At 69.3% G+C, this 212,645-nt stretch carries 209 protein-coding genes, 2 tRNA genes and 1 riboswitch; of the genes, 113 read left to right on the top strand and 98 right to left on the bottom strand.

Going from position 1 to position 212,645, the window contains the following annotated elements:
- From BLT59_RS11925 to secA, 3 genes are all read right to left on the bottom strand, one after another.
- The coding region (locus BLT59_RS11925; RefSeq protein ID WP_244513954.1) for a KUP/HAK/KT family potassium transporter at positions 1-533 on the bottom strand (533 nt) is incomplete at its 3' end.
- A gap of 156 nt (positions 534-689) precedes the next feature.
- On the bottom strand, positions 690-1,361 hold the full coding sequence (gene bioD / locus BLT59_RS11920) for a dethiobiotin synthase (protein WP_091779708.1): 672 nt from the start codon (positions 1,359-1,361) through the stop codon (positions 690-692).
- A gap of 7 nt (positions 1,362-1,368) precedes the next feature.
- Complete coding sequence (secA, locus tag BLT59_RS11915) at positions 1,369-4,260, bottom strand: preprotein translocase subunit SecA (protein WP_091779757.1); 2,892 nt, start codon at positions 4,258-4,260, stop codon at positions 1,369-1,371.
- Positions 4,261-4,521: 261 nt separating this feature from the next.
- On the opposite strand from secA, the gene BLT59_RS11910 reads away from it, so the two are divergent.
- A complete protein-coding gene (locus BLT59_RS11910; protein WP_091779706.1) occupies positions 4,522-5,439 on the top strand; it encodes a peptidylprolyl isomerase in 918 nt (305 codons plus the stop codon).
- Positions 5,440-5,663: 224 nt separating this feature from the next.
- Here the strand turns inward: BLT59_RS11910 and BLT59_RS31265 are convergent, their stop codons facing one another.
- A complete protein-coding gene (locus BLT59_RS31265; protein ID WP_175543998.1) occupies positions 5,664-5,822 on the bottom strand; it encodes a hypothetical protein in 159 nt (52 codons plus the stop codon).
- A 92-nt stretch (positions 5,823-5,914) separates the two neighbouring features.
- The gene (hemH, locus tag BLT59_RS11905; RefSeq protein ID WP_091779704.1) at positions 5,915-6,997 is read right to left on the bottom strand and encodes a ferrochelatase; all 1,083 of its coding nucleotides are present in this window, start codon (positions 6,995-6,997) and stop codon (positions 5,915-5,917) included.
- A gap of 282 nt (positions 6,998-7,279) precedes the next feature.
- On the opposite strand from hemH, the gene BLT59_RS11900 reads away from it, so the two are divergent.
- On the top strand, positions 7,280-7,969 hold the full coding sequence (locus tag BLT59_RS11900; RefSeq protein ID WP_091779702.1) for a uracil-DNA glycosylase: 690 nt from the start codon (positions 7,280-7,282) through the stop codon (positions 7,967-7,969).
- Between the two features lie 14 nt (positions 7,970-7,983).
- Here BLT59_RS11900 and BLT59_RS11895 read toward each other — a convergent pair whose 3' ends face one another.
- On the bottom strand, positions 7,984-8,385 hold the full coding sequence (locus BLT59_RS11895) for a hypothetical protein (protein ID WP_091779755.1): 402 nt from the start codon (positions 8,383-8,385) through the stop codon (positions 7,984-7,986).
- A 434-nt stretch (positions 8,386-8,819) separates the two neighbouring features.
- Between BLT59_RS11895 and BLT59_RS11890 the strand changes: the two genes are divergently transcribed.
- Positions 8,820-9,143: a hypothetical protein gene (locus BLT59_RS11890; RefSeq protein ID WP_244513949.1), complete on the top strand. Its 324-nt coding sequence runs from the start codon at positions 8,820-8,822 to the stop codon at positions 9,141-9,143.
- A gap of 44 nt (positions 9,144-9,187) precedes the next feature.
- On the opposite strand, the gene BLT59_RS11885 is transcribed toward BLT59_RS11890, so the two are convergent.
- Together BLT59_RS11885 and BLT59_RS31260 are read right to left on the bottom strand one after the other, a co-directional pair.
- Positions 9,188-9,763 carry a disulfide bond formation protein B gene (locus BLT59_RS11885; protein WP_091779698.1) on the bottom strand — a complete coding sequence of 192 codons (576 nt, stop codon included), beginning with the start codon at positions 9,761-9,763 and terminating at the stop codon, positions 9,188-9,190.
- Between the two features lie 12 nt (positions 9,764-9,775).
- Positions 9,776-9,931 carry a DUF5993 family protein gene (locus BLT59_RS31260; RefSeq protein WP_175543993.1) on the bottom strand — a complete coding sequence of 52 codons (156 nt, stop codon included), beginning with the start codon at positions 9,929-9,931 and terminating at the stop codon, positions 9,776-9,778.
- Positions 9,932-10,127: 196 nt separating this feature from the next.
- On the opposite strand from BLT59_RS31260, the gene BLT59_RS11880 reads away from it, so the two are divergent.
- From BLT59_RS11880 to BLT59_RS11870, 3 genes are all read left to right on the top strand, one after another.
- Positions 10,128-10,946: an enoyl-CoA hydratase gene (locus BLT59_RS11880; RefSeq protein WP_091779696.1), complete on the top strand. Its 819-nt coding sequence runs from the start codon at positions 10,128-10,130 to the stop codon at positions 10,944-10,946.
- Between the two features lie 128 nt (positions 10,947-11,074).
- Positions 11,075-11,386: a hypothetical protein gene (locus tag BLT59_RS11875; protein ID WP_091779694.1), complete on the top strand. Its 312-nt coding sequence runs from the start codon at positions 11,075-11,077 to the stop codon at positions 11,384-11,386.
- Positions 11,387-11,451: 65 nt separating this feature from the next.
- The gene (locus BLT59_RS11870; RefSeq protein WP_091779692.1) at positions 11,452-12,888 is read left to right on the top strand and encodes a phospholipase D-like domain-containing protein; all 1,437 of its coding nucleotides are present in this window, start codon (positions 11,452-11,454) and stop codon (positions 12,886-12,888) included.
- Here the strand turns inward: BLT59_RS11870 and BLT59_RS11865 are convergent.
- Positions 12,806-13,591: an endonuclease/exonuclease/phosphatase family protein gene (locus tag BLT59_RS11865; RefSeq protein ID WP_175543996.1), complete on the bottom strand. Its 786-nt coding sequence runs from the start codon at positions 13,589-13,591 to the stop codon at positions 12,806-12,808. The genes BLT59_RS11870 and BLT59_RS11865 overlap by 83 nt on opposite strands.
- Before the next feature lie 268 nt (positions 13,592-13,859).
- Between BLT59_RS11865 and BLT59_RS11860 the strand changes: the two genes are divergently transcribed.
- The gene (locus tag BLT59_RS11860) at positions 13,860-15,098 is read left to right on the top strand and encodes a metallophosphoesterase family protein (RefSeq protein WP_091779690.1); all 1,239 of its coding nucleotides are present in this window, start codon (positions 13,860-13,862) and stop codon (positions 15,096-15,098) included.
- A gap of 22 nt (positions 15,099-15,120) precedes the next feature.
- Positions 15,121-18,597 carry an ATP-binding protein gene (locus BLT59_RS11855; protein ID WP_091779750.1) on the top strand — a complete coding sequence of 1,159 codons (3,477 nt, stop codon included), beginning with the start codon at positions 15,121-15,123 and terminating at the stop codon, positions 18,595-18,597.
- Between the two features lie 40 nt (positions 18,598-18,637).
- On the opposite strand, the gene BLT59_RS11850 is transcribed toward BLT59_RS11855, so the two are convergent.
- The 5 genes from BLT59_RS11850 to BLT59_RS11830 all read right to left on the bottom strand — a co-directional run bounded on the left by BLT59_RS11850 (position 18,638) and on the right by BLT59_RS11830 (position 23,157).
- Positions 18,638-20,137 (bottom strand): carboxypeptidase M32, encoded by a 1,500-nt coding sequence (locus tag BLT59_RS11850; protein ID WP_091779688.1) that lies wholly within the window; start codon positions 20,135-20,137, stop codon positions 18,638-18,640.
- Between the two features lie 44 nt (positions 20,138-20,181).
- Positions 20,182-21,984, bottom strand: a complete 1,803-nt coding sequence (locus BLT59_RS11845; protein ID WP_091779686.1) for an ATP-binding cassette domain-containing protein — start codon at positions 21,982-21,984, stop codon at positions 20,182-20,184.
- Positions 21,985-22,050: 66 nt separating this feature from the next.
- Positions 22,051-22,293, bottom strand: coding sequence for a hypothetical protein (locus tag BLT59_RS11840; protein ID WP_173009217.1), 243 nt, complete (start codon positions 22,291-22,293; stop codon positions 22,051-22,053).
- 74 nt (positions 22,294-22,367) lie between these two features.
- Positions 22,368-22,682 (bottom strand): polyhydroxyalkanoic acid system family protein, encoded by a 315-nt coding sequence (locus BLT59_RS11835; protein ID WP_012317725.1) that lies wholly within the window; start codon positions 22,680-22,682, stop codon positions 22,368-22,370.
- A gap of 124 nt (positions 22,683-22,806) precedes the next feature.
- Positions 22,807-23,157 carry a septal ring lytic transglycosylase RlpA family protein gene (locus tag BLT59_RS11830; protein ID WP_091779684.1) on the bottom strand — a complete coding sequence of 117 codons (351 nt, stop codon included), beginning with the start codon at positions 23,155-23,157 and terminating at the stop codon, positions 22,807-22,809.
- Between the two features lie 585 nt (positions 23,158-23,742).
- On the opposite strand from BLT59_RS11830, the gene BLT59_RS11825 reads away from it, so the two are divergent.
- Positions 23,743-24,933, top strand: coding sequence for a site-specific DNA-methyltransferase (locus BLT59_RS11825; RefSeq protein ID WP_280141050.1), 1,191 nt, complete (start codon positions 23,743-23,745; stop codon positions 24,931-24,933).
- 221 nt (positions 24,934-25,154) lie between these two features.
- Here the strand turns inward: BLT59_RS11825 and mutY are convergent, their stop codons facing one another.
- On the bottom strand, positions 25,155-26,483 hold the full coding sequence (mutY, locus tag BLT59_RS11820) for an A/G-specific adenine glycosylase (RefSeq protein WP_091779746.1): 1,329 nt from the start codon (positions 26,481-26,483) through the stop codon (positions 25,155-25,157).
- A 133-nt stretch (positions 26,484-26,616) separates the two neighbouring features.
- On the opposite strand from mutY, the gene BLT59_RS11815 reads away from it, so the two are divergent.
- From BLT59_RS11815 to BLT59_RS11780, 8 genes are all read left to right on the top strand, one after another.
- Positions 26,617-27,114 (top strand): DUF721 domain-containing protein, encoded by a 498-nt coding sequence (locus tag BLT59_RS11815; RefSeq protein ID WP_091779680.1) that lies wholly within the window; start codon positions 26,617-26,619, stop codon positions 27,112-27,114.
- 89 nt (positions 27,115-27,203) lie between these two features.
- Positions 27,204-27,848: a DsbA family protein gene (locus BLT59_RS11810; RefSeq protein ID WP_091779679.1), complete on the top strand. Its 645-nt coding sequence runs from the start codon at positions 27,204-27,206 to the stop codon at positions 27,846-27,848.
- 191 nt (positions 27,849-28,039) lie between these two features.
- Entirely contained in the window at positions 28,040-28,414 is a 375-nt protein-coding gene (locus BLT59_RS11805) for an AtpZ/AtpI family protein (RefSeq protein ID WP_091779677.1), read from the top strand.
- A 74-nt stretch (positions 28,415-28,488) separates the two neighbouring features.
- Positions 28,489-29,244, top strand: a complete 756-nt coding sequence (locus tag BLT59_RS11800) for a F0F1 ATP synthase subunit A (RefSeq protein ID WP_091779675.1) — start codon at positions 28,489-28,491, stop codon at positions 29,242-29,244.
- Positions 29,245-29,319: 75 nt separating this feature from the next.
- Positions 29,320-29,547 carry a F0F1 ATP synthase subunit C gene (locus tag BLT59_RS11795; RefSeq protein ID WP_007566773.1) on the top strand — a complete coding sequence of 76 codons (228 nt, stop codon included), beginning with the start codon at positions 29,320-29,322 and terminating at the stop codon, positions 29,545-29,547.
- Between the two features lie 139 nt (positions 29,548-29,686).
- Positions 29,687-30,265: a F0F1 ATP synthase subunit B family protein gene (locus tag BLT59_RS11790; protein WP_091779673.1), complete on the top strand. Its 579-nt coding sequence runs from the start codon at positions 29,687-29,689 to the stop codon at positions 30,263-30,265.
- Between the two features lie 16 nt (positions 30,266-30,281).
- Entirely contained in the window at positions 30,282-30,767 is a 486-nt protein-coding gene (locus BLT59_RS11785; protein ID WP_173009225.1) for a F0F1 ATP synthase subunit B family protein, read from the top strand.
- 232 nt (positions 30,768-30,999) lie between these two features.
- Positions 31,000-32,280, top strand: coding sequence for an NAD(P)/FAD-dependent oxidoreductase (locus BLT59_RS11780; RefSeq protein WP_091779669.1), 1,281 nt, complete (start codon positions 31,000-31,002; stop codon positions 32,278-32,280).
- A 134-nt stretch (positions 32,281-32,414) separates the two neighbouring features.
- On the opposite strand, the gene BLT59_RS11775 is transcribed toward BLT59_RS11780, so the two are convergent.
- Positions 32,415-33,284 carry a formate/nitrite transporter family protein gene (locus BLT59_RS11775; RefSeq protein ID WP_091779667.1) on the bottom strand — a complete coding sequence of 290 codons (870 nt, stop codon included), beginning with the start codon at positions 33,282-33,284 and terminating at the stop codon, positions 32,415-32,417.
- A gap of 44 nt (positions 33,285-33,328) precedes the next feature.
- On the bottom strand, positions 33,329-34,069 hold the full coding sequence (locus BLT59_RS11770) for a competence/damage-inducible protein A (RefSeq protein ID WP_091779665.1): 741 nt from the start codon (positions 34,067-34,069) through the stop codon (positions 33,329-33,331).
- Between the two features lie 77 nt (positions 34,070-34,146).
- On the opposite strand from BLT59_RS11770, the gene sfsA reads away from it, so the two are divergent.
- Positions 34,147-34,860, top strand: a complete 714-nt coding sequence (gene sfsA / locus BLT59_RS11765) for a DNA/RNA nuclease SfsA (protein WP_091779663.1) — start codon at positions 34,147-34,149, stop codon at positions 34,858-34,860.
- On the opposite strand, the gene BLT59_RS11760 is transcribed toward sfsA, so the two are convergent.
- Positions 34,847-35,689, bottom strand: a complete 843-nt coding sequence (locus tag BLT59_RS11760; RefSeq protein ID WP_091779661.1) for an FkbM family methyltransferase — start codon at positions 35,687-35,689, stop codon at positions 34,847-34,849. The two genes, sfsA and BLT59_RS11760, sit on opposite strands and share 14 nt — an antisense overlap.
- Before the next feature lie 116 nt (positions 35,690-35,805).
- Here BLT59_RS11760 and BLT59_RS11755 point away from each other — a divergent pair, with 116 nt between their 5' ends.
- Positions 35,806-36,570: an alpha/beta fold hydrolase gene (locus BLT59_RS11755; RefSeq protein WP_091779659.1), complete on the top strand. Its 765-nt coding sequence runs from the start codon at positions 35,806-35,808 to the stop codon at positions 36,568-36,570.
- Between the two features lie 4 nt (positions 36,571-36,574).
- Here the strand turns inward: BLT59_RS11755 and BLT59_RS11750 are convergent, their stop codons facing one another.
- From BLT59_RS11750 to BLT59_RS11700, 10 genes are all read right to left on the bottom strand, one after another.
- Entirely contained in the window at positions 36,575-37,336 is a 762-nt protein-coding gene (locus BLT59_RS11750; RefSeq protein ID WP_091779744.1) for an ABC transporter permease, read from the bottom strand.
- 14 nt (positions 37,337-37,350) lie between these two features.
- The gene (locus BLT59_RS11745) at positions 37,351-38,283 is read right to left on the bottom strand and encodes an ABC transporter ATP-binding protein (protein ID WP_091779657.1); all 933 of its coding nucleotides are present in this window, start codon (positions 38,281-38,283) and stop codon (positions 37,351-37,353) included.
- Between the two features lie 697 nt (positions 38,284-38,980).
- Entirely contained in the window at positions 38,981-39,292 is a 312-nt protein-coding gene (locus BLT59_RS11735) for a hypothetical protein (protein ID WP_244513948.1), read from the bottom strand.
- A 300-nt stretch (positions 39,293-39,592) separates the two neighbouring features.
- Complete coding sequence (locus BLT59_RS11730; RefSeq protein ID WP_091779653.1) at positions 39,593-39,925, bottom strand: hypothetical protein; 333 nt, start codon at positions 39,923-39,925, stop codon at positions 39,593-39,595.
- 245 nt (positions 39,926-40,170) lie between these two features.
- On the bottom strand, positions 40,171-40,554 hold the full coding sequence (locus tag BLT59_RS11725) for an SUF system Fe-S cluster assembly protein (protein WP_091779651.1): 384 nt from the start codon (positions 40,552-40,554) through the stop codon (positions 40,171-40,173).
- A 51-nt stretch (positions 40,555-40,605) separates the two neighbouring features.
- Positions 40,606-41,850, bottom strand: coding sequence for a cysteine desulfurase (locus BLT59_RS11720; RefSeq protein ID WP_091779649.1), 1,245 nt, complete (start codon positions 41,848-41,850; stop codon positions 40,606-40,608).
- A 203-nt stretch (positions 41,851-42,053) separates the two neighbouring features.
- Positions 42,054-43,376 carry a SufB/SufD family protein gene (locus BLT59_RS11715; protein WP_091779647.1) on the bottom strand — a complete coding sequence of 441 codons (1,323 nt, stop codon included), beginning with the start codon at positions 43,374-43,376 and terminating at the stop codon, positions 42,054-42,056.
- A 3-nt stretch (positions 43,377-43,379) separates the two neighbouring features.
- Positions 43,380-44,132: a Fe-S cluster assembly ATPase SufC gene (gene sufC, locus BLT59_RS11710; RefSeq protein ID WP_091779740.1), complete on the bottom strand. Its 753-nt coding sequence runs from the start codon at positions 44,130-44,132 to the stop codon at positions 43,380-43,382.
- Positions 44,133-44,355: 223 nt separating this feature from the next.
- Complete coding sequence (gene sufB, locus BLT59_RS11705) at positions 44,356-45,825, bottom strand: Fe-S cluster assembly protein SufB (RefSeq protein WP_091779645.1); 1,470 nt, start codon at positions 45,823-45,825, stop codon at positions 44,356-44,358.
- A 69-nt stretch (positions 45,826-45,894) separates the two neighbouring features.
- Positions 45,895-47,064 (bottom strand): cysteine desulfurase family protein, encoded by a 1,170-nt coding sequence (locus BLT59_RS11700; RefSeq protein WP_091779643.1) that lies wholly within the window; start codon positions 47,062-47,064, stop codon positions 45,895-45,897.
- A gap of 272 nt (positions 47,065-47,336) precedes the next feature.
- On the opposite strand from BLT59_RS11700, the gene BLT59_RS11695 reads away from it, so the two are divergent.
- The 3 genes from BLT59_RS11695 (at position 47,337) to BLT59_RS11685 (ending at position 49,817) form a co-directional block, all read left to right on the top strand.
- Entirely contained in the window at positions 47,337-47,993 is a 657-nt protein-coding gene (locus BLT59_RS11695) for an alpha/beta hydrolase (protein WP_091779641.1), read from the top strand.
- A gap of 86 nt (positions 47,994-48,079) precedes the next feature.
- Entirely contained in the window at positions 48,080-48,466 is a 387-nt protein-coding gene (locus BLT59_RS11690) for a response regulator (protein ID WP_091779639.1), read from the top strand.
- Positions 48,467-48,524: 58 nt separating this feature from the next.
- On the top strand, positions 48,525-49,817 hold the full coding sequence (locus BLT59_RS11685; protein ID WP_091779637.1) for an O-acetylhomoserine aminocarboxypropyltransferase/cysteine synthase family protein: 1,293 nt from the start codon (positions 48,525-48,527) through the stop codon (positions 49,815-49,817).
- Between the two features lie 146 nt (positions 49,818-49,963).
- Here BLT59_RS11685 and BLT59_RS11680 read toward each other — a convergent pair whose 3' ends face one another.
- Together BLT59_RS11680 and BLT59_RS11675 are read right to left on the bottom strand one after the other, a co-directional pair.
- Entirely contained in the window at positions 49,964-51,133 is a 1,170-nt protein-coding gene (locus BLT59_RS11680; protein ID WP_091779634.1) for an acetyl-CoA acetyltransferase, read from the bottom strand.
- A 157-nt stretch (positions 51,134-51,290) separates the two neighbouring features.
- Complete coding sequence (locus BLT59_RS11675) at positions 51,291-51,860, bottom strand: NUDIX domain-containing protein (RefSeq protein ID WP_091779739.1); 570 nt, start codon at positions 51,858-51,860, stop codon at positions 51,291-51,293.
- Between the two features lie 131 nt (positions 51,861-51,991).
- Here BLT59_RS11675 and BLT59_RS11670 point away from each other — a divergent pair, with 131 nt between their 5' ends.
- Genes BLT59_RS11670 through BLT59_RS11640 form a run of 7 tightly spaced genes read left to right on the top strand, consistent with a single transcriptional unit; the run spans position 51,992 to position 56,202 of the window.
- Complete coding sequence (locus tag BLT59_RS11670; protein ID WP_091779632.1) at positions 51,992-52,483, top strand: hypothetical protein; 492 nt, start codon at positions 51,992-51,994, stop codon at positions 52,481-52,483.
- Entirely contained in the window at positions 52,480-52,731 is a 252-nt protein-coding gene (locus BLT59_RS11665; RefSeq protein ID WP_091779630.1) for a monovalent cation/H+ antiporter complex subunit F, read from the top strand. The genes BLT59_RS11670 and BLT59_RS11665 overlap by 4 nt, the downstream gene beginning before the upstream one ends.
- Positions 52,728-53,012, top strand: coding sequence for a monovalent cation/H(+) antiporter subunit G (locus BLT59_RS11660; protein ID WP_091779628.1), 285 nt, complete (start codon positions 52,728-52,730; stop codon positions 53,010-53,012). The genes BLT59_RS11665 and BLT59_RS11660 overlap by 4 nt, the downstream gene beginning before the upstream one ends.
- Before the next feature lie 10 nt (positions 53,013-53,022).
- Complete coding sequence (locus tag BLT59_RS11655) at positions 53,023-53,274, top strand: Na(+)/H(+) antiporter subunit B (protein WP_091779626.1); 252 nt, start codon at positions 53,023-53,025, stop codon at positions 53,272-53,274.
- Positions 53,271-54,047 carry an MnhB domain-containing protein gene (locus BLT59_RS11650; RefSeq protein WP_091779624.1) on the top strand — a complete coding sequence of 259 codons (777 nt, stop codon included), beginning with the start codon at positions 53,271-53,273 and terminating at the stop codon, positions 54,045-54,047. Before BLT59_RS11655 ends, BLT59_RS11650 begins: the two co-directional genes overlap by 4 nt.
- Positions 54,044-54,451: a sodium:proton antiporter gene (locus tag BLT59_RS11645; RefSeq protein WP_091779622.1), complete on the top strand. Its 408-nt coding sequence runs from the start codon at positions 54,044-54,046 to the stop codon at positions 54,449-54,451. Before BLT59_RS11650 ends, BLT59_RS11645 begins: the two co-directional genes overlap by 4 nt.
- Positions 54,448-56,202, top strand: a complete 1,755-nt coding sequence (locus BLT59_RS11640) for a complex I subunit 5 family protein (RefSeq protein ID WP_091779621.1) — start codon at positions 54,448-54,450, stop codon at positions 56,200-56,202. The genes BLT59_RS11645 and BLT59_RS11640 overlap by 4 nt, the downstream gene beginning before the upstream one ends.
- 123 nt (positions 56,203-56,325) lie before the next feature.
- On the opposite strand, the gene BLT59_RS11635 is transcribed toward BLT59_RS11640, so the two are convergent.
- From BLT59_RS11635 to BLT59_RS11625, 3 genes are all read right to left on the bottom strand, one after another.
- A tRNA-Thr gene (locus BLT59_RS11635) sits at positions 56,326-56,401 on the bottom strand.
- A 109-nt stretch (positions 56,402-56,510) separates the two neighbouring features.
- On the bottom strand, positions 56,511-57,656 hold the full coding sequence (aroB, locus tag BLT59_RS11630) for a 3-dehydroquinate synthase (protein ID WP_091779619.1): 1,146 nt from the start codon (positions 57,654-57,656) through the stop codon (positions 56,511-56,513).
- A gap of 19 nt (positions 57,657-57,675) precedes the next feature.
- A complete protein-coding gene (locus BLT59_RS11625) occupies positions 57,676-58,299 on the bottom strand; it encodes a shikimate kinase (protein ID WP_244513947.1) in 624 nt (207 codons plus the stop codon).
- Between the two features lie 243 nt (positions 58,300-58,542).
- Between BLT59_RS11625 and BLT59_RS11620 the strand changes: the two genes are divergently transcribed.
- From BLT59_RS11620 to BLT59_RS11610, 3 genes are all read left to right on the top strand, one after another.
- Positions 58,543-58,695: a histidine kinase gene (locus BLT59_RS11620; protein ID WP_091779617.1), complete on the top strand. Its 153-nt coding sequence runs from the start codon at positions 58,543-58,545 to the stop codon at positions 58,693-58,695.
- Positions 58,692-59,636, top strand: a complete 945-nt coding sequence (locus tag BLT59_RS11615; RefSeq protein ID WP_091779615.1) for a site-specific tyrosine recombinase XerD — start codon at positions 58,692-58,694, stop codon at positions 59,634-59,636. The genes BLT59_RS11620 and BLT59_RS11615 overlap by 4 nt, the downstream gene beginning before the upstream one ends.
- 128 nt (positions 59,637-59,764) lie before the next feature.
- Positions 59,765-60,283: a MarR family winged helix-turn-helix transcriptional regulator gene (locus BLT59_RS11610; protein ID WP_173009216.1), complete on the top strand. Its 519-nt coding sequence runs from the start codon at positions 59,765-59,767 to the stop codon at positions 60,281-60,283.
- Between the two features lie 67 nt (positions 60,284-60,350).
- On the opposite strand, the gene BLT59_RS11605 is transcribed toward BLT59_RS11610, so the two are convergent.
- Both BLT59_RS11605 and BLT59_RS11600 read right to left on the bottom strand, forming a co-directional pair.
- Complete coding sequence (locus BLT59_RS11605) at positions 60,351-60,716, bottom strand: c-type cytochrome (RefSeq protein ID WP_091779613.1); 366 nt, start codon at positions 60,714-60,716, stop codon at positions 60,351-60,353.
- A 227-nt stretch (positions 60,717-60,943) separates the two neighbouring features.
- Positions 60,944-61,960: an NAD-dependent epimerase gene (locus BLT59_RS11600; protein ID WP_091779611.1), complete on the bottom strand. Its 1,017-nt coding sequence runs from the start codon at positions 61,958-61,960 to the stop codon at positions 60,944-60,946.
- A gap of 156 nt (positions 61,961-62,116) precedes the next feature.
- Between BLT59_RS11600 and BLT59_RS11595 the strand changes: the two genes are divergently transcribed.
- From BLT59_RS11595 to xseA, 7 genes are all read left to right on the top strand, one after another.
- Complete coding sequence (locus BLT59_RS11595) at positions 62,117-62,356, top strand: hypothetical protein (RefSeq protein ID WP_091779610.1); 240 nt, start codon at positions 62,117-62,119, stop codon at positions 62,354-62,356.
- A gap of 132 nt (positions 62,357-62,488) precedes the next feature.
- Positions 62,489-62,752, top strand: a complete 264-nt coding sequence (locus BLT59_RS11590) for a hypothetical protein (RefSeq protein ID WP_091779608.1) — start codon at positions 62,489-62,491, stop codon at positions 62,750-62,752.
- A gap of 105 nt (positions 62,753-62,857) precedes the next feature.
- Entirely contained in the window at positions 62,858-63,115 is a 258-nt protein-coding gene (locus tag BLT59_RS11585) for a DUF6894 family protein (RefSeq protein ID WP_091779733.1), read from the top strand.
- A 67-nt stretch (positions 63,116-63,182) separates the two neighbouring features.
- Entirely contained in the window at positions 63,183-63,389 is a 207-nt protein-coding gene (locus BLT59_RS11580; RefSeq protein ID WP_091779606.1) for a ribosome modulation factor, read from the top strand.
- A complete protein-coding gene (locus BLT59_RS11575) occupies positions 63,389-64,699 on the top strand; it encodes an MFS transporter (protein WP_091779604.1) in 1,311 nt (436 codons plus the stop codon). Before BLT59_RS11580 ends, BLT59_RS11575 begins: the two co-directional genes overlap by 1 nt.
- A 170-nt stretch (positions 64,700-64,869) precedes the next feature.
- Complete coding sequence (locus tag BLT59_RS11570; RefSeq protein WP_091779602.1) at positions 64,870-66,342, top strand: MDR family MFS transporter; 1,473 nt, start codon at positions 64,870-64,872, stop codon at positions 66,340-66,342.
- Positions 66,343-66,422: 80 nt separating this feature from the next.
- Positions 66,423-68,105, top strand: a complete 1,683-nt coding sequence (xseA, locus tag BLT59_RS11565) for an exodeoxyribonuclease VII large subunit (RefSeq protein ID WP_091779600.1) — start codon at positions 66,423-66,425, stop codon at positions 68,103-68,105.
- 164 nt (positions 68,106-68,269) lie between these two features.
- Here xseA and BLT59_RS11560 read toward each other — a convergent pair whose 3' ends face one another.
- Positions 68,270-69,022: a GNAT family N-acetyltransferase gene (locus BLT59_RS11560; RefSeq protein WP_091779598.1), complete on the bottom strand. Its 753-nt coding sequence runs from the start codon at positions 69,020-69,022 to the stop codon at positions 68,270-68,272.
- Positions 69,023-69,148: 126 nt separating this feature from the next.
- Between BLT59_RS11560 and BLT59_RS11555 the strand changes: the two genes are divergently transcribed.
- Both BLT59_RS11555 and BLT59_RS11550 read left to right on the top strand, forming a co-directional pair.
- On the top strand, positions 69,149-70,576 hold the full coding sequence (locus BLT59_RS11555; protein WP_091779596.1) for an alpha/beta hydrolase: 1,428 nt from the start codon (positions 69,149-69,151) through the stop codon (positions 70,574-70,576).
- The gene (locus BLT59_RS11550; RefSeq protein ID WP_091779594.1) at positions 70,573-72,120 is read left to right on the top strand and encodes a GMC family oxidoreductase; all 1,548 of its coding nucleotides are present in this window, start codon (positions 70,573-70,575) and stop codon (positions 72,118-72,120) included. The genes BLT59_RS11555 and BLT59_RS11550 overlap by 4 nt, the downstream gene beginning before the upstream one ends.
- A gap of 6 nt (positions 72,121-72,126) precedes the next feature.
- Here BLT59_RS11550 and BLT59_RS11545 read toward each other — a convergent pair whose 3' ends face one another.
- Together BLT59_RS11545 and BLT59_RS11540 are read right to left on the bottom strand one after the other, a co-directional pair.
- Complete coding sequence (locus BLT59_RS11545; RefSeq protein WP_091779592.1) at positions 72,127-72,843, bottom strand: GNAT family N-acetyltransferase; 717 nt, start codon at positions 72,841-72,843, stop codon at positions 72,127-72,129.
- On the bottom strand, positions 72,840-73,466 hold the full coding sequence (locus tag BLT59_RS11540) for an FMN-binding negative transcriptional regulator (protein ID WP_091779590.1): 627 nt from the start codon (positions 73,464-73,466) through the stop codon (positions 72,840-72,842). The genes BLT59_RS11545 and BLT59_RS11540 overlap by 4 nt, the downstream gene beginning before the upstream one ends.
- Positions 73,467-73,564: 98 nt before the next feature.
- Here BLT59_RS11540 and BLT59_RS11535 point away from each other — a divergent pair, with 98 nt between their 5' ends.
- Positions 73,565-75,046 carry a MocR-like pyridoxine biosynthesis transcription factor PdxR gene (locus tag BLT59_RS11535; RefSeq protein ID WP_091779588.1) on the top strand — a complete coding sequence of 494 codons (1,482 nt, stop codon included), beginning with the start codon at positions 73,565-73,567 and terminating at the stop codon, positions 75,044-75,046.
- Positions 75,047-75,066: 20 nt separating this feature from the next.
- On the opposite strand, the gene BLT59_RS31255 is transcribed toward BLT59_RS11535, so the two are convergent.
- From BLT59_RS31255 to BLT59_RS11485, 10 genes are all read right to left on the bottom strand, one after another.
- On the bottom strand, positions 75,067-75,369 hold the full coding sequence (locus tag BLT59_RS31255) for a hypothetical protein (protein ID WP_091779586.1): 303 nt from the start codon (positions 75,367-75,369) through the stop codon (positions 75,067-75,069).
- A 325-nt stretch (positions 75,370-75,694) separates the two neighbouring features.
- Positions 75,695-76,954: a hypothetical protein gene (locus tag BLT59_RS11525; RefSeq protein ID WP_091779584.1), complete on the bottom strand. Its 1,260-nt coding sequence runs from the start codon at positions 76,952-76,954 to the stop codon at positions 75,695-75,697.
- 88 nt (positions 76,955-77,042) lie between these two features.
- Positions 77,043-78,068 carry an ABC transporter ATP-binding protein gene (locus BLT59_RS11520; protein WP_091779731.1) on the bottom strand — a complete coding sequence of 342 codons (1,026 nt, stop codon included), beginning with the start codon at positions 78,066-78,068 and terminating at the stop codon, positions 77,043-77,045.
- An 8-nt stretch (positions 78,069-78,076) separates the two neighbouring features.
- Positions 78,077-79,132, bottom strand: a complete 1,056-nt coding sequence (locus tag BLT59_RS11515; RefSeq protein WP_091779582.1) for an ABC transporter ATP-binding protein — start codon at positions 79,130-79,132, stop codon at positions 78,077-78,079.
- 13 nt (positions 79,133-79,145) lie between these two features.
- Positions 79,146-80,081 carry an ABC transporter permease gene (locus tag BLT59_RS11510; RefSeq protein ID WP_091779729.1) on the bottom strand — a complete coding sequence of 312 codons (936 nt, stop codon included), beginning with the start codon at positions 80,079-80,081 and terminating at the stop codon, positions 79,146-79,148.
- Positions 80,082-80,095: 14 nt separating this feature from the next.
- Positions 80,096-81,049, bottom strand: coding sequence for an ABC transporter permease (locus BLT59_RS11505; protein WP_091779580.1), 954 nt, complete (start codon positions 81,047-81,049; stop codon positions 80,096-80,098).
- Between the two features lie 155 nt (positions 81,050-81,204).
- The gene (locus BLT59_RS11500; RefSeq protein WP_091779578.1) at positions 81,205-82,827 is read right to left on the bottom strand and encodes an ABC transporter substrate-binding protein; all 1,623 of its coding nucleotides are present in this window, start codon (positions 82,825-82,827) and stop codon (positions 81,205-81,207) included.
- Between the two features lie 107 nt (positions 82,828-82,934).
- The gene (hpxZ, locus tag BLT59_RS11495) at positions 82,935-83,318 is read right to left on the bottom strand and encodes an oxalurate catabolism protein HpxZ (RefSeq protein ID WP_091779577.1); all 384 of its coding nucleotides are present in this window, start codon (positions 83,316-83,318) and stop codon (positions 82,935-82,937) included.
- The gene (locus tag BLT59_RS11490) at positions 83,318-84,715 is read right to left on the bottom strand and encodes an AtzE family amidohydrolase (RefSeq protein WP_091779575.1); all 1,398 of its coding nucleotides are present in this window, start codon (positions 84,713-84,715) and stop codon (positions 83,318-83,320) included. Before BLT59_RS11490 ends, hpxZ begins: the two co-directional genes overlap by 1 nt.
- Positions 84,712-84,906 carry a DUF4089 domain-containing protein gene (locus tag BLT59_RS11485; protein WP_091779573.1) on the bottom strand — a complete coding sequence of 65 codons (195 nt, stop codon included), beginning with the start codon at positions 84,904-84,906 and terminating at the stop codon, positions 84,712-84,714. Before BLT59_RS11485 ends, BLT59_RS11490 begins: the two co-directional genes overlap by 4 nt.
- 809 nt (positions 84,907-85,715) lie before the next feature.
- Between BLT59_RS11485 and BLT59_RS11480 the strand changes: the two genes are divergently transcribed.
- Together BLT59_RS11480 and BLT59_RS31790 are read left to right on the top strand one after the other, a co-directional pair.
- On the top strand, positions 85,716-86,096 hold the full coding sequence (locus tag BLT59_RS11480) for a DUF6481 family protein (protein ID WP_091779571.1): 381 nt from the start codon (positions 85,716-85,718) through the stop codon (positions 86,094-86,096).
- Positions 86,097-86,665: 569 nt separating this feature from the next.
- Positions 86,666-86,953: a hypothetical protein gene (locus BLT59_RS31790; protein ID WP_091779569.1), complete on the top strand. Its 288-nt coding sequence runs from the start codon at positions 86,666-86,668 to the stop codon at positions 86,951-86,953.
- 15 nt (positions 86,954-86,968) lie between these two features.
- Here BLT59_RS31790 and BLT59_RS11465 read toward each other — a convergent pair whose 3' ends face one another.
- The 5 genes from BLT59_RS11465 to BLT59_RS11450 all read right to left on the bottom strand — a co-directional run bounded on the left by BLT59_RS11465 (position 86,969) and on the right by BLT59_RS11450 (position 89,066).
- A complete protein-coding gene (locus BLT59_RS11465) occupies positions 86,969-87,175 on the bottom strand; it encodes a hypothetical protein (protein ID WP_091779567.1) in 207 nt (68 codons plus the stop codon).
- Positions 87,176-87,446: 271 nt separating this feature from the next.
- Entirely contained in the window at positions 87,447-87,566 is a 120-nt protein-coding gene (locus BLT59_RS31785) for a hypothetical protein (protein WP_244513946.1), read from the bottom strand.
- Positions 87,567-87,721: 155 nt separating this feature from the next.
- Positions 87,722-87,877 carry a hypothetical protein gene (locus BLT59_RS31780; protein ID WP_244513945.1) on the bottom strand — a complete coding sequence of 52 codons (156 nt, stop codon included), beginning with the start codon at positions 87,875-87,877 and terminating at the stop codon, positions 87,722-87,724.
- Positions 87,878-88,090: 213 nt separating this feature from the next.
- On the bottom strand, positions 88,091-88,498 hold the full coding sequence (locus tag BLT59_RS11455) for a DUF2934 domain-containing protein (RefSeq protein WP_091779565.1): 408 nt from the start codon (positions 88,496-88,498) through the stop codon (positions 88,091-88,093).
- A 106-nt stretch (positions 88,499-88,604) separates the two neighbouring features.
- Positions 88,605-89,066: an atp-dependent helicase gene (locus tag BLT59_RS11450; RefSeq protein ID WP_091779563.1), complete on the bottom strand. Its 462-nt coding sequence runs from the start codon at positions 89,064-89,066 to the stop codon at positions 88,605-88,607.
- A 186-nt stretch (positions 89,067-89,252) separates the two neighbouring features.
- Between BLT59_RS11450 and BLT59_RS11445 the strand changes: the two genes are divergently transcribed.
- The 13 genes from BLT59_RS11445 (at position 89,253) to BLT59_RS11390 (ending at position 103,777) form a co-directional block, all read left to right on the top strand.
- On the top strand, positions 89,253-89,819 hold the full coding sequence (locus tag BLT59_RS11445) for a NifU family protein (RefSeq protein WP_091779561.1): 567 nt from the start codon (positions 89,253-89,255) through the stop codon (positions 89,817-89,819).
- 355 nt (positions 89,820-90,174) lie between these two features.
- Positions 90,175-90,387 carry a hypothetical protein gene (locus BLT59_RS32250; RefSeq protein WP_348272285.1) on the top strand — a complete coding sequence of 71 codons (213 nt, stop codon included), beginning with the start codon at positions 90,175-90,177 and terminating at the stop codon, positions 90,385-90,387.
- Positions 90,388-90,510: 123 nt separating this feature from the next.
- A complete protein-coding gene (locus BLT59_RS11440) occupies positions 90,511-91,866 on the top strand; it encodes a methyl-accepting chemotaxis protein (RefSeq protein WP_348272284.1) in 1,356 nt (451 codons plus the stop codon).
- A 179-nt stretch (positions 91,867-92,045) separates the two neighbouring features.
- On the top strand, positions 92,046-92,720 hold the full coding sequence (gene tsaB, locus BLT59_RS11435) for a tRNA (adenosine(37)-N6)-threonylcarbamoyltransferase complex dimerization subunit type 1 TsaB (RefSeq protein WP_091779725.1): 675 nt from the start codon (positions 92,046-92,048) through the stop codon (positions 92,718-92,720).
- A complete protein-coding gene (locus BLT59_RS11430) occupies positions 92,717-93,232 on the top strand; it encodes a GNAT family N-acetyltransferase (RefSeq protein WP_091779559.1) in 516 nt (171 codons plus the stop codon). Before tsaB ends, BLT59_RS11430 begins: the two co-directional genes overlap by 4 nt.
- A 4-nt stretch (positions 93,233-93,236) precedes the next feature.
- The gene (locus tag BLT59_RS11425; RefSeq protein ID WP_091779557.1) at positions 93,237-94,103 is read left to right on the top strand and encodes a lysophospholipid acyltransferase family protein; all 867 of its coding nucleotides are present in this window, start codon (positions 93,237-93,239) and stop codon (positions 94,101-94,103) included.
- A gap of 529 nt (positions 94,104-94,632) precedes the next feature.
- Positions 94,633-96,369 (top strand): L-lactate permease, encoded by a 1,737-nt coding sequence (locus BLT59_RS11420; RefSeq protein ID WP_091779555.1) that lies wholly within the window; start codon positions 94,633-94,635, stop codon positions 96,367-96,369.
- 310 nt (positions 96,370-96,679) lie between these two features.
- Positions 96,680-98,017: a tRNA (N6-isopentenyl adenosine(37)-C2)-methylthiotransferase MiaB gene (gene miaB, locus BLT59_RS11415; protein WP_091779553.1), complete on the top strand. Its 1,338-nt coding sequence runs from the start codon at positions 96,680-96,682 to the stop codon at positions 98,015-98,017.
- Between the two features lie 130 nt (positions 98,018-98,147).
- Entirely contained in the window at positions 98,148-99,164 is a 1,017-nt protein-coding gene (locus tag BLT59_RS11410) for a PhoH family protein (RefSeq protein WP_244513952.1), read from the top strand.
- Positions 99,165-99,166: 2 nt separating this feature from the next.
- On the top strand, positions 99,167-99,646 hold the full coding sequence (gene ybeY, locus BLT59_RS11405) for an rRNA maturation RNase YbeY (protein ID WP_091779549.1): 480 nt from the start codon (positions 99,167-99,169) through the stop codon (positions 99,644-99,646).
- Positions 99,647-99,682: 36 nt separating this feature from the next.
- The gene (locus BLT59_RS11400) at positions 99,683-100,816 is read left to right on the top strand and encodes a hemolysin family protein (protein WP_091779547.1); all 1,134 of its coding nucleotides are present in this window, start codon (positions 99,683-99,685) and stop codon (positions 100,814-100,816) included.
- An 88-nt stretch (positions 100,817-100,904) separates the two neighbouring features.
- Positions 100,905-102,536, top strand: a complete 1,632-nt coding sequence (lnt, locus tag BLT59_RS11395; RefSeq protein ID WP_244513944.1) for an apolipoprotein N-acyltransferase — start codon at positions 100,905-100,907, stop codon at positions 102,534-102,536.
- Entirely contained in the window at positions 102,533-103,777 is a 1,245-nt protein-coding gene (locus BLT59_RS11390) for an MFS transporter (RefSeq protein WP_091779543.1), read from the top strand. The genes lnt and BLT59_RS11390 overlap by 4 nt, the downstream gene beginning before the upstream one ends.
- Here the strand turns inward: BLT59_RS11390 and BLT59_RS11385 are convergent.
- Together BLT59_RS11385 and BLT59_RS11380 are read right to left on the bottom strand one after the other, a co-directional pair.
- Entirely contained in the window at positions 103,729-104,205 is a 477-nt protein-coding gene (locus BLT59_RS11385; RefSeq protein ID WP_091779541.1) for a cupin domain-containing protein, read from the bottom strand. The genes BLT59_RS11390 and BLT59_RS11385 overlap by 49 nt on opposite strands.
- Positions 104,206-104,291: 86 nt before the next feature.
- Complete coding sequence (locus BLT59_RS11380; protein WP_091779539.1) at positions 104,292-105,881, bottom strand: catalase; 1,590 nt, start codon at positions 105,879-105,881, stop codon at positions 104,292-104,294.
- A gap of 133 nt (positions 105,882-106,014) precedes the next feature.
- Here BLT59_RS11380 and BLT59_RS11375 point away from each other — a divergent pair, with 133 nt between their 5' ends.
- From BLT59_RS11375 to ilvA, 5 genes are all read left to right on the top strand, one after another.
- On the top strand, positions 106,015-106,950 hold the full coding sequence (locus BLT59_RS11375) for a LysR substrate-binding domain-containing protein (protein ID WP_091779537.1): 936 nt from the start codon (positions 106,015-106,017) through the stop codon (positions 106,948-106,950).
- A gap of 83 nt (positions 106,951-107,033) precedes the next feature.
- The gene (locus tag BLT59_RS11370) at positions 107,034-108,524 is read left to right on the top strand and encodes a lyase family protein (protein WP_091779723.1); all 1,491 of its coding nucleotides are present in this window, start codon (positions 107,034-107,036) and stop codon (positions 108,522-108,524) included.
- Between the two features lie 110 nt (positions 108,525-108,634).
- Complete coding sequence (locus tag BLT59_RS11365; RefSeq protein ID WP_091779534.1) at positions 108,635-109,693, top strand: AbrB family transcriptional regulator; 1,059 nt, start codon at positions 108,635-108,637, stop codon at positions 109,691-109,693.
- On the top strand, positions 109,690-110,037 hold the full coding sequence (locus BLT59_RS11360; RefSeq protein WP_091779532.1) for a diacylglycerol kinase: 348 nt from the start codon (positions 109,690-109,692) through the stop codon (positions 110,035-110,037). The genes BLT59_RS11365 and BLT59_RS11360 overlap by 4 nt, the downstream gene beginning before the upstream one ends.
- 1 nt (position 110,038) lies before the next feature.
- Positions 110,039-111,655, top strand: a complete 1,617-nt coding sequence (gene ilvA, locus BLT59_RS11355; protein WP_348272286.1) for a threonine ammonia-lyase, biosynthetic — start codon at positions 110,039-110,041, stop codon at positions 111,653-111,655.
- 156 nt (positions 111,656-111,811) lie between these two features.
- On the opposite strand, the gene BLT59_RS11350 is transcribed toward ilvA, so the two are convergent.
- The 3 genes from BLT59_RS11350 to BLT59_RS11340 all read right to left on the bottom strand — a co-directional run bounded on the left by BLT59_RS11350 (position 111,812) and on the right by BLT59_RS11340 (position 114,909).
- On the bottom strand, positions 111,812-112,471 hold the full coding sequence (locus tag BLT59_RS11350) for an MgtC/SapB family protein (protein ID WP_091779528.1): 660 nt from the start codon (positions 112,469-112,471) through the stop codon (positions 111,812-111,814).
- Positions 112,472-112,553: 82 nt separating this feature from the next.
- The gene (locus BLT59_RS11345; RefSeq protein WP_091779526.1) at positions 112,554-113,492 is read right to left on the bottom strand and encodes an EcsC family protein; all 939 of its coding nucleotides are present in this window, start codon (positions 113,490-113,492) and stop codon (positions 112,554-112,556) included.
- Positions 113,493-113,517: 25 nt separating this feature from the next.
- Positions 113,518-114,909 carry an AmpG family muropeptide MFS transporter gene (locus tag BLT59_RS11340; RefSeq protein WP_091779524.1) on the bottom strand — a complete coding sequence of 464 codons (1,392 nt, stop codon included), beginning with the start codon at positions 114,907-114,909 and terminating at the stop codon, positions 113,518-113,520.
- A gap of 218 nt (positions 114,910-115,127) precedes the next feature.
- On the opposite strand from BLT59_RS11340, the gene BLT59_RS11335 reads away from it, so the two are divergent.
- Complete coding sequence (locus BLT59_RS11335; RefSeq protein WP_280141049.1) at positions 115,128-116,189, top strand: histidine kinase dimerization/phosphoacceptor domain -containing protein; 1,062 nt, start codon at positions 115,128-115,130, stop codon at positions 116,187-116,189.
- 57 nt (positions 116,190-116,246) lie between these two features.
- The gene (locus tag BLT59_RS11330; RefSeq protein WP_091779520.1) at positions 116,247-116,684 is read left to right on the top strand and encodes a response regulator; all 438 of its coding nucleotides are present in this window, start codon (positions 116,247-116,249) and stop codon (positions 116,682-116,684) included.
- Between the two features lie 40 nt (positions 116,685-116,724).
- Here BLT59_RS11330 and mutS read toward each other — a convergent pair whose 3' ends face one another.
- From mutS to BLT59_RS11305, 5 genes are all read right to left on the bottom strand, one after another.
- The gene (gene mutS / locus BLT59_RS11325) at positions 116,725-119,442 is read right to left on the bottom strand and encodes a DNA mismatch repair protein MutS (RefSeq protein ID WP_091779518.1); all 2,718 of its coding nucleotides are present in this window, start codon (positions 119,440-119,442) and stop codon (positions 116,725-116,727) included.
- 144 nt (positions 119,443-119,586) lie between these two features.
- A complete protein-coding gene (locus BLT59_RS11320) occupies positions 119,587-119,895 on the bottom strand; it encodes a hypothetical protein (protein ID WP_091779516.1) in 309 nt (102 codons plus the stop codon).
- Between the two features lie 250 nt (positions 119,896-120,145).
- Complete coding sequence (locus BLT59_RS11315) at positions 120,146-121,003, bottom strand: alpha/beta fold hydrolase (protein WP_091779513.1); 858 nt, start codon at positions 121,001-121,003, stop codon at positions 120,146-120,148.
- A 69-nt stretch (positions 121,004-121,072) separates the two neighbouring features.
- Positions 121,073-121,270, bottom strand: a complete 198-nt coding sequence (locus tag BLT59_RS11310) for a hypothetical protein (RefSeq protein WP_091779509.1) — start codon at positions 121,268-121,270, stop codon at positions 121,073-121,075.
- A 123-nt stretch (positions 121,271-121,393) separates the two neighbouring features.
- Positions 121,394-123,127 carry a patatin-like phospholipase family protein gene (locus BLT59_RS11305; protein ID WP_091779504.1) on the bottom strand — a complete coding sequence of 578 codons (1,734 nt, stop codon included), beginning with the start codon at positions 123,125-123,127 and terminating at the stop codon, positions 121,394-121,396.
- Between the two features lie 217 nt (positions 123,128-123,344).
- On the opposite strand from BLT59_RS11305, the gene BLT59_RS11300 reads away from it, so the two are divergent.
- The 4 genes from BLT59_RS11300 (at position 123,345) to mmsB (ending at position 128,741) form a co-directional block, all read left to right on the top strand.
- Positions 123,345-124,094, top strand: a complete 750-nt coding sequence (locus BLT59_RS11300; protein WP_091779501.1) for an SDR family oxidoreductase — start codon at positions 123,345-123,347, stop codon at positions 124,092-124,094.
- Between the two features lie 722 nt (positions 124,095-124,816).
- Positions 124,817-125,875 carry a multiple monosaccharide ABC transporter substrate-binding protein gene (gene chvE / locus BLT59_RS11295; RefSeq protein ID WP_175543995.1) on the top strand — a complete coding sequence of 353 codons (1,059 nt, stop codon included), beginning with the start codon at positions 124,817-124,819 and terminating at the stop codon, positions 125,873-125,875.
- Between the two features lie 101 nt (positions 125,876-125,976).
- A complete protein-coding gene (gene mmsA, locus BLT59_RS11290) occupies positions 125,977-127,512 on the top strand; it encodes a multiple monosaccharide ABC transporter ATP-binding protein (protein ID WP_091779493.1) in 1,536 nt (511 codons plus the stop codon).
- Entirely contained in the window at positions 127,509-128,741 is a 1,233-nt protein-coding gene (gene mmsB, locus BLT59_RS11285) for a multiple monosaccharide ABC transporter permease (protein WP_091779489.1), read from the top strand. Before mmsA ends, mmsB begins: the two co-directional genes overlap by 4 nt.
- A gap of 229 nt (positions 128,742-128,970) precedes the next feature.
- Here mmsB and BLT59_RS11280 read toward each other — a convergent pair whose 3' ends face one another.
- The gene (locus BLT59_RS11280) at positions 128,971-129,942 is read right to left on the bottom strand and encodes a polyprenyl synthetase family protein (RefSeq protein ID WP_091779485.1); all 972 of its coding nucleotides are present in this window, start codon (positions 129,940-129,942) and stop codon (positions 128,971-128,973) included.
- A gap of 155 nt (positions 129,943-130,097) precedes the next feature.
- On the opposite strand from BLT59_RS11280, the gene mtgA reads away from it, so the two are divergent.
- Both mtgA and BLT59_RS11270 read left to right on the top strand, forming a co-directional pair.
- Entirely contained in the window at positions 130,098-130,748 is a 651-nt protein-coding gene (mtgA, locus tag BLT59_RS11275; RefSeq protein WP_244513943.1) for a monofunctional biosynthetic peptidoglycan transglycosylase, read from the top strand.
- Positions 130,749-130,810: 62 nt separating this feature from the next.
- Positions 130,811-131,455, top strand: coding sequence for a hypothetical protein (locus tag BLT59_RS11270; protein WP_091779477.1), 645 nt, complete (start codon positions 130,811-130,813; stop codon positions 131,453-131,455).
- Between the two features lie 30 nt (positions 131,456-131,485).
- Here the strand turns inward: BLT59_RS11270 and BLT59_RS11265 are convergent, their stop codons facing one another.
- Positions 131,486-132,724: an argininosuccinate synthase gene (locus BLT59_RS11265; RefSeq protein ID WP_091779472.1), complete on the bottom strand. Its 1,239-nt coding sequence runs from the start codon at positions 132,722-132,724 to the stop codon at positions 131,486-131,488.
- Between the two features lie 212 nt (positions 132,725-132,936).
- Here BLT59_RS11265 and BLT59_RS11260 point away from each other — a divergent pair, with 212 nt between their 5' ends.
- The 7 genes from BLT59_RS11260 to BLT59_RS11225 all read left to right on the top strand — a co-directional run bounded on the left by BLT59_RS11260 (position 132,937) and on the right by BLT59_RS11225 (position 139,844).
- A complete protein-coding gene (locus BLT59_RS11260; protein ID WP_091779469.1) occupies positions 132,937-133,563 on the top strand; it encodes a 2-hydroxychromene-2-carboxylate isomerase in 627 nt (208 codons plus the stop codon).
- Positions 133,564-133,682: 119 nt separating this feature from the next.
- Positions 133,683-134,369: a DsbA family protein gene (locus BLT59_RS11255; protein WP_175544001.1), complete on the top strand. Its 687-nt coding sequence runs from the start codon at positions 133,683-133,685 to the stop codon at positions 134,367-134,369.
- A gap of 242 nt (positions 134,370-134,611) precedes the next feature.
- On the top strand, positions 134,612-135,184 hold the full coding sequence (locus BLT59_RS11250) for a F0F1 ATP synthase subunit delta (RefSeq protein WP_091779465.1): 573 nt from the start codon (positions 134,612-134,614) through the stop codon (positions 135,182-135,184).
- A 54-nt stretch (positions 135,185-135,238) separates the two neighbouring features.
- Positions 135,239-136,771, top strand: a complete 1,533-nt coding sequence (atpA, locus tag BLT59_RS11245) for a F0F1 ATP synthase subunit alpha (RefSeq protein ID WP_091779463.1) — start codon at positions 135,239-135,241, stop codon at positions 136,769-136,771.
- A gap of 134 nt (positions 136,772-136,905) precedes the next feature.
- The gene (locus BLT59_RS11240) at positions 136,906-137,796 is read left to right on the top strand and encodes a F0F1 ATP synthase subunit gamma (protein WP_091779461.1); all 891 of its coding nucleotides are present in this window, start codon (positions 136,906-136,908) and stop codon (positions 137,794-137,796) included.
- 41 nt (positions 137,797-137,837) lie between these two features.
- Entirely contained in the window at positions 137,838-139,292 is a 1,455-nt protein-coding gene (atpD, locus tag BLT59_RS11235) for a F0F1 ATP synthase subunit beta (RefSeq protein ID WP_091779459.1), read from the top strand.
- 150 nt (positions 139,293-139,442) lie between these two features.
- Positions 139,443-139,844 carry a F0F1 ATP synthase subunit epsilon gene (locus BLT59_RS11225; protein WP_039893282.1) on the top strand — a complete coding sequence of 134 codons (402 nt, stop codon included), beginning with the start codon at positions 139,443-139,445 and terminating at the stop codon, positions 139,842-139,844.
- Between the two features lie 7 nt (positions 139,845-139,851).
- Here BLT59_RS11225 and BLT59_RS11220 read toward each other — a convergent pair whose 3' ends face one another.
- From BLT59_RS11220 to hrpB, 7 genes are all read right to left on the bottom strand, one after another.
- Entirely contained in the window at positions 139,852-141,090 is a 1,239-nt protein-coding gene (locus BLT59_RS11220) for a CCA tRNA nucleotidyltransferase (protein ID WP_091779455.1), read from the bottom strand.
- Positions 141,087-141,344, bottom strand: coding sequence for a DUF6111 family protein (locus BLT59_RS11215; protein ID WP_091779453.1), 258 nt, complete (start codon positions 141,342-141,344; stop codon positions 141,087-141,089). The genes BLT59_RS11220 and BLT59_RS11215 overlap by 4 nt, the downstream gene beginning before the upstream one ends.
- 9 nt (positions 141,345-141,353) lie before the next feature.
- Complete coding sequence (locus tag BLT59_RS11210; protein WP_091779721.1) at positions 141,354-142,025, bottom strand: CoA pyrophosphatase; 672 nt, start codon at positions 142,023-142,025, stop codon at positions 141,354-141,356.
- Entirely contained in the window at positions 142,022-142,606 is a 585-nt protein-coding gene (locus BLT59_RS11205) for a DUF1285 domain-containing protein (RefSeq protein ID WP_091779451.1), read from the bottom strand. Before BLT59_RS11205 ends, BLT59_RS11210 begins: the two co-directional genes overlap by 4 nt.
- Before the next feature lie 127 nt (positions 142,607-142,733).
- Positions 142,734-143,957: an SMP-30/gluconolactonase/LRE family protein gene (locus tag BLT59_RS11200; protein ID WP_091779718.1), complete on the bottom strand. Its 1,224-nt coding sequence runs from the start codon at positions 143,955-143,957 to the stop codon at positions 142,734-142,736.
- Between the two features lie 74 nt (positions 143,958-144,031).
- On the bottom strand, positions 144,032-144,457 hold the full coding sequence (locus BLT59_RS11195) for a PaaI family thioesterase (RefSeq protein WP_091779449.1): 426 nt from the start codon (positions 144,455-144,457) through the stop codon (positions 144,032-144,034).
- Positions 144,458-144,504: 47 nt separating this feature from the next.
- Entirely contained in the window at positions 144,505-146,970 is a 2,466-nt protein-coding gene (hrpB, locus tag BLT59_RS11190) for an ATP-dependent helicase HrpB (protein WP_091779447.1), read from the bottom strand.
- 185 nt (positions 146,971-147,155) lie between these two features.
- Here hrpB and BLT59_RS11185 point away from each other — a divergent pair, with 185 nt between their 5' ends.
- From BLT59_RS11185 to BLT59_RS11170, 4 genes are all read left to right on the top strand, one after another.
- On the top strand, positions 147,156-147,791 hold the full coding sequence (locus BLT59_RS11185) for a carboxymuconolactone decarboxylase family protein (protein WP_091779445.1): 636 nt from the start codon (positions 147,156-147,158) through the stop codon (positions 147,789-147,791).
- A gap of 150 nt (positions 147,792-147,941) precedes the next feature.
- Entirely contained in the window at positions 147,942-148,175 is a 234-nt protein-coding gene (locus BLT59_RS11180) for a hypothetical protein (protein ID WP_091779443.1), read from the top strand.
- 107 nt (positions 148,176-148,282) lie between these two features.
- Entirely contained in the window at positions 148,283-148,648 is a 366-nt protein-coding gene (locus BLT59_RS11175) for a hypothetical protein (protein WP_091779441.1), read from the top strand.
- A gap of 98 nt (positions 148,649-148,746) precedes the next feature.
- On the top strand, positions 148,747-149,445 hold the full coding sequence (locus BLT59_RS11170) for a YoaK family protein (protein WP_091779439.1): 699 nt from the start codon (positions 148,747-148,749) through the stop codon (positions 149,443-149,445).
- On the opposite strand, the gene BLT59_RS11165 is transcribed toward BLT59_RS11170, so the two are convergent.
- The 5 genes from BLT59_RS11165 to BLT59_RS11145 all read right to left on the bottom strand — a co-directional run bounded on the left by BLT59_RS11165 (position 149,435) and on the right by BLT59_RS11145 (position 151,634).
- On the bottom strand, positions 149,435-149,683 hold the full coding sequence (locus BLT59_RS11165; RefSeq protein WP_091779437.1) for a flagellar protein: 249 nt from the start codon (positions 149,681-149,683) through the stop codon (positions 149,435-149,437). The genes BLT59_RS11170 and BLT59_RS11165 overlap by 11 nt on opposite strands.
- Before the next feature lie 101 nt (positions 149,684-149,784).
- Positions 149,785-150,015, bottom strand: a complete 231-nt coding sequence (locus BLT59_RS11160) for a hypothetical protein (protein WP_091779435.1) — start codon at positions 150,013-150,015, stop codon at positions 149,785-149,787.
- A 35-nt stretch (positions 150,016-150,050) separates the two neighbouring features.
- Positions 150,051-150,137: transfer RNA gene (locus BLT59_RS11155), tRNA-Leu, on the bottom strand.
- Between the two features lie 33 nt (positions 150,138-150,170).
- Positions 150,171-151,364, bottom strand: a complete 1,194-nt coding sequence (locus BLT59_RS11150; protein WP_091779434.1) for an FAD-dependent monooxygenase — start codon at positions 151,362-151,364, stop codon at positions 150,171-150,173.
- A gap of 12 nt (positions 151,365-151,376) precedes the next feature.
- The gene (locus BLT59_RS11145; RefSeq protein WP_091779433.1) at positions 151,377-151,634 is read right to left on the bottom strand and encodes a zinc-finger domain-containing protein; all 258 of its coding nucleotides are present in this window, start codon (positions 151,632-151,634) and stop codon (positions 151,377-151,379) included.
- 201 nt (positions 151,635-151,835) lie between these two features.
- Between BLT59_RS11145 and map the strand changes: the two genes are divergently transcribed.
- From map to BLT59_RS11115, 6 genes are all read left to right on the top strand, one after another.
- The gene (map, locus tag BLT59_RS11140; RefSeq protein WP_091779431.1) at positions 151,836-152,663 is read left to right on the top strand and encodes a type I methionyl aminopeptidase; all 828 of its coding nucleotides are present in this window, start codon (positions 151,836-151,838) and stop codon (positions 152,661-152,663) included.
- A gap of 6 nt (positions 152,664-152,669) precedes the next feature.
- Positions 152,670-153,416: a RadC family protein gene (gene radC / locus BLT59_RS11135; RefSeq protein ID WP_091779428.1), complete on the top strand. Its 747-nt coding sequence runs from the start codon at positions 152,670-152,672 to the stop codon at positions 153,414-153,416.
- Between the two features lie 96 nt (positions 153,417-153,512).
- The gene (locus BLT59_RS11130) at positions 153,513-154,946 is read left to right on the top strand and encodes a circularly permuted type 2 ATP-grasp protein (protein WP_091779426.1); all 1,434 of its coding nucleotides are present in this window, start codon (positions 153,513-153,515) and stop codon (positions 154,944-154,946) included.
- 65 nt (positions 154,947-155,011) lie between these two features.
- A complete protein-coding gene (locus tag BLT59_RS11125; RefSeq protein ID WP_091779424.1) occupies positions 155,012-155,959 on the top strand; it encodes an alpha-E domain-containing protein in 948 nt (315 codons plus the stop codon).
- A 21-nt stretch (positions 155,960-155,980) separates the two neighbouring features.
- Positions 155,981-156,808 (top strand): transglutaminase family protein, encoded by an 828-nt coding sequence (locus BLT59_RS11120; RefSeq protein ID WP_091779422.1) that lies wholly within the window; start codon positions 155,981-155,983, stop codon positions 156,806-156,808.
- 44 nt (positions 156,809-156,852) lie between these two features.
- Positions 156,853-157,605, top strand: a complete 753-nt coding sequence (locus tag BLT59_RS11115; protein WP_091779420.1) for a proteasome-type protease — start codon at positions 156,853-156,855, stop codon at positions 157,603-157,605.
- 142 nt (positions 157,606-157,747) lie between these two features.
- On the opposite strand, the gene BLT59_RS11110 is transcribed toward BLT59_RS11115, so the two are convergent.
- Genes BLT59_RS11110 through thiO form a run of 4 tightly spaced genes read right to left on the bottom strand, consistent with a single transcriptional unit; the run spans position 157,748 to position 160,639 of the window.
- Complete coding sequence (locus BLT59_RS11110) at positions 157,748-158,404, bottom strand: thiamine phosphate synthase (protein WP_091779418.1); 657 nt, start codon at positions 158,402-158,404, stop codon at positions 157,748-157,750.
- Positions 158,401-159,204 carry a thiazole synthase gene (locus BLT59_RS11105; RefSeq protein WP_091779416.1) on the bottom strand — a complete coding sequence of 268 codons (804 nt, stop codon included), beginning with the start codon at positions 159,202-159,204 and terminating at the stop codon, positions 158,401-158,403. The genes BLT59_RS11110 and BLT59_RS11105 overlap by 4 nt, the downstream gene beginning before the upstream one ends.
- A gap of 2 nt (positions 159,205-159,206) precedes the next feature.
- Positions 159,207-159,419 (bottom strand): sulfur carrier protein ThiS, encoded by a 213-nt coding sequence (gene thiS, locus BLT59_RS11100; protein ID WP_091779414.1) that lies wholly within the window; start codon positions 159,417-159,419, stop codon positions 159,207-159,209.
- Positions 159,416-160,639: a glycine oxidase ThiO gene (gene thiO / locus BLT59_RS11095; protein ID WP_091779412.1), complete on the bottom strand. Its 1,224-nt coding sequence runs from the start codon at positions 160,637-160,639 to the stop codon at positions 159,416-159,418. Before thiO ends, thiS begins: the two co-directional genes overlap by 4 nt.
- A 64-nt stretch (positions 160,640-160,703) precedes the next feature.
- Positions 160,704-160,832, bottom strand: a riboswitch (TPP riboswitch).
- Between the two features lie 206 nt (positions 160,833-161,038).
- Here thiO and BLT59_RS11090 point away from each other — a divergent pair.
- On the top strand, positions 161,039-161,545 hold the full coding sequence (locus tag BLT59_RS11090) for a retropepsin-like aspartic protease family protein (RefSeq protein ID WP_244513942.1): 507 nt from the start codon (positions 161,039-161,041) through the stop codon (positions 161,543-161,545).
- A gap of 390 nt (positions 161,546-161,935) precedes the next feature.
- The gene (locus BLT59_RS11085; RefSeq protein WP_244513941.1) at positions 161,936-163,153 is read left to right on the top strand and encodes a glycosyltransferase; all 1,218 of its coding nucleotides are present in this window, start codon (positions 161,936-161,938) and stop codon (positions 163,151-163,153) included.
- Positions 163,154-163,209: 56 nt separating this feature from the next.
- Here BLT59_RS11085 and BLT59_RS11080 read toward each other — a convergent pair whose 3' ends face one another.
- The 4 genes from BLT59_RS11080 to BLT59_RS11065 form a co-directional block, all read right to left on the bottom strand.
- Positions 163,210-164,469: an adenylate/guanylate cyclase domain-containing protein gene (locus BLT59_RS11080; protein WP_091779408.1), complete on the bottom strand. Its 1,260-nt coding sequence runs from the start codon at positions 164,467-164,469 to the stop codon at positions 163,210-163,212.
- A 76-nt stretch (positions 164,470-164,545) separates the two neighbouring features.
- Entirely contained in the window at positions 164,546-166,528 is a 1,983-nt protein-coding gene (rpoD, locus tag BLT59_RS11075) for an RNA polymerase sigma factor RpoD (RefSeq protein WP_091779406.1), read from the bottom strand.
- A 198-nt stretch (positions 166,529-166,726) separates the two neighbouring features.
- A complete protein-coding gene (dnaG, locus tag BLT59_RS11070; protein WP_091779403.1) occupies positions 166,727-168,616 on the bottom strand; it encodes a DNA primase in 1,890 nt (629 codons plus the stop codon).
- 119 nt (positions 168,617-168,735) lie between these two features.
- Entirely contained in the window at positions 168,736-169,197 is a 462-nt protein-coding gene (locus BLT59_RS11065; protein WP_091779401.1) for a GatB/YqeY domain-containing protein, read from the bottom strand.
- Between the two features lie 211 nt (positions 169,198-169,408).
- Between BLT59_RS11065 and carA the strand changes: the two genes are divergently transcribed.
- A complete protein-coding gene (carA, locus tag BLT59_RS11060) occupies positions 169,409-170,641 on the top strand; it encodes a glutamine-hydrolyzing carbamoyl-phosphate synthase small subunit (protein ID WP_091779399.1) in 1,233 nt (410 codons plus the stop codon).
- A gap of 271 nt (positions 170,642-170,912) precedes the next feature.
- On the top strand, positions 170,913-171,290 hold the full coding sequence (locus BLT59_RS11055; RefSeq protein WP_091779397.1) for a hypothetical protein: 378 nt from the start codon (positions 170,913-170,915) through the stop codon (positions 171,288-171,290).
- Positions 171,291-171,321: 31 nt separating this feature from the next.
- On the opposite strand, the gene BLT59_RS11050 is transcribed toward BLT59_RS11055, so the two are convergent.
- Positions 171,322-171,756 carry a pseudoazurin gene (locus tag BLT59_RS11050; RefSeq protein ID WP_091779395.1) on the bottom strand — a complete coding sequence of 145 codons (435 nt, stop codon included), beginning with the start codon at positions 171,754-171,756 and terminating at the stop codon, positions 171,322-171,324.
- A 308-nt stretch (positions 171,757-172,064) separates the two neighbouring features.
- On the opposite strand from BLT59_RS11050, the gene carB reads away from it, so the two are divergent.
- From carB to BLT59_RS11015, 7 genes are all read left to right on the top strand, one after another.
- Entirely contained in the window at positions 172,065-175,538 is a 3,474-nt protein-coding gene (carB, locus tag BLT59_RS11045; RefSeq protein ID WP_091779393.1) for a carbamoyl-phosphate synthase large subunit, read from the top strand.
- A 90-nt stretch (positions 175,539-175,628) separates the two neighbouring features.
- Positions 175,629-176,105: a transcription elongation factor GreA gene (gene greA / locus BLT59_RS11040; RefSeq protein ID WP_175544000.1), complete on the top strand. Its 477-nt coding sequence runs from the start codon at positions 175,629-175,631 to the stop codon at positions 176,103-176,105.
- 3 nt (positions 176,106-176,108) lie between these two features.
- Positions 176,109-176,609: a hypothetical protein gene (locus BLT59_RS11035; RefSeq protein ID WP_091779391.1), complete on the top strand. Its 501-nt coding sequence runs from the start codon at positions 176,109-176,111 to the stop codon at positions 176,607-176,609.
- Between the two features lie 51 nt (positions 176,610-176,660).
- Entirely contained in the window at positions 176,661-177,710 is a 1,050-nt protein-coding gene (locus tag BLT59_RS11030) for a mitochondrial fission ELM1 family protein (protein WP_091779389.1), read from the top strand.
- A 14-nt stretch (positions 177,711-177,724) separates the two neighbouring features.
- Positions 177,725-178,702, top strand: coding sequence for a thioredoxin-disulfide reductase (trxB, locus tag BLT59_RS11025; protein WP_091779387.1), 978 nt, complete (start codon positions 177,725-177,727; stop codon positions 178,700-178,702).
- Positions 178,703-178,966: 264 nt separating this feature from the next.
- Positions 178,967-179,857 (top strand): LysR family transcriptional regulator, encoded by an 891-nt coding sequence (locus BLT59_RS11020; protein WP_091779385.1) that lies wholly within the window; start codon positions 178,967-178,969, stop codon positions 179,855-179,857.
- Positions 179,858-179,899: 42 nt separating this feature from the next.
- Positions 179,900-180,160, top strand: a complete 261-nt coding sequence (locus tag BLT59_RS11015) for a YARHG domain-containing protein (RefSeq protein ID WP_091779383.1) — start codon at positions 179,900-179,902, stop codon at positions 180,158-180,160.
- 117 nt (positions 180,161-180,277) lie between these two features.
- Here the strand turns inward: BLT59_RS11015 and msrP are convergent, their stop codons facing one another.
- The 4 genes from msrP to BLT59_RS10995 all read right to left on the bottom strand — a co-directional run bounded on the left by msrP (position 180,278) and on the right by BLT59_RS10995 (position 185,527).
- Complete coding sequence (gene msrP, locus BLT59_RS11010) at positions 180,278-181,231, bottom strand: protein-methionine-sulfoxide reductase catalytic subunit MsrP (RefSeq protein ID WP_091779380.1); 954 nt, start codon at positions 181,229-181,231, stop codon at positions 180,278-180,280.
- 161 nt (positions 181,232-181,392) lie between these two features.
- Positions 181,393-183,147, bottom strand: a complete 1,755-nt coding sequence (locus BLT59_RS11005; protein ID WP_175543994.1) for an AMP-binding protein — start codon at positions 183,145-183,147, stop codon at positions 181,393-181,395.
- A 99-nt stretch (positions 183,148-183,246) separates the two neighbouring features.
- Positions 183,247-183,975: a hypothetical protein gene (locus BLT59_RS11000; RefSeq protein ID WP_091779378.1), complete on the bottom strand. Its 729-nt coding sequence runs from the start codon at positions 183,973-183,975 to the stop codon at positions 183,247-183,249.
- A 40-nt stretch (positions 183,976-184,015) separates the two neighbouring features.
- Entirely contained in the window at positions 184,016-185,527 is a 1,512-nt protein-coding gene (locus BLT59_RS10995) for a leucyl aminopeptidase (RefSeq protein ID WP_091779376.1), read from the bottom strand.
- Positions 185,528-185,709: 182 nt separating this feature from the next.
- Here BLT59_RS10995 and lptF point away from each other — a divergent pair, with 182 nt between their 5' ends.
- The 5 genes from lptF (at position 185,710) to rsmA (ending at position 192,775) form a co-directional block, all read left to right on the top strand.
- Entirely contained in the window at positions 185,710-186,870 is a 1,161-nt protein-coding gene (lptF, locus tag BLT59_RS10990) for an LPS export ABC transporter permease LptF (protein WP_091779374.1), read from the top strand.
- 7 nt (positions 186,871-186,877) lie between these two features.
- Positions 186,878-187,966, top strand: coding sequence for an LPS export ABC transporter permease LptG (lptG, locus tag BLT59_RS10985; protein WP_091779372.1), 1,089 nt, complete (start codon positions 186,878-186,880; stop codon positions 187,964-187,966).
- Positions 187,967-188,043: 77 nt separating this feature from the next.
- Positions 188,044-190,623, top strand: coding sequence for an LPS-assembly protein LptD (locus tag BLT59_RS10980; protein WP_091779370.1), 2,580 nt, complete (start codon positions 188,044-188,046; stop codon positions 190,621-190,623).
- A gap of 147 nt (positions 190,624-190,770) precedes the next feature.
- Positions 190,771-191,886: a 4-hydroxythreonine-4-phosphate dehydrogenase PdxA gene (gene pdxA, locus BLT59_RS10975; protein WP_091779368.1), complete on the top strand. Its 1,116-nt coding sequence runs from the start codon at positions 190,771-190,773 to the stop codon at positions 191,884-191,886.
- Between the two features lie 10 nt (positions 191,887-191,896).
- Complete coding sequence (gene rsmA, locus BLT59_RS10970) at positions 191,897-192,775, top strand: 16S rRNA (adenine(1518)-N(6)/adenine(1519)-N(6))-dimethyltransferase RsmA (RefSeq protein WP_091779367.1); 879 nt, start codon at positions 191,897-191,899, stop codon at positions 192,773-192,775.
- A 45-nt stretch (positions 192,776-192,820) separates the two neighbouring features.
- Here rsmA and BLT59_RS10965 read toward each other — a convergent pair whose 3' ends face one another.
- The 3 genes from BLT59_RS10965 to BLT59_RS10955 form a co-directional block, all read right to left on the bottom strand.
- Positions 192,821-193,789: a TIM44-like domain-containing protein gene (locus BLT59_RS10965; protein WP_091779365.1), complete on the bottom strand. Its 969-nt coding sequence runs from the start codon at positions 193,787-193,789 to the stop codon at positions 192,821-192,823.
- 223 nt (positions 193,790-194,012) lie between these two features.
- Complete coding sequence (locus tag BLT59_RS10960; protein WP_091779363.1) at positions 194,013-195,110, bottom strand: two-component system sensor histidine kinase NtrB; 1,098 nt, start codon at positions 195,108-195,110, stop codon at positions 194,013-194,015.
- A 95-nt stretch (positions 195,111-195,205) separates the two neighbouring features.
- A complete protein-coding gene (locus tag BLT59_RS10955) occupies positions 195,206-195,838 on the bottom strand; it encodes a S24 family peptidase (RefSeq protein ID WP_091779361.1) in 633 nt (210 codons plus the stop codon).
- Positions 195,839-196,153: 315 nt separating this feature from the next.
- Between BLT59_RS10955 and BLT59_RS10950 the strand changes: the two genes are divergently transcribed.
- The 4 genes from BLT59_RS10950 (at position 196,154) to BLT59_RS10935 (ending at position 200,405) form a co-directional block, all read left to right on the top strand.
- Positions 196,154-196,504 (top strand): DUF952 domain-containing protein, encoded by a 351-nt coding sequence (locus BLT59_RS10950; protein WP_091779359.1) that lies wholly within the window; start codon positions 196,154-196,156, stop codon positions 196,502-196,504.
- Positions 196,501-197,577 (top strand): quinone-dependent dihydroorotate dehydrogenase, encoded by a 1,077-nt coding sequence (locus tag BLT59_RS10945; RefSeq protein WP_091779357.1) that lies wholly within the window; start codon positions 196,501-196,503, stop codon positions 197,575-197,577. Before BLT59_RS10950 ends, BLT59_RS10945 begins: the two co-directional genes overlap by 4 nt.
- 258 nt (positions 197,578-197,835) lie before the next feature.
- Positions 197,836-200,133, top strand: coding sequence for an FdhF/YdeP family oxidoreductase (locus BLT59_RS10940; RefSeq protein WP_091779355.1), 2,298 nt, complete (start codon positions 197,836-197,838; stop codon positions 200,131-200,133).
- Positions 200,130-200,405 carry a hypothetical protein gene (locus BLT59_RS10935; protein WP_091779353.1) on the top strand — a complete coding sequence of 92 codons (276 nt, stop codon included), beginning with the start codon at positions 200,130-200,132 and terminating at the stop codon, positions 200,403-200,405. The genes BLT59_RS10940 and BLT59_RS10935 overlap by 4 nt, the downstream gene beginning before the upstream one ends.
- 48 nt (positions 200,406-200,453) lie before the next feature.
- Here the strand turns inward: BLT59_RS10935 and BLT59_RS10930 are convergent, their stop codons facing one another.
- Complete coding sequence (locus BLT59_RS10930) at positions 200,454-201,347, bottom strand: HpcH/HpaI aldolase/citrate lyase family protein (RefSeq protein ID WP_091779351.1); 894 nt, start codon at positions 201,345-201,347, stop codon at positions 200,454-200,456.
- Positions 201,348-201,563: 216 nt separating this feature from the next.
- Here BLT59_RS10930 and BLT59_RS10925 point away from each other — a divergent pair, with 216 nt between their 5' ends.
- Positions 201,564-201,905 carry a YMGG-like glycine zipper-containing protein gene (locus BLT59_RS10925; RefSeq protein ID WP_091779349.1) on the top strand — a complete coding sequence of 114 codons (342 nt, stop codon included), beginning with the start codon at positions 201,564-201,566 and terminating at the stop codon, positions 201,903-201,905.
- 30 nt (positions 201,906-201,935) lie between these two features.
- Here BLT59_RS10925 and BLT59_RS10920 read toward each other — a convergent pair whose 3' ends face one another.
- Entirely contained in the window at positions 201,936-203,300 is a 1,365-nt protein-coding gene (locus BLT59_RS10920) for an MATE family efflux transporter (RefSeq protein ID WP_091779347.1), read from the bottom strand.
- Positions 203,301-203,468: 168 nt separating this feature from the next.
- Positions 203,469-203,822, bottom strand: coding sequence for a DUF6460 domain-containing protein (locus BLT59_RS10915; RefSeq protein WP_020093561.1), 354 nt, complete (start codon positions 203,820-203,822; stop codon positions 203,469-203,471).
- Between the two features lie 275 nt (positions 203,823-204,097).
- Here BLT59_RS10915 and BLT59_RS10910 point away from each other — a divergent pair, with 275 nt between their 5' ends.
- Genes BLT59_RS10910 through pdeM form a run of 3 tightly spaced genes read left to right on the top strand, consistent with a single transcriptional unit; the run spans position 204,098 to position 208,532 of the window.
- Positions 204,098-205,054 (top strand): alpha/beta hydrolase, encoded by a 957-nt coding sequence (locus BLT59_RS10910; RefSeq protein ID WP_091779345.1) that lies wholly within the window; start codon positions 204,098-204,100, stop codon positions 205,052-205,054.
- Positions 205,051-207,777 (top strand): ligase-associated DNA damage response DEXH box helicase, encoded by a 2,727-nt coding sequence (locus tag BLT59_RS10905; RefSeq protein WP_091779710.1) that lies wholly within the window; start codon positions 205,051-205,053, stop codon positions 207,775-207,777. Before BLT59_RS10910 ends, BLT59_RS10905 begins: the two co-directional genes overlap by 4 nt.
- A gap of 41 nt (positions 207,778-207,818) precedes the next feature.
- A complete protein-coding gene (pdeM, locus tag BLT59_RS10900; protein ID WP_091779343.1) occupies positions 207,819-208,532 on the top strand; it encodes a ligase-associated DNA damage response endonuclease PdeM in 714 nt (237 codons plus the stop codon).
- Between the two features lie 34 nt (positions 208,533-208,566).
- Here the strand turns inward: pdeM and BLT59_RS10895 are convergent, their stop codons facing one another.
- Both BLT59_RS10895 and BLT59_RS10890 read right to left on the bottom strand, forming a co-directional pair.
- Positions 208,567-210,027: a methyl-accepting chemotaxis protein gene (locus tag BLT59_RS10895; RefSeq protein ID WP_091779341.1), complete on the bottom strand. Its 1,461-nt coding sequence runs from the start codon at positions 210,025-210,027 to the stop codon at positions 208,567-208,569.
- Between the two features lie 207 nt (positions 210,028-210,234).
- On the bottom strand, positions 210,235-211,221 hold the full coding sequence (locus tag BLT59_RS10890; protein ID WP_091779339.1) for a magnesium transporter CorA family protein: 987 nt from the start codon (positions 211,219-211,221) through the stop codon (positions 210,235-210,237).
- 211 nt (positions 211,222-211,432) lie between these two features.
- Between BLT59_RS10890 and groES the strand changes: the two genes are divergently transcribed.
- Positions 211,433-211,723 (top strand): co-chaperone GroES, encoded by a 291-nt coding sequence (gene groES / locus BLT59_RS10885; protein WP_091779337.1) that lies wholly within the window; start codon positions 211,433-211,435, stop codon positions 211,721-211,723.
- Between the two features lie 74 nt (positions 211,724-211,797).
- Positions 211,798-212,645 (top strand): chaperonin GroEL (groEL, locus tag BLT59_RS10880; protein ID WP_139174045.1); only part of this gene is annotated, 848 nt, incomplete at its 3' end.

The following is a 212,645-nucleotide window of genomic DNA, read 5'->3' as shown; positions in this document are numbered from 1 at the left end:
CCGAACACCCGGCCGATGGCAGCCACGCCCTTGTGCTGGACCAGGAACAGGCCGACCAGGATCACCAGCGTGATCGGCACGACGAACGGCCCGAGCGCCGGCGCGTCGACCTTCAGGCCCTCGATCGCCGACAGCACCGAGATCGCCGGCGTGATCGCCCCGTCGCCGTACAGCAGCGCCGCCCCCACCAGCCCGACCACCAGCAGCAGCGCCTTCCACGTGCCCGGCCGGGCATGCCGCGCGCCGAGCAGCGCCAGCATGGCGACGATGCCGCCCTCCCCGCGATTGTCCGCGCGCAGGATCAGCACCGCGTATTTCAGCGACACGATCAGGATCAGCGACCACAGGATCAGCGAGACCGCCCCCGTGGCCGCCGCCGGCACGGCCGCGCCGCCGGCCGTCGCCGCCTTCACGGCCTCCTTGAACGCGTAGAGCGGGCTCGTGCCAATGTCGCCGTACACAACACCCAGCGCGCCCAGGATGAGGGCGGGTCGGAGCCGGTCGCGGGCCGTTCCCGGCTCCGCCGTGCCCACCTCGGACCGGAGGGTTGCCGCCGACGCAAGGGTCTCGCTCAACGCATGGCTCCCCGAGGGTACGACCCGGCCTCGATGATTTGGGCGCCGGGCGCGACGCCGCAGCGGTGAAGCTAGGGGCAGCCGCCGTGCCGTCCAGCAACCAACCGGCGGCGATCAGATCAGGCCGGCGAGTTCTTCCGGGCAGGCGTCGCCGCGGCGCAGGCAGAAGACGGGGACGCCGGCATGCCGGGCGATCGCGGCAGCCACGGTCGCGGCGGGCGCCGGCGCGCTTGGGCTTTCGCTGACCGCGACCGCGCGCAGCGGCACAGCGTGGAAACGCAGAGTCTCGCAGGCGGTGAGCGCGTGGCTGATGGCCCCGAGATAGCTTCCGGATACGAGAAGCACGGGCACGTCGAGCGCCCGGAGCCAGTCCAGGCCGGTCGCGGCCTCGGTGACCGGGCTCATGAGCCCGCCGACGCCCTCGATGAGCAGCGTGCCCTCCGTTCGGGCGAGCTGCCCACGGCACCAGTCGACGAGTTCGGAGAGGTCGAGGGAGCGCCCCTCCAGCACGGCGGCCTGATCGGGCGAGAGCGGCGCCGAGAACCGCCACGGCGAGCAGGATTCCACGGCTTCCTCGTCAAGGGCGATGCTCTGCGCGTCCAGCAGCCGGGCGGTGTCGCTCTCGATGAAGCCGGGGTCGCCAAGGGACGGAACGCCGCTCGCGAGCGGCTTCACGGTCCGGACCGGGCGGCCCTGTGCCCGCAGATAGCGGGTCAGGGCGGCGGTGACGTAGGTCTTGCCGATCTCGGTTCCGGCCCCGGCAATGAACAGCGCCCGCGCGGGCATCTGAGCCTCAGGCCTGGAGACTGCCGTGACAGTGCTTGTACTTCTTGCCCGAGCCACAGGGGCAAGGCTCGTTGCGGCCGACGCGGCCCCAGGTGGCGGCGTCGGTCGGGTCGCGCTCCAGCACGGCGCCGTCCGCCGCGAGGCTCTGCGCGGCAAACCCATAGGCCGGACCGGCACCACCGTCGCTGCCCGAGCCGAACCCAGCATAATCCATCTCGTTCTCGCCGGTGACCGGATCGAGATGCTGGGCGAACATCGGTGGCAGCGCCGGACCGCCGGCCGAAAATTCCGCCGGCGGCTCCTGCATCATGATTTCGACACGCGAGAGCTGCGCGGTGACCTGCTCGCGCAGGGCGGTCACGAGCCCGTTGAACAGGTCGAAGGCCTCGGATTTGTACTCGTTCAGCGGGTCGCGCTGGGCGAAGCCGCGCCAGCCGATCACCTGCCGGAGGTGGTCTAGCGTCACGAGGTGCTCGCGCCAGAGATGGTCGAGCGTCTGGAGCAGGACCTGCTTCTCGATATAGGCCGTGACCTCGGCACCGTTCTTCTCGGTCCGCTCGGCATAGGCCGTCTCGGCCGCCTTCATCAGGCGCTCCCGCATCTCCTCGTCGGCGATGCCCTCCTCCTTGGCCCAGTCCTCGACCGGCACGTCCAGGTTGAGGATCTCCTTCACCTGCTCGTGAAGGCCGGCGACGTCCCACTGCTCGGCATAGGCGTTCTCGGGGATGTGCCGGGCGACCAGATCGTCGATCACGCCCTCGCGCATCTCGTCCACGGTCTCGCGGACGCTCTCCTGGGCCATGAAGTCCCGGCGCTGCTCGAACACGACCTTGCGCTGGTCGTTCATGACGTTGTCGTATTTCAGCACGTTCTTGCGCATGTCGAAGTTGCGCGCCTCGACCTTCTGCTGCGCCTTCTCGATCGCCTTGTTGATCCACGGGTGGATGATCGCCTCGCCCTGCTCCAGGCCGAGCTTCTGCAGCATCCCGTCCATGCGGTCGGAGCCGAAGATCCGCATCAAGTCGTCCTGGAGCGACAGGTAGAATTTCGAGCGGCCCGGATCGCCCTGGCGGCCGGAGCGGCCGCGGAGCTGGTTGTCGATGCGCCGGGATTCGTGGCGCTCGGTGCCGATGATGTAGAGGCCGCCGGGCAGGTCCTTCTTGCGGCCCGCCTCCGGATCCGCCTTCTCGCCCGAGGCGAGCACCTTGGCGCGGTTCTCGGCGATCTCGGCCTTGATGGCCTCGATCCGAGCGTCGCGCTCCGGCCCCTCCGGAACGCCCGCGAGCTCCTTCTCGACCCGCATCTCGACGTTGCCGCCGAGTTTGATGTCGGTGCCCCGGCCGGCCATGTTGGTGGCGATGGTGATCGCGCCCGGCACACCGGCCTCTGCGACGATGTAGGCCTCCTGCTCGTGGAAGCGGGCGTTCAGCACGGCGAAGCGCTTGGTCACCCGGCCCTCGCGGGCGGCGGCGTAGACGTCGGTCAGCGCGTTGGGGTCCGAATAGTCGAGCAGGGTGTAGCCGGCTTTTTTCAGCATCTCGGCGAGGTGCTCCGACTTCTCGATTGAGCCGGTGCCGACCAGGATCGGCTGGTGGCGGCTATGCGCCTTGTCGATCTCCGCGATGATGCCGTCGTACTTCTCGCCGACCGTGCGGTAGACCTCGTCATCCTCGTCGACGCGCTCAACCTCCTTGTTGGTCGGGATATCGACCACGTCGAGCTTGTAGATCTCGGCAAACTCGTCGGCCTCGGTCGAGGCTGTGCCGGTCATGCCGGCCAGCTTTTTGTAGAGGCGGAAATAATTCTGGAAGGTGATCGAGGCGAGCGTCTGGTTCTCGGGCTGGATCGTGACCCGCTCCTTGGCCTCCAGCGCCTGATGGAGCCCTTCCGAGTAGCGACGGCCCTGCATCATGCGGCCGGTGAACTCGTCGATGATCACCACCTCGTCGTTCTTAACGATGTAATCCTTGTCGCGGGTGAACAGCGTGTTGGCGCGCAGCGCCTGGTTCACGTGGTGGACGAGGCTGACGTTGTGCGCGTCGTAAAGGTCGCCCTCCTTGAGCAGGCCGACCTCGCGCAGGGTCTCCTCCACGAACTCGTTGCCCAGCTCGGTGAGCGAGACCGTGCGCTGCTTCTCATCCAGGTCGTAATGCTCGCGCACCAGCCGGGGCATGATCGCGTCGACCGACACGTAAAGCTCCGAGCGGTCGTCCACCGGGCCCGAGATGATCAGCGGCGTGCGCGCCTCGTCGATCAGGATCGAATCGACCTCGTCCACGATCGCGAAGTTGTGCCCCCGCTGGGCGAGCTGCGACAGCTCGTACTTCATGTTGTCGCGCAGGTAGTCGAACCCGTATTCGTTGTTGGTGCCATAGGTGATGTCGCAGGCATAGGCGTCCTTGCGCTGCGCGTCGTCGAGCCCATGGACGATGGTGCCGACCGAGAGCCCCAGGAAGCGGTAGAGCTGGCCCATCCACTCGGCGTCGCGGGCGGCAAGGTAGTCGTTGACGGTGACGACGTGGACGCCCTTGCCCTCCAGAGCATTAAGGTAGACCGGCAGCGTCGCCACCAGAGTCTTGCCCTCGCCGGTCTTCATCTCGGCGATGCCGCCCTCGTGGAGCACCATGCCGCCGATGAGCTGCACGTCGAAATGTCGCTGGCCGAAGACGCGCTTGGCTGCCTCACGCACCGTAGCGAAGGCCGGCACCAGGATGTCGTCGAGGCTCTTGCCGTTGGCGAGCTCGGCCTTCAGCATGTCGGTGCGGGCGCGCAGCGCCTCGTCCGAAAGGTCCTGAATCTCCGGTTCCAGCGCGTTGATCTGCGCCACGCGCGGGCGGTAGCCCTTGACGCGGCGGTCGTTCGAGGAGCCGAAAATCTTCTTGGCGATGGAGCCGAGCATCATAGACCTGCGGACGCGCGAGCCCGCCCACGGGTGAGCGTGGCGGGCCGGCCTGGGCGGAGTTGGCCGAGCTTATAGAGGTAAACATCGCCCGGCGCACCTGGAAGGGGCAGCCCTCAACGCACGCCAGTACGGTCACGGTTCCGGCATCGCTGAAACGGCCGCGCTTGCCTTCTCGCCCCATGCGGGCCACCTGTGCCGCGGCCTGCCGCCCGGCCGATCCGGCGCGGCGCCGAGACGTGAGCCGAGGACTTCGCCCGTATGCCGAACACCGCCCTTCTCCGGCGCGTCAGCGCGCTCGCCGTCATGATCGCGATGCCGGGACTGGCGCTGGCCCAGGCACCCCAGAAGAGCCCGACACCGGCCGCCAACACGCCGGCTGCTGCTCCGGCTGCCGTGCCGAGCGCGGATTCCGTTGTGGCGAGCGTGAACGGTAAGCCGATCACGCAGGGCGATCTCGCCATCGCGGCCGATGACCCGGCCCTGTCGCTGCCCGGCGTCGACGAGGCGCAGAAGAAGAGCCTGCTGGTCGACTACATGGTCGACCTGCGCGTCGGTGCGCAGGCGGCCGAGGCCGCCAAGATTGGCGACACGCCGGAGTTCAAGCGCAAGCTCGCCTACTTCCGCGACAAGCTCCTGCTCGACGACTACCTGGAGCAGGAGGCCAAGCGCGCCGTCACGCCCGAGGCGGAGCACGCGATCTACGACCAGACTGTCAAGCTGATGAAGCCAGAGGAGGAGGTGCATGCCCGCCACATCCTCGTCGACAACGAGGCGGAGGCGAAGAAGATCGCCGCCCGCATCAAGGGCGGCGAGGATTTCGCCAAGGTCGCGGCCGAGACTTCGAAAGATCCGGGCTCGAAAACCGAAGGCGGCGATCTCGGCTGGTTCACCAAGGAGCGGATGGTGCCGGACTTCGCCAACGCGGCCTTCGCGATGAAACCGGGACAGGTATCCGATCCGATCAAGACCCAGTTCGGTTGGCACGTCATCAAGGTCGAGGAGAAGCGGACTAAGCCGCAGCCGACTTTCAACGAGCTGAAGGATCAGATCGACCAGCACCTGATCCGCAAGGCGCAGCAGGACATGATCCTGAAGCTGCGTTCGGAGGCGAAGATCGACCGCACGGACGCGCCTCCGGCCGCGGCCGAGACTGCGCCCGAGCCGAAGAAGCCGTAAGCGGTCTCAAGCCATGACCCGTCCATCGCGACGCCGAACTCGCGCTAACGCGACGTCGGGCCGATTGAGCCCGACGGTCGGCGGTGTTGGCGCGCGCGGCTTTAGGTGATCCATCGGGCGCTACGCTTGCCAGCGTTGCGCTACCCTGCGTGTCTTCGCCGCGCCCGTGGGGACAGTGCGAATCGAATCTGTTGCGCGCCTCAGTCCCGGCGCCGCGGGTCCGGTCAATACGGCCGATCCGGGACAAGGTAGCTGGATTGCGCCGTCGCGGGCCGGGGCGTAACCCCCAGGGCGGCGAGTTCGGTACTGCGGCGCCCCTCGGCGATCCGGTCGAGCACCGCGATCAACAGCCACGGACACGCGATGCCGATGAAGAACGCCATGTGACCCTCCCGTGCCGAACCGATGTGTCCGTTCGGCCTAGGAAAATAATAGGGGGGCCGGGCCCCGCCGCAAGCGGTACCCGGCCCGGATCTCAGATCCAGCCCTGAAGCTCACGGCGCACCACGTGCTCGATCACGCGCATGCCGAGATCGCTGTCGTTCAGGCAGGGGATGTAGGCGAAGTGCTCGCCGCCGTTATCCTCGAAATAGTGGCGATTCTCGCCGTCGAGTTCTTCCAGGGTCTCCAGGCAATCCGCCGTGAAGCCCGGGGCGACGATTGCCATCCGCTTCACGCCTGACTTCGCCAGCTCCATCACCGTCTCGTCGGTGTAGGGCTTCAGCCATTCCTCGTTGCCGAAGCGTGACTGGAAGGTCACGCGCATCTTCTCCGGCGACAGACCGAGCGCCTCGCGGATCAGCCGCCCGGTCTTGTGGCACTGGCAATGGTAGGGATCGCCCTTGAGCAGGTAGCTCCGCGGCACACCGTGGAACGAGGTGAGGATCACCTCCGGCTCGAAATCGAGTTTGGCCAGACCTTCGCGGATCGAGTCGGCCATGGCGGCGATGTAGACCGGGTCGTCGTGGTAGGGTGGTGAGACGCGCACCGTCGGCTGCCAGCGCATGTCCATCAGTGCCCGGAACGCCTGATCGCAGGCCGTGGCCGAAGTGGCGGCGGCATATTGCGGGTAGAGCGGCACCAGCAGGATGCGGTCGCAGCCCTGGTCGAGCAGCGCCTGGATCCGGCCGGCCACCTCGGGCTTGCCGTAGCGCATCGCCCAGTCGACCACCACGGACTCACCCATGGCTGCCTGGAGCCGCTCGGACTGGCCGCGGGTAATGGTCTTCAGCGGTCCCTCGTTCAGCGCGTTGTTCCATACGCTGGCATAGTCGCGACCTTTGGGCCCGGGACGCTTCGTCAGGATGATCAGGTTGAGGAGCGGCCACCAGATCAGCCGCGGCACCTCGATCACGCGCCGATCCGACAGGAATTCCTTGAGATACCGGCGCATGGGCCAGTAGGTCGTGCCCTCGGGCGTCCCGAGATTCATCAGCAGCACGCCGACGCGGCCCCAGGCCACCTTCGGGTGGTCGGCCGGCAGCGTATCGGCCGCGGGCGCGAGTGGTGCGAGGGGCCGGCCATTCGCCAGCGCGGCGGGTTCGACGCGTTCGTTCATGGCAGCGTTCCGGCGCCGCGCGCCGAGATCCTTCCTCTGGTTTCCGATATCCGGCGGCCGGCGCGTATGCCTGAGCTTGGCCGGAGGCTTAAACCCCGTCGGGTGCGCTTCATGTAGGGTGCGAAGCCGCCCGGCGAAGACCGGACGCGCCATGCCGCACAGCGGTGTGCGGCACACTCGACCCCTGTCCCTAAACACGGGCGGCTCCGGGCCGCAACCGCCGCCCGGGTGACGGAATCCCGGCGCCCCCTATCTCGGCGCAGAAGCTGACCGCGAGAGACCATGACCGATACGCCCGTGGCCGACGCCCTCGCCGCCTTCCGCGCCTCCGCCTCACCCTGGCTGGCGCTGCCGTTCTTCACCGACGGGCAGGCCGACGCCGTGGCGGCCAGGGTCGACGCGCGAATCGCCGCGGGTGCCCGCGTGCTCCCCGCTCCGGACCGGATCTTCCACGCGCTGGCCGAGACGCCGCTGCGGGACGTGCAGGCCGTGATCCTCGGACAGGATCCCTACCCAACCCCGGGCGACGCGAACGGCCTCGCCTTCTCATTCGTGGGCTCGGGCCGCTTGCCTGCCTCGCTGAAGGCGATTCTCGCAGAGGCCGGATCCGATCGCGCCGCCGGTGGCGACCTGAGCGCCTGGGCTCGGCAGGGCGTCCTCCTGCTCAACAGCGCGCTGACCGTCGAAGCCGGCAAAGCCGGCGCGCATCTGCGCTACGGCTGGGCCGCGCTCACCGACCAGGTGGTGAGCGCCGTCTCAGCGCGTCCGGAGCCAGCCGTATTCCTCCTCTGGGGCACTCAGGCGCGGGCCAGAGCCGCGCTGATCGATGCGAGCCGCCACGGCGTGTTCGAGAGCGGCCACCCCTCGCCACTCAACCGCGCCCGGGATTTTCCCGGCTCCGACCCATTCGGCCGGGCCAATCGCTGGCTCGTCGAGCATGGCCGCCGCCCGATCGACTGGCGCCTCGGCTGAAGGGGCGCCGAGGCCTATTGTGGCTTGGTCGGCTCGGCGGGTTTGGCTTGAGCAGGGGTTTCCTGGCCTGCCGGCAGGAGCACGTTCTTGGCCACCGTGCCCTCGGGCCCGTACTCGCCGGCCACCGCGAGGCAGGCCTGATCGCGGTTCTGCACCATCTGGTTCGACATCAGCGTGAACATGGTCTGCACCCGGTTGCCGAACGGCCCCCGCGGCTGGACGTCCCCGATCTGGACGTTCTGCTTGGCGAGCAATGCCTCGAACTGGTCGCTGCCGATCCGGTAGCCGCAGACGTTCGAGGCGGCGAAGATGTAGGCGGCGAATTCCAGGGCCCGCGGTGCCGGGGCGTTCCGGATCTGTGCCTGCGCTGGCAGGGCCGCGAGCGTAAGCCCGGCGAAGAGGCAAGGTCGGGTCATTGTGAAGCGCATGCGCGGCGGTTTCCTCGATCGTGGGCAGCCTCTCGCGGGCTGCCTCTGGCGGCCGGGACATAGGCCGGTCCCGCGCGCGCGCCAATGCGACCGAAGTTGCCGGCAATGCGAGCGTCGCCGTTCACGACCCGTTTGGCATAGGTTCAGTGCCCTGCCCGTCGCGCAGACGAAAAGACGGCCGTTTTTCGGCGGAACGCCAACATGTGAGAGAGTGTTAACCTGCTCGCGTCACGCCAGGACCTGCAGTGTGTCCAGTTTCAGGCGGTCCGCATCGCATGTTCGGCGTCCATTCTCCTGCGGCCTCTATCCCCGTCCCGGCTCGGGACACCGACCACCAGCGCGTCCGGGCGGGCGCGTCCGGAGCCGCCTTCACGGATCGGCGCACTGCGCCGGCCGTATCCGCCACGATCTGCCCGCATCGCTTGTCCCGCTGGGCCTGGGGTGAGGGCCTGCGGGCCGGTGAGACCGTGGCCCTGTTGGTGCAGGATCTCGGGCAGGCGGAGGCCATGCGACTCGGGCTCACCCGCCTGGGCCTGCGCGTCGTCAGCCTCGACTGCGCGGGCCGCGAGCAGGCGCTGGCCGACGCGCTCGCCCAGTCGGCAGCCGTGCTGGTCGTCGTCGATACCGCCCTCGCCGACGTTTATGCCGGCGTGATGGGCCGGCTCTGCGACTATCCTGCTCTGTGGTGGAACGGGCCGGGCGCCGACTTCGCGAGCCTCGACCTCGCCCTTGCCGAGCAGGCCTGAGAGACTCTCACTCGCGTAGGCGGCTTCCGGTTCGGGCTGGTGCTTCAGCGCCAGCGGAAGTTCTGCCGCCAGCTTTCGAGGGCCTCGTAGCGGATGGGGTCGTCCGGGCAGAGACCGCCGCCGCATTCCGCGGCCGTCGAGACGGCATTGGCAAGAACAACGCCCAGGAACAGCAGCAGGCAGGCGGTTCCGAAGGGGCCGGATCTGCTGCGCAGGGAGCGCGATTCCGGTTCGAGGATCCGGTCGTCCAGGAGCAGCACGCCCACCCCGACGCTCATCGCCACGAAGGCTATGAGTGCGAGGGTGTAGAAGTGCAGGCCGAACAGAGTCGATCCGAAGCCGCCGGTCCCTGGTACGATGTGCAGGGCGACCTGCCGGGCCGACACAGCCGCCCCCGCCATGGCCCCGAGGATTGTGACCGCGTAATGTGACGGTCGTGGACCGAAGCGGACGTTGAGCGCGAAACCGATGGCTGCCGCCGCGAAGGCCGCCCGCTGAAGGAGGCACAGCGGACACGGCAATTCACCACCGTGGAATTGATACCAGAAAGCCACGATGAGGGCGGCGCAGCAGCCGAGCAGCCCCAGGGCGTTGAGAATGCGGGCCCGGTGAGATGTCATCGCGTGCTCCGCTCAGAAGTCGAGTTGGAGCGTGGCGGTGGCATGCGCGGCAAATAGCGCGAGCGTGCCGATCAGCGACACAACCCATAGACCGAGGGCAACGCCGCGCCGTCCGCTCAGGATGGCCGCCGCGCTCCCGGCAAACCCGACGAAGGGCAGAACCATCATCGACAACGCTCCGCTCTGGGGAGGCCGTCGAATGATTCGAATCCGCCTCTGCGAGGAAAGCTTGGCTCAGGGGCCGTTTAAGCTTTGCTGACGGCGTGGCCTGCCGCAGCGGCATCGCCGACCCCGGACCCGCGTGCTATCCTAGCGCCACAAGACCGGCCCCGTACCAAGGCGGCCGGCGCCGGGAGATGCCGCCATGTCCGCAGCCCTTGCCACGGCTTCCTCCGTCGGGACGGCCGAGGAGGCGTCAGTCCTGCTGCGCAGCGATGCCGATGGGATCGCGACCCTGACGCTGAATCGGCCTCAGGCCCGCAATGCCCTGTCGATGGCCCTGATGGAGGCTCTCCAGGAACAGCTCGACGCAATCCGCCAGGATGCTGCGGTGCGGGTGGTAGTCCTGCAGGGAGCGGGGTCTGCCTTCTGCGCCGGGCACGATCTCAAGGAGATGCGGGCCGATCCGTCCCGCGCAGCGACGGAGACGGTGTTCCGCACCTGCGCCCGGCTCATGCTGAGCCTCACGCGCCTGCCGCAACCGGTGATCGCCCGGGTTCACGGGATCGCCACCGCAGCCGGCTGTCAGCTCGTCGCGACCTGTGATCTCGCCGTCTGCACCGAGACGGCCCGCTTCGCCACGCCGGGCGTGCAGATCGGCCTGTTCTGCTCGACCCCAATGGTCGCCCTGTCGCGGGCCGTATCGCGCAAGGCGGCGATGGAGATGCTGCTGGTGGGCGAGCCGATCGACGCCGCGGAGGCTCTAAGGATCGGCCTCGTCAACCGCGTCGTGCCGGAGGCCGATCTCGACGCGGTAGTGGGCGCCCTCGCGGCCCGGATCGCCGGAAAGGCCCGGCGCGTCCTGGCGATCGGCAAGGAGGCGTTCGGCCGCCAGATCGAGATGGGTCTGGAGGACGCTTACGGCTACGCCGCCGAGATCATGACCCGGAACATGATGATGGCCGATGCCCAGGAGGGCATCGACGCGTTCCTGGGCAAGCGGCCGCCCCGCTGGGAGCCGTGAGCCCGCGTCGTGGCGCGATACGACGCAGGCTGTTCGGCCGCGCATGCGTAGGTGATGGCGTCGCCCTGCCCTAGGATAGGGAGCCCGACCGATCCTGCCGGGCTCGGCGCCGCAACGCGGAACGGCTGATGAGCACCATCGACCTGTTCGGTCTGACGCTGGCCTTCTACGGCACGATGCCGCCGCCGCGACCGCCGAGGCCGAATCGCAACGGCGCGACCTGGGCCGCCGCCGTGATCTTCGGGGGCGTCTGCCTCGCCATGATCGGGCCGATGATCACCATCTGGAGCTTCCATAGGCCCTATGCCGAGGCCAAGGCGCGGTGCATCGCCTCCGGCGGCCGGGTTCTGTACGCGGCCCTCGATGGCAGCGGACCCTATCGCTGCGAGCGGCCCGCCGCGGGCTCCACCATTGCGCATCCGGCCAAGCCGGCGGATTAATCCGCCCGCCGCATGGGCTTCGGGTTAATCCGGCGCCTCCCGACGCCAACCCGGATACCGTGACCTTGGAAAACGCGCTTACCCGCTGGGTCCAGTCGACCGCCCTGATGCGGTCGGATGTCGAGGCGCTGATCGGCTTTGCGCTGGCGATCGGCGTCACCCTGCACGCTTTGCTGCGGAAACGCCGGGTTAGCGTGGCGGTGGGTTGGATCGGACTCGCATGGCTGTCGCCGGTCTTCGGTACCGCCCTCTACCTCACCTTCGGTATCAATCGCGTCTCGCGCCGCGCCCGGCGGCTGCGGACGAAACCCTCCGACGCGACGAAGCTGCCTGATACCGACGACGCCGTAGTGCCGGAAGCACTGTGGCCCCTCGACCGTGCGATCCGGCGGATCACCAGTTTGCCGGCCTTCGCGGGCAACACCGTGCAGATATTCCGCAACGGCGATGCGGCCTATCCGGTGATGCTGGCCGCGATCCGGGAGGCGCAGACCAGCATCGGGCTATCGAGCTACATCTTCCGGGACGACGCTACCGGCCGCGAGTTCTGCGACGCCCTGGTGGAGGCGCAGGGTCGCGGCGTGAAGGTGCGCGTCATCATCGACGGGATCGGCGGCGGCTATTTCCGGGCGCCTGTCTACCATCGCCTCACGGCCGCCGGAGTGCCGGCGGCCCTGTTCATGCACTCCGCCCTCCCTTGGCGGATGCCGTTTCTCAACCTGCGTTCGCACAAGAAGCTGCTGATCCTCGACGGGCGCATCGCCTTCACCGGCGGCCTCAACATCTCCCACCCGAACCGCGTCGCCCTGAAGCCGGAGCACCCGATCCGCGACACCCATTTCCGGCTGACCGGACCCGTGGTCGAGCAGCTCGCCGCCGCCTTCGCGGCTGACTGGGCCTTCGTCGACGGCGAGAGCCTCGACGGCGCCCCGTGGTTCGTGGACCTCGAGCCGTGCGGCCCGAGCGTCGCTCGAGCCGTGACCTCCGGCCCGGATGCCGATGTCGAGAAGATCGAGCAGGTCATCCTCCAGGCGCTCGCCTGCGCGCGCCGTTCGGTGCGGTTCGTGACGCCCTACTTCCTGCCCGACGAGCTGGTGACCGGCGCGCTCGCTCAGGCCGCAACCCGAGGCATCACGATCGACGTGATCATCCCGCGGGTCAGCGACCATCCGTTCATCGACTGGGCGACGCGGGCGCATCTCGAGCCGCTGCTGCGGGCCGGTGTGCGAGTCTGGCTCGACGAGCCGCCCTTCGACCATTCCAAGGCGATGGTGGTCGACGACGTTTGGTGCTTCGTCGGCAGCGCCAACTGGGACATGCGCAGCTTCCGTCTCAACTTCGAATTGAATGTCGAGATCGTCGACGCCGAGCTTGCCGCCGATCTCGACCGGTTCATGCGCGGCAAGATGGAAGCGCGGCTCAGCCTTGAGGATCTCGCCGCGCGCGGCCTCCCGATCCGTCTGCGCGACGCAGGCGTGCGACTGCTGCTGCCATACCTTTGAACCGACCGGGGGCATGCGCCTCGGGAGCCGGGCCAAGATGAACGACGATCGGCCGATGATCGGAGCGCCCCCGCGGCAGCACCGCGTGCGCGTGGCAGACGAGGCCGCGGGCGAGACAGCGATCGAGCCGCAGGGGCAGAACCTCGACCATCGCGTGGGTCGATTGCCGCGGTCCGACATCGCGGAAACCCGGGATCATCGCGGGGCCGACGATGTTGTAGTCACCGAGCACGGCGGCGCGCGGGGGCAACTCGCTGACGATGCGGCGCAGCTGCCGACGGTTCAGCATCTGGCCGTGCGACAGATGCACATTGGCCACGCCGAACTCCCCGAGATCGAGGATCTGGCAGACCCGGTGCACGAGCGCCCCTGAGGGCAGCGTGATCACCCGGGGGGGCGCCGGCCAGGGTTTGGGGCTCCACATGGCCAGCCCGTGTATCCGGCCTGGCAGGGGAGCCCAGGCGTAATGTCCGCCGATCCGGTCCAGGAGGAAGCCGATGGCCCGGGTCGCCTCCTGCATCAGCAGCAGATCGGGTTTCTCCCGGGCGACGAGGTCGGCGACGTCGTCCACCGCCGCGCCGGTGCGCCGCAGCAGGTTCCAGCTCACGATCTTGAAGGGCTGATGCGGCCGATCGGCGGGGCGGATTGGCGTAGCAGGTGATGGTGCGAGATTGGAGCGGACCGGGCGTGCAGCAGGATTCATCGAGCCGGTCTCGTACCTCAACCCGCGGCGCTCCCGCCACCGCCACGCTCTAACGCGCCTGGAGCCGGGACGTTCGACCGGATTCGCGCCGGTGCCGGGCACGTTGTAGTCGGTAACCAGCCGCCGGGCCCAGCCTCGCTGCCGCACAACCCGTCACCGGACGCCGCTTGAGGCGAACCCTCTCCGCAGCCTAAGAGCCCGCATGGTAGCGTCGACGGTCCTGCCGGATCGCCGCCCCCATGTCACCACCGATCCATTCCGGAGACCGATGACGGCGTTCAGCTTCATCCACGCGGCCGACCTGCATCTCGGCAGCCCGCTCTCCGGCCTCGCCGCGCGCGACGCGGATCTCGCCCGGCGCCTGGCCTCGGCCGGGCGCCAGGCTTTCGAGGATCTGGTGAGCCAAGCGATCGAGCGGTCGGTCGCCTTCGTGGTGGTGGCCGGTGACGTCTATGACGGCGACTGGGTCGACACCACGATCGGCCTGTTCTTCGCCCGGCAAGTGGCGCGCCTCGACCGGGCCGGGATCCCGACGATCCTCGTGCGCGGCAACCACGATGCCGAGAGCGTCATCACGCGCTCGATCACGCTGCCGGCTTCCGTGCACGTCTTCCCGACCGCACGCGCCGGCACCCTGCGTCTCGACGCGCTCCGCGTCGCGATCCACGGCCGCAGCTTCCAGGGCCGGGCCGTGGAGGAGAACCTCTCGCTCACCTATCCGGCCGCCGTGCCGGGCTGGTTCAACCTCGGGGTCCTGCACACCTCCTGCACGGGTCACGCCGCCCACGAGACCTACGCCCCCTGCTCGGTCGCCGACCTCGCGGCCCGGGGCTACGAGTACTGGGCGCTGGGCCACATCCACGAATACGCGGAGCTGTCCCGCGATCCCTGGATCGTGTTCCCTGGCAATCTCCAGGGCCGGAGCGTGCGCGAGTGCGGCGAGAAGGGCGCGGTCGTGGTGGACGTCTCCGACGGGCGGGTGAGCGGCGTCAGCCGCCTGCCCCTCGACCGCGCGCGGTTCGAGCGGATCGCAATCGACCTCGCGGCGGCGGCCGATACCCGTGGCGCCGTGGAGGCCGTCGAGGCGGCCCTGAAGCCGCTCGCTGCCGTCGCGGCGCGCCGGCTGCTCCTGGTCCGCATCCACCTCGTCGGCACCAGCCGGGCTCACGACGCGCTTGCGGCCGATCGTGAGTCTGTGACGGCCGAGATCCAGGCGGCTGCGCACCGGTTGCACGAGGACATCTGGCTGGAGCGCCTGAAGATCGAGACCCGCCGCCCGCGCCCACAAGGGGAGCCCTCCGGTACCGCCATCGACCCCGCGGCGCTGCTGGCCGATCTCGACCGCGATCCCGAATTCCGCGCCCGGGCGAAGGCAGCCCTGGCCGAGATCGGCGGCCGGATGCCCGGCACCGCCGCGGCGGAGGCCGGTCTCGACGCGGAATTCGATGCGCTCTGTGCCGAAGCGGAGGCGCTGGTGCTCGGGCGCCTCGGCGGCCGGCACTGCTGAGGCCATCGTCCATGGAACCCCGATGCGCCTGATTCGCCTCGCCCTGGAGCGCTACGGCGCCTTCACGGACCGCACCGTCGAATTCCGGCCGGATGCGCGCCTGCACGTCGTAGTGGGCGCCAACGAGGCCGGTAAGAGCACCGCGCTGGCGGCGGTCACCGACCTGCTGTTCGGCTTCGGCAAGACCACGCCCTATGCCTTCCTGCACGACATGCCGCAGTTGCGTCTGGGTGCGGAGATTGCCGCCGCCGACGGCCGCCGGCTGTCCTTCCGCCGTCGAAAGGGTAACACCCGAACCCTCATCGACGCCGCCGAGGCACCGCTCCCCGACGATGCCCTGGCGCCGTTCCTCGGCGGATTGTCCCGGACGGTGTTCTGCCGGGCCTTTGGCCTCGACGCGGCGAGCCTCCGAGCCGGCGGTCGGGAGATGGTGGACGTGGAGGGCGAGGTCGGCGCGAGCCTGTTCGCGGCGGGCTCGGGCCTTCGCGGGCTGACGGAGCTGCAGACGACGCTCGATCAAGAAGCCGACGCCATCTTCGCCCCGCGCCAGGCCAAGCATCGGACCTTCTACCAGGCGCTGGAGCGCCACGAGCTGGCCCGGCGGGCAATCCGCGAGCGGAGTCTGCGCGCCGGTGACTGGCGTGCGCTGAATGACGAGATCGCCGCAGCGGCTGCTCAGCTCGAGGCGCTGCGGGCCGAACAGAAGGCGATCACGGTCGCGCGCGCCCGGCTGGAGCGGCTCAAGCGCGTCCGGCCGATGATCGCTGAGATCGACGCGCTGGAGCAGCGCATCGCTGCCGAAACCGACCTCGTCGACGCGGATTCCGCCTGGATCGCTCGTCTCGGTGCGGCCTTGGACGCGTGCCGCACCGCGGAAGCCGAGGCAGCGCGGGCTGAAGCCGCGCTCGAACGAACCCGAAGCGAGGCCGAGGCGGTGTCGGTCGAACCGGGGCTGACTCACCGCGCGGACGAGATCCTGGCGGCGTTCAGCGGCACCAAGGAGTTCGAGAAGGGCGCCACCGATTTGCCGCGGATCGAGGGTGACGCCCACAAGGTCGCGCTGGAACTGGAGCGGCTGCGCGCGCGGATCGGCCTGCCCGATCTCACTGCGCTCGAAGCCCGGCAGCCCCCGGATGCCGTGCGCGTCCGGATTGAGCGCCTGATCCGTGAGGGCCGGACCTTCGCGGCCGCCGAGGACCAGCTCGCCCGCGACCTCGCCGCCGCTCGCATTGAGCGAGAGCGCCTCAACCGGGAAGTGGAGGCGGCGGATGCCACTCGGGATCCGAGCCCCCTGCGGGAGGCGCTGAAGCCGCTTGTTCGGTTGCACGAATGGATCGCTGCCCGCGACACCCTCGATGCCACGATCCGCCGGGAGGCGGCGCTTCTGCGCAATCAGGCTGAGCGGCTGTCGCCGCCGGTTGCCGACCTCGCTGTCCTCGTTCGCACGCCTCTGCCCGCTCCCGATACGGTGGCCAGTTACCGTCAGCGTCTTGATGCCAAGACGCGCGAGCACGAGCGGGCCGCCGATCGTCGTGACGCGGTGCGTCGGCAGGTCGCCGTCACCCGGGCGCGGCTTCGCGAGCGCGAGGCCGGCCGACCCATCGCCACCCGGGAGCGGCTCGACGCGGTGCGGGCGAGCCGAGACGCCGCCTTCGCGTCGCTGCGCGACGCCCTCGCCGCCGGACGATCGGCCGGGATCGCCGAGATTGCGGCCTTCGAGCGGGCGCTCATCGAGGCGGATCGCCTCGCCGATGAGCGGGCCTCCGACGCGGCCCGGGTCGCCGCCCACGCCGTCGACCTGGAGCGGCTTGCTACCGAGGAGGCCGAGGCCGTGCAGGCCGATACTGTCCTCACAGGTCTTGCCGCGGAGATTGCCGCTGGCGAGGCGGCTTGGCGGGACGCTTGGCGGCCTGCCGGCTTGGTGCCCGGGCCGCCGGCCGAGATGGCGGCTTGGCTCGCCGAGGTGGAGAGCCTGATCGAAGCCCAGCAGCGGCTCGCCGAGCAGCAGATCGAGGCAGATCGCCTCGGGACTCGGATTGAGGCCGCCCGGGCGCCGCTGGCCGATCTGCGCGCCCGCGCCGGGCTCGACGCCGCGCCGGAGCTTGAGATCGCCGCCGCGCTGGACGGCCTCGAAGCGCGGGTCGCCACCCTGGCGAGTCGCTGGGAGGCCAATCTTCAGACCGGCGGCCTGCTGCGCGCTGCCCAGGCCGCCACCGGGCGGCTGGAGGCGGCCCTCGCCGAGGCGGCCGCTCGACGCGCGGCGTGGCAGACCGAATGGGCGGCGGCGCTGCTGCCCCTTGGGCTCGATAGCCAGGCCGCGCCCGAGGAGGCCGAAGGTGCGTTGGAAGCATGGCGGAACGTGCCGGACCGGCTGGCGGAGCGGGCCGCCTTGCAGCGCCGGTCGGCCGGGATCCGCCGGGACATGGAGGCGTTCCGGGTCACTGCGGCCGGCCTGGTCGCGGCGCTGGCGCCCGATCTCGCGGATGCGCCGCCCGCCGGTGCGATCCGGACGCTCCACGGCCGCCTCGTCGCCGCGCAGGCCCGCGAGGCGCGGCGTGTTGAGCTCGACCGCCGCCGCGACGAGGCCGAAGCGGCGCATCGCGGCGCCGCCGAGCATCGCGACTCGGCCCGGGCGTCGCTCCTCCGGCACGTCGCCGAGGCGATGCCGGACCTTGCCGCAGCGCCGATTTCGGAGATCGATCGCCTGTTCAGTCGCATGAGCGAGCGGGAGAAACTCCGTGCCGAGCGTCTGCGGCTTCGCGGCAGCCTCGCCGGTGCGGCCGATGGCCTCCCCGAAGCCGAGTTGCGCGCCGGTCTCGAGACCCTGCCCCCGGAAGCCATCGAGGCTGAGCTGGCACGGCTGGCGCTCGAGGCCGACGAGCAGGCGGAACGCGGCCAGGTAATCTTCGCCGACCGTGACCGGGCCGAGCGGCGGCGGGCTGAGCTGGAGGGTGGTACTGGTGCCGAGCTGGCGCTCGCCGAGCGGAAGGCCGCGGAAGCGGATCTGCAAGAGGCCGCACGCTCCTGGGCCGTGCTGCGGCTCGCCGGACTGATGCTGGGGCAAGCGGTGGCCCGCCATCGCGCGGGACAACAGGATCCGCTCGTCGCCCGGGCGGGCGCCCTATTCCACGCCCTCACCGGCGGCGGATTCTCCGGGCTCGCGCAGATCTACGACGAGGCCGACACCCCGAAGCTCGCCGGGCAGCGCGCCGGGGGCGGCACGGTGGCGATCGAGGGCATGAGCGAGGGCACCCGCGACCAGCTCTATCTCGCCCTTCGGCTGGCCTATCTGGAGGATTACGCCGGCCGCGCCGAGCCGGCGCCCTTCATCGGCGATGACCTGTTCTCCACCTTCGACGAGACCCGGACCGGCTACGGTCTGGATGCGCTGGCCGAAATCGGCACGCGGGTGCAGCCGATCCTGTTCACGCATCACCGCCATGTCGCGGAGATCGCCCGCGACAGGCTCGGCGCGGCCGTGGACGTGGTGGCGCTCTAGGAGTGGTAGCGGAGGGGGGAGCCCTCCCCTCCGCCGCCTCTCAGGCGCTCGCACCCGCGAGGTAGCGCGCCTCAAGATGTGACCGGAACGCGACCGTGCCGAGCTTCGTCCCGGTGGCGCGGGTGAGCAGGTCGTCGGTGTCGAGCAGGCTCCCCACCGCGTGGACGTGCGCGCGGAGCCAGTCCCGCAGGGGACCGAATTCGCCCTGCGCCAGGCAACCCGGCAGCTCCGGCTCGGCTGTGCGGGCGGCCCGGAACAGCTGCGCGGCCGCGAGGGCGCCGAGCGTGTAGGTCGGGAAATAGCCGAACGCCCCGCTCGGCCAGTGGATGTCCTGGAGGCAGCCAACGCGGTCGTCCGGCACGGTGAGGCCGAGGAGATCGCGCAGGCCGTCGTTGAAGGCCCCCGGCAGGTCGCGCACCGCGAGGTCGCCCGCGATCATCGCGGTCTCCAGCCGGTAGCGCAGGAGGATGTGGGCCGGGTAGGTCGCCTCGTCGGCATCCACCCGGATGAAGCCCGGCGCGACCCGGGTGTTGAGCGCGTGCAGATTCTCCGGCGACCATTCGGGCCCGGATCGCCCGAACGCTGCCTGCAGGAGCGGCGCCAGGAAGCTGAAGAATTCCTGGCTCCGGCAGGCCTGCATCTCGACGATGAGCGACTGGCTCTCGTGCAGGCTCATCCCCCGCGCCGCGCCGACCGGCTGGTTCCGCCACGCCGCCGGCCGGCCCTGCTCGTAGAGGGCGTGCCCGGTCTCGTGGAGAACGCCCATCAGCGCCCGGCCGAAATCGGCCGCGTCGTAGCGGGTGGTGATCCGCACGTCGTCGGTGGCGCCGCCGCAGAACGGGTGCAGGCTGATGTCGAGCCGGCCGCGGGTGAAGTCGAAGCCTACGGCCTCCATCAGCTTCAGGCCGAGGTCGCGCTGCACCGTCACGTCGAACGGGCCGACGATCGGGAACGGCGCCGGCCGGGATGCCTGGATTTCCCGGGCGCTGGCGATCAGGGCTGGCAGCCAGCTAGACAGGTCCGCGAAGAGCGGGTCGATCGTCGCCCGGCGCATGCCGGGATCGTAGCTGTCCAGCAGCGCGTCGTAGGGGTCGAGGCCGAGGGCCGCGCCCTTCGCCTGGCCGATCTCCCGCTGGAGCCGCAGCACCTCGGCGAGGTGGGGTTCGAGGCGCGCGAAATCGGCGTCGCGCCGCGCCTCGCGCCAGACCATCTCCGAGCGGGATACGGCGCGGGAGCTGGCCTCGACGAGGTCGCGCGGGACCGCGGTGGCGTGGGCCTGGGCGCGGCGCATCTCCCGCAGGTTGGCGGCGGCCCAGGGTTCCAGGCCCCCGCGCTGCTCGGCCGCCGCCAGCTCGTCGGCGGCCTCGGGGGCTGTGAGCATCCCGTGGGCGAGCCCGCGCAGGATCGCGAGCTGGTCCCCGCGGGCCTCGGCGGCGCCGTCCGGCATCAGGGTCTGCGCGTCCCAGCCGAGGATCCCGGCCGCGCCCTCGAGGGCGGCGAGCCGGGCGAAGCGCTGTTCGAGGGTCTGATAGGCGGTCATGCGGTCTCCGGTCGGGTACGTCACACGGCTTCGCATCGCGGTGTTCAGCCGGCCTGAAGCATCTCCAGCTCCAGCCAGCGGTCCTCCGCCTGCGACAGCTCGGTCTCGACCTGGGCCAGCATGGTCGAGGCCTTGTCGAACCGGGCCGGGTCGCGGGCATAGAGCTCGGGGTCAGCGAGGACCGTCCTGAGCTGGGCGATCGCCGCCTCCAGCTTCTCGATGCGGGCCGGCAGTGTCTTCAACTCGTGCTGGTCCTTGAAGCCGAGCTTGGGCTTGCCCGACGGCTGGGCGGCCGTCGCAGCGGCGCGCTCGCGCGGCTCCTTCGTCTTCTGAGCGGCGGTTCGCGCCTCGACGCCCTGGCCGCGCTGGACCAGCATGTCGCTGTAGCCGCCGGCATACTCAACCCAGCGGCCGGCGCCCTCCGAGACCAGCACGCTGCCGGCCACGCGGTCGAGGAAGTCGCGGTCGTGGCTCACCAGGATCAGCGTGCCCTGGTAGTCGCCCAGCATCTCCTGGAGCAGGTCGAGAGTCTCGAGGTCGAGGTCGTTGGTGGGCTCGTCGAGGACGAGGAGGTTGGCCGGCTGGGCCAGGGCCCGGGCGATCAGCAGCCGGTTGCGCTCGCCGCCGGACAGCACCGAGACCGGCGTGCGCGCCTGCTCGGGCGTGAACAGGAAGTCCTTGAGGTAGCCGATCACGTGGCGGCTCTGGCCGTTCACCGTGACGCTGTCGCCGCGCCCGCCGGTCAGCACGTCGGTGACGGTCATCCCGGGCTCCAGCACGGCGCGGGCCTGATCAAGCACCACCGGCAGCAGGTTGGTGCCGAGCACGACCTGCCCGGCATCCGGCGCGAGCCGGCCCATCAGCAGGTTGATCAGGGTACTCTTGCCCGCGCCGTTCGCCCCGACGATGCCGAGCCGGTCGCCGCGCATCACCCGCAGGGACAGGCCGTCGACGATCTTGCGCTCGCCATAGCTCTTCGCGATGTCGCGGGCCTCGACGACGAGGCTCCCGGAGGATTCGGCGTCGGAGGCCTGCATGCTGACGCTGCCCACCGGGCGCCGCACCTCGCGGCGGTTCTGGCGCAGCTCGTGCAGGTTGCCGAGCCGGCGGACGTTGCGCTTGCGCCGCGCCGTGACCCCGTAGCGCAGCCAATGCTCCTCGGCGACGATCTTCCGGTCGAGCTTGTGCTGGTCCCGCTCCTCCTCCTCGAAGAAGGCGTCGCGCCAGGCCTCGAAGCTGGAAAAGCCCTGGTCGATCCGGCGGGTCTCGCCGCGGTCGAGCCAGATCGTGGCCCGCGACAGGGCCGAGAGGAAGCGCCGGTCGTGGCTGATCAGCACGAGGGCGGCGCGGGTGCCCTTCAATTCCGTCTCGAGCCACTCGATCGCCGGCAGGTCGAGATGGTTGGTGGGCTCGTCGAGAAGCAGCACATCGGGCTCGGGCGCGAGCGCCTGCGCCAGCGCGGTGCGGCGTCCCTCGCCGCCGGAGAGCTTGCTGGGATCCTCGGCACCGGTGAGGCCGAGGCTTTCCAGCAGGTAGCGGGCGCGGTGGGTCGATTCGCCCGGCGGCAGTCCAGCCTCGACGAAGTCCAGGGTCGTGGCGAAACCCGTGAAATCGGGCTCCTGGGCGAGGTAGCGGATCGTCGTGCCGGGCTGGAGGAACCGGCGCCCCTTATCGGGCTCCGCCAGACCCGCGGCGATTTTCATGAGCGTCGACTTCCCCGACCCATTCCGGCCGACGAGGCAAGTGCGCTCGCCCGGCGCGATGGCGAGGCTCGCGTTCGTGATCAGCGGCGTGCCGCCGAAGGTGAGTGCGACGTCTTGGAGGGTGAGGAGCGGGGGAGCGGCCATGGGCCGGCTTATGGCAGCGTGGGGCGGCCGGTTCAAACGGCGCCGCCCCCTTCGGCAGGCGCCCGGTCAGGCGATCGGATTGGCAGGGCCGGTGGGCGGGCTGATCTCGGGCGCGCCGGGATCATTGACCGGGATTTCGGGCGGCTGGATTCCGGGCGCTTCGGCCGGCGTATTCCCGGGAATTTCCGGCCCGGGCGGCTGCGTCGGCGCTTGCGGCGGATCGTACGGCCGGTCCGGGACCGGCGCCGGCTGCGGCGGCACCTCTGGCACCTGACCCGGATCGGCGAGCGTGAAATCGGGCACCTTCATCCTCCGCGAGACCGACGGTGCAGGTCCGCACCGTTTCGGCGGAAACAAGGTCCGGCCGATCCGGTTCCGGAGCGCTACTTCTTCGTCAGCAGCAGGTTACCCTCCTTGCTCGCCACCTTCTGGATCTTCTCGGCGAACAGGGCGAGGAGGAACGGCAGTTTCACCTCGAGGCGCACGCTCTCCGCGCCCACATCGATCGTGCCGGCGATTTTCTGGGCGACCGCGGACACACCGAAATCAAGGCGGTCACCCGTCCAGGCAAGCTGGTCGACCGTGATGCCGCTCTTGGCCAGGAAGGCCCGCGCCTGATCCGTGCCGTGCTCAAGGCGCCGCTTGGCCTCATCGCGGCCGAGGTCGTGGGGAATGTCGACGATGAGGGGCTTGGGCATGGGTGGCTGATCCGAACTGAACCCGGCAGCAGATGGTGCGTCCGGGTCCAGCAGACAACGCCTCAATCGCGGCCTCGCCCTCTCGGGGCAGAGGCCGCTCGGCGCGTGTGCCGCACCTCAGGGATCAGTGCAGGACCTGCAGTGACACGTAGGTGGTGCCGCCCATACCGAGGGCGCGGGCGGAGCCGCGCGACAGATCGATGATGCGGCCGCGCACGAAGGGACCGCGATCGTTGATACGCACGACCACCGCGCGGCCAGTCCGCTGGTTCTCGACGCGGACCCGGGTTCCGAACGGCAGGCTGCGATGGGCTGCGGTCAGTCCGTTGGGGTTGAAACGCTCGCCGTTCGCGGTGCGATGGCCGCTGCCATACCACGAGGCTGCTCCGCTTTGCGCGGCGGCCGGGAGGCTGGTTCCGATGACGGTGGACAGCATTCCAAGTGAGACAACGAGCTTACCGAAACCAAACGACATTCGCGACGCATTCCCTTTGTTGTTATCGGGACGGCGCCAGTCGTTTCAGAAACCGGCCGGAATATGGCAGGCATTTCCAGGCGGTTTCGGTCACATTTTGGCCGATTTTATGCTGGTCACGCTAATTACATAAGCAATTATTTCAGTTTATTTTCGCTCTTGTTGAGGGCGATGCATTGGTGTGTCGTTTTGTGTATTCGCCAAGAACTGTCCACGTCAGCCGGCGGCGCGGCAAAATAGGATCATTTTCTCAAGACCTGCACCGCGTGTAACCCTGCGTCCCGCTGAGGTGGAAGCGGGTTGCGCCAGGCCGGCCATTTGCGACGATGATTGTCATGCGCTGCCGTTTCAAAAGGACAGGCCGCCGCGGCCGCGAAGAGCCGGAAGGACAGAGTGTCATCGCCACGTCCAAGAGACGCGGCGTTCCAGAGTAACAGCTGTTTAATCTGTCGGAGCATTGTCCGGGCGCCCGGTCGGCAAAATTTGCAGCCCCAGAACGGGACGCGTCGCCGCCGAATTCGACAACGTGACCTTTACCCTATCGGAGGCATGGTCTGCCGGTCAGTCGCGTAACCGGTGTTTGCCATGGCTTCCCCGCGTACCGTGGCTGCCGACGCCGTCGCCCGGAAACAGGTCTCGCGTGCCGGGCGGCCCGCGTCGGCGCCACGGATGGGTCTCGTACCCGCCCAACGTTCTCTGCCCCTCGACCAGGTTCTTGTCGGGGACTGCATCGCCGCCATGAACGCCTTGCCGGCGTCGAGCGTCGACTGTGTGTTCGCCGACCCGCCTTACAACCTCCAGCTCGGTGAGGCCGGCCTGCTGCGCCCGGATCAGAGCCGCGTCGATGCCGTCGATGACGACTGGGACAAGTTTGCAACCTTCGAGGCCTACGACGGCTTCACCCGGGACTGGCTCGCGGCCTGTCGCCGCGTGATGAAGCCGAACGCAACCCTCTGGGTGATTGGTTCGTACCACAACATCTTCCGGGTCGGGAGCGCGTTGCAGGATCTCGGTTACTGGATCCTCAACGACATCGTCTGGCGCAAGGCCAACCCGATGCCGAATTTCCGCGGCAAGCGCTTCACCAATGCCCACGAGACCCTGATCTGGGCCTCGCGCTCGGCGGAATCGAAGGGCTACACCTTCCATTACGATGCGCTGAAAGGGGGCAATGAGGACCTCCAGATGCGCTCCGACTGGTTCATCCCCCTCTGCACCGGGGAGGAGCGGCTGAAGGATGCGGACGGGCACAAGGTCCATCCGACCCAGAAGCCCGAGGCCCTGCTGGCTCGGACGCTGCTTGCGGCAACCAATCCCGGCGACGTCGTGCTCGATCCGTTCTTCGGCACAGGTACGACCGGTGCCGTCGCCAAGCGCCTCGGGCGCCGCTTCATCGGCATCGAGCGCGAGACGACCTACGCAGAAGCAGCTCGCGCGCGGATCGCATCCGTCGAAACCCTGTCGAAGGCCGCACTCATGGTGGCGCCGACCAAGCGCGCCGAGCCGCGGGTGCCGTTCCTGTCGGTGATCGAGGCGGGCCATATCCGCCCCGGCGAGATCGTCACCGACGAGCGCCGACGCTTCCGCGCGACGGTGCGCCCGGACGGGCAGCTCGATAACGGCCTCGTCATCGGCTCGATCCACAAGATTGGCGCCCTGGTCCAGGGCTTGCCGGCCTGCAACGGCTGGACCTTCTGGCACGTCGAGCGCGGCGGCAAGCCGGTAGCGATTGACACCTTCCGCGCCGGTCTCCGCCAGGCCATGGCGAACGGCTGAGCCCGTTTCGCTTCGAAGCACTCGACGGCCGCGGCGAAGCCGTCGACAGGCGAAGACGACGAATTTCGTCCCGGCTCCGTCATCTGTGGCCTGCGAATCCGGTTACGGACCCCACAACTGCGCCGGAACCGTCTTGTCGCGCCAGGGACTGAGCCGAAGGCGGCTCTGGATTCCGGGCCTTCGCCTGCGGCGGGGCCCGGAACGACGGCGCGATTGCGTGATCACCGTCTTCGGCCCGGACTCCGGCGCCGCGGAGTGGTCGATGCTGCAGGCGGCTCCTCCTCCCCCTCGAGCAGATCGTCCGTCTCGGGCGGCGGGGGGGGCGGCTTCGGCTGGGGCTTAGGCACGGCGCGCACGCGCGGACGCTGCTCGGGATCCGGCATGGAGACCGGCGGCTCCATCGCCGCGAGAAGCGGCATCGGCGGCGGCTCTTTCTTGGGGCGCCCGCGCGGCTTCTTCTCGGATTCCGGCTTCGGGTCGAAGGCGTGGGCCAGGACCTTCAGCATCAGACCGGGCAGCGGCTCGTCGTCGAGAGCGCTGCGCGGTGTGAAGCGCATGCCGGCTGGCACCGGCGTCGACAGCGCGACGCGGGCCACGAACACTGTCAGCTCCAATGGAAAATGCGTGAAGCCGTGGCGGACGAGCCCCGGGAGCCGTTTCCACCGCGCGTCGAGGGGGGCGTCCAGCAAGGCGGCAGCGCTGTCGTAATCCGGCTCCCAGGCGCTGCCCGGCGGCTCGGCCATGTTGCCGAGGAGCCCCTCGGGGGGGCGCGTCCGCAGCAGCACCGCCTCGTCGCCGCTGCGGATTGCTACGAAGGCCGCGCCGCGGCGGAGAGCACCCTTGGTGACCTTGATCTTGCGCGGGAAGGTCTCCTGGGTTCCGAGCGACCGGGCACGGCAGGGCGGCATCCACGGGCAGAGCGCGCAGGCGGGGCGCTTGGGCGTGCAGATCGTGGCGCCGAGATCCATGAGAGCCTGGGCGAAATCGCCCGGCCTGTCCTCCGGCACCAGGGCTTGCGTCAGGCGTCGGATCTCTGGCCGGCTGCCCGGGAGCGGAGTCTCAACCGCGTAGATCCGGCTCAACACGCGCTCGACATTGCCGTCGACGGCGGCCTCCGGCCGGTCGAATGCGATCGCGGCGATCGCACCGGCCGTGTAGGCGCCGATCCCCGGGAGCTTGCGCAGGCCTTCCGCAGTGTCGGGGAAGTGCCCGCCGGCCGCCGCGACGGCCTTGGCGCAGGCATGGAGATTGCGGGCGCGGGAATAGTAGCCGAGCCCGGCCCAGGCCGACATCACCGCATCCTCGGGAGCCTCGGCCAGGGCGAAGACGTCGGGGAAGCGCGTCAGGAAACGCTCGAAATACGGCCGCACCGCCGCGATGGTCGTCTGCTGCAGCATCACCTCGGACAGCCAGACCCGGTAGGGATCCGCGCGCTCGCCAGCGAGCGCCCGCCACGGCAGCACCCGTCGATGCCGGTCGTACCAGGCGAGCAGGTCGTCGGCGCGCGGTCCGGGACCGGGCTTGGATTCCGTGGCTGTGCGAAGCGGCATGGGCAGGTCGACAGGGGTCGCGCTGCATAGCCGGAGCCCCGCGGCGATCATAGGGCGGCGAAAGCGCCGCCGCGTGCTCCCTTCGTCAACGATCCTGCGCTAACCTTCGCGGATCCACAGGGCCGGAACCAACATGGCGCGCGTCAAACCGCTGGCCGAGCTGATCGAGAGCTGCATCGGGCCGGCCTTCGCGGCGCAGGGCTTCGCCTCGACCGACATCCTGGCCGCTTGGCCGGAGATCGTTGGCGAGCGGCTCGCCCGCTACTGCCGACCCTCGAAGCTCGAATGGCCGAAGCGTCGCCGGAAAGAAACCGGCACACCCGAATCCGGCATGTCTGAATCCGGTACGCTGGTGGTGCGCGTCGAAGGCGTCTTCGCTCTCGAGTTGCAACATCTCGCGCCGGTCGTGATCCAGCGGATCAACGCCCATTACGGCTGGGCTTGCGTCTCCCGGATCGTGCTGCAGCAGGACCGGATCGGGCGCGGCGGGCGAGTGCCGTCCCCCGCCCGTATCGATCCCGCTGCCGCCGTCGAGGTCCAGCGTGCGGTCGCGGGGATCGCCGATGACGGTCTGCGCGCCGCACTCGATCGCCTCGGCACCGCCGCGGTAGCGACACGTCCGGAGCGGTGAACGGTCGATTCGGTCACCTTGCCAGGACGGTCGCGCCCGAGTACCGGCATCGGGACGCCACGACTGATCAATCCGGCGGAGTCTGCCCGATGACGACGCGACGCGACGCTCTCAAGTTCTCCGGCCTCGCCCTCGGCGCCGGCCTCGCCCTGCCTTATCTCGGGTCCCCCGCCCGAGCGCAGAATTCCGATACGGCCGCGCTGTTGCAGCCGGGCCCCCTCGGCGACGTCTGGCTCGGCCCGGCGGACGCCAAGTGCACGATCATCGAATACGCCTCGATGACCTGCTCGCACTGTGCGGCCTTCCATCGGAACACGTGGCCGACCCTCAAGGAACGCTACATCGATACCGGCAAGGTGCGGTTCACCCTGCGCGAATTCCCCCTTGACCCGCTGGCTACCGCGGCCTTCATGCTCGCGCGCTGCCAGGGCGATTCCAAGTATTATCCGATCACCGACCTGCTATTCGACCAGCAGCCGGCCTGGGCCTTCACGCCTAAGCCCGTGGATGCGCTGGAACAGATGCTCCGGCAGGCGGGCTACAACAAGCAAACCTTCGAGGCCTGCCTGAAGGACCAGAAGATCTACAGCGCAGTCAACGCGGTGAAGCAGCGCGGGCTTGACGTCTTCAAGGTGGATTCTACTCCCACCTTCTTCATCAACGGCGAGCGTTACACCGGCGAGATGACCGTCGAGGGCATGGAGAAGGTCATCAAGCCGATCATCGGTGCCTGATAGCGGAGCGAGAGCCTCGTGCGCAGCGCGGGTCCGGCGCGTCGCTCCAGGTTGGAATACCAGATCAAAATCAAACACTTACGGTGTATGGGGTTCGCCTTGACACTCAAGATAGGCGAAACTATGGTGCGCCCCGCTTGCTGGGGGTGTCCAGCCGGTCCCACAGCCTCCCGCCCGATGAGTTTTGAGCCGTGACCGGCGACGATCCGAGGGACGGGAAAGGGACCGAGCAGACGCCGACGGACAGCGAACTCTCCGCGAGGCTCAGACGTCTCGAGACGCAGATCGAACGGAAGCGGCCGCAGGCTGCTCCCGATCCTTCAACGCGCCCTCGGAACGGTGGGCCATCCTCGCTGGGCCAGGCCATGACGATCTCCACGGAGTTCGTCGCGGGCGTGATCGCGGGGGGCATACTCGGCTGGATCGTCGATCATGTCTTCGGGACGAAGCCCTGGGGCCTGATCATCCTGCTGATGCTGGGGTTCGTCGCGGGGGTCTACAACGTGATGCGGGTGTCGGGTTTCACCGGCGCGCGCCCGGGACGGCGCGATCGGCAGGAGCCATAAGGCGCGCCGGTCAGTGGGGAATGTGGGGCGGCCGACACCCGTCGGCGCGCCGGACAAGAAGGGCGGAAGCGGGAATGGCGGTCACGATCGACCCGATCCATCAGTTCGAGCTGAAGCCGCTCGTTTCGCTGGGCCATATCGGCCACCAGCAACTCGCGTTCACGCAGTCGGCCCTCTACATGTTCGCCGCCGTCGGCGTGATCGCACTCATCACCATCGTGGCGACTGCGTCCCGCTCGATCGTTCCGGGCCGCATGCAGTCGCTGGCCGAGATCTTCTACGAATTCATCGCCGACACCGTGCACCAGGCGACGGGCGATGGCGGCAAGCGGTTCATGCCGCTCGTGTTCTCGCTGTTCATGTTCGTGCTCATCCTGAACCTGTTCGGGATGATCCCCTACGCCTTCGCGGTGACCAGCCACCTGATCATTACCTTCGGCCTCGCCGCGCTGGTGATCTCCACCGTGGTGATCTTCGGCGTGATGAAGCACGGCACGCACTTCTTCGGCCTGTTCGTGCCCTCGGGCGTGCCGAAGCCGCTGCTCGCGATTCTGGTGCCGATCGAGGTGATCTCGTTCATCTCGCGCCCGATCAGCCTGTCCGTCCGTCTGTTCGCCAACATGCTGGCCGGCCACATCGCGATGAAGATCTTTGCCTTCTTCGTGGTCCAGCTTCTTCTCGCGGGCGCCTGGAGCGTGCTATCGCCGCTCCCGCTGTTCCTGACGATCGCGCTGACCGCTCTCGAGTTCCTCGTTGCGGCGCTTCAGGCCTACGTCTTCGCGACGCTGACGGCGATCTACCTCAACGACGCCCTTCACCCCGGCCACTAGTCATCAGACCTGGCCGGCTCCACCCGCCGCAAACGTCACTGCACGTTTCGATCTGAAGAGACCTCAGGAGTTACCATGGATCCCGTCGCTGCGAAGTACATCGGCGCCGGCCTCGCTTGCCTCGGCATGGCGGGTGCGGGCATCGGCCTCGGCAACCTGTTCGGTCAGTTCCTCGCCGGCGCCCTTCGCAACCCGTCTGCGGCCGACGGCCAGCGCGCCACCCTCCTCCTGGGCTTCGCCCTCACCGAGGCGCTCGGCATCTTCTCGCTGCTGATCGCGCTGCTGCTGCTCTTCGCCGTCTGATCGGCGCCGGAGGCCGCGGAGCCCGCGGTCTCCACGGGCAATCGCCCGATGAACGGGTGGGCGCTCCCTCGGAGCGTCCGCCTTCGTCCGTCACCGCATCAGCGGTGGCTTCAGCGAACGGTGTCAGTGTAGCGGTCTCATGGCGCAGCCCAATCCCCTCACCACGCCGCCTCCTGGCGCCGACACGCAGGTCGTGCCGGGCCATGCCGAGCATACGGAAGCGCATTCGGGTGCCTTCCCGCCCTTCGAGACCTCAGGCTTCCTGGCGCAGCTGATCTGGCTCGCCCTGGCCTTCGGACTCCTCTACTACCTGATGGACAAGATCGCGCTGCCGCGGATCCAGTCGATCCTGCACGCCCGCGCCGAGCGCCTGCGTGCCGATCTGGATCAGGCGCAAGCGATGAAGGCCGAGGCGGACGCCGCCGGTGTGGCCTTCGAGACCGCTCTCCGGGACGCCCAGGGCAAGGCGCGCGACATCGCGCAGACCACCCGGAACGCCCTGGCTGCCGAAGCCGAGACCAAGCGCAAGGCGCTGGAGGAGGAGCTGAACGCCAAGCTCGCAGCTTCCGAGGCGACCATCCGCACGCGGACCGAGGCCGCCATGGGCAACGTCCGCTCTATCGCAGGCGAGGCCGCGTCGGCGATCGTCGAGCGCCTGACCGGACACGCTCCGGACCGGGCGAGCCTCGACCGCGCCCTCGACGCCACCGCTCACTAGACGGGATCCCACGATGCTGCTCGAAGCCGAATTCTGGGTCGCCGTCGCGTTCGTCATCTTCATGGGCATCGCCTGGAAGGCAGGCGCCTTCTCGACAATGACCAAGGGCCTGGATGGCCGTGCCAACCGCGTCCGCCACGAACTCGACGAAGCCAAGCGCCTGCGCGAGGAGGCGGCCGCCGTGCTCGCAGACTACAAGCGCCGCCGTGCCGAGGCCGAGAAGGAGGCCGAGTCGATTGTCGCCAGCGCCCGCGAGGAGGCCCAACGCGCCGCCGAAGAGGGTCATCGCAAGCTTGACGACTTCCTAGCCCGCCGTACCAAGGCTGCCGAGACCAAGATCGCCCAGGCCGAGGCCCAGGCCGAGGCCCAGGTCCGTGCCGCCGCCGCGGAGGCGGCCGTGAAGGTCTCGGAGACGATCCTGCGCGAGCGGATGCAGGGCGATGCCGCGCAGGGTCTGATCCGCGCGAGCCTCGGGGAAGTCCGGACCCGCATGCGGTCCTGATCTGCAAACAAGATCGCAACGTTCGAGAAAGCCGCCTCCGGGCGGCTTTTTTCATGGCGGGTGGCGCTCGTCGTCGTGCGCAGCACAGCAACCCTGTCGGCGCCATGTTCATCCCTGTCGCGACGGCCAGGATCGCTCGCCTGTGCCGCAATGGCGAAGTGGCCCCGCCTTTTCCACGGCGAACGTCATGGCCCTGACGGGTGTTTGCGACGCGTGGGGATGCGGAGACGTTATGGCAGGCAAGGCACGGATCGTGATTGTCGGCGGCGGCGTCGCGGGCATCGAGCTGGCCACCAGCCTCGGACGGGGCGGTTCGGCGGACGTGATCCTGGCCGATCGCAGTCTGTCGCATATCTGGAAGCCGATGCTCCACACCTTCGCGGCCGGTACCGCTCGGGCCGACCGGCAGAAGGTGAATTTCTTCGCCCAGGCGTGCCGCAACGGCTTCCGCTTCCAGCCCGGCGCCCTCATTGGCATCGACCGGCAGGCCAGACGCGTCCGGCTCGCCGTCGAGGCCGCGGAAGGGCGTCCGGAGGTGGAACGTGCCTACGATCTGCTCGTGCTCGCCATCGGCAGCCGCGCCAATGATTTCGGCACGCCAGGAGTCGCCAAGCATTGCTTGACTATCGACGACCTGACCGAGGCCGAGCACTTTCACGAACGACTCCGCTGCCAGCTGCTGGCGCGGCTCGACGGCGGCGGCCTGCTGGAGATCGCCATCGTTGGCGGCGGAGCCACCGGTGTCGAGCTGGCCGCCGAGCTGAAACATGCCATCAACATGCTCGCGGCCTACGGCTCGCCGGACCTGCCGGGGCGCCTGCGCCTGACGCTGATCGAGAGTGGTCCGCGCCTGCTGCCGGCCTTTCCGGAGAAGGTCTCCCGGGCCGCCGCCCGCATCCTGTCGGATCTCGCGGTCGAGGTCCGAACGGGCGCGATGGTAACGGCGGCGGATGCGGCCGGCTTCGTCCTGAAGGATGGCACCCGCATCTCCGCTGAGTTGAAGGTCTGGGCGGCCGGCGTGAAGGCGCCGGATGTGCTCGCTGGCCTCGACGGTCTGGAGCGCTCGCGGACCGGGCAACTCGTCGTCGGTGCCGACCTGCGCACCACTCGCGACCCCGCTATCATCGCCCTGGGCGACTGCGCCAGTCTCACCGATCCGCGAACCGGCCAGCCCGTACCGGCAACGGCGCAGGCCGCCCGACAGGAGGCTCAGCACCTGTCTCGGCATCTCGGCCGGGCATTGTCCCGCGGCGAGACCCCTGCGACGCAGCTCCCGCCGTTCCGTTATGTCGAGAAGGGCGCCATCGTCTCGCTGGCCGACTTCAACGGTTGGGGCACCCTCGGCCGCTATACGTTCGGCGGGGGGCGCCTGAATGGGCTTTCCGCACGGCTCACGCACGATCTGCTGTACCGGCAGCACCAGATCGGTCTGTACGGTCCGCTGCGCGGGGCGATGACCTGGGTGCTCGACGACCTCGACCACCTGATCAGCCCGCCTGTGCGGCTGGATTGAGCCTGTCTACTGGGAGTCGTCAGGCGAGCGGCGTGTGGCAATCCGGCGGCGCGTCGTTGATTGATGTTGCACCGGCGCGGGCGACTTCGCGGCGCACGTGCCGACCGGGCGAAATCCATCCACATGCGACGGTCTCAATCCGGCCGCTCGCCTTCCACCGCCTTCGTCTCCTCAACCTCCGGGGCGACCTGCCCGTAATTGAGAACTGCCACCAGGGCCACGCCGCCGAAGGTGTTGCCGAGCAATGTCGGGAGAAAGAACGTTAACCCGTAATCGCCCATCGAGGCGGCCCCCGTGACGACCAGGTAGAAGGCCTCGACAGATCCGGCGACGATGTGGGCGAGGCTGCAGAGCGCCACCAGCCACGTCATCAGAAGGATCACGAAGGGCGCTGCGCCGGCGGTCGCGGGCAGGAACCAGACCATCAGGGCGATCATCCATCCGGCGAAGACCGCCTTGATGAACGTCGCCCAGAAGCCGTGCGCGATCGCGTCGTGGCTGATCTCCGCGAAGGCCTTGAGGACCGGCGCCTCGAAGGCGCCGGAATGGGCCAGCAGGGTCGCGATCGCCAGCGTTCCCAGGATGTTTCCCATCAGCACGATCATCCACAGCCGAATGACCCGGAGCGCCGTCTTGACCGAGCGGTCGTGCAGCAGAGGCAGGATCGGCGTGATTGTGTTCTCGGTGAACAGCTGCTGGCGGCCGAGGACGACGACCAGGAACCCGACCGCGTAGCCCATCGAGCTGACGATCTTGGCCCAATCGGTCTCGGGCAGGTGGCTCCGCAATACGCCTGGGACGATCAGCGAGAGGGCGATGCTGAGGCCTGCCGCGAAGGCCGAGAGGAACAGCGCGAGGCCGTGACGGCGGAGTTCTTCGTCGCCTTCGAGCCGGATGACCTCATGCAGAACGTAGGCGTCGGGCCGACCGATCTCCGAGACTTCCTTGCGCAGTTCGTCGCGGCGTGCCTCCGGATCAGCCCGCTTGTCCTTGTCCCGCACCATCCACCAGCCCCGCTACGCAACCCGATCGTTTGGACAGTGACAAGTCAGGCCGAGAGCCGCGCCAGCAGCGCCTCAACGGCGTTGCGCGCCTCGGCGAGCGCGCCGGGATCCCGGCTGCGCACGACGATCCGGTTGCGGAACCCCTCCGGGGTGATCGCCGGATAGGAGCCGATCGAGACGAAGGGCCGCGCCTTCGCGATTTCGCCGAGGCCGCCCGCGTAGGTGCCCTCCGGCAGTCCGGCTGCCTCGATCGTCTCGGAGAGCATCGCTGCGCCGCCCTTCAGCGTCGGGGCGATCGAATCCAGCATTGCCTGCATGATGCTCGGCACGCCGGCCATCACGTGGACATTGCCGATCCGGAAGCCCGGCGCCTTGGACACCGGATTGGCGATCAGGTCGGCCCCGAATGGGATCCGCGCCATGCGCAGGCGGGCCTCGTTGAGATCCTCGGGCTTGTGCCGCTCCAGCAGCATCGCGCGGGCCCGCTCGTCGACGTCGATGCCGACCCCGAAGGCCTCGGCCACGCAATCGGCGGTGATGTCGTCGTGGGTCGGTCCGATGCCGCCCGTGGTGAAGAGGTAGGTGTAGCGGGCGCGCAGCGCGTTGACCGCCTCGACGATCATGGCGGCTTCGTCGGGCACGATCCGGACCTCGCGCAGGTCGATCCCGGCGGCGGTGAGGAAGTCGGCGATCGTGCCGATATTCTTGTCCTTGGTACGACCCGTCAGGATCTCATCGCCGATGACGAGGATCGCGGCGGTCACGGATTCGGCAGGCTGATTCATGGAACTCTGGCGTCGGGCGGATCCTGCAGGCAGATAGCGCGGCCGCAGCCCGCGACTATGTGAACCCCGAGGATCCCATGCAGTTCGCCGCGCCGCTCCTGACGGGTCGGCTCGTGCAGCGTTACAAGCGCTTCCTCGCCGACATCGACACCGATGACGGTCGCGTCACCGTCCACTGCCCCAATCCCGGAGCCATGCTCGGGCTGAACACGCCAGGCGCCCGCGTTCTGCTGTCCCGCTCGACCAACCCGGCCCGGAAGCTGCCGCTCACCTGGGAGCTGGTGGAGGCCGATCTGCCCGGTGGGGTGCAGTGGGTCGGCATCAACACGATGCGGCCGAACGCGCTCCTGGCGGAGGCCTTCCAGGCCGGCGCGATCGCGCCGCTTGTCGGGTACGATGCGCTGAAGCCGGAGGTGCGCTACGCCGAGGCGAGCCGTGTCGATTTCCTGGCGAGCGGCACGGAGGCCGGGCCCTGCCATGTCGAGGTCAAGAACTGCCACCTGATGCGGCGGGCGGGCCTCGCGGAATTTCCCGACTGCAAGGCCGCCCGCAGCGCCCGGCACATGCGCGATCTCGCCCAGGTCGTAGCCGAGGGCGGGCGCGCGCTCGTGGTCATCGTCGTGCAGATGCAAGCCGAGGCCTTCGATGTCGCCCGGGACATCGACCCCGCCTTCGACCGCGCATTTCGGGACGCGCGGGCGGCGGGTGTGGCGGTCCATGCCTACCGATGCGCCGTCGGGCCGGCGGGCGTCACGATCGCCGAGGAGATTCCGGTGGTCACGCCGCCCTGACGGCGCCGCGCTCGAACATCAGGTTCAGCCGGGAGCGCGCGATCTCACGATAGCCGCAGCGCGCCAGATGCTGCGGCAGGTCGAGCTGCCATTGGCCGGTGCCGTTCTCGACCAGCAGGATCCGCGGCAGAAGCGCCTCCGGCGCCTCGCGGAGGAAGGGCTCCAGGATCAGGTCCTCGGCGCCCTCGACGTCGAGCTTGATGGCATCGACCCGGCTGAGGCCCTCGCTGCGCAGGAGTTCGAGGAGCGTCACCGCCGGCACGGTGATCCGCGCCCCCTCATTGGTGCCGACGATGCGCAGGCTCGACTCGCCGCGGTTGCGCGGATCGATGAACAGGGTCAACTCGCCGGCCTTGTCGGCGATCGCGCAGGCGACCGCCTTGACGGTGTGGAACGGGTTCTGGGCGATGTTGTAGGTCAGGCGGTCGAACACGTCGGGCTGCGGCTCGACCGCGACGATCCGCGCGCCCGGTCCGGAAAAGGCAGCCACGCACAGGGCATAAGCGCCGACATTGGCGCCGATGTCGAGGAAGACGCAGTCCTTCGGCAGACGCTTCTCAAGGAGCGCTCGCTCCTCCGGATCGAAGAACTGCGGTGTGAAGAGCACCTTCTTCTCGCAGTTGTTGTTGTAGGGGTGCAGCCGCATCCGCGCACCGTAACGGGTTACGTCGAGGGGTTTGCCCCCGAGCCGTGCGATGGCGATCCGGCGCAGGAACAGCGCGAGGCGCCGTCCGTACCAAGACTCGGCCGGGATCCGGTTCGTGCGGCGTGTGATCGCCGCCACGAGACCGGACGGTTCATAGGTGCCGTAGGGCTGCGTGTCCGTCATGACCGGGGCGGTTTGCCAGTCGGCGCCCCGACCCGCAAGCGGATCGATCCGCGTTGCTCCCGCGCGCCCGGGTGGTCTAAGCCGTGGCCGAGCTTGATGAACACAGGTTGTGCGGCATGGAGTCCTTCAATTCCGACGGCGTGCGGATCGCCTATATCGACGTCCCGCCCGCCGATGGGGCCGGCAAGCCGATCCTGCTGATCCACGGCTTTGCGTCGAACCACGCGGTCAACTGGGTCAACACCCAGTGGGTACGGGCTCTGACCCAGGCCGGCTACCGCGCCATCGCGCTGGACAATCGCGGCCACGGCGAGAGCGAGAAGCTCTACGACCCGGCCGCCTACAGCTCCGAGGCGATGGCCGGTGACGCGATCAGGCTGCTCGACCATCTCGGCATCGCGCGCGCCCACGTCATGGGCTACTCCATGGGTGGGCGGATCACCGCCCATATCGCCCTGGACCACGCGAACCGGGTGCGCTCGGCCCTGATCGGCGGCCTCGGGATGCATCTCGTCGAGGGCAAGGGCCTGCCCTCGGGCATTGCCGAGGCGCTGGAGGCGCCCGCCGGAACGCCGGCGCCCAACCCAACGGCCGCGGCCTTCCGTACCTTCGCCGAGCAGACCCGGAGCGACCTGCGGGCGCTGGCCGCCTGCATGCGCGGCTCGCGCCAGACGCTGAGCCGCGCCGAACTCGCGCAGATCGAGGTGCCGGTGCTGGTCTCGGTCGGGACGCTCGATACGGTGGCTGGCTCCGGCCCGGGATTGGCCGCACTGATCCCGGATGCGCGGGCGCTTGAGATCGAGGGCAAGGACCACTCCACCGCGGTCGGCGCCAAGCCGCATCGGGACGGGGTGCTGTCCTTCCTGGCCGCGCAGCCCTGAGGCGTCAGCTCTTCAGCCGGTATCCGGTCCGGAAGATGTAGGTCACGAGGCCGAGGCAGATCACCAGGAACAGCGCGGTCATGCCGAGGCTGACCGCGATGTTCACATCCGCCTTGCCGAAGAACGCCCAGCGGAAGCCGCTGATCAGGTACACGACCGGGTTGAGCAGGCTGACCGCGTGCCAGAACGGCGGCAGCATGCCGATGGCGTAGAAGCTGCCGCCCAGGAAGGTCAGTGGCGTCACAATGAGGAGCGGCACGAGCTGCAGCTTCTCGAAGCCGTCGGCCCAGAGGCCGATGACGAAGCCGAACAGGCTGAACGTCACCGCCGTGAGCAGCAGGAAGCCGATCATCCAGAACGGGTGGTCGATCCGCAGCGGCACGAACAGGGCCGAGGTCGCCAGGATGATCAGCCCGATCAGGATCGATTTTGAGGCCGCCGCGCCGACGAAGCCCAGCACGACCTCCAGTGGCGAGATCGGCGCCGACAGGATCTCGTAGATCGTGCCGGCGAAGCGCGGGAAGTAGATGCCGAACGAGGCGTTCGAGATGCTCTGCGTCAGAAGTGAGAGCATGATCAGGCCCGGCACGATGAACAGCCCGTAGGGCACGCCGTCAACCGCCGAGACCCGGGAGCCGATCGCCGCGCCGAAGACTACGAAGTACAGGGTGGTCGAGATGACGGGAGCCAGGATGCTCTGTCCGGCCGTGCGCCAGAAGCGGCCCATCTCGAACCGATAGATAGACCGGACCGCCGGCCAGTTCATCGTGAACGCCGCGCTCATGCCTGTACCCTCTCCTCGCGTACGAGGCCCACGAAGATGTCCTCCAGCGAACTCTGCTCGGTGTGGAGGTCGTTGAAGCGGATCCCTGCGGCGGACAGCCCCGTGAGCAGGCCGGTGATGCCGGTGCGCTCGGCGCGGGTGTCGTAGGTGTAGACCAGTTCGCGTCCCTCCCCGGCCAGCGCCAGCTCGTAGTCGGCGAGGTCCGGCGGCACCGCCGCGAGCGGCTGCTGAAGATGCAGAATCAGCTGCTTGCGACCGAGCTTGCGCATCAGCGCGGCCTTCTCCTCCACCAGGATGATCTCGCCCCGGCGGATCACCCCGATGCGGTCGGCCATCTCCTCGGCCTCCTCGATGTAGTGCGTGGTGAGGATGACGGTGACGCCCTGCTGGCGCAGGTCGCGGACGAGGCGCCACATGTCCTGGCGCAGCTCCACATCGACGCCCGCCGTGGGCTCGTCGAGGAACAGAACCCGGGGCTCGTGCGACAGGGCCTTGGCGATCAGCACCCGGCGCTTCATGCCGCCCGACAGGGTCATCAGCCGGCTGTCGCGCTTGTCCCAGAGGGAGAGTGCCCGCAAGATCCGCTCGATATGCCCGGCATCGGGCTTCAGCCCGAACAGCCCGCGGGAGAAGTTCACGGTGTTCAGCACCGTCTCGAAGGCGTCGGTGGTGAGTTCCTGCGGGACGAGGCCGATCACCCGGCGCGCGGCACGATAATCCGCCCCGATATCGTGGCCGTCGACCAGAACGGTCCCCGAACTCGCCGTGACGATGCCGCAGACGATGTTGATCAGCGTCGATTTTCCCGCCCCGTTCGGACCGAGCAGCGCGAAGATCTCTCCACGCTCAACGGCGAGGTCGATGTCCCGCAGGGCGGTGAAGCCGGACGTGTAGGTTTTCGACAGCTTCGAGATGGAGATGATCGGCATCGGGGCCTGGAGCGAGCTGGGCATGCACGGTGCCGGCAGCCGTGAGACCGCCGCCGTGCGCGGTAGCCGACCGTGCGGACCGGCTCCGACAACGGGCGCCCCTATAGCATGCTGTATTCACGGCGCTGACGGATCCCGTGTGTGCCACCGCACCACGGGCACGCCCGCCGCTTACGTGCGACTGTAGCGCTCCACCAGCGCCACGCATTCCTTTCGAAGATCCGCGTCTTCGATGCGCGAGAAGGCCGTGAGCAGAGCGACACATTCCCCCGCGCTCGGACCGCGCCCCCTCGAAGACCCTGCCGGTCTCCGGAAGGTCGAGACCGGCATCCTCAGCGCGTCGGCAATCTGGCGAAGCAGCACTTCCCGCTCATCAGCAGGTTTCGCTCTGCCGTCGAGATCGAATCCCCCCGCGTCCGCCATGATCTCATCGAAACCAATTCGTCAGCCGAGCCAAAACGCGCGGGATGTCCAACATGCGCCGTTCGCGAAGCGCGTGGCTCGACCATTCACACTTTCTCGGCAGGTGCAACCTGCCGTTATGATCCCGCCTTCGGCAAGGCGCTTGACGAACGACGCGTCGGCAGCCGCGAAACAGCGTCATTTGCTGACAGGTGTACGTGTTTCATCTGAGCCAGGTTACGGCCGCGCAGAGATGTGCTTCGGCAATACAATCTTCGGCTTCGCCCTGCCCGCGCTAGGCCGCTCTCCGAAGCGTGATCAGCGTAGCCAGACCGACGAGCGTCACGGCGCCGAGGATCCGGCGCCAGGGATTCACCCCGCGCAGAAGTTCATCGGCCGCCCACCACGCCAACGCTATATCGGCCCCGAGCGTTAGCCAGGAGGCGAGTTCTCCCCGGTCCTGTGCCAACCAACCGGCTAGGCTGAAGCCCGCGAACAGCCAGAGCGGCAGGTTCGGCCATTGCGCGACCGTGATCGCTCCGGTGGTTCGGTCGCGGAACATCCAGTCGACCGCCCGCCGGACTGGCTTGCGCGCGGGTGTAGACATGGCTCGATCCTTCGCGCGTCCCGGAAGGAGCGCGTCGTGGCGCATCTTCGGACCAGAATGAGCCGCTGCCCGGGGATCCTACCTTAACGCATTGGTAACGTTAGTAAACGGAAACGGTCGGTAAATCCCTAACGGATCCTGAAAGGACTCGCGAAAATCCCGCTCATTTGGTGATGATCGGTCATCCGAGCGGCAGCCAATTCGCCGAACAACGAGGATCGATCATGAGCGCCCATCTCGAGGACCTGAAGTTCATGCTGACGCTCAGCGTCGTGGTTCTCTTCGGCAGCGGCCTCGACATCATCCTGCGCTGATTGCGTTGGTGGGAATCGTTCGCGGAGCGGGGCCGCCGCGCACAATGGCACGTTCGAGCGCCGAGCGAGCGGCTGATGGATGCGCGGGCGACCCACTCCCACGACCGGGGGTGAACGGGACGGCGACCGCCCGCGAGGCGCCTTCCGTGAGCCGGCGCGCTCCGACGATGTCGGCAGCCGGGATCAGTCCGGAGCGGAGGAAGCTCCGCAATTCGACGGCCTTTGCCCGCCGCTCCGTCCGCATTTTGAGCACCGCGATCACGAGGCCGACCAACCCGGCCGCCTCCAGGAACGTCGCGACCACATAGCCCGAAGCCATTCGTTTCCACCAACCATGTCGCGGGAATGGCCGCTCTCGCAGCGGCCGCCCCCGATCTGCGTGGTCATGGTTAGCGCGGCATTAACGGCTACGTAGATCGCCGCATATGAGGGAAATCCCGTTCTTCATCCGCGCCGCGACGGAAGCGAGGCAGGCCTCTGTTGCGGCAAAGTGGACCCGGCGTGGCAGATGTCGTTGCGCCGCACCCGGCGGCGTCTTTAGGACCCCTGAGCGTCCGGACCGCCCTACCACATGTCGAGGGCGACGCGGGCCTCGTCCGACATGCGGCTCTGGTCCCAGGGCGGATCGAACACCATGGTTACCGCGCAGGATTGCACGCCCGGCACGGCGCTCACCGCGTTCTCCACCCAACCGGGCATCTCGCCTGCCACCGGGCAGCCGGGAGCGGTCAGTGTCATGTCGATCGCGACGTTCCGATCGTCGCCGATGTCGACCTTGTAGATCAGGCCAAGCTCGTAGATGTCGGCCGGAATCTCGGGATCGTAGACCGTCTTCAGCGCCGCGACGATGTCGTCGGTCAGGCGATCCATCTCCGCCGGCGGGATCGCGGAATCGCCGGCGACGGCGGGGGCGTTCATGCCCCCCGTAATGGTGGCGTCGGTGGTCATCGCTTCACTCTCCCCGGACCCGTGCGGACGGGACCAGCCACGAACCAGATATCAGGTGAACAGCATTTCTGCTCGACCGAGCGCTTCGGCAAGGGCATCGATCTCCGCGGTGGTGTTGTAGAGGCCGAACGAGGCCCGGCAGGTCGAGGTCACGCCGAAGCGCTTGAGCAGCGGCATGGCGCAATGCGTCCCGGCCCGCACGGCGACGCCCTGGCGGTCGATCACGGTGGCGATGTCGTGCGCATGCGCCCCCTTCATCTCGAAGGCGATCACGCCGCCTTTCCCCGGCGCAGTGCCGATCAGCCGCAGCGCGTTCATCGCGCCGAGCCGCTCCTGCGCGTAGGCCGTGAGTTTAGCCTCGTGCGCCGCAATGGCATCGCGCCCGACCTTCATCATGTATTCGAGCGCGGCTCCGAGACCCACCGCCTCGATGATCGCCGGTGTGCCGGCTTCGAACCGATGCGGCGGATCGTTGTACGTGATCGCGTCCTCGCTCACCGTCCGGATCATCTCGCCGCCGCCCTGATAGGGCGGCAGGCGCTCCAGCCACTCCTTCTTGCCATAGAGCACGCCGATCCCGGTGGGGCCGTAGACCTTGTGCCCGGTGAAGACGAAGAAGTCGCAGTCGAGCGCCTGCACGTCGACCGGCTGGTGCACGGCGCTCTGCGCGCCGTCGAGCAGCACCGGCACGCCGTGGGCGTGGGCGATGCGCACGATCTCGGCGGCCGGCGTCACGGTGCCCAGCACATTCGACATGTGGGTGATCGCCACCATCTTGGTCCGAGGTGAGAACAGCTTCTCGTATTCCTCGACCAGAAAGTTGCCCTCATCGTCCACCGGTGCCCACTTGATCACGGCGCCGCGGCGCTCGCGCAGGAAGTGCCAGGGCACGATGTTGGAATGGTGCTCCATGATCGAGAGGATGATCTCGTCCCCTTCGCCGATCAGCCCGGCCCAGCCCATCGACGAGGCCACGAGGTTGTAGGCCTCGGTGGCATTGCGGGTGAAGATGATCTCGTCGGTCGAGGCGGCGTTGAGGAACTGGCGGGTCGTCTCGCGCGCGCCCTCGAATCCTTCGGTCGCGGCATTCGCCATGTAGTGCAGGCCGCGATGGACGTTGGCGTAGCCGGTCTCCATGCAAGAGACCATCGCGTCGATCACCTGCCTCGGCTTCTGAGCGGAGGCGGCGTTATCGAGATAGACGAGCGGCTTGCCGTAAACCTGCTGCGCCAAAATCGGGAAATCCCTGCGGATCGCCTCGACGTCGTAGGCTGGGGTGAGGACGGGTGCGTTCATGGTCGCGACCTTCCGAAAACTTCGCCGATCCCGAAAACAGCCCTCATCCCGAGGGGTCGGAGCGAAGTGGAGGCCTCGAAGGAGCCCTCCAGCTGGCGTTGCAGTCCCTGGATCCCTCCTTCGAGGCCCGCTCGCGCAGGCTCCATCGGATGAGCGTCGGGTTGTAGGAGCGGCCGACCCTGCAGCCGGGTCGGCCAGGGTCGTCAGCCGCGCGCCCTGAGCCAAGCCTCGATCTCGCCGATGAGCGCCGCGCGGGCCCCCTCGTGCGTGACAGACTCCACAGCTTCGCCCACGAAGGCCTGAACCAGCAGGCTCTCGGCGACCGGGCGGGGCAAGCCGCGGGCCATCAGGTAGAACAGCAGATCCGGATCCGGCGCGCCGCAGGTTGCTCCGTGGCCACAAGCGACGTCGTCGGCGAAGATTTCCAGCTCCGGCTTGTTCATCATCTGCCCCTCGTCTGTGAGGAGGAGGCAATCGGACTTCATCTTGCCGTCGGTCTTCTGCGCAACCTGACGGACGATGATCTTGCCCTGAAACACGCCCGTGGCGTCGCCGTCGATGATCCACTTGAACTGCTCGCGGCCGACGCCGCCAACCGCGGCATGGTCGGCGAGCAGCGTCGAATCGGCGAGCTGGCCGTTCCGCAGCATCGCCGCCCCGTTCACCACGACGTTGGTGTCGTCCCCCGCGACGTGCACGTAGATCTGGTGGCGCGACAGCACCGCCCCGGTCACGAGGTTCACGGTCTCGACCTGACCCTCGGCCTCGACCTTCAGCGACAGGGTCGAGAGCGCGATGGTGGCGTCACCCTCCTTGTTGAGGCGAGTATGCCGGAAAGCCGCCCGCGGGCCGACCACCACGTCGAGGGCATCGTTCGGCTGGCAGGTGAGCCCGTCCGGACCTTCATGGCTTTCCAGCAGAGCGAAGTCCGCCTCCTCGCCGATCTGCACGAGCACGCGGGTGGCCGTCGAGAACGGCGCCGCGCCCGAGCCGACGAAGCGCAGATGGACCGGCCGGTCCGGCTTCGCGCCGGGTGCGACCGCGATGACTGCGCCGTCCGCCAGGAAGGCGGTGTTCAGCTGGTAGACCGGGTTCTCACGCGCCTGGGGCACCGGAGCGAGCTGCTTCAGGGCGGCGTCGCCCTGGGTCAGCGCCTCGTTGAGCGGCACGACGCGGACGCCGTCCGGCAGGCTGTCGAGGTCGGACAGCTCGCGGACGAGATGGCCGTTCACGAAGGTCAGGCGCGCGGCCTCGATCCCGCCAAAGCCGGTGGCCTGCGCCACGGCGGCCTTGGCGGCCTCAAGGCTCGGCGCCTCGGCCGGGGGGGCCGCCTCGGTGATCGCGGCGCGCAGGTCGGTGTACTTGAACGCCTCGACCCGGCGGCTCGGCAGGCCGGTCGCCTCGAAGAAGCGGAACGCCTCCTCGCGCGCGATCGTCGCGTCGCTGGCGAAGCTCTGGCGGGCGGTCTCGAACAGCTTCGACAGGCCGGCCTCGGCGGGGGAGCGGAGGTTGGTGACGTCGGCCATGGTTCAGGCGGCCTCGCTGGTGCGGTACTCGGCGTAGCCGGAGGCCTCGAGCTCGAGGGCGAGCTCCTTGCCGCCGGTCTTCACGATCTGGCCCTTCGACATGACGTGCACGGTGTCGGGCACGATGTGGTTGAGCAGCCGCTGGTAGTGGGTGATGACGAGGAACGAGCGGCCCTGGTCGCGGAGCGCATTCACGCCCTCGGAGACGATGCGCAGGGCGTCGATGTCGAGGCCGGAATCGGTCTCGTCGAGCACGCAGAACTTCGGCTGCAGCAGCGCCATCTGGAGGATCTCCATGCGCTTCTTCTCGCCGCCGGAGAACCCGACGTTGAGGGCGCGCTTGAGCATCTCCTTGTTGATCTCGAGCTTGTCGGCCGCGCCGTTCACCGCCCGGATGAAATCGGGGGTCGACAGCTCGGCCTCGCCGCGCGCCTTGCGCTGCGCGTTCAGGCAGGCCTTGAGGAAGGTCATGGTGCCGACGCCCGGAATCTCCAGCGGGTACTGGAAGGCCAGGAAGATGCCGGCCGCGGCGCGCTCGTCGGCGGCCATCTCCAGCACGTTCTGCCCGTCGAGCAGGATCTCGCCGTCGAGAACCTCGTAATCCTCCTTGCCGGCGATGACGTAGGAGAGGGTCGACTTGCCCGAGCCGTTCGGGCCCATGATCGCCGCGACCTCGCCGTCGTTCACGGTCAGGTTCAGGCCGTTCAGGATGCGGTTGTCCTCGATCTGCACGACGAGGTTCTTGATTTCCAGCATGTCTTGGTCGTCCTGTTCGAATTCGCTGATTGTCCCCTGCCCCGAGGCCTCGCTGCTCACGCACCCTGGCGTGACGAAGTGCGACGCGCTCTCCTCCCCCTTGCGGGGAGGAGTTGGAGGTGGGGGTGGAGCAGAAGGCAACGCCGCACTTTATCCGGCACCACCCCCACCCCTGCCCCTCCCCGCAAGGGGGAGGGAGGATGCACACACCCGTTGAGGGCCCTTAGCCCACCGAGCCTTCCAGGCTGATCGAGATCAGCTTCTGGGCCTCGACGGCGAACTCCATGGGCAGCTGCTGCAGCACGTCCCGGACGAAGCCGTTGACGATCAGCGCGGTCGCCTCCTCCTCGGAGAGGCCGCGCTGCTGGCAGTAGAACTTCTGCTCCTCGGAGATCTTCGAGGTGGTCGCCTCGTGCTCGAACACCGCCGAGGCGTTCTTCGACTCGATGTAGGGCACGGTGTGCGCGCCACACTGGTCGCCGATCAGCAGGGAGTCGCAGTTGGTGAAGTTCCGGGCATTTGAGGCCTTCCTGTGGGCCGAGACGAGGCCCCGGTAGGTGTTCTGCGAGCGACCCGCCGAGATGCCCTTCGAGATGATCCGGCTCGTCGTGTTCTTGCCGAGATGGATCATCTTGGTGCCGGAATCGACCTGCTGCATGCCGTTCGACACCGCGATCGAGTAGAACTCGCCGCGGGAATCGTCGCCGCGCAGGATGCAGGACGGGTACTTCCAAGTGATCGCCGAGCCGGTCTCGACCTGCGTCCACGAGATCTTCGAGCGGGCGCCGCGGCAATCGCCGCGCTTGGTCACAAAGTTGTAAATGCCACCCTTGCCGTCATTGTCGCCTGGGTACCAGTTCTGAACGGTCGAGTACTTGATCTCGGCATCATCGAGGGCGACGAGCTCGACCACGGCGGCGTGCAGCTGGTTGTCGTCGCGCTTCGGGGCGGTGCAGCCCTCGAGATACGAGACGTAGGAGCCCTTGTCGGCGATGATCAGCGTGCGCTCGAACTGGCCGGTGTCGCGCTCGTTGATGCGGAAATAGGTCGACAGCTCCATCGGGCAGCGCACGCCCGGCGGGATGTAGACGAACGACCCGTCGGAGAAGACGGCGGAGTTGAGCGTCGCGAAGAAGTTGTCGGTCGCCGGCACCACCGAGCCCAGGTACTTCTGCACCAGCTCGGGATATTCCTGCACGGCCTCGGAGATCGGCATGAAGATCACGCCAGCCTTCGAGAGTTCCTTCTTGAAAGTGGTCGCCACCGAGACCGAATCGAAGACGGCGTCGACGGCGACGCGGCGCTCAGGGGCGATACCCTCCAGCACCTCGACCTCGCGCAACGGGATGCCGAGCTTCTCGTAGGTCTTCAGGATCTCGGGGTCGATCTCGTCGAGCGACATCGCCGCGGGGCGCTTGGGCGCCGCGTAGTAGTAGATGTCGTTGTAGTCGACCTTGTCGTAGGCGACGCGCGCCCACTCCGGCTCCTTCATGGTCAGCCAGCGCCGATAGGCGTCGAGGCGCCACTCCAGCAGCCACGCGGGCTCGTTCTTCTTTGCCGAGATGAAGCGGACGACATCCTCGGAGATGCCCTTCTCGGACTTCTCCATCTCGATGGTGGTCTCGAACCCGTACTTGTACTGGTCGAGGTCGATCGAGCGGACCCGGTCAATGGTTTCCTGCACGGCAGGCATCAGCGTCTCCTGGGCATCTCCGGCGTCAAGGACCGGGAAGCGTCTGGCGGAAAGCGGGGGATGCGGCCCTCAGGCCGCCTGTCCTCGCCGTCTATATAGGGGCTGCAAGGCCCGTTCGAAGGCGTCGAGGAAGCATGCCACCTCCTCGTCCACCGAGTTCCAGCCGAGGCTGACGCGCAGTGCCCCCCCGGCGAGATCAGGATCGACGCCCATCGCGGCGAGCGTCGCCGAGCGCGCGACCTTGCCTGACGAGCAGGCCGAGCCCGACGATACCGCCACGCCGGCGAGGTCGAGGGCGATCAGGGCCGCGGGGGCGTCGAGCCCCGGGACCGAGAAGCTGAGGGTGTTGGGCAGGCGTGCGGCACCGGCGGCGAACACCACCGCACCCGGAGCCAGGGCGCGCACGCCCGCCTCGATCCGGTCGCGCAGGGTCGACAGGCGCGCCGCCTCCCGTGCGAGGGATTCGCGGGCGATCCGGGCGGCCTCGCCCATCCCGACGATCGCCGGCAGGCACTCGGTGCCGCAGCGCTGCCGGCGCTCCTGGCCGCCGCCGCGCAGAAAGGCCCTCTCCAGAGTGACGCCGTCGGCCAGCACCAGGGCGCCGACGCCCTTCGGCGCCCCGAATTTGTGGCCCGACAGGGTGAGCGCGTCGAGACCGAGGCCGGCCATGTCGAGGGGGATCTTCCCAGCCGCCTGCACGCCGTCGCTGTGAACCAGGATCCTGTCATGCTTTCGGGACAAGCCGACGATATCGGCGAGCGGTTGCACCGCGCCAGTCTCGTTGTTGGCGGCGTGGACCGAGAGAAGCACGGTCTCATCCGCCAGCGCGGCGAGACGCGCCTCCAAGACGGCGAGATCGACCACGCCGTCGGCCTTGACCGGCACCTCCTCCGCGGCCGCCTCGGGGAACCGATGGCCCGCCGCGACGCAGGGATGCTCCGTCGCCGAGTAGAGAAGCCGGGTCGGGGCCGGCGTGCCTCGGCGCCGCAGGGCGCCTGACAGGGCCGCGTTCGCTGCCTCGGTGCCGCCGCTAGTGAAGACGACCTGCTCGGGCCGTGCATGTACCAGGGCCGCGACCTCGGCGCGGGCCGCTTCGAGAGCAGCCCGGGCCGCGCGGCCCTCCGCGTGGATGGAGGACGGATTGCCGGGGAGCATCAGCGCGCGCGCCACTGCGTCCGCGACGTCAGGGCGGACTGGCGCGGTCGCATTGTAGTCGAGATAGGCACGTGCCCGGCTCATCCGCGTTCCGTTAGCCCTCTGCTGCGGCGCGTCACAATTCCTTGCCCGCGCACCGGCTCGCCGTGCTAAGGCGCGCCGAGAGAATGAGATCCCGCCGACCCAGCCCGGTCGGCGTTGCAGCCGGCGCGGAGCTTCAAGCGGCTTCCTTAGAATAGTTCTAATCATCTAGAACTATTCTAAGACTGCTTTTATGGGGCGTGCGCGACGAGTCAAGGTTGCCGCGCCGCCGCGCCGATCGCCCGGCGGGCGGTCTCGAGAGTGAGAGACGAGCGATGCCCGAAGTCATCTTCACCGGCCCGGCCGGCCGCCTGGAAGGTCGTTACCAAGCTCCCAAGAAGCGCGGTGCGCCGATCGCCATCATCCTGCACCCGCATCCTCAATTCGGGGGCACGATGAACAATCAGATTGTGTACAATCTTTTCTACACCTTCGCCAATCGTGGGTTTGCAGCCCTGCGCTTCAATTTCCGTGGGGTCGGTCGCAGCCAGGGTTCCTTCGACCACGGCTCGGGCGAGCTGTCGGATGCCGCCGCCGCCCTGGACTGGGTGCAGTCCGTCAACCCTGAGGCGAAGTCCTGCTGGATCGCCGGCGTGTCGTTCGGCTCGTGGATCGGTATGCAGCTGCTGATGCGCCGTCCCGAGATCGAGGGCTTCATCTCCATCGCCGCAATGGCGAACCGCTACGACTTCACCTTCCTGGCCCCCTGCCCCTCTTCCGGATTGTTCGTGCACGGTTCCGAGGACCGGGTGGCCCCCGCTCGTGAAGTCATGCCGGTGATCGAGAAGGTGAAGACCCAGAAGGGCGTCATCATCGAGCACCAGATGGTCGACGGCGCGAACCATTTCTTCGACGGCAAGGTCGAGGAACTGACGCAAACGGTGGACACCTACCTCGACAAACGCCTCGGCAAGCGCGACGAGGCGGCCTGACCCATCCGGTCCCTGCGCCTTGACGCGGGGAGCCCCGGAGGAATAGGGCGCGGACTTCGGAATTAGGACTCACCTTCGCAGGTCTGATGTCAGATAGCCCGTCCGACCAACCCGTGGTGCTCCTGGTGGAAGATGACGGCCTCCTGCTGATGGAGGCGTCTGACACCCTTGCGGATGCGGGCTTCACCGTCGTCGAGGCGACGCATGCCGACAAGGCGCTGAAGGTCTTGGAGAACCGGGACGATGTCGGCGTCCTGATGACCGACGTCGACATGCCGCAGGGCTCGATGGACGGTTTCGCCCTCGCCCGCCTCGTGGCGCATCGCTGGCCGTCGATTCCCGTTCTGGTGGTATCCGGGATGGGCACGCCCGGCCCCCACGACATGCCGGATGGCGCTCGCTTCATTCCGAAGCCCTACGAGCCGACGACCCTGGTCCGAACCCTTCAGGCCTTCATCAGCCGCGCGGCTTGACCCACAGATCCGCTCGGGTTCACCCACGGTCCGGGCACTGAACACCCGACCGAGAGCCATGACGGATCAGACCCGACCCTACCGCTTCGCGACCCGGGCCATCCATGCCGGCGCGGCGCCGGACCCCGCCACGGGCGCGCGGATCCAGCCGATCTACTTCACGAACGGCTTCGTGTTCGACTCGACCGAGCAGGCGGCGGATATCTTCGCCGGCCGGCGGACCGGCTTCTCGTACTCCCGCGGCTCCAACCCAACGGTCGCTGCGCTGGAACGCCGCATCGCCGACCTTGAGGGCGCCAAGGGTGCGGTGGCAGTCTCCTCCGGGCAGTCGGCGATGCTGCTCGTTCTGATGACTCTGATGAAGAGCGGCGACGCGTACGTCGCGTCGCCGCGCCTGTTCGGCGGCTCGCTCGGCCTGATGCGCCGCCTCGACGGCCGCTACGATCTGAAGCCCCGCTTCGCCGCCGGCATGCGCCCTGAGGATTTCGAGGCGGCGATCACTCCGGACTGTCGGGCGATCGTCTGCGAGTCGATCGTAAATCCCTGCGCCTCCGTGATGGACCTCGACGGAATCGCGGCGGTGGCCCGGCGCCACGGCCTGCCGCTGGTGGTCGACAACACCCTCGCCTCACCGGCCCTGATCCGCCCGATCGAGCACGGAGCCGACATCGTCGTGCACTCGACGTCGAAGTTCCTGGGCGGATCCGGCCAGACCATCGGCGGCGTGATCTGCGATGCCGGCCGCTTCGATTGGTCGAAATCCGGCGGCTACAACCTGATCACCGAGCCCTGGCCGGATTACGACGGGCTCGTCCTGACTAAGGCTTTCCCGGCGACCCCGTTCGCGGCGGCGTGCCGGTTCTTCGGCCTGCGCGACCTCGGGCCCGGCCTGTCACCGATGAACGCGTTCCTGACGCTCATGGGCATCGAGACCTTGCCGCTGCGCATGGAGCGCCACTGCGCCAATGCGCGAGCGGTGGCGGCCTTCCTCAAGGATCATCCGGCGGTGGCATGGGTGAGCTACCCGCTGCTGCCGGGACAACCCGGGGAGGACCTCGCCCGGCGCTATACGCCGAACGGGCCGGGCTCGATCTTCACCTTCGCGTTGAAGGGTGGCGAGCCGGCGGCGCTCACGTTCATCGCCGGCCTCGAGCTGATCTCACACCTCGTGAACATCGGCGAGATCAAGTCGCTGGCGATTCACCCATCCTCGACCACGCACCGGCAGCTGCCGGAGCACGAGAAGGCCGCCGCGCAGGTCGGGCCCGAAACCGTCCGCCTCTCGATCGGGCTTGAGAACGAGGCCGACCTGATTGCCGATCTCCAGCAGGCGCTGGACAAGCTGGACTGAGCACGACGTTCGTGCTCGGGGAGTGCGTGGGCTCCCGCGCTCGCAAAGACGCTGACGGCGAGGCGATGCGCCCCGCACTCGATCCTCTCCCGCGAGACAGAGGAAAGCTGTGATTCGTGATCACCAACGGTGCGTGGGACCGCTGCTCAGCGCCGCCGCTCCAGGATCGACACGTAGTTTGCCACCGCCGCGCCGCCCATGTTGAAGATCCCGGCGAGTTCGGCCCCGGGCACCTGCATCTCGCCAGCCTCGCCCATGAGCTGGAGGCAGGCCATCACGTGCATCGACACGCCGGTGGCGCCCACCGGGTGACCTTTGGCCTTCAATCCGCCGGATGGGTTGATCGGTAGCCTGCCGCCCTTCTCGGCCAGCCCCTCGCGCACGACGCGGTAGCCCTCACCGGGAGCGGCGAGCCCCATGGCCTCGTACTCGATCAGCTCCGCGATGGTGAAGCAGTCGTGGGTCTCCACGAAGGACAGATCCGCGTTGCTGAGCCCGGCCTGTGCGCGCGCCTTCTCCCAGGCCATCCGTGCGCCCTTGAACTCCGTGGGGTCGCGGCGGGACAGGGGCAGGATGTCGTTGACGTGCGCCCGGGCGCGAAAGCCGACCGCCCGATCAAGCCCCTCGGCCAGCTCGGCATCTGCCACCACCAAGGCCGCCGCGCCGTCCGAGATCAGCGAGCAGTCGGTGCGCCGCAGGGGCGCTGCGACGTAGGGATTTTTGTCTGAGACGCGGTTGCAGAAGTCGAAGCCCAGATCCTTGCGCAGCTGCGCGAAGGGATTTCCAACACCGTTGCGGTGATTTTTGGCGGCGATACGGGCGAGCTCCTCGCTGCGGTCTCCGTAGCACTGGAAGTATCCCGCCGCGATCCGTCCGAACACGCCGGCAAAGCCCCCTTCGATGTCGGCCTCCTCCTTGCGGTAGGAGGCGCCGAGGAGGATGTCGCCCGTCTCGGCGACGGTTTTGGCCGTCATCTTCTCGGCGCCGATCACCAGGGCCACCCGGCCGCGGCCACTATCCACGAAGTCAAGGGCAGCATACAGCGCCGCCGAGCCGGTGGCGCAGGCATTCTCCAGATGGGTCGCCGGCGCGTGGGCGAGGCCCGGCCGGTTCACTGCCACCAGCGAGCCCTCGAAGCCCTGCTTCGAGAAGCCGGTATTCATCGAGCCGACATAAATGCCGTCGACCTGGGATTCCTCGATCCCGGCATGGGCCAGCGCCTCGCCCGAAACCCGGGCGATCAGCCCTTCAACATCCGGCTCCTCCAGCTTGCCAAAGGGTGTGTGGGCCCAGCCCACGATGCAGGCGCGCGTCATCCGGTGACCTCCCGAGTCTTGCGCGGACGATGGGCCCGCCGTGGCCGGCGATCAAGCCGTCCCGAGCGACCTCACCGCAGGTGGAATGCGATCCACGCGGCCGCGGTGAGCGCCAGTGCAGTCAGGAGGCCCCGGACGAGCCCACGATAGCGGCGTCTCACGTCTCAAACAGCTCCGGATGCCGCGCCCGGAGCGAAAGAACCAGGGTAAGTGTCTTCAGATCGGTGATCTCGGCGCGGTCGGCTCGGCCGGCGAGTTCGGCCAGCGGCATCTCGACGACCCGGATATTCTCGTGCTCGCCCTCGGCCCCGCCGCCGGCCCCCGCCCGATCCGCCTGGCCGTAGGGCGCGAGATAGAGGTGGATCTTCTCGGTGGTGAGGCTCGCGCAGGAATAGGCGGCGGCGACGAATTCCAGGGCGTGCAGATGCAGGCCCACCTCCTCCATCGCCTCCCGGCGGGCGTTCGCTTCCGGGCTGCCGTCCTCGATCAGGCCGGCCGGGGCCTCTAGCTGGACCTGCTCGCCGGCCACGAATAGCGGCGGGACCCGCAATTCGCGAACAAGCGTGGCGACCCTGCGCTCGGGGTCGTAGGGCAGGATCCCGACCGAGTTGCCGTGATCCTCGATCTCCCGCTCGACCACGGCGCCGTCGGCGAGGCGGACCTGAGCAATCCCGAACCGGCTCCAGCCCTGGTGGAGGAAGCGGATATTGAGGATCTCGGCTTTCATGCGCATTTCCATCTCTGATCGCCCTACACGGAAGCGTATCTTCGAGTTCCGGGAACGCCGACGCCCGCGGCGAAGTTTGGTCGGATATGCGCATCGCCACGCTTCCGCGGGGCACGCCCCGGTCAGGATCGATGCGGGCAGGACCGATCAGTGGGATCAGGAGGCGCTCGCGACGCGACGGCGTCGCGATCTGGCTCGTCCTCGTCGTAACCTACATGGTCTTCGCCGGGTCGGTGAGCGCGAACGAGGGCCTCGCCGCCCTCGCCTGCGCCAGTCTCGGCACGTTTTGGTGGTGGGGCGTCGGCCGGCGCGGCGGCGTGCTGTTCCGCTTCGACCGAGGGACGCTGAGTCCAATCGGGCCTGCGCTTCGTGGCATGCCGCGCCAGACGGCCCGAGTGGCCCTTCACTTGGTGAGGGCGCTGCTCGGTGGCGTCGGTGGCGGGACGATCCGTGAGCGGAGCGCCGCCGAATTCGCCTGGGCAACGCCCGAGGGCCGGACGGCGCCGGCCGCGCGGGCTACCGGGCTGCTTGCCGCCTCGCTCGCCCCTGACAGCTACGTGCTCACTCTCGACCGCGAACACGGAACGGTGGCGACGCACGTCCTGGCGGATGACGCGCCATGACCATCTGGACGGCCGCCATCCTGGCGCTGCTGCCGCCACTCGCGCTCGCAGCGGCCCTGGCGTGGCGGGGCCCGCCTGGCCAGCGCTTCGCCGCCTACCAGCTCGTCGGCAGCGTCACGGTCCTGATCCTGACGCTCATGGCCTTCGCCACCGATCAGGCCTCGATCACCGACCTCGCCCTCACTCTGGTCCTGCTCAACCTGCCCGGCACGATGTTGCTCGCGGTCTTCCTGGAGCGCTGGATATGAGCGTCGTCATTGGTCTTCTGCTGACCCTCGCGGTGGCGGTGACGTGGCTCTCCGCACTCGCCCTGTGGCGTCTCCCCCGCGCCCTGGACAGGCTGCACGCGCTGGCCTTCCTCAACGTCTCGGCCTCTGCCCCCATCACGGTGGCTGCCTTCCTGGCCGACGGCCTCTCCGGGCGCTCGCTCAAGATCCTGCTGATGATGGTCATCTTCCTCGGCTGGGCGGCGGTGCTGTCGCACGTGTCCGGGCGGGCCGTGCTGATGCGCGAGGGCCGTTCGGCATGAGGAAACTTCGATGACCGTGATCCTGCCGCTGCTGTTCCTGTTCACCGCGATCTCCGGCACCGCCGTGGTGCTCGTGCGCGATCCCGCACGACAAGTCTTCGCGATCGCGGTCAACGGGCTCGTCCTGGCCATCCTGTTCGATGGCCTTCAGGCCCCCGACGTCGCCCTGTCCGAACTGGCGGTGGGCTCGGCGGCGGTGCCGCTTCTCTTCCTGGTGGCGCTCATGGCCGTCCGAACCCAGTCGCCCGAGGAGAAGCCGTGAGCCCGCGCGTCCGCATCGCGCTGCTTGCTCTCGCGGCTCTCGTCCTGCTCCCCGGCGCAGCCGAGGTGATCGCCGGACTGCCGCCCTTCGGATCAACGATCGCCCAGTACGGCGAACGCATCAACGCGATCACCCCGGAGGCGCGGCACGTCGCCAACATGGTCAGTGCCATCAACTTCGACCTGCGCGGCCTCGATACCCTCGGCGAGGAGTTCATGCTGCTCGCCGCCATCACCGGCACCGTCGTGCTGCTGCGAGGCCGACGCGGCGAGGGCAACACAGGGCACGCCATGCGCCGGCCCGGCCGCGCCGTCATCCCCCGCTCCGAAGCCGTGATTCTCGCGTGCCGGATCGCCGGTCCGCTCACGGCCCTGTTCGGCCTGTACGTGGTTCTGCACGCCACCGTTACCCCCGGCGGCGGCTTCCAGGGCGGCGTCATCCTCGCTTCCGGTACTCTGCTGATCTACCTCGGCGAAGGCTATGCCGGCTGGCGGCAGGCTATCCACAGTCACTGGCTTGACGCTCTGGAGGGCGGCGGCGCGCTGCTTTTCGCTCTGTGCGGACTGGTGCCGATGCTCACCGGTGCTGCCTTCATGCAGAACATCCTGCCGCTCGGCATATTCCGCGACCTGTTCTCGGGAGGGCTGATGCTCGTCGAGAACCTGGGCGTCGCTCTGGCCGTGACAGGCGGGTTCACGCAGCTCTTCCTGGAATTCATGGAGGAGACCCGCGCGGCGGACGAGGCTGAGGAGCCGGGGGAGGAATCCGCGTGAGTGTTCTGCCCTATGCGGTCGCCGCGTGGCTGTTCGGGATCGGCCTCTACGGCATCGCAACCAGCCGCAACTTCATCCACCTCGTCGGCTGCCTCGGCGTCTGCCAGTCGGCGACCTACGTGCTCCTGCTCGGCCTCGGCTATCGCTGGGGCGGCATCGCGCCGATCTTCTACGATCACCCGCCGGGCACGCCCGCGGTCGATCCGGTGATGCAGGCGCTGGTGCTCACCGACATCGTCGTCGGCGCGACGCTCACGGCGCTGCTCCTCGTCCTGACGATCCAGGCTCACAAACGCGGCGGGAGCCTGGATCCGGAGAAGCTCCGGCCGATGCGCGCCGGCGGAACATCCGGGCGCGGCCAAGGGGCAAGCCGAGTGAGCGACCGGGAGCAGAGCACCTCTTGACCGCTTTCCCCGCGGCCCTCCTCCCGCTGCCGGTTGCCATTCCGCTCGTGATCTGCGCGGCGATGCTGGCAACGGCGCATCTCCTGCCGGCTCGCCTGCCCGACATCCTGGCGACGCTATCGGCGCTCACCGTCGCGGTGCTCTGCGGCGTCATCGCGGTGCGCGCCGCCGACGGACCCCTGGTCTACTGGTTCGGCGGCTGGGAGCCGCGCGACGGCCTCCATCTCGGGATCGGGTTCTCGGTGGACGAGGCCAGCGGCTGGGTCGCGGCCTTCATCGGCCTCCTCTACGCCCTGACCTTCGTGTTCGCCTGGGGCTTCTTCGACCGCACGCACGGCCACTTCCACATTCTGATGCTGCTGTTCCTGGCCGCCATGGTCGGGTTCTGCTTCACCCGCGACATGTTCAACCTGTTCGTGTGGTTCGAGGTGATGAGCGTCGCAGCTTTCGCGCTCACGGCCTACCACTTGGCGGAATCGGGCCTCGCGGGCGCCATCAATTTCACGGTGGTCAACAGCCTCGCGGGCTTCCTGATGCTCGGCGGCATCGGGCTGATCTACGCGCAGACCGGCACGCTCGATTTCGAGGGCATCGCGGCTGCTGTTGCCCGGGGAGGCCGCGATCCGGTGGTAGCCGGGGCTTTCTGTCTCGTGGCGGGGGCCTTGATGATCAAGGGCGCGATCGTGCCGTTCCAGTTCTGGCTCGCCGATGCCCACGCCGTGGCGCCGAGCCCGGTCTCGGTGATCTTCTCCGGAGCGATGGTCTCGCTCGGGCTGTTCGGCTTGGCGAAGGTGAGCGCGGTGGTCTTCGGGGCCTCTGATCAGGTCCAGCATGCCTTGCCGGCGCTCCTCATCGGCCTCGGCTGCTTCACCGCGCTGTTGGGCGGCTGGATGGCCCTCCTGCAGCGCCATCTCAAGCGCATGCTCGCCTTCTCGACCATCTCCCATGCCGGGATCATGCTCACCGGTCTCGGCGCCCTCTCAGTCGACGGGACGGGCGGGATGCTGGTCTACGTGGTGGGGCACGGGCTGGTGAAGGGCGCCCTGTTCATGGTCGCCGGCATCCTGCTCGCCACCCAGGCCAGCATCGACGAGATCGCCCTGCGCGGCCTGGGCCGGGGGATCTGGCCGGCCGGGATCGCCATGGCTCTCGCCGGGCTGCTGCTCTGTGGCTTGCCCCTCGGCTTGCTCGACCAGGGCACGCGCCTCATCCAGGGGGCGCTGGCGCAGCAGGGGCACGGGATCGCGCTGGTGGCCGGCGTCATTGGCGCCGCTCTGACCGGCGCGGCGGTGTTACGGGCGGCAGGCCGCATCTTCCTCGGGCTCGGGCCCGATCCCGGCGACGAGGCCGGGGCGCCGAGCGAGGACGAGCGGGAGAAGGCCAATCGGCCGCTCTGGCTGATGCTGGGGCCGTGCTGCGCTCTGCTCGCGCTCGATATGGGCGTGCCGGCGGGTCTGATCGAGCACGCTCTTCCGCGGGCGGCGTCGGCCTTCATGCACCGGCCGGTGGTTGATGCGGTGTCGGAGGGACCAGGCTGGCTGCCCTGGGCGTCCGTGGCCGCCGCGCTGGCTGGGGCCGGCTACGGCCTGTTGCGGAACCACCTGCCGGCGCTCCTCGTCCTGCCCGTTCGTGCGACGCAGTCGGCGCCGACGCGGGCGCTGGAAGCCCTCCACAGCGGCTTGATCGGCGATTACGCGGCGTGGCTCGCGGTCGGGGTGGCGATGATCGCGGCTGTGCTGGCCATGGCATGAGCGAGCCACGCGCCGCACGACCCTGAAAACACAGCCCCGGCGGCTCGAAACCGGCGCAGGATACCGGGCAGAGGCTCGGCCGCCACAAAGCTTCCGGGAAGAGGCTTAAGTCATCGGGGAAAGTGGTGCCGCAAGAGGGATTCGAACCCCCGACCCCCTCATTACGAATGAGGTGCTCTACCAGCTGAGCTATTGCGGCCCTGGTCCCGATAGGACCGTCAGCGAGGCGCGATATCCGGCGCCGCACGTGGCAGGCTCATAGCGGCCCGGCCCGCGTTAGGCAAGGCCGCAGCCGGACCTTGCGGACGTCAGATGCCCGGGTCCGAGGCCAACTCGTCGCGCAGGAACGCCGCCACCTCAGCCCGGTCCACGCCCGGTGCGATAAAGCTCTGCCCGATGCCACGAGCGAGGATGAAGGTCAGGGCGCCGTCGCGGACTTTCTTGTCCTGACTCATCGCGTCGACGAGCGCCTCGGCGTCGCCGCATCCGCCCGGGACGGCCTGCAGACGGGTCGGCAGGCCGGCGAGCGCGAGGTGGTTGGCGACGCGGCCGGCATCCTGGCCGGCGCAGAGCCCGAGGCGGGCCGAGAACCGGAAGGCGAGTGCCATACCGATCGCCACACCCTCTCCATGCACCAACCGGGCGGAATCGTAGCCCGTCAGACGCTCGAGGGCGTGGCCGAAGGTGTGGCCGAGATTGAGCAATGCCCGCTCTCCGTCCTCGCGTTCGTCGCGGGTGACCACCGCGGCCTTGGCGCGGCAGCAGGCGGCGACCGCCTGCTCGCGCTCCGGACCGCCGGCGAAGATCCCGCGCCAATTCGCCTCGCACCAGTCGAAGAAGCCGGGATCGGCGATCAGCCCGTATTTGGCGACCTCGGCGTAGCCGGCGCGCATCTCGCGCTCGGACAGCGTGTCGAGGGCGGCCGTGTCCGCCAGGACGAGGCGCGGCTGGTGGAAGGCGCCGATCAGGTTCTTGCCCAGGGGCGCGTTGATCCCGGTCTTGCCCCCGACCGAGGAATCGACCTGCGCGAGCAGGCTCGTCGGCACCTGCACGAAGCGCACGCCCCGGCGCAGGGTGGCGGCCGCGAAGCCGGCGAGGTCGCCGACCACGCCGCCGCCCAGCGCCACGACAAGATCGCCACGCTCGACCTTCAGGGCCAGCAGCCCATCGCAGACCTCCGCGTAGCCCGCGTAGGATTTGGAGGCCTCGCCCGGTGCCACCGTCACCACGCCCACCTGAAGTCCGGCGCGCTCCAGGCTCGTCCGCAGTCGTGCGGCGTAGAGCGCGCCCACCGTCGCGTCCGTCACGATCGCCGCCCGGCGGCCCCCGAGCGCGGCCAGGGTGGTGCCCGCCGTGTCGATCAGCCCGCGCCCGATCAGGATGTCGTAGGCGCGGCCGGCGTCGAGGGGCACGTGGACGGTCAGGAGGTCCGGATGGTGTGTCGGCTCGGTCATAGGTCGGGTCGCTCGGGTGTCACTGGGCGGCAACGGGGATGGATCCTTCCCCGCTGAGATGCGCGTCCAGGGCCTCCAGCACGTCCTGAACGACCCGGTCGTGCGAGACCTCCCGGGAGATGACCATCACGTCGGCTGCGGCATAGACCGGATGGCGCACGGCCATCAGGTCCCGCATCGTCGCCTCGGGATCCTCAGTCTGGAGCAGCGGGCGGTTGCCGCGCTTGCGCACGCGCCGCATCAGCACATCCAGATCGGCCTTCAGCCAGACCGAGACCGCCGACTCTGCGATGCGGGCGCGGGTCGACTCGCGGAGATAGGCGCCGCCGCCTGTCGCCAGGACCAGGGGGCCGGCTCGGAGCAGCCGCGAGATCACCCGCTCCTCGCCGTCGCGGAAGCTCGGCTCGCCGTAGATCGCGAAGATGTCGGGGATCGTCAGGCCGGCTGCCGCCTCGATCTCGATATCGGCATCCTTGAAGATCAGCCCGAGGCGGCTTGCCAGGCGTCGGCCGACGGTGCTCTTGCCCGCGCCCATGAGGCCGACGAGCACGATCGAGCGCAGACCGAGCGCGCGGCGCAGACGCGCCTCGACCGGTTCACCCGCCTCCTCGCCGCTCATGGCCTCCTGCATCGACTCCTGCATCGCATCCGTGTGGCGTCCCCGCCTCCTCACCGGCGCCCGAGCGTCCGTCGCCAGGCAGCCTCACATCCTGCGGCAGGCTCTTAGCGCGATTCAAGCGCCCTGCGAAACGCATCGCTGTGTCGTTGTGGGCCTTGTCAGCGCCGCGATCACGTGGTCGAACCCGGGCACCGGCGGCGGCTCGGAGAAAGCCTTCGCCCGCCCCCTTCCCGCCGCCAGCGCCCGTCTGCCCGAGGTTCGACCGACGTGCCGACCCTGTTCCGTTTCTTTGCCACCCTCGCGATCCTGGCGGGTTTGGTCTTTGCGGCGATGTTCGCGCTCGCGAACTTCGTCCAGCCGACGCCGCGGGAGATCAGCGTGACCATCCCGGCCTCAAAGCTCCAGCCGGGCAACCGTTGAGGGAGTCGCAGGGCAGCGGCGAAGCCGCCCCGGCGCCCTGCCCCGAGGTCGCCGAGTACCTCGACATGCTGGCCGCGGAGCGGGGCGCCGGCCTCAACACCCTGTCCGCCTACCGGCGCGATCTTGAGGATTACCTCGACTACCTCGCCCGCTCGGGAACCGCGCTCCGCAACGTGGACGCCGGCACGCTCCGGGCCTTTCTGATCGACCTCGAAGCGCGCGGCCTCAAGGCGTCCTCGGCGGCGCGGCGCCTGTCATGCGTCCGCGGTTTCCACAAGTTCCTCTACGCCGAGGGCGGTGCCGAGAGCGATCCCAGCGTCGCGGTCTCCGGTCCACGCCGGGGCCGGGTTCTGCCCAAGGTGCTGTCCATTGCGGAGGTCGACCGGCTGCTCGCGACCGCGCAGGCCGCCGCTGTCGCCGATCAGGCGCCGGGACCGGCCTGCCGTGCGCGCCGTATGGTCTGCTTGCTCGAATTACTCTACGCCACGGGCCTGCGTGTCTCCGAGCTGGTCGCCCTACCGCGCGCGGCCGGCGCGAGCCGCGAGCGCTACCTCATCGTCAAGGGCAAGGGCGGCCGCGAGCGCCTCGTCCCCCTGACCGAGGCAGCCCGCGTAGCCATGGCGGCACATCTTCCTGCGGTGCCGGAGGAGTCAGCCTGGCTGTTTCCCGCCGACAGCGACAGCGGATATCTCACCCGCCAAGCCTTCGCCCGCGACCTCAAGGCCCTGGCCTCCGCGGCAGGTCTGCATGCGGACCGCGTGAGCCCGCACGTGCTCCGCCACGCCTTCGCCAGTCACCTCCTGCAGAACGGGGCCGATCTGCGCGTCGTCCAAGAGCTGCTCGGCCATGCCGACATCTCGACGACGCAGATCTACACGCACGTGCTTGATGAACGCCTGAAGGCGATGGTCCGGGATCTGCATCCATTGATGGATGGCTGAGGTTCACCGCGCAAAACGCGTGGCAATCCCGGCCGCGCGCCCCAATTGTATACGTATAGCGAACTGCCTAAGAGTGGCCCATCGCCGTACCGGTATGCGAGCCCGTCTTTACCAGAGAGAGTTTTCCTATGTCCGGCCCAACGGCTTCGCAGATCGGCGCTGAGCCGGATCGGGCGGGGCATTCGCCTGCCGACCAGCTTTCGCAGCAGGAGCGGCAGCGCCTCGACAATCAGCTGTGCTTCGCGGTTTATGCCGCCGCGCACGCGTTCGGACGCGCCTACCGTAATCTTCTCGGGCGCCACGAACTGACCTACCCGCAATATCTGGTCCTGTTGGTGCTGTGGGAGCAGGACGGTTTGTCCGTCAAGGAGATCGGGAACCGGCTGTTCCTGGATTCGGGGACGCTGACGCCGCTTCTGAAGCGCCTCGAAGCCTCGGGGCGGGTCCGTCGCGCGCGGGACCGGGTCGACGAGCGCCAGGTCAGCATCTTTCTCACCCCGGCCGGCGAGGCCTTGCGCGGCGAACTGGCCTGCATTCCCGACGAGGCAGGAGGGCTGACCGGCCTCGATGTGCAGGGCCGTAAGGACCTGCTTCATGATCTCGTCACCCTCAGGCTCGGCCTTCAGGCAGGACTTATTCCCGAATAGGGCCTTCCCACAGGGCCGGGAGCGGCTCGGTTGCCGCTCCCAGTTTCGGCGTTAACGCGTCGATGCCTCAGGACTGCGTCTTGAGATAGGCGATGACGTCGTTGATCTTCTTGTCGTCGGGATAGCCCTGGAAGATCATCTTGGTGCCCGGGACCTTCGCCTTCGGGTTCTTCAGCCACTCGTGCAGGTTGGCCTCGTCCCAGGTAATGCCGGAATTCTTCAGGGCGGCGGAGTAGTTGTAGCCCTCGTAGGTGCCCGCCTTGCGGCCGACGACGCCCTTCAGGTCGGGACCCACGCCGTTCTTCTGGAAATTGTGGCACGCCTTGCAGGGGGCGAACGCCTTCTCGCCGGCGGCCGCGTCTCCGGCCTCCTGGGCCTGTGCCGCGAGCGGCATGGCGACGGCAAGGACGGCGCCGAAAACGAGTGAACGCATGGATTTCCTCCTGTTGGCCGCCCTCGCGGCAGCGATGCGGGCAGAGCTTTCCTGCCTGGAATAGCTCTAAATGAATCTGCCCGCCCGGTGCAACGGCCTAGTCTGGCAAAGCCGCTACCGGTGTGCAGGTCAGCGACGTTCCTCGGTCGCCGCTTCCCTCAACACGGTGCGGCCGAATTGGCTCCCCGGACCGTCGGCGGTCCCTCGGAGCCCTCGCCGGGTATGCCTCAAACGTCGTGATAGCTTCGATACCAATCGACGAACCGGTTGATCCCCATCTCCAGCGGCGTTGCGGGCCGGAAGCCGGAATCGCGCACGAGATCGTCGATGTCGGCGTAGGTTGCCGGAACGTCGCCGGGCTGCATCGGCAGCAGAATTTTCTCCGCCTTGCGGCCCAGCGCTGCCTCGAGGAGCGCGATCATATCCAAAAGCGCCACCGGCTCGTTATTGCCGATATTGTAGATGCGGTAAGGGGCGGCGCTGGTCCCAGGATCTGGGGCGGCGCCGCTCCAGGCGGGGTTCGGCGCAGCCGGATGCTCCGCCAGCGCCAGGATCCCCGCGACGATGTCGTCGATGTAGGTGAAGTCCCGCAGCATCTGCCCGTCGTTGAACACGCGGATCGGTTCACCTGCCAGGATGGCGCGGGTGAACAGATACAGGGCCATGTCGGGCCGTCCCCAGGGGCCGTAGACGGTGAAGAAGCGCAGGCCCGTAGTCGGAAGGCCGTAGAGGTGGCTGTAACTGTGCGCCATCAGCTCGTTCGCCTTCTTGGTCGCGGCGTAGAGGCTGAGCGGATGGTCGACGTTCTGATGCACCGAGAACGGCATGGCGGTGATGCCGCCGTAGACGGAACTCGAAGAGGCGTAGAGCAGGTGCTCCACGCCGCCATGGCGGCAGGCTTCCAGGATGTTCAGGAAGCCCACGAGGTTGCTCGCCGCGTAGGCATGGGGATCGGTGAGTGAATGGCGCACGCCGGCTTGGGCCGCGAGGTGGACCACCGTCCGGAAGCGATGCTGGCGGAACAGAGCGTCGAGCCCGTCCCGATCCGCGAGGTCGAGACGCTGGAAGCTGTGGCCCGCGAAGTCCGCGAGGCGGCGAAGCCGCGCCTCCTTGAGCCGCACGTCATAATACGCGTTGACGCTGTCGAGGCCGACGACCTGACGGCCGGTCTCGAGGAGGCGCAGGGCAAGCTGGTTCCCGATGAAGCCGGCGACGCCGGTGACCAGAACTGGAGGCTGGGACATGCGCGGTCCGTCGGGCGGATCGGCCCGCCGACGGCCAGCTGTAGCATGGGGCCGGAACGCCACCAATCGCATGCGCGAGGCGGTCGCGATGAAGGGCCGGATCCGGCCCACACGGCTTGTCGCCCGGTTGCGACGCCCTCTAGACTCGCGCCTGCCGTGCAGCCCAAGCCTGCACCGCTTCCGGAGAGCCTGACGCGATTGCTCGCCACGCCGGAGCGGCGCTCAGCCGGAGCGCAGAAGGCGCCTCCGCCGAGAGACGGCGCGCTGCGACCGCCGGATCGGTGCTCGGCGCACGCGGCGCTCGAGACAGCAATCCTCCGCGCCTTCGTGTTCGGCCTGTCGGCACTCCTCCGGATCGTCGTGCTGGTGCTGTCCGTCCGGCACGTCATGCGCTGAGCCCGAACGTTTCACCAGGGGCTGTGGATATCGGTGGTTCGCCTGTTCGTCGGCTTCTTCAACTAGTACGTGAACCGCCAAGTTCGCTATTGAAGCGACCGAGACGGGGCGGCTCGGCGGCAAGGATTGACGATGTCTCTGACGGGGCGTTTCTGGTTCCGGAAGACCTGGACGGGCCGGCTGGTGTTGCTGGTCGAGGAGGAGCGCCCCCGCTGGTTCCGCCGCGGATCTGGCAAGCCACGCTGGCGCAACGCCAAGCTCCTCGACTTCGCGGAGCCAGAGTTGCGGCCGCTCATGGCGATGGAGAAGCAGCACCGTGCGGGCGGCGTCACCGGGCAGCTGCGTACCCTCCGCCCCGTGCCATCCGCGCCGGAGGCGCGGTCGGCGCACGGTTGAAGGGCGCAAGCGGCTCCGCGCGTCGCCATCCTGGTCCTGTGACCGGCGATCACCACCTGTACGGATCGCTCCACCCCGGAGCGGCCCCTTGAACCGGTGATGGCCATGCCACGCTACTTCTTCCACACGCAGATCGGTGAGGATGTCATCTCCGACCCGACCGGGATCGAGTTGCGCGATCCGGACGCAGCCTGGGAGGCGGCCCGGGATACCATCCGCGCCGCCCTGCACGACCCACAGGATCAGGCCCGGCTGATGACCGCATGCCTTGTGGTCACGGACGAGGCTGCCGAGGTCGTGCTCGAATTCCCGTTCAGCGAGGCCGTCGTGCTGCCGCCGTTGGATGATCCGACGCGTCACTGAGTTCAGCGACGCGCGCGATCCGCGCCCTACATCGCGGCGCAGCCCATCGACGAGGAGCTGCGCCCGAATGGATTCGCCCCCCAACGATCTCGATGCCCACGCGCTCGGCCGAGCCGCGCCCGCCAAGGGGCTGGCCCGAGAAGCCTGTCCCTATGCGGAGGGCACGCAGGCACACGCGCTCTGGCTGTCCGGATACGAGGAAGCCCTTGCGAACGGCGCAGAACCCGTGACCGGCGGTCTCGCCAAGCACCCGGTCGACGGGTCGGACCGCTGATGGACGCCCGGACCGCGCCGCATCCCGGCGCGCATCATCCGGCCCTGGATCGCAAATCCGTCGGGGCGGTCGTCCTGGGCAACGCCCTCGAATTCTACGATTTCACGGTCTACGCCTTCTTCGCCAAGCCGATCGGCGAGGCCTTCTTCCCGGCGAACGACCCGACCCACAGCCTTCTGGCTTCGCTGGCGCTGTTCGGCATCGGCTACGTCATGCGGCCCATCGGCGGCGTGCTCATCGGCGCCTTCGCGGATCGCGCGGGACGCAAGCCCGCGATGCTGATCACCATCGCGCTGATGGCGGTCGGGATGCTGATGCTGGCCGCCTGCCCGTCCTACGCCATGATCGGCGGCTGGGCGCAGGTGATCGTCATCGCCGGGCGTCTGGTCCAAGGTCTCGCCCTCGGCGGCGAGGTCGGGCCGTCCACGGCCTTCCTGCTGGAAGCCGCTCCGCCGGACCGGCGCGGCTTTGTGACCAGCTGGCAGATTGCCAGCCAGGGTTGCGCCGCCCTGTTTGCCGGGATCGTCGCGACCGCCTTGGCGCTCGTGGTCGGCGACCAGGCCATGGCGCGGTGGGGATGGCGGCTGATGTTCGCCCTCGGCCTCTGCGTCGTGCCGATTGGGCTCGTCATCCGGAGCCACCTGCCGGAGACGGCCGGCGCTTTGGAGGATCCGGACGCGGCGGCCTCGACCCTGGCGGTGATCGGCCGACTCCTGCGCGAGCACGGCCGATTGCTGGGTCTGACCTTCCTGGTCATCGCAGCCTCGACGGTCTCGAACGCGGTCGGGACCAACATGCCGGTCTTTGCCGGCGCGACCCTTGGCCTGAGCGAGACGGCGGCCACGGCCGTGCCGATTGCCCTCGGGCTCGCCTCGGTGATCTTCCCACTGCTCGGCGGCTGGCTGGCCGACCGGTTCGGGCGGCGACCCGTGATGATATGGCCACGGGCGATGATCCTGATCCTGGCGGTTCCAGCCTTCGCCTGGGTGGTGCAGGCGCCGAGCGCTGCCAGCGTCTACGCGGTCACCTTCCTGCTCTCGGCCCTGTCGTCCATCAACGCCGCGGCGGTGATCGTCGGAATCCCTGAGGCGCTCCCGCGGGCGGTGCGCAGCGCCGGGTTGTCGATCGTCTACGCGGTCTCGGTCTCGGTGTTCGGTGGCAGCACCAACTACGTCGTGAATTGGCTGATCGCCGCGACCGGCGACCGGCTCGCGCCGGCTTATTATCTCGCGGCCTTCAGCCTGGTCGGCACCATCGCCGCCTTCCTGCTGCCCGAGACCCGCGAGCGCGATCTCGACGCTGAGGGTTGAGCCGGCCCGGTCCAGCGCATGCGTTCGGAGCATCGCGGCGGCGCATCCATGCACCCGCCGCGGAGCAGGAACGGGGCACATGTGCGCTCGCGCACGGCTCTCGCCGTGATCGGGACGGTTGCACGTTCTCAACACTAGGTCGGTGCGCATGCCCGGCCTAGACGGGTGGCATGCCAACGCCCCCAGAGACGCGTCGCCCGCTGGTCCTCGCCGCGGTGATGGCGGCGATGTTCATGATCGCCATTGAGGCGACGATCGTCTCGACGGCGATGCCGCAGATCGCCGGGCAACTCGGCGACCTTCACCTCTATGCCTGGGTGTTCGCCTCCTTCCTGCTGACCCAGACGGCCACCACGGTGGTGTTCGGCAAGCTGTCCGACCTGTATGGGCGTCGACCGGTCCTGCTCTTCGGGATCGTGGTGTTCCTGGCGGGATCGCTCCTGTGCGGGCTCGCGTGGTCGATGCCCTCGCTGATCCTGTTCCGTCTCGTGCAAGGCATCGGCGCCGGGGCGATCCAGCCTGTGAGCCTGACCGTCGTCGGCGATCTGTATTCGGCGCGGGAGCGCGGCCGGATCCAAGGTTATCTCGCGAGCGTCTGGGGCATCTCCTCGGTCGCCGGCCCGCTGGTCGGCGGGCTGATCATCGGCCATCTGAGCTGGCCCTGGATCTTCTGGATCAATCTGCCGATCGGCGTGATCGCGGCCGGCCTGTTCCTGCGCTTCCTCCACGAGGGCGTCGAGCGCCGTCCCCGGCAGATCGACGCGATCGGTGCGGCCCTGTTCACCGCGGCCATCGCGGCGCTGATGATGGCGCTGACCGAGGCGGGTGAGTCGTTCGAAGCGGCCCTGTGGCCGGCGCTGGCCTTCGTGGTCGCCGCGCTCCTGTTCGTCGTCCAGGAGCGGCGCGCCCCGGACCCGATGCTCGACATCCGGTTGTGGATGCAGCGTCCCATCGCAACGGCCAACACCGCGACGCTGCTCTCCGGCATGACGGTGATCGGGCTCACGGCCTTCCTGCCGATGTATGTCCAGGGCGTGCTGCGGCAATCTCCTCTGATCGCCGGCCTGACGCTGACCCTGATGGTGCTCGGCTGGCCGATCGGCGCCACGACGGCTGCGCGCAGCTTCGTGCGGTTCGGTCTGCGCCCGATCCTGCTGGTCGGCGCAACGCTTCTGCCGCTCGGGGCGGTCGCCTTCGTGGTGCTCGGGTCGGACACCTCCCCGGTCGTGGCGGCCTGCGGTTCGGTCGTCATGGGGCTCGGCATGGGCTTTCTGTCCACCGCCGCCATCGTGATCATCCAGGACAGCGTCGCCTGGGCACAGCGCGGCGCGGCGACGGCCTCCAACATCTTCTCGCGCAATCTCGGCTCGACCCTCGGCGCCACAGTCCTCGGGGCCGTGCTGAATTACCGGCTCGCCAACCCGTCGAGCGGCCCGGCGGTGAATTCCGACCAGCTCCGCCGCCTGCTGGATGATCCGGACAGCCTCGGCACCGGCGGCGAGGCGATCCGGGCCGGCCTGCAGCACGCGCTGCACGGCACCTTCTGGACGGTCTTCGCCGTGGCGGTGCTGACCCTGCTCCTCTCGCTCCTGGTTCCACGGGTGGCGATCTCGGATCGTCCGCGCGAACTCGCCGTGGAGTAGGCCGCGCCGGCGCCGGTCAAGCGTCGTCATCTCCACAGCGGCCCTTTGACTGTCCCGCCGGAGCCCCCTAGCGTCCGGCGATGCCCCTCGTGCCGCCCCCGCGCCCCGCATCCCAGCCCGCGGCGGATATCCCGCCGACCAGCGTGCTCAATGCCAACCAGCCCGAATGGTCGGTGGGCGAGCTGGCCGGCGCCCTGAAGCGCACCCTTGAGGACGCCTTCGGGCATGTGCGCCTGCGCGGCGAGATCTCAGGTTATCGCGGACAGCACGGTTCGGGTCATGCCTATTTCTCCCTAAAGGACGGGCAGGCGCGCATCGATGCGGTGATCTGGAAGGGCGTGTTCGGACGCCTGCGCCAGAAGCCCCAAGAGGGCTTGGAGGTCGTCGCCACCGGCCGCATCACCACCTTCGCGGGAAAATCATCTTACCAGATCGTCGTGGAAAGCCTGGAACCGGCGGGCCTCGGCGCCTGGATGGCGCTGCTGGAGGAGCGCAAGAAGCAGCTCGCCGCCGAGGGGCTCTTCGCTCCCGAGCACAAGCGGGCGATCCCCTACCTGCCGCGGGTCGTCGGCGTCGTCACCTCGCCGACCGGCGCTGTGATCCGCGACATTCTCCACCGACTGGAGGATCGGTTCCCGCGGCCCGTCCTGGTCTGGCCGGTGCGGGTCCAGGGCGACGGGGCGGCCGAGGAGGTCGCGGCCGCGATCCGCGGTTTCAACGCGCTCCGGGCCGGAGGCCCGATTCCGCGTCCGGATGTGCTGATCGTCGCCCGCGGCGGCGGCTCGATCGAGGATCTCTGGGCCTTCAACGAGGAATGTGTCGTCCGCGCCGCCTTCGAGAGCACGATCCCGCTGATCTCGGCGGTCGGACACGAGACCGACACCACGCTGATCGACTACGTCTCCGACCGGCGCGCGCCGACTCCAACGGGTGCTGCCGAGATGGCGGTGCCGGTCCGCGCCGATCTGATCGCGACCGTGGCGGATCTGTCTGCCCGCGGCAGAGGGGCGGTCGGGCGCCGGATCGACCGCGACCGGTCGGACCTGCGCGCCCTCGGCCGCGCCCTGCCGAGCGCCGACGCCCTGCTGGCGGCCAAGCGCCAGCGGCTCGATCTCGCCGAGGCGCGTCTCGCCCCGGCCCTGGCAGCGGGCGCCAGTCGCCACCGCGCGCGGCTTCAGCTGCTCCTCGACCGGATGGCGCGGCGCTCGCCCGACGTGGCGCTCGCCAATGCACGCGCACGGCTGGCGCGGATCGACCACCGACCGCTCCACGCCCTGCGCAACGACGTCCAGCGCAAGGGCGAGGCGCTGGTCCAGCTCGGGCGCCGCCTCGTCGTCGCGCGGGATGCCAGCCTGGAGCGGGCCCGGGCCCTGCAGGCGCGCCGTACCGACCGTCTGCTCGCTCTCTCGGAGCGCCTCGCCCAGGCGGGCGGGCGCAGCATCGAGCGGCGCCGCGACCGGCTGGACGGGCTGGCCGGCCTGCTTGGCTCGCTGAGCTACCGCGCCGTGCTGGAGCGCGGCTACGTGCTGGTGCGCGATGCCGCCGGGCTGCCTGTCCGCCGCTCCGCGGATGCGGTGACCGCAACCCGCCTCAGCCTGCAATTCGCCGACGGGACCATGTCGGCCGTGCCCGATGGGACGTCCGATCCGTCGCTCCCAGTCAAGCCCGGGCAGCGCGGGAAAGCACTGGCCTCATCGACCTCCGGCAAGCGCGCCCCCCCGCACGCCGCGCCGACGCGGCAGGGATCGCTTTTCGACGCCTGAGGCGGCCGCCACCAGGCGGCGAGACGCTTCGGCCGTCCGCATAAGCAAGGCGGTCCCGGCACAACGAAGCTGACGTCACCTGACACGGATGCCCGTCGCTGGACGCGTGACCACTGTTCGGTGAGGTTCGAGCGCCGGAAGCACGTCGCGATCGGCCGTTCGGTTCACTCCGGCTCCGGACCGACCCGATAGTGATAGCGGTACAATTCCCGCTCGAAGCCGAGGGCGCTGTACAGCGCCCGCGCCGGCGTATTCGCGGCGACGACCTGAAGGCAGGCGGCCTCGGCGCCCTCCGCCCGGCCCCAATGTAGCAGTGCGCCAACCGCGCGCCGGGCGTGGCCGCGGCCGCGTAGGGGCTCGGGCGTCGCCACCGCCTCGATCACCAGCAACTCGCGGTCGAGTACCCCGAAGGCGATGGCGCCGATGCCGCTTTCGGCCGCGGCCGCCGCGAAGGCTCGCGGCAGTGCCAGGGCGGCGATGGTGTCGCGGAACACCTTTGCGGCGGCGGAGTCGGCTCGGTTCACCGTATCGCGCAGGGCCAACCAGTCCGGAGCCGGGGCTGCGGCGACCGCCACGCCCGGATCGGGCGCCGCCGGGAGGCCGTCGAGATCGCGGATGAGCGTGCAGGTCTCGTCGACGACGATGTCGTCTCCGTGGGCGAGGAGCGACTCCATCTGAGGTGCGATCGCCGGGATCCGGAAGATCGCGCGCTGTCCAAGACACCGGTAGATCCTGCGTGCGGCCTCGATTGCGGGTTCAGGCGCACCACTCCCGCGCATGGGAGTGATGGAATTCTGCCGCTTCGAACGGCCGCCCGCGGCCCGCAGCAGATAGCCCTGCACCAGGAGCTCGCGCGGGCTCGGCCAGGCGTTCAGGCACGCTTCCTCGACGCGCCAAGCCCGTTCCAAATCCGACATCCCGGCCTCCTTCCGTCGCCGTGATCGCACGCGGTCACGACTTAGCCAACGGGTCCGCCCGCAAGACTTTGACCATGCGGCGTCACGTACGCTTGAAGCATTCTGGCGCCGCGCGATGTCTCCGCGATGTCCGAACCTGAAGTCCTGTTCTGCCTGCACTTTCTGGGTGGCAGTGCCCGAAGTTGGGAGCGTCTCGCACGCACCCTCGACGAGGCGCCGTTGACTTGCGTACCAGTCGATCTGCCCGGATTTGGCGATGCCGCCGGCACGCCGGGCTATTCCGTTGCCGCGATGGCGGATCACGTGGCCGGTGCCATCCGGGCCTACGCGCCCGCGCGCTTCGGGATTGCCGGCCACAGCATGGGGGCCAAGGTCGCCCTGGTCCTCGCGCGGCGCTCCGAGGATGGCGAAGCGGGCTTGGCCGGGCTCACCGATCTCATCCTCGTCTCCGGCTCGCCGCCCAGTCCGGAGCCGATCCCGGACGACAGGCGGGCCAAGATGCTCGCCTGGATCGACGCGGATCCCGAGACCCGGCGGCGCGAGGCGCAGGCCTTCGTGCGCGCGAATGTCGGCGACCGGCTGGATCCGGAGAGCGAGGAACGGGCGGTGGCCGACGTTCTGCGCGCCGCGCCGGCAGCCTGGAAGGCTTGGCTCATGGGGGGCGCGAATGAAGATTGGTGCCGCCGTGTTGGCGTCCTGCGCACCCCGGCGCTGATCCTGGCCGGATCCGAGGATGCCGACCTCGGAGCTGATGCCCAGCAGGCCCTGACGGCGCCCCACCTCGCGCATCACCGCTTCGTGACCGTGGACGGAGCCGGCCACCTCCTGCCGCTGGAGCAGCCCACATTCCTGGCCGCGTGTCTGCGCCGGCATATCGGCGACAGGCCCCGCCGGCCGGTCGAGGCTGCTCCTGAGGTACCGCCGGACTACGCGGCGCTGATCGCCTCCGACCGGGTGAACCGCCGCCTGCGCGCAACACTTGAGGAACGCGCTGCACCGGACGATCCCGCCTATCGGCCCGTCGCTCTCGACGTGGTGGAACTCGCCATCCTGCGGGCCGCTCTCGCTCGAGTGATGCCGGCGCCGCGCCTCGATCTGGCCGCCCGCCTCGACCGGCGACTGGCATCCGGTGATGGTGACGGCTGGCGCTTCTCGGTGCTGCCGCCGGACGCCGAGGCCTACCGCGCCGCCCTGCGCACCCTGGATGCCGCCGCGCGGGCGGCCCATGCCCGTCCATTCGTGGTCCTCGACGCGTCGCAGCAGGATGCGCTGCTCACCCTCAGCCAGCGCGGTGATCTGAAAGTGCCGGACGCGCTCGGTGGCCGGCTGGACGCCGACCGGATGCGGTTCTGGTTCGAGGACCTGCGTGCCGACGCGGTCCGACTCTGGCTTGGCCATCCCGCAGCGCTGGCGCGGATCGGCTTCTCGGGCATTGGGGCGGGCGGCGACCGACCGGGCGAGATCGCCGACGGATTGCCGGGCTTCCACGCCGTCGGGCTCGACGCGCCCGAGCCCTGGGAGCCCCGAGTGCCGCAGGCGGAGGCGGGACGATGAACCTCGCGGGAATGCGGACCTACCGCGCGGACGAGGTCGTCGACGCGGTCGTGGTGGGGACGGGTGCGGGCGGGGCGCCGCTCCTCGCGCGCCTCGCCGCTGCGGGCCTCAAGGTCGTGGCGCTGGAGGCGGGGCCGAACTTCACGCCCGCGCACTACGCCTTCGACGAGACACTGGCAGACGAGATCTACTGGACCGATGAGCGCCTGAGCGGCGGCTCGACTCCGGAGGCCTTCGGCGCGAACAACAGCGGCACGGGCGTCGGCGGCTCGACGCTGCACTGGGGCGCCTTCGTGCCCCGTGCCGATGCTCGAGACCTGCGGCTCCATACGGAGACCGGCGAAGGAGTCGACTGGCCGCTGAATTACGGCGATCTGCTCCCGTACTACGAGCGGGTCGAGCGGTTCCTCGGCGTTTCGGGCCCGCAGAGCTATCCGTGGGATGCCGGCCGGCGCTATCCCCTTCCCCCGGTCCCTCGGAACGGCCCGGCCCAGATCATGGCGCGGGCCTGCGAAGCCCGCGGCATCCGGTGGGCGGACGCGCCCGCCGCCGTGGTCTCGCAGGATTTCCAGTCCGAGGACGGTCCCCGCCGCAACGCCTGCATCAACTGCGGCTTCTGCCACCAGGGCTGCCGCACGGGCGCCAAGGCGAGCATGGATGTGACCTACCTGCCCTACGCGGTGGCGCGCGGTGCCGAGATCCGGGCGGAGGCTGTCGTCCACGGCCTGGAGCGCGGCGCAGACGGCCGGATCACCGGCGTGGTCTACCGCCAGGACGGGGAGGACCGGCGGCAGCTTTGCGGCGCGGTCTTCCTCTGTGCCGGAGCCGTCGAGACGCCGCGCCTGCTGCTCCATCTCGAGCTCGCCAATTCCAGCGGCCAGATCGGGCGCAACTACATGGGCCATGTGGCGACCCAGGTCTGGGGCACCTTCGCGCACGAGGTCCGGATGAATCGGGGCTATCCGTCCTCGCTCATCACCGAGGATTTCATCCGCACCGACGCCGACTTCGCCGGTGGCTACGTGATGCAGAGCCTCGGCGTCGTGCCGGTGACCTTCGGCAACTCGGCGGCGCGGGGGCGCGGCCTATGGGGGAAACCGCTCCTCGACTACCTCGACCGCTACAACTACCTCGCCGGAATCGGCATCAACGGCGAGACCCTCCCTTGCGACGCCAACGTGCTGACCCTCGCGGACGAGACGGACAGGCAGGGCATGCGCAAGGCGCAGATCAGCTTCGGCTACAGCACCAACGAGAACCGTCTCAACGCACACGCCACGAAGGTCATGCGCGACCTCTGGGAGGAGGCCGGCGCCGAGGACATCTGGGTGCTGGAGCGCGTTGCCCATACGCTCGGAACCTGCCGGATGGGCCGCGACGGGACGAGTGCGGTGGTCGACCCGCAGGGCCGCAGCTTCGACATCGACAACCTGTGGATCTGCGATGGCTCGACCTTTCCGAGCTCGCTCGCGGCAAACCCGGCGCTGACCATCATGGCGCTCAGTCTGCGCAGTGCGGAGGCGTTCCTGGTCGGCAGTCTCTGAGGCGCCTCAGGCCGCAGCGGCGCGCAGATCCGCAAGCCCGCGCCGCTGTCGACCCTCCGCGTCGAAATTGGCGGGATCGAGCCAAGCCGCGAAGCCGGCGCGGACCCGCGGCCACTCGGCGTCGGTGATCGAGAACCACGCCGTGTCGCGGGAGCGACCCTTCACCACGACGGCGTTCCGGAAGATGCCCTCGAAGGTGAAGCCCAGTCTCAGGGCCGCCGCCCGCGACGGGGCGTTGAGGCTGTCGCACTTCCACTCGTAGCGCCGATACCCGAGCTCGTCGAAGGCCCGGGCCATCATCAGCGCCATCGCCTCCGTGGCGGCGGGCGCGCGCTGCAGCCGCGGCCCGAAATGGAGATGGCCCACCTCGATCACGCCGTTGCCCGGATCGATGCGGAGATACGAGGCGATCCCGAGGGCGTCGCCGCTCGCGGGATCGAGAATCGTGTGGAACAGCGGGTCCTCGCTCGCCTGCTGCGTCGTCAGGCGCGCCCGATAGATCTCCGCGCTCTCGGGCATCTCGTCGCCGAGATAGGTCCAGCCACGCGTGTCGGGGGCGGCGCTGTAGGTGGCGTAGAGTGCGTCCGCATGGGCGGCTGCGTCGAGCGGGACCAGCCGGCAGTGACGGCCCTCCAGGGGCGCGCGCGGCGGCCGCGGACGCGTGCTCCAATCTGGAAGCGCCGGACCGATGGGCTGGCCGAAGCCGTTGAGGCGCGCGCTCACAGGCCGCTCCGCTCGGCGACTAGACCGGCGAGATCCGCCTCGCCGTCGGCGCGCAGCCCCGCGACGACTCCGTGGCGGTCGGCCTCGGGCCTGTTCTGGCTCATCTTCCATTTCCCCTCGGTTCGCGTGATCGAAATCTCGATGCCGATGATTCCCCGCACCTGCGCGGTCACGAAGGGCTCCGGCGCGTCCGCGACCGCCCACGGTTCGGTCCGGGGCGCCTCGCGCAGGGCGGTGAGATCGGCGATCTGGCGCCTGAGCCAGTCCGCATCCTCGATCACCCGCGGCCGGCCCCAGGCGTGGACGGTGGCGTAGTTCCAGGTCGGGACCACCCGGCCGTGCTCGCGCTTGCTGGCGTACCAGCTCGGCGTGACGTAGCCCTGCGGCCCCTGGAACACCACCAGGCACTCTTCCGCGGCGACGAGATCCTGCCCCTGCGGGTTGGCGCGGGCGAGATGCGCCCGCAGCACCCCGTGGGAACCGGAATCGTCCAGCAGAAACGGGATCGGATTGGCGGTCAGGCCGCCCGCGCCCGCGGTAACCAGCAGGCCGAGGGGATAGGCGCGGATCAGCGCGTGCTGCGCGGCTCGCGAATCGTCCCGGAACTGTGGCGGCTGGTACATGGGCCTGTCCTGCGGCGGTCTTGCAGGACCGTGCTTGACCATTCGGCGGTCCAGGCGAAAGGTCCAGTTTTCCAACTGCCGCTGGACCACTTTGCGCCATGGCTCGGCTCCCCCTGCCCCTGACGCTAACCCTCGACGCCGCGGCCGCGACGCCGCTGCACGCACAGCTTCGGGAGGGTCTGCGCGCGGCGATTCTCGATCGTCGCCTGCCGCGCGGAGCACGGCTCCCGGCCTCGCGGGTCCTGGCGGCCGATCTCGGCTGCGCGCGCGGGACTGTCGTCCTGGCGCTGGAGCAACTCACCGCCGAGGGTTATCTGACGGCGCGGCAGGGCTCGGCGACGCGCGTCGCCGCGACCCTGCCGGACGACGCACTCCCCGCGCCGTGTCCGATCCGGCGACCGGGTGCCGAGCCGGCCCCGAACCTGTCGCACCGGGGCACCCGGCTCGTGGCTGCCCCGGTACGGCGCTACATGGCGGGGCCGGGCGTGCCCGACGCCTTTGCCCTCGGCCGGCCGGCTCAGGACGCCTTCCCGTTCGAGGTCTGGGGCCGCCTGCTTCAGGCCGAGTGGCGTCACGGCCCGACCGAGCAGCCTGATCCGCGCGGCTCGCCGGCCCTGCGCGGCGCCATTGCCGCCTATCTGGCGCAGGCGCGCGGCGTCGCCTGCGAGGCCGACGACGTCATCGTCACGGCGGGCATCCGCCAGAGCCTGCGCCTGTTGGCCGAACTGCTTCTCGATCCCGGCGAGACCGCGCTGGTCGAAGAGCCCGGCTTTCCCGGCATCGCACAGGCCCTCGCCAGTGCCGGCCTGCGCCCGATCCCTGTCGCGGTCGGTCCGGGCGGCCTGCCGGTGACCCTGGCCGCCAAGCCGGCGCCCGGAGCGCGGCTCGCGGTGGTGACGCCGGCACATCACTACCCCCTCGGCCACGCGATGAGCTTGGCGAACCGCCTCGATCTCCTGGCCTGGGCCGAAGCAGTCTCTGGATGGATCGTCGAGGACGATTACGACGGAGCCTACCGCTATGCCGGGCGCCCACTGGCGCCGCTTCGCACTCTCGATCGCGGCGGCCGGGTAATCTATGTCGGCAGCTTCTCGAAGCTGCTGCTCCCCGCCCTCGGCCTGAGCTATCTCGTGCTGCCGCGCGGCCTCGTGGCGCCCGTCAACCAGGCCCTCGCGGAGACGGGGCCGGCCCCGCCCGGGATCGGCCAATGGGCGCTGGCGCGGTTCATCGAGGACGGACATCTCGCCGGCCATCTCCGCCGGACCCGCCGCCTCTACGCGCTGCGGCAGGAGGCGTTGGTGGAGGCCGCACGCCGCCACGCCGCGGATCTCGTCGCAATCGCCCCGATGGAGGGCGGGATGCATGTCATCGCCCGCCCCGGGGCGGCCTGGGACGCTTCCCTTACCGACGTGGCCGCCGCGGCGGCGCTTGGGCAGGCTGGGATCTCCGCGGTCGCCCTCTCGGCCTATCATGCCGGGCCGGCGGAGCCGGGATTGCTGCTCGGTTACGCCGCCGTGCCGGAGCGGGCGATCGATCCGGCCGTTCGCCGCCTCGCGGAGACCCTGCGCGCCCTCCCCTGACATCCGTGGCGCGGTGCCGTTCACCCCCGCGGCGTCACCGTGACCACGGCACGCCCGTGGACAGACCGCACGTCCAAGCTCCGCAGGGTCTTCATCCGGACGGTCGCGCCGCGACCCGGCGCAACGCGCACCACCCGCCGACCGTCGATGCGCAAGCTGAAGACACCGTCGCCGGTGATCCGCAGCGCTGACGCGCCCTGAAACGAGGCGAGCGCTACCACCGTCCAGCCGGACTGAACCGCGATCCTGACCGGAGCCGGAAGCGCGGTCCGTTTGCCCAGCGCCAACCATGCGAGTGCGCCGACGGTCATCAGCGCCAGCACGACCCGGCGCGGCCTCGGTGCCCGACGGTGCCGTCGAGACGGGGCGCCCGTGGGCGGCGGTGGATGCGCGACGGCTGCCGGGGCGGATGGCGCCTCCGCGCTGACCGGTTCGTCCGGTACCGGCGACGGCACCAGATGGAAGCTCACCGCGGGCGCCGGGTCTGCCGGCGCCGGTTTTACGGGAGCGTCGTCCGGTCCGGATCGCTGCGGCTCCTGGGACGCCCCGCAGAAGGGGCAGAATTGGACCGCGACGTAATGGCCGCGTCCGCAGGCGCTGCAATGGCGGATCGGCGATAGAGGGGCTGCGGTCACAGCGTTTGCGCAGTCAGTGCACGATCGCGCCCGTTTCCATAAACCGGCCTAGGCGCTCGATCAGCGGCACGACCATCACCCTGTCGAGCTGCGGCAGCAACCCGTGCCGGGCATGGGCGACGTTGGCCTGGGCCTGGTCCCGGGCCATGCGCTGCCAGCGCACCCGGTCGTCCCGGCAAGCGGACCAGGCCCGCTCGATCGACCGGAACACGAGCGGCAGGCGCTCGGCCGGATCGGCCACGAGATCGTAATGGTGATCGATCAGGCCACCGAAGGTTTGGAACCCCAGTTCGGACAATCGTTCGACGGCACGCGGCGCGCCTACCATCACGAAGGGAAGGCCCGTCGCAGCCGCCTTCAACGACTTCTCGGTGATGCGCTCGACGCCCAATTCGAAGAAGTCGGTTTCCGAGATCACGGTCAGGTCGCAATCCGCATAGGCCTGAGTGTCGAGGGTCATCACCATGTCGGTGCGCTGATCGGCATCGATCCGCTGCGCCCGGCGCGGAATCCAGCTACCGATATCGGCGAGCAGCGTCCCGAAGGCCGCCTCGATCTCCGGGGGGGCGTGGAAGACGTTGATACCGCCCGCCTTCGGGTTGTCCTCGCCAATGCCGTGGAAGGATATCAGCCCGTCGCGGTCGAGCCCGCTGAGCTGGAACCAGCGGTACAGTAGCACCCGGTGCCAGCGCAGAGCCGCGTTCTGGCAGAGGAAGCGGGCTGGCCCGGAGGCGCGGGCGAAGGGCGTGTAGCCGGTGCGGTCGAGGGGATGTTGGGGGAAGAGCCGCGGGCCCGCCTCGGCGTCGAGCCAGAGGGCAACCTGGAGCGGGAAGAAGTCGAAGGTCCAGAACCGCAGGCCCTCGCCGTAGTGCCGCTCGTAATCGAGCCGCAGCAGCCGGTTCTGCGTGACCAGGATAACTCGATCGCGCGGGATGCCGAGACCCGCGAGGTTGCGGTGGAGCGCCTCGAACGTCGGCGCGTGCAGGCCCGGTCCCTCGTTCGAAAGGTCGAGGAGCAGCGCGGCGCGCCCGGCGCGGAGGTTCTCCGCATCCCCAGGCTCAAGGAGGTCGAGGCGGCCGTTCAGCTCCGGGAAGCCCAAGCGCACAAAATCCAGGACAGGCAGGCAGAGCACGTGATTCGCCGCGCCGGGCTGGGCCGTGACGGCAATACGCTTGCCCAGCCAGCCGAGCGCCGCGAGCAGGAAATGCCCGCCCTCGCCCCGCGGAACGAGCAGGATCTCGGTAGGAACTCGCTCGGAAAGGACTTGGCTCATCGTGACGCCCGATCGGCGGGTTCGATCGCGGTCCGCCGCCGTGGAACCGCGCCGAGCCGGATAAAGCCTCGGCGCGGGGGCGTCGAGATCAGGCCGGGACCGGCTCCGCCGCGCGCACCGGCGTTGGGCCGGCTCGGTACGCCTCCGCGGCCTCCTCGGTCCGCCAGCATGCGACGTGGTGACCGGGCGCGATCTCGGCGACCGGCGGCATCTCGCGGCGGCACCGCTCCTCGGCCAGGAAGCAGCGCGGCGCGAAGGGACAGCCCGGTGGACGGTTCGCGAGATCCGGCGGGCTGCCCGGGATGGTCTCGAGCCGGGAGCCCTTGGCCAGCGCCCCTTCCGCCCGGCTGCGCAACAGGCCGATCGTATAGGGATGGTGCGGGTTCAGGACGACCTGATGGGCGGTGCCGGTCTCGACGATCTTGCCCGCGTACATCACGGCGATCCGGTCGGCGACCTCCACGGCCGCGCCGAGATCGTGCGTCACGATGATGATCGACAGACCGAGATCGCGCTGCAACTCGCGCAGGAGCAGCAGCACCTGAATCTGCACCGTGGCGTCGAGCGCCGTCGTCGGCTCGTCGGCGAGCAGCACCTGCGGCCGGCAGGCGAGCGCGAGCGCGATCATGGCCCGCTGGCGCATGCCGCCCGACATCTCATGCGGGTAATTGTCGAGCCGCCGCTCGGGACTCGGGATCCGCACCCGCTCGAACAGGGCCAGGGCACGCTTGCGGGCCTCGTCCTTCGACATCTTCTCGTGGCGCAGGATCGCCTCGGTGATCTGCCGGCCGACCGTATAGACGGGGTCGAAGGCGAGCAGCGGCTCCTGGAAGATCATCGAGACGTCGCCGCCGCGGAAATCGGCGAGCTGGCGCTTGGTCAACGCCTGGACGTCCTTGCCGGCTGCCAGGATCCGGCCCTCGATGCGGCTGCGGCCTTCCGGGAACAGCCGCAGGATCGCGCGGAGCGTCACGCTCTTGCCCGAGCCGGACTCTCCGATGAGCGCCATCGCCTGTCCGCGTTCCACGGTCAGGTCGACGCCGTCGACCACCTGCACCTTGCCGAAGGCGACGCGCAGGTCGTTGAGCGCGACGGCGGGTTCTGAAGGAGGCATCGGCGTGCTCATGCGGCGATCGCTGGAATGGGCGCCGCGGAATGGCCGGAGCCGGGCTGCCGGGCGAGACAGGCGACGCGGTGCAGCGGCTGGATCCCGTCGAGCGGCGGTTCCGTCTGACTGCAGATGTCCTCTGCGAGAGCACAGCGCGGGTGGAAGCGGCAGCCCGTGGGCGGGTCGATCGGGTTCGGCGGGTCGCCCGCCAGCAGCGCCACCTGTGTGCGGTTATCGGGATCGAGGGAGGGCATCGAGGCGAGCAGCGCCTCGGTGTAGGGATGAGCCGGCGCATCGAGCACCGTGTCGGAAGGGCCGATTTCGGAGACTCGGCCGAGATACATCACCATCACCCGATCCGAGATGAATCGGACCACGTTCAAATCGTGGCTGATGAAGATGTAGGTCAGGCCGAACTCGGCCTTGAGGTCGAGGAGCAGGTTGAGCACCTGCGCCTCGACCGACTTGTCCAGCGCCGAGACCGCCTCGTCGAGGAGCACCAGCCGCGGCTCCAGCGCGAGGGACCGGGCGATGTTGACCCGCTGGCGCTGGCCGCCGGAGATCTCGTGGGGGTAGCGACCGGCGAAGCGCTTCGGCTCCAGCCCGACCCGGGCGAGCAGTCCGCGGGCGCGCTCCACCGCTTCTCGGCCGGGCACGCCGTTCACCTTCGGACCGAAGGCGATCGACTGCTCGACGGTCATGCGCGGATTGAGCGAGGCGTAGCTGTCCTGGAAGACCATCTGGACTTGGCGGCGGTAGGACCGCCAGGGCATGGCGCGCTCGCCGACCGCCTGCCCATCGTAGAGCAGGCCGCCGGAATCGCGCTCGATCAGGCCCATCAGCAGCTTGGCGGTGGTGGACTTCCCGCAGCCGGATTCGCCGACGATGCCCAGCGTCTCGCCCTTGAGGACATCGAAGTCGACGCCATCGACGGCGCGGACAACCTGCTTCTTCCCGCCCGCCTTGCGGACCGGGAAGTGCTTGGTGAGGCCCGAGACCGACAGGAGCGGCTGAGCGGGGCCACCACGGTCGCGGGCGAACGGATCGGAGGCGTCCGGGATGACGCTCACTGGCGAATCTCCGTCATTGGCGGATTTCCATGGCGGCGCGCAGGCCGTCCGAGAACAGGTTGAAGGCGATCGAGACGACGAAGATGCACACCCCCGGCAGGGCGGCGACGACCGGATTGACGTAGATCGCGGTGCGGAGGGTGTTGAGCATGAGGCCCCATTCGGGCTCCGGCGGACGCACGCCGAGGCCGAGGAACGAGAGGCCTGAGGCCAGGATCATCGAGACCGAGATCAGGCTGGTCGAATAGACGAAGATCGGCCCGACGACGTTCCCCAGGACCTGCACGCGCATGATGGTCAATGCCGAGGCGCCCGAGAGCTTGGCGGCATCGATGTAGTCGCGCCGGCGGATGCCGGTGGTGACGCTCTCGGCCACCCGGGCGATCTGGGGCACGAACACGCATGTCAGCGACACGATCGAGTTGAAGATCCCGGCGCCGAGGGCGCCAGACAAGGCGATTGCGAGGAGCACCGACGGGAAGGCGAAGAACACGTCGATGGTTCGCATCAGGATCGTGTTGGTCCAGCCGCCCACGTAGCCGGCCAGGATCCCGATGCCCGATCCGATGACGAAGGCGATCAGGACCGGGGTGACGCCGATGAACAGCGACAGCCGCGAGCCCAGCATCAGCCGGCTGATCATGTCGCGGCCGAGTTCATCTGAGCCCAGCCAGTAGGTCGCGTCGCCGACATGCTTGAGGCGGCGCAGCATGGAGCCCTTGTAGGGGTCCATCGGCGTGATCCAGGGCGAGAGGATCGCGACGAGTACGACGATCAGGATCACGGCCCCGGCGCCCATGGCGACGGGGTCGCGCACCAGCCGGTGGCCGACATGGCCCCAGAAGCCGCGCGATGGAGCAAAGGCGGCCTCGGGACCGTGGGTCACGTCCTCGGCGGCGAGTACGCTGCCGTCGAGGGCGACGGAGGCCGCGGTGACGGGAGCAGTCATCATCGGGCTCCGTCTCAGGCGCGCTCGATGCGCGGGTCGAGGGCGGTCTGCATGACGTCCACCAGGAGGTTGAGGAGCACGAAGAACATCGCCAGCACGAGGATCGAGCCCTGCAGCAGGGGCAGATCCCGCTGGAAGATCGCGGCGTTGAGGAGGAAGCCGGTGCCTGGCCACGCGAAGACGGTCTCGACCAGGATCGAGCCGCCAAGCAGGTAACCGAGCTGGAGGCCCATGATGGCGAGCGCCGTCGGGGCAGCGTTGCGCACCACGTGCCGGAACACGCCGCGCTCATCCATGCCTTTGGCGCGGAGCGCCTCGACGAAATCCTGGGACAGGATGTCGGCGACCAGTGCCCGAACGGTTCGGGCGATGATGCCCATCGGGATCACCGACATCGTGAAGGCCGGCAGGATCAGATAGCGCAGGTGCTCAAGGTCGGGCCGCCAGTTGCTCGAGCCGTCGGGCCCGGCGCCGGTCGGCGGCAGCCAGCCGAGCGTCGCCGAGAACACGATCACCAGCACCATGCCGAGCCAGTAATGCGGCACGCTCACGCCGAAGACCGACAGCGCGGAGGCCGCCCGGTCGGCGAGCGAATTTCGGTGGTAGCCCGCCACGAAGCCGAACAGGGTGCCGAAGGTGAAGCCGATCACCGTCGCCACGGAGGCCAGGATCAGCGAGTTGACCACCGCGCGGCTGACCTCGCCCAGCACGGGCCGTCCGGTCGCGATGGAGACGCCGAGATCGCCGTGAAGCACGTGCCACAGCCAGATCAGGTACTGGACCGGCAGCGGCTTATCAAAACCGTAGGCGGCCCGCATCTCGTCGATGGTGGCCTGCGTGGCGTCGGCCGGCAGCACCGCGCTCAGCGGATCGCCCGGAGCGAGATGGACGAGGAGGAAGCAGACCACGCTGACCCCGAACGCTACGGGCGTCACGTAGACCAGTCGTTTGAGGATGTAGAGCAGCATTCAACGCCCTGTGTCACGCGAACAAGTCTATTTCCCTCACCCTGTCGGGAAAGGGCAGAGGTGGGGGTGGCGCAGGTGGCCCAAGACGCCGCATCCTGAATTACCCTCACCTCCGGATCCTCCCCGCAAGGGGGAGGAGAGAGTAGTCCCGTTCGCTACCGCCCCGCTGTCGCGATGGTGATCTTCGAAAAGTCCTGGAACCAGTTCTGCGCCTGTACGAAACCCTTTACCTTGGGACTCATCGCCCGCGGGTTCACGTCGTGGGTGATCATGACGAACAGCGCGTCGTCAACATACTTCTCGTGGACTTTCTCGAGGACCTTCGTCTGCTCGGCCTTGTCGAAGGTGTTGCGGACCTGATCGAACAGCTTGTCCATCGCCGGATCGCAGTAATAGCCCCAGTTCGTGCCGTTCGGTGGAGCGAAGTTGCATTGCAGGTGGCGGATGAAGCCGGTGAACGGGTCCTGGATGAAGTACGAATAGTTGATTGCCGAGACGCCGCGGGAGATGTCGGCCTTGGCGCCAGCTCGCCAGATGTTGATCAGGGTGTTCCACTCGACCACCTCGTAGTCGACCTGAATGCCGACGTCGGCGAGGTTCTGCTGCACGAATTCGTTCATCGGCAGCGGCTGCATCTGGCCGGATCCCGAGGCGGAGATCGCGACCTTGAGCTTCAGCGGCTTGGCCGGGCTGTAGCCTGCCTCGGCGAGGAGCTTCTTGGCCGCCTCTGGGTCGTATTTGACGTCGAAGGTCGGGTGGCCGAACCACTGGTGGCCCGGCGGCATGAAGCCCTTGGCCGGGATCGCAAGACCGCCGAGCAGCTCTTTCAGGCCCTCACGGTCGATGGCCAGGTTGGCGGCCTTCCGCACGCGGATGTCGTTCCAGGGCGAACCTTCGACCCGCGACAGGTGCCACGTCCAGTTATGCGGGTAGGCGTTGGTGATGATCGTGAACCCGGCGCCCTTGAGCGACGCCACGGAATCCGGCGCGGGTGCCTCGATCCAGTCGACCTGGCCTGAGCGGAGCGCCGCGGTCCGGGCATTGGGTTCGGGCAGCGGGATGAGCACGAGCTTGTCGAGCTTCGGGACGCGGTTCGTGTCCCAGTACTCCTTGAACGGCACCATCTCGGCCCGCTCGCGTGGTGCGAACAGGGTGAGCTTCCACGGGCCGGTTCCAGAGGGCTGCTTGGCGAAGGCGTCCCAAGACTTGCCGAGCTTCTCCCATTGGGCCGGCGACGACATCATGATCCAGGCGATCTGGTAGGGCAGCGTCGCGTCGGGGGCCTTGGTGGTGATCTCGACGGTGAGCGGGTCGACCACCCGGTAGCTCGCGACGGCCGGGATGCGGGTCTTGCCCTGCGCGGACTGGCGCGGGTCGTATTGCGGCGCGTCGGCCTTCAGGAGCTTGTCGAGGTTCCAGACCACCGCGTCGGCGGTGAAGTCCGAGCCGTCGTGGAATTTCACGCCCGGCCGGAGCTTGAAGGTCCACTTGGTCTTGTCGGTGGCGTCGACGCCCCAGCTGGTGGCGAGCCCCGGCACGAGGTCGGAGGCCAGCTCGGCGCTCGACAGGTCCCAGTTGATGAGGCCGTCATAGACCGTGTAGCCCATGAACCGCATGCCCTCGCCGCCGTTGTCGGTCTGGCCGGTGGTCAGCGGGATGTCGGAGGCGGTCATGCCGATCCGCAGCGTCCCCTGCGCGAGGGCAGCGGTGCTCGCGGAGAGCGCCAGGGCGCCGGCCAGCGCCGCACGGGCGCCCAGTTTTCTCAGACGGGAGAGCATCTTGGGTCGGGTACTCGCGTTGGTCCGCGCCAGACGGCGCGGAATACGCTCGACCTTATGCAAGCCCGCGGCCACACGCCCCGGGCGGGGCGCGGGCCGCACCGCGGCTACTCCGCGTCGATCAGGCTCACGTGGGCCGCGACCACCCGCCAACCTTCCGGGAAGCGCGCCCAGGTCTGGCTCTGACGGCCGATCTTGCCGGGCGCGCCCGCGCGGGTGAACAGCGTCATGGCGGTGGCGAAATCCCGCCCGTAGGTGGTGACCTGCGTCTGCGCCAGGGTGCGCTCCAGGCCCACCGGCGAGCGCGCCCGGCGGAACGCACGGATCGCGTCCATGCCGTAGAGGTTCTCGCCGATGCCGTACCGGATGGTCAGCGGGTCGTCCCGGAACAGGGCTTCCAGCGTCGGAACGTCGTTTGTGGTGAGCGCCGTTTCGTAGGCCCAGAAGGCGGCCACGACTTCGGCTTTCACGGCGGGGTCGTCAATGACCATCAGGAAAGCTCCGCGATCGGTGCCGTGCTGACGCCGGTTCGTTCGAGATGACGCGCCACGCGGAAGACAAGATCTTCGCGCCAGGGAGCGGCGATCACTTGGACCCCAAGCGGCAATCCGGCGTCGAGCCGGATCGGCGCAGCCAGGACCGGGAGGCCGATGAACGAGATCGGCTGGGTGAATACTCCGATGTTGGCCCGCACCGGAAGCGTGACGCCGTCGAGGACGAAGTGGGTCTGGCCGCCCTTCGGCGCCCGGCACGGTGTGGCCGGAGCCAGGATCACGTCGACGGTCTCGAACACCTCGAGCACGCGCGTTCGATACCAGCGGCGGAAGCGTTGCGCCCGCTCTACATGCGCCGCCGGGATCATCGCCCCAGCGATCAGCCGGTCCCGCACTGCCGGGTCGAAATCCTGCGGCCGCGTCCGCAGGCGGTCGAGGTGGAGCGTCGCGCCCTCCGCCGCGGTGATCAGGTAGGCGGCCGCGCGTGCACGGTGCGCCTCGGGCAACTCCACTCTGCGTTCCGCCTCCAGGGCCTCGGCGGCGCGCGCAACCGCAGCGAAGGCCTCCGGATCACCGCCGCGGGCGAAGTGGCCGCCAGCCACGGCGATCCGCAGGCCATCGATGCCGCTTTCCAGCGCGGACAAGACCGGCTCTGCCGGACGTGGAGCCGCCACCGGATCGTCGGGATCGGGCCCCTGCATCGCGTCGTAGGCAAGCGCAAGATCGGTCACGCTTCGTGCCATCGGCCCTAGATGGTCGAGGCTGCCCACGAAGGGGAAACTTCCCGCGCGCGTCAGACGGCCGTAGGTCGGCTTGAGGCCGAAGCAGCCACAGAAGGCCGCCGGAACGCGGATCGACCCGTTGGTGTCAGAGCCCAGTGTCAGGGGCACCATGCCGGCCGCGAGGGCCGCACCCGAGCCGCCGGAGGAGCCGCCGGTCATATGGTCGAGGGCGTGCGGGTTGTGTGCATCGCCGTCGTGGACGTTCTCGCCGGTGAAATCGTAGGCGTACTCGCCCATATTGAGGCCGCCCACCAGGATCGCCCCCGCCGCTTCGAGACGCCGCACCAGGGCACCGTCCCGCTCGGCGGGAGGCCGCTCCCGATTGATCTTTGATCCGGCACGGGTCGGGAGGCCCGCGATGTCGATCAGGTTCTTCACCGCGAAGGGCACGCCGGCGAGCGGTCCCGGCACCGCGCCGCCGCGGAGCGCCGCATCCTGCGCATCGGCCCGGGCCAAGGCGCGGGCGGCCAGCACGTCGGTGAAGGCGCCGACCCGACCGTCAAGCCGCCCGATCCGCTCCAACGAACCCATCACGCTCTGTCGTGCGGTGGCCTGACCGCTGGCAATCGCCGCGGTGATCGTGACGGCCGTCCGCGAATCGTTCGCAGTCACGCTTCGAACCTCGGTGCCGCATCGGCCTCGTCGCCCAGGGGGAAATCCTCGACCAGCTCGGCCGCCGCGGCCAGGACCCGAAGATTGGCGGTAACCGGCGCGATCCACATCGGATCAAGATTGAGGCCGAGAAGAGCGGCGGCAGCCTCGGCATAGGTCACGGGATCGAAGGCCGTGCGTGTCTCAAGCATCGCTGTCCTCAGGCTGGATGCGGCAAGCGCTGTTGGAATGCCAAGCAGGCCTCGTGCCGCGAAAAGCCCCGGCCTCCACCTGTGCCGCTCGACGTTGCTGCCTTCATTTTAGGCATTTTCGGCTGCGATGTCGGAGTGGGCAGAGCAGTGAGGCAGGAATGCACAGTCAGAGAGCAGACCCTAGCGGAAAAATTTCGGGCGCGGCGTCGTACCGGCTTCCGGAGTAGATCGACTGCCCCTTCTCGCAGCCCCGTGGCAGAAACGCTGCGGATTTTGCAGATCTGCTTTGTGATACAAGAATAGGTCATCCCGCGCGACGTTCACGCCACACAGGATCGACTTGGTCGATTATGATTGGCCTGCGCCCACCTGAGCGCCTGCTCCCATCCTTGTCCGAAGCTTGTGCACGATCTATCTATCTTGCGCAGCGCTTTTCGGGGCGTGATGATGCAATCCCACCCCTGCTGCTCTGAGCTGTTCGCTGGGTCGATGGTTTGAGGTTTTTGGGCATCGCCGGTCGAAACTTTTACAGAGATCGCGTGCTTTGTCGCTGCAGCGGCCTCCTGCGCAGATCCTGACGATTGCATCGCGCGTGAAGCTCTGATTAAGGGCTTTGCGTTTTTCGAACCCTGGTCCGACCCGAGCGCTCGGTCGAACGCCGAGCGCTCGGGTCGGACCATCGGCAGTACCGATGGATCGATGCGGTTCCGAGGCGCGGGGACGGCGTTGGAATCTGCAGACTGAGTACGTGCCCGGCTTCGCCGGATGTTCCCGCTACACGCGAGACGTACCAAACCGAGAAAGGTCATATGAGCGCATTCGACTACAGGAATTTCGACGACCGCCGCCAGAATTCGCAGAACGCCAAGGCCGCTTTGCTGGCCAAGTTCAAGGCGCGCCCGCCGGCCGACGACCCGGACGTGATTGCCAAGGCCAAGGCGCGTGCCGAGATCGCCAAGGCTCGGGATGAGCGCCTCCGCGAGCGCGAGGCCGCCCGAATCGCCGCCGAGCGGCAGGCCGCCGAGGAAAAGCGCCAACGGGAGGAGGCGGAACTCGCCGCCCAGCTCGCCCGCGAGGCTGCTGAACTTGCAGCGGCGCAGGAGCGCAAGTCGGCCGAGCTGGCCTCCAAGAAGGCGCAACGCGATGCGCGTTACGCGGCCCGCAAGGCGAAGGTCAAGACCAAGCGCTGATTGCGGACCGGTGGCTCATCCGAAGCTCTGGAGCCCGCGACGCCCGCCCGCAAGGCGGGCGTCGTTGCATCTAAGGTTGGTGTCTAACGCCGGAAACCAACGGGCGCCTCGGCGCGTTGGGCGCTGCTGAACCCGCTATGCGCTGATGCGGCGTGGGTGGCAGAGGCCGTGATGCGATCCCGACCAATATTGGCGCTTGTTCTGGGTGCTCTGACACTCGCCGCGCCGTCAGATCCGCGGGCGCGGGAGGCGGATTCGGTGGTCGCCTGCGAGACGTTGATCTCGGCACGCCGGATCGATGCGGCCTCCGGGGCTGCCGCCCCTGCTCCCTCGGAGGCCGGCTGCCACCACATACCGCGCGGCGACGTCGGCCCCGTCGAGCAACGGGCGCTGATCGGTAGCACACCCTATGAATGCGTGATTGTCGCCAATGCGGGACGATGCCTGTGGCTCGTGCCCTGAGTCGAGCCAGAAATCGATTTTGCGAGGCCCCGTACTCTGACCAAGCTTTCCTGGTAAGCGCGGCGCGCTATTTCGGCCTCTCGAGTGAGTGAGGTCCGAACGTCAGTATGCCGAGTACCCTGGCGAGCACGCGTAAATTGGTATTCGCCTCAGCCTGTATCGTCTCGGCTCTGATATGCGGGGCTGCCCGAGCAGAGCCGCCGATCCGGAGCCCCGAGGACGCGGCGTGCCGCAACGAGGCCCGCGCCAAGGTCTTTTCCGCGCCGAATCCTCAAGGGCTGGAACTCGAAGAGATCGGGCGACGCATCTACTTCGCCTGCATGAGCCGCGTTGCACAGGCGGCCTCGCCGCCGGTGAAGCGCGGAAGCCGGCGTCATCGACACCGGCGGCCTTGATCCGCGACGTTGCGCTCAGGCGTCGAGCGGCGCACCGATCCGGGCGCGAAGTCGGAGGCGTAGGGCCTCGTTGCCACCCTCGGCTTCGAGCGCGGCCATCAGGCGGAGCAACTGGCTCAGCGGTGTCGACCGGCTCTCGACTGCATCGGCGATCTGCTCCGACAGCGTCTTGGCGGCCGGTACGAAGCGCGGTGCCGGGCTGGCCTGGTGAGTCTGGGGCATGCGAGGCGCTTGTCCTTCGAAGGAATCCAGATTGGCGGGCGGGTCGCTACGCCTTTCAGTCGTTCGGTACCAGCCCCTTTCGCGTGAATACGTAGCCGGCATCGCTCCGCGTTACCCTCCGGCAACAGCGCGGCGGGAAAGTGTGGACGACGGTGGCACTTTCGCAAAAGCTGCTTGCCCAGGCGCAATTCAGCTGCCGGCGAGCGGCGACTGCGCGAATCGGTTGTTTAGATCCTGCGGGTCACGGTCCATCGCCACGCAGACGGCTGCGTTAGGATCCGCCTCCGGAAAGCCGCCGCAGACAGAGTCCGATCGTGCCCAGGCCTGCTTTCGCGGCAGCCTCGGCATCGTAGGACGTGTCGCCGACGCCGCCGATATCGTCGTGCGTCATACGGTCCAGCTGCTTCAGGGCGACTTCGAGCCTGTCGGGGTGCGGCTTCGGTCGGTGTCGTCCGAACTCGTGGCGACATTGACCAGGTCGGCGATCCTTAAGATCTCAGTGTAGCGCTCGACCTCGGAGCGCCTTCCCGATGAGGTGAGCGCAATCTACGGGCCGGCGGCGCGGATCCGTTCGAACAGCGGCCGGACACCGGGGAAGGGCCGAGCCTCGGACAGGGAGCGCCGCTTGAACAGGTCCGAGCGGTAGGCCGCGATCGTTTCCCTTTCCTGCTCGATCCGCTCCTCCAACGGGAAGACGGGCATCAGTTCGCCGCCTTTACCGATCTGGCGGCGGACCTCCGTGAAGTCGGTCGTGAGCCGAAATGCGCGAAGCCTCCACCCAGGCGCGCCAGGCCGGACAACCTGTCGGGTGTCGGCCTGTTCCGTCCGGTCGGGGCGCGCGAACGGAAGAAGCCCGCCCCTGCACAAGGGACGGGCTTCGGAGAGGGGCTCGGCAACGCGGAAGCGTCGGGTCCGTCAGTGCATCGAGGCCGGGGTGCGGGCGGGCTTCGCCTTCGCGGCGAGGCCTGCGGTAACGGCGGCCTTGGAGGCCCGGGCGGGCTTCGGGGCGGCCGGCTTCGCCGCGGCCTTCACGGGCGGCGCCTTGGTGGCTGCCGGCTTTGCGGCCGCAGGCTTGACGGCGGCAGGCTTAGCGGAGGCGGTCTTGGATGCGGCCGGCTTCGCGGTACCGGACTTCGCAGCGGCGGCCCTGGCGGGCTTCAGTGTCTCGATCGTCTCGGATGCCGGGGCAGCCGCGACGATCGTGTTCGCGCGCAGTTCGGCTTCGGCGCGGATCCAGTGGGCAGCAGCCTGCCCGTGAACCCGGCCTTCGTTCTCCCAGATGTAATAGGCGCACTCGCGCACGTGGTGCTCGCTGATCAGCATGCGGTCGATCTCCTGTCCGTCCCGGGACGACGATGGGAGAGTGGGGTTAAGCGTCAGTTAACCCTGCTCACGGCGTCTGGAGGCGAACGGCGCGCCGTCGCACGGCCTATTCTGCGATCCCCAAGACCCGTCGCGCCTCGGTTAAGAGCACCGCGTGCCGAGCCGCGCCGGGACCCTGATCCGGCGCCTCTCGGCCGGCGCGCGCAATCAGGTCCTGGAACCGGCGCCGGTCGAGGGCGCGGGGGCCGATGCTCGCGAGAACGGCCCCAAGGACGGTCCGCACCGCCTCGGTGCGCTCGTCGGCCATGGCCGTGGCCTCGGCTGAGGCCGCGTGGTTCCGGGCGACCGTCTCCGCGACGGATGCTGCCTCCGACCGCGCTTCCGCGTCCTCGAGCGCCGCCGCAAGCCGCCGCCCGTCCTGCCACGCCTGGTCGTGCTGGTGCGTGCGCAACGCGAGGAGCACCTTGAGCGAAGCCGCTTCCGAGCGCGCCGCTTCCAGCTTGGTTTGTGCCTCGCGCAGATCCTTCAGCAATTCCTGCGCGAGGGTCTGGTCCGCGGTCACGTCCACTGCCGGCTCCTCTGGCTTCCCGATGACGCCCGTCCTGTCGTGACGCCGCTCGAATGTCCACTCTCACGGGCAGGCGAGACCGGGTCGACCGGTTGAGAAAATCCGCTTGCCGGTCCACATGGAAGGTAGCGCCTCGCGGCGCCTGTCCCGGCCGGCCTTGAACCGGCGCAGCGGAGTGATCCCATCATGTTCATCCAGACCGAAGCCACGCCGAACCCGGCCACCTTGAAGTTCCTGCCCGGCCGCGTCGTCCTGGCTGAATCGACCTTCGAGGCGCGGGACGCCGAGGCCGCCGCCCGGTCCCCTCTGGCGTCGGCGCTGTTCGCCGTTCCGGGCGTGGCGGGTGTGTATTTCGGCCACGACTTCATCTCCGTGACCAAGGCCGAGGATGGCTCGGAGTGGGCGCAGGTCAAGCCGGCCGTGCTCGGCGCGATCATGGAGCACTTTCAGTCCGGCGCGCCGGTGATGGCCGAGGGCGGCCACGGCGAGATCGAGGCCGGCGAGGAGTTCTACGACGAGGCCGACCACGACACCGTCGTGACCATCAAGGACCTGCTTGAGACCCGGGTGCGCCCGGCGGTAGCGGGCGATGGCGGCGACATCACCTTCCGCGGCTACAAGGAGGGCGTGGTCTATCTGGAGATGAAGGGCGCCTGCTCAGGCTGCCCATCCTCCACGGCGACCCTCCGGCACGGCGTGCAGAACCTGTTCCGTCACTTCCTGCCGGAGATCCGCGAAGTCCAGGCGATCTGACGATCCGGCCTCACGGAGCAGCCTGCGGGCCATGCCATCGGGTATGGCCCCCGGGCGACTGTTGACCGCCGCGTCACACCGGCCAGCCTGAGGCCGCCGCTGAGCAACCATCAACAGGTTGGCGGTGCCCGGGTGGCGGTCATCCAGCCGATTCCGATACGTCGCAGATCGGCGAATAGCGTATCTTGAACTGGCGCGTTATCCGGCTGTCGGGTGATTTGCGGGCGAGTATGACTTAGACAAGATCGTCCGCATCTTCGGTTTGTCGAATAATCGACACCGCGTGATACGTGGATTTATCTTGACGAATGCCGTTGCGGCTTGTCCGGGTTGCGGATCGTTCCCGGAGATTCGCATGGACGTCCTCGCGCGCACGAAGCTCCTCACGAAGCTCCTGTCGATCAATCTGATCGTTGCCGTGATCGTCGGCGGCTGCATCTGGTTTGCGCAGAACCGCATGATGGCGGTGGATGCTGCCTATTCCACGATGATCGTCCGCGACGCGAAGGCGGTCTCGAATGTCCGCCGCAGCAACCGGCTGCATATGACGCTGGCCTACCTGCTGTAGCGCCTGATCGCCGAGACCGACCCGCAACGGATCCGCTCCATCCTTGGCCGGTTCGACACGGTTGTCGGCGAGACCGGCGAGACGCTCGCCGAACTGGCCCGGCAGGTCCCGGCCTTCTCCGACTTGGTACTGGCCCAGCGGGACCGCACCGACCTCTTTGTCGCGCAGGCTTTGGCGGTGCGCGGCCTGGCCCTGGCGGGTCAGAGGGCTGCGGCGCTCGACCGCGCGCGTGAGGAGATCGATCCGAGCATCACGACCCTCGGCATCGAGGGGAAGCGGCTCGGCGATGCCATCGAAGGCAGCATGTACGCGCGGTCCGATGCGCTCACGGTCCAGACCGGGGCGGCCCGCAACGGCCTGATCGGGTTCGGTACCCTCGGATTGCTCGCCGGCGTCGTCTGCGCGAGCCTGGTTTCCGTGCTCGGGATCTCCCGGCCCCTGGGCCGCTTGGTCGCCGCGCTCGAGCGCATGGCCCGCGGCGAGGTCATGGCGGAGATCGCGGAGGCGCGCCGCCGCGACGAGATCGGCGCCGTCGGACGGGCGGTCGACGGAATCAAGGCCATGATGGTGCGGAAGGCGGCCGAGGAGGCCGAGCGCCTGCGCCGGGCCGATGCGGCCGCCGCTCAGGAACGGCGGCACGCGACGGTCGCCCTGGCGGCGCGGTTCGAGGAGGCGGTCGGCGGTATCGCCGCCCAGGTCTCCGCCTCCGCGGCGGAGCTGCAGGCCACCGCCGCGCGTATGACGTCGGCGGCTGCCGAGGCGGCGAACCAGTCCGGCGCCGTGGCGACCGCCGCCGAGGAGGCCGCCTCCAACGTCGGCACCGTGGCGGCGGCGGCCGAGGAACTCGGCACCTCGATCACCGAGATCGGCCGGCAGGTCGAGAACGCGTCCGATCTCGCCCGACGGGCCGTGGGCGAGGCGGACCAGACCGTCCATCGGATGCAGGCGCTGAGCGGTGTCGTGGCGAAGATCGACACCGTGGTCGGGTTGATCGCCGCCATCTCAGGCCAGACCAACCTGCTGGCGCTCAACGCCGCGATCGAGGCGGCCCGGGCCGGCGAAGCGGGACGCGGCTTCGCCGTGGTCGCCGCCGAGGTCAAGGCGCTGGCAAGCCAGACCGCCAGCGCCACCGACGAGGTCGCGGCCCAGATCGGCGCGGTCCAGGGAACGACCCATGCGGCGGTCGCCGCGATCGGCGCGATCACCGGCCGGATCCGCGAGATCGACGATCTGGCGGCCGGCATCGCGGCCGCGGTCGAGGAGCAGGGTGCGGCCACGCAGGAGATCGTCCGCAACGTCGCCGAGGCGGCGAGCGGAACCGGTGCGGTGACGGGCAGCATCGCCGGCGTTGCCAAGGCCGCGGAAGGAACCGGCATGGCGGCCGCGCAGGTGCTGGAATCGGCCTCCGATCTGTCTCGGCAATCCGACCGCCTCACCGACGAGGTGCGCCGCTTCCTCGAGACCGTGCGCGCCGCGTGAGGGCCCGCGCATCGTCGGCGCCCACCGGCGCAAGCCGGCAACACTCCACCGTTGATCCGTCCGGCGCGGCTGCCCCGACGCTGACGACGCGGCGGTTTTGCTCTAACGCTTGAGACTCTGCGCGCCCGTCGCAGCGCAGGGAGGCAATGGCCGGTTCGGACCGGCCCGTGGGAGTGAGCGTGCGTATCCTGGCCATCGACACAGCGCTGGAGACCTGCGCCGCCTGCGTCATGGCGGAGGATGCCGAGGCGCCCCTCGCCGCCGAGTCGCTGCCGATGGCGCGCGGCCACGCGGAATCCCTGCTGCCGCTGATCGAGCGGGTGATCGCCCGGGTCGAGGGCGGATTCGAAGCGATCGACCGCGTCGCCGTCACGGTCGGGCCCGGCAGCTACACCGGGCTGCGGGTCGGGCTCTCGGCGGCGAGGGCGATCGGACTTTCGACCGGGAAGCCGGTGGTGGGCGTCGGCACCCTCTCGGCCCTCCTGACACCCCTCCTGGCCGAGACCGTCGAGGGCACGATCGCGGCGGTGATCGATGCCCGCCACGGCGCCGTCTACGTCCAGGCCCTGGGATCCGGCGACGGCCTCGCGCCCGCGCATCTCCCCGTCGACGAGGCGGCCGAGCGGCTGGGCTCCGGCCCGGTGGTGCTCACCGGCTCCGGCGCGCCGTTGCTGGCTGCGGCTTTGGCCGAGCGCGGCGTCGAAGCCCGCGTCGCCAACGTGGCTGGCCCCGATATCGTGTCGGTGGCGTCCCTCGGCCTCGTCGCCGATCCGGCGCAGGCGCTGCCCCGGCCCCTCTACCTGCGGGGCCCGGATGCGCGGCCGCAGGACCATGCGCGGATCGCACGGCGATGACGCGCCCGCTCCCCTTCTGGCCCTTCGACTGGTGGTTCGCGTGGTGGGACGCGCTGACCCCGGAGCCCTACGTCGCCCCGCTCCGCGACGCCGCGCAGGCCCCTGCGCTCGCCCGGCTCCACGCGACGGCCTTCGCGCGCCCGTGGGACGCGCACGAATTCGAGCGCATGCTCTGCGAGCGCTCGACCCACGCGCATGGCCTGTGGCGCGCCGGGATGCTTCAGGGCTTCGTGCTCTCGCGCCGGGCGGCCGACGAGGCCGAGATCCTGACGGTCGTGCTGTCACCGGCTCTGCGCGGCGGCGGCCATAGCCGCAAGCTGCTCCGCGAGCATCTGTCGAGCCTCGCGCTCGACGGGGTCGCCCGGGTGCATCTGGAAGTCGACGAGGGCAACGCGCCTGCCCTCCGCCTCTACGCGCGGCACGGGTTCCGGCAGGTGGGCTCGCGCACCGGCTATTATCTGAAGGCTGACGGCAGCCGGGCGACCGCGCTGACGATGAGCGCCGATCTGTGACGCCGTGAGCCGCTTCGGCATTGCCTGGCGGGTCGCGGCCCTCGCTCTCGCCTTTGCGCTGCTGGGACCGCCGCACTGGATCGCACTGCGCCTGCTGGGCCGCCGCACGGCCCTGGCGCCGATCCTGTTTCACCGCACCGTCCTGCGCCTGTTCGGCGTACGGGTGACACAGAGCGGCATGCCGCCCGTCCTCGGCGAGCCCGCTCTGGTCCTCGCCAACCACGTGTCGTGGCTCGACATCATCGTGATCGGCGCGTTGCGGCCACTCTCCTTCGTGGCGAAGTCCGAGATTGCCGGCTGGCCGCTGATCGGCACCCTCGCCGGGTTGCAGCGGACGATCTACATCGACCGCCAGCGGCGCGGCGCGACCGCCCACGTCAGCACCGCCATGGGCCATCGCCTGGCCGAGGGCGAGCTGGTCGTGCTGTTCGCGGAAGGGACCACCGGTGACGGCACCCGGCTCCTGCCGTTCCGCTCCTCGCTGGTCGGCGCGGCCCGCGCGGCCCTGCAGGCCGAGGCCGGGCGCGGGCGGGTGCGCCTCCAGCCGCTGGCTATCGCCTATCCGCGTCGCAACGGCCTGCCGGTGACGCGCGCCGAGCGCGCCGAGATCGCGTGGTACGGCGACATGGAACTGGCGCCCCACCTTGCCGCCTTCCTGCAAGGCGGCCCGATCGACGTTCACGTCGTCTGGGGGGCGCCGATTACCTTCGAGGCCACCACAGACCGAAAGGCCGCGACGGCCGCCGCCGAGGCCGAGGTGCGCGCGGCCCTGCGGGGCATGCGTGCGAGCGGCGGCAGCCTGCCCGCGCCGGATGCGCGGCCGGCTTCACCGGATCTCGGTCTCCAGGGCTCGGAGGTCGCGGCGATCTGAAGCCGCCTCGGGTGCCGTCCGTGCAGGCAGGGTCACGTCTGCAGCAAACGGGATCCGCTTCGGTGTGATGAACCGAGCGTATGGTCCGAGGGCGTCGCCCGCGCGGTCTCTGCGCGCAGGCGCGGCCATCCAGCCAGCGCCACGTCGTTCAGTCTCGCGCGACGCCAAGCCGCCGCGTTGCGCGCGGGACGATGCCGGGCCGGAGCATGACCGGATCTCCGATGGCGGCACCGCGCGACGCAGCTTCACCCCCGTAGACTGAGGCGCTTCCGGCCAGCATCCTCTTGAAGGACTCCAGTCCTGATCAGCAGGGCCGGCCGGTTCCGATGCCGAATGCAGGCCTGCACGCGGTGCGTCATGTTGGCAGCACGGGTGAGGCTGGAGTTGCACCGGGTGTGTTTGGCTGTCCACGCAAGAATAATCTGGAGAAATGACCGCCGGAATACATGATGCAACGCATTGAGCGGGCGGAATCCGTCTGCTAGCTAGGCCGCAACCCGGAACAGTCGGGAATTGTGGAGGACGCCCGTTGCAAACCTGGAATCAGGTTTACGATCCGTTCGGGAGCGCTTGGCTCTCGACGCTCGCCGCCTCAGTGCCGGTCATCGCACTGCTCGCCATGATCGCCAGCGGGCGGGTGAAGGCCCATATCGCGGCCGTCATCGCCCTCGGCCTCGCCATGCTGGTCGCCATCGTCGGCTTCGGCATGCCGACCGAACTCGCCACCCGGGCGGCCATCCTCGGGATGGTCACGGGCTTCTTCCCGATCGGCTGGATCATCCTCAACGTCATCTTCCTCTACCGGCTGACGGTGGAGAAGGGCTGGTTCGCGATCCTGCAGCAATCGGTCGCCGGCATCACGGCTGACCGGCGCCTGCAGCTGCTCCTGGTCGCCTTCGCGTTCGGCGCTTTCTTCGAGGGCGCAGGCGGCTTCGGCACGCCGGTGGCCGTCACCGGCGCGATCCTGATCGGCCTCGGCTTCTCGCCGCTCGCCGCTTCGGGCCTGTCGCTCATCGCCAACACCGCCCCGGTCGCCTTCGGGGCGCTCGGCGCGCCGATCCAGGGCCTCGCCTCCGTGACCGGCTACCCGCCCGAGATCCTCGGCGCGATGATCGGCCGGCAGCTGCCGCTGTTCTCGCTGATCGTGCCGTTCTGGCTGATCTGGGTGTTCGCGGGCTTCCGCGGCATGATCCGGGTGTGGCCGCCGATCCTGGTCTGCGGCGCCACCTTCGCGGTCGCGCAGTTCCTGATCTCGAACTACGTGAACCCGTGGATCGTCGATATCGGCGCCTCGCTCGCCTCGATGCTGGCCCTGGTCCTGTTCCTCAAGGTCTGGCAGCCCCGCGAGATCTGGACCTCGCCGGCTCTGCGCGGCCACGATCCGTCGCTGGCCGTGGCCGGACCCCGGCCGGTGGCCCTCGGTGCCGGCGTGCCCGGCACGCCCCCGGTCCATACCGGTGCCCGCACCGCGTCGCAGGGCGAGATCCTGCTGGCCTGGGTGCCGTGGATCATCCTCTCGATCATCGTGGCGATCTGGGGAACCGGCTGGTTCAAGGGCATCGTCAACCCGCTCTTCACCTGGAAATACGAGGTGCCGGGCCTGCACAACGTGATCTTGAAGGTGCCGCCGGTGGTGGCCAAGCCTGCCCCCGAGGGCGCGGTCTTCCTGTTCACCTACATGTCCTACACCGGCACGGGCGTGCTGATCGCCGCGATCATCTCCGGCCTGATCATGCGCTTCTCGCCGCTGCGCCTCGTCACGGCCTATTTCGAGACGATCTGGGCCCTGCGCTACTCGCTGATCACCATCGCGGCGATGCTCGCGCTCGGCGTCCTCACCCGCTACGCGGGCGTCGATGCCACGCTCGGCCTCGCCTTCGCGGGGACCGGCATCCTCTACCCGTTCTTCGGGACGCTGCTCGGCTGGCTCGGCGTGGCGCTCACGGGTTCGGACACGGCCTCGAACGTCCTGTTCGGCGGACTGCAGCGGATCACCTCCGAGCAGCTCGGTCTCCCGGGCGTGCTGATGGCGGCGGCGAACTCGTCGGGCGGGGTGATGGGCAAGATGGTCGACGCCCAGTCGATCGTCGTCGCCTCCACGGCCACCGGCTATTTCGGCCAGGAAGGCAAGATCCTGCGCTTCGTGTTCTGGCACTCGATCGCGCTGGCCTGCCTCGTCGGCCTGTTCGTGATGCTGCAGGCCTACGTGCCGTTCTTCCAGCAGATGGTCATCGACCTGCCCGCTGCGGCGCCGGCCGCGCACTGAAGCCTCGATGGCTGCGCCGGTCGCCCACGGGCGGCCGGCGTCGACGCTCGGGCATAGACCCCGTTCTGACCGACGGGGACCCCGCACCGTCTGCGCGCGCCAGTCCACATGCACCGTGTCCTTCCGGGCTCCGCTATGCGGCCCCGGAAGGACGCGGTGCTGTGATTCGGTGAAGGCCGGGCGTGCGATTCGCGGATGGGATCCGCCGCCGCCGCGACGGCCCGCGCGATCCGTGCTAGAGGCCACGCGCCGGCCCATCCCTGGAGGGCGGGCGCGAGAATGGAAGCGGACTGGTTCGGGACGGCGCGCGTTGAAGAAGGCTTTCGTCAAATCCTACGGCTGCCAGATGAACGCCTACGACGCGGCGCGCATGGCCGACGTCCTCGGCGCTGAGGGCTACGCGGCGACCGACTCGGTCGAGGAGGCCGATGTCGTCGTCCTCAACACCTGCCACATCCGCGAGAAGGCCGCCGAGAAGGTCTATTCAGAACTCGGCCGCCTGCGCGTGCTCAAGGGCGAGCGGAAAGCGCAAGGTCTCGACACCCGCATCGTGGTGGCCGGCTGCGTCGCCCAGGCCGAGGGCGCCGAGATCCAGGCGCGCCAGCCCGCCGTCGACGTCGTGGTCGGCCCGCAGAGCTACCACCGCCTGCCGGACCTTCTGGCGCGGTCCCGGGAGCGCCGCGTCGTCGACACCGAATTTCCCGTCGAGGACAAGTTCAACCACCTGCCCCGGCGGCGGACGCTCGGGGCTTCGGCCTTCCTCACCGTGCAGGAGGGCTGCGACAAGTTCTGCGCCTTCTGCGTGGTGCCTTATACCCGCGGTGCCGAGATCTCGCGGCCCGTGGCGGCGGTGCTCGCCGAGGCCGAGAAGCTGGCCGAAGGGGGCGTGCGCGAGATCACGCTGATCGGCCAGAACGTCAACGCCTATCACGGCGACGGTGCCGACGGCGCGCCCGTGGGCCTCGCCGAACTGGTGCGCGCGGTGGCCCGGATCCCCGGCATCGCGCGGATCCGCTACACGACGAGCCACCCGAACGATTTCGACGACGCGCTGATCCGGGCCCATGCCGAGGTTCCGGCCCTGATGCCCTACCTGCACCTGCCGGTGCAGTCGGGCTCGGACCGGATCCTCGCCGCCATGAACCGCAAGCATACCGGCGACGCGTATCGGCGCCTGATCGACCGCGTGCGTACCGCCCGGCCGGACATCGCCCTGTCCTCCGATTTCATCGTCGGCTTCCCGGGCGAGACCGACGCGGATTTCGCCGACACCCTGCGGCTCGTGCGTGAGATCGGCTTCGCGAGTGCCTTCTCGTTCAAGTACAGCCCCCGTCCGGGCACGCCGGCGGCCGATCGCGGCGATCAGGTGCCGGAGGCCGTGATGGCGGCGCGGCTCGCGGAGCTGCAGGCGCTCCTCGACGGCCAGCGCCACGCGTATCAGCGGGCGGCCGAGGGCCGGGTCTTCGACGTGCTGGTGGAGAAGCCGGGGCGGCATCCCGGCCAGGTCGCGGGCAAGACGCCGCACCTGCTGGCCGTGCAGTTCGACGCCGCGCCTCACCATATCGGGCAGGTGGTGCCTGTTCGGATCACCGAGGCGGGCTCGAACAGCCTGTTCGGGCAGCTTGTCTCGGCGGCTGCGGCGGCATGACGGGTGGGTTCAAGACGGGGATGTTGGCGAGGATGACGGCTTGAGCGCAACGGACGGGGCGAGCGCGCGCGGCGCGCTCCGGGGTCGCGGCCCGGCGGCGCGGTCGGCCGGATCCGACGCGGCGGTCGAGGTGCCGCTGACCTTTGACGACAACCGCCTCGCGAGCCTCGTCTTCGGCCAATACGACCAGAACGTCGCCCATATCGAGCGCCGGCTGGACGTGACCGCCACCGCCCTCGGCAATCACCTCGTCATCAAGGGGCCGGCCGACGCCGCCGAGACCGCCCGGCGCGTGTTCCAGAAGCTCTACGCCCGGGTCCGCACCGGCGGCAGCACGCTGACGCTCGGCGACGTGGACGGCGCGATCCGCGAGGCCACCGCCCAGGCGACGCTGTTCCCCGCCGAGGCGATTGCCGCCGAGGCCGACAGTCCGCTTTTCGAGCAGATCGCCACCCGCAAGCGCGGGGCCGTGCGCGCGCGCAACCCGGCGCAGGACGAATACATCAAGCTCCTGCGCACCAATGAGCTGGTCTTCGCCGAGGGGCCGGCCGGGACCGGCAAGACCTGGCTCGCCGTCGGCCACGCCGTGTCGCTGCTGGAACAGGGCCATGCCGAGCGGCTGATCCTGTCGCGTCCGGCGGTCGAGGCCGGCGAGCGCCTCGGCTTCCTGCCGGGCGACATGCGCGAGAAGGTCGATCCCTACCTGCGGCCGATCTACGATGCACTCTACGACTTCATGGAGGCGCGCCACGTCGACCGCGGCTTGCAAACGGGCACGATCGAGATCGCGCCGCTCGCCTTCATGCGCGGCAGGACCCTCACCAACGCCGTGGTGCTCCTCGACGAGGCGCAGAACACCACCTCCATGCAGATGAAGATGTTCCTCACCCGCCTGGGCGAGGGCTCGCGCATGATCATCACGGGCGATCCGAGCCAGATCGACCTTCCGCCGGGCCAGAAATCCGGCCTCGTGGAGGCGGTGCGTGTGCTGGACGGTGTCGAGGGGATCGGCCACGTGCGGTTCAAGGATGTGGATGTGGTCCGCCACGACCTCGTGCGCCGGATCGTCACCGCTTACGAGCGCGCCGCCCACGGCGAGGACGAGGCCGACCGCAATCCGAACCCCCGGCGGCGGCCGCTGGCGTGAGCATGCCGCACGCGATCGATCTCGCCGTCGAGGACGCGCGCTGGGAGGCGGGGATCCCGGACCTCGAAGCGCTGGTCACGCGCGCCGTGGAAGCCGGCCTCGCCATCGCGCCCGAGAAGCCGGGCGGCCCCGTCGAGGTCAGCGTCCTGCTGACCGACGACGCCGCGGTGCAGGACCTCAACCGGACTTGGCGCGGGAAGGACAAGCCGACCAACGTCCTGTCCTTCCCGGCCGCACCGCAGCCGGCTCATCCCGGCGTCCCGACTCCGCTCGGCGACGTGGTCCTTGCTTACGAGACCCTGGTGCGCGAAAGTGCGGAGCAGTCGAAGCCGCTCCAGAATCACCTCGCCCACCTCCTCGTCCATGGCACCCTGCATTGTCTCGGTCAGGACCACGAGATCGGCGAGGCCGAGGCCGATGCCATGGAAGCCCTCGAGGTCGCGGCTCTCGCGACCCTCGGCATCCCGGATCCTTATGCCTGAGCGCGCGACGCCCGATCGACCCCAGACCCGAGAGACATGAGCAACGATCGAAGTCGCGGCGCGGCCCTGGCCGCGCCCAGTTCCACCGAGGGTGAATCCCAGCACCGGGAGCCCTGGTACGACCGCCTGCTTCAGGCCCTCCATCTCAAGCCGCGCGATTCGCTGCGCGAAGGCCTGGAGGAGGCGCTGGCGGAGCCGGATGCCGGCGAGAGCGGCCTCACCCCGCTCGAGCGCGTCATGCTCAAGAACGTCCTCGGCCTGCACAAGGTGCGCGTCGACGACGTGATGGTGCCCCGGGCCGACATCGTCGCCGTGTCGAACGACACGAGCCTCGGCGAATTGCTCAAGCTGTTCCGCACGGCGGGTCATTCCCGGCTGCCGGTCTACGGCGAGACCCTCGACGATCCCCGCGGCATGGTCCATATCCGCGACCTCGTCGACCACATCGCCGCTAAGGCGGAGCCGGCCCGGCGCAGCGCGCCGGCCGTCGTGAAGCCCGCGGAGACGGCGGTCGACGGTGCCGCGGACGCATCCGCCGCTCCGCGCCCGCGCCGGCCGGCGGCGCGCCTGCCGCGCGGGCTGGATCTCGGCAAGGTCGATCTGACGACGACTCTGGCGGCTGCGCGCATCCAGCGGCCGGTCCTGTTCGTGCCGCCCTCGATGCCGGCCATCGACCTGCTGGTGCGCATGCAGGCGACCCGCACCCACATGGCCCTGGTCATCGACGAGTATGGCGGCACCGACGGGCTGATCTCCATCGAGGATCTGATCGAGGTCGTGGTCGGCGACATCGAGGACGAGCATGACGTCGCCGAGGACAAATACGTCCAGCGCATCGACGGCGAGGGCGAGGTCTTCGTGGCCGACGCGCGCACGCCGCTGGCCGAGGTCTCCGAGGTGACGGGCGTCGACCTCGTGGCGGCGGTCGGCGAGATGGCCGAGGAGATCGACACGCTCGGCGGCATGATCGTGACGCTGGCCGGCCGCGTCCCGTCTCGGGGCGAGCTGATCGCCGGCCCGGGCGATCTCGAATTCGAGGTTCTCGATGCCGATCCCCGGCGCCTGAAGCGCCTGCGGTTCCACAAGGGTGCGGCGCGGATCGGTGCCGTCGTGCCGCTCGCCCTGCCCCCGCCGTCGAGCAAGCCGGTCGCCGAGACGCCGCACCCGTGACGGTCGCGGCGTGAGGGGTGCGGCGGACGGTTTCGCCCGGTCGCCCGCGGCGGCCGGCGCATCCATGCGCGGGCCGATGCGGGATCCCATGTCCGATCCGGAGCGCGCGCGCGTGCCGGGCGCCGTCCGGGCGATCGCGCGCCTGACCGGCTGGCGCCGACTCGGGCTTGCGTGGCTCGCGGGCGCGCTCGGCGCATTGGCCATGCCGCCCTACGGCATCCTGCCGGCCCTCGTCCTGTCCCTGACGGTCGCGGTCTGGCTGCAGGACGGGGCCGCCTCCGACCGGACCACCCTCCGGCGGTTCTGGCCCTGTTTCCTGGTCGGCTGGGCCTGGGGCTTCGGCTATCTTACCGCCGGTCTCTGGTGGTTGGGTCAGGCCTTCCTGGTAGAGGCCGACGAGTTCCTCTGGGCCCTGCCGCTGGGCGTCGTCGGCCTGCCCTTCGTCCTCGGCCTGTTCTACGGGGCCGGCTTTGGCGCGGCGGGCCTGCTATGGGGCCGGGGCGCGGCGCGGATCGCCGCCCTCGCCTTCGGGCTCGGCGCCGCCGACTGGCTGCGCGGTCACCTGTTCACGGGCTTCCCCTGGAACACCCTCGGGATGGCGCTGGCCCAGAACCTCTGGCTGATGCAATGGGCCGCGACGATCGGGCTCTACGGCCTGTGCATCCTGGCCGTGCTCGTCTGCGCGGCGCCCGCGACCCTGGCCACCGGCGCGACTCCGCGCGACCGGTTCGGGCCGAGCGTCGCCGCCGCCATCCTGCTCATCGGCATGGCCCTCGCCGGCGCCGAGCGGCTCGGCCCGCCCGATCCGGCCGTGGCCGGAATCCGGCTGCGCCTCGTTCAGCCGAACCTGCCGCAGGATGCCAAGTTCAGGCCGGAAAACCGGGCCGATATCGTCGACCGCTACATCGAGCTGAGCCAGCGCCCGACCGAGGCGGGTGCACCCGAGCCGACCCACATCGTCTGGCCGGAATCCGCCTTCCCGTTCCTGATCCAGCGCGATCCCGACGCCCTGGCCAAGGTGGCGGCCGGCCTGAAGCCCGGGCAGCAGCTGATCACCGGGGCGGCCCGTGCCGAGGAGCCGCTGCCGGGCGAGCGCCTGCGCTTCTTCAACGCCGTCATGGTGATCGGGCCGGACGGCACGATTTCCGACAGCTACGACAAGGTCCACCTCGTCCCGTTCGGTGAATACCTCCCGGGGCCGCTCGATGCAGCCCTGCGGGCCCTCGGCCTGCGGCAGTTCGTGGCCATTCCGGGCGGCTTCTCGGCTGGCTCGCTCGCCGGTCAGCGGATCCTGACGGTTCCGGGCCTGCCGCCGGTGGCGGCGACGATCTGCTACGAGGCGATCTTCCCGGGCGCGATCCTGCCTGCCGGGCACGCCGCGCCGTCGCCGCAGCCGCCGGGGCTCATCCTGAACGTTACCAACGACGCGTGGTTCGGCGACACGCCCGGTCCGCGCCAGCACCTGGCCCAGGCGCGCCTGCGGGCAGTCGAGGAGGGATTGCCGCTCGTGCGCGACGCCAATACCGGGATCTCCGCAGTGATCGACCCGCATGGCCGGATCGTCGCCCGGACGAGGCTGGACGTGGAGACCTGGCTCGACGCGGATCTGCCCGCGCGCATCGTCGGCGGCACGCTCTATGGCCAGTTCGGCGATGCCGCCTTCGCGCTGATGCTGGCCGCCTGCCTCGGCGGTGCCGTGATCGCGCGGCGGCGACCGTGAGCCCGGGGCGCACCAGCGCGAACCGTTTCCTGCTCGGCCTGGCGCTGATGCTGGTGGCGTTCAATCTGCGCCCGGCGCTCAGCACGGTCGGCCCGCTGCTGGCGACGATCCGGGACGGCACCGGCCTCGGTCCCGGAGGCGCCGCCATCCTCACCACGCTGCCAGTCCTGTGCCTGGGCATCGCCTGCGCGCTGGCCGCGCCGCTGATCCGCCGGATCGGGCCCGACCTCGCGGTTCTCGCCGGATCGACGATCCTGGTGGCCGGCCTGGCGCTTCGCGGCCTCGGCGGCCTCGTGCCGCTCTTCGCCGGAACGGCGCTCGCCGCGATCGGGATCGGCCTCGACAACGTCCTGCTGCCGGCCCTCGTGAAGCGCGATTTCGCCGGCAGCGGCGGTCTGATGACCGGGCTCTACACGATGACCCTGTGCCTCGGCGCCGCCGCCGGCGCCGGGGCGGCGGTTCCGGTGGAGCACGCCCTCGGGGGCGGATGGCCCTCCGCCTTGGCGGTCTGGTCGCTGCCGGCGCTCGTCGCCGCCTTCGTGTGGATCCCGTTCGCGCGCCGGACGATGTCGACCGCCGCGCCCTCCGCCGGGCGGCTGCTGCGCGACCCGCTGGCCTGGTGGGTGACCGGCTTCATGGGCCTGCAATCGTCGCTCGCCTACATCCTGTTCGGCTGGCTGCCGCTGCTGCTGCAGGGACGCGGCCTCACGCCGCTCGATGCCGGGCTCTACGCCTCGCTGACCACGCTGGTTCAGGCTCCCGGCGCGCTCCTCACCGCCATGCTGGCCGCTCGCGCGCGGGATCAGCGGGGCTGGATCGTGGCCATCCCGGGCCTCACTGCCGTGGCCTTCCTGGTCCTCGCCTTCGGGGCGGATTCACTGCGCATTCCGGCTGCCGGCGCCCTCGGCTTCGGCATCGGCGGGTGCTTCGGCCTCGGGCTCACCCTGATCGTCCTGCGCGCCGCCGACGCGGCGAGCGCCGCAGGGCTCTCGGCCATGGCGCAGGGCATCGGCTATACGGGCGCCTGCCTCGGGCCGCTGGTCTTCGGCTTGGCCCATGAGTCCACGGGCGGCTGGGGCGTGCCGGGGGCCCTGTTCGTCGGCATCGCCGTCGCGGCGATCCTGATCGGCCTGGCCGCGGGCCGCGACCGCAAAGTCAGCGCGGCCGAGCCTGAGATACGAGGGAAATCGGCTCAGCCGCTGGCGTCGCTCCAGCCCGCGAAACCGGCCAGCGGTTCCTGATCGTAGCGCGCCATCAGGTCGGTCATTGCGACCCGGTTCGAGAGGCGGCCCTCCGCGGCCAGCTGCGCCAGCCCCTCGAAGAAGCCCTCACGACCCAGCGCCGGCGCGAAGCTCAGGGTGAAGCGGACCGGCTCTTCGCTGCGATTGGCGAAGGCGTGGGCGATCCCGGGCGGGATCAGCGCGAAATCGCCCGGCCCGAGCACGTGGTCCGTATCGCTGACATGCAGGGCGAGCCGGCCCGCCTCGACCGAGAAGGTCTCGGTCAGCCGGGCGTGGCGGTGCAGTCCGGCACCGGGCGTCCGCGGATCCATGTCGACCCGATAGATGCCGAGGCCGTCGCCCGTCTCGTCGCTGCGCGCCAGATAGGAGATCCGCATGCCGCCGACGACGGCGTTCGGGCCGAGCCCGCGCTGCACGACACACGTCATCGCCGTCCCCGCCGGGTGTCCAAACAGGAACCCCGCGCGGCCGGGTGACCGCGCGGGGCTTCGATCGTGGTCGCGACGCGCGCGGCTTACTCGGCGGCGACCCGGTGGGCCTGCGACCCGTCCGTGTAGGTCTCGGACTGCAGGCGCTTGCCCGGGGCGGCACGGCCCGGCAGCGGCGGCAGGGCCTTGGCCTTCTCCAGGTCGATCCCGGCGCCCTCTGCGACCCGGCGACCGTAATCCTCGTCGGCGTGCCAGAAGTGCCAGACCATCCGCAGCTGGATCGGCTCCGGGCACTGCTTCATGTCGGCCACGAGGTTGGCGATCAGGTCCTCGCGCTCCCAATCCTCGAAGGAGCGGTAGCGCACGCCGGCCTGCGTGTAGTCGTCCTCGGTGCGCGAGGTCTGGTAGCGGCCGAGATTGCCCTGGACCGACTGGTGATAGTCCTTGGCGGGCTTCGGCGCCTCCCGCAGGCCTTCGGCCAGGGTGGAGGGCTCGTAGTTGATGTGCTTGTTCGGGCCGGTGCCGTCGACACCGTAGGTCATCTGCCCGTCCCGTTGGTTCGAATAGACCTTCACGCCGGGCTGCGGCGCGTTGATCGGCAGCTGCAGGTAGTTGGCGCCGACGCGGTAGCGCTGGGTGTCCGAGTAGGACAGCGTCCGGCCCTGCAGCATCTTGTCGTCCGAGAAGTCGATGCCGTCGACCAGAACGCCGGTGCCGAAGGCCGACTGCTCGACCTCAGCGAAGAAGTTGTCCGGCACGCGGTCGAGCACCATCCGGCCGCAGGGCAGGAGCGGGAACTGGTCCACCGGCCACAGCTTCGTGTCGTCCAGCGGGTCGAAGGAGAGGTGGTCGTTCGGGCCGTCCGGCATGATCTGCACGGCGAATTCCCACTCGGGGAAATTGCCGGCCTTGATGTTGTCGTACAGGTCGCGGGTCGCGTGGCCGACATCCTTGGCCTGGATCTCGGAAGCCTGCTGCGAGGTCAGGTTCCGGACGCCCTGCTTGGGGATCCAGTGGAACTTGCAGAGCACCGCCTCGCCCTGGTCGTTGACCAGCTTGTAGGTGTTGACGCCCGAGCCTTCCATCTCGCGGTAGTTGGCCGGGATGCCCCAGGGCGACTTCAAGTGCGTCACCATGTGGATCGCTTCGGGGTGCTGGGCCACGAAGTCGAAGAAGCGCCACGCCTCCTGGCGGTTCGTCACCGGATCCGGCTTGAACGCGTGGATCATGTCGGGGAACTTGATCGCGTCGCGGATGAAGAAGACCTTGAGGTTGTTGCCCACGAGGTCCCAGTTGCCGTCGACGGTCTTGAACTTCACCGCGAAGCCGCGCGGGTCGCGCTCGGTTTCCGGGCTCTCCTTCGCGCCGGCGACGGTGGAGAAGCGCACGAACATCGGCGTCTTCACGCCGGTCTCGTTCAGAACGCGGGCGCGGGTGTACTTGGAGGCCGGCTCGTCGCCGATCTTGCCGTAGGCCTCGAACCAGCCATGGGCACCGGCGCCGCGGGCGTGGACGACCCGCTCCGGGATCCGCTCGCGATCGAAATGCGTGATCTTCTCGATGAACTGGTAGTTCTCGAGCGTCGCCGGGCCGCGCTCACCGACCGTGCGGGTGCTCTGGTTGTCGCGGACCGGATGGCCCTGGCGGGTGGTCAGGATCGGGCGTTGATCGCTCATGCGTACCGTCTCTCCGTTCTGCGAAGGCTCTCGGCGGCCGAGACCAGCCTGGAACCGTTCTGGTGAAAGGTTATGACCCCGGCGGGACCCAGAGGCAAATGCATCGTCACAAAGGTTCTGATAGACGCTGCCTATGAATCTGGCCGGCCTCTCGCTTCGGGATCTCGAATATGTCGTCGCGGTCGCCGACGAGGGGCATTTCGGCCGGGCCGCCGAGCGCTGTAATGTCAGCCAACCGACATTGAGCGTGCAGGTGCGTAAGCTGGAAACCGCGCTCGGCCTGACTTTGTTCGAGCGCTCGAACCGCCGGGTCCTGCTCACCGAGGCCGGGCAGGCGATCGTGCGGCAGGCGCGGGTGGTGCTCGCGGAGGCGCATCGGCTGCTGGCGCTCGCCAGCGAGGGCCGCGGCTCGCCGCTGACCGGGCGGCTCGTCCTGGCGGCGATCCAGACGCTCGGCCCCTACTTCTTCCCGCTGGTGCTGCGGCCGCTGCGCGAGCAGTACCCGCTGCTGATGCTGTCGCTGTCGGAATCGCGAACCGCCGACATCGTCGAGGGCCTGCGCGACGGCCGCGTCGACGCGGCCCTGGTGTCGCTGCCGCTGCCGTCCGGCGGGTTCGCGGTCTCGCCGCTCTTCGTCGAGCCGTTCTGGCTCGCCTGCCCGTCCGAGCACGCCCTCGCCCGGGGCGGCGCGCTCTCGGCCGCCGAGATCGCGGGGCCGGACCTCCTGCTGCTCGACGAAGGCAATTGCCTGCGCGACCAGACGATCGCGGCCTGCGGCGCCGGCTCCTCGGTCGGCCGCCACGCCACCAGCCTGGAGACGCTCCGCTCGATGGTGGCCGCCGGCGCCGGATACACACTGCTTCCGGCCCTCGCGGTGCCCGCCAATCCCGATCCCAGCGGCCTGACGGTCACCCGGGCGTTCGATGTCGACGGTCCCGGTCGGACGATCGCGCTGGTCTGGCGGGCGAGCGATCCCCGCGCCGCGGGACTGGCGAGCCTCGCCGCCTTCTTCCGGGCGCACGCGCCGCCCGGCACCACGGCCTACCGGGGCGACGACGCGGCGGGGTGAGGCGCTCGCGTCATCAGGTCGTGATGCGGACGGACGCGCCCGGCGGGTCTATCAGGATGGGTCAGGACATGGGGAGCTGGCCGATGCGGCGCAGGATGATCTGGGGGGCTCTGGCGCTGCTGGCCCCCGTCGGCGCCCGCGCCGCGCCGACCGACAGCTTCGCGCGGATCGATCAGATCGACCGGGCCTCCCTGGTGATGAGCGTGGAGACCGGCATCGTCCCGCGTCCTCTGGCCGCGACCATCGCCCGCGCCCTCGACCAGGTCGCCGCCGACGCCGCCAAGCCGGGTGCGGAACGGCCGGACGACTACCTCCGGATCGAGCCGCTGATCACCGCCATTGCCGGCCCCGACGCCACCCGGATGCATTCGGGTCGCAGCCGCCAGGACATCATCCCGACCGTCCTGAAGCTCGAGCAGCGCGACCGCCTCCTCGCCCTCGCCGCGGCGCTGAACGCGACCCGGGCCGCCCTGCTGGCGGTCGCCGAACGCGAGGCCGACACGATCGTCCCGGCCTATACCAACGGCGTCCAGGCCCAGCCGACGACGCTCGGCCACCTCTATCTGGGCTACGCGGCCGTGCTCGCCCGCGACGCGGATCGCCTGCGGGAGGACTGGGCGCGGCTGAACCTGTCGCCGCTGGGCGCGGCCGCCCTCGGGACGTCGAGCTTCCCGGTGGACCGCAACCGGCTGGCGGCGCTGCTCGGCTTCGACGGGCCCGTCGAGAACAGCTACGATGCCGGCCAGCTCGCGCCCATGGATCTCGGCCTGGAGCTGACCGGTCTGGCCGGCAACCTCGCCACAATCGCCGGCAGCTTCGCGCAGGACCTCTACGCTCAGTATCACCAGACGCGGCCGTGGATCCTGCTTCGGGAGGGCGCGCTGACCGGACCGAGCAGCATCATGCCGCAGAAGCGCAATCCCGTGGCGCTCTATGCCCTGCGCATGAAGGCCAGCGACGTGGTCGGCGCTGCGCAGGCCTTCGTCATCATGGCCCACAACGTCGAGTCCGGGATGCCGGACTACAAGCGCAACCAGGACGAGCCGCCGGGGCGGACGCTCGCCGAGGCCGCCGAGATGTGCCGGCGCTGGACCCGCGTCCTCGACGGGCTGGTCGTGGACCGGGCGCGCGCCGCCGACGAGGTCGCGGCGGATTACGCGACCACGACCGAACTCGCCGACACGCTCCAGCGCGAGGCGGACGTGCCGTTCCGGCTCGGCCACCACTTCGCGTCGGAACTCGTGAGCTACGGCCGCGGCCACGATCTGCGCCCGGCCGATATGCCCTTCGCGGAGGTGCGGCGGATCTACGCCGAGGCCGCCGCCGGGTCGGGGTTGAAGCCGGACCTGCCCCTCGACGAGGCCCGCTTCCGGGCGGCTCTGTCGGCGCGGGGCATGATCGACGCCGCCAAGGGGCTCGGCGGACCGCAACCCGCGGAGGTCCGGCGCATGCTGGCCGGCGCCCGGGACCGGCTGACGGCCGACCGCACATGGCTCGACGCCCGCCGCCAGGGGCTGGACGAGGCCCGGGCGCGCCTCGACGCCGCCTTCGCGGCCCTGACGCGCGAGCCCTGATCCCGGCGCGGGGGCGCCGTGCCGAAACTCTGCCGTGACAGGGCCAATATTGCGGTATAGCGCGCGCCTGACGCCTGCCGGCTCGTGCGGGCCGCTTCCGATCGGTTGCCTTGCCCCCTCTCCGCACAATCGGCCTCTGGGCCGCCCTCGCCGCCGCGTCCGCACTCATCTCGTATGGCCTCATGCGCGCGCAGTTTCCGGCCGCGCTGCTGCTCGGGCCGATGATCGCGGCCATCGCCTTCGGTGTCGGCGGCTCGCGCCTGCGCGTCCCCCGGTCCGCCTTCCAGGCCTCGCAGGCGGCGATCGGCTGCCTCGTGGCGCACGCGGTCACCGGGCAGATCGCCCAGACCCTGCTGGCGGACGGGCCGCTCATCGTCGCCGTCGTGCTGGTGACCGTCGCGGTCAGCGGGCTCGTCGGCTGGATCCTGACCCGCCTGCGCGTGCTCCCCGGGACCACGGCGGCCTGGGGCTCCTCCCCCGGCGGCGCCTCCGCCATGGTCGCCATGGCGGAGGATTTCGGCGCCGATCCGCGGCTCGTGGCCTTCATGCAGTATGTCCGCGTCGCCGCGGTGGTGTTCTCGGCGTCGCTGGCCGCCCGTTTCCTGATGGAAACCCCGGTTCCGGGAGCGTCGGCCGGCGTCGGTGAGGTGACCGGTCCGCTCTCCCTGCTCGCGACGCTCGCCGTCGCCGTCGTGGGTGCGGGCGCGGCGCTCGCCCTGCGTGTCCCGGCCGGCGCGCAGGTCGGCCCGATGGTGCTCGGCAGCCTGCTCCACGCCACCGGGCTCGTCCGCATGGCGCTGCCGGTGCCGATCCTCGAACTCGCCTATGCCTGCATCGGCATCTATGTCGGCCTGCGGTTCACCCGTGAGACGCTGCGCCTGACCGTCACGGCCCTGCCCGGCATCCTGGCGGCGACCTTCTCGGTCATCACCCTGTGCGCGGCCTGGGGCTGGGGCCTGACCCTGCTTCTGCCGATCGACCTCCTCACCGCGGTGCTGGCCACGAGCCCCGGCGGCCTCGATTCGGTGGCGATCATCGCGGTCGGCTCGAAGGCCGACGTCTCCTTCGTGCTGGCGGTCCAGACCCTGCGCCTGTTCGTGGTTCTGCTCACCGGCCCGCTGCTCGCCAAGTGGATCAGCCGGTCCGTGCCGGAGACGGCCATCCGATGAACGCCCTGGTTCTCGCCTTCCTGAATTCCTGGCGCGGCCTGCGCCACGGCGCGCGCACCGAGCGGGCCGTGCGGCAGGAACTCGTGCTCCTGGCCCTGGGCGTGCCGGTCGCCCTCTTCCTCGGCGCGACGCTCTGGGTGCGCGTCGCCCTGATGGGCAGCCTGCTGCTGATGCTGGCCGCCGAGTTCCTCAACACCGCCGTCGAGAAGCTCTGCGACCATGTCCACCCGGGTCATCATCCGATGATCGGCACCGTGAAGGACCTCGCCTCCGCCGGCACCTTCATGGCGCAGATGGCGGCCCTGCTCGTCTGGGTGGCGGCGCTGGTCGAGCGGCTGGGCTGATCTGCCTCGCGCCGGGCGCGCTCGCATCCGCGGGCCGGAGGGTCTATCTGGCCGGCATAGCCCTGCACATCGGCCGAGACTCCACACCGTGACGGACTACATCCGCAAGATCCTCACCGCCCGCGTCTACGACGTGGCGATCGAGAGCCCACTCGATCCGATGCCGCGCCTGACGCAGCGGCTCGGCCGGCCGGTTCTGCTGAAGCGCGAGGATCTCCAGCCGGTCTTCTCGTTCAAGCTGCGCGGTGCCTACAACAAGATGTCGGGCCTGAGCCCCGACCAGATCGCCCGCGGCGTCGTCTGCGCGTCCGCCGGAAACCACGCGCAGGGCGTGGCGCTCGCCGCCGCCAAGCTCGGCGCGCGCGCCGTCATCGTGATGCCGCGCACCACCCCGTCGATCAAGGTCGATGCCTGCCGGGCTCGCGGCGCCGAGGTGGTGCTGCACGGCGACGCCTTCGATGAGGCACTCGCGCAGGCGAAGATCCTCGAGGCCGAGCAGGGCCTGACCTTCCTGCACCCGTTCGACGATCCCGACGTGATCGCCGGCCAGGGGACCATCGGCAAGGAGATCCTGGAGCAGCATACCGGGCCGATCGAGGCGATCTTCGTGCCGGTCGGCGGCGGCGGTCTGGCCGCCGGGATCGCCACCTTCGTGAAATACCTTCGGCCGGGCACCAAGGTGATCGGCGTCGAGCCCGAGGACGCCGCCTGCATGGCAGCGGCGCTGGCGGCCGGCACCCGGGTCAGCCTGCCCAGCGTCGGCCTGTTCGCCGACGGCGTCGCCGTGCGTCAGGCCGGCGAGGAGACGTTCCGGCTCTGCCGCGAACACCTCGACGAGGTCATCACCGTCGACACCGACGCCATGTGCGCCGCGATCAAGGACATCTTCGACGACACCCGCGCGGTGTCGGAGCCCTCCGGGGCGCTGAGCCTGGCCGGCGCCAAGCTCTACGCCGAGCGCGAGGGCGGGGACGGCACGCTGATCGCCATCTCGTCGGGGGCGAACCTGAATTTCGACCGCCTGCGCCATATCGCCGAGCGTGCCGAGATCGGCGAGCAGCGCGAGGTCCTGATCGGCGTGACCATCCCCGAGCGCCCCGGCGCCTATCGCGCCTTCATCAACGCCCTCGGACCGCGGGCCATCACGGAGTTCAACTACCGCCACGCGCCGGGATCCGAGGCCCAGATCTTCGTCGGCATCAACATCACCGGCGGCAAGCGCGAGAAGCAGGCGCTGATCGGCTCGCTGCGGGAGGCCGGCTATCGGGTCCTCGACATGAGCGACAACGAGATGGCCAAGGTCCATGTCCGCTACATGGTCGGCGGACGCGCCGTCGGCGTCGCCCATGAGCGGCTGTTCCGCTTCCAGTTCCCGGAGCGGCCGGGCGCGCTGATGAAGTTTCTCGATGCCCTCGGGCCGGATTTCGACATCACGCTGTTTCATTACCGCAATCACGGCGCCGATTACGGCCGGGTGCTCGCCGGCATCGCGGTGCCGCCGGCCGGGCGCGCGCGGTTCGACGCCGTCATCGAGGCGCTCGGCTATCCGGCTACCGACGAGACCGAGAACCCGGCCTACCGCCTGTTCCTCGACGGCGAGGGCGCCGGGGCGGCGTGATCAGCCATCGGCCCGGACGGTCCGCAATCGAAGATTTCGGCTCCGTCTGAGCGAGCCGGGGCGCAGCCATCCGGCCGCGCCACACCCGCCAGCATCGCGCTGCCCTGGCTCACTGCGCGGCGCCCGCCATGACGGAGGGTGCTGCGCCGGACGCCGTCATTCCTCGGCCACTTCCACCGCGGTGACATCGGGCATCGCCCGGAGCTTCGCCGCGATCGCCTCGAAGCTCGTCCGGGACAGGCGCACGAACGTGATCGTCACCTCGTCGTGGTCCGGGTCAGGGCCCGGATGGACCTTGAAGGTCCGGACCCGCGAGGCGCGCTCGCCGGTCGCTGCCTGCAGGGTATCGATCGAGATCGTTCCCGTCCGGGCGGTCAGCCGCAGTGTCTGGGCCCGCATCCGGTCGCGCCAGCGCTCCTCGAACGGCTTCACCCCGGCCAGGATGCCGACGATGAGCGCCGTCGCGGCCAGGGCGGGCACGTAGAGGCCGCTGCCGATCGCCAGCCCGATCGCCGCAACGCCCCAGAGACTGGCCGCCGTGGTGAGGCCCTTCACCACCTCGCCGCGCAGCAGGATCGTCCCCGCGCCCAGGAAGCCGATGCCGGAGACCACCTGCGCGGCGATACGGGAGGGGTCGAGCACGACGTGTGCGGTGCCCAGCACGTCGGAGAAGCCGAAGGCCGAGACCAGCATGATCAGGCAGGAGCCGACGCAGACCAGCATGTGGGTCCGCAGGCCGGCCGCCCAGAGCAGGCGCTCCCGCTCCAGCCCGATGACGCTCCCGAACAGGGCCGCCAGCGCCAGCCGGGCCACCATCTCGCCGTTGCCGATCAGGATCGCCTCCTTCCCTCCGCCCCGCGCGGATGGGGCGGATCCTTGCGGCTTAACCGGGGGCGGATCAAGCGATCCCGAGCGCCGCCTTCTCGACCTCGTAGGCGGCCCGCACGGCGGCGGCCCCGTAGGAGCGCTCCAGGCGCCGGACGGTGAAATGCGCGCGTGCGGTCGACTGGAAGTGGTTCATGAAGGCCGTGTTGACCGCGGCCCCACCGAAGGCGCCGAGGACCGGGACCGCCTGCGCGGCGACCTTCTGGGAGACCACCAGACCGAAGCGCGCGGCGATCTGCGCGGTGAAGCGGATCAGCGCGGGGGCCGATTGGTCGAGGAGCGTCTTGCTGCCGGCATACCGGGCGGCTTCCGACAGGGTCTTGGCCAGGGCGGCGCGGACGGCGAAATAGCCGCTCTCCGTGAGCGCCGCGCCAGCCTCGGTCTCGGCCGCGGTCCGGCCGCCGAGGGCGAAGACCTGCACGCAGGCGAGCGCCCCCTCGGGGGTCTCCAGATCCTCACCCTCCGCCCGGGCGATCTCGGCGATCGAGCGCAGCATCAGCGTGGTCGAGACCGGGAGCTCCACCGCCAGCGTCGCGAGCCCGAACGCGCCGCCGACCGCGCCCGAGAGCGCCGCCATCGCCTTGTGCTTGGCGTCGCCCGAGCCGAGCAGCCGCGCGATCCGGCCCTCGGCCTTCGCGGCGACCGCGCCCAGGCCGTCACGCTCGGCCGCGACGACTTCCTTGCGCGGCAGCGTCGCCAGCGCGACGTGGAGCGCGCCCCGCATGGCCGCCTCGGTGCTGCGGCTGACGGCCTCGGTGACCGGCGCCGGCAGCGACCGGCCGATGATGTCGAGGGGGGCGCCGGCCGCCGCGGAGAGCCGTGCCGCCAGGCTCGGACGCTCCAGCACCTGCACCGCGCGGCGCAGGGCGGCCAGGTCCGCGTCGCTCAGCACCGTCTCTGGAGTCGCCGCCGGCAGCGTCTCGCCGGCGAGGGTGAGGTCGCTCGTGCTCATCCGATGATCCCTGGATCTGTCCCGCTCACGCCGCTCCCGTGGCGCGCGCCGTGGTAGGAAGCTCGCCCCCCGGGATGCGGTTCCCCGCCTCGTGCCCGTCTCGCGCCGGCGCCGCGGCCGCCGTCTCCGCCTGCCCGCTGCGCCGTCCGACCGCGACGCAGAGGATCAGGACCGGGATGCCCACGAGGGAGGTCATGACGAAGAAGGCCGGATAGCCGATCGCCGCGACCACGAAGCCCGACGAGCCCGCGATCAGCTTGCCCGGCAGCGCGTAGAGCGAGGAGAACAGTGCGTATTGCGTCGCCGCGTAGGCCGGGCTGGTGAGGCTCGACATGTAGGCGATCAGCACGATGCCGGCAAAGGAGCCGCAGAAATTCTCGACGGAGATGGCGACCGTCAGGCGCCACAGCTCGGGCGCGCCGGCCGCCAGCCACGCGAAGGCGAGGTGCGAGGAGGCGGCCAGGAAGGCGCCCAGCAGCAGCGTCGGGAACAGGCCGAGCCGGGCGAGCGCCCAGCCGCCCGCGAAGCCGCCCGCGATGCCGACCCAGATGCCGTAGAGCTTGGTGACGGTGGCGATCTCCTTGAGGTCGAAGCCCAGCGTCCGGTAGAGCGGGCTCGCCATCACGCCGGACAGGAAGTCGGGCAGCCGGAACAGGGCTACGAGCAGGAGGATGCCCCAGAGGGCGCCGCCGAACCGGCTGTACAGTTCGGTGAGCGGCTCCAGCACGGCGCGGCGCATCGACCAGAAGCGGGACCGGCCGGGCGTCTCGGCCTGAACCGCGCGCGGCCTGTCGAAGGCCGGGGCCAGCAGGGCCGCGATCATCCCGACCAGCATGAGCGCGGCCATGATCAGGTAGGCCAGCGTCCAGCCGCCGGACGCGGCGATGAACAGCGCGCCCGCGCCGGCCGTGATCAGGCCGAGGCGGTAGCCGAGATTCGAGGTCGCCGCCAGGATGCCCTGGAAGTCGCTGCCGGCGGCGTCGATGCGCCAGCCGTCGATCACCACGTCCTGGCTGGCCGCGCAGAAGGCCACCAGGAAGGCCCCGAGGCCCAGGAGCGCGAGGTTGGTCTTCGGGTCCGAGAAGGCCATCAGGATCAGGCACAGCGCGACGGCCGCCTGCGTGGTCACCATCCAGGCCCGCCGGCGCCCGAGCCGGGCGCTCAGGACCGGCACGTTCAGCCGGTCGATCGCGGGGGCCCAGAGGAACTTCAGCGAGTAGGGCAGCGCCACGTAGCTGAACAGGCCGATCGCCCGCACGTCGATATCCGAGAAGGCGAGGCGGAGCGTGAAGGTCCCCAGCACCAGGAGCAGCGGCAGGCCCGAGGAGAATCCGAGCGCCAGCATGAGCACGATCCGCCGGTCCTCGACGATGTCGCGGAGCCGGAAGCGACGCATCGCCTGTGGCTGGTTCGCCATGGCATGGAACTCCTGAGCCTTCGTGGCCTTGATCTCGCGAAATCGTGGCAGCCTTACGCCGCACCGGTTTTCGTTGGATCGTGCTGTCTTGCGCCCCAATCTTGGTAGAAACTTGCTTAACGCGGTCTCCACGTTCCGCGGTCGGAGCGCGATGGTGGCGCCGCCGGACGGACGGATGCACCGCCTGATTGTGGAATGATGCGTTGAGTGTCCGATCCGTGTCCGGTCCGCCCCTCGCGACGCTCGTCGACGCCTTCGCGTCCAGCCCGTCGCCGATGGTCATCACTGATGCCCGCGCCCCCGACAACCCGATTGCCTGGGCGAACGTCGCGTTCCTGAACGCGACCGGCTATGCCGCCGACGAGATCGTCGGGCGCAACTGCCGGATGCTGCAGGGGCCGGGAACGGACCGGTCGACGGTGCAGCGCATCCGCGCGGCGGTCGAGGCCGCCGAGCCGATCTCGGTGGAACTGCTCAACTACCGCAAGGACGGGACGGCCTTCTGGAACGCGATGACGATCACCCCGGTGCGCGATGCCGAGGGCCTGGCCTATTTTTACGCCGCTCAGGCGGACATGACCCATGTCCACCAGATGGAAGTGTCGATGCGCGGCACCAACGACGAGCTGGAGCGCCTCGTCCAGGCCCGGACCCACGACCTGACCACGGCCCTGGAGCAGAAGACCGCCCTGCTCCACGAGGTCGACCACCGGGTGAAGAACAATCTTCAGGTGATCTCCTCGCTGATGCTGCTGAAGGCCCGGCGCACGCCGGAGGGCGAGGCGCGGGACGCGCTGCAGAGCATGGCGGAGCGGATCGGCGCGCTGTCGACGGCGCACAGGATGCTCTATTCCGAGGGGGATTGTACGCATTTCAACCTCGGCGATTTCGCGGACGAGTTCCTGGCGGACATGAATGCCGGCCTCGACCCGGAGCGGCGCCGGGTGGAGGCCGATGTCGAGCCGATCGCGTTGACCGCCGCGATGGCGGCACCCCTGGCGCTGCTGATCCACGAACTCACGGCCAATGCGCTGCGGCACGCCTTCCCGGGCGAGCGGGAGGGACGCGTCTCGATCACCGCCCGCCGAACCGATGCCGGCATGCGCATGACGATCCGCGACGACGGCGTCGGGGTCGCCGCAGCGTCCCCCAATCCGGCTGGCTTCGGGCGCAATCTCGTGGAGATGGTGGTTCGGCAGATGCGCGGGACGATCGCCTGGACGGATGCCAGTCCGGGCACGACCGTCGAGATCCAGATCCCGATTCGGCAGCCGGCTTGAGAAATCGACGTTGAGGCCGCAAGCTCGGTGGCCTCGGGGCGGGAGGACGAAGAACGCATGGGGACCGGGAATGCCGACGCGGACGCCGTGCTCCGCATCCTCGTGGTGGAAGACGAGGCCCTGATCGCCCTCGAACTCGAATGTCTGCTGGATGATCTCGGGCATGTCACGGTCGGCGTCGCCGGCAATGCCACCGAGGCGATCGCCATGGGCCGGTCGACCGCACCCGACGTGGCCCTCGTCGACATCCACCTCGTGGACGGCCCGACCGGCATCGAGGTCGCCCGCGCGCTCTCGGCCGACCGGCGCACCACCGTGGTGTTCATGACCGCCAACGCCAAGCGCATTCCGGCCGATTTCGCCGGCGCGATCGGGGTGATCGCGAAACCCTATTCCGAGCGCGTCGTGGCCAGCACCCTCGACTACGTGGCCGATCGCCGGGCCGGCCGCGACGGGCCGGCCTGTCCGGACGGATTCTGGCCCGCGCCCGTCTGAAGCGCTTCGGGCCAAGCCGCCACCGCGCGGCCTCGGGGTCTCAGCCCCGCGCCGCGCGCTCCCGCTTGAGCCGATAGAGCGCGTCCAGCGCCTCCCGGGGCGTCAGCGCGTCCGGATCGATGGCGTCGAGCATCGCGCCCAGCGGATCTTCCGGCGTCGGCTCCGGCGGCGGAGGTGGCGCGAGGGCGGCGAAGAGCGGCAGATCGTCGATCCGGGCGCGGGCCGGGCGCCCCCGCTCGGCCGTCTCGAGACTCTTGAGGATCGCGCCGGCCCGGGTCACGACGCTGCCGGGCAAACCGGCGAGCCGCGCCACCTGCAGGCCGTAGCTGCGATCGGCGACCCCCGGCACGACTTCGTGCAGGAACACGACTCCGTCCCGATGCTCGGCCACCTTCAGGGTCGCGTTCTCCAGCCGCGCCAGCCGGTCGCCGAGCGCGGTCAGCTCGTGGAAATGCGTGGCGAACAGCGCCCGGCAGGCATTGACCTCGTGGAGGTGCTCCAGGCAGGCCCAGGCGATCGACAGGCCGTCGAAGGTCGCGGTGCCGCGTCCGATCTCGTCCAGGATCACCAGGGAACGCCGCGTCGCCTGATTGAGGATCGCGGCGGTCTCGACCATCTCGACCATGAAGGTCGATTGCCCCCGGGCAAGGTCGTCGGCCGCGCCGACCCGCGAGAACAGGCGGTCGACACGGCCGATCCGCGCTTCGGCGGCCGGCACGAAGCCGCCCATCTGCGCGAGCACCGCGATCAGCGCGTTCTGGCGCAGGAAGGTCGACTTGCCGCCCATGTTGGGTCCGGTGATCAGCCGGATCCGGCCGCGTGTATCGCCGGAGAGGTCGCAATCATTGGCGATGAACGGCTCGCCCGCGCGCCGCAGGGCGGCTTCGACCACCGGATGGCGACCGCCGACGACGACGAAGCTCAAGGAATCGTCGACCACGGGCCGCCGCCAGTCGAGTTCGACGGCGAGGTCCGCATGGCTCGCCGCCACGTCGAGACCGGCCAGTGCCTCGGCCACCACGGCGATTGCCTCGGCCTGGGCGAGGATGCGGGCTGCGAGGTCGTCGAAGACGGCGGCCTCCAGGGCGAGCGCCCGGTCCGAGGCGCCCGAGATCTTCGATTCGAGTTCGCCCAGCTCGACGCTGGTGAAGCGCATGGCGTCCACCATGGTCTGGCGGTGGACGAACTCGCTCTGGAGGCCCTTCAGGCAGGCCTCGCCAACGGATTGCGGAACCTCGATGAAGTAGCCCAGCAGGTTGTTGTGCTTGATCCGCAGGGTCCGGCAGCCGGTTTGCTCGGCATAGCGCGCCTGCAGGGCGGCGATCACCTTGCGGGAATCCTGCCCCAGTGTTCGTGCCTCGTCGATTGCCGGATGATAGCCGGCGCGCACGAAGCCGCCGTCACGACGGCTGAGGGGCAGATCGTCGGCGAGCGCCGCCGCCAGGGTGGCGATGAGATCCGGATCGGCCTCGGCCAGATGCTCCGCCAGCCGGGCGAGATCCTCGGGCAGGTCCGGAATGGCGGTGAGGCGGGCGCCGAGATCCCTCGCCACGGCGAGGCCGTCACGGATCGCGGCGACGTCCCGGGGGCCCGCGCGGCCAAGGCCGGTCCGCGACAGAGCGCGGGCGAGGTCCGGCGCCCGGGCGAGGGCGTCGCGCAGGCCGCCGCGCAGGCGGGCGTCCTCCACCAGATGCGCCACGGCCGCATGTCGCCGGGCGATGGCGCCGAGGTTCGTGAGCGGGCCCGCGAGGTGCTCGGCCAAGAGCCGCGCGCCGTTCGCCGTCACGGTGCGGTCGATCGTCGCGAGCAGGCTCCCGGTCCGCTCTCCCGACAGGGTGCGGGTGAGTTCGAGATTGGCGCGCGTCGCCGCGTCGATCGCCAGGGTCGCGCCGCCGTCTTCGCGGGTCGGAACCGCCAGGGGCGGCCGGGCCGCGAGCTGCGTCCGGGCGATGTAGAGCAGCGCCGCCCCGGCCGCCGCGATCTCGGCCCGGGTGAACTGGCCGAATCCCTCCAGGGTCGTGACCCCGTACTGCTCGCGCAGGCGCCGTTCGGCGGCGGCCGGCTCCAGCTCCGCCTGGGCCAGGGGCACGATCGCGGCACGGCTCTCCTGCCAGATCCGCGCGAGGGCCGGATCGGCGTGGATCGCCTCGGAGAGGACGATCTCCCGCGGGTCGTGCCGGGCGATGGCACCCGACAGGTCACCGCCCGCGACCTCGCTCAGGGAGAAGCGCCCGGTGGAGATGTCGACGGCCGCCAGCCCATAGGCGACTGCCCCCTCCCCGGTTTTCCGGCGGCCGATCGCCAGGAGCAGGTTGGCGCGGGCCGGGTCGAGAAGTCTATCCTCCGTGATCGTACCGGGTGTGACCAGGCGCACGACCTCGCGGCGGACCACGGATTTCGGACCACGCTTCTTGGCCTCGGCCGGATCCTCGGTCTGCTCGCACACCGCGACCCGGTGGCCGAGGGCGATCAGGCGGTTGAGGTAATCGTCGGAGCGCTCGACCGGCACGCCGCACATCGGGATCTCGCTGCCCGCGTGCTTACCGCGCTTGGTCAGGACGATGCCGAGCGCCCGGGAGGCGATTTCCGCATCCTCGAAGAACAGCTCGTAGAAATCGCCCATCCGGTAGAACAGGAGGCAGTCCGGATTGGCGGCCTTGATCTCGATATACTGCGCCATCATCGGCGTCGCGCCGGCCGGGTCCAGGCCGGGCGTGGGCGTCGGGTCGGAGGCGGGGCGGGCGGCGGTTCGGGCCATGCCGCCTCTTAGCAGAGCGCCGCCGGCGAATCAGGCCGCGCGAGCCGACGCGCCTGGGGAGAAGACGGTTCGAAGGCGCATCGTCGGTGGATGGCGCCTGGATTCGACACACGCACAACACAGGATCCAGGCGCGGTCCGGACCTCAGTAGCGCGGGCCGCCGGTCGTGTTGCCGAGCTGCTGCTGGTAGCCCGGGCGCGACGGATTCCGGGCGTTCGGGTTTCCATGGCGCATCGTGTTCATGCGCCGCATCCGGCGCTCGTGGCGGGTCGAGTGATGGCGGTGCATCCGATGGTGCTGCATGCGGTGGTGGTGATGCATCGCCACGGTCTCGACCATGTCGGATCCGCCAAAGCCGGGCTGCGCCATCGCGGGCGCGGCCTCAGAGGCCACCGTTCCCGCCAGAAGGCCGCCGAAGACCACGCCCGCGGTCAAAAGAGAACGAAAAGACATCGTGGAGCAACTCCGATCCGCTCTTGTAAGTCACCAGGTAAGAAACTGATGCTCGTCATGTTCCGCATCAGAGAACGAAAAATATAGCGCGGTTCTCGGATCGAGAGCGGATTACCGGAGCTCCCCGCACGTACTCGGCCGCGCCGACGTTGGCACTGTCGGGGCTCATCCATGCATTAGACCTATACCTGCACCTCGTGCGCAGGGAACGTGCCCAGCGCTGCGCGTGATCTCCTGGGACCCCTGCGGCTCAGCGCAGGAAGGCGCGGAGTTCCGCGTTGACGGATGCGGGTTCCTCGTGCGCGAGCCAGTGGCTGGCCTGCTCGTACCAGCGGATCCGGCCGGCGTCGCAGATTGCGAGGCTCGCCTCCGCCAATCCGGGTTGCAGCGCGGTATCCCGCCGACCCCAGAGGATCAGCACCGGCACCCGGACCCGGGGCGGGCTCGCCCGCGGCAGCCGAACCAGCGCCCGGTACCAGTTGAGCATGCCGGTCATCGCGCCGGGCTGCAGCCAGGCCTCGACGTAGCGGTCGAGGTCGGCGCTCGTGAAGGCGCCGGGGCGGCTGGACGTCGTCAGCGCGCGGCGCAGGGCTCGGCCGCGATCCGCCGTGAGCAGTCGTTCGGGCAGGAGGGGGAGCTGGAACAGGCCGACATAGGTGCTGCGCAGCCATTGGCCGGGATGGTGCCGCATGTAGGCGCCCACCACGGCGGGGTGCGGCGCGTTGAGGATCGCCAGCCGGTCGACCCGGTCGGGGTTGCGGCTCGCGACCCACCACGCGACGAGGCCGCCCCAATCATGGCCGACCAGCCGCACCGTGGCGGCGCCGTAGGCGTCGGCCAGCGCCAGGACGTCGTCTGCCAGCCGGTCGAGGTGATAGGCGGCGATCCCGGCCGGCTTGTCGCTCAGCCCGTAGCCGCGCTGGTCCGGGACGATGACCCGCAGGCCGTCTTCGGCGAGCGGCCCGATCTGATGGCGCCAGCCGTACCAGAATTCCGGGAAGCCGTGCAGCAGGATAGTCGGTGGTCCCGTCTCCAAACCCGCCTCGGCCACGTGCAGGCTGACCTCCGGTAGCGCGACCCGGCGGAATCTCACGCCCGCGCCGTGCATCGCGTCTCCCACTTCGTCATGTCGATCTCCCACCGGCTGAGAACGCGTGCGCGCACGGGTCCGATCCGCTCAGAAGCCGAGCGTGGCGCAAGCGCCGGCTTCCGGAGAGAGCTGGTCTCGCAGGCGGTCCGGCGCCGTGCGCGTCCAGAGACACAGCAGCACGAAGGCGGCGCCGTGCAGCAGCGCTTGCGGTGCGGAGCGGTCGGCCGCGGCGTCCCGAACCTGCTCACGACCGGGGACGACGGGAGGCGTGGCGAGGTAGGTCATGGCTCTGATCTCCAAAGGTCGTCTGACAGACGTCTTGGGGACGTCGTGTGGAAGAGATCGGAGCCGCAGGCTCAGGGTTACAGGTCGCGCGGCGGCGACCGTGCGCTGCCGCACGCGGACATCTCACCGCAGCGGGTCGAGCCAGCGCGCCAGCGTGCCGGACGCGATGCCGGCGCGGGTTTCCCGGTAGCCGAGCTCTGCCGATTCGCGGAAGCGCGACCAGGCCCGTAGATCGATTCCGGACAGCTGGGGCTTGAGCACGGCGGTCGCGTGGGCCGCCGCCATCAGGCTCTGGGCGTCGCTCGATACGGTGGCGGCGCGCAGCAGCAGCGGTGCCAGGCCCGGCATCGCCAGCGGCGAGCCGATCAGTTTGCGCATGATCCTGCCGCTCCAACCGCGCCGCGGCATGTCCTGGAACGCCCGGTCGGTGCCGACATCGACGGCCAGAACCGGGCCGCGCTCCAGCCCGGCGGCGACGTCGGCCGGGAGGTTGTTCATCATCCCGCCATCCACCAGGACACCCTCGTCGCAGAGCACCGGCGGCAGCAGGCCGGGAATCGCGATGCTGGCCCGCAGGGCCTTCGGCAAGTCGCCCGAGCGGTGCACCATGGTGTTGCCGGTGGTCAGGTTCGACGAGACGCAGAAGAACGGCAGCCAGAGATCCTCGATGCGCACGCCGCCGTAGCGCGCGGCGAGGCCGGCATCGACCTTGGCGCCGCGGGTCAGCGCGTGCAGCGGCAGGGTGTAGTCGTTGATCGGGTTGCTGGTGGCGAAGAACGCCTCGATCTGCGCCTGGATCTCCGCCACGCCCCAGCCCATGGCGAGGCTCGCCGCGATGATCGCCCCCATGCTGGTCCCGCCGACGAAATCCGGCGCGCAGGACACCTCGTCGAGGGCCTTGAGCACCCCGAGATGGGCGAGCCCCCGCGCCCCGCCCCCGCCGAGGACGAGGCCCCGCGCGGCGCCGCTGGCGAGCCGGGCGAGGCGGTGCAGATCCCCCTGGTTGCCGTCCCGAAGCTGGATCCGCATGGCCGCGGGCAAGGCGGCCACCTCCGGATGGAGGGGCTTCGGGCGGCAGGCCGCGGGATCCTGGAGGACGACGAGGTCCATACGGATCCAGTCGGAGCGCACCCGCTCGAGATAGGCGGCCACGCCCGGTCGCGGCGCTGCGCCGGGCTCGGCCAGGAGCAGGACATGGTCACCGCGCCGCTGGCTCTGGCGGCACCAGGGGCAGTCGATTTCGTGCGCCGCGAAGATCGTGCGCGTGTGGTCGCCCTCGAAGGCCTGGAACCATGCCTCGTCGGCGCCCTCCGGCCAGTCGGTGAGGCAGCCGGTCGTGCCGGGCAGCAGGGCGTCGAACGCGGCGGCGAGCTGCCGCGCCACCCGCGCCGGATCGGGCCCCTCCGTCACGGACAGGATCGTGAAGATCCGCGGTGCGTGGTGGACCGAGTAGCCGTCGTGGGTCGCCCGCAGACGGTCGGCCAGCATCCGGGCGAAGTAGAGGAGCGTGTGCGGATGTTCGGCGATCACCGCCTCGAAGGCGTCGCGAGTGAGCCGCAGGAGGTGCGAATCGCGCAGGGCCATCACGGTGGCCGCCCGCGGCGCGTCCGAGAGCAGCGCCATCTCGCCGAAGGTCTCCGGCGGTCGGAGCCGCGCGATCCGGGTCGGCCGCCCCGCATGGTCGCGGGCCGAGATGCCGACCGCGCCCGAAACCAGCGTGTAGAGCGCGTCTCCGGTATCGCCCTGCTCGAAGAGGGTCCGGCCGCCCGGCACCGCCAGCGGCACCATGCGGGCCCGTATGGCCGCGACCGCCGACGCTTCGAGGCCGGCCAGGAACGGGATCTCGGGTCCGCTCACGCGGGAACCACCGCGTTGATCGTCCCGCGCAGGCCTGCCGACGAACCCAGCGCCATCGTCCCGTTCCCCTCCCGTATCCGATGTGTTTCGCACCACCATAGCGCACTGCGCGCGCCGGTACGCCCCGTGACCGCTTCCCGCATCTGAAACGCCGATCCCTTCGCGCGGCGTCGGCCATCCGCTACAGGCGGAGCAACGCCGAAACCGGGAGGAATGCATGTCGAAGGCACAGCGGATCGCGATCGTGACCGGAGCCGGGACGGGTGTCGGCAAGGCGGCTGCCCTGGCGCTCGCCGGCGCCGGATGGCGCGTCGTGCTCTCCGGGCGGCGTCAGGCCCTGCTCGACGAGGTCGCCGCGCAGATCGGCCACGGGGCCCTGGCGGTCTCCACCGACGTGACCGATCCGGATTCGATCGCCGCCCTGTTCGCCCGCACGCGGGCGGAGTTCGGACGGCTCGACCTGCTGTTCAACAATGCGGGGATCGGAGCCCCGGCGGTTCCGCTGGAGGATCTGCCCCTCGAGACCTGGCGGCAGGTGGTCGACACCAACCTCACCGCCCTGTTCCTGTGCACGCAGCACGCCTTCCGGATCATGCGCGACCAGGATCCCCGCGGCGGCCGGATCATCAACAACGGCTCGATCTCGGCCCACGCGCCCCGGCCGAATTCCATCGCCTACACGGCGACCAAGCACGCCGTGACCGGGCTGACCAAGGCGACCTCCCTCGACGGGCGCGCCTACGACATCGCCTGCGGCCAGATCGACATCGGCAACGCCGACACGCCGATGGGCGGCAAGATGAAGGCCGGCGTGCCCCAGGCGGACGGTTCCCTCCGGGCCGAGGCGGTGATGGACCCGGACCATGTCGGCCAGGCGGTTCTCACCATGGCGAGCCTGCCGCTCGAGGCCAACGTGCAGTTCATGACCATCATGGCCACCAAGATGCCGTTCGTCGGCCGCGGCTGAGCCGGCCCCGGCGCCGAGATCCCGCGTGGAGGCGCCCCCGAACCAGGCTTTCAGAGCCTGTTCGGGACGGGCTCTCGGGCCCATGACCGCCGATTGAGGGCGCGGGTGGAGCCGCCGCCGTGAGCCTCGTTCGGATGCGTTTTCCGCGATCGAGAGGGCTCCGACGGGGCTCCCAGGTCGGACGCCGGCCGGCGCTCGGACACTCTGCACTGCACGGGCGCCGCCTGCGAATCCCACGCGAATGACATAAGTTGGAGCCCTGCCTGCTCCGGGCTCGCGATGCGCCGGCCATTGCCGTCGCGCGGGTCTGTCTGCCGCTCAGCCAGGCGACCACAGCCGCACTTTTGGGGCGCATAACATCGCCGCACTAATTGACGGTCCAGATCATAACTCATACAAATCGTTCGGCGGGATCGTTCCGGTTGCGACCGGGCTTCTGCGCGGAGAGGGCAAGACAGGTTCGCATAACGACCTTTGTGGCCGGATCGATCACGTGCAGACAGTATCGCCGAACCGGTCAGAGTTCTGCATGGCGTTGCCAGAAAATCAAATGATCTCACGTCTGGTTGAACCTCCGGTGCTTAACATCGATTGCTGCTGATTGTTGTTTACAAGTTTTTTATGACTGATTATTTCTGTAAAAAATCGAATTAATTAACATAAAAAACGCGAATAAGGCCGAACAATTCCGAATAAAGGGGGGAATCATGGTCGCGAAATGGATGTTTTCCCGGCTCTTTCTGGCTGTGTCGCTTCTGGGTGGGCACGCCGTTGGACCGGCGCAGGCGGCGAGTGGTGATTCGATCGGGGTCGCCATGCCCACGAAGTCGTCGCAGCGCTGGATCGACGACGGTAACAACATCGTCCGGCTGCTCAAGGAAAAGGGCTACAAGCCGGATCTGCAATATGCGGATGACGACATCCCCACGCAGCTCGCTCAGATCGAGAACATGCTCACCAAGGGCGTGAAGATCCTGGTGATCGCCTCCATCGACGGCACGACCCTCAGTGATGTGCTGGCGAAGGCGAGCGAGCGCGGCGTCAAGGTCATTGCCTATGACCGGCTCATCAGGGGCACGCCCAATGTCGATTACTACGCCACCTTCGACAACTATAAGGTTGGTGTCCAGCAGGCCACCTCCATTGTCGACGCCCTCGGGCTTAAGGATGGAAAGGGACCGTTCACCATCGAGCTGTTCGGCGGTTCGCCCGACGACAATAACGCATACTTTTTCTACGACGGCGCCCTGTCGGTGCTGAAACCCTACCTCGATGCGAAGAAGCTCGTGGTGCGGTCGGGCCAGTTCGGCATGGACAAGGTGTCGACCCTGCGCTGGGATCCGGCGACCGCCCAGGCCCGGATGGATAACCTGCTCTCCGCCTATTACGGCAACGCCCATCTCGACGCGGTGCTCTCGCCCTATGACGGCATCTCCACGGCCATCCTCTCCTCGGTGAAGAGCGTCGGCTACGGCTCCGGCGCCGTGCCGCTGCCGGTGGTCAGCGGCCAGGATGCCGAGCTGCAATCGGTCAAGTCGATCATCGCGGGCGAGCAGACGGCGACCATCTTCAAGGACACGCGGGATCTGGCGAAGGTCACCGTGGCGATGATCGACGCCCTGGAGGCCGGCCGAAAGCCCGAGGTCAACGATTCGAAGACCTACGACAACGGCAAGAAGATCGTTCCCTCCTTCCTGCTGACGCCGGTGATCGTCACCAAGGCCAACTGGAAGTCGGCTCTGGTCGATACCGGCTACTACACCCTCGAACAGCTCAAGTGATCGAGGCTGCGGCGGAGCGCGACCGCTCCGTCCGGTCCCATCCCCGCGCCACCAAGGCTGGCGCGGGGTCCGAACGTGCAGTCCGAGCTGGTAGGCGCCGCATGCAGCCCGTCCTCGAAATGCGGGGGATCTCCAAGACCTTCCCGGGCGTGAAGGCCCTCGACGACGTCAACCTCACCGTCGAGCCCGCCGAGATCCTCGCCCTGGTCGGCGAGAACGGCGCCGGGAAATCGACGCTGATGAAGGTCCTGAGCGGCGTCTATCCCCACGGGTCCTACGCGGGCGACATCACCTATGAGGGCCGGCCCGGCCATTTCCGGGATATCTCCGACAGCGAGCGCCGTGGCATCGTGATCATCCACCAGGAACTCGCCCTGGTGCCCTACCTGTCGATCGCCGAGAACATCTTCCTCGGCAATGAGCCGGCCCGGTTCGGGATCATCGACCAGGGCCGGGTCTATGCCCGCGCCCGCGAATTGATGGCGATGGTGGGGCTCGACGAGAGCCCCGACACCCTCGTCACCCATCTCGGCGTCGGCAAGCAGCAGCTCGTGGAGATCGCCAAGGCCATCGCCAAGAAGGTCAAGCTGCTGATCCTCGACGAACCGACGGCATCGTTGAGCGAGACGGACAGCGAGGCCCTGCTGCAGCTTCTGCTGCGCTTCAAGGCTCGGGGCATCGCCTCGATCCTGATCTCCCATAAGCTCAACGAGATCGCCAGAGTGGCCGACCGGATCACCGTCCTGCGCGACGGCACCACCGTCGAGACGCTCGATTGCCGCAATGGCGCGATCGACGAGGACCGCATCATCCGGGCGATGGTCGGCCGCACGCTGGAGAACCGCTATCCGGTGCGCGCGCCGCGGATCGGCGACGTGCTGATGGAGGTGCGCGACTGGACGGTCCACCACCCGGTCCATGCCGACCGGGTGGTGGTGCGCAATGTCGGCCTGACCCTGCGCAGGGGCGAGATCGTCGGGGTCGCCGGCCTGATGGGCTCGGGCCGGACGGAACTCGCCATGAGCCTCTTCGGCCGGTCCTACGGCCAGGGCATCCGCGGCACCGTCCGGATCGACCGTGCGGAGGTCGACGTCTCGACGATCGACCGGGCGATCGCGGCGGGCATCGCCTACGTCACCGAGGACCGCAAGCAGCTCGGGCTGGTGCTGGGCGAGGATATCGCCCGGAACACGACGCTCGCGAATCTGCCCGGGGTCTCCACTGCCGCGGTGATCGACGAGGCGGTCGAGCACCGGGTCGCCACCGGCTTCCGCACGAAGATGCGTATCCGTTCCTTCGGGGTGACGCAGCAGACCGTGAACCTGTCCGGCGGAAATCAGCAGAAGGTCGTGCTGAGCAAGTGGCTGTTCACCCAGCCCAAGGTGCTGATCCTCGACGAGCCGACCCGCGGCATCGATGTCGGCGCCAAATACGAGATCTACAGCATCATCAACGAACTGGCCGAGGACGGGCGCGGCGTCCTGATGATCTCGTCCGAGATGCCGGAGCTGCTCGGCCTCTGCGACCGCATCTACGTGATGAACGAGGGGCGCTTCGTGGCCGAGTTCCCGCGGGCCGAGGCCAGCCAGGAAGCGATCATGCGCGCGATCATGCGCTCCAAGGGCCTGAACGGATGACCGACATCACGGCGAGCAAGTCCATGAATCCCGGCGGCGACCTCTTCACGGGCGGCGCGGCCGCGGGCGAGCCGCAGGCCCGGCGGCGCGGACGCCTGCCGATGGCGCAGCTGCGCGCCTACGGGCTGATCTTCGCGCTGGCGGTCATCACGCTGTTCTTCGAGGTCGCGACCGGCGGCGTCCTGTTCCAGCCGCTGAACCTGACCAACCTGATCCTCCAGAACAGCTACGTCGTCGTGATGGCGCTCGGGATGCTGCTGGTCATCGTGGCCGGACATATCGACCTGTCGATCGGCTCCGTGGTCGGCTTTATCGGGGCGCTCGCGGCCCTGCTGATGGTGCGCTTTCAGGTCGACCCGCTGACCGCGACCGCCCTGTGTCTGGTGGTCGGCGCGATCATCGGCGGGGTACAGGGCTACTTCGTGGCCTATCTCGCCATCCCGAGCTTCATCGTGACCCTGGCCGGGATGCTGGTCTTCCGGGGCCTGACGCAGGCGCTCCTCCAGGGGGCCTCGATCGGCCCCTTCCCGGACGTGTTCCAGCTGCTTTCCAAAGGGTTTCTGGCCAATTTCGCCGGACCCTGGACCGCGCTCCTGATCGCGTTCGGCGTCACCGCGCTTCTGATCGGCCTGAACTGGCGGCGCCGGCAGGCGCGGATCCGGGCGGAGGGTCCGGCCGAGTCCCTGGCGTCCTTCATCTTCCGCAACGGCGTGACCGCAACGCTGATGCTCGCCTTCGCGTATCAGATGAGCGCCTATCGCGGCCTGCCCAACGTCCTGCTCGTCATGTTCGCCCTGGTGATGCTCTATCACTTCATCACCACGCGGACGACGATCGGGCGGCGGATCTACGCGCTCGGCGGCAACATCAAGGCCGCTCGCCTGTCCGGGATCAGGACAGAGCGGCTCACCTTCCTGACCTTCGCCAATATGGGCGCGTTGGCGGGGCTCGCCGGGATGATCTTCGTGGCCCGGCTCAACACGGCGAACTCGAAGGCCGGCGTCGGGTTCGAACTCGACGTGATCGCGGCCTGCTTCATCGGCGGCGCCTCGGCGGCCGGCGGCATCGGCAAGGTCTCGGGCGTCGTGATCGGTGCCTTCATCATCGGCATCATGAACAACGGGATGTCGATGCTGGGGATCGGCGTCGACTACCAGCAGGTGATCAAGGGCGTCGTCCTGCTCGCCGCCGTCTGCCTCGACGTCCACAACAAGAACAACCGGCTCTGAGGGCCGCGTAAGCTCCGACGCGCCGCATCAGGTGCGCGTCAGGCGGATCCGGGCGAAGCAGTGCGGATCCGCCTCCGCGAGCGGAGCGACGCAATCCGGCACCGTCACGCTCGGAGACGGTGCGCTGCCCTGGGCCGCTTCGCCGCGCGTGCGATAATGGATCGACAGGACCGCCGTGCCCTCGCATGGCGGCCCCGCCGAGGCCGTGCGCGGATATCCCCGCCTAAGGTCAGGTCTTGCGGGCGACCGTGAAGCGGGCGGCATCCCGGAGGACGCGGGCACCCTCCCCCCAGGACGACACCGCGTCCTCGCAGACGCCGACGAGCCGGTCGCATTCGGCGCGGGCACCGTCGATGCCGAGACGGTCGACGAGCGTCGCCTTGCCGGCCTCCTTGTCCTTGCCGGTGGCCTTGCCCATGGCTTCGGGTGAGGCTTCCCGGTCGAGGATGTCGTCGGCGATCTGGAAGGCTTGGCCCAAAGCGAGGCCGTAGCGCAGGAGGGCCGCCCGCTGGCCCTCGTCGGCGCCGCCGACGATCGCGCCGGCCTCCACCGAGAAGGCCAGGATCGCCCCTGTCTTCATCGCCTGCATCCGCAGGGTGTCGTCCACGTCCATGTTGGCCGCGCCGAACCGGCCCTCGGCGGTCAGGTCGAGGAGCTGGCCGCCGACCATGCCGCCGAGGCCTGAGGCGCGGGCGAGGCCGAGCACGAGATCGGCGCGGATGCGCGCATCCGGCTGCCAGGTCGGATCGGCGACGATCTCGAAGGCCAGCGTCTGCAGGGCGTCGCCGACCAGGATCGCGGTGGCCTCATCGTAGGCCTTGTGCACGGTCGGCTTGCCGCGGCGCATGTCGTCGTCGTCCATGGCCGGCAGATCGTCGTGGACGAGGCTGTAGCAATGGACCAGCTCGACGCCGGCCCCGGCGGCCAGGGCCGCGGCCTCCGAACCGCCGAGCATCCGGGCGGTCTCGATGGCCAGGAACGGCCGGAGACGCTTGCCGCCGCCGAGCACCGCGTGGCGCATGGCTTCCATCAGGCGCGGCGGCCGGGCGATCTCGCCGGCACCGGGCGTGGGGCCGAGCCGCTCGACCAGGAAGGTCTCGACCGTCCCGGCGACCTCCGTCAACCTGTGGGTAAAATCGGCGGCCGGCGTGACTGCCTTGACCGAACCGGTCGGTGCCTGCGTTGAGGGGGTCGGGGTCATCGGGCTTACGTCCGGTCCTGGCTTTGCGAAAACCAATCGGGTGTCAGTTGGGCGGGGACGGACTCACGGTGGATGGGGCTCGACGCAGGCGGGAGACGGCAGGTCGAGACCTTCCACTCGCGCGCCCGCGCCGTTCCCGCCGCGTCCGCCAGGCCGTGGGAGCGCTGCTGCTGCTCCCCGCCGTTGGGTTCGTCCTCGCGCTGACGTTGGCGCTCGTCTATAGCGCGGTGATGCCGCCGTCGACCCTGATGCTCGGGCGGTGGGTGACGCTTCAACCGGTGAACTGGGATCCAGTCCCGCTCTCCGCCATCGCGCCGGCCCTGACCCAGGCCGTGATCGCCTCGGAGGATCAGCGCTTCTGCCTGGATCACGGTGTCGATTTCGGCGCGATTCGCGAGGTCGTCGAGGACGAGGATTCGCCGAACCGAGGCGCCTCGACGATCGCCATGCAGACGGTGAAGAACGTCTTCCTGTGGCCGGGCCGGTCCTACATCCGCAAGGCCATCGAGATCCCGCTGGCGCTGACGCTCGACACGCTCTGGGGCAAGCGCCGGATGATGGAGATCTACCTCAACGTCGCCGAGTGGGGCGACGGGATCTACGGGGCGCAGGCCGCGAGCCGGCACTGGTTCGGCAAGGATGCCAGCCGGCTGAACCGGGGCGAGGCCGCTCTCCTCGCCGCCGTCCTGCCGAACCCGATCACCCGCAGCGCCGGCCGGCCCTCGCCCGGCGTGCGCCGCAGGGCCGCACGGATCCAGGGCCTGATGGGGCAGGTCGACGGGCTCACGGGCTGCCTGCGGCGGTAGCAGGGGCCCGCGGCCCTCTGTAAGACGGGCCTTCGAAACGCGGGACCCGGGGCCGATACACGATGAGCGATGCCGTCTACGACCTGAGCCTGGAGCGCATCGCCCTGATCCGCCGGATGGTCGTCGCCTGGGGCGGCGCCGAGCCGGGGGCGCCGACCATCCACCCGGCGGCGCCCTACGGCAGCCTGGACCGCGACGGCGACATCGCCAACGTCACCGGCGACGACGAGGGGGCCGAGGAGGAGCACCGGGCGCTCGAGGACGGCCTCGCCGTCTTCATCCAGAATGCGCAGCTGAAGCCGGGCCGGTATCAGTACCACAATGGCCTGGCGAAGCTCGATCCGGGCGCGGTTGGCGACGTCTTCCGGGACGCGGCGACCGGCGAGACGCCGGACGTCATCACCTTCGCGGTGACCCCGGAGCACCTCGCCCTGATCCGGCGGCTCAATGTCGGCTGGAACGCCGCGGAGGGGGTTCCGCACGTCGATCCGCAGCGGCCCTACGGCGATGAGGAACCCTACAGCGCCGTCATGCGGCGCCATCTCGCCGCCGTGCCCGGGGCAGCCGCGAACGACGACGAGGATGCGGAGACGCGGCTGGTCCGGCTCCATCGCGAGCTGCAGCCGGCCCTGCAGATCTTCCTGCGCTACGCCGATCTCGGGCCCGGCGACTTCCGTCGGGCGGCCGGGCGCTGGGAGCCCGCCTGACTCTTCGCGGCCTCGGCGGGCCCGAGGGACTCAGCCCTCGCGCTTCTTGCGCTGCGCCAGCGTGCGCAGCCGCAGGGCGTTGAGCTTGATGAAGCCCGCCGCGTCGCGGTGGTCGTAGGCGACGGCGCCCTCCTCGAAGGTCACGAGATCCTGGTCGTAGAGCGAGTGCGGGCTCTCGCGGCCGATCACGTGGACTCCGCCCTTGTAGAGCTTCAGCCGCACCGTGCCGGTGACCTTCTCCTGGCTCCTGTCGATCAGGGCCTGGATCATCTCGCGCTCCGGCGAGAACCAGAAGCCGTTGTAGATCAGCTCCGCGTATTGCGGCATGAGCTGGTCCTTCAGGTGCGCGGCGCCCCGGTCCAGCGTGATCGACTCGATGGCGCGGTGGGCCGGCAGCAGGATCGTACCGCCGGGCGTCTCGTACATGCCGCGGCTCTTCATGCCGACGAAGCGGTTCTCCACGAGGTCGAGCCGGCCGATGCCGTTGGCGCGGCCGAGCTCGTTGAGCTTGGCCAGCAGGCTCGCGGGCGACAGAGCCTCGCCGTCGATCGACACCGCGTCGCCGCGCTCGAAGCCGATCGTGATGAGCGTCGGCTGATCGGGCGCCTCCTCGGGGGAGAGGGTGCGCGAGTAGACGTAGTCCGGCACCTCGACGGCCGGATCCTCCAGAACCTTGCCCTCCGAGGAGGCGTGCAGGAGGTTGGCGTCGACCGAGAACGGGCTCTCGCCGCGCTTGTCCTTGGCGATCGGGATCTGGTGCTGCTCGGCGAAGGCGATGAGCTGCTCGCGGGAGCGCAGGTCCCATTCCCGCCACGGCGCGATCACCGTCACGTCGGGCTTCAGGGCGTAGTAGCCGAGCTCGAACCGGACCTGATCGTTCCCCTTGCCGGTGGCGCCGTGGCAGACCGCGTCGGCGCCAACCTTCTCGGCGATCTCGATCTGCTTCTTGGCGATCAGCGGCCGGGCGATCGAGGTGCCGAGCAGGTAGACGCCCTCGTAGACGGCGTTCGCCCGGAACATCGGGAAGACGTAATCGCGGACGAATTCCTCGCGCAGATCCTCGATGTAGATGTTCTCGGGCTTGATGCCGAGCAGCTCAGCCTTCCGACGGGCGGGCTCCAGCTCCTCCCCCTGGCCGAGATCGGCCGTGAAGGTCACGACTTCGCAGCCGTAGGTGGTCTGCAGCCACTTCAGGATGATCGATGTGTCGAGGCCGCCGGAATAGGCCAGCACGACCTTCTTCACAGGGCTCTTCGCGGGGACGGACATGCGGCTTCCGGAACTGGGCGAGGGATCTGGCTCGGCGTCTGCGGCTTATCGCGGGTATCACCGGCCTGCAACCGGCGTGCCGTCTCGCGCGTAGCCCAGATGCCGGAGGATCGGCCGCGTTTCGCCTCACGGCGGCCTTGCGGCTGTGTCAGAAACGGCGCCGGCGTTGCCAGTCGTCACCGCCGCGAGAGTGCATCGGAGAAGCGAAGTCTATGGCGCGCCAGCCAATTCTGGAGTTCTGGTACGAATTCGCCTCCACCTACTCCTACCTCGCGGCCATGCGCGTCGAGGCGGCTGCCGCCGAGGCGGGCGTGGCGATCCGGTGGCGCCCGTTCCTGGTCGGTCCGCTCTTTGCCGCGCAGGGCTGGACCACCTCGCCGTTCAACCTCTACGCGGCCAAGGGCAAGAACATGTGGCGGGACGTCGAGCGCGAGGCCGCGCGCCTCGGCCTGCCGCCGGTGACCCGCCCCGCCCAATTTCCACAGAACAGCCTCAGCGCCGTGCGGGTCGCCATCCTCGGCCAGGACCAGGACTGGCTGGTGCCGTTCTCGAAGGCGGTGTTCACCGCCAGCTTCGCCGAGGGGCGCTCCATCGCGGAGCCGGCGGCGGTGGCGGAGATCCTCGATTCGCTCGGCCTCGACGGGACGCAGACCGTGCGGGCCGCTGCCGCCGAAGCCAACAAGACCAAGCTGCGGGTCAGTGTCGAGGAGGCGCGCTCCCGCGGGATCTACGGGGCGCCGACCTTCCTGGCGGATGACGGCGAGCTGTTCTGGGGCAACGATCGGCTGGAGCAGGCGCTGTCCTGGGCAGCCGGCGAGCGGCCGAAGGGGCTGCGGTAGGGCCGCGTTCACGCGCATTCGCCATCAAACCGACTCGACGCCCTGGTTCTGGTCCGGCCCCGCTTCGGCGCGGCCGGGGCGGGACAGCGATGCTCCGGACGAGTCCCATGCCTGCTTCCATGCCTGTTTCGCGACGCCTCCTCCTCGCCGCGGTCGCCGCCCTCGGTGCCGGCGTGATGCCCGTCCGGGCGCAATCCTATGGCCAGCGCGTCCCAGTGACCGGCGACGACGGCAAGGCGGTGGCGAACTCGATCCTGCCGGGCGAGATCACCGGGCAGATCCCGGCCCTGCGTGGCGTCACCTATGTCGGCCCGCGGGAAGCCGGCGCCACGCTCTACGAGTTCTTCGACTTCAACTGCCCCTATTGCCGGAAGGCCGCCGCCGACGTGGTCGCCCTGCACGATAGCGACCCCGAATTGCGCATCGGGCTTGTCCACAACCCGATCCTGTCACCGCAATCGGCGCAGGCCGCCAAGGTGATGCTGGCGGTGCAGCGCAAGCTCGGCTCGGAGGCCGCGTGGCACTTCTATCAGACGCTGCTCGGCAAGCCCGGACGCATCGATGGGCCCGGGGCGCTCGCCGTCGCCGCCACGCTGGGGATCCCCCAGGCGGAGGTCGAGGAGATCGCCGACAGCGAGGAGGTGCGCGCGGCGCTCAAGAGCCAGATGCGCATGGCGGCCGATCTCGGCCTCTACGCAACTCCGTCCTACGTCCTCGGCAACAGCGGTATCCTCGGACATCCCGGCGCCCGCGCCATGGCGAAGATGATCGCGAGCGTCCGGCGCTGCGACCGGCTTGCGTGCTGAGCCCCTCATGCTGGGGCGCGCCTGGAGCGCCTCCTGCGTCACACTTCCGCCGTCGTGACGCGCTGCGCGCGGCGCCTACCGTGTTGCGTGCGGCCATGCTGGCATGCTAGGCGGTCGCCGCGCCGCGAGGACAGTTCTCGACCCTGTCCGTCGCCGGCGCGATCCCACGTCCCGAACGGTCACGCACCGCGCTCCTGCCGGAGCGCGCGGAGCGGGCGGGCAACCAGAGAAGAGAGCGACGGGTGGCGCAGAACGGTTCCGAGGCTGGTCCCCTGGTCGCAGGCGTGGCGGGCCGGTACGCTTCCGCCCTGTTCGATCTCGCGCGTGACGAGCGCCAGGTCGACGCGGTCGCCGAGTCCCTCAATCAATTCGACGCGCTGCTGAAGGAGAGCGCGGATCTCCGCCGCCTCGTCCGCAGCCCGGTGTTCAGCGCCGAGGAGCAGGCCGGCGCCATCGGCGCCGTGCTCGACAAGGCCGGCATCGGCGGTCTCGCCGGCAACTTCATCCGTCTCGCGGCCTCGAACCGCCGGCTGTTCGCCCTGCCCGACATGATCGAGGCATTCCGGAGCCTGGTCCAGGATTCGAAGGGCATCATCCGCGCCCAGGTGCGCGTGGCCGAGAAGCCGTCCGACGCCGTGGTCGAGGAAATCAAGGCGTCGCTGCGCGACATCGCCAAGGCCGAGGTTGCCGTCGACCTCGTGATCGACCCGAGCCTGATCGGCGGCCTCGTCGTGAAGATGGGTTCGCGCATGGTCGACGCCTCTCTCAAGACCAAGCTCAACGGTATCCGCCTCGCGATGCGGGCCGCGCGGTAAGCGCCCCCATCCGACCCGAACACGCATAAACGCATCAGCGACAGAGGCCCGAGTATGGACATCCGCGCCGCCGAGATCTCCGCGATCCTGAAAGAGCAGATCAAGAACTTCGGCGAAGAGGCCGAGGTCTCCGAGGTCGGACAGGTCCTGTCCGTCGGCGACGGCATCGCCCGCGCCTACGGCCTCGACAACGTCCAGGCCGGCGAGATGGTCGAGTTCGAGTCGGGCGTGCGGGGCATGGCCCTCAACCTCGAGCAGGACAACGTCGGCATCGTGATCTTCGGCTCCGACCGCGAGATCAAGGAAGGCCAGACCGTCAAGCGGACCGGCGCCATCGTGGACGTGCCGGTCGGCAAGGGCCTGCTCGGCCGCGTCGTCGACGCCCTCGGCAACCCGATCGACGGCAAGGGTCCGATCGTCTCCACCGAGCGCCGCCGCGTCGACGTGAAGGCCCCGGGCATCATCCCGCGCAAGTCGGTGCATGAGCCGATGGCCACGGGCCTCAAGGCGATCGACGCCCTGATCCCGGTGGGCCGCGGCCAGCGCGAGCTGATCATCGGCGACCGCCAGACCGGCAAGACCGCCATCGCCCTCGACACGATCCTGAACCAGAAGCCGGGCCACGCTGCCGGCGGTGACGAGAAGGCCAAGCTCTTCTGCATCTACGTCGCCATCGGCCAGAAGCGCTCGACGGTGGCCCAGTTCGTGAAGGTCCTGGAGGACCAGGGCGCGCTGGAGTACTCGATCGTCATCGCCGCTACGGCGTCCGACGCGGCCCCGATGCAGTTCATCGCGCCGTTCGCCGGATGCGCCATGGGCGAGTACTTCCGCGACAACGGCATGCACGCCGTGATCGTGTATGACGATCTCTCCAAGCAGGCTGTGGCCTACCGCCAGATGTCGCTGCTGCTGCGCCGCCCGCCGGGCCGCGAGGCCTATCCGGGCGACGTGTTCTACCTCCACAGCCGCCTGCTCGAGCGCGCCGCCAAGATGGGCGACGCCGCCGGCAACGGCTCGCTGACGGCGCTGCCGGTCATCGAGACCCAGGCCAACGACGTCTCGGCCTACATCCCGACCAACGTGATCTCGATCACCGACGGCCAGATCTTCCTCGAGACCGATCTGTTCTATCAGGGCATCCGCCCGGCGGTGAACGTCGGCCTCTCGGTGTCGCGGGTGGGCTCCTCGGCCCAGACCAAGGCGATGAAGAAGGTCGCCGGCAAGATCAAGGGCGAGCTCGCGCAGTACCGCGAGATGGCCGCCTTCGCGCAGTTCGGCTCGGACCTCGACGCCTCGACCCAGGCGCTCCTGAACCGCGGCTCGCGGCTCACCGAGCTCCTGAAGCAGCCGCAGTTCTCGCCGCTGAAGATGGAAGAGCAGGTCGCGGTGATCTACGCCGGCGTGAACGGCTACCTCGACAAGATGCCGGTGACCAAGGTCCGCCCGTTCGAGGACGCGCTGCTCTCGACCCTGCGCACCAAGCACAAGGACCTGCTCGACTCGATCGCCGCCTCCAAGGACCTGTCGGACGAGAACGCCGGCAAGTTGAAGAGCGTCGTCGAGAGCGTCGCCAAGTCGATCGGCTGATGTGAGGCCCCTCCCCCCGGGGAGGGATCTTGGGTGGTGCGGGGGGATCTCGGTCCTCGCCGCACCACCCGAACTTCCGGCTCCTTCCCGCCGAGGGAAGGAGAGGCCCATAGAACGGACCTGGACCTCACCCGATGGCGAGTTTGAAGGACCTGCGCAACCGCATCACCTCGGTGAAGGCGACGCAGAAGATCACCAAGGCCATGCAGATGGTCGCCGCCGCCAAGCTGCGCCGGGCGCAGATGGCCGCCGAGGCGGGCCGTCCCTACGCCGAGAAGATGTCGGCGGTGCTCGGCAACCTCGCAGGCAACCTCGTCGGCGGCGTCGGCGCCCCGCGGCTCCTGTCCGGGACCGGCTCCGAGCAGACGCACCTGCTCGTCGTGTGCACGGGCGACCGCGGCCTCGCCGGCGCGTTCAACTCGTCGATCGTCCGCCTCGCGGTGCGCGAGCACGCCCAGAAGCTCGCCGCCGAGGGCAAGACCGTCAAGATCATGACGGTCGGCAAGAAGGGCCTCGACGCCCTGCGCCGGCAGTACCGCGACCAGATCGTCGAGAGCATGGACATCCGCGGCAACCGCCCGGTGGATTACGAGTTCGCGGCCTCGATCGCCGACAAGATCCTGACCCGCTTCGAGAACGGTGAGTTCGACGTCGCGACGCTGTTCTACTCCGAGTTCCGCTCGGTGATCTCGCAGATCCCGACCGCGCAGCGCCTCATCCCGGCCGAGCTCCCGGCGGCCGATACGACCGCGAAGGCGGCGGCCGGCAACGCCGCCCTGGAGTTCGAGCCCTCCGAGGAGGCGATCCTGGAGACGCTGCTGCCGAAGAACCTGACGGTGCAGATCTACCGGGCGCTCCTGGAGAACGCCGCCTCCGAGCAGGGCGCGCGCATGAGCGCCATGGACTCGGCGACCCGCAACGCGGGCGAGATGATCAAGAAGCAGACGCTGATCTACAACCGGACGCGTCAGGCCATGATCACCAAGGAACTCATCGAGATCATCTCGGGTGCGGAAGCCCTCTGAGGCACGCGACCCGACCGCACAGCTTGAAGGGTAGGTTAACGATGGCGAACACCGCACTCCCCGGCACCGGCTCCAACAAGGTCGGCAAGATCACCCAGGTCATCGGCCCCGTGGTCGACGTGCAGTTCGAGGGCCACCTGCCCGAGATCCTGAACGCGCTGGAGACCAAGAACAATGGCGCCCGCCTCGTCCTCGAGGTGGCCCAGCAGCTCGGCGAGAACACCGTCCGCTGCATCGCCATGGACACGTCCGAGGGCCTGACCCGCGGCCAGGAGTGCACCGACACCGGCGAGCCGATCAAGGTTCCGGTCGGCATGAATACGCTCGGCCGCATCATGAACGTCATCGGTGAGCCGATCGACGAGGCCGGCCCGGTCCAGGCCACCACCTACCGCGCCATCCACCAGCCGGCCCCCTCCTACGCCGAGCAGTCGACCGAGGCCCAGATCCTCGTGACCGGCATCAAAGTGGTGGACCTGCTCGCCCCCTACGCGAAGGGCGGCAAGATCGGCCTGTTCGGCGGCGCCGGCGTCGGCAAGACCGTGTTGATCATGGAGCTGATCAACAACATCGCCAAGGTGCACTCGGGCTACTCGGTCTTCGCCGGCGTGGGTGAGCGGACCCGCGAGGGCAACGATCTCTACCACGAGATGATCGAGTCCAAGGTGAACGTCGACCCGAAGGAGCATGGCTCCGCCGAGGGCTCCAAGTGCGCCCTGGTCTACGGCCAGATGAACGAGTCGCCCGGCGCCCGCTCGCGCGTCGCCCTCACCGGCCTGACCATCGCCGAGCAGTTCCGCGACGACGGCCAGGACGTGCTGTTCTTCGTCGACAACATCTTCCGCTTCACCCAGGCGGGCTCCGAGGTGTCGGCGCTTCTGGGCCGCATCCCTTCGGCGGTGGGCTATCAGCCGACGCTCGCGACCGACATGGGCGCCCTTCAGGAGCGCATCACCACCACCAATAAGGGCTCGATCACCTCGGTGCAGGCCATCTACGTGCCGGCCGACGATCTGACCGACCCGGCGCCCGCCGCCTCGTTCGCCCACCTCGACGCCACGACCGTGCTGTCGCGCTCGATCGCCGAGAAGGGCATCTACCCGGCGGTGGACCCGCTGGACTCGACCTCGCGCATGCTGTCGCCGGCGATCCTCGGTGAGGAGCACTACGACGTCGCCCGCCGCGTCCAGCAGACGCTGCAGCGCTACAAGGCGCTCCAGGATATCATCGCGATCCTGGGCATGGATGAGCTGTCCGAGGAGGACAAGCTGACCGTGGCCCGCGCCCGCAAGATCGAGCGCTTCTTCTCGCAGCCCTTCTCGGTGGCCGAGGTGTTCACCGGCTCGCCGGGCAAGCAGGTCGCGCTGGAAGACACCATCAAGGGCTTCAAGGGCCTCGTGAACGGCGACTACGACGATCTCCCCGAGGCCGCCTTCTACATGGTCGGCACCATCGAGGAGGCCCAGGAGAAGGCCAAGAAGCTGAAGGCGGCGTAAGACGATGCCCTCCCCTCCCCCTTGCGGGGAGGGATCGGGGGTGGGGGTGGTGCAGGATCGAGTGATCCGGTGCCTCCTGCACCACCCCCACCTCCACCTCCTCCCCGCAAGGGGGAGGAGAGCCTGTTGCGGATCCGGGATCGTCCTGAGATGGCCACCTTCCACTTCGATTTCGTCGGCCCCGAGCGGACGCTGTATTCCGGCGAGGTGACCGCCGTTCAGCTGCCCGGCACCGAGGGCGAGATGACCGTCATGCCGGGCCACGCGCCCGTGCTGACCTCGCTGCGGGTCGGCGTCATCGTGGTCACCGAGAGCCAGGGCAGCGGCAAGCGGATCTATGTCCGCGGCGGCTTCGCCGATATCGGCCCGACCGCCGTGACCGTGCTCGCCGAGCGCGCCGCGCCGATCGAGGAGCTGACCCACGAATCCCTGGACCGGGACATCGAGGCGGTCGAGATGCAGCGCGACGCCACCGAGGACCTGCAGAAGCGCGAGGAGCTGAACGGCCAGATCGTCCAGCTGCAGGAGACCAAGGCGCTCCTCAAGCTCTGAGCGTTGTTCAGCGGGCGCACTCCAGCGCCCGCGCCAGCAGCTCGGCCCGCGCCTCGGAATCCGTCGGACAGCCCCGCTCCAGCCAGACCTTCCGCGCCGCAGCCAGCCCGCGTCCGATGCCGGGTCCCGGCGCGACACCGGCGGCGATCAGATCCGCTCCCGCCAGGGGGAAGATTGGCGACGCTCCCTCCCCTTCGAGGGTGCGAAGGGCAGCGGTCGCCGCCTCCGTCATGGTGGGCCGCGGCTCGCCGGCCAGGATCGTGAGCATTTCGGCCAGCCGCGCCAAGCCGTGTCCCGCCGTCAGGGCCCGCATCGCAGCCTCATCCAGGATCGCGCGTCCGTGGAGATCGGCCAGCGCCTCCGCGTAGCCGAGCAGCTGCCCGTGCTCGCTGTTCGAGAGACGCAGTCGATCCCGCAGCCGATCCGCGTCATGGCGGGCGCCGACCGAGAGGGCCGCGAGGCGCATCACCGGGGACAGCCCCGCGGCGGCGGCGCGCTCCAGACGTCCAAGCTCGCCGACGCCGCCGGTGATCCGCTGGAGCAGGCCGGTCGCGCTCAGCGTCCTCACCATGACAGCTCCGCCAGAGGCCGTGAGCAGCTTCAGGAACTCCGCGCGCACCCGCTCGCGGGAGAGCCGGTCGAGGCTGTCCCGCGCGGCCACGCAGGCGGCCAGGGCTGCCGAATCGGGCGCCCCGGCGCCGAACCGGGCATGGAAGCGGAAGAAGCGCAGGATCCGCAGCGCGTCCTCGCGAATCCGGGTTGCCGGGTCTCCGATGAAGCGAACCCGCCCGGCTTCGAGGTCGGGCAGCCCGCCTGCCGGATCGTGCAGCGTTCCGTCGGAACCGAGCGAGAGGGCGTTGACGGTGAAATCCCGCCGTTCGGCGTCGCGGAGGAAGTCCGTGCCGAACCGGACGATTGCATGCCGCCCATCGGTCTCGACATCCTCGCGCAGGGTCGTGACCTCGATCGGTCCGTCCTCGGTGACCAGGGTGATCGTGCCGTGCTCGATCCCGGTCGGCACCGCCTTGAGGCGGTCCGACCGCTGCGCGGCGTTCATCACCGCCTCGGGCAGCAAGGTGGTCGCCATGTCGATATCGGCGGTCTGGACGCCGAGCAGCGCGTCGCGCACGCAGCCGCCGATCAGGCGGGTCTCGGCGCCCGGAATGTCCAGGGCCGCGAGCACCCCGCGCACGCCCGGGCGGTCGAGCAGGGCCGTGAGGCCGGCCCGGTGGAGCGCACGGTTCACCGGAAACCGCCGGGCACGAGGCGGCCGTTCTCCATGTGGGCGGGCACGTAGCCCCCGGGGCGGCGCTCGGAGAACAGGCCCTCGTAGACCAGCGTGCCGATCACCACCGCCAGCCCGGCTAGGACGAGGCGGAGCACGTGTGGGTCCCAGTGCATCCGGCGCAGCGGGTTGCGACCGGTCAGCAGCAGGTAGACCAGGAACAGGGCAAAGGGGATGAGGAAGAGGCCGAACTCTTCGAGGACGCGACGCAGCATGGGGCCAGCCTAGCGTGCCGGGCGGCCGACGTCGCCGGGTTCGGCCTCGGGATAGAGCCGTTCCCGGAGATTGTTCAGGATCCCCGCGGTAACGCCCCAGATCAGCCGTTCGCCGAAGGTCACGGCATAGAACCAGCGCTCGCGCCCCTGCCAGGACCGGGAACGCAGGCGGTAGCGCTCGCGATCCATCAGGATCGGAAGCGGCACCTCGAACACGTCCGCCACCTCGGCGGGATTGGGTTTCACCACCGCGCCGGCATCGACCAGTCCGATGACCGGGGTCACCAGGAAGCCGGTGCCCGAGAGATACGGATCGAGATAGCCGAGCAGCCGCACCGCGTCGGGCCGGAGCGCGATCTCCTCGAACGCCTCCCGCAGGGCTGCGTCCGCAGGACCTGGATCGGACGGATCGATCTTGCCGCCCGGCAGCGCCACCTGCCCGGAATGGTCACGCAGATTGGCCGCCCGCATCGTCAGGATCAGACTGGGGCCCTCCGCACGCCGCACGACTGGCACGAGGACGGCGGCCCGGCGATGGGGCGGTGGCGGCATCACGGCCGAGCCGTCGGGGTCGAGGCTGTGGTCGCCACGCGGGTTGGAGGTCGGATCGTCCGGCCGCGGCGGATCCGGCGACAGGCCGGCCGCGGCACGGGCGAGGAAGTCGGCGAGCGGGTCGCTCACGCGGCGGCGACCGGCGCGATGGTATGGAAGGTGCCGCCGGCCCACAGGCCGAGCCACGGCTCGCCGTCGACGACGCGCTCCTCGGCGAGATCGACGAGGTCGTAGGTGAGCGCCCGAGTGACGAGCGCCCAGAGCCCGCGGCGGACATGGAGGTAGGGCTTCAGCGCCCCGTCCGATCCCTCCTCGAAGCGGAGGGCGTGCTCGGCATCGACGCTCACGAGATCGTCCACGTTGGTGCGGAAGGAGATGCGTCGCCCCTTGCCCGTGCCGTCGACGGCCATCTCGACGGCCACGAAGGCCGCATCGTCGACGGCGATGCCGACGCTCTCCACCGGCGTGACCAGGACGGTCCGGCCATCGGGCTCGCGCCGCAGGATGGAGGCGAAGAGCTTGACCAGCTTGTCCCGGCGGATCGGCGAGCCGTTGTGATGCCACGTCCCGTCCGCGGCGATGCGGATGTCGATGGCGCCGCAATAAGGCGGGTCCCACCGCTCCACCGGCGGCAGCCCGCGCGTCGGCACGCCCCCGAGGGCCGCGCTGAGGCGGCTCAAGGTCGGGTCTGGGGCGGGATCCTCGCTCATGCCCGACACAGATAGCGTGTCGGTGCCCGGTCAGCCATGGCCGACCGAAGGATCGGCCCCGGTTCCGTCCCGGATTGCGGAGCCTCAACCGCCGGCCCGACGCGCGGGCCGGGTGAGGGCCGCGACTCTAGGACGGCCCGGCACCCTGGGTGTTCACCGTCAGGGCGTAGAGCGACTGGCTCGCCGCCATGAACAGGCGGTTGCGCTTGGGGCCGCCGAAGGTGAGATTCCCGCACACTTCCGGCAGGCGGATCCGCCCGATGAGCTTGCCCTTCGGCGTCCAGACGGTCACGCCGTTGTAGCCCACGGCCCGGCCGGCATTGCTGGACACCCAGAGATTGCCGTCGACATCGGCCCGCAGACCGTCAGGCCCGCATTTCACCCCGTCCACGACGCAATCCGAGACGAGACGCTTGTTCGAGAGCGCGGCCCCGGTCCCGACGTCGAAGGCGTAGATCTCGCCCTTGCCGCCGGGCCCGGTATCCCCCGGCCCCTTCCCCGTGGAGCAGACGTAGAGCGTCCGGTGATCGGGCGAGAAGCACAGGCCGTTCGGATCGGGCACCTCATCATCGGTGAGCACACGATCGATCCGCCCGGACGGATCGATGCGGTAGACCGCGTTCGGGAGCGCACGTCGCCGCAGGACGGTCCCGGCCGGCTGCCCGAGCCGCGGATCGAGATGGCCCTGCGGGTTGCTCGGCCCGCCCGCCGCGTCGGGCAGGCCCTCGTAGAGCAGCGCGCCGTAGGGCGGATCGGAGAACCAGTAAGCGCCGTCCGGGTGCTGAACGACATCGTTGGGCGAGTTCAGCGGCTTGCCCTCGAACGAATCGGCCAGGATCGTCGCCGAACCGTCGAGCTCGTAGCGCACGACGCGCCCGGTGGCGTGCTCGCAGCTGAGCTGCCGCCCCTGGCGATCGAAGCTGTTGCCGTTGGAATTGTTGCTCGGCATCCGGAAGGTGGAGACGTGCCCGTCCTCCTCCAGCCAGCGCATCTGACGGTTGTTCGGGATGTCGCTCCAGACGAGGTAGCGGCCAACGGCACTCCAGGCCGGCCCCTCCGCCCAGAGGGCGCCGGTCCAGAGTCGGCGGATGGCGCTGTTCGGCACGATGTAGGGTTCGAAGGCCGGGTCGACCGCGATCACGTCCGGATCGGTAAAGTAGGTGGTCGGGGCCGCGCCCGGCCGGAAATCGCGCGGCGGGCGCGTCACCGTGCTCGGCGGTTCGGGCTGCGCCGCCGCGTCACCGGCCGTCGCGGCGAAGGCGCCTAATCCTGCGAGGATCGCGCGTCGGGAGGGCGGAGGGAGCCCGCGCTCCGCCTCGATCCCGGATGCGTCGGTCTGCGACGGCCGCATGCGATTCTCCATCGCGCATCCTGCAAATTCTCCGCGATGCGCGCCGACAGGCTAGGACCAATGTCCTGCGCCGGTCAATCCGGCCGGCGCCGGAGGATCTTCCAGACCCCGTCCGCCGAGGCGAGGAGCCGGGTGCCGTCGCGGACGTCGCCGCGCATGAACACGAGGGAGCCGGTGCGCTTGACCACTTGAGGCCGGATCTCGATCCAATTGCCGAGGCGGCCGACATCGATGAACTTCATCTCCAGCTGGATGGTCACGCAATTGGCGCCGTCCGCCGCCCGCATCGCGGTCTCGCCAAGCGCGCGGTCGGCGAAGCTCATCAGCATGCCGCCATGGACCACGCCAATCAGGTTGGCGTGCTTCTGCTCCGCCCGGAACGCGTAAGCGCCGTCCGCGCGCCTGAGATGCAGCGGCCCGACATGGGCGATGAAGCCCTTGTCCTCCACCAGGGCCCAGCCGTGGCCGGCGGGATCGAGGGCATCCGTTTCGGTTGTCATCGCGTCCGGTCCGTTCGTGCCGATGCGGGAGAAGGGCGTTTTGGCCGTCAGGTTCCCCGGGGCTTGACCCGGCGGGTCGGCGCCTCGTTGAGCGGATCCTCCGGCCAGGGATGGCGCGGATAGCGCCCGCGCATCTCGGACCGCACAGCCGCCCAGGATCCGCGCCAGAAGCCCGGCAGGTCACGGGTGATCTGGATCGGTCGCTGAGCCGGCGACAGCAGGTGCAGGACCAGCGGTCGGCCGCCAGCCCTGGGATGCCGGTCGAGGCCGAACAGCTCCTGGACCCGGACTGACAGCGCGGGCTCCTCGGACGTGTAATCCACCGGGATGCGCGAGCCGGTCGGCACCTCGACATGGGTCGGTGCCTCCGCGTCGAGACGGGCGCGCAGGTCCCAGGGCAGCAAGACCTGCAGGGCGTCCGCGAGGTCGCTCGGTGTGACCGACGCCAGTGCGGCGCGACCCACGAGAGACGGCGCCAGCCACGTCTCCGCCGTCCGGGCCAGCGCCGCGTCCGACAGGTCGGGCCAGGCCGCGCCCTCGGCCGCGTGGAGGAAGGTCACCCGGGCCCGCCATTGCGCCAGGGCCGGCGTCCAAGGCAGGCGGTCAATCCCGAGTTCCGCGATGCCGCGCGCCAGAATCTCAGCGCTGACCAGGTCGCACGGCACCGGCAGCGGCCGTGCCCCAAGTGTGACGGCGCCGAGCCGACGGACCGCCCGCGCCCGCAGGGCGGCGGCCTGCGGATCGAAGGAGATCTCGGTGCGGGACTCGATCCGGTCGGCGAACAGCCGCTCGACCGCCTCGGCCCCGATCGCCGCCGCGGCCAGGATCCGGGCGTTTCCGGCCGCTCCGGCAAGATCGGCGATCACCAGATGGGTTTCGCGGGCGAGCGGGCTCGCCGGGTCGAGGCGCCCGGCCCGGCCGCTCGCCATCACGAACTCACCCTCGCGGCCGCGAGCCCGCGCCACCCGATCGGGGTAGGCGAGCGCCAGGAGCGGCCCGGCGGCGACCGGGCCGGCCTCCGGGCTCGCGCGACCGCCCGCCCCGGCGATCCGGGCCCAGCTCTCGGCGAGCCGGCGCATGTCGGCGGCGCGGCCGCCTCGGTCGCGGCGGAACCGCTCGACCCGCTCGTCAAGGTCGAGGCCGTCGCCGCCGAGGCCGCGCTCCACCAAGACGGCGGCGAGGTCGGCCGCGGCGCGCGCCTGGCCGGTGCCGGCCGCGACCGTGACCATCCGGGCGAGCCGCGGCGGCAGAGGCAGCGCCCGCAGTCGCGCGCCGACCGGCGTCAGCCGGCCGTCGGCATCGAGCGCGCCGAGTTCGGTCAGCAGGGCGCGGGCCTCCGCCAGGGCGGGTGCGGGGGGTGGGTCGAGGAAGGCGAGCGCGGACGGGTCGGTCACGCCCCAGGCGGCGCAGTCGAGGAGGAGCCCGGCGAGGTCCGCTGACAGGATCTCCGGCCGCGTGAACGGCTCGAGGGCGTTGGTGCCCGCCTCGGACCAGAGCCGCCAGCACAAGCCGGGCTCGGTCCGGCCGGCGCGGCCCCGGCGCTGGTCCACGGAGGCGCGGGAGGCGCGGGCCGTGACCAGCCGGGTCAGGCCGAGGCCCGGCTCGTAGACCGGGACCCGGGCGAGCCCCGAATCGACCACGATCCGGACGCCCTCAATGGTCAGAGAGGTTTCGGCGATGCTGGTCGCGAGGACGACCTTCCGGGTGTCGGCGGATGCGGGGGCGACGGCCCGGTCCTGCTCGGCGGGCGTCAGCGCCCCATAGAGGGGCGCGATCTGCACGTCGGATCCGACCTTCTCGGCCAGCAGGTCGGCGGTCCGGCGAATCTCCGCCTGTCCGGGCAGGAACACCAGGATCGAGCCGGGATCCGCCCGCAGGGCGCGCAAAGTGACCTCGGCCACCGAATCCTCGATCCGCCGGTTCGGATCGCGCTCCACGTACCGGGTCTCTACCGGGAAAGCGCGACCCTCGGAGGTCACGACGGGCGCGTCGCCCATCAGGCGCGAGACCCGCGCGCCGTCGAGCGTCGCCGACATGACGAGGATCCGCAAATCCTCCCGCAGGCCGCCCTGCGCGTCGAGGGCCAGGGCCAGACCGAGGTCGGCGTCCAGGGAGCGCTCGTGGAACTCGTCGAACAGGACCGCGCCGATTCCGGAGAGTTCCGGATCGTCCAGGATCATCCGGGTGAACACGCCCTCGGTGACCACCTCGATCCGCGTCCGCGCGGTGATCTTTGAGCCGAGGCGGACGCGCAGGCCGACCCTGCCGCCGACCGGCTCGCCGAGCGTCTGCGCCATTCGGGCGGCGGCGGCCCGTGCGGCGAGGCGGCGCGGCTCCAGCAGGATGATCCTGCGCCCGTCGAGCCAGGGCGCCGCGAGGAGGTCGAGGGGCACGCGGGTCGTCTTGCCGGCGCCTGGGGGCGCCACAAGGACGGCGACATTCCGCGCGGCGAGCGCGCGACGCAGATCAGGGAGCGCCGCCTCGATCGGCAGCACGGGTGCGGGACCGGCCATCGCGGCCGCTGATGGCGCGGCGCTGCGCCGAGCGCAACCGTCCGGACCCGGGTCCGCGAGGCGTCCGGCGTTTCCATGACGCCGCGCGGGATTCGACACGGGCTTCCCGTCCCGGGCCCTGGCGGCCGCGCGGCACCGCCGCAATCGTGCGGCGGCGACTGCACAGATCCAACGGGAGCGAAACGATGACCCTCCGCCGCCGCGCGCTGACCCTTGCCGCCATCTCCCTGGCCCTGCCGCTGGCGACCACCGCGGCGCGGGCGCAGGACCGGCTGCCGACCATTCCGCCCCAGGATTACACAACCGAGCAGAAGCAGGCCGCCGAGGCCTTCGCGCAGGCGCGCGGCAAGCCACCCTTTGGGCCGTTCGAACCGCTCATGTACTCGCCCGAGGTGATGACGCTCGCGCGTTCGATGGGCGACTACCTCCGCTTCAAGCCGAAGATCGGTACCACGCTCTCGGAGCTAGTGATCCTGATGACCGCTCGCCGCTGGACGCAGGATTACGAGTGGTACGTCCACGCGCCGATCGCCGAGAAGGCTGGCATCTCCGCCGACATCATCGCGGCGATCCGTGACGGACGCCGGCCGGCCAAGATGAGCGACGACGAGACCCTCGTCTACGATTTCACCGCCGAGCTTCAGGACACGAAGCGCGTCTCCGACGCGACCTTCGCGCGCGCCGAGGCCCGGTTCGGCAAGCCCGGCGTCGTCGATCTGGCGGCGATCTCCGGCTACTACACATTCCTCGCCATGGAATTGAATGCGGCGCGCTACGCGATTCCCTCAGATGGCAAGCCCCTGCCGCGGATGCCGGAGTGAGCCGGGTTATCCACAGCGGTTCGGCGGCGGAATCAGGGTTTTCCACAGGGTTGGCATGGGTTTGGGCCGACGATCCGGCGGACGTTGACGGAACGTTAACCTTTATGGCTTGTTCTCTTTTCGTTCCCGGATGCGACGAAGGAGAACCCGATGCTGACCCAGGTCCTGGCCCGGCGCGACGATCACGCCTGCCCCGTCGAGGCGATCAGCGCGGCGTATCTCGGCTTCGCCGGCGGCGATGCCGGGATCGCCCTGCGGTGCGCGATCGCCGACGCCCTGTCCGACCTGATGGAGGCCGAGCGGCGCACGCGCGAGCGCAGCCGCCTGATCTCCCGCGGCTACATCCGGACCGCCCCGGATCCGGACGCGGGGCCGGCAAGCTGAACAGTGCCTGCAGGGCGGCTTCAGCTTCGGTGCAGCGCGGGCCTGGCACCGTGTCTCTCGTGATCCGGGGCGCCGCAGGTGCTCCGCGCTTTCTCCGGAGACAGGTCATGACACGCATCGCTCTGCTCTCGGCCGCCGCGCTGATCGGCGCGGGCACCCTGGCCTCCACGACCGCCGAGGCCCGCGGTGGCGGCGCCATCGCGGCCGGCATCATCGGCGGCCTCGCGGCCGGAGCGCTGATCGGCGCCGCGACCCAGGCCCATGCGGCGCCCGACTACGGCTACGACGATTACGGCTATGCTCCCACCCGCGTGGTCGTGCGGCCGGCCCCGGCCTACCGCGCCTACGAGGAGGACGCGCCGGTCTACGCCACCCGCCGGACGGTGACCTACGAACGGGTCCCCGTCGGCTACGGCCCTGCCCGCCACTGGCACGGGGATTGGGATGGCGGCTACGGCTATCGCGGCTGGTGAGGTGCGGGTCGCTCCGGGCGCCGTGACGGCGCCCGGGAGCTTGGCTTAAGACAGCGGCGCCGGGCCGAATCCGGCCTCCGCAACCAACCGACGAATCCATGCTGGTCCACGAAGGCGAGACGCGCACCCCGGAGGCCGACCGGGCGCTCGCCCTGTCCCTCGCGGCTGTAGCCGGCGCATTGAACACCGCCGGGTTCTACGCGGTCGGCCTCTACGCCTCGAACATGACCGGGAACGTTTCGGCGATTTCCGATCGGACCGGCACGGGCGACCTCATCCTGGCCGCGCAGGCCGGCCTGCTCGTCATCCTCTTCGTCCTCGGCGCCGCCACCGCGACGCTGCTGATCCGGCGGCGCCGTCGCGGGGCCCACCCGGGCGCCTATGCCTACGGGGTCTTCATCGAGGCGATACTCCTCGTCGCAGTTGGCCTGCTCGTGCTGCCGCTTCACGAGCCGGCGCGGAGCCACGCCCTCGTTCTCGGCCTGAGCTTCGTTCTGGGCCTGCAGAACGCGGCCGTGACCAAGATCTCCGAGTCGCGGGTGCGGACCACGCATGTGACCGGCATGATCACCGATATCGGCATCGAACTCGCGCGCCGGCTTGATCGCGGCACGTCCGGACCCGATGCGCTGAAGCCCCACGATCCCGTGCGGCTGAGGCTGTACCTGCTGACCGTCGGCGCCTTCCTGACCGGCGGCGTGGTGGGGGTCGTCGCCTACCGCCTCGTCGGTGTGGCGCTGCTCTTCGCGGCGGCCGCGATCCTGGCGGGCCTCGCCCTTCCCGCCCTCAGGCGCTGATGTCGAGGAGCTGCCCCATCATCCGGTCGCTGGTGCGCGCCACCGCGGCGTTCAACGCGAAGGCCGACTTCGACCCGATCAGGTCCGCGACGGCCCCCGAGAGATCCACCTGGGCGGCCGGCGGCAGGGCCGTGTCGCCGACCGGGGCGCCGCTTGCCGCGATGGTCTCAGCGGCTTTCCCGAGCCGATCGGTGGCCCGGGTCATGCCTGTCGTGGCGGTCTGAAGGGCGTCGATCATGCCGGAATCTCCCGGCCGAGATCCTGCCAGGGAGTCGACAAGAGCCGGTTTCGGCGATCGTTCAAATGTGAGCCATCACCTGCGGCGGACCGGTCGGCTTCTCAACCCTTCGGCGCGCACACGGTGACCGGGGAGGCCCCGCCATAGGGCCGTTCCGCTTCCGCGATCTGCTTCGCGGCGGCCTCACAGGCCTGCTGGGTGTTGAACTCGACGGATCCGATCGCGGAGCCCGAGCCGGCGAGCATGATGATCAGCACGTAGACCACGCCGTTTCCTCCGTCGCGCCGCTCGGCGGCGGCCCATCCCGGATCCAAATGGGTGGCGTGCCGCATGCGACCGCGCCGAACGGCGGATCGCGATCGCGGGTTGGTGCGGACGGCGGGACTCGAACCCGCACGGCCTTGCGGCCGCAAGATTTTAAGTCTCGTGCGTCTACCGGTTCCGCCACGTCCGCATGCGCCCTCGGTAGCGGGGGCGACGGGTCCGATCAAGCGGGAGGCGTCCAGCCGTAGAGCCAGGCGTAGCGGTCGCGCATCCCGTCCGGGCCGAGTCGGGCCATCACCGCGTTGCGCAGGAGCGCCACCAGCCCGCCGGCATGATAGGTCCGGCCGTTGCTCCGCGCCGCCTTCTGGACCCGTCGCGCCCGGGCCGTCCGCGCATCCGAGAACGCGGCGAGCGCCGCCGGCACATCCGCGTGGTCGGCGAGGGTGCGCGTCAGAATCGCGGCATCCTCGATCGCCAGGGCTGCCCCCTGAGCGAGGTAGGGCAGCACCGGATGGCCGGCATCGCCGATCAGCGCGAGCCGGTCTCGGGCGAGCGGGCGTGCGACGGCCCGGTCCGCGAGCGACCAGACCAGCCAGGAATCCGGCAGGCTCAGGAGGTCGCGCAGAGGGCCGGCGCAGCCGCGCAGATGGCCGCGCAGCACGGCCGGATCCCCGAGGCGGCCCCAATCCTCGTCGCCCACCGCCTCGGGAACCACGGCCACGACGTTGAGGAACTGGCTGTCCCGAACCGGGTAATGCACCACGTGCCGGCCGCGGCCGAGCCACAGCCCGGTCGCGGCGCCGCGCAGATCCGGCGACACCGCCTCCATGGGGATCAGCGCCCGCCACGCCGCGGCCTGACCGGGGCGCAGCGGCGCCGAATCGAGATGGGTGCGCAGGCGCGACCGCAGCCCATCCGCCCCGATCGCGAGGTCGAAGCCGACAGGCTGGGCCCCGCTCGCGCCCTCGACGGTGAGGACAGCCTCGGAGGCCGTCTGGGCGACGGCCGTCACGGTGCGGCCCATCATCAGGCGGATCGCCGAGCGGCTCCGGAGCGCGTCGAGCAGCAGCGTCTGCAGATCGGCGCGGTGGATGACGTAGTAGGGCGCGCCGAACCGGCTCTGCGCCTGCGCCCCGAGCGCCACGCCGCCGATGCGGCGGCCGCTGTCGAGAGCCCGCACCTCCACCGAGGGCGGCTCGCTCGCCGCGCGGCGCAGGGCTGCCGAGAGCCCGAGGCCAGCCAGAACCCGGCTGGCATTGGGCGAGATCTGGATCCCGGCTCCGACCTCGCTGAAGCCGGTCCGCCGCTCGATCATCGTGACGGAATGGCCGGCATCCGACAGCGCCAAGGCTGCCGTGAGGCCGCCGATCCCGGCCCCGACGATCCCGATCCGCAGAGATGGATTGCCAGAGGGCACGGTGGGCGGCGCCTACTCCGCCGCGAGCTTGGCGTCGTCCCGCCACACGCAGGCCTGCGGCTCCGCCTCGTCGGCCTTGAGGCCGGCGCGGTAGCGATAGAGCGTTGAGCAATACTGGCAGATGATCTCGCTGTCGGCGCCCATGTCGAGGAACACGTGCGGGTGGTCGAACGGCGGCAAAGCGCCGATGCACATGAACTCCTTCACGCCCACGGTGATCACCGGCACGCCCGGCTCGTTGTGGAAGTGCGGTACCGCCTTGCCTGCCATCCGGCCCTCGCCTGCCCCGCGACGGAGTGCGCGGCGAATCTGCCTGCGCGCTCCCGGGCGTCTCGTGGCCGCTTATGCCGCCAGCCCCGCGGCCGGCGCAAGCCTCGCCCGACCGTCCGCCGACGCGGCTTGGCCTCCCGCGCCCCGCACCGTACATAGAGCGACGCCCGATAGACGCCGCCGCGAAAAAAAGTCCCGACCATGCAGCAGGAACAAGCCAGTGCGCAGGGTGCGCGCCGCGCTCCGGAACCGCCGATCCACGGTCCCGAGGGTTTCGAAGGCATGCGCCGGGCGGGGCGGCTCACGGCCGAGGCCCTCGACTTGCTGATGGAGGCGACGCAGCCCGGCGTCACGACCGAGGAACTCGATAAGCTCGCCTACACCTTCGCGATGGATCACGGCGCCTATCCGGCCTCGCTGCTCTATCGCGGCTATCCGAAGTCGATCTGCACCTCGATCAACCACGTGGTCTGCCACGGCATTCCCAACGACAAGCCGCTCCGCGAGGGCGACATCGTCAATCTCGACATCTGCCTGATCCTCGACGGCTGGCACGGCGATTCGAGTCGGATGGCCTATGTCGGCGAAGTGCCGCGGAAGGCTCAGCGCCTGTGCGAGATCACCTACGAGGCACTGATGCGCGGCGTCGCGGCGGTGAAGCCTGGCGGCTCGACCAACGACATCGGCCGGGCGATCCAATCCTTCGCCGAGGGCGAGCGCTGCTCAGTGGTGCGCGATTTCTGCGGCCACGGGCTCGGGCGCACCTATCATGATGCCCCTACGATCCTGCACTACGTCGAGGCGAGCTACGACGTCCCGTTCAAGCCCGGCCAGTTCTTCACGATCGAGCCGATGATCAATCTCGGGCGGCCCGCCGTGAAGGTGCTGGGCGACGGCTGGACCGCCGTGACCCGGGACCGGTCGCTCTCCGCCCAGTTCGAGCACACCGTGGGCGTCACCGAGACCGGCGTCGAGATCTTCACGATCTCGCCGAAGGGGCTTCATCAGCCCGTCAATCCGGCGGCCTGAGCGGCCGTGACGGGGGCGCCGGACGACGGCGAGGCGGGGCTGTTCGCCGACAGCGCCGTTTCGTCCTCGGTCGAGAAGGAGACGCCGCATTATCACGGCCACCGCGACCGCCTGCGGGAGAAGTTCTCCGCGGCAGGCCCCGACGCGCTGCCCGATTATGAATTGCTGGAACTGGTCCTGTTCCGGGCGATCCCGCGGCGCGACGTGAAGCCCCTCGCCAAGGCGCTGGTCGCTCGGTTCGGCAGCTTCGCCGAGGTGGTGAGCGCCGAGCCGGCACGGCTCATGGAGGTGGAGGGCGTGAGTGCGGGGGTTGCATCGGACCTCAAGGTGATCGAGGCCGCAGCCCGGCGCGTCGCCCGCGGCGCGATCCGCGAGCGGGCGCTGCTGGCCTCGTGGAGCGCGCTGCACGAGTACCTGCGTGCCACCATGGCGTTCGCCCCGCGCGAGGAATTTCGCGTCCTGTTCCTCGACAAGCGCAACCACCTCATCGCCGACGAGGTGCAGGGGCGCGGCACCGTCGATCACGCGCCGGTCTATCCCCGTGAGGTCGCCCGGCGGGCGCTGGAGCTGTCGGCGACCGCGATCATCCTGGCCCACAACCACCCGTCCGGCGATCCGGCCCCCTCCGCCGCCGACGTGGCGATGACCCGCGAAATCTTGACGGTGCTGGCGCCGCTGAAGATCGTCGTGCACGACCACGTGATTCTCGGCCGAAACGGCCATGCCAGCCTGAAAGGTTTGAAGCTGATCTGATCCTCCGGCCGCCTTGAGCGTTATCGCCCGTGGCTATAGCCATGAACGCGTGGCGCGCCTCTTGCCTCAAGAGCGGGAGCGCACGGGAGGAGCGAGATGGCGGTGACGGCCTTCGACGAGATGAACGGGATCGGCGCTGCCGATCCGGCTGCCGTCCGTGACGCCTACGGCCAGCTGAAGGCCTGGCTGGACGCGACGCCGCCCGAGCATTTCAACACCCGCCGCAGCCAGGCCGAGCTGCTGTTCCGCCGGATCGGCATCACCTTCGCGGTCTACGGCGACAACGAGTCGACCGAGCGGCTGATCCCATTCGACATCATCCCGCGGGTGATCACCAAGCCGGAATGGGCCTTCCTGGAACGCGGGCTGAAGCAGCGGGTCACCGCCATCAACCTGTTCCTGAAGGACATCTACGGCGCGCAGGAATGCATCAAGGCCGGCATCATCCCGGCCGACCTCGTCTACCGGAACGCCCATTACCGCATGGAGATGCGCTCCTTCCGCGTGCCGCACGACCTCTACGTCCACATCGCCGGCATCGACATCGTCCGGACCGGCGAGAACGACTTCTTCGTGCTGGAAGACAATGCCCGCATCCCGTCCGGCGTCTCATACATGCTGGAGAACCGGGAGGTGATGTTGCGCCTGTTCCCGGACCTGTTCTCCAAGCATCGGGTTGCGCCGGTGGAGAACTACCCGGACGCGCTGCTCGCCACCCTGCGCAGCCTCGCACCGGGCTCGGCGGCGCGGGACCCGACCGTCGTGCTGCTCACCCCCGGGCGCTACAATTCGGCGTTCTACGAGCACTCGTTCCTGGCCGACAAGCTCGGCGTCGAGCTGGTGGAAGCGTCCGATCTCTTCACCAAGGACGACGTGGTTTACATGCGCACCACCGAGGGGCCGCGGCGGGTCGACGTGATTTACCGCCGCCTCGACGACGATTTCCTGGATCCCCTCGTCTTCCGCCCGGATTCGGTCCTCGGCGTACCGGGGCTGATGAATGCCTACGAGCGCGGCTCCGTGACCTTGGCCAACGCGGTCGGGACCGGCATCTCGGACGACAAGGCGGTCTACAGCTACATGCCGGAGATCGTGAAGTTCTTCACCGGCGAGGAGCCGATCCTGCACAACGTGCCGACCTACCGGTGTCGCGAGAAGGATTCCTTCGCCTACGTGATGGATAACCTCTCCGAGCTGGTGGTGAAGGAGGTGAACGGCTCCGGCGGATACGGCATGCTGGTCGGCCCACATGCCAGCAAGCGCGAGATCGACGACTTCGCCAAGAAGCTCAAGCACGCACCGGACGGGTTCATCGCGCAGCCGACCCTGTCGCTCTCAACCTGCCCGACCTTCGTGGCCTCGGGAGTCGCACCGCGCCACGTCGACCTGCGGCCCTTCGTGCTGTGCGGCGCCGACCAGATCCGCATCGTGCCGGGCGGCCTGACCCGGGTGGCGCTGAAGGAGGGCTCCCTGGTGGTCAATTCCAGCCAGGGCGGTGGCACGAAGGACACCTGGGTGCTCGACGCCTGAGGTCCACAACGTCCGGACGTTCCGAGGCGCGGACATCGTGGTCCGCACGACTTGGCTGAAGACCGATGCTCTCCAGGACTGCCGACAACCTCTTCTGGCTCTCGCGCTACGTCGAGCGGGCCGACTTCGTCGCCCGCATCCTCGACGCGGCGCACCGCTTCGCCTCGCTGCCGACGAGCTACGGCGGCGGCGGCGGCAACGAGTGGGAGTCGGCCCTCGCCTCGGCCGGCGATCCGGACGCCTTCAAGACCCATTACAGCGCGGTGAACGCCGACACGGTCTGCGACTTCCTGGCCTTCAGCCCGCACAACCCGTCCTCGATCCGCTCCTGCATCGAGGCGGCCCGCGAGAACGCCCGCTCGGTGCGCACCGCCCTCACCACCGAGATGTGGGACGCGATCAACGGCGCGTGGCTGGAGCTGCGCAACTATGCTGGCAAGGACCTCAACCGCGACGAGTTCGGCCGTTTCCTCGACTGGGTGAAGACCGTCTCGCTGACCTTCGACGGCTCGGCCTTCCGGACGATGCTGCGCAATGACGCCTTCTGGTTCACTCGGCTCGGCACCGCGATCGAGCGCGCCGACAACACCGCCCGCATCCTCGACGTGAAGTACCAGATCCTGCTGCCGCACGACGAGACGGTGGGCGGCAGCCTTGACTACTTCCAGTGGACCACGATCCTGCGCGAAGTGTCGGCGTTCAACGCCTATCACTGGGTCTACCGGGAGAGCATCAAGCCGGTGCTGGTGGCCGACCTCCTGATGCTCAACAAGCAGATGCCGCGGTCCTTCGCGAACTGCTACGGCGTCATCGTCGAGTATCTCGACCTGATCGCCGACGCGTACGGCCGCCGGGGTCCGAGCCAGCGGCTCGCCGGCAACATGCTCGCGAAGCTCGACGGCGAGGACATCAACCGGGTATTCGCCGGGGGGCTGCACGAGTTCGTGGAGGCGTTCATTGCCGAGAACAACAGCGTAGGCGAAGCGATCGCCAAGCAGTATCTGGTCGGCTGAACGAGACGGACGGGACAGCGCATGCGCATCCGCGTGGTTCACGAGACCATCTACACCTACGAGCAGCCGGCCCGCGGGCTGGTGCAGGTCCTGCGCCTGACGCCGCGCGATCATGATGGGCAGTACGTCCGCACGTGGCGGATCGACACCACCGTCGACGGGCGCCTGACCGCCCGCGAGGACGGGTTCGGCAACGTCGTCCACTGGTTCACCCCGGACGAACCGGCCGACGCGTTGACCATCCGGGTCACCGGCGAGGTCGATACCGACGACACGAACGGCATCGTCCGCGGCACGGTGGAGCGACTGCCGGATCAGTTCTACCTGCGCGACACGGACCTGTGCGCGGCGAGCCCGGAGCTGCAAGCCTTCGCCGAGCGCGTCGCCACGGAAGGAGACGGTGCTGTCCTGGCCCTGCTTCACCGGCTGATGGGTGCGGTCCAGAACGCCGTCGCCTACGAGCCCGGTCCCGCCACCAGTGCCGTCCCGGCCGGCAAGGCTTTCGCGGCCGGGCGCGGCGTCTGCCAGGATCTCGCCCACGTCTTCATCGCCGCCGCGCGCCACATCGGCATCCCGGTCCGCTACGTGGCCGGCTACCGGGCGCGGGATGACGGGCAGGCGGATGTCGAGGCGCCCCACGGCTGGGTCGAGGCCCTGGTCCCGGTTCTCGGCTGGGTGGCCTTCGACCCGTGCTACGACGTCAGTCCGGCGGACAATTACATCCGTGTTGCCACGGGTCTGGACTACCTCGGTGCGGCGCCGATCCGCGGCAGCCGCACCGGGGGTGGTACCGAGACACTGGACGTGAAGCTTCGGGTCGAGCAAGGCAGGGCTTCCGCTCAATCCTGATCGTTCAGACATCGGTCCGCCGACCGCACGAGGGCCCGAAGACGATGACCTACTGCGTCGGTGTCCTAGTCGAGGAAGGGCTGGTCATGGTCGCCGATACCCGCACCAATGCGGGGCTCGACGACATCTCGACCTATCGCAAGCTCCACCATTTCAACGTGCCGGGCGAGCGGGTGATGATGCTCGCCTCCGCGGGCAATCTCTCGATCACCCAGTCGGTGCTCAGCCTGCTCCAGGAGGGCGTGCCCGGCGAGGAGGACGGCGAGCCGCCGCAGAAGCTCGTCGAGGCGCCGACCATGTTCCAGGCGGCGCAGCTCATCGGCCGGGCGATCCGGCGGGTGCGATCGATCGAGAAGGATGGGTTCGAGGCCGCCAATATCCGGTTCTCGATCTCGCTGCTGTTCGGCGGCCAGATCGGAAACGGCGAGATGCGGCTCTACCTGATCTACTCGGCCGGCAACTTCATCGAGTGCAGCACCGACGCGCCGTTCCTCCAGATCGGCGAGCATAAATACGGCAAGCCGATCCTCGACCGGGCGGTGAAGTATACGACCGAGCTGTACGATGCCCTGAAGGTCAGCCTCGTCTCGATGGATTCGACCATGCGGTCGAATCTCGGGGTCGGCCTCCCGATCGACATCGCCCTGGCGCGCCGGAACGCGCTGACGCTGGAGGTGAACCACCGGATCGAGGCCGGCGAGGGCTATTTTCACGATCTGCGCGAACGCTGGTCGGCAGCGTTGCGGGCGGCCCACCGGGCGATTCCGCGGCCGCCTTACGGGCCTTCCAGCTCCTAGAGCAGCCGCATTATCGGCCGTCCTTGCGCATGGAACGAAGCGATCCCGGATGGCGCGTCATCGCCGGACGTGGCGCGTCCCTGGGTTGCTTCGCTATGCTCGCAAAGACGGCATCTGTTTCTTCACGTGGCGACGGAGACGGTCAGGTGGCCGTCCGCGCCGCTGAAGTCTCCGCCGCGCTCCAGGCCTCCAAGAGCGTCCGTGTCGCGTCGGCCGGATCCGCGGCTCGCATCAGGCCGCCCATGATGGCGATACCCGCCGCCCCTGCCGCGCGGCAGGACCTGACCGCCTCCGGACCGAGACCGCCGAGCGCTACCACGGGCAGGCCGGCGCCGAGGCTGTCGGCGAGTCCCGTCAGGCCCAGCGCCGGTCCGTAGCCGGGCTTGCTCGCGGTCGCGTAGATCGGGCTGAGGGTCACGTAGTCGGCGCCGGCTTGCGCGGCAGTCGCGACCTCCTGCGGCGTGTGCGCGGAAACGCCGATCAGCGCAGCCCCGCCCAAAACGGCCCGCGCTGCCGCGATCGCCTCCGATCCCGAGCGACCGCCGAGATGCACGCCGTCGGCACCGAGGGCGCGCGCCAGCGCGACATCGCCTCCGACAGTCAGGACGGCGTTCGCGGCTTGCACGCATTCGGCCACGCGCGCGCCGAGGCGCAGGCGGGCATCCGCCTCAAGATCCCTGTCGCGGAACCAGATCCAGCGCCCGCCGCCGTCCAAGACCGCCTGCACAGTCTCGGCAAGCGGCCGCGTGTGGCCGTGCCGGTCCGTCACCGCCAGCAGCGGCGACGGCAGCACCCTCACGAGCCGACGAGGCCGAGCTGCGGGCTCGACGGCTCAGCACGGCCGCGGCGGGGGATCCGCCCGGCGAGATAGGCATCGCGCCCGGCCTCCACGGCCCGGCCCATGGCGCGGGCCATCCGCACCGGATCGTCGGCCTTGGCGATTGCGGTGTTGATCAGGCAGGCGGAGGCGCCGAGTTCCATGGCGATCACCGCATCGGACGCAGTGCCGATCCCGGCATCCACCACCACGGGCACCTTCGCGCGCCGGCAGATCAGCTCGAGATTGGCGGGGTTGGCGACGCCCATGCCCGAGCCGATCAGCGAGCCCATGGGCATCACGGCGGCGCAGCCGAGATCCTCCAGGCGCTGGCAGATGATCGGGTCGTCGTTGCAATAGGGCAGCACCACGAAGCCGTCATCCACGAGGTGGCGGCAGGCCTCCATCAGTTCGGTGACGTCCGGATAGAGCGTCTCCCGGTCGCCGATCACCTCGACCTTGATCCAGTTGGTGTCGAGGGCTTCCCGTGCCAGCTCGGCGGTCATGATCGCGTCGCGGGCTGTCTCGCAGCCGGCGGTGTTCGGCAGGAAGCGCTTGCCCTTCAGGATCTTGACCGTGTCCGAACCGTGTCCCTGGAGCGAGACCCGGCGGATCGAGGCGGTGACGACCTCGGCGCCGCTCGCCTGGACGGCGTCGCGCATGATCGCCTGCGTCGGGTAGCCGGCCGTGCCGATGAACAGCCGGGACGACAGGCGCACCCCGGCGATGGCCAGGCTGTCATCCTCGCTCTCGGGGCGCAGCGGCGTAAGGCTCTGGTCCATGCTCAACCTCCCTGCATGGCGCGGACGATCTCGATGCGGTCGCCCTCCGCGACCGGGGTCTCGCCCCAGTCGCGGCGGCGCAGCACGCGGCCGTTCAGCGCGATGGCGACGCCCTGCGGGCTCTCGATCCCGCTCTCCTCCGCCTCGAGACGGAACACGGTCTCCACCGTCTCGGCCGCGCAGTCCCGCGGCTCCCCGTTGATGACGAGTTTCATGCCGAGGCCCTCACGACTTCCGGCTGGCCAAAACGTGCGCGCGTGAAGGGACGGGCGACGTCCGGCAGCGCGCCGTGCAACACCAGTTCGGCGACGGCCTGGGCGGTGACGGGGGCGAGCAGGTAGCCGTTGCGGTGGTGGCCGGTCGCGGCGACGAGACCCGGGGCGAGTTCGTCAAGGATCGGCGCGTCGTCGTCCGAAGTCGGGCGGTAGCCGCTCCATACGGACTCGACCTCCATCTCCTCGATACCGGGCAGGACCCTGCGTGCACCCTCCAGCAGGGCGTAAAGCCCGCCCGCGGTGACACCTGGCCGGAAGCCGCAATCCTCCACGGTCGCGCCGACGATGAGCTGGCCGTCGCTCTTCGGCGCCATATGGACCTGCTCGGTCCAGACCATCCGGGCAAGCGTGCCGGTACGGGCGGTCGTGCGCAGCGCCACGGACTGGCCCTTCAGCGGCCGGACTGGCAGGGCGAGCGCGTCAGGCAGCAGGCCGCTCTCCCCGCTCCAGGCGCCAGTGGCCAGGATGACGGTTTCGGCTGTCACGACGCGATCGCCGGCGCGGATGCCGGTCACGCGGCCACCGGACCAGTCGAGGGCGGTGACGGCTGTCCGCTCGGCCATTGCGACTCCGGCCCCACGGCAGGCCGCCGCGAGGGCGTCCATGACCAGACGGGGATCGACCTGATGGTCGAGCGGGCAGTGGATCCCGGCGGTGACGGAGGGGCGCAGGCCGGGCTCTAGACGCCGGACCTCGCTGCCCGGCAGCCAAGTGGCCTCGAGACCCGACCGACGCTGCAGATCGTAGCGGAAGCGGAGGCGCTCGACCTCGTCGCGGCCGACCGCCAGCACCAGAGTGCCATCGGGACGATAGTCGATGGACCGGCCGGATTCAGCCTCCAGTGCATGGCGGTATTCAGGCCAGAGACGGAGCGATTCGAGGGCGAGGGGCAGCAGCGGGTCCGAGCCCGGCTCGTATTCGGCGGCCGGGGCCAGCATGCCGGTGGCCGCGAGGCTCGCGCCCGCCCCGATCGTGTCCCGCTCCAGAACGGTCACGGCGCGGCCCGCCCGGGCGAGCCGCCATGCGATCGACAGACCGATCAGACCGCCGCCGATGACGGCGACGTCGGTCCGCGCCGGCAGAACGGCGGGCGCGACGACGCCCTCGGGGTTGCGGCGGCGGCCAATCGGTGAGGCAGGTCTGTCGAGGGGCACAAGCATCTCCGCGGATTGACGTCGCGGGGAGCGGGCCGTGTGCTTCTGTGAGAAGCTGTGGCCTGCCTTTCGGGCGGCCGCGGTCCAATCCCTACGCCGGTATGAGCCGGATCAGGTTCGAAGGATTTCCGCGCCGCAGGTCCTGACGGACGTGCCAGCGGTTTCTCAGCCCCTTGCCGGGGATCTCCCTGGAACGAGAGGAGATTTGGTCGTCCGGGCTGCACCGGTCAACCCCGATGCTGGCCGACGGCCCCCGCAGGCCGGACATTCGCCGGTCGCAGTCACCGCTCGGATACCAAGCCGCGCGAAATCCGATTGACGCGGCAGAGTGAAGCCGCAGGCAGCACCGACCCTTCACAGATCCCCGGTCAAAGCAGGTACGATCCTTCGGGCGGAGTGGGACCCGTGCGCACATTCGTGGTCGTCTGCACGATCGGCTTCCTGTCTGCCACGGCGTTCCAGAAGTTGCGGGAGCGGGCGCATCCGGTGACGGAGCCGCCCGTCCTGCCCGCGGCGTCGGTTCCGGTCGTCGACGGTGCCGTGGCGGGCGTCGCACTTCAGTCCGGCCGCAACGGCCACTTCTTCGTCAATGCCCTGATGGACGGCCGCACCCTGCCGATGATGGTCGATACCGGCGCGAGTTCCTGCGCGTTCTCGGAGGAAGATGCCGAGCGGATCGGGATCCGGCTCGCGCCCGGCGACTTCACACGCGTGTGGAACACCGCAAACGGGACCGTACAGGTTGCACCGATCCGGATCGCCGTGATGCAGGTCGGATCGATCACCGTGCGTGATGTCGAGGCCGTGGTAATCCCGCGGGGACGCCTGGCAACAAGCCTGCTCGGCATGTCGTTCCTGAAGCGCCTGCGCGATTTCAGCGTCAGCGGCGGGACGATGACGCTGCGGGGCTGAAAGCGCTCCGGGCCTGTTCGGACCGGCGATCCGACACGTCCCTGCCAAGCCGGCTTGAACCCGTTGGGCGGACCCGATCCGCTCTCCGGCCGCGGCCAATGCGCCGGTCCCATCGCCGATGCTGAAGGCTTCGAGATGCCGTCGATGATCGGCTATCGAATAAAGCGCGTCACTGGTCGATTGATATAAATTTCGAGCGTATATATTTCCTAAGTGACAAATTTTGGAACAGGTCTATACAATTTTCCCAGCGTGCGCACCCTGCATTTATCTTCAACTTTTGGTCGTGCCGACAATAAATGCTCCGTTTTGCGAGTTCCGTCTGTTTGCGATAAAGGAGGTATGAGGCGTCTTTCTGTATCGTCAACGTGCGTCAAGGCAAATTTGATTATGAATAACTATGGTCAAAAGATCTGCTTGGCGATGATAGTGAAGAACGAGGCGCACGTTATTCGGCGGTGTCTGGACTCTGTTCGGCCGATTATCGATCATTGGATTGTCGTCGATACGGGATCAACCGATGGGACGCAGGATCTCGTCCGTGCGGTGATGGCAGATCTGCCCGGTCAACTGGTGGAGCGGCCATGGGTCGACTTCGCATTCAATCGGACCGAGGCGTTGCGACTCGCGCGGCCGTACGCCCACTATTCGCTCATCATCGACGCCGATGACGAGCTCATCATTCCGGAACAATTCGCGATGCCGCACCTTCGCCATGCGGCCTATGCCTTTACGATAATCGATACGGAGAATAACTATACGCGTCGACAGCTGATCGACAATTCCAGGACGTGGGAATACGTCGGTGTGATCCACGAATTCCTGCACTGCACCGGGCAGGCCGATCAGTCGGTCATGCCGCTGTCGATCCGTCGCGGCCATGACGGGGCACGTCGACGCGACAATGAAACCGCATCGCGTGACATCGCCCTCCTTGAAAAGGCGCTTTTGTCGGAGAAGCATCCATTCCTGCGTGCCAGGTACACATTCTACTTGGCAGATTACTATCATAGTAATGAAAGAGAGCGGGAAGCGCTTGATCTTTATCTGAAGCGGGCTGACCTCGGGCATGGGGACGAGGAGATATACAAGAGTCTCATCAGTGCGGCCAGCATACGCGAAACCTTGGGTGCGCCACCGGATCGTGTCCTGGAGCTTTACGATCGGGCGATACGGATCCTCCCCGAACGGGCTGAAGCACGGCACAGAGCGAGCCGCTATTGCAGGCACAAAAAGGACTTCCGCACTGGATTTCACTATGCCGAGGCCGGTCTCTCGCTTCAGCTGCCTGCTGAAGGGATCGATCTCGAGCCTTGGGTTTATGTCTTCGGGTTACGGCAGGAATTCTCGATCCATGCCTACTATACAAACCAGCATCGAGCCTGTCTGTTCACATGCCTGGAGATACTCGCTCAGTCCGGGGTGCCCGACGAGGTCCGAACACAGACCGGCGACCTAGCCAAGGCAGCGCTCGGCAAGATGATCGAACCCGTCTGGGGTTGTCAGCAAGCCGCCTACAGCGCGGAGTTCGTCCTCGATTGGCTGCGCCGAGATTGTGCGCGTCATGCCGCCCTCTCGGCGCAGTTCCAGGTGGCTCCGACGAGATGACCCTGCATCCTTGCATGCAGCGGCGGGCCCAATCATCAGGCCGCTGCAACCCTGCCTCAGTTTGACTTGCGCGGGCGCAGGAACTTCGGCCGGAACACCGCCATGGGTTCGTCGAAACCGTTGAGCAGGTGCTCGCCCAGCGGGATCGGATCCCCCCAGAGGAAATCCACGAACGGCTTCGACATCAGCAATGGCTCGCCGAGGGTGCGGTTGAGCTGTGCGATACGGCTCGCGAGGTTCACGTCGCGGCCGATCACCGTGAAGTCGAGCCGGGAACCGGAGCCAACATTGCCGTAGGCGGCCTCGCCGTGGTGGAGGGCAATGCCAGCGGCGACTGGCACGGGGAACTGGTGGAGGGCGTTTGCCTCGTCGAGGGCCGCCAGGGCGAGCTGAGCCGCGGTCAGGGCACCCTTGGCGGCACCGCCGAGATCGTCGCCCGATTCGCGGAAGATCGCCAGCAGGCCGTCGCCGAGATATTTCAGGACCTCGCCGCCCTCCCGTTCGATCGGCGGCACGAGGCAGTCGAAGAACACGTTGAGGAGGCCTACGGCCTCCTCCGGGGTCATGTCGGCAGAGGTGCGGGTGTAGTCGCGCATGTCGGCGAACAGGATCGCCGATCGGATCCGGGTCACCTGTCCGCGGCGGATGTCCCCGGCCAGGATCGCCCGATGGGGCTCGTCGCCGACATAGAGCCGCAGCACGTGGTCGAGCTGTTTGTTGAGGACGCGCATCTCCATCACGGCGGCCAACGCCGGCATGACGAAGCGCAGGATCGCGATGTCGTCGTCCCGGAAGCCCGCGGGGGCCCGGGTGGCGAAGGTGATGCCGTTCTGGGTGCCGTTCGTGAAGAACAGGGGCGCCACCACGTAATGGGTGTAGCCGCCGGCCTTCAGGTCCGGAACGATCGCGTAGGCGTCGTCCGGGGTCTCCGACAGGTCGAGGATCAGCCACTCGCCGGTCTCGTGAACCGTATGGAACGGGCTGTTGAGATAGGCATCCGTCGAGCGCGCGCCGTGCGGGAACAGCCGCACGGTGGTGCCGCCGTCCCGGGTCCAGATGCGGCCGACGCCGGCATATTCCGAATGCAGGGTGTCGATCGCCGTCGATGCCCGGTCGACGGGAACGCCGACCGCGATCAGGCGCTCCGCGAGGCCCGCGAGCATCTCCTCGGCGTTGGGCATCCGGGCGCCCTCTCCGAGCAACCAGTCGCGGATGCCGACGGAGGGTTGGAGCGCGCCGAAGGGCACGTCGTCGGCCTCCGAGCCGTCCGCGAAGGCCGTCGGGGATCCGGGCGTTGGCGGGCGGCGTTCGAGCATGGCGCCAGATTGGATGCCGCGCAGCGCCGAGGCAACGCGGTCGGTGGGGAAGCGCCGCGTGATCCGCGGCGCAGGCTCAGTTGTCCAGGAAGCTTCTGAGCTTCCGGCTGCGCGAGGGGTGCTTCAGCTTCCGCAGTGCCTTCGCCTCGATCTGACGGATGCGCTCGCGGGTCACCGAGAATTGCTGGCCCACCTCCTCAAGGGTGTGGTCGGTGTTCATGCCGATGCCGAAGCGCATCCGCAGAACGCGCTCCTCGCGGGGCGTCAGCGACGCAAGAACCCGCGTGGTGGTCTCGCGCAGGTTCGACTGGATCGCGGCGTCGATCGGCAGGACGACGTTCTTGTCCTCGATGAAGTCGCCCAGGTGACTGTCCTCCTCGTCGCCGATCGGCGTCTCGAGGGAGATCGGCTCCTTGGCGATCTTCAGGACCTTGCGGACCTTCTCCAGCGGCATGGCCAGCTTCTCGGCCAGCTCCTCCGGTGTCGGCTCGCGGCCGATCTCGTGCAGCATCTGGCGCGAGGTGCGGACGATCTTATTGATCGTCTCGATCATGTGCACCGGGATGCGGATCGTGCGGGCTTGGTCGGCGATCGAGCGGGTGATCGCCTGCCGGATCCACCACGTGGCGTAGGTCGAGAACTTGTAGCCGCGCCGGTACTCGAACTTGTCCACGGCCTTCATCAGGCCGATGTTGCCCTCCTGGATCAGATCCAGGAACTGCAGGCCGCGGTTCGTGTACTTCTTGGCGATCGAGATCACGAGGCGCAGGTTCGCCTCGATCATCTCCTTCTTGGCCTGCCGAGCCTCGCGCTCGCCCTTCTGGACCATGTTGACGATGCGGCGGTACTCGCCGATCTCCAGGCCCGTCTCGGAAGCGAGATCGAGGATCTGCGCGCGCAGCTCCGCCACCTGCTTCGAGCCGCGCTCGACCAGGTTCTTCCAGCCCTTGCCGCCGAGCGTCCCGACGCGCTCCATCCAGTTCGGATCGAGCTCGTAGCCCTGGTAGTGGCGCAGGAACTCGTCGCGGGCCACGCCGTGGCTCTCGGCGAAGCGCATCAGCCGACCCTCGTGGCCGATCAGCTGCTTGTTGATCGAGTAGAGCTGGCCGACCAGCGCCTCGATGCGGTTGTTGTTCAGCGACAGGGACTTCACGTCGGCGACGACGATGTCCTTGAGCTCGCCCTGCTTCTGGTTCTGAGCCGGGGTGTTCTGCTCGCCGGCCGCCTTGCGCTCGGTGCCCTCGATCTGGAACTTGCGCAGCTTGCGGTAATTCGCGGCGATCGCGTCGAAGGTCTCCAGAACCCGCGGCTTGATCTCCGCTTCCATGGCGGCGAGCGAGACGTTGTTCTCGAGGTCGTCCTCGTCGTCGCCGCCCTCGGGCGGCGCAGGCGGCTCGGCATCGTCGCCGCCATCCTCGCCCTCGGCGATTTGCGGCGCGTTCTTGCCGTCGGGGCCTGCGTAAGTCGCCTCGAGATCGATGATGTCGCGCAGGAGGACCTTGCCCTCGACCAGCTCGTCCCGCCAGATAATGATGGCCTGGAAGGTCAGCGGGCTCTCGCAGAGACCCGCGATCATCGCCTCGCGTCCGGCCTCGATGCGCTTGGCGATGGCGATCTCGCCCTCGCGGGACAGGAGCTCCACCGAGCCCATCTCGCGCAGGTACATCCGCACCGGATCGTCGGTCCGGTCGGTCGGCTCCTTGGTGGTCGTGGCGACCGTGACGGCGCGGGCCGGAGCGACCTCGGCGACCTCGCCGCCCTCGGCCTCCTCTTCCTCGCCCTCTGCGGCCTTCTCGCCGGCGGCTTCGTCAGTCTCCTCGGCCTCGACGACGTTGATGCCCATCTCGGAGAGCTGCGACAGCACGTCCTCGAGCTGATCCGGATCGGACTGGCCCTCGGGCAGAACCTCGTTGACCTCTTCATAGGTCACGTAGCCGCGCTTCTTGGCGAGCTTGACCATCCGCTTGACCGAAGCATCCGTCAGGTCGAGGAGCGGCCCGTCGGTCTGCTGCTCGGGGGCAGCGTCCGTCTCGTCCCGTTCCGTTGCCTTCGTCGCCATGATCAGCCTATTGTTTCGCACGCGGCGCGTTGCGGAGGCCCCGATGAGGCCGGTCTACGCCGTCGGCGCCGCTGTATGAGATCGGCGCCGGATCGCTCCGGTCGCCTTGAGTCGTCGGTTTCCGTATGCAAGCCCGAGGCTTGACCGATTGTTAACTATGGCGGGACACCGCCCCCCGCCACCGCCATGACACAGGGATCACGCGGCCGTCGAGTCACTCGACACCGGTGCATCGGCCTCCGCCTCGGCGGCGATGACGGTTTCAAGCCTCGCCTTCACTTCGCAGAGCCATGCCCACCCGGCATCGGTCGGATCGTCCTCAAACGCCTGCCGTGCTTCGCGAAGTTCGCTATGTAGCGCTCCTGCCTGCCGGTGCAAGATCATCGCTTGTCGGAGCGCGTCTGCGCGGTGAGCGGGATCGGCATGCGGAGCCAGGGTTGTACGGTCCCGCGAGCGGGCCAGCGCGAGGATTCTCTCGGCCGCTGTAGCAAGTCCGGCGCGGTTGATGCGGTTCTGCAACACTTCCGGCGCCGTGTGCTCGTCCTCGGCCGCGCAGGCCAGCAGGACCGACAACAGCGCCCGGGCATCCGGATCCTCGAAATCTAGATCGGCGATCTCCTCGCCGAACTCTGCGAGCATTTCGGGATGGGCCAGCAGGCTGCCGACGATCACTGCCTCGCGCACCGAGGCGGCGCCGGTGAACCCTGCGGAGGCCGTGACCGACGGACTGGGGCTGCCGGTGATGCGCGGCGAGACGGGCTCGCCGGGCCGGGTGAAGCGCTGGCGACCGCGCTGGCCCCCCCCGGCGGCGCGGGCGCCGCGGGGCGACAGGCCGCGCAGGCGCTCCTCGATGTCGTCGCGATAGTAGCGGCGCACGGTCTCGTCGCGGATCGTCGCGACGGTCGTGCGCAGCGTCTGCGTCAGGCCGGCGCGCCGCTCAGGCGTGTCGACCGGTCCTGATTCGAGGGCGCGCCGCCATAGCAGTTCCGAGAGGGGAAGCGCCGCCGTCAGGACCTGGTCGATGGCCGTGGGGCCTCCCGAACGCAGGAGGTCGTCGGGATCCTGGCCGCCCGGCAGCAGCGCGATTCGGAGCGAGCGACCCGGTTCCAGGAGCGGCAGCGCGATGTCCAGGGCGCGGAAAGCCGCCCGCTGGCCGGCCTTGTCGCCGTCGAAGCACAGGATCGGCTCGTCGGCATGGCGCCAGAGCAGGCCGAGCTGGTCCTCCGTCAGGGCGGTGCCGAGGGGCGCGACCGTCTCGGGATGGCCGGCGAGCGTCATGGCGATGACGTCGACATAACCCTCGACCGCGATGATCGAACCGCGGTCGTGGGCGGCCTTGCGGGCGCCGTGCAGATTGTAGAGCGTGCGGCCCTTGTGGAAGAGCGGCGTCTCGGGGGAGTTCAGGTACTTGGCACGCACCTCCTTGGCGAGCGCCCGCCCGCCGAAGGCCACGACCCGGCCGCGGGTGTCGGTGATGGGGAACATCACCCGGTCGCGGAAATAGTCGTACGGGACCGAGACGCCCTCCCCGGCCGCGAGCAGGCCGAGTTCGACCATCAGCGCCTTGTCGACCCCCTGCCCGGCCAGGTGGTCGCGCAGGGCGTAGCGCTCATTCGGCGCGTAGCCCAGGCGGAAGGCCCGCTGCGTCTCGTCCTTGAGCCCACGGCGTTCGAGATAGGCGCGGGCTTCGCCGCCCTGGCCCGCCCGCAGCCGATCCTCGAACCAACGGGCCGCCATCTCCATGACCTCGATGGCCCCGGCGCGCTTCTGCTCGCTGGCGCGGTTGTCCTCGGTAGGCGCCGGAAGGCTGACGCCGGCCTCGCTCGCCAGCCGCTCGACCGCCTCGGGGAAGCTGAGGCCCTCCGTCTCCATGAGGAAGGTGAAGATGTCGCCGTGCTTGGAGGATGAGAAGCAATGGTAGAACTGCTTCTGGTCGTTCACGTAGAAGGACGGCGTCTTCTCGGCGTTGAACGGCGACAGGCCGCGCCATTCGCGGCCGGCCTTCTTGAGCTGAACGCGCCGCCCGACCACGGAGGAGGCCGGCAGCCGGGCACGGATCTCTTCCAGAATGTGGGGAGGATAGCGCACGGGGCCTGGGAGGGTTTGCGGGGCCGCCGATTATAGCGCGCCGAACACCGCAGAGTCCTGATCGTTGTCCCCGCCGCATCCCGGATCGGGGATTGCGGGGACAGCGTCAGCGCGTTTGCTCACCCCTTCACGGCGAGCGCCGCCTTCACCAGCCCGCTCGCCTTGCCGAAATCCATCCGGCCGGCATAGGCGCCCTTCAAGGCGGCGATCACCTTGCCCATGTCCTTCGGCCCGGCGGCGCCGGTCTCCGCGATCGCCGCATCGATCGCCGCCTGCGTCTCGGCCTCGTCCATCTGCTGCGGCAGGAAGCTCTCGATGATGGCGATCTCGGCGCGCTCGTTGGCGGCGAGTTCCGGACGGCCGCCCTGCTCGTAGACGTTGGCCGATTCGGTGCGCTGTTTGATCATCTTCTGGAGCAGCGACAGGATCTCGTCGTCGGAGATCGGGTCCTTGCCGTTGCCCCGGGCCTCGATGTCCCGGTCCTTCAGGGCGGCCTGGATCATCCGGACGGTCGCGAGCCGATCCTTGTCGCCGGCCTTCATGGCCTCCTTCATCTCGGTGGTGAGGCGCGCGCGCAGCATGGGGATGAACCTTCTCTCGGTCGAAACGGGGGCTGGCCTGCGAATTGCGGATCTGCCCTGTGATAAGCAGACGTTGAGCCCTGCGGGAGGCGGAGCCACATTGACCCCATCGCGGGCCGCTCGCTAAGAGCGCCGCACACGATCATGCCGCAAGCCGAGAGCGCCGCAATCCGGCGCCCGCCTTCGGCCGGACATAAGCGAGACTCAGCCCATGCTGCAAGACGCCACCGCGCACGCCCCCGAGCTCCGGGCGCCCGAGCCGTGGGCCGAGCCGGTCGCGACGGCCCTGCTGGTTCTGGCCGATGGCACCATCCTGGAGGGCTTCGGAATCGGCCAGACTGGGGTGGCCGACGGCGAGGTCTGCTTCAACACGGCGATGACCGGCTATCAGGAGATCCTGACCGATCCGTCCTATGCAGGCCAGATCGTCACCTTCACCTTCCCGCATATCGGCAATGTCGGCACCAACGACGAGGATCTGGAGAGCCTGGAGGCGGCGCCGGCCTCGGGTGTCCGCGGTGCCGTCCTCGCCTCGGCGGTGACGAAGCCGTCGAACTGGCGCTCGTCGTCGCATCTCGACGGCTGGCTCAAGGCCCGCGGCATCGTCGGCATCACGGGCGTCGACACGCGGGCGCTGACCGCCCGCATCCGCGATCAGGGCATGCCGAACGCGGTGATCGCCAACGATCCCGAGGGCCAGTTCGACCGCGAGGCCCTGAAGGCCCGCGCGGCCGCGCTCGCGCCCATGGAGGGGCTCGACTTGGTGCCGCCGGTGACCAGCCGGGCGCCGTCGGAATGGTCGGAGACCGTATGGGCCCTCGGCGACGGCTACGGCAAGCGCGCGCCCGGCGGAGGCCTGAAGGTCGTGGCCATCGATTACGGCGTGAAGCGCAACATCCTGCGGCTGCTCGCCCAGGCGGGCTGCGACGTCACCGTGGTGCCGGCCACTACGACGGCCGAGGAGATCCTGGCGCTGAAGCCGGACGGCGTGTTCCTGTCCAACGGCCCTGGTGATCCGGCCGCCACCGGCACCTATGCGGTCCCGGTGATCCGCAAGCTGCTGGACGAGAAGGTGCCGACTTTCGGTATCTGCCTCGGCCACCAGCTCATGGGTCTCGCCCTCGGGGGACGGACCGTGAAGATGGGCCAGGGCCATCACGGCGCGAACCATCCTGTGAAGGACAAGACCACCGGAAAGGTCGAGATCGTCTCGATGAATCACGGCTTCGCGGTGGATCCCGATAGCCTGCCGGAGACGGCCGTGGAGACCCACGTCTCCCTGTTCGACGGCTCGAATTGCGGCCTGACCCTGACCGACCGCCCGGCCTTCTCGGTGCAGCACCATCCGGAGGCCTCTCCCGGTCCGCGCGACAGCCACTACCTGTTCGAGCGTTTCGTGACGCTGATGCGTTCAGGGGAGCCGGAGGCGACCAAGGACGCCTGATTGCGCTGCAGGTCGGGGCGCCCGTGGTCGATACGGCACTCCGTGATCGCGAGCGCAGCGAAGTGACCCAGGGCAGCTCACGGTCGTGAGGCCCGATGCCGCCCTGGTTTGGTTCGCTGCGCTGGCAGGAACGGTCGGGTTCCGATCCCAATCGAGCCCCGCCAGGGCCATAAAATCCGCAGAATCTGACGGCTAATGGTCACCCACGACGGCCCGTGAACGGCAGCGCATCCGCGCTCTTCGACGGCGGCCCGTCGCAGGGGATTGCCGGATGACCATCGACGAGGCGCGCGACGATTTCTCCCGCCTGCACCGCAGCTTTACCTTCCATCTCGGCGTCGCCGCGGGCCTGTCCTGGCTGACCGCCCTCTATGCCTCCGTTCATGCCCCCTGGGTGCGCAACATCCGGGCTTTGATTGATCCGACCGATGGCCTCGACCGCGTCGAAAGCACGGTGTCCTACCTGTTCGCCATGCCGGCGGTCCTGGCCCTCGCCTGGGTCTCCGTGTATTTCGGCCGCGAGGCGCTGCGCCGCGCGCAGACGCTCTCGAACGTCGCCGTCGAGTTCGCGGCCGCCGCCGTCGTCGCCTTCGGCATGTTCTACCTCTCGATCGACCGGGCGGTCGCGGCGCTCTACGCCGGATTCTGAGACGGGGCGGCCCGCGACCACCCCGCCGGCGTTACTGCACCTTCTCGAACAGCGGCTCGAATCGCTTGGCGGCCAGCTTGTTCTGCTGGACCGCCTTCGCCGTCTCCAGGTTGTCGGGCTTGTCACCTACCTGGACGAGACCGACCATGCCCATGATGTAATGCGGCGCGCACTTGATGCCGTAGAGGCCGGGCTTGTCGAAGGTTACGGTCTCCTCCTTGCCGACCACCGTCTTGAACGGCGCCGCCCCGTCGGGAGCCATGCCCTTGATCAGCTCGGCATTGTGTCCCTTGTCGGTCGGCACGAACCGGATCGTGTCGCCGGGCTGAATTTTCACGTAGGAAGGATCGAAGACCATCATCCCGCCCGGACCGCTATTCAGGGTCTTGATGGCAATTTCTGCGGCGTTCACGTCGATGATCGAGCCGATCAGAAGCATTGCGGCGAGTGATGCAAACTTGATCATCTTCAGTCTCGAATAAGTATGAGGTCAATCGACGGATCTGCCGATCGCCGGAGCCTTATGGGCCGCCCCGTCGTGCGGCAAGATATCGATCGATTTCTACGAGACTTTATAAATACTCCAGTTTGACGAGCCGGCACCGCATCCATGCGTCGGGCGCGCGGCCAGGTTGCACGGTTGTCCCGGCCTTCCAATGCGCTCGTCGCCCGTGTAAACGCGGGGCTCAACGACAATCCCGCCACGCGCGTCCGGGAGCAGGGCTTCGATTGAGCCGTGCCCGATCGGGCGCGCTTGGCCTGAGAAGGCCGCAGATGCCCAAGCGCACCGACATCTCCTCCATCCTGATCATTGGTGCGGGTCCGATCATCATCGGACAGGCCTGCGAGTTCGACTATTCCGGCACCCAGGCCTGCAAGGCGCTCCGCGAGGAGGGTTACCGGATCGTTCTGGTGAACTCGAACCCCGCGACCATCATGACCGACCCGGACATGGCGGACGCGACCTATGTCGAGCCGATCACCCCCGAGATCGTCGCCAAGATCATCGAGAAGGAGCGTCCCGACGCGATCCTCCCCACGATGGGCGGCCAGACGGCGCTGAATTGCGCCCTGTCGCTGCAGAAGATGGGCGTGCTGGCCAAGTACGGTGTGCAGATGATCGGCGCGACGGCCGAGGCCATCGACAAGGCCGAGGACCGGAGCCTGTTCCGCGACGCCATGACCAAGATCGGGCTCGACACCCCGAAATCGGCCCTGGCCAACGCCTCGGCGGCCAAGAAGGCCGACCGTCAGGCCTATCTGGCCGAGATCGCCAGGATCGAGGCGGCCAACGCCGATCCGGCGGCGCGCCAGGCGGCGCTGGCGGCGTACGAGAAGAGCTGGGCCGCGGGCGAGACCGAGCGGCGCAAGCGCTATGGCGAGCACGCGATCGGTCAGGCCCTGATGGCGCTGGCCGAGGTCGGCCTGCCGGCGATCATCCGCCCGTCCTTCACCATGGGCGGCACCGGCGGCGGCATTGCCTACAACCGCGAGGAGTTCCTCGACATCGTCGAGCGCGGTATCGACGCGTCCCCGACCAACGAGGTGCTGATCGAGGAGAGCGTGCTCGGCTGGAAAGAGTACGAGATGGAGGTCGTCCGCGACAGGAACGACAACTGCATCATCGTCTGCTCCATCGAGAACATCGACCCGATGGGCGTGCACACGGGTGATTCGATCACCGTCGCCCCGGCGTTGACGCTGACCGACAAGGAATACCAGGTGATGCGCGACGCATCGCTGGCGGTGCTCCGCGAGATCGGCGTCGAGACCGGCGGCTCGAACGTGCAATTCGCGATCAACCCGGAGAACGGGCGCATGATCGTGATCGAGATGAACCCGCGCGTGTCGCGCTCCTCGGCGCTCGCCTCGAAGGCCACCGGCTTCCCGATCGCCAAGGTGGCGGCGAAGCTCGCGGTCGGCTACACGCTCGACGAGATCGCCAACGACATCACCGGCGGCGCGACGCCGGCCTCGTTCGAGCCGACGATCGACTATGTCGTCACGAAGATCCCCCGCTTCGCCTTCGAGAAATTCCCCGGCGCCGAGCCGACGCTGACCACCGCGATGAAGTCGGTGGGCGAGGCTATGGCGATTGGCCGCTGCTTCGCCGAGTCGCTGCAGAAGGCGCTCCGCTCGCTGGAGACCGGGCTGACTGGCCTCGACGACATCGAAATCGAGGGGCTCGGCAAGGGCGACGACCACAACGCCATCAAGGCCGCCATCGGCACCCCGACCCCGGACCGGCTCCTCAAGGTCGCGCAGGCCCTGCGCCTCGGAGTCAGCCACGAGCAGATCTACGCCTCCTGCAAGATCGATCCGTGGTTCCTGGAGCAGCTTCAGGCGATCATCGACTTGGAGAACCGGGTGAGGGCCCACGGCCTGCCGAAGACGGCAGGCGCCTTCCGCCAGCTGAAGGCCGCCGGATTTTCGGATGCCCGCCTCGCGGTGCTGGCCAAGACCGACGAGGCCGCCGTGAGCGCGGCCCGCCGGGTGCTCGCCGTGCGTCCGGTCTTCAAGCGGATCGACACCTGTGCGGCGGAGTTCAAGTCGCCGACCGCCTACATGTACTCCACCTACGTGGCGCCCTTCGCCGGCACGGTTGCCGACGAGGCGTTCCCGAGCGACCGCAAGAAGGTCATCATCCTCGGCGGCGGCCCGAACCGGATCGGTCAGGGCATCGAGTTCGACTATTGCTGCTGCCACGCCTGCTTCGCGCTGTCGGACGCGGGCTACGAGACCATCATGGTCAACTGCAACCCGGAGACGGTCTCGACCGACTACGACACCTCGGACCGGCTCTATTTCGAGCCGCTGACCGCCGAGGACGTGCTGGAGATCATCGAGACCGAGCGGCAGGCCGGCACCCTGCACGGGGTGATCGTGCAGTTCGGCGGCCAGACGCCGCTGAAGCTCGCCCGCGCCCTTGAGGCCGCCGGCGTGCCGATCCTCGGCACCTCGCCCGACGCCATCGACCTCGCCGAGGACCGCGACCAGTTCAAGCGGCTCCTCGACAAGCTCGCGATGAAGCAGCCGAAGAACGGCATCGCCTACTCGGTGGAGCAGAGCCGCTTGGTCGCGGCCGATCTCGGCCTGCCCTTCGTGGTGCGCCCGAGCTACGTGCTCGGCGGCCGCGCCATGGCGATCATCCGCGATGAGACGCAGTTCGCCGATTACCTCCTCGACACGCTGCCGAGCCTGATCCCCTCCGAGGTCAAGGCTCGCTACCCGAACGACAAGACCGGCCAGATCAACACGGTGCTGGGCAAGAACCCGCTCCTGTTCGACCGCTACCTCTCGGACGCCGTCGAGGTCGACGTCGACGCGGTTTGCGACGGCAAGGACGTGTTCATCGCCGGCATCATGGAGCACATCGAGGAGGCCGGCATCCATTCCGGCGACTCGGCCTGCTCGCTGCCGCCGCGCTCCCTGTCGCCCGAGACCGTGGACGATCTGGAGCGCCAGACCAAGGCCATGGCGCTGGCGCTGAACGTCGTCGGCCTGATGAACGTCCAGTACGCCATCAAGGACGGGGTCATCTACGTGCTGGAGGTGAACCCGCGGGCGTCGCGCACCGTGCCGTTCGTCGCCAAGGTCATCGGCGAGCCGATCGCCAAGATCGCGGCGCGGATCATGGCGGGCGAGCCGCTCTCGGCCTTCGGCTTGAAGCCGAAGACGCTGCCGCACATCGCCGTGAAGGAAGCGGTCTTCCCCTTCGCGCGCTTCCCCGGCGTCGACGTGCTGCTCGGCCCGGAGATGCGCTCCACCGGCGAGGTGATCGGGCTCGATACCAGCTTCGGCGTGGCCTTCGCCAAGAGCCAGCTCGGCTCGGGCACGCAGGTGCCGAAGGCGGGCGCCGTGTTCGTCTCCGTGCGGGACGCCGACAAGGCCCGCATCCTGCCGACCATGAAGCTGCTGTCCGATCTCGGCTTCACCATCCTGGCGACCGGCGGCACGCAGCGCTATCTCGTCGAGAACGGCGTTCCGGCCGAGCGGATCAACAAGGTTCTCGAAGGCCGGCCGCACGTGGTCGACGCGATCAAGAATGGCGGGATCCATCTCGTGCTGAACACCACCGAGGGGGCCGGCGCCCTGTCGGACTCGCGCTCGCTCCGGCGCGCGGCCCTCTTGCATAAGGTGCCGTATTACACCACTCTAGCCGGCGCGATGGCCGCGGCCGAGGGGATCAAGGCCTATCTAGAAGGCGATCTCAAGGTCCGTGCCTTGCAGGAATACTTCGCAGCCTGAACCTCAGGGTTCCGCTGACTTCATTTCGTGGCCCGGAGGGAGTGCTACACTCTCGGCCGGGCCTCTTCATTGTGGCGCGAGACGATGGCGATAGACAAGGTTCCGATCACGGTGCGCGGGCTCGCAGCCCTCGAAGAGGAGCTGAAGCACCGTCAGCAGGTGGAGCGCCAGCGCATCATCCAGGCCATCGCGGAAGCCCGCGCGCTAGGCGACCTGTCGGAGAACGCCGAGTATCACGCCGCCAAGGAAGCGCAGTCGCACAACGAGGGCCGCGTCCTCGAGCTGGAGAGCATGATCGCGCGGGCCGAAGTGATCGACGTCTCGAAGCTCTCGGGCGACAAGATCAAGTTCGGCGCCACCGTGAAGCTCGTTGACGAGGACACGGAGGAGACGAAGACCTACCAGATCGTCGGCGAGCCGGAGGCCGACGTGCGGTCCGGCCGCGTCTCAATCACCTCGCCGATCGCCCGCGCGCTGATCGGCAAGGGTGTCGGCGACACGGTCGAGGTCACGACGCCGGGCGGCGGAAAGTCCTACGAGGTCGTCGCCGTCCAGTACGGCGCCTGAGCCATGCGCCCGCGTTTCTGGGGCCGGCTCGCCGGCCTCCTCCTCGGCGCCGTCGCCGGATCCGCGACGGCGAGCGATTTTCCCGCGACGCCGTTCTTCTCCGACATCCGCGTCGATGTCCGGCCGCTTCTCGATAAGGGCGGGGGCCTCCAGGCCGAGGCGCTGGCGGCCGACCTGACGGAGGCTCTCCGGAAGAACTTCGCCGGCCGGATCGGCGGTCGCGGGCCGCGCCTCGTCGTGGTGGTGAGCAGCCTGTCGCTGCGGCCCTATACCGGCAGCGGCGCTCGGCCGGGCTTAGGCGGCAACTTCCAGACGGATTACTTGGAGGGCGAGGCGCTGCTTGTCGGACCAAGGGGCCAGGTCCTCGGTCGGCACCCGCAGATGACCGCGACGCCGTCGAGCTATGGAGGTGCGTGGTACGATTCGCAGTTCGAGCAGCGCCGACTGGCCGCCATTGCAGACATCTATGCCCAATGGCTCGCCCGCGATCTGCCGCGGGATTAGAGAGAGGCCGCCTGCCCCGGCCGGCGGTGCGGGGCGTTTCCGGTGAGGAGCATGGCAAGCATCGACATGTCGGAGGCGCAGACCGCGCCGCTGAGCCGCCCGGACCCGCGGCATCAGCACCTGCCCGAACTCGCCCGCGCCCGCGCCTGGATCGTCACTGACGGAAAGGCCGGCGACGAGAATCAATGTGTCGGCATCGCCGAGACCTTGGGCCTCGCCTACGAGATCCGCCAGGTACCGGCCTCGGGGCCGTTCGGCTGGATGGCGCCCTGGGGACCGATTGATCCCCGCGAGGGGCCGCGCCGCCGCGCCGGCGCTTTGTCGGGCCCCTATCCCGATATCCTGATCGCCTCCGGGCGGCGATCCGTCCCGTACCTGCGGGCGGTGCGGCGCGCCACGGGCGGCCGGACCTTCACGGCGTTCCTCAAGGATCCGCGCACCGGCGCGGACAGCGCCGACTTCATCTGGGTGCCGGATTACGACGATCTGCGCGGACCCAACGTCTTCACCACGCTGACGGCGCCGCACCTGGTGACCGCGGCACGCCTGGCGCAGGCCCGAGCCCGCCCGGATCCACGCCTCGCGCGTCTCGACGGGCCACGGGTGGCGGTCCTGGTCGGCGGCGACAGCCGACACCTGAGCTATCGCAAGACCGACATGAATCGCCTCGTGGAGGATCTGCGCGGGCTCGCCGCGCAGGGCTGCCGGCTGATGGTGACGATCTCCCGCCGGACGCCGAACCCGCTCCGGGACGCCGTGAGGGCGCTCGCGTCCGACACCGGCGGCTTTCTCTGGGACGGCACCGGCGACAATCCCTACGTCGCCATGCTGGCCCTCGCCGAGGCAATCGTCGTCACCTCCGATTCGGCCAACATGGTGAGCGAGGCCGTGTCCACCGGCGCGCCGGTCCTGCTGTTCGACCTGCCGCGCACCTATATCCGGCATCGACGAATGTTCGCCGGGCTGGCGATTGCCGGAGCCCTGCGGCCGTTCACCGGTCAGTTGGCGGATCTGACGTACAAGCCGATCGACGCGACGCCGGTGATCGCGCAAGCGCTCGCCGACGCATATGCTGCGCGCCGCGCAGCCGGACCGGCCTGAGGAGACCGAGATAGATGGCCCACACCCACGCCAAGCTCGTAATCATCGGCTCAGGACCGGCGGGCTACACGGCGGCGATCTACGCGGCCCGCGCCATGGTCGAGCCGCTGCTGATCTCCGGCTTCCAGCCCGGCGGGCAGCTGATGATCACCACGGATGTCGAGAACTACCCGGGCTTCGCCGAGGCCATCCAGGGCCCCTGGCTGATGGAGCAGATGCGCCTCCAGGCCGAGCATGTCGGCACGCGGATCGTCTCGGAATACATCACGAAGGTCGACCTCAAACAGCGGCCGTTCCGCCTTGAGGCCGATTCCGGCGAGACCTATTCCTGCGATGCTCTGATCATAGCCACCGGCGCCCAGGCCAAGTGGCTCGGCATTCCCTCCGAGGCGGCCTTCCAGGGCGGCGGTGTCTCGGCCTGCGCCACCTGCGACGGGTTCTTCTTCCGTGGCAAGGAGGTCGTGGTGGTCGGCGGCGGGAACACCGCGGTCGAAGAGGCCCTGTACCTTGCCAACATCGCCAGCAAGGTGACGGTGGTCCACCGCCGCGACAGCTTCCGCGCCGAGCGGATCCTGCAGGAGCGCCTGTTCAAGCACCCGAATGTCGAGGTGCTCTGGCACCGGGAGATCGCCGAGATCTGCGGCGTGCAGAAGCCGGCGCCGAACGTGACCCATGTCCGCCTCAAGGATCCGCGCTCGGGCGAGATCAGCGAGGTGAAGGCCGACGGCGTATTCGTGGCGATCGGCCACCAGCCGGCGACCGCGATCTTCGAGGGGCAGCTGCCGATGCGCCATGGCGGCTACCTGACCGTGAGGCCCGGCACCACCGAGACCGAGATCCCGGGCGTGTTTGCGGCCGGCGATGTCACGGACGACGTCTACCGCCAGGCGATCACCGCCGCCGGCATGGGCTGCATGGCGGCGCTGGAAGCGGAGAAGTTCCTCGCCAATTTGGAGATCGGCGAGAGCCCGGTCCAGGCCGCAGCGGAATGACGACAGAGCAGGCTCTCGCGCGCAGCGCTGGGGCCGGCTCATCATTTCAACAACTTCCCGCCTCTTCCGCTTGCGCAGAACCATGCGCCGTGTGCATAGGAGTGCTGACTGCGCCGGGATGCACCGATTGCATGCCCGCGCGGTGCCGCGAGCGGTCATCCGTGCGTCGGCGCCGCGCAGTTCGCCCGGTGATCTGCCGTCCGCTTCGTGCCCGCCGTATTGCCGGGTGCGACCCGCGGGCGCGCGCTGGTAGGGGTTCACGCCTTGGACTGGGACAAGATCCGGATCTTCCTCAACGTCGCTGAGGCGGGGAGCTTCACCAAGGCGGGTGACGATATCGGGCTCAGCCAATCGGCAGTGAGTCGCCAGATCAGCGCCCTGGAGCGCGAGTTGAAGGCGCCGCTGTTCCACCGCCATGCCCGTGGCCTGCTGCTGACCGAGCAGGGCGATCTGCTGTTTCGTGCCGCCCGGGACATGAAGCTGCGCCTGGAGAATACCCGCGCCCGGCTTGTGGAGACCTCCGAGCGCCCGACCGGTGATCTTAAGGTCACTACCACTGTCGGGCTCGGCACATCCTGGCTGTCGCAGCGGGTGGGCGAGTTCCTCGACCTCTACCCGGATGTGCGCATCGAGCTGATTCTCACCAACGAGGAACTCGATCTCGCCATGCGCGAGGCCGATGTGGCGATCCGCATGCGTCGGCCAGCCCAGCCGGACCTGATCCAGCGGCGGCTCTTCACCGTGCACTACCACGCCTTCGCGAGCCCGGATTACGTGAAGCGCTTCGGCGAGCCCAAGACCATCGAGGAACTCGACGATCACCGCCTCGTCTCCTTCGGCGGCAATGAGCCCTCCTATCTGCTCGCCGCCCATTGGCTGGCCGATGCCGGCCGAGAGGGCCGCGACCGGCGCCAGGTCCACCTGACGGTGAACAACATCGGCGCCCTGCAGCGTGCGATGGAAGCCGGCGCCGGCATCGGCATCCTGCCCGATTACGCGGTGGATGGCGGCCAGCAGCTCGTGCAGGTGCTGCGCGAGACCGAGATGCCGAGCCTTGAGAGCTACCTCGTCTATGCCGAGGAGATGCGCTCGGTCGCCCGGGTCCAGGCGTTCCGCGATTTCCTCGTCTCGAAGGCGCAGCGCTGGACCTACTGAGCGTCAGATGCTTGATCTCGGCCTTCTCACGGAGACGACTCCATGCGTGCTGGCCTCTACGCTCTGATCCTCGTCGCCGGATCGACCGGTGCCATGGCGAATGACTGCGCGGAAGCTTGGTATCAGCGCAACCTGATCTACAAGCAGGCCGGATACTGCTTCAGCACGCCGCGGGCGATCCGGACCTTCGGCAATGCGGGTTGCCAGTACGACGCTATGGATCGGGTTCCGCTCTCACGCCAGGAGCAGTCGGCCGTGGCGGAACTGCAGGCTTTCGAGCGGACCCATGCCTGCCCGCGTTAGAGCGCGGTCCGCCGAATCCGATACAGGTCCGACCCAGGGACCTGAGTCGCGGCAGGCACTGGGAGCCACGCGCGAACCGGCGCGACTCCCGCGGCCGCGGCCGCGGCCGGGCAGTGCTCACACGAATAGGCGTTCGCCCTCAAGCCCCTTGTAGAGACCCGCAACCTGCTCGCCGTAGCCGTTGTAGATCAACGTCGGCACCCGCTGGTCGGTCCCGAGGACGCGCTCCGTCGCCTGGCTCCAGCGCGGATGCGGCACAGCCGGGTTCACGTTGGCCCAGAAGCCGTATTCGGAAGCCTGCAGCCCCTCCCAGAAGGTCTTCGGCCGGTCTGCGGTGAACGAGACCTTCACCAGCGACTTCGCCGATTTGAACCCGTATTTCCAAGGCACCGCGACACGGATCGGCGCCCCGAACTGGTTGGGCAGCGGCTTGCCGTAGATCCCCGTGACCATGAAGGCGAGGTCGTTGCCGGCCTCCGCGAGGGTCAGGCCCTCCGTGTAGGGCCAGGGATAGAAGAAGGCCCGCTGGCCGGGCGCCATCGCCTTGTCCATGAAGGTTTCGAAGCGGATGTACTTCGCGCCGCCGGTGGGCTTGGCGAGGGCCACGAGCTTCGCCAGCGGGAAGCCGGTCCAGGGCACCGCCATGGACCACGCCTCGACGCAGCGGTGCCGATAGAGCCTCTCCTCCAGGCCGACCTTCCGGATCAGGTCGTCGACGCCGATCTCGAACGGCTTCTCCACGAGACCGTCGATCTTCAGGGTCCAGGGCTGCGTCTTGAGGGCGTTGGCGGCCGGCAGAACCGTCTTCGACGTGCCGAATTCGTAGAAATTGTTGTAGTCGGCGCTGAAACGCTCCGGGGTCAGGGGCCTGTCGAGCGTATAGGCCGGGTTCCGCGGCGCCGGGTAGGACGCCTGGTCGCCCGTGGCCGCCCAGGCCGCGCGGCCGCCCAGGAGCGAGCCGGCCGCGAGCCCGGCCGCGCCGCCGATCAGGTTCCGCCGATTGAGGAAGACGGACTCCGGCGTCGCCAGATGCTCTGGAATCTCCCAACCGCGCTTGCGCCTGATCAACATGGCCGTCTCCTCGGATATCCCGCGCGCACAACCCACAGATCGGCCACGACCGACAGGGGTTCAAGCGCCGCAGCCTCACCTTTCGGCGACCGTCACAGCACGGTTACGCCGCCGACGAGCGGCACCCGGACGCAGGGAGGCGGGAGGCGATCGGCCGACGATCAGGCTGGCGGCGTCTCGTCCCGCAGCATCCGCCGCAGCACCTTGCCGACATTGGTCTTCGGAAGGGTCTCGTGGAGCACCACGCGGCGGGGCACCTTGTAGCCGGTGAGCTGAGTGCGCGCATGGACCCGCAGGGCATCGATGGAGACCGACGGATCCTTCAGGACGACATGGGCCACGACCATCTCGCCGGTCTCCTCGCTCGGGGCGCCGACCACCGCGCATTCGAGTACCGCCGGATGGCCCGCCAGAACGTCCTCGACCTCGTTGGGATAGACGTTGAAGCCGGAGACCAGGATCATGTCCTTCATCCGGTCGACGATCCGGATCTGGCCATCCGGCTGCAGGATCGCGACGTCGCCCGTCCGGAAGAACCCGTCCGGAGTCATGGCCCGGGCCGTCTCCTCCGGCCTGTTCCAGTAGCCGCGCATCACCTGCGGCCCGCGCACGCAGATCTCGCCTGGCTCTCCGACCGGGACTGGCCGACCGGAGAGATCGCGGATCGATACTTCGGTGGAGGGCAGCGGGTAGCCGATCGTGCCGGAGAAATCCTGCATCCCCCGCGGATTGACGCAGACGACCGGCGAGGTCTCGGACAGGCCGTAGCCCTCGATGATCGTGTTGCCGGTCAGCGCCTTCCAGCGCTCGGCCACGGCCCGCTGGACGGCCGTGCCGCCGCCGACCACGAAGTCGAGATTGGCGAAGTCGACGGTGCCGATCTTCGGGTGGTTGATGAGCACGTTGAACAGGGTGTTCACACCCATCAGGTGCGTGAAGCGGGTGCGGCTCAGCGTCCTCACCATGCCGTCACAATCGCGCGGATTGGGGATCAGGAGGCAGGATCCGCCGCTTCGCATGAACTGGAAGAAGCACGCGGTGAGTGCGAAGATGTGGTAGAGCGGCAGGGCCGTGACCACGCAGCGCGTGACGCTCGGATCCTTCGAGTTGAACCAGAGCTGCGACTGCTCGACATTCGCCATGATGTTGCGATGGCTCAGCATCGCCGCCTTGGCGATGCCGGTGGTCCCGCCGGTATATTGCAGGAAAGCGAGATCCTCCGGTTCGACCGGGACAGAGGCCCGCGGCATCGCCCGGCCCCGGCGCAGGACGGTGGCGAAGGGGACCGCGAGGCCGTCCGGCAACCGGAACGGCGGCACCGCCTTCCGGACGTGCCGACTGGCGAGAGTGATCACCTGCCCTTTGAGCCCAAGTCCATCGCCCGGTCCCACGAGGACGACCCGCTCCAGAGCCACCTCCGGTAGTGCCGCCGCGACCGTGGCGCCGAAATTCTCGAGGACAATCAGGATCCGCGCGCCGGAATCGTTGATCTGCTGCGCGCATTCCCGGGGCGTGTAGAGAGGGTTGGTGTTGACCACCGTCCCGCCGGCCAGGAGGATGCCGAAAATCGCCACCGCGTAGGCGGGGATGTTCGGCAGCATGATCGCGACGCGGTCGCCCTTCGCCAAGCCCTGCCCCTTCAGCCAGGCAGCGAAGTCGCGCGCCTGCTGACCGAGCGTCGCGTAGGTCATGGTCGAGCCGAAGCACAGCATCGCAGGCCGATCCGCGAAGGCCGCCATGCTGGATTCGAACAAGTCGACCAGGGTCCCGAGGCCTGCCACGTCGATCTCCGCCGGAACTCCGGGGGGGTAGGCGGTCAGCCAAGGTCGATCGGAGAACCCGTTGCCGGGCGCATCCGGCAACGGTCCGGCCGCAGCGGCTTGAGCGCCGTGCTCGATCACGTTCGCCTCATGCATCGCGATGCCTCCCGCGGGCCCGACTCTCGGTGGCCGAGTCCCGCAACGCCTGTCGCGACGACTCTGCGGGAACGGCGGCCGGCCCGCAAGGAGGCGGGCTCAGGCGACCGGACGATGCCTGCGCAATGTCGCCAGCACCGTGTGCGGCAGCGCGGCGGCGATCAGAAGAAGGGCGGCGAGGCCGGCCTCGTCCGGCCGCAGCGCCCGCTTCGGCCAGGGTCCGAATCCCAGATCGGCGGCGAGGCCGATGATAGCGGCGCCGAACCACAGGGTCAGGAAGGCGAGCGCGCCGAAGCCGATTCGGCGCAGGCTCGGCCGCAGCGGCCGATTTGCCGCGACCGCGAACAGTCCCAGGATGCCGCCGAACAGCAGGGCCGCCACGGCGGCACCGAGGCCATAGGCCAGCCAGAGCGGCTGGTGGGTGAGGAAGGCCATCCCGCCGGTTGCGAAGCCGCCGCGTAATATGATGCCGCCGAAGGTCGGATAGAGCCCGGCTGCGGCGAGTGCGGCCGCCCCGGCGAGGCCGAACACGGCCCGCCGCGTCACCGAGGCCGGTCCAGGCTCCGCCGCGACCCGCGCGAGATGTCCGACCCCGTAGATGAGGGCGAAGGCGAAGAGCGGGTAGCGGCCGATGAAGTAGCCGAAGATCCAGGGCTCCGCCGCCTCCGGCACGGCGGAGTGCTGGCTCACGCCGGTGGCGACCACGAGGGCGAGGACCGCCAGCATCGCGAGGATCGGCCCCGACGCAGCCAGAAGGCCGCCGCGGCCCCCGGGAGTTTGCGCGCCCGAGCGGGCCTGATCGGGCGCAGCGTAGGCTTGCGCGGCCATGCTCAGATGTCCCAGGACGGGTGCGGACCGCCGATGCGACCTACCGCGCCTCGTAATGGTCGCGGATCAGGCGGTCGAGGAGGCGCACGCCCCAGCCCGCGCCCCAGCTGCGGTTGATCTCGCTGGCGTTCGACGACATCGCCACCCCGGCAATATCGAGATGCGCCCACGGGACGTCCTCGACGTAGCGCTTGATGAACGAGGCCGCGGTAGCAGCGCCGCCGTGGCGGCCGCCGGTGTTCTTCATGTCTGCGAACTTGGAATCGATCGCCTTGTCGTAGGCGGGAATCAGCGGCATGCGCCAGACCTTCTCGCCGGTCGCCTCGCCGGCGGCGCTGATGTTGCCCGCCAGCGTGTCGTCGTTCGAGAACATCCCGGCGATGTCCTGGCCCAGTGCCACGATGATCGCGCCCGTCAGCGTCGCGAGGTCGACGATCGCCTTCGGCTTGGTGCTGCGGATGACGTGGGTGATCACGTCGGCCAGCACCAGCCGGCCCTCGGCGTCGGTGTTGATCACCTCGATGGTCTGCCCGGACATCGAGGTCAGGATGTCGGAGGGACGGTAGGACCCGCCGTCCGGCATGTTCTCCACGATGCCGATGGCACCCACCACGTTGCAGCGCGCCTTGCGCGCGGCGAGCGCGTGAAGGGCCCCGACGACCGCGGCCGCGCCGCCCATGTCGCCCTTCATGTCTTCCATGCCCCCGCCGGGCTTGATCGAGACGCCGCCGGAATCGAAGACGACGCCCTTGCCGATCAGGGCCACCGGCGGCTCGGCGGCGGGACCGCCGTTCCAGCGCATGATCACGATCCGCGGTTCCCGGGCCGAGCCCTGTGCCACGGCCAGCAGCGCGCCCATGCCGAGTTCCCGCATCCGGGCCGGCTCCAGGACCTCGATCTCGACGCCGAGCTTGGCAAGCTCGGACGCGCGCCGGGCGAATTCCTCCGGGAAGAGGACGTTCGGCGGCTCGTTCACGAGGTCGCGCGCCAGAATCACGCTGTCCGCGAGGCTGCGGGCGCCCTCGCCCGCGCGCGCTGCCGCTCCGTGATCGGCGAGCAGCAGGGTGAGCGCGGTGCCGGACTTGTCGTCGGCGTCGGGCTTCTTCTTGGTCTTGTAACGGTCGAACGTGTAGGTGCGCAGGCGCGAGCCGAGGGCGAAATCGCCGGCCTGCGCCGCCGTGACCGTGGTCCCCGGCCAGTCGAGAACGACCCGGGCGGTGCGCCCCGCGACCTTGCCGGCGGTGAAGCCGCCGAGCGCCGGCCAGTCGGTCTTGGCCTTGTCCTTGTCGGAGCCGAGACCCACGACCACGAGGCGGTCGGCGTTGATGCCGGACGGCGCCGGCAGGCTCAGGGCCGTCAGCGAGCGGCCCTTGAACTTCTCGGACGCCGCTGCGCGGGCCACGAGATCCGCCCCGGCGGCGCCCAGCGCCTCACGGGCCGCCGATCCGAGCGTCAGGTCGTCGCCGACGAAGACCACGAGATCGCCGGATCCACCCGGGCCGTGGCCGCCCTGCTCCAGGGGGCCGAAACCGATCTCGATACCGTCCGCCATACCCGTCGCCCTGCCCGTTATCCCGGAGCCGTACTACGCACCTGCGCTGCCGCGCCGGTCATCCGCCCTGTGTAGCCGCTGAGACGGAGAACGCAACGCGGCGCGTCAGCCCTGGAATCGCCCCTTTTGTCGGGTCCCTGCCGCCTTGAGGGCGCGAGAGGACGAGCGGGACTGCCGGGCCGATGAGGCAGATCGAGCGCTACATCTTTCGGATCGCCCTGGGCGCCACCCTCGCCTGCCTGGTCGGGCTCACCGGCACGATCTGGTTGACGCAGGCCCTGCGCGAACTCGACCTCGTGACCGCCAAGGGCCAGACCCTGTTGGTCTTCCTCTTCGTGACGGGGCTGTCGCTGCCGACGCTGATCGTGGTGATCGCGCCCGTCGCCCTGTTCATCGGGACGATCTACGCCCTCAACAAATTGAACGGCGATTCCGAACTGATCGTCATGTCGGCGGCCGGGATGCCGCCGCGGTCGCTCCTGCGGCCCTTCCTGACCCTTGCGCTGTTCGTCAGCTTCCTCGTGGGGTTCCTGGTCGTCGTGGTGATGCCCGCGAGCTTTCAGGAGTTGCGCGACGTCATCACCCGGGTCCGCGGCGACTTCATCGCGAATGTCGTCAAGGAGGGGCAGTTCACTCAGCTCGACAACGGCATCACCTTCCATTTCCGCGAGCGCGGACCGGGGGGGACCCTGAAGGGGCTGTTCATCCAGGACCGGCGGGAGGCAGGCAAGACAAAGGTCTATCTCGCCGAGCGCGGCAATGCCGCCGATGTCGAGGGGCAGAGCTACCTGATCCTGGAGAATGGCAGCGTCCATCAGCAGCAGAAGGACTCGCGCGATTCCTCGATCCTGACCTTCGAGCGCTACACGATCGACCTCGCCGCCTTCGCGCCCCCGGATTCCGACACGATCTACAAGCCGCGCGAGCGCTCGACGGCGCAGCTGCTCTTCCCCGACACGACGGAAGGCTATTACAAGTTGCAGAGGGGGCGGTTCCGCGCGGAGCTGCACGACCGGCTCTCCGCCTGTCTCTACCCGCTGGCCCTGGTCTTCATCGCCTTCGCGGCCCTCGGCGACCCGCGCACGACACGCCAGGGCCGCGGCGTCGCGGTTGCCGGCGCGATCCTCGCGGTGGTCGCCCTGCGCATCGCGGGCTTCGCGGCAGTCAGCGCTGCGGCACGCAGCCCCGCGGCGGTGGCGGCGGTCTACGGCGTGCCGCTGCTCGCGATCGTCCTGTCGAGCCTTCTGATCTTCTTCGGGGCCCGGGTGCGCGCCTTCAACGCCGCCCTGTCCCGCGGCCTGCGCGGCCTGCTCCGCGGCCCGCACCTCGCGCCGGCGGCCTGACCCGATGATGCTGATCGGCCCTACCCTCGGGCGCTACTTCGCCGCCCGGTTCGCCCGCACGATCTTCAGCGTGTTCGTCACCGTGTTCGCCCTGGTTTACACCCTCGATTTCGTCGAACTGCTCCGCCGCGCCGGCGAGGCCCAGGGCGCCTCCACGGGGCTGATGGCGCAGCTTTCGTTCTACCGCACCCCGGCGGTGGCCGAGGGGGTGCTGCCCTTCGCTGTCCTGTTCGGCTCGATGGCGGCCCTGCTGCAGCTCTCGCGCAAGCTGGAGCTGGTGGTCGCCCGCGCGGCCGGGATCTCGGCCTGGCAGTTCCTGCAGCCCGGCTTCTTCGTGGCGCTCGCCCTCGGCGCGCTGGCAGTCGGGGTCTACAATCCGGTCTCGGCGATGCTGAAGCAGCGCTCGACCGAGATCGAGGCGAAGATCTTCGCCAAATCCACTAAGGCCGGCTCGGGCAAGGACCTCTGGATCCGCCAAAAGGGGCTCGACGGCGAGGCGATCCTCCGCGCCGAGACGGCCATCGAGGGCACGACCACCCTGGCCGGCGTGTCGGTCTTCACCTTCGACGCTTCCGGCAAGTTCGCCGAGCAGCTCGCCGCCGCTCGCGCCACGCTCCACGACGGCTATTGGGAGCTCTCCGATGTGCGCGTTCTCACACCGGACGCACCGCCTGAGTCGTTCGACACCTACCTGATCGCCTCGAACCTCGACCCCGGACAGGTGCGGCAGCGCTTCACCCCCCCGGAATCTGTGCCTTTCTGGCAACTTCCCACAACCATCGCGCGGACCGAGCGGGCCGGCTTGGACGCAACCCGGTACCGACTCCAGTACGATGTTCTGTGGGCAAGGCCGGTTCTGTTCGTGGCCATGGTTATCGTCGCCGCAACCGTTTCCTTACGGTTCTTCCGCTTTGGTGGTGTCGGAAAACTCGTCCTCGGTGGCGTCGCGGCCGGCTTCGCTCTCTACGTGGTCCGACAGGTCATGGAGGGGCTCGGGGCGTCCGGTCTCGTCGCCGCACCGGTGGCGGCCTGGTTCCCGGCCGTGGTAGGCAGTCTTCTCGGTACGCTCACGCTTCTGTACCAGGAAGACGGCTGACATCCGCGATCCTTCGCGGGACGGGAGACGGGTGTTGAGGTTGGTGGCGGCAAACGTCACAGGGGTTGGGACGCGCGTTGCGTAAGGTCGCCGACATCCTGCGGAAGGCTGGTTTCCGGACCATGCTGGCGCTCGCCGCGCCGCTGGCGGGAGGCCTGTCCGCTCATGCCCAGGGTTTGCCCGCCGTGACGGCCGGCAAGCCGGGCGACAAGCTCCTCGTCGAAGCCGACGAGCTGATCTACGACAACGACAACGGCACCGTGACGGCGCGGGGCAACGCCGAGCTCCATTACGGTCCGCGGACCCTTCAGGCCGACCGGGTGCGCTACGACCGGAATTCCGGCCGCGTCTTCGCCGAGGGCAATGTCCGCCTCACCGAGGCCGATGGCGGCGTCGTGACCGGCGCGCGCATGGAGCTCACCGACGATTTCAAGACCGGCTTCGTCGACGCCTTCCGCGGGCAGCAGACGGTGCAGCGGAAGTTCGAGACCGTGCGGACCCGCTTCTCGGCACCGCGGGCCGAGCGCCTCAACGGCGAGCAGACCAGCTTCGAGTCCGGCAGCTACACGGCCTGCGAGCCGTGCAAGGACAACCCTGAGACGCCGCCGCTGTGGCAGATCAAGGCGAAGAAGATCATCCACGACAACGAGACCCACACGGTCTACTTCGACGAGTCGACGCTCGAGATCGCCGGCATCCCGGTGGCCTACCTGCCGTATTTCGAGGCGCCGGACCCGACCGTGAAGCGCAAGACCGGCTTCCTGACGCCGCGCTTCATCACGACGACCGCGCTCGGCAACGGCGTCTCGCTCCCCTACTTCATCAACCTCGCGCCGAACTACGATCTGACTCTGACGCCGACCCTGCTCAGCCGCCAGGGCCTGCTCGCCCAGGGCGAGTTCCGCCAGCGGATCGACAACGGCTTCTACAACATCCGCCTGTCGGGCATCTCGCAGACGACGCCCTCGGCCTTCCTGCCGAGCCCGCTCGGTGCCGGCGAGCGCGACTTCCGCGGTTCTGTGGAGTCGCAGGGCCGCTTCTACATCAACCCGCGCTGGCGCACGGGCTGGGATCTCGTCGGCGTCACCGACAAGTGGTTCCTCGACAATTACCGGATCCGCAACCAGAACATCACCACGGATTATTTCCGTGAGGCGACCTCGACGGCCTACCTGATCGGCCAGGGCGACCGCTCGTGGTTCGAGGCACGGGGTTACTATTTCAAGGGCCTGTCGAGCTTCGACTGGCAGAAGCAGCAGCCGATCGTCGCGCCGGTCATCGACTACGACAAGCGCATCAACGGCCCCTCGGAGATCGGCGGCGAGGTCCGCTTCCAGGCGAACATCACCAGCCTGACCCGCGAAACCACGCAGTTCCAGGGCCTGCCGCGCACGTCGAGCTACCTGTTCTCGCCGAGCGTGAACGGTGTCAGCTTCCCGCTCTATCAGACCTGCACGGTCTTCCAGCGCGGCCTGTGCGCCATCGACGGGCTCGCCGGCACCAACACCCGCGCCTCCGCGGAACTGTCCTGGCGCCGCAGCTTCATCGACGATTGGGGCCAGAAATTCACGCCGTTCGCCTATCTGCGCACCGACGCGTTCTTCACCAATCCGAGCTTCTCCGGCTACCAGAACGACCTCGCGCCGCAGGTTGCGAAGATCGATGACGGCTTTGCCGGCCGGGTCATGCCGGCGATCGGCCTCGATTACCGCTACCCGTTCGTCGCCAATTTCGGGGCGCTCGGCGTCCACACCCTGGAACCCATCGGCCAGATCATCGCGCGTCCGTCGGAGACCCGGATCGGCCGCCTGCCGAACGAGGACGCGCAGAGCCTCGTCTTCGACGACACGTCGCTGTTCGAATGGGACAAGTTCTCGGGTTACGACCGGGTCGAGGGCGGCGTGCGCACCAATCTCGGCGGCCAGTACTCCGTCGTGACCCCGTCCGGCTGGTACGCCAACGTTCTGTTCGGCGAGTCCATCCAGCTTGCTGGCGTCAACTCGTTCCGCCGTGGCGACATCGCCAATGTCGGCCTCGATTCCGGCCTGGAGACCCAGCGTTCGGACTTCGTCGGCCGTTTCCAGGTCTCGCCGAACCAGAACATCACCTTCATTACCCGGGCGCGGTTCAACCAGTCCGATTTCCACGTGGCGCGGCTGGAGACCGGCGCGACGGCGCGGTTCGCGCCGTTCCTGCCCCTGACCGTGTCGGCCTTCTACTCGTACTACGAGGCACAGCCGCTGCTCGGCTACAGCCATTACCGCGAGGGCGTCACCGCCACGGCGACCTACAACATCACGCCGAACTGGTTCGTCTCGGGCTCGCTGCTGGTCGACCTCACCCACTACCTCGACGTCCGCAACACCTACACGGATGCGCTGAGTTCCTATCTGGCGAACCCGATCGGGACCGTGCCGCTCTATCAGAATCCGGGACGGTTCTACCTGTCCGGCGCGAGCTTCGGCGGCGGCTACCAAGACGAGTGCACCACCGTCTCGCTGAACTACATCAACTCGCCGATCGCCACCGCAACCGGCGTGCGCGAGCGCAATCAGACCGTGCTGCTGCGGGTCGAGTTGAAGACGCTGGGCGAGGCGGACCTGCGTCAGAACGTCGGCACCGCCACCACCGCGGACGGCATCGCCTCGGTGCGGTGAGGAACCCGGGCCGGCGGCTTGCCGGTTCGGCGCCTCCTCCGATGCGGCCCGGTCGGTCATCCCGAGCCGAGCGGCGAGATTTCGGCCCGCGCACGGCCGCACCTCCCCGAGGATGCGCCCGCGCCGCGCGGGCGCTATAGACCGCCCATGCCGCCCCTCGCCCTCACCCTCGGAGATCCCGCCGGCATCGGTCCGGAGCTGGCGCTCAGCGCGTGGCTCGGGCGCACCGGCCCGGATCCGTTGCCGCCCTTCTTCCTAGTGGCCGATCCGGACTTCATCGAGCGCCTCGCACACCGCCTCGGCCGGCCGGTGCCGGTGGCGGAGGTCGATCCCGAGACCGCCGCCGAGGTCTTCCCGCGCGCCCTTCCTGTCGTGCCGCTGCCGAGTGGCGCGAGCATCGCCGCCGAGCCCGGGTTGCCGGATTCCGTCAATGCCGGCGCGACCATCGAGTCGATCACCGCGGCGGTGGAGTTCGTGAAGGCCGGGCGCGCGAGCGCGGTCGTGACCAACCCGATCGCCAAATTCGTGCTGACCCGGACGGGCTTCGCCCATCCCGGACACACCGAGTTCCTGGCGGCGCTCGCGGTGCCGCCGGGCCGGACCCCGCCCCGGCCGGTGATGATGATCTGGAGCCCCGGCCTGTCGGTGGTGCCGGTGACGATCCACGTGCCGCTGAAGGACGTGCCGGACCTGCTCACCCAGGAGCTCGTCGAGGAGACGGCGACGATCGTCGCTCGCGACCTGCGAGAGCGGTTCGGCATCCCCGAGCCGCGCCTCGTTCTCGCCGGCCTGAATCCGCATGCCGGCGAGGCCGGCACGATCGGACACGAGGATCGCGATATCCTCGCCCCGGCGGTGGCGCGGTTGCGCGCGCAGGGCATCGACATCCGCGGGCCCCTCCCCGCCGACACCCTGTTCCACGCGCGCGCCCGGGAGACCTACGACGTCGCCCTCGCACCCACACACGATCAGGCCCTGATCCCGATCAAGACCATCGCGTTCGACGACGGCGTCAACGTCACCCTCGGCCTGCCCTTCGTACGCACCTCGCCGGATCACGGCACGGCCTTCGATATCGCCGGCCAGGGCATTGCCAGGCCCGACAGCCTCGTGGCGGCCCTGCGCCTCGCGGACCGGCTGGCTGTCAACGTGGCGGAGCGAAGCCACCCGCCGGACGGGGCCGAGATCATCCCGTTCAGCGTCTATGCCGGGCGGCCCCGCCCGGCCGGCGCACGTCATTTCGATCCCGAGGACGAGCTGTGAGGCAGGAACCATGAGCGGCGGGGACGGCCTTCCGCCGCTGCGCGAGGTCGTCGCCCGGCACGGCCTGGAGCCGAAGAAGGCGCTCGGCCAGAACTTCCTGTACGACCTCAACCTGACCGGCCGCATCGCCCGGGCGGCCGGGCCTCTTGCAGGCGTCACCGTGGTTGAGATCGGCCCTGGTCCGGGCGGCCTCACGCGCGCGCTGCTCGCCGAGGGGGCGGCCCGCGTCGTGGCGATCGAGCGCGACCCGCGGGCCCTGCCGGCGCTCGCCGAGATCGCCGCCCATTATCCCGGGCGCCTGGAGGTCATCGATGCCGATGCCCTCGCCTTCGACCCTCGGCCGCTCGTGGGCGCCGGGCCGGCGCGGATCGTCGCCAACCTGCCCTACAATATCGGCACGGCGCTGCTCACCGGCTGGCTCGATGGCGAGGTCTGGCCGCCCTGGTGGGATCAGGCCGTGCTGATGTTCCAGCGCGAGGTCGCGGAGCGGATCGTCGCCGGTCCGGAGGAGCGGGCCGATTATGGCCGCCTCGGTGTCCTGTGCGGCTGGCGGACACAGGCCGAAATCCTGTTCGATGTCAGCCCGTCGGCTTTTGTGCCCCCGCCGAAGGTGACGTCGAGTGTGGTCCGGCTGGTGCCGCGGGCGAAGCCCCTGCCCTGCCGTGCCGCCGCCCTGGAAGCCGTCACGCGGGCGGCCTTCGGCCAGCGCCGGAAGATGCTGCGCCAGAGTCTGAAGTCGCTCACGGCCGAGGCTGGCGCCCTGCTGGCCGCGGCGGGGCTGGCCGAGACGGCGCGGGCCGAGGAAATCCCGGTCGCAGGTTTCGTCGATCTTGCCAATCTGTGGGACGCACATAGAAAAGCCGGCACCGCGGTGGCGGCGCCGGCTTGAGAGCCTGCGCGGTCGCTCCGGCCGGGCGGCCGGAGCACGGGGCGATCAGCGGGTCTGCTGGATCGCCGAGAGCACCCAGCCGCGGCCGGGCTGGCGCAGGAAGGTCCACAACTCCGTCGCCTCGGATGAGTCCGTCGAAACAACGCGGCCGCTGGCGCGCTCGACCATCACGTCCTTCAGGGCGTAGCGCATGGCAACGGTGGCGTAGTCGGTACGATCCTCGCCCCAGGATTCCGCAAGATCACCCTGCAGCAGCTTCACATCCGAGATCTTGTTCACCACGCCGCGGGCCGCGTTGTTGCGCAGCTCCTCGTCGAAGTAGCCGACCATCTCAGGCGTCGACAGGTTGCCCAGGGTCACCCGGTCCTCTCGGGAATAGGCGTCCTGGATGTCGCCGAGCAGCCGCTCGAACGCCTGATAGTCCGCCGGGCCGATCTGCACAGTCCGGGCCTGCGGCGGCCGCTGGCCGCCGAACATGCCGGCCGCGGGACCGGCTGGAGCACCCCCCATCGGGCCGCGGGCGCCCGGCTTGTCGTCGAGCGACGAGCGGGCGTAGGGCGCACCGGCACCGGCCGGCTCATTCCGGCGACGGAAGAAGCGCAGGGCCAGCATTACCACGAGCACGACGAGCCCGACCTGGAACAGCAGGCCGATCATCGACGCGATGCCGCCGAGGCCGCCGAAGAAGCCGCCGCCGAGCAGCGCACCGAGCAGGCCGGCGCCGAGCAGGCCCGCGAAGAAACCGCCACCGAACCGGCGGCCCGGCGCGGCCGGGGCCTGCATGCCGGGACTGCCCATGCCGGGGGATGGCGCGGTCTGCGAGCGCTGCATCGTCATGCCGCCGCCTGGAGCGGTCGGCGTGGCGGAGGGCGCCGTGTAGGTGCGTGAGCCGCGGGATCCGAAGGACCCGCCGCCGCCCGGGCGGGCTTCCGCGATGGGAGCCGCGACGGTCAGCGCAGCGGCCAGCGCCAGGAGGGCGGCCACACGCCTGCGGCGCGAAATCTCAGTAAACATGTACACGCCTCAGAGGACGAGAACCGGAGGGCGCGGAGCGCCGGTGACGATATGGGAACGGCCGGGCGCGGGTTTTAGTCCTTCCGGATGGGGCTGGAATGACGTTTTCCGCCGGACCGCCTCGGACCACAGCCTTCGGCATGACGGGCCTACGGCCGCCCTGGGCTCGCCAACGTCTCCCATAACCCGGCGTGCTTCGCTCCCGGCGTTACAGCCCGATAGGTCAGTGGAGCGTGCGCTCCGGGGCGGCCGGGAAAGACAGGCGCACCTGCGTCCCCTCCCCGGTCCGGCTGTCGATCGTGATCGTGCCGTTCTGGCGCTTCATTAGCCCGTGGACGATCGCGAGGCCCGCGCCGCGCCCCGCCTCGTGGCTGGTCTGAAACGGCGCCAGCGCCCGGGCGAGCATCTCGGGCGACATACCCTGGCCGGTATCGCCGACCGCGATACCGACGCTGCCCTGGCTCGGCTGCTGCAGGGACCGGTCGCCGGGATCGATCCGGAAGGTCGACAGCATCAGGGTCCCGCCCGACGGCATAGCCTCACATGCGTTGGCGACGAGATGCCGCAGGGCGAACTCGATCTGCGTCGGGTTGCTGATCGCCCGGGGCAGGCCCGGCGTTGCCGCGACCGTGAGGCGGATCCCAGGCGGCAGATCGTGCTCCAGGCGGACCGCAAGGTCAGCCACGATCGCGTCGAGGTCGACCGCCCGCACGTCGGGCGCGATGCGGCGGGAATAGGCCAGCAGGTGCCGGGTCAGGATCGCGGCCCGCTCGGTGGCGTCGGCTGATCGAGCGATCGCCCGTTGGACGAACGGCTCTTGCCGGTCGCCGAGCCGGCGCTTCAGGCCGTCGATGTAGCCGATCAGGATCTGCAGGAAATTGTTGAACTCGTGCGCGACGCTGTTGGTCAGGAGCCCCAGCGCCTCGCGCTGCCGGGAGAGCGCCAGCGCCCCCTCGGCCTCGCGGCGCGCCGTCTCGTCGAGGATCTGGCCGATCCGGTTCCGGCTGCCGGGCAGCGGTGCCGTCTCCAGGCGGGCCCAGAAGCTGGTCCCGTCCGCGCGGGCGGCCTGGAATTCCTGCCGCTCCGTACTGTCAAGATCGAGCGGCGTCGTCCGTTGCGCGAGGATCAGGTCGAGCCCCTGCGCGGCGAGCCGCTCAGCCGGATAGCCGGCCAGACGCTCCAGGGCTGGATTGGCGTGGAGAATACGGCCCTGTGGATCGAGCAGGAGGCTGGGCGTCGGCAGCGCGTCGATGAGTGCCCGGGCTTCGCCCGTGAGCGATCCGTCCTCGGCCGCGCTCTGGTCCGTTCCGGGCTGCGCCATGCTGGGTTCGCGCTCAGCGGATGCGGAAGGTCCGCGACGCGCCAGCGATAACGACGAACATCGTCACGGCCAAGCGCCGAACCCGACAGGCGCTGCTATTGGCGCACCCACATCACCCGGGCCATCCAGGCCACCTCGCCGAGATTCAGGACCCGGTCCTCGTGCTCAGGATTCATGGAGGCCAGCTCGACGGTCCGCGCCGTGCGCCGCTTCAGCTCCTTGGCCAGGACCTCGCCGCCATGCAGGCGGACCACGACGCGGTCGCCCTTGCGGACGCTGGCGGTGGGCGACACGATCAGCACGTCGCCGTCGCGGAATAGCGGCAGCATGGAATCGCCCTGGATCTCCAGCGCGAAGGCGCGCTCCTCGCCGAGATCCGGGAACTCGATCTCCTCCCAGCCGGCGCCGCCGGTGGGCATGCCCTCGTCGGTGAACAGGCGGCCGGCGCCGGCCTGCGTCAGGCCGATCAGAGGGACCATGGTGCGGGCGGGGATCTCGCGGGCCTCGATGAGCCGCAGGAATTCGTCGAGGCTCGAGCCGGTCGCGGCCAGGACCTTCGACACCGATTCCGTGGAAGGCCAGCGCTTCCGCCCGTCGGCACCCACGCGCTTCGAGCGGTTGAAGCTGGTCGCATCGAGGCCGGCGCGGCGGGCGAGGCCGGAGGCCGAGTAGCCGTGGCGCTCGGCGAGCCGGTCGATGGCGTTCCAGATCTGCTCGTGGGACAGCATAGCGGGCTCGGAGGCTCACCCTGAGCGGGCCGGCACCCCCGTCTCACCAGCCGGGATCCGGCTGCCTCGGAGGCACGGAGACGGTTTGCCCGCCGGGTCCGTTCGACACCCGCCGGGTACGCGCGGAGATACTTGACAATTCACATTCCGAACCCGCTCAGCCGGTCCGGACGCGGCTGTGTGACGTCCAGCCTAGTCGTAGGAAAGTAGAACTACAGGCGGCAGATTGCAATCGCTCCTCGAATCAGGCGGGGCGCAGCCCGGTTGCCGCCGGCGCCGGGTGCCTCTATCGCAACCTCGTTTCGGGGAGCTTCGATGCCGCTCATCTACAAGATCTGTCCGCGCGCCCTGTGGCGCGAGGCCGAGGCCGCGGGCCGGTTCACGGGCGCGCCGATCGATCATCAGGACGGCTTCATCCACTTCTCCACCGCCGACCAGGTCGCCGAGACGGCGGCCCGCCACTTCGCCGGGCAGGACGATCTGCTCCTCGTCGCGGTCGAGGCCGGCGCGCTCGGCGACGGCCTGCGCTACGAGCCGTCTCGCGGCGGCGCCCTGTTCCCGCACCTCTACGGCCCATTGCCGCTCTCTGCCGTGGTCGCGGTGGACGAAATGCCGCTGGGCGCCGACGGGCGGCACGCCTTCCCGGCCGGGATCCTGCCGGCATGATCGCGGCCGCCTTCCCCCTCGTCCGGCCGCTGCTCCACCGCCTGGACGCGGAGCGCGCGCACGACCTGACGCTCCGCGCCCTGGCGCTGTTGCCCGCGGGCGGCCTGCCGGCGGACGACCCGCGCCTCGCCGTCGACCTGCTCGGCCGTCGCTTCCCCAACCCCGTCGGCCTCGCGGCCGGCTTCGACAAGGGCGCGCGCGTTCCCGACGCGCTGCTCGGCCTCGGCTTCGGCTTCGTCGAGGTCGGCGGCGTCGTGCCGCGGCCCCAGCCCGGCAACCCGCGGCCGCGGGTCTTCCGCCTCGCCGCCGACCGCGCGGTGATCAACCGCTTCGGCCTCAACAGCGAGGGACTCGCGGTGGTGGCCGACCGCCTGCGCGCCCGGAGGGGGCGGCCCGGGATCGTCGGCGTCAATATCGGTGCGAACAAGGACTCCGCCGACCGCCTCGCCGACTACGCCGCCTGCACCGCGGCCCTCGCGCCGCTGGTCGACTTCGTCACGGTCAACGTGTCCTCGCCCAACACGCCGGGCCTGCGCGACCTTCAGGGCGAGGCCTTCCTCGACGAGCTGCTCGCCCGGACGGTCGAGGCTCGGGACGCGTCCGGTGCCGGCGCGGCGATCCTCCTCAAGATCGCCCCCGACATGGCGCTGGACGCCCTCGACGCGGTCTGCGCGACGGCCCAGCGGCGCGGAGTCCAGGCCCTCGTCGTATCGAACACCACGGTGGCCCGCCCGGCGAGCCTGCGCGAGCAGGGTCTCGCCCGGGAGACCGGCGGCCTCTCGGGGCGGCCGCTCTTCGGCCCGGCCACCCGGATGCTCGCCCAGACGCGCCTGCGCGTCGGGGACGCGCTGCCGCTCATCGGGGTCGGCGGCGTGGATTCGGCCGAGGCCGCCTGGACCAAGATCCGGGCCGGCGCGAGCCTCGTGCAGCTCTACTCGGCGCTGGTCTACGAGGGCCCGGGCCTGGTCGGGCGCATCAAGGACGGGCTCCTGCGGCGCATGAAGGAGGCCGGCATCGCCTCGCTCCGGCAGGCCGTCGGGCGCGACGCCGCCGCTCTCGCCCGCGGGGACTGAGCGGGCGCGCGTGCGGGCGCGGCGCGGTTCAGCCGGTCTCGCACCGCCGCGGACCGCGTCGCCGGCGACGCGGTCCGTGAACGGGGCCGGGCCGGACAAATTTTTTGCGGTGGCAGTTTAGAAAGGCTTTGCACAGCCGGAGCTTAGCCTGTGCCCCGTGCATGAGGGGCCTGCGCCGGCACGGCATTGTGAGGGCCTCGGAGAGGCGCTTATCTCGCGATTGCGAGACAGATCGCGTCAGCCAATCCAGGACGGTTCATGGCCCAGTCTGAAGGGTCTTCCAAGCGCTCCTCCGCCGCCGGCGGCTGGGGTGCTCTGAAGAGCTGCGGCAAGCACCTGCTCGGCAGCCGCGCCCCCCTCACCGGCGCCCGCGCGCTGCTGAAGGCGAACCAGCCCGACGGGTTCGACTGCCCCGGCTGTGCCTGGGGCGACCCGGAGCACGGTTCGTCCTTCGAGTTCTGCGAGAACGGCGTGAAGGCGGTCTCCTGGGAGGCTACCGACAAGCGCACGAAGCCGTCCTTCTTCGCCAAGCACACGCTGACGGAGTTGCGCGGCTGGAGCGACTACGCCCTGGAGGGCCAGGGCCGCCTCACGCATCCGATGCGCTACGACGCGGCGAGCGACCGCTACCTGCCGGTGAGCTGGGACGAGGCTTTCGCCGAGATCGGCGCGACCCTGCGGGGGCTCGACCATCCCGATCAGGCCGAGTTCTACACATCGGGCCGCGCCTCCAACGAGGCGGCGTACCTGTACCAGCTCTTCGCCCGCGCCTACGGGACCAACAACTTCCCCGACTGCTCGAACATGTGCCACGAGGCGAGCGGCGTCGCCTTGATCGAGGCGATCGGCATCGGCAAGGGCACGGTCCTGCTGGAGGATTTCGAGAAGGCGGACGCGATCTTCTGCGTCGGCCAGAATCCCGGCACCAACCATCCGCGCATGCTGGGCGACCTGCGCCGGGCGGCCGAGCGCGGCGCCAAGGTCGTGGTGCTGAACCCGGTCCGCGAGCGCGGCCTCGAGCGCTTTGCCGACCCGCAGAACACCGTCGAGATGCTGCGCGGTTCGAGCCGCCCCATCGCGAGCCACTACCTGCAGCCGCGCTCGGGCGGCGACATGGCGGCCTTCCGGGGCATCGCCAAGGTCGTGTTCGCCCGCGACGCCGAGGCCCTGGCGGCCGGCCGGCCCTCGCTCCTCGACCGCGCTTTTCTGGAGCACCACACGGCCGGGCTCGACGCGTACCGCGCCGCCGTCGATGCGACCTCCTGGGACGCGATCCTCGACCAGTCGGGCCTGACCATGGACGAGATCGCCGCGATGGCGGACGTCTATCTCGGCGCGCAGCGGGTCATCGCCACCTGGGCGATGGGCGTGACCCAGCACCGGCACTCGGTGGCGACGATCCGGGAGATCGCCAACCTGCTGTTCCTGCGCGGCCATATCGGCCGACCCGGCGCGGGCCTCTGCCCGGTTCGCGGCCATTCCAACGTGCAGGGCGACCGCACGGTCGGCATCAACGAGCGCCCCGCCGCCGCCTTCCTGGATTCGCTGGAGCAGCATTTCGGCCTCGCCATGCCGCGCCGGCACGGCCACAACGTGTTGGCGGCGATCCGCGCCATGCGGGACGGCACGGCGAAGGCCTTCATCGGGCTCGGCGGCAACTTCCTGCGGGCCACGCCCGACACGCCGGTCGTCGCGCAGGCGCTGGCCTCGTGCCGGCTCACCGTGCACATCGCCACCAAGCTCAACCACGCCCATCTGGTGCCCGGCGCCGTCGGCTACCTGCTGCCCTGCCTCGGCCGCACCGAGATCGACCGGGGCGCCGAGGGCAAGATCCAGATCGTGACCGTCGAGGATTCGATGAGCATGGTCCACGGGTCGGGCGGCATCAACAAGCCGGCCTCGAAGGAGCTGCGCTCCGAGATCGCCATCATCGCCGGCATGGCGCAGGCGACACTCGGCTCCGCCGCGATCGACTGGGCCGGCTTCGCCGCCGATTACGACCGGATCCGCGAGGCGATCGCCGCCACGATCCCGGGCTTCACCGGCTACAACACCCGGGTGCGCAAGCCGCGCGGCTTCATGCTGCGCAACCTTGCCGCCGAGCGGGTGTTCGAGACGGCCACGGGGCGGGCCAACTTCTCGGCCGATGCCCTCCCGGCCGAGACCGAGCATCAGGCCGCCCGGAAGACCCGCGACACCTACGTGCTGCAGACCTTCCGCAGCCACGACCAGTACAACACCACGATCTACGGCCTCGACGACCGCTACCGCGGCGTCTACGGCGAGCGCCGTGTGGTCTTCGCCCATCCGGACGACCTCGCGGAGATCCGCGACCGGCTCGGCGACCGCGTCGACATCGTCGGCACGCACGACGACGGCATTACCCGCCGGGCCGAGGATTTCCGCCTCGTACCCTTCGACATGCCGCGGGGCGCGCTGGCCGGCTACTATCCGGAGCTGAACGTGCTGGTGCCGCTCTCCACCTACGGTGAGAAGAGCGACACGCCGACCTCCAAGTCGGTGCTGGTCACCCTGCAGGCGCGCGCGGCCGCGTGAGCGCGGAGCCCGACGAGGCGGCGTTCGTCGCCGCCCTCGACCGGGTGTCGGCCGCCCGGCCCGATCTCGACCCGCTTGCGGCCGGCCTCCTGGCGGCGCTGGATCTCGGCCTGCCGGGCGACAGCCGCGCCTTCGCCCGCACCTTCGGGGTGGAGCACGCCCTCGTGCTGCGCGCCCTCGCCGGCCTGGAGGAGGCGGGGTTCGTCGTCGTCACGGCGCGCGACGGGCGCACCCAGCGGACGCGTTACGCCGCCCCCGGATCTGCCGCGTGAGCGCCGAGAGCCGGGACGCCTCAAGCGCGCCACGGGCTGGACGGTGGTTCAGAACCCCTTCGCCTTGATGGCCTCGGCCCAGGTGACCGCCCTGCGGTTCACGCCGAGATGCTGCCGCTCGTAGAGCCGGCCCTCCAGCTTGATCGCGCCCCGTTTGGCGTATTCCGGGCGCTCGAACGCCTCGATCACCAGCTTGGCCCGGCGCACCTCCTCCTCGGTCGGCGCGAAGGAGGTGTTGGCGGGCTCCAGCTGCGTCGGGTGGATCAGGGTCTTGCCGTCGAAGCCGAGGTCGCGGGCCTGCCGGCACTCGTCGCGGCAGCCCTCGGTGTCGGCGATGTCGTTGTAGACGCCGTCGAGGATCGCGAGCCCTTCCGCCCGCGCGGCCGCGAGTGCCATCATCATCCAGGGCAGCATCGGCACGCGGCCGGGGACGATCTTGGCCCAGGTGTCCTTGGCGAGGTCGTTGGTGCCGAGGACGAGGCAGGTCAGGCGGTTGCGAGGGTCGCGCTTCGCCCGGGCGATCTCCTGGATGTTGAGGATCGAGGCCGGGGTCTCGATCATCGCCCAAATCGCGATGCCGTCCGGCGCGTCAAGGGACTCGAGCCGGTCGGCGATGCTCTCCAGCACGGCCGGGGACGAGACCTTCGGCATCAGGATCGCGTCGGGCTTGGCCTCGATCGCGGCGTGGAGATCCGCCTCACCCCACGGGGTCTGGGGGGCATTGACCCGGATGATCAGCTCGCGGCTGCCATAAGCGCCGCTCTTCACCGCGGCGCAGACCTGCTCGCGGGCGATCTCCTTCTCCTCCGGGCCGACGGCGTCCTCGAGGTCGAGGATGATGCTGTCCACGGGCAGGGTCTTGGCCTTGTCGAGCGCCCGCTGGTTCGAGCCGGGCATGTACAGCACGCTCCGGCGCAGGCGCAGATCGGTGGTCGTGGCCATCGGCTTCTCCCTCCTGGGCCGCCCGCGCGGCCTCCCGTCGTTGCGCTGCACCCTAAAGCACGATGCCGGCCGCGCCACACCCCAAAGGTCGGGGCGGGTGAGTCCGCGCGCGGTTTGATACCGCGCCGTCTCTGCGCAGATCGAAGCCGCGCTTTGGTCATGTTCCGCCGCTTAAAGGCCGGACGAAACCAATTCTCGGGGTCCGGAATCTCTACGATGCGCAAAGTCTTGGTCACCCTCGCCTTGCTCGGGACATTGGCGGCCCCCGAGGCGGCCCGGGCCCAGAGCCGGACCACCCTCGGCGTGGGCTCCGGTGCGGTCGCGGGGGCGCTGGTCGGCGGGCCGATCGGCGCCGTGGCGGGGGCCGTGGTCGGCGGCTTCGTGGGGAACTCGTCGGAGCGCGGGCGCCGCCACGTCCGTCGGGGCCGCCGCTACGGTTCCGCGGCGCCGCGCCGGTCCTCCCCGCGCCGGGCTGAGGCGGTCGTGCCGCGCACCACGGGCTCCGTGGCCCGCGCCGCGCCGCCGGCGCAGCCCACCACCTGGAAGGATCCGCGCTAGCGCGCCTCTGCCCTCGCGCGCGGTGGCCGCCTAGGCCGCGGGTTCGAGGGCGGTCGCAGCCGGCGTCCGGAACGTGTCCCGGGCGAGGCGCGGGAAGGCGATTGCCTGTCCGAGCCCGCGGGCGCCCAGGAAGCTCACGAAGGCAAGCCACAGCCCGGTATTGCCGAGCCCAAGGCTTTCGACGAGCGCCAGGACCGCGCAGTAGGCGGCGAGGGCGCAGACCATCAGGTTGCGCATCGCCCGCGTCCAAGTCGCACCGATATAGATCCCGTCATACGCGAAGGGCGCCGCGGCGGCGAACGGCGCCAGGGCGGCGAGCACGAGGTAGGACCGGGCCGCCTCACGCACCGCCCCGTTCGTCGTCACGGCATCGATGAAGGCCGCGCCGCCCGCCAGCGCCAGCAGGCTGACCGCGAACCCGAAGCCGAGGCACCAGCGCAGGCTCAGGGCGGCGGCCGCGTCGAACGCCTCGGGGTCCCGGGCGCCCACCGCCTGGCCGCACAGGGTCTCGGCCGCCGTGGCGAAGCCGTCGAGGAAGAAGCCGCCGATCAGGAAGAGATTCCACAGCACCGAGTTCGCGGCGAGCACCACGTCGCCTTGCCGGGCGCCCAGCGCCGAGAACAGCACGATGCCGGTGATCAGCGCGAGCGTTCGCAGGATGACGTCGCCGTTGACGCTGAGCGTCCGGCGGAGCGCCGCGGCGTCGCGCAGGTCGCGGAGCGGCACCCGGAAGGGCCGCGAGCCGAGGCGCGCCAGGAGGATCAGCCCGAGGCCGAGCCCAACCGCCTCGGCACCGAGGGTCGCAAGCGCCGCGCCGGCGAGGCCCAGTCCGAAGCCCAGGACCAGGGTGAGCGTCAGCGCGACGTTGGTCAGGTTGATGGCGATCTGCAGCAGCAGGCCGAGATCGGTGCGCCCGCGCCCCAGGATCGAGCCGAGCACGCCGTAGCTCGCCAGTACGAAGGGCGCGGACAGGATGCGGATGTGGAAGTAGGTCGCGAGACCGGCGATCACCGCCGCGCTCGCCCCGCTGATCGCGAAGGCGAGCTGCGCGAGCGGACCCTGCAGGACCATCAGGACGAGCCCGATCAGGGCGCCCGCCGCCAGCGCGCGCGCCAGGATGCGGTCGACCTCGGCGTCGTCCCGCCCGCCGACCGCCTGCGCGGTCAGGCCGGCGGTCGCCATGCGGAGCGCCCCGAAGGACCAGAAGATCGCGTCGAAGATCACCGCGCCGAGGGCGACGGCACCGAGCAGCGCCGCATCGCCGAGCCGCCCGATCACCGCCGCGCCGACGAAGCCGAGCATCGGCGTCGTGACGTTGGCGATCGTCATGGGCAGCGCCAGGGCCAGGACGCGGCGGTTCGTCGGTCGGCCCGTGCTGGCGACGGCGTGCATCATGCCTCACGCTAAGGAGACGCGCCGCCCGCCCAGAGCGGGCTGATCGCATCGACGGGTTGCGGTGACGGGCGGCCTCGTGATCGGCGCACGGATCGCGGCCGATAGGCCCGAACCCGTGGCGCCCCGGAATGACGCGACGCGACCGTGCGGGAACGGTCGCCGATCCGGTCAGCGCGAGACGGCGAAGAGGCGCGCAATCAGCCAGAGCGGCACGACCACGATCGCCCCGGCGACGATCCAGCCGCCGAAATCGTGGAGCGAGGCGAGCCCGACCTCGACCAGCGCCCGCGCCGAATCGTAGACGTGCCAGAACAGCCGCCCCGGCGTCAGGCCTAGCATCGACATGAAGGCGCCGACCAGCACCGACAGGAACAGCAGCCGCAGGAACACGCCGGCAGGCGAGCCGCCGAGGAACCGCCGCAGCGCGGAGGGGCGCGACCGGTAGCTGTCCGCGCCGTAGGGGGCGTTCGGCGGGGCGCCCTGCTGATAGCCTTGCCGGCGCCGGTCGTGATCGACGAGCATTGCGTCCTCGTGAAGCGTCAGGGTCCTCGGATCGGCGACGAAGCGGGCGGAACCGTGGCCGGCACACCACACCGCGTCGAAACCCGAGCGCGGATCAGGCGTTGGCGGGTTTCTCGCGCGCCGTGCAGATGGCAAGCGGCGTCGCGCGCGCCAAGATGCGGACGGGGTGGATCGCGACGCGGCACTTTCGCGGCGCGGCCTCGACCAAAGGGAGAACTCCCGGGAATCGGGATTTGGTGTGAGAGGCTCTGAGTGCCGACGGGACCATACGCACGATGATCGACCACGCCCTGTTCGACCCGGCGACGATCGATCCCGAGACGCTCCGGCTCAATGCCGAGATCGTCGCGGCGCACGCCGCGCTGCCTGATCCCTGGTCGCTGCCGATCGCCGAGGTCCGCGAGCGCCGCCGTCTGGGCACCAAGGCGGCCCCCGCCATGCCGCACAGCGCCCGCGCCGAGTGGCTGACGATCGACGGGCCCGGCGGCCCGCTCAAGCTCCGCGTGGTCCGGCCCAAGCCCGGCACGAAGCTGCGCGGCGCCTACCTGCACATCCACCGCGGCGGCTGGGTCTGGGGCTCCGCCGACGAGCAGGATCCCTGGCTGGAGCGGATCGCCGACACCTGCGGCTTCGTCGCCCTGTCGGTGGAGTACCGGCTCGCCCCCGAGCATCCCTATCCGGCGGCTCTGCTCGACTGCGAAGCGGCGGCCCTGTGGCTGGCCGGTCCCGGGAAGACCGAGTTCGGCATCCACGCGCTGACCATCGGCGGCGAGTCGGTGGGCGCGCACCTCGCCGTGATGGTGCTGCTGCGGCTGCGCGACAAGCACAACCTGCCGCGGGCCTTCCGGGGCGCCAACCTCAATGCCGGCTTCTTCGATCTCGGCCTGACTCCGTCGGTGCGGAACTGGGGCGAGGAGCGGCTGGTCGTGAACACCCGCGACCTGACCAAGTTCGCCGACGGCTACGTTCGCGAGGGCATCGACCGGCGCCGTCCGGACGTGTCGCCGATCTACGCCGAGCTGAAGGGCCTGCCGCCGGCCCTGTTCACCATCGGCACCGCCGATCCCCTCCTCGACGACACGCTGTACATGTCGGCGCGCTGGGCGGCGGCGGGGAACGGCGGTCACACGGCGATCTATCCCGGCGGCTGCCACGTCTTCGCCCGCTACCCGAGCCCGATGAGCGAGCGGGCGCTGGAGCTGATCGACCGCTTCCTCATGGCGCTCGCCTGAGCGACCCGTCCGAGATCCTGCCGGAGCGGTTCCGCGCCTGGTTCGCAGGGCGCGGCTGGGCGCCGCGGCCGCACCAGCTCGATCTCCTGCGGATCGCCGGCGCCGGCCGCTCGGCCCTGCTGGTGGCGCCGACCGGTGCCGGCAAGACGCTGGCCGGCTTCCTGCCGAGCCTCGTCGCCCTGAGCCAGCGCGGGCCGCAGAAGAAGGCGGCGGGCCTCCACACCCTCTATGTCTCGCCCCTGAAGGCGCTGGCCGTGGACATCGCCCGCAACCTCGACGCGCCGATCGCCGAGATGGCGCTGCCGGTGCGCGTCGAGACCCGCACCGGCGACACGCCGGCCCATAAGCGCACCCGCCAGATCAGCCGGCCGCCGGACATCCTTCTGACCACGCCCGAGCAGCTGGCCCTCCTGATCGCCCATCGCGAGGCGGCCGAGTTTTTTTCGGGGTTGCGCTGCGTGGTGCTCGACGAGCTGCACGCGCTGGTGACGTCGAAGCGCGGCGATCTGCTGTCGCTCGCTCTGGCGCGACTGCACCGGCTGAGCCCGGGACTGGCGGCGATCGGGCTGTCGGCGACGGTGCGTGAGCCGGACGAGCTGCGGAAGTATCTGGTGCCGCAGGGGCCGCTTCCCGCTCATCCCACCGCGGGCACGCCTTTCAGATTGCACGAAGACACGGCCAACACGGCTACGGGACCGAGCGCGGGTCCCCTCTCCCGTGCGGGAGACGAACAGGGTGAGGGACGAGCGCTTTCAGAACGTGGCTCGACCGCACCGCGCGGCGACGACGTGCCTGATCCTGAACCGTCTCGGCCCTCACGCCAATCCTCTCCCGCACGGGAGGGGTGGCAGGTCGGACCGCCCATGGCCGACCTCGTCACGGTGGCCGGCGGCGCCAAGGCGGATCTGCGCATGCTCGACCTCGGCCGGGCGCTGCCGATCTCCGGCCACACCGCCTGGCACTCGATGCCGGCGATCTATGACCTCATCCGGGAGCACCGGACGACGCTGGTCTTCGTGAACACCCGTCTCCAGGCCGAGTACACCTTCCAGGAGCTGTGGCGGCTCAACGAGGACGCGCTGCCGATCGCGATCCACCACGGCTCGCTGGACGCGCAGCAGCGTCGCCGGGTCGAGGCCGCCATGGCGGCAGGGCAGCTGCGGGCGATCGTCTGCACTGCCACCCTCGACCTCGGCATCGACTGGGGCGACGTCGACCTCGTGGTCAATGTCGGTGCGCCTAAAGGTGCAAGCCGAATCATGCAGCGGATCGGCCGGGCCAACCACCGCATGGACGAGCCCTCAAAGGCCTATCTCGTCCCGGGTAACCGCTTCGAGATGCTGGAATGCCAAGCGGCGCTGGATGCCGTCGAGGAGGCCGCGCAGGACACGCCCGACGCCCGCCAGGGCGCCCTCGACGTGCTCGCGCAGCACGTGCTCGGCATGGCTTGCGCCGACGCCTTCGACCCCCTCGACCTCTACGACGAGATCGTCTCGGCCGCGCCCTATGCCGGCCTCACCTGGGAGACGTTCGAGCAGGTGGTCGATTACGTCGCGACCGGCGGCTACGCGCTGCGCGCCTACGAGCGCTTCGCCAAGATCCTGCGCGGGCCGGACGGGCTTTGGCGTGTGCGCGACGCCCGCACCGCCCAGGCCTACCGGATGAATGTCGGCACCATCGTCGAGGCGGCGCGGGTGAAGGTCCGCCTCGGCCGGACCCTGCGCGGCAAGCCCGGCACCGTCCTGCCGAAATCCGGCCGGGTGCTCGGCGAGATCGAGGACGAGTTCGCCGAGACGCTCACCGTCGGCGACACGTTCCTGTTCGCGGGTGAGACCCTCCGCTTCGAAGGGCTCGCCGAGGACGAGTGCCTCGTCACCCGCGCACCGGCCGGGACCGACCCGGCGATCCCGTCCTACGCGGGCGCGAAGTTCCCGCTCTCGACCTTCCTGGCCGAGCGGGTCCGGGCGCTGATTGCCGACCCGTTCGCGTGGGATCGCCTGCCGAAGCAGATCGGCGAGTACCTGCTGCAGCAGCGCCGCCGCTCGGTCCTGCCGGGCGAGCGCGACCTGCTGGTCGAGACATTTCCGCGCGGCAAGCGCTACTACCTGACGGCCTTCCCGTTCGAGGGGCGCCTCGCCCACCAGACGCTGGGCATGCTGCTGACCCGGCGGCTCGAGCGCGACGGGCTGCGGCCGCTCGGCTTCGCGGCCAACGATTACGGCATTGCGATCTGGACGACCCGCGACGTCTCCGAGCGCGCCGCCCTCGACCCGGACTTCATCGGCGACCTGTTCGCCGTCGACATGCTCGGCGACGACCTGGAGGCGTGGCTCGACGAATCGGCGATGATGAAGCGCACCTTCCGGCAATGCGCGGTGATCGCCGGGCTGATCGAGCGCCACCATCCGGGGCAGAAGAAGTCTGGCCGGCAGGTCACGATCTCGACCGACCTCATCTACGACGTGCTGCGCAAGCACCAGCCCGACCACCTGCTGCTGCGCGCGGCGCGGCAAGATGCGGCAACCGGACTCCTCGACGTGAGGCGCCTCGGCATGATGCTAGAGCGCATCCAGGGGCGAATCATCCACAGGTCTTTGGACCGGGTCTCGCCGCTCTCCGTGTCCGTGATGCTCGAGATCGGGCGCGAGCGGGTCTACGGCGAGGGCGCCGACGAGATCCTGGCCGAGGCCGAGGCGGAGCTTCTCCAAGAGGCTCTGTCCTGACCGTCGATCCGCCCTCCCCCGACGACACCGAGGATGTGATCTTGGCGGCCGGCCTGAGACTCGAGAAGACTCACAAGCACCCCACCCTGCTTCTGGCGGGCGAGACCCTGGTGCTGGACCTCTGCGGCGGCCTCTGGCTGCCGGAGCACCGGACTCTGATCGTGTCCGACCTCCACCTGGAGAAGGGCTCGTCCTATGCGGCCCGCTCCGGCCAGTTCCTACCGCCCTACGACACCCGCGAGACCCTCGCCTGCCTGCACGAGGCTGTGGTGCGCCACGACCCCGCCCGCGTGGTCGCGCTGGGCGATTCCTTCCACGATGCCCGCGGGCCCGAGCGCATGGAGCCAGGCGACCGCGCCATGGTGGCGGCGCTGCAGGCGGGCCGGGATTGGGTCTGGATTGCCGGCAACCACGATGCCGCCGTCAACGAAGGGGTCGGCGGCCGCTATGCCGAGGCGCTGACGATCGGCAGCCTCGTCCTGCGCCACGAGCCGAGCCCGGAGACCATGCCGGGCGAGATCGCCGGCCATCTCCACCCTTGCGGGAAGGTAGCGATGCGCGGGCGCGCCATCCGACGCCGCTGCTTCGTCACGGACGGCACCCGCCTCGTGATGCCAGCCTTCGGGGCCTATGCCGGCGGCCTGAACGTCCGCGACAAGGCCATCGAGAGCCTGTTCCAAAACGGGTTCACCGCCCATCTCCTGGGAGACGGGCGGGTCTTCGCCATCGGACGGGCGCAGCTCGCCCGGGATTGAGGGTGCACGTCCGCGCGACGCGGCGTGACCGGGATCAGGCCGTCTTCATGAACCGGATCACGCTGTCCGACAGGCTCGCCGAATGGCCCGCCAGGCTCTCGGCGATGCCCTGGACCGTCTGGGCGAGCTGACCGGTGGCGCTGGCGGCCTCAGAGACGCCGCCGATATTGCCCGCCATCTCGTGAGTCGAGACCGCCTGCTCCTCGACGGCGCTCGCCATCGCCAGGGTGAGCTTGGACAATTCGTCCACCGCCGTCGTGATCATCTCGATCGCGCCGACCGCCTCGCCCGTTGCGCTTTGGATCGCTGAGACCTGCTGGGTGATCTCGCCGGTGGCCTTGGCGGTCTGCTCGGCCAGCGCCTTCACCTCGCTGGCGACGACCGCGAAACCGCGGCCGGCGGCGCCGGCGCGAGCCGCCTCAATGGTGGCGTTCAGCGCCAGCAGGTTGGTCTGGTCGGCGATCGACTTGATCATGCCCACCACCGCGTCAACCTTGCGGGCATTCTCGGCAAGCTGCCGCATGGTTGCGTCGGTGGTTCCGGCCTGAGCGGCGATCTGCTGCGCGCGCTCCGAAACCCGTCCGACTTGGCCAGAGATCTCCTGGATCGCGCCGTTCATCTGCTCAGAATTCGCAGCGACCGACGAGGCCTTGTGCCGTGCGGACTCGGCGGACTGCATCAGCCCCTCGGCCGAACTCTGCATCTCCTGGATCGCGGTGCCGACCGCCTCGACGACCCGCTTGACGTCGATCTCCATGTTGACCTGGGCGGTGACGACGGCCCACGTCAGCATCGGGCCGATATACTGGCCCTTTTCGTCGTTTACGGCCGTGACCCGCAGGTTGAGGGTCTCGGGACCGACCTTGATCTTGGTGGTGTGCGGCAGCCGGCTCGCATCTGCCAGCATGGTGCGCTGGTGGCTCGGGTTCTTGTGGAAGATGTCGAACGACTGGCCGAGCATGTCGCCGACCTTGACCGGCAGATGCTGGTCGATCGTTCCGAGAGTCCGGCGCGATGTGGCGTTCATATAGTCGATCTTGAAGTCGTTCTTCAGATCGGCCGTCATCACCGCCACCGGGACGTTGTCGATCATCGTCAGGAGCCGTTTGATCTCCTTCTTCTTCGCGGAGATGTCCGAGGCGAACTTGACCACCTTGACGGGTCGGCCGCGGGCGTCGAGCACGGGATTGTATGTCGCCTCCAGCCAGACCGAGTCCCCCTCCTTGTCGAGGCGCAGAAACTCGCCCGTGACGTATTGGCCGTCCTTCAGCTTGTCCCAGAAGGCCGTATATTCCGCCGACTCGGCATAGCTCTTGTCAACGAAGATGCGATGATGCCGATTCTGAACGTCGGTCAGATTGTACTTCATCAACTTCAAAAAATTCTGGTTCGCATGGACGACGGTTCCGTCCATCGCGAATTCGATGATTGCGAGCGAGCGATCCAGGGCATCAATCTTGGCCTGGGCTTCGCTGAAATTGTTACGGTTGAACATGTCGCTGCTCGCATTCCCCGTCGGCGGGTATAGCGTCGCAGCATTAATGAAGCCTTTCATCGGCTGGTTTGGCAGTCTCCACTCGAGCAGAGCCCGGCCGAAATCTTTCAGTGGCAATAACCTTGCCTCAAATCGCTAGAACGGTCCTCTGTCGCCGCATATCTTGATTGAGGTATTGACTGAAATACATACAAATTCGTGTGAATATCAGAACCACCCGCGCATGCGGAAGTATACTATCGGCGCGACCGCGCTGAGAAGGATGAGGCCCAATGCGTAGGGGTAGCCGAGGGTCCAATCCAGTTCCGGCATGTGCTTGAAATTCATGCCGTAGATCGACGCGATCAGAGTCGGCGGTACGCCGACGACCGAGACGACGGTGAGCACCCGGAAGACGTTGTTCTGCTCTATGGTGATGAGGCCGAGGGCCGCGTCGAGCAGAAACTGCACGTTCTCCGCCAGGCGCGTCTCGAACTCGTCGAGCGATTCGATGTCCCGCTTGATCGTCTCGAAGCGGGAATCCTCCGGCAGGCCGATGCCGTCGCAAGCTGCGGAGACGAACGGAACAATCCGTTCGAGTCCGAGCAAGCTCGACCGGATCTTCCCCAGAGCCTTCCCGCGGTTGCTGATGCCGCGCAGGATCCGCCGCAGGGCGAGATCGCGGCGACGGGGCGGCGGGCTCTCCAGGCGCCGCCGCTCGGCGCCGCGGACGTCGAAATCGAAGATTCGCGTCGAGAGTGTGTCGAGCTCCGATCCCATATCCTCCAGAGCGTCCGCGAGGCTGTCGACCAGCTCCTCCAGGACCACGAGGAAGATCTCGCTGGGGGTCGTGCTGCCATCCCCGTCCGCAATGCGCTTTGCCGAGGATTCGAAGGCGCGCAGGTCGTGGAAGCGGATCGTGACGAGGTGGTCCTTGGTCAGCAGGAAGCCGAGCGGCTTCAGCTGCGAAGCGCTCTGCTCGAAGGTGATCATCGGCGTCGAGAGCGAGAGGCCGCCTTTGACCCGGCGCAGGCGGCTTGAGGTTTCGACTTCCGAGAGTGCCGCCCGTGACGGCACGCGCAAGCCGGTCGCGGCCTCGACTGCCTTGGCCTCCTCTGGAGTCGGGTCGTTCAGGTCCAGCCAGACAGTATTGCGTCCGATCGCGCTGCCGGGCTGCTGCGCCACCGGGCCTTCGGGTCCGTGCAGGCTTAACATGAACGCGCGTTATCCATGGGGCGAAAAGGAGCCGTCGGCGCGTCATCGCACCGTCGCGCGGGGATGCGACAGCCTTGACTCGGAACCGCAGCGAGCCTATCTCGCGGCCGTCTTTGGCACTCGCCGAGACAGAGTGCTAACAGTCGAGTTCGCGAGCGGTCCCGCCGGCCGCATCAACGCCAACTCCAGACCTGAAGCAAGAGGGCAGCTCATGAAGTTCCGTCCGCTGCACGACCGCGTGGTCGTCCGTCGCATCGAAGGCGAAGAGAAGACCAAGGGCGGCATCATCATCCCGGACACCGCCAAGGAGAAGCCGCAGGAGGGCGAGGTTGTCGCCGTCGGCCCCGGCGCCCGCGACGAGTCCGGCCGCGTCAACGCGCTCGACGTCAAGGCCGGTGACCGCGTCCTGTTCGGCAAGTGGTCCGGCACCGAGGTCAAGATCGACGGTCAGGACCTCCTGATCATGAAGGAATCCGACATCATGGGCGTCGTCGCCGCCTGATCGAGTCACCCGTCATCGCCCTTTGAGGCCTTCACCGGCCTTGGGGCAGAACCGAACCAGACAAGAGGCACACAATGGCAGCGAAAGACGTTCGTTTCTCCGCCGACGCCCGCGATAAGATGCTGCGCGGTGTCGACATCCTCGCCGATGCGGTGAAGGTGACGCTGGGCCCGAAGGGCCGCAACGTCGTGATCGAGAAGAGCTTCGGCGCCCCGCGCATCACCAAGGACGGTGTGACGGTCGCCAAGGAGATCGAGCTCGTCGACAGGTTCGAGAACATGGGCGCCCAGATGGTGCGCGAAGTGGCCTCGAAGTCGAGCGACATCGCGGGTGACGGCACCACCACGGCGACCGTGCTGGCGGCTTCCATCGTCCGCGAGGGCGTGAAGTTCGTCGCCGCCGGCATGAACCCGATGGACCTGAAGCGCGGCATCGACCTCGCCACGGCCGCCGCCGTGAAGGACATCACCGGCCGCGCCAAGAAGGTCTCGACCTCCGACGAGGTCGCCCAGGTCGGCACGATCTCCGCCAACGGCGACAAGGAGATCGGCGAGATGATCGCCCACGCCATGCAGAAGGTGGGCAACGAGGGCGTGATCACGGTCGAGGAGGCCAAGACGGCCGAGACCGAGCTCGACGTCGTCGAGGGCATGCAGTTCGACCGCGGCTACCTCTCTCCGTACTTCATCACGAACGCGGAGAAGATGGTCGCCGAGCTCGAGGACCCCTACATCCTCATCCACGAGAAGAAGCTCTCCTCGCTCCAGGCCATGCTGCCGGTGCTCGAGGCTGTGGTCCAGACCGGCAAGCCGCTGCTGATCATCGCCGAGGACATCGAGGGCGAGGCTCTGGCCACGCTCGTGGTCAACAAGCTGCGCGGCGGCCTGAAGGTCGCGGCCGTCAAGGCGCCGGGCTTCGGTGA

It is taken from the genome of Methylobacterium sp. UNC378MF (assembly GCF_900103195.1).
Classification (GTDB): domain Bacteria; phylum Pseudomonadota; class Alphaproteobacteria; order Rhizobiales; family Beijerinckiaceae; genus Methylobacterium.
This window is presented reverse-complemented; position numbering and strand designations above follow the sequence as displayed.

Bases quoted from the DNA above. Each gene is read 5' to 3' on its own strand.
- bioD (WP_091779708.1), bottom strand. From the start codon at position 1,361: ATGCCCGCGCGGGCGCTGTTCATTGCCGGGGCCGGAACCGAGATCGGC.
- secA (WP_091779757.1), bottom strand. From the start codon at position 4,260: ATGCTCGGCTCCATCGCCAAGAAGATTTTCGGCTCCTCGAACGACCGC.
- BLT59_RS11910 (WP_091779706.1), top strand. From the start codon at position 4,522: ATGCCGAACACCGCCCTTCTCCGGCGCGTCAGCGCGCTCGCCGTCATG.
- BLT59_RS31265 (WP_175543998.1), bottom strand. From the start codon at position 5,822: ATGGCGTTCTTCATCGGCATCGCGTGTCCGTGGCTGTTGATCGCGGTG.
- hemH (WP_091779704.1), bottom strand. From the start codon at position 6,997: ATGAACGAACGCGTCGAACCCGCCGCGCTGGCGAATGGCCGGCCCCTC.
- BLT59_RS11900 (WP_091779702.1), top strand. From the start codon at position 7,280: ATGACCGATACGCCCGTGGCCGACGCCCTCGCCGCCTTCCGCGCCTCC.
- BLT59_RS11895 (WP_091779755.1), bottom strand. From the start codon at position 8,385: ATGACCCGACCTTGCCTCTTCGCCGGGCTTACGCTCGCGGCCCTGCCA.
- BLT59_RS11885 (WP_091779698.1), bottom strand. From the start codon at position 9,763: ATGACATCTCACCGGGCCCGCATTCTCAACGCCCTGGGGCTGCTCGGC.
- BLT59_RS31260 (WP_175543993.1), bottom strand. From the start codon at position 9,931: ATGATGGTTCTGCCCTTCGTCGGGTTTGCCGGGAGCGCGGCGGCCATC.
- BLT59_RS11880 (WP_091779696.1), top strand. From the start codon at position 10,128: ATGTCCGCAGCCCTTGCCACGGCTTCCTCCGTCGGGACGGCCGAGGAG.
- BLT59_RS11875 (WP_091779694.1), top strand. From the start codon at position 11,075: ATGAGCACCATCGACCTGTTCGGTCTGACGCTGGCCTTCTACGGCACG.
- BLT59_RS11865 (WP_175543996.1), bottom strand. From the start codon at position 13,591: ATGAATCCTGCTGCACGCCCGGTCCGCTCCAATCTCGCACCATCACCT.
- BLT59_RS11860 (WP_091779690.1), top strand. From the start codon at position 13,860: ATGACGGCGTTCAGCTTCATCCACGCGGCCGACCTGCATCTCGGCAGC.
- BLT59_RS11855 (WP_091779750.1), top strand. From the start codon at position 15,121: ATGCGCCTGATTCGCCTCGCCCTGGAGCGCTACGGCGCCTTCACGGAC.
- BLT59_RS11850 (WP_091779688.1), bottom strand. From the start codon at position 20,137: ATGACCGCCTATCAGACCCTCGAACAGCGCTTCGCCCGGCTCGCCGCC.
- BLT59_RS11845 (WP_091779686.1), bottom strand. From the start codon at position 21,984: ATGGCCGCTCCCCCGCTCCTCACCCTCCAAGACGTCGCACTCACCTTC.
- BLT59_RS11840 (WP_173009217.1), bottom strand. From the start codon at position 22,293: ATGAAGGTGCCCGATTTCACGCTCGCCGATCCGGGTCAGGTGCCAGAG.
- BLT59_RS11835 (WP_012317725.1), bottom strand. From the start codon at position 22,682: ATGCCCAAGCCCCTCATCGTCGACATTCCCCACGACCTCGGCCGCGAT.
- BLT59_RS11830 (WP_091779684.1), bottom strand. From the start codon at position 23,157: ATGTCGTTTGGTTTCGGTAAGCTCGTTGTCTCACTTGGAATGCTGTCC.
- BLT59_RS11825 (WP_280141050.1), top strand. From the start codon at position 23,743: ATGGCTTCCCCGCGTACCGTGGCTGCCGACGCCGTCGCCCGGAAACAG.
- mutY (WP_091779746.1), bottom strand. From the start codon at position 26,483: ATGCCGCTTCGCACAGCCACGGAATCCAAGCCCGGTCCCGGACCGCGC.
- BLT59_RS11815 (WP_091779680.1), top strand. From the start codon at position 26,617: ATGGCGCGCGTCAAACCGCTGGCCGAGCTGATCGAGAGCTGCATCGGG.
- BLT59_RS11810 (WP_091779679.1), top strand. From the start codon at position 27,204: ATGACGACGCGACGCGACGCTCTCAAGTTCTCCGGCCTCGCCCTCGGC.
- BLT59_RS11800 (WP_091779675.1), top strand. From the start codon at position 28,489: ATGGCGGTCACGATCGACCCGATCCATCAGTTCGAGCTGAAGCCGCTC.
- BLT59_RS11795 (WP_007566773.1), top strand. From the start codon at position 29,320: ATGGATCCCGTCGCTGCGAAGTACATCGGCGCCGGCCTCGCTTGCCTC.
- BLT59_RS11790 (WP_091779673.1), top strand. From the start codon at position 29,687: ATGGCGCAGCCCAATCCCCTCACCACGCCGCCTCCTGGCGCCGACACG.
- BLT59_RS11780 (WP_091779669.1), top strand. From the start codon at position 31,000: ATGGCAGGCAAGGCACGGATCGTGATTGTCGGCGGCGGCGTCGCGGGC.
- BLT59_RS11775 (WP_091779667.1), bottom strand. From the start codon at position 33,284: ATGGTGCGGGACAAGGACAAGCGGGCTGATCCGGAGGCACGCCGCGAC.
- BLT59_RS11770 (WP_091779665.1), bottom strand. From the start codon at position 34,069: ATGAATCAGCCTGCCGAATCCGTGACCGCCGCGATCCTCGTCATCGGC.
- sfsA (WP_091779663.1), top strand. From the start codon at position 34,147: ATGCAGTTCGCCGCGCCGCTCCTGACGGGTCGGCTCGTGCAGCGTTAC.
- BLT59_RS11760 (WP_091779661.1), bottom strand. From the start codon at position 35,689: ATGACGGACACGCAGCCCTACGGCACCTATGAACCGTCCGGTCTCGTG.
- BLT59_RS11755 (WP_091779659.1), top strand. From the start codon at position 35,806: ATGGAGTCCTTCAATTCCGACGGCGTGCGGATCGCCTATATCGACGTC.
- BLT59_RS11750 (WP_091779744.1), bottom strand. From the start codon at position 37,336: ATGAACTGGCCGGCGGTCCGGTCTATCTATCGGTTCGAGATGGGCCGC.
- BLT59_RS11745 (WP_091779657.1), bottom strand. From the start codon at position 38,283: ATGCCGATCATCTCCATCTCGAAGCTGTCGAAAACCTACACGTCCGGC.
- BLT59_RS11735 (WP_244513948.1), bottom strand. From the start codon at position 39,292: ATGTCTACACCCGCGCGCAAGCCAGTCCGGCGGGCGGTCGACTGGATG.
- BLT59_RS11730 (WP_091779653.1), bottom strand. From the start codon at position 39,925: ATGGCTTCGGGCTATGTGGTCGCGACGTTCCTGGAGGCGGCCGGGTTG.
- BLT59_RS11725 (WP_091779651.1), bottom strand. From the start codon at position 40,554: ATGACCACCGACGCCACCATTACGGGGGGCATGAACGCCCCCGCCGTC.
- BLT59_RS11720 (WP_091779649.1), bottom strand. From the start codon at position 41,850: ATGAACGCACCCGTCCTCACCCCAGCCTACGACGTCGAGGCGATCCGC.
- BLT59_RS11715 (WP_091779647.1), bottom strand. From the start codon at position 43,376: ATGGCCGACGTCACCAACCTCCGCTCCCCCGCCGAGGCCGGCCTGTCG.
- sufC (WP_091779740.1), bottom strand. From the start codon at position 44,132: ATGCTGGAAATCAAGAACCTCGTCGTGCAGATCGAGGACAACCGCATC.
- sufB (WP_091779645.1), bottom strand. From the start codon at position 45,825: ATGCCTGCCGTGCAGGAAACCATTGACCGGGTCCGCTCGATCGACCTC.
- BLT59_RS11700 (WP_091779643.1), bottom strand. From the start codon at position 47,064: ATGAGCCGGGCACGTGCCTATCTCGACTACAATGCGACCGCGCCAGTC.
- BLT59_RS11695 (WP_091779641.1), top strand. From the start codon at position 47,337: ATGCCCGAAGTCATCTTCACCGGCCCGGCCGGCCGCCTGGAAGGTCGT.
- BLT59_RS11690 (WP_091779639.1), top strand. From the start codon at position 48,080: ATGTCAGATAGCCCGTCCGACCAACCCGTGGTGCTCCTGGTGGAAGAT.
- BLT59_RS11685 (WP_091779637.1), top strand. From the start codon at position 48,525: ATGACGGATCAGACCCGACCCTACCGCTTCGCGACCCGGGCCATCCAT.
- BLT59_RS11680 (WP_091779634.1), bottom strand. From the start codon at position 51,133: ATGACGCGCGCCTGCATCGTGGGCTGGGCCCACACACCCTTTGGCAAG.
- BLT59_RS11675 (WP_091779739.1), bottom strand. From the start codon at position 51,860: ATGAAAGCCGAGATCCTCAATATCCGCTTCCTCCACCAGGGCTGGAGC.
- BLT59_RS11670 (WP_091779632.1), top strand. From the start codon at position 51,992: ATGCGGGCAGGACCGATCAGTGGGATCAGGAGGCGCTCGCGACGCGAC.
- BLT59_RS11665 (WP_091779630.1), top strand. From the start codon at position 52,480: ATGACCATCTGGACGGCCGCCATCCTGGCGCTGCTGCCGCCACTCGCG.
- BLT59_RS11660 (WP_091779628.1), top strand. From the start codon at position 52,728: ATGAGCGTCGTCATTGGTCTTCTGCTGACCCTCGCGGTGGCGGTGACG.
- BLT59_RS11655 (WP_091779626.1), top strand. From the start codon at position 53,023: ATGACCGTGATCCTGCCGCTGCTGTTCCTGTTCACCGCGATCTCCGGC.
- aroB (WP_091779619.1), bottom strand. From the start codon at position 57,656: ATGACCGAGCCGACACACCATCCGGACCTCCTGACCGTCCACGTGCCC.
- BLT59_RS11625 (WP_244513947.1), bottom strand. From the start codon at position 58,299: ATGCAGGAGTCGATGCAGGAGGCCATGAGCGGCGAGGAGGCGGGTGAA.
- BLT59_RS11610 (WP_173009216.1), top strand. From the start codon at position 59,765: ATGTCCGGCCCAACGGCTTCGCAGATCGGCGCTGAGCCGGATCGGGCG.
- BLT59_RS11605 (WP_091779613.1), bottom strand. From the start codon at position 60,716: ATGCGTTCACTCGTTTTCGGCGCCGTCCTTGCCGTCGCCATGCCGCTC.
- BLT59_RS11600 (WP_091779611.1), bottom strand. From the start codon at position 61,960: ATGTCCCAGCCTCCAGTTCTGGTCACCGGCGTCGCCGGCTTCATCGGG.
- BLT59_RS11590 (WP_091779608.1), top strand. From the start codon at position 62,489: ATGTCTCTGACGGGGCGTTTCTGGTTCCGGAAGACCTGGACGGGCCGG.
- BLT59_RS11585 (WP_091779733.1), top strand. From the start codon at position 62,858: ATGCCACGCTACTTCTTCCACACGCAGATCGGTGAGGATGTCATCTCC.
- BLT59_RS11580 (WP_091779606.1), top strand. From the start codon at position 63,183: ATGGATTCGCCCCCCAACGATCTCGATGCCCACGCGCTCGGCCGAGCC.
- BLT59_RS11575 (WP_091779604.1), top strand. From the start codon at position 63,389: ATGGACGCCCGGACCGCGCCGCATCCCGGCGCGCATCATCCGGCCCTG.
- BLT59_RS11570 (WP_091779602.1), top strand. From the start codon at position 64,870: ATGCCAACGCCCCCAGAGACGCGTCGCCCGCTGGTCCTCGCCGCGGTG.
- xseA (WP_091779600.1), top strand. From the start codon at position 66,423: ATGCCCCTCGTGCCGCCCCCGCGCCCCGCATCCCAGCCCGCGGCGGAT.
- BLT59_RS11560 (WP_091779598.1), bottom strand. From the start codon at position 69,022: ATGTCGGATTTGGAACGGGCTTGGCGCGTCGAGGAAGCGTGCCTGAAC.
- BLT59_RS11555 (WP_091779596.1), top strand. From the start codon at position 69,149: ATGTCCGAACCTGAAGTCCTGTTCTGCCTGCACTTTCTGGGTGGCAGT.
- BLT59_RS11550 (WP_091779594.1), top strand. From the start codon at position 70,573: ATGAACCTCGCGGGAATGCGGACCTACCGCGCGGACGAGGTCGTCGAC.
- BLT59_RS11540 (WP_091779590.1), bottom strand. From the start codon at position 73,466: ATGTACCAGCCGCCACAGTTCCGGGACGATTCGCGAGCCGCGCAGCAC.
- BLT59_RS11535 (WP_091779588.1), top strand. From the start codon at position 73,565: ATGGCTCGGCTCCCCCTGCCCCTGACGCTAACCCTCGACGCCGCGGCC.
- BLT59_RS11525 (WP_091779584.1), bottom strand. From the start codon at position 76,954: ATGAGCCAAGTCCTTTCCGAGCGAGTTCCTACCGAGATCCTGCTCGTT.
- BLT59_RS11520 (WP_091779731.1), bottom strand. From the start codon at position 78,068: ATGCCTCCTTCAGAACCCGCCGTCGCGCTCAACGACCTGCGCGTCGCC.
- BLT59_RS11510 (WP_091779729.1), bottom strand. From the start codon at position 80,081: ATGACTGCTCCCGTCACCGCGGCCTCCGTCGCCCTCGACGGCAGCGTA.
- BLT59_RS11505 (WP_091779580.1), bottom strand. From the start codon at position 81,049: ATGCTGCTCTACATCCTCAAACGACTGGTCTACGTGACGCCCGTAGCG.
- BLT59_RS11500 (WP_091779578.1), bottom strand. From the start codon at position 82,827: ATGCTCTCCCGTCTGAGAAAACTGGGCGCCCGTGCGGCGCTGGCCGGC.
- hpxZ (WP_091779577.1), bottom strand. From the start codon at position 83,318: ATGGTCATTGACGACCCCGCCGTGAAAGCCGAAGTCGTGGCCGCCTTC.
- BLT59_RS11485 (WP_091779573.1), bottom strand. From the start codon at position 84,906: ATGCTTGAGACACGCACGGCCTTCGATCCCGTGACCTATGCCGAGGCT.
- BLT59_RS11480 (WP_091779571.1), top strand. From the start codon at position 85,716: ATGAGCGCATTCGACTACAGGAATTTCGACGACCGCCGCCAGAATTCG.
- BLT59_RS31790 (WP_091779569.1), top strand. From the start codon at position 86,666: ATGCCGAGTACCCTGGCGAGCACGCGTAAATTGGTATTCGCCTCAGCC.
- BLT59_RS11465 (WP_091779567.1), bottom strand. From the start codon at position 87,175: ATGCCCCAGACTCACCAGGCCAGCCCGGCACCGCGCTTCGTACCGGCC.
- BLT59_RS31785 (WP_244513946.1), bottom strand. From the start codon at position 87,566: ATGACGCACGACGATATCGGCGGCGTCGGCGACACGTCCTACGATGCC.
- BLT59_RS31780 (WP_244513945.1), bottom strand. From the start codon at position 87,877: ATGCCCGTCTTCCCGTTGGAGGAGCGGATCGAGCAGGAAAGGGAAACG.
- BLT59_RS11455 (WP_091779565.1), bottom strand. From the start codon at position 88,498: ATGCTGATCAGCGAGCACCACGTGCGCGAGTGCGCCTATTACATCTGG.
- BLT59_RS11445 (WP_091779561.1), top strand. From the start codon at position 89,253: ATGTTCATCCAGACCGAAGCCACGCCGAACCCGGCCACCTTGAAGTTC.
- BLT59_RS32250 (WP_348272285.1), top strand. From the start codon at position 90,175: ATGGACGTCCTCGCGCGCACGAAGCTCCTCACGAAGCTCCTGTCGATC.
- BLT59_RS11430 (WP_091779559.1), top strand. From the start codon at position 92,717: ATGACGCGCCCGCTCCCCTTCTGGCCCTTCGACTGGTGGTTCGCGTGG.
- ybeY (WP_091779549.1), top strand. From the start codon at position 99,167: ATGCCGCACGCGATCGATCTCGCCGTCGAGGACGCGCGCTGGGAGGCG.
- BLT59_RS11400 (WP_091779547.1), top strand. From the start codon at position 99,683: ATGAGCAACGATCGAAGTCGCGGCGCGGCCCTGGCCGCGCCCAGTTCC.
- lnt (WP_244513944.1), top strand. From the start codon at position 100,905: ATGTCCGATCCGGAGCGCGCGCGCGTGCCGGGCGCCGTCCGGGCGATC.
- BLT59_RS11385 (WP_091779541.1), bottom strand. From the start codon at position 104,205: ATGACGTGTGTCGTGCAGCGCGGGCTCGGCCCGAACGCCGTCGTCGGC.
- BLT59_RS11380 (WP_091779539.1), bottom strand. From the start codon at position 105,881: ATGAGCGATCAACGCCCGATCCTGACCACCCGCCAGGGCCATCCGGTC.
- BLT59_RS11375 (WP_091779537.1), top strand. From the start codon at position 106,015: ATGAATCTGGCCGGCCTCTCGCTTCGGGATCTCGAATATGTCGTCGCG.
- BLT59_RS11370 (WP_091779723.1), top strand. From the start codon at position 107,034: ATGCGGCGCAGGATGATCTGGGGGGCTCTGGCGCTGCTGGCCCCCGTC.
- BLT59_RS11360 (WP_091779532.1), top strand. From the start codon at position 109,690: ATGAACGCCCTGGTTCTCGCCTTCCTGAATTCCTGGCGCGGCCTGCGC.
- BLT59_RS11350 (WP_091779528.1), bottom strand. From the start codon at position 112,471: ATGGTGGCCCGGCTGGCGCTGGCGGCCCTGTTCGGGAGCGTCATCGGG.
- BLT59_RS11345 (WP_091779526.1), bottom strand. From the start codon at position 113,492: ATGAGCACGAGCGACCTCACCCTCGCCGGCGAGACGCTGCCGGCGGCG.
- BLT59_RS11340 (WP_091779524.1), bottom strand. From the start codon at position 114,909: ATGGCGAACCAGCCACAGGCGATGCGTCGCTTCCGGCTCCGCGACATC.
- BLT59_RS11330 (WP_091779520.1), top strand. From the start codon at position 116,247: ATGGGGACCGGGAATGCCGACGCGGACGCCGTGCTCCGCATCCTCGTG.
- mutS (WP_091779518.1), bottom strand. From the start codon at position 119,442: ATGGCCCGAACCGCCGCCCGCCCCGCCTCCGACCCGACGCCCACGCCC.
- BLT59_RS11320 (WP_091779516.1), bottom strand. From the start codon at position 119,895: ATGTCTTTTCGTTCTCTTTTGACCGCGGGCGTGGTCTTCGGCGGCCTT.
- BLT59_RS11315 (WP_091779513.1), bottom strand. From the start codon at position 121,003: ATGCACGGCGCGGGCGTGAGATTCCGCCGGGTCGCGCTACCGGAGGTC.
- BLT59_RS11310 (WP_091779509.1), bottom strand. From the start codon at position 121,270: ATGACCTACCTCGCCACGCCTCCCGTCGTCCCCGGTCGTGAGCAGGTT.
- BLT59_RS11300 (WP_091779501.1), top strand. From the start codon at position 123,345: ATGTCGAAGGCACAGCGGATCGCGATCGTGACCGGAGCCGGGACGGGT.
- chvE (WP_175543995.1), top strand. From the start codon at position 124,817: ATGTTTTCCCGGCTCTTTCTGGCTGTGTCGCTTCTGGGTGGGCACGCC.
- mmsA (WP_091779493.1), top strand. From the start codon at position 125,977: ATGCAGCCCGTCCTCGAAATGCGGGGGATCTCCAAGACCTTCCCGGGC.
- mmsB (WP_091779489.1), top strand. From the start codon at position 127,509: ATGACCGACATCACGGCGAGCAAGTCCATGAATCCCGGCGGCGACCTC.
- BLT59_RS11280 (WP_091779485.1), bottom strand. From the start codon at position 129,942: ATGACCCCGACCCCCTCAACGCAGGCACCGACCGGTTCGGTCAAGGCA.
- BLT59_RS11270 (WP_091779477.1), top strand. From the start codon at position 130,811: ATGAGCGATGCCGTCTACGACCTGAGCCTGGAGCGCATCGCCCTGATC.
- BLT59_RS11265 (WP_091779472.1), bottom strand. From the start codon at position 132,724: ATGTCCGTCCCCGCGAAGAGCCCTGTGAAGAAGGTCGTGCTGGCCTAT.
- BLT59_RS11260 (WP_091779469.1), top strand. From the start codon at position 132,937: ATGGCGCGCCAGCCAATTCTGGAGTTCTGGTACGAATTCGCCTCCACC.
- BLT59_RS11255 (WP_175544001.1), top strand. From the start codon at position 133,683: ATGCCTGTTTCGCGACGCCTCCTCCTCGCCGCGGTCGCCGCCCTCGGT.
- atpA (WP_091779463.1), top strand. From the start codon at position 135,239: ATGGACATCCGCGCCGCCGAGATCTCCGCGATCCTGAAAGAGCAGATC.
- BLT59_RS11240 (WP_091779461.1), top strand. From the start codon at position 136,906: ATGGCGAGTTTGAAGGACCTGCGCAACCGCATCACCTCGGTGAAGGCG.
- atpD (WP_091779459.1), top strand. From the start codon at position 137,838: ATGGCGAACACCGCACTCCCCGGCACCGGCTCCAACAAGGTCGGCAAG.
- BLT59_RS11225 (WP_039893282.1), top strand. From the start codon at position 139,443: ATGGCCACCTTCCACTTCGATTTCGTCGGCCCCGAGCGGACGCTGTAT.
- BLT59_RS11215 (WP_091779453.1), bottom strand. From the start codon at position 141,344: ATGCTGCGTCGCGTCCTCGAAGAGTTCGGCCTCTTCCTCATCCCCTTT.
- BLT59_RS11205 (WP_091779451.1), bottom strand. From the start codon at position 142,606: ATGAGCGAGGATCCCGCCCCAGACCCGACCTTGAGCCGCCTCAGCGCG.
- BLT59_RS11200 (WP_091779718.1), bottom strand. From the start codon at position 143,957: ATGCGGCCGTCGCAGACCGACGCATCCGGGATCGAGGCGGAGCGCGGG.
- BLT59_RS11195 (WP_091779449.1), bottom strand. From the start codon at position 144,457: ATGACAACCGAAACGGATGCCCTCGATCCCGCCGGCCACGGCTGGGCC.
- hrpB (WP_091779447.1), bottom strand. From the start codon at position 146,970: ATGGCCGGTCCCGCACCCGTGCTGCCGATCGAGGCGGCGCTCCCTGAT.
- BLT59_RS11185 (WP_091779445.1), top strand. From the start codon at position 147,156: ATGACCCTCCGCCGCCGCGCGCTGACCCTTGCCGCCATCTCCCTGGCC.
- BLT59_RS11180 (WP_091779443.1), top strand. From the start codon at position 147,942: ATGCTGACCCAGGTCCTGGCCCGGCGCGACGATCACGCCTGCCCCGTC.
- BLT59_RS11175 (WP_091779441.1), top strand. From the start codon at position 148,283: ATGACACGCATCGCTCTGCTCTCGGCCGCCGCGCTGATCGGCGCGGGC.
- BLT59_RS11170 (WP_091779439.1), top strand. From the start codon at position 148,747: ATGCTGGTCCACGAAGGCGAGACGCGCACCCCGGAGGCCGACCGGGCG.
- BLT59_RS11165 (WP_091779437.1), bottom strand. From the start codon at position 149,683: ATGATCGACGCCCTTCAGACCGCCACGACAGGCATGACCCGGGCCACC.
- BLT59_RS11160 (WP_091779435.1), bottom strand. From the start codon at position 150,015: ATGCGGCACGCCACCCATTTGGATCCGGGATGGGCCGCCGCCGAGCGG.
- BLT59_RS11145 (WP_091779433.1), bottom strand. From the start codon at position 151,634: ATGGCAGGCAAGGCGGTACCGCACTTCCACAACGAGCCGGGCGTGCCG.
- map (WP_091779431.1), top strand. From the start codon at position 151,836: ATGCAGCAGGAACAAGCCAGTGCGCAGGGTGCGCGCCGCGCTCCGGAA.
- BLT59_RS11130 (WP_091779426.1), top strand. From the start codon at position 153,513: ATGGCGGTGACGGCCTTCGACGAGATGAACGGGATCGGCGCTGCCGAT.
- BLT59_RS11125 (WP_091779424.1), top strand. From the start codon at position 155,012: ATGCTCTCCAGGACTGCCGACAACCTCTTCTGGCTCTCGCGCTACGTC.
- BLT59_RS11120 (WP_091779422.1), top strand. From the start codon at position 155,981: ATGCGCATCCGCGTGGTTCACGAGACCATCTACACCTACGAGCAGCCG.
- BLT59_RS11115 (WP_091779420.1), top strand. From the start codon at position 156,853: ATGACCTACTGCGTCGGTGTCCTAGTCGAGGAAGGGCTGGTCATGGTC.
- BLT59_RS11105 (WP_091779416.1), bottom strand. From the start codon at position 159,204: ATGGACCAGAGCCTTACGCCGCTGCGCCCCGAGAGCGAGGATGACAGC.
- thiS (WP_091779414.1), bottom strand. From the start codon at position 159,419: ATGAAACTCGTCATCAACGGGGAGCCGCGGGACTGCGCGGCCGAGACG.
- thiO (WP_091779412.1), bottom strand. From the start codon at position 160,639: ATGCTTGTGCCCCTCGACAGACCTGCCTCACCGATTGGCCGCCGCCGC.
- BLT59_RS11085 (WP_244513941.1), top strand. From the start codon at position 161,936: ATGAATAACTATGGTCAAAAGATCTGCTTGGCGATGATAGTGAAGAAC.
- BLT59_RS11080 (WP_091779408.1), bottom strand. From the start codon at position 164,469: ATGCTCGAACGCCGCCCGCCAACGCCCGGATCCCCGACGGCCTTCGCG.
- rpoD (WP_091779406.1), bottom strand. From the start codon at position 166,528: ATGGCGACGAAGGCAACGGAACGGGACGAGACGGACGCTGCCCCCGAG.
- BLT59_RS11065 (WP_091779401.1), bottom strand. From the start codon at position 169,197: ATGCTGCGCGCGCGCCTCACCACCGAGATGAAGGAGGCCATGAAGGCC.
- carA (WP_091779399.1), top strand. From the start codon at position 169,409: ATGCTGCAAGACGCCACCGCGCACGCCCCCGAGCTCCGGGCGCCCGAG.
- BLT59_RS11055 (WP_091779397.1), top strand. From the start codon at position 170,913: ATGACCATCGACGAGGCGCGCGACGATTTCTCCCGCCTGCACCGCAGC.
- BLT59_RS11050 (WP_091779395.1), bottom strand. From the start codon at position 171,756: ATGATCAAGTTTGCATCACTCGCCGCAATGCTTCTGATCGGCTCGATC.
- carB (WP_091779393.1), top strand. From the start codon at position 172,065: ATGCCCAAGCGCACCGACATCTCCTCCATCCTGATCATTGGTGCGGGT.
- BLT59_RS11035 (WP_091779391.1), top strand. From the start codon at position 176,109: ATGCGCCCGCGTTTCTGGGGCCGGCTCGCCGGCCTCCTCCTCGGCGCC.
- BLT59_RS11030 (WP_091779389.1), top strand. From the start codon at position 176,661: ATGGCAAGCATCGACATGTCGGAGGCGCAGACCGCGCCGCTGAGCCGC.
- trxB (WP_091779387.1), top strand. From the start codon at position 177,725: ATGGCCCACACCCACGCCAAGCTCGTAATCATCGGCTCAGGACCGGCG.
- BLT59_RS11015 (WP_091779383.1), top strand. From the start codon at position 179,900: ATGCGTGCTGGCCTCTACGCTCTGATCCTCGTCGCCGGATCGACCGGT.
- msrP (WP_091779380.1), bottom strand. From the start codon at position 181,231: ATGTTGATCAGGCGCAAGCGCGGTTGGGAGATTCCAGAGCATCTGGCG.
- BLT59_RS11005 (WP_175543994.1), bottom strand. From the start codon at position 183,147: ATGCATGAGGCGAACGTGATCGAGCACGGCGCTCAAGCCGCTGCGGCC.
- BLT59_RS11000 (WP_091779378.1), bottom strand. From the start codon at position 183,975: ATGGCCGCGCAAGCCTACGCTGCGCCCGATCAGGCCCGCTCGGGCGCG.
- BLT59_RS10995 (WP_091779376.1), bottom strand. From the start codon at position 185,527: ATGGCGGACGGTATCGAGATCGGTTTCGGCCCCCTGGAGCAGGGCGGC.
- lptF (WP_091779374.1), top strand. From the start codon at position 185,710: ATGAGGCAGATCGAGCGCTACATCTTTCGGATCGCCCTGGGCGCCACC.
- lptG (WP_091779372.1), top strand. From the start codon at position 186,878: ATGCTGATCGGCCCTACCCTCGGGCGCTACTTCGCCGCCCGGTTCGCC.
- pdxA (WP_091779368.1), top strand. From the start codon at position 190,771: ATGCCGCCCCTCGCCCTCACCCTCGGAGATCCCGCCGGCATCGGTCCG.
- rsmA (WP_091779367.1), top strand. From the start codon at position 191,897: ATGAGCGGCGGGGACGGCCTTCCGCCGCTGCGCGAGGTCGTCGCCCGG.
- BLT59_RS10965 (WP_091779365.1), bottom strand. From the start codon at position 193,789: ATGTTTACTGAGATTTCGCGCCGCAGGCGTGTGGCCGCCCTCCTGGCG.
- BLT59_RS10960 (WP_091779363.1), bottom strand. From the start codon at position 195,110: ATGGCGCAGCCCGGAACGGACCAGAGCGCGGCCGAGGACGGATCGCTC.
- BLT59_RS10955 (WP_091779361.1), bottom strand. From the start codon at position 195,838: ATGCTGTCCCACGAGCAGATCTGGAACGCCATCGACCGGCTCGCCGAG.
- BLT59_RS10950 (WP_091779359.1), top strand. From the start codon at position 196,154: ATGCCGCTCATCTACAAGATCTGTCCGCGCGCCCTGTGGCGCGAGGCC.
- BLT59_RS10945 (WP_091779357.1), top strand. From the start codon at position 196,501: ATGATCGCGGCCGCCTTCCCCCTCGTCCGGCCGCTGCTCCACCGCCTG.
- BLT59_RS10940 (WP_091779355.1), top strand. From the start codon at position 197,836: ATGGCCCAGTCTGAAGGGTCTTCCAAGCGCTCCTCCGCCGCCGGCGGC.
- BLT59_RS10930 (WP_091779351.1), bottom strand. From the start codon at position 201,347: ATGGCCACGACCACCGATCTGCGCCTGCGCCGGAGCGTGCTGTACATG.
- BLT59_RS10925 (WP_091779349.1), top strand. From the start codon at position 201,564: ATGCGCAAAGTCTTGGTCACCCTCGCCTTGCTCGGGACATTGGCGGCC.
- BLT59_RS10920 (WP_091779347.1), bottom strand. From the start codon at position 203,300: ATGATGCACGCCGTCGCCAGCACGGGCCGACCGACGAACCGCCGCGTC.
- BLT59_RS10915 (WP_020093561.1), bottom strand. From the start codon at position 203,822: ATGCTCGTCGATCACGACCGGCGCCGGCAAGGCTATCAGCAGGGCGCC.
- BLT59_RS10910 (WP_091779345.1), top strand. From the start codon at position 204,098: ATGATCGACCACGCCCTGTTCGACCCGGCGACGATCGATCCCGAGACG.
- BLT59_RS10895 (WP_091779341.1), bottom strand. From the start codon at position 210,027: ATGTTCAACCGTAACAATTTCAGCGAAGCCCAGGCCAAGATTGATGCC.
- BLT59_RS10890 (WP_091779339.1), bottom strand. From the start codon at position 211,221: ATGTTAAGCCTGCACGGACCCGAAGGCCCGGTGGCGCAGCAGCCCGGC.
- groES (WP_091779337.1), top strand. From the start codon at position 211,433: ATGAAGTTCCGTCCGCTGCACGACCGCGTGGTCGTCCGTCGCATCGAA.